At 66.5% G+C, this 230,686-nt stretch carries 205 protein-coding genes, 2 tRNA genes, 3 rRNA genes and 2 pseudogenes (2 of these 212 only partly in view); 119 read left to right on the forward strand and 93 right to left on the reverse strand.

Annotated elements, in window-relative coordinates; translation table 11 throughout:
* From NP80_RS00245 to NP80_RS00275, 7 genes are all read right to left on the reverse strand, one after another.
* Positions 1-509, reverse strand: partial view of an ABC transporter substrate-binding protein gene (locus NP80_RS00245; protein ID WP_006410174.1) — the 5' portion only. It extends 547 nt beyond the left edge of the window; the window shows 509 of its 1,056 coding nt (coding positions 1-509); its start codon is at positions 507-509; the stop codon falls past the left edge of the window.
* 47 nt (positions 510-556) lie between these two features.
* Positions 557-1,486, reverse strand: a complete 930-nt coding sequence (locus NP80_RS00250; RefSeq protein ID WP_035946854.1) for a TauD/TfdA dioxygenase family protein — start codon at positions 1,484-1,486, stop codon at positions 557-559.
* 137 nt (positions 1,487-1,623) lie between these two features.
* Positions 1,624-2,622: a CobW family GTP-binding protein gene (locus tag NP80_RS00255; RefSeq protein ID WP_006410173.1), complete on the reverse strand. Its 999-nt coding sequence runs from the start codon at positions 2,620-2,622 to the stop codon at positions 1,624-1,626.
* Positions 2,619-4,286: an amidohydrolase gene (locus tag NP80_RS00260; protein WP_006410177.1), complete on the reverse strand. Its 1,668-nt coding sequence runs from the start codon at positions 4,284-4,286 to the stop codon at positions 2,619-2,621. The genes NP80_RS00255 and NP80_RS00260 overlap by 4 nt, the downstream gene beginning before the upstream one ends.
* A 36-nt stretch (positions 4,287-4,322) precedes the next feature.
* Complete coding sequence (locus tag NP80_RS00265; protein WP_006410179.1) at positions 4,323-5,717, reverse strand: sodium:solute symporter family protein; 1,395 nt, start codon at positions 5,715-5,717, stop codon at positions 4,323-4,325.
* 78 nt (positions 5,718-5,795) lie between these two features.
* Positions 5,796-5,990 (reverse strand): DUF3311 domain-containing protein, encoded by a 195-nt coding sequence (locus tag NP80_RS00270; RefSeq protein WP_006405399.1) that lies wholly within the window; start codon positions 5,988-5,990, stop codon positions 5,796-5,798.
* A 197-nt stretch (positions 5,991-6,187) separates the two neighbouring features.
* Positions 6,188-7,072: a LysR family transcriptional regulator gene (locus NP80_RS00275; RefSeq protein ID WP_006410182.1), complete on the reverse strand. Its 885-nt coding sequence runs from the start codon at positions 7,070-7,072 to the stop codon at positions 6,188-6,190.
* Positions 7,073-7,199: 127 nt separating this feature from the next.
* Between NP80_RS00275 and NP80_RS00280 the strand changes: the two genes are divergently transcribed.
* Complete coding sequence (locus tag NP80_RS00280; RefSeq protein ID WP_006410166.1) at positions 7,200-7,925, forward strand: pirin family protein; 726 nt, start codon at positions 7,200-7,202, stop codon at positions 7,923-7,925.
* 62 nt (positions 7,926-7,987) lie between these two features.
* The gene (gene wrbA / locus NP80_RS00285; protein ID WP_006410164.1) at positions 7,988-8,590 is read left to right on the forward strand and encodes an NAD(P)H:quinone oxidoreductase; all 603 of its coding nucleotides are present in this window, start codon (positions 7,988-7,990) and stop codon (positions 8,588-8,590) included.
* 124 nt (positions 8,591-8,714) lie between these two features.
* On the opposite strand, the gene NP80_RS00290 is transcribed toward wrbA, so the two are convergent.
* From NP80_RS00290 to NP80_RS00330, 10 genes and pseudogenes are all read right to left on the reverse strand, one after another.
* Complete coding sequence (locus NP80_RS00290) at positions 8,715-9,023, reverse strand: hypothetical protein (RefSeq protein WP_006399218.1); 309 nt, start codon at positions 9,021-9,023, stop codon at positions 8,715-8,717.
* A 215-nt stretch (positions 9,024-9,238) separates the two neighbouring features.
* Entirely contained in the window at positions 9,239-9,973 is a 735-nt protein-coding gene (locus NP80_RS00295) for an LrgB family protein (RefSeq protein WP_006405403.1), read from the reverse strand.
* Positions 9,970-10,341, reverse strand: coding sequence for a CidA/LrgA family protein (locus NP80_RS00300; protein WP_006411108.1), 372 nt, complete (start codon positions 10,339-10,341; stop codon positions 9,970-9,972). Before NP80_RS00300 ends, NP80_RS00295 begins: the two co-directional genes overlap by 4 nt.
* Positions 10,342-10,395: 54 nt before the next feature.
* Complete coding sequence (locus NP80_RS00305; RefSeq protein WP_006411105.1) at positions 10,396-10,704, reverse strand: dioxygenase; 309 nt, start codon at positions 10,702-10,704, stop codon at positions 10,396-10,398.
* Positions 10,682-11,740, reverse strand: a complete 1,059-nt coding sequence (locus NP80_RS00310; protein WP_006411101.1) for a maleylacetate reductase — start codon at positions 11,738-11,740, stop codon at positions 10,682-10,684. The genes NP80_RS00305 and NP80_RS00310 overlap by 23 nt, the downstream gene beginning before the upstream one ends.
* A 23-nt stretch (positions 11,741-11,763) precedes the next feature.
* Positions 11,764-11,907 carry a betaine-aldehyde dehydrogenase gene (locus tag NP80_RS31630; RefSeq protein WP_226823244.1) on the reverse strand — a complete coding sequence of 48 codons (144 nt, stop codon included), beginning with the start codon at positions 11,905-11,907 and terminating at the stop codon, positions 11,764-11,766.
* 88 nt (positions 11,908-11,995) lie between these two features.
* Positions 11,996-12,115, reverse strand: a pseudogene (locus NP80_RS31870) (aldehyde dehydrogenase family protein); the annotation flags it as partial.
* Positions 12,116-12,183: 68 nt separating this feature from the next.
* The gene (locus NP80_RS00320; RefSeq protein ID WP_006405408.1) at positions 12,184-13,218 is read right to left on the reverse strand and encodes an alpha/beta hydrolase; all 1,035 of its coding nucleotides are present in this window, start codon (positions 13,216-13,218) and stop codon (positions 12,184-12,186) included.
* A 59-nt stretch (positions 13,219-13,277) separates the two neighbouring features.
* Positions 13,278-13,703 (reverse strand): organic hydroperoxide resistance protein, encoded by a 426-nt coding sequence (locus NP80_RS00325; RefSeq protein ID WP_006411107.1) that lies wholly within the window; start codon positions 13,701-13,703, stop codon positions 13,278-13,280.
* Positions 13,704-13,936: 233 nt separating this feature from the next.
* Complete coding sequence (locus tag NP80_RS00330; RefSeq protein ID WP_006399226.1) at positions 13,937-14,503, reverse strand: TetR/AcrR family transcriptional regulator; 567 nt, start codon at positions 14,501-14,503, stop codon at positions 13,937-13,939.
* Positions 14,504-14,781: 278 nt separating this feature from the next.
* On the opposite strand from NP80_RS00330, the gene NP80_RS00335 reads away from it, so the two are divergent.
* On the forward strand, positions 14,782-16,635 hold the full coding sequence (locus NP80_RS00335; RefSeq protein WP_006411104.1) for an ABC transporter ATP-binding protein: 1,854 nt from the start codon (positions 14,782-14,784) through the stop codon (positions 16,633-16,635).
* A gap of 219 nt (positions 16,636-16,854) precedes the next feature.
* On the opposite strand, the gene NP80_RS00340 is transcribed toward NP80_RS00335, so the two are convergent.
* From NP80_RS00340 to NP80_RS00385, 10 genes are all read right to left on the reverse strand, one after another.
* The gene (locus NP80_RS00340) at positions 16,855-17,943 is read right to left on the reverse strand and encodes a porin (protein ID WP_006411103.1); all 1,089 of its coding nucleotides are present in this window, start codon (positions 17,941-17,943) and stop codon (positions 16,855-16,857) included.
* Positions 17,944-18,165: 222 nt separating this feature from the next.
* Positions 18,166-18,501, reverse strand: coding sequence for a Rieske (2Fe-2S) protein (locus NP80_RS00345; protein ID WP_006405413.1), 336 nt, complete (start codon positions 18,499-18,501; stop codon positions 18,166-18,168).
* Positions 18,502-18,503: 2 nt separating this feature from the next.
* Positions 18,504-18,815, reverse strand: a complete 312-nt coding sequence (locus tag NP80_RS00350; RefSeq protein WP_006405414.1) for a YciI family protein — start codon at positions 18,813-18,815, stop codon at positions 18,504-18,506.
* Between the two features lie 5 nt (positions 18,816-18,820).
* Entirely contained in the window at positions 18,821-19,693 is an 873-nt protein-coding gene (locus NP80_RS00355) for an intradiol ring-cleavage dioxygenase (protein ID WP_006405415.1), read from the reverse strand.
* Positions 19,694-19,721: 28 nt separating this feature from the next.
* A complete protein-coding gene (locus NP80_RS00360) occupies positions 19,722-20,789 on the reverse strand; it encodes a maleylacetate reductase (protein WP_006405416.1) in 1,068 nt (355 codons plus the stop codon).
* 7 nt (positions 20,790-20,796) lie between these two features.
* Positions 20,797-22,263: an aldehyde dehydrogenase family protein gene (locus NP80_RS00365; protein WP_006408964.1), complete on the reverse strand. Its 1,467-nt coding sequence runs from the start codon at positions 22,261-22,263 to the stop codon at positions 20,797-20,799.
* A 32-nt stretch (positions 22,264-22,295) separates the two neighbouring features.
* Positions 22,296-23,315, reverse strand: a complete 1,020-nt coding sequence (locus tag NP80_RS00370; protein WP_006408969.1) for a hypothetical protein — start codon at positions 23,313-23,315, stop codon at positions 22,296-22,298.
* A 42-nt stretch (positions 23,316-23,357) separates the two neighbouring features.
* Positions 23,358-23,852: a cupin domain-containing protein gene (locus NP80_RS00375; RefSeq protein WP_006405419.1), complete on the reverse strand. Its 495-nt coding sequence runs from the start codon at positions 23,850-23,852 to the stop codon at positions 23,358-23,360.
* 114 nt (positions 23,853-23,966) lie between these two features.
* Positions 23,967-24,896 (reverse strand): LysR family transcriptional regulator, encoded by a 930-nt coding sequence (locus NP80_RS00380; protein WP_006405420.1) that lies wholly within the window; start codon positions 24,894-24,896, stop codon positions 23,967-23,969.
* Positions 24,897-25,017: 121 nt separating this feature from the next.
* Positions 25,018-26,268, reverse strand: a complete 1,251-nt coding sequence (locus NP80_RS00385; protein WP_035945838.1) for an MFS transporter — start codon at positions 26,266-26,268, stop codon at positions 25,018-25,020.
* A 902-nt stretch (positions 26,269-27,170) separates the two neighbouring features.
* Between NP80_RS00385 and NP80_RS00390 the strand changes: the two genes are divergently transcribed.
* From NP80_RS00390 to NP80_RS00400, 3 genes are all read left to right on the forward strand, one after another.
* A complete protein-coding gene (locus tag NP80_RS00390) occupies positions 27,171-28,343 on the forward strand; it encodes a porin (RefSeq protein WP_006408970.1) in 1,173 nt (390 codons plus the stop codon).
* A 563-nt stretch (positions 28,344-28,906) separates the two neighbouring features.
* Complete coding sequence (locus NP80_RS00395; RefSeq protein ID WP_006405425.1) at positions 28,907-30,061, forward strand: branched-chain amino acid ABC transporter substrate-binding protein; 1,155 nt, start codon at positions 28,907-28,909, stop codon at positions 30,059-30,061.
* Between the two features lie 89 nt (positions 30,062-30,150).
* Positions 30,151-30,453 carry a DNA-binding protein gene (locus NP80_RS00400; RefSeq protein WP_006399241.1) on the forward strand — a complete coding sequence of 101 codons (303 nt, stop codon included), beginning with the start codon at positions 30,151-30,153 and terminating at the stop codon, positions 30,451-30,453.
* 279 nt (positions 30,454-30,732) lie between these two features.
* Here NP80_RS00400 and ydiJ read toward each other — a convergent pair whose 3' ends face one another.
* Positions 30,733-33,804: a D-2-hydroxyglutarate dehydrogenase YdiJ gene (gene ydiJ / locus NP80_RS00405; protein ID WP_006405427.1), complete on the reverse strand. Its 3,072-nt coding sequence runs from the start codon at positions 33,802-33,804 to the stop codon at positions 30,733-30,735.
* Between the two features lie 151 nt (positions 33,805-33,955).
* On the opposite strand from ydiJ, the gene NP80_RS00410 reads away from it, so the two are divergent.
* Positions 33,956-34,843 (forward strand): LysR substrate-binding domain-containing protein, encoded by an 888-nt coding sequence (locus NP80_RS00410; RefSeq protein ID WP_035488494.1) that lies wholly within the window; start codon positions 33,956-33,958, stop codon positions 34,841-34,843.
* Between the two features lie 121 nt (positions 34,844-34,964).
* Here the strand turns inward: NP80_RS00410 and NP80_RS00415 are convergent, their stop codons facing one another.
* Positions 34,965-35,822 (reverse strand): DMT family transporter, encoded by an 858-nt coding sequence (locus NP80_RS00415; RefSeq protein ID WP_006408965.1) that lies wholly within the window; start codon positions 35,820-35,822, stop codon positions 34,965-34,967.
* On the reverse strand, positions 35,822-36,706 hold the full coding sequence (locus tag NP80_RS00420; RefSeq protein WP_006408968.1) for a MurR/RpiR family transcriptional regulator: 885 nt from the start codon (positions 36,704-36,706) through the stop codon (positions 35,822-35,824). Before NP80_RS00420 ends, NP80_RS00415 begins: the two co-directional genes overlap by 1 nt.
* A gap of 74 nt (positions 36,707-36,780) precedes the next feature.
* Between NP80_RS00420 and NP80_RS00425 the strand changes: the two genes are divergently transcribed.
* Entirely contained in the window at positions 36,781-37,677 is an 897-nt protein-coding gene (locus NP80_RS00425; protein WP_006408971.1) for an oxidoreductase, read from the forward strand.
* Positions 37,678-37,825: 148 nt separating this feature from the next.
* Here the strand turns inward: NP80_RS00425 and NP80_RS00430 are convergent, their stop codons facing one another.
* Positions 37,826-38,713 (reverse strand): EamA family transporter, encoded by an 888-nt coding sequence (locus tag NP80_RS00430; RefSeq protein WP_006405432.1) that lies wholly within the window; start codon positions 38,711-38,713, stop codon positions 37,826-37,828.
* Between the two features lie 272 nt (positions 38,714-38,985).
* Between NP80_RS00430 and NP80_RS00435 the strand changes: the two genes are divergently transcribed.
* A complete protein-coding gene (locus NP80_RS00435; RefSeq protein ID WP_006408961.1) occupies positions 38,986-40,398 on the forward strand; it encodes an aminotransferase-like domain-containing protein in 1,413 nt (470 codons plus the stop codon).
* A gap of 197 nt (positions 40,399-40,595) precedes the next feature.
* Here NP80_RS00435 and NP80_RS00440 read toward each other — a convergent pair whose 3' ends face one another.
* Entirely contained in the window at positions 40,596-41,369 is a 774-nt protein-coding gene (locus NP80_RS00440; RefSeq protein WP_006399257.1) for an IclR family transcriptional regulator domain-containing protein, read from the reverse strand.
* A gap of 141 nt (positions 41,370-41,510) precedes the next feature.
* Between NP80_RS00440 and NP80_RS00445 the strand changes: the two genes are divergently transcribed.
* The 4 genes from NP80_RS00445 (at position 41,511) to NP80_RS00460 (ending at position 47,772) form a co-directional block, all read left to right on the forward strand.
* Positions 41,511-42,317 (forward strand): shikimate dehydrogenase family protein, encoded by an 807-nt coding sequence (locus tag NP80_RS00445; RefSeq protein WP_006405434.1) that lies wholly within the window; start codon positions 41,511-41,513, stop codon positions 42,315-42,317.
* Between the two features lie 76 nt (positions 42,318-42,393).
* Positions 42,394-43,776, forward strand: coding sequence for an MFS transporter (locus NP80_RS00450; RefSeq protein WP_006408963.1), 1,383 nt, complete (start codon positions 42,394-42,396; stop codon positions 43,774-43,776).
* A gap of 184 nt (positions 43,777-43,960) precedes the next feature.
* Entirely contained in the window at positions 43,961-45,526 is a 1,566-nt protein-coding gene (locus NP80_RS00455) for a methyl-accepting chemotaxis protein (RefSeq protein WP_045592767.1), read from the forward strand.
* Between the two features lie 734 nt (positions 45,527-46,260).
* Complete coding sequence (locus tag NP80_RS00460; protein ID WP_035946737.1) at positions 46,261-47,772, forward strand: alkaline phosphatase family protein; 1,512 nt, start codon at positions 46,261-46,263, stop codon at positions 47,770-47,772.
* Positions 47,773-47,800: 28 nt separating this feature from the next.
* Here NP80_RS00460 and NP80_RS00465 read toward each other — a convergent pair whose 3' ends face one another.
* Entirely contained in the window at positions 47,801-48,829 is a 1,029-nt protein-coding gene (locus tag NP80_RS00465; protein ID WP_006410024.1) for a GlxA family transcriptional regulator, read from the reverse strand.
* Between the two features lie 115 nt (positions 48,830-48,944).
* Between NP80_RS00465 and NP80_RS00470 the strand changes: the two genes are divergently transcribed.
* The 4 genes from NP80_RS00470 to NP80_RS00485 all read left to right on the forward strand — a co-directional run bounded on the left by NP80_RS00470 (position 48,945) and on the right by NP80_RS00485 (position 51,664).
* Positions 48,945-50,165, forward strand: coding sequence for an MFS transporter (locus NP80_RS00470; RefSeq protein ID WP_006410032.1), 1,221 nt, complete (start codon positions 48,945-48,947; stop codon positions 50,163-50,165).
* A 1-nt stretch (position 50,166) separates the two neighbouring features.
* A complete protein-coding gene (locus NP80_RS00475; protein ID WP_006410023.1) occupies positions 50,167-50,616 on the forward strand; it encodes a carboxymuconolactone decarboxylase family protein in 450 nt (149 codons plus the stop codon).
* A gap of 47 nt (positions 50,617-50,663) precedes the next feature.
* Positions 50,664-51,035, forward strand: coding sequence for a cupin domain-containing protein (locus NP80_RS00480; protein WP_006410033.1), 372 nt, complete (start codon positions 50,664-50,666; stop codon positions 51,033-51,035).
* A 206-nt stretch (positions 51,036-51,241) separates the two neighbouring features.
* Complete coding sequence (locus NP80_RS00485; protein ID WP_045592771.1) at positions 51,242-51,664, forward strand: VOC family protein; 423 nt, start codon at positions 51,242-51,244, stop codon at positions 51,662-51,664.
* A 49-nt stretch (positions 51,665-51,713) separates the two neighbouring features.
* Here the strand turns inward: NP80_RS00485 and NP80_RS00490 are convergent, their stop codons facing one another.
* Positions 51,714-52,571 (reverse strand): oxidoreductase, encoded by an 858-nt coding sequence (locus tag NP80_RS00490; RefSeq protein WP_006410031.1) that lies wholly within the window; start codon positions 52,569-52,571, stop codon positions 51,714-51,716.
* 118 nt (positions 52,572-52,689) lie between these two features.
* Between NP80_RS00490 and NP80_RS00495 the strand changes: the two genes are divergently transcribed.
* Positions 52,690-53,664 (forward strand): LysR family transcriptional regulator, encoded by a 975-nt coding sequence (locus tag NP80_RS00495; RefSeq protein WP_006410026.1) that lies wholly within the window; start codon positions 52,690-52,692, stop codon positions 53,662-53,664.
* Between the two features lie 54 nt (positions 53,665-53,718).
* Here the strand turns inward: NP80_RS00495 and sfnG are convergent, their stop codons facing one another.
* Together sfnG and msuE are read right to left on the reverse strand one after the other, a co-directional pair.
* Entirely contained in the window at positions 53,719-54,822 is a 1,104-nt protein-coding gene (sfnG, locus tag NP80_RS00500; protein ID WP_006399272.1) for a dimethylsulfone monooxygenase SfnG, read from the reverse strand.
* A gap of 27 nt (positions 54,823-54,849) precedes the next feature.
* The gene (msuE, locus tag NP80_RS00505; protein WP_006405446.1) at positions 54,850-55,419 is read right to left on the reverse strand and encodes an FMN reductase; all 570 of its coding nucleotides are present in this window, start codon (positions 55,417-55,419) and stop codon (positions 54,850-54,852) included.
* A 669-nt stretch (positions 55,420-56,088) separates the two neighbouring features.
* Between msuE and NP80_RS00510 the strand changes: the two genes are divergently transcribed.
* From NP80_RS00510 to NP80_RS00525, 4 genes are all read left to right on the forward strand, one after another.
* Positions 56,089-57,069 carry a 2-keto-3-deoxygluconate permease gene (locus NP80_RS00510; RefSeq protein WP_006405451.1) on the forward strand — a complete coding sequence of 327 codons (981 nt, stop codon included), beginning with the start codon at positions 56,089-56,091 and terminating at the stop codon, positions 57,067-57,069.
* A complete protein-coding gene (locus tag NP80_RS00515) occupies positions 57,066-58,364 on the forward strand; it encodes a four-carbon acid sugar kinase family protein (protein ID WP_006405452.1) in 1,299 nt (432 codons plus the stop codon). The genes NP80_RS00510 and NP80_RS00515 overlap by 4 nt, the downstream gene beginning before the upstream one ends.
* Positions 58,365-58,424: 60 nt before the next feature.
* Positions 58,425-59,426 (forward strand): 4-hydroxythreonine-4-phosphate dehydrogenase PdxA, encoded by a 1,002-nt coding sequence (gene pdxA, locus NP80_RS00520; protein ID WP_006405453.1) that lies wholly within the window; start codon positions 58,425-58,427, stop codon positions 59,424-59,426.
* Positions 59,427-59,502: 76 nt separating this feature from the next.
* Positions 59,503-60,300 carry a DeoR/GlpR family DNA-binding transcription regulator gene (locus NP80_RS00525; RefSeq protein WP_006405454.1) on the forward strand — a complete coding sequence of 266 codons (798 nt, stop codon included), beginning with the start codon at positions 59,503-59,505 and terminating at the stop codon, positions 60,298-60,300.
* Positions 60,301-60,389: 89 nt separating this feature from the next.
* Here NP80_RS00525 and NP80_RS00530 read toward each other — a convergent pair whose 3' ends face one another.
* Positions 60,390-61,334, reverse strand: coding sequence for an alpha/beta fold hydrolase (locus tag NP80_RS00530; RefSeq protein ID WP_006405455.1), 945 nt, complete (start codon positions 61,332-61,334; stop codon positions 60,390-60,392).
* An 86-nt stretch (positions 61,335-61,420) separates the two neighbouring features.
* Here NP80_RS00530 and NP80_RS00535 point away from each other — a divergent pair, with 86 nt between their 5' ends.
* Positions 61,421-61,807, forward strand: coding sequence for a MerR family transcriptional regulator (locus NP80_RS00535; RefSeq protein WP_006405456.1), 387 nt, complete (start codon positions 61,421-61,423; stop codon positions 61,805-61,807).
* A 44-nt stretch (positions 61,808-61,851) separates the two neighbouring features.
* Here the strand turns inward: NP80_RS00535 and NP80_RS00540 are convergent, their stop codons facing one another.
* The 8 genes from NP80_RS00540 to NP80_RS00575 all read right to left on the reverse strand — a co-directional run bounded on the left by NP80_RS00540 (position 61,852) and on the right by NP80_RS00575 (position 68,980).
* On the reverse strand, positions 61,852-62,559 hold the full coding sequence (locus tag NP80_RS00540; protein WP_006405457.1) for a GntR family transcriptional regulator: 708 nt from the start codon (positions 62,557-62,559) through the stop codon (positions 61,852-61,854).
* Positions 62,560-62,570: 11 nt separating this feature from the next.
* Positions 62,571-63,677, reverse strand: a complete 1,107-nt coding sequence (locus tag NP80_RS00545) for an ABC transporter ATP-binding protein (RefSeq protein WP_006405458.1) — start codon at positions 63,675-63,677, stop codon at positions 62,571-62,573.
* An 11-nt stretch (positions 63,678-63,688) separates the two neighbouring features.
* The gene (locus tag NP80_RS00550; RefSeq protein WP_006405459.1) at positions 63,689-64,489 is read right to left on the reverse strand and encodes an ABC transporter permease; all 801 of its coding nucleotides are present in this window, start codon (positions 64,487-64,489) and stop codon (positions 63,689-63,691) included.
* 1 nt (position 64,490) lies between these two features.
* A complete protein-coding gene (locus NP80_RS00555; protein WP_006405460.1) occupies positions 64,491-65,375 on the reverse strand; it encodes an ABC transporter permease in 885 nt (294 codons plus the stop codon).
* Between the two features lie 140 nt (positions 65,376-65,515).
* Positions 65,516-66,568: an ABC transporter substrate-binding protein gene (locus tag NP80_RS00560; RefSeq protein ID WP_006405461.1), complete on the reverse strand. Its 1,053-nt coding sequence runs from the start codon at positions 66,566-66,568 to the stop codon at positions 65,516-65,518.
* A 147-nt stretch (positions 66,569-66,715) separates the two neighbouring features.
* On the reverse strand, positions 66,716-67,678 hold the full coding sequence (locus tag NP80_RS00565) for a flavin reductase (RefSeq protein WP_006405462.1): 963 nt from the start codon (positions 67,676-67,678) through the stop codon (positions 66,716-66,718).
* Between the two features lie 188 nt (positions 67,679-67,866).
* Positions 67,867-68,556 carry a GntR family transcriptional regulator gene (locus NP80_RS00570; RefSeq protein ID WP_172488739.1) on the reverse strand — a complete coding sequence of 230 codons (690 nt, stop codon included), beginning with the start codon at positions 68,554-68,556 and terminating at the stop codon, positions 67,867-67,869.
* 133 nt (positions 68,557-68,689) lie between these two features.
* Complete coding sequence (locus tag NP80_RS00575; RefSeq protein ID WP_006405465.1) at positions 68,690-68,980, reverse strand: DUF1330 domain-containing protein; 291 nt, start codon at positions 68,978-68,980, stop codon at positions 68,690-68,692.
* A gap of 110 nt (positions 68,981-69,090) precedes the next feature.
* Between NP80_RS00575 and NP80_RS00580 the strand changes: the two genes are divergently transcribed.
* The 7 genes from NP80_RS00580 to NP80_RS00610 all read left to right on the forward strand — a co-directional run bounded on the left by NP80_RS00580 (position 69,091) and on the right by NP80_RS00610 (position 75,864).
* Entirely contained in the window at positions 69,091-69,693 is a 603-nt protein-coding gene (locus tag NP80_RS00580; protein ID WP_006405466.1) for an amino acid synthesis family protein, read from the forward strand.
* Positions 69,662-70,480: an alpha/beta fold hydrolase gene (locus NP80_RS00585; protein WP_006405467.1), complete on the forward strand. Its 819-nt coding sequence runs from the start codon at positions 69,662-69,664 to the stop codon at positions 70,478-70,480. The genes NP80_RS00580 and NP80_RS00585 overlap by 32 nt, the downstream gene beginning before the upstream one ends.
* 1 nt (position 70,481) lies before the next feature.
* Positions 70,482-71,417, forward strand: a complete 936-nt coding sequence (locus tag NP80_RS00590) for a flavin reductase (RefSeq protein ID WP_006399291.1) — start codon at positions 70,482-70,484, stop codon at positions 71,415-71,417.
* An 11-nt stretch (positions 71,418-71,428) separates the two neighbouring features.
* Entirely contained in the window at positions 71,429-72,466 is a 1,038-nt protein-coding gene (locus NP80_RS00595; protein WP_006405468.1) for an LLM class flavin-dependent oxidoreductase, read from the forward strand.
* Positions 72,467-72,478: 12 nt separating this feature from the next.
* The gene (locus tag NP80_RS00600) at positions 72,479-73,948 is read left to right on the forward strand and encodes an aldehyde dehydrogenase (RefSeq protein WP_006405469.1); all 1,470 of its coding nucleotides are present in this window, start codon (positions 72,479-72,481) and stop codon (positions 73,946-73,948) included.
* 98 nt (positions 73,949-74,046) lie between these two features.
* On the forward strand, positions 74,047-75,459 hold the full coding sequence (locus NP80_RS00605) for a purine-cytosine permease family protein (protein ID WP_006410034.1): 1,413 nt from the start codon (positions 74,047-74,049) through the stop codon (positions 75,457-75,459).
* A 15-nt stretch (positions 75,460-75,474) separates the two neighbouring features.
* Positions 75,475-75,864 (forward strand): carboxymuconolactone decarboxylase family protein, encoded by a 390-nt coding sequence (locus NP80_RS00610; RefSeq protein ID WP_006405471.1) that lies wholly within the window; start codon positions 75,475-75,477, stop codon positions 75,862-75,864.
* Positions 75,865-76,140: 276 nt separating this feature from the next.
* Here NP80_RS00610 and NP80_RS00615 read toward each other — a convergent pair whose 3' ends face one another.
* The 10 genes from NP80_RS00615 to NP80_RS00660 form a co-directional block, all read right to left on the reverse strand.
* Positions 76,141-77,046: a LysR family transcriptional regulator gene (locus NP80_RS00615; protein ID WP_006405472.1), complete on the reverse strand. Its 906-nt coding sequence runs from the start codon at positions 77,044-77,046 to the stop codon at positions 76,141-76,143.
* A gap of 141 nt (positions 77,047-77,187) precedes the next feature.
* Complete coding sequence (gene aroE, locus NP80_RS00620; RefSeq protein WP_006405473.1) at positions 77,188-78,048, reverse strand: shikimate dehydrogenase; 861 nt, start codon at positions 78,046-78,048, stop codon at positions 77,188-77,190.
* A complete protein-coding gene (locus NP80_RS00625; protein ID WP_006409076.1) occupies positions 78,048-79,268 on the reverse strand; it encodes a CaiB/BaiF CoA transferase family protein in 1,221 nt (406 codons plus the stop codon). Before NP80_RS00625 ends, aroE begins: the two co-directional genes overlap by 1 nt.
* Positions 79,268-79,729, reverse strand: a complete 462-nt coding sequence (locus NP80_RS00630) for a MaoC family dehydratase (protein WP_006409078.1) — start codon at positions 79,727-79,729, stop codon at positions 79,268-79,270. Before NP80_RS00630 ends, NP80_RS00625 begins: the two co-directional genes overlap by 1 nt.
* Before the next feature lie 2 nt (positions 79,730-79,731).
* Entirely contained in the window at positions 79,732-80,124 is a 393-nt protein-coding gene (locus tag NP80_RS00635; RefSeq protein ID WP_006409077.1) for a VOC family protein, read from the reverse strand.
* Positions 80,121-81,071 (reverse strand): ketopantoate reductase family protein, encoded by a 951-nt coding sequence (locus NP80_RS00640; RefSeq protein WP_035945912.1) that lies wholly within the window; start codon positions 81,069-81,071, stop codon positions 80,121-80,123. The genes NP80_RS00635 and NP80_RS00640 overlap by 4 nt, the downstream gene beginning before the upstream one ends.
* Positions 81,072-81,301: 230 nt before the next feature.
* Complete coding sequence (gene tcuC, locus NP80_RS00645) at positions 81,302-82,624, reverse strand: MFS transporter (protein WP_006405479.1); 1,323 nt, start codon at positions 82,622-82,624, stop codon at positions 81,302-81,304.
* A 55-nt stretch (positions 82,625-82,679) separates the two neighbouring features.
* The gene (gene tcuB, locus NP80_RS00650) at positions 82,680-83,894 is read right to left on the reverse strand and encodes a tricarballylate utilization 4Fe-4S protein TcuB (RefSeq protein ID WP_006409081.1); all 1,215 of its coding nucleotides are present in this window, start codon (positions 83,892-83,894) and stop codon (positions 82,680-82,682) included.
* Positions 83,881-85,290 (reverse strand): FAD-dependent tricarballylate dehydrogenase TcuA, encoded by a 1,410-nt coding sequence (gene tcuA / locus NP80_RS00655; RefSeq protein ID WP_006409080.1) that lies wholly within the window; start codon positions 85,288-85,290, stop codon positions 83,881-83,883. The genes tcuB and tcuA overlap by 14 nt, the downstream gene beginning before the upstream one ends.
* A 63-nt stretch (positions 85,291-85,353) precedes the next feature.
* Positions 85,354-86,307 (reverse strand): LysR family transcriptional regulator, encoded by a 954-nt coding sequence (locus NP80_RS00660; RefSeq protein ID WP_006405482.1) that lies wholly within the window; start codon positions 86,305-86,307, stop codon positions 85,354-85,356.
* 308 nt (positions 86,308-86,615) lie between these two features.
* Here NP80_RS00660 and NP80_RS00665 point away from each other — a divergent pair, with 308 nt between their 5' ends.
* From NP80_RS00665 to NP80_RS00725, 12 genes and pseudogenes are all read left to right on the forward strand, one after another.
* Positions 86,616-87,743 (forward strand): sigma-54 interaction domain-containing protein, encoded by a 1,128-nt coding sequence (locus tag NP80_RS00665; RefSeq protein ID WP_100085605.1) that lies wholly within the window; start codon positions 86,616-86,618, stop codon positions 87,741-87,743.
* Between the two features lie 273 nt (positions 87,744-88,016).
* Positions 88,017-89,717, forward strand: a complete 1,701-nt coding sequence (locus NP80_RS00670) for a dihydroxyacetone kinase family protein (RefSeq protein WP_035488573.1) — start codon at positions 88,017-88,019, stop codon at positions 89,715-89,717.
* Between the two features lie 170 nt (positions 89,718-89,887).
* Complete coding sequence (locus NP80_RS00675) at positions 89,888-91,270, forward strand: MFS transporter (RefSeq protein ID WP_006411412.1); 1,383 nt, start codon at positions 89,888-89,890, stop codon at positions 91,268-91,270.
* 406 nt (positions 91,271-91,676) lie between these two features.
* Complete coding sequence (locus NP80_RS00680) at positions 91,677-92,561, forward strand: RNA polymerase sigma-70 factor (RefSeq protein ID WP_006411389.1); 885 nt, start codon at positions 91,677-91,679, stop codon at positions 92,559-92,561.
* 188 nt (positions 92,562-92,749) lie between these two features.
* Complete coding sequence (locus tag NP80_RS00685; protein ID WP_006399314.1) at positions 92,750-93,229, forward strand: carboxymuconolactone decarboxylase family protein; 480 nt, start codon at positions 92,750-92,752, stop codon at positions 93,227-93,229.
* Between the two features lie 76 nt (positions 93,230-93,305).
* Entirely contained in the window at positions 93,306-93,707 is a 402-nt protein-coding gene (locus NP80_RS00690) for a cupin domain-containing protein (protein WP_006405490.1), read from the forward strand.
* Positions 93,708-93,814: 107 nt separating this feature from the next.
* Positions 93,815-94,822, forward strand: coding sequence for a LysR family transcriptional regulator (locus tag NP80_RS00695; protein WP_006405491.1), 1,008 nt, complete (start codon positions 93,815-93,817; stop codon positions 94,820-94,822).
* A 205-nt stretch (positions 94,823-95,027) separates the two neighbouring features.
* Positions 95,028-95,783, forward strand: a complete 756-nt coding sequence (locus tag NP80_RS00705; protein WP_006405493.1) for an SDR family oxidoreductase — start codon at positions 95,028-95,030, stop codon at positions 95,781-95,783.
* A 25-nt stretch (positions 95,784-95,808) separates the two neighbouring features.
* Positions 95,809-96,324, forward strand: coding sequence for an Ohr family peroxiredoxin (locus NP80_RS00710; RefSeq protein WP_006405494.1), 516 nt, complete (start codon positions 95,809-95,811; stop codon positions 96,322-96,324).
* An 85-nt stretch (positions 96,325-96,409) separates the two neighbouring features.
* A pseudogene (locus NP80_RS00715) lies at positions 96,410-97,161 on the forward strand (SDR family NAD(P)-dependent oxidoreductase).
* Positions 97,162-97,279: 118 nt separating this feature from the next.
* A complete protein-coding gene (locus NP80_RS00720; protein WP_006405496.1) occupies positions 97,280-97,462 on the forward strand; it encodes a hypothetical protein in 183 nt (60 codons plus the stop codon).
* A 219-nt stretch (positions 97,463-97,681) separates the two neighbouring features.
* Positions 97,682-98,614, forward strand: coding sequence for an MBL fold metallo-hydrolase (locus NP80_RS00725; RefSeq protein ID WP_006405497.1), 933 nt, complete (start codon positions 97,682-97,684; stop codon positions 98,612-98,614).
* Between the two features lie 195 nt (positions 98,615-98,809).
* On the opposite strand, the gene NP80_RS00730 is transcribed toward NP80_RS00725, so the two are convergent.
* The 8 genes from NP80_RS00730 to ehuR all read right to left on the reverse strand — a co-directional run bounded on the left by NP80_RS00730 (position 98,810) and on the right by ehuR (position 108,080).
* On the reverse strand, positions 98,810-100,204 hold the full coding sequence (locus NP80_RS00730; protein WP_006405499.1) for an aspartate aminotransferase family protein: 1,395 nt from the start codon (positions 100,202-100,204) through the stop codon (positions 98,810-98,812).
* A gap of 19 nt (positions 100,205-100,223) precedes the next feature.
* Positions 100,224-101,702: an NAD-dependent succinate-semialdehyde dehydrogenase gene (locus tag NP80_RS00735; RefSeq protein WP_006411398.1), complete on the reverse strand. Its 1,479-nt coding sequence runs from the start codon at positions 101,700-101,702 to the stop codon at positions 100,224-100,226.
* Between the two features lie 123 nt (positions 101,703-101,825).
* Positions 101,826-102,296 carry an Lrp/AsnC family transcriptional regulator gene (locus tag NP80_RS00740; RefSeq protein WP_006405501.1) on the reverse strand — a complete coding sequence of 157 codons (471 nt, stop codon included), beginning with the start codon at positions 102,294-102,296 and terminating at the stop codon, positions 101,826-101,828.
* A gap of 12 nt (positions 102,297-102,308) precedes the next feature.
* Entirely contained in the window at positions 102,309-103,349 is a 1,041-nt protein-coding gene (doeB, locus tag NP80_RS00745) for a N(2)-acetyl-L-2,4-diaminobutanoate deacetylase DoeB (RefSeq protein ID WP_006405502.1), read from the reverse strand.
* Positions 103,350-103,353: 4 nt separating this feature from the next.
* Positions 103,354-104,562, reverse strand: coding sequence for an ectoine hydrolase DoeA (gene doeA, locus NP80_RS00750; protein WP_006399328.1), 1,209 nt, complete (start codon positions 104,560-104,562; stop codon positions 103,354-103,356).
* Between the two features lie 10 nt (positions 104,563-104,572).
* On the reverse strand, positions 104,573-105,577 hold the full coding sequence (locus tag NP80_RS00755) for a cyclodeaminase (protein WP_006411395.1): 1,005 nt from the start codon (positions 105,575-105,577) through the stop codon (positions 104,573-104,575).
* Position 105,578: 1 nt separating this feature from the next.
* Positions 105,579-106,550: a hydroxyectoine utilization dehydratase EutB gene (gene eutB / locus NP80_RS00760; RefSeq protein WP_006405504.1), complete on the reverse strand. Its 972-nt coding sequence runs from the start codon at positions 106,548-106,550 to the stop codon at positions 105,579-105,581.
* 117 nt (positions 106,551-106,667) lie between these two features.
* The gene (gene ehuR / locus NP80_RS00765; RefSeq protein WP_006405505.1) at positions 106,668-108,080 is read right to left on the reverse strand and encodes a MocR-like ectoine utilization transcription factor EhuR; all 1,413 of its coding nucleotides are present in this window, start codon (positions 108,078-108,080) and stop codon (positions 106,668-106,670) included.
* 405 nt (positions 108,081-108,485) lie between these two features.
* On the opposite strand from ehuR, the gene NP80_RS00770 reads away from it, so the two are divergent.
* The 8 genes from NP80_RS00770 (at position 108,486) to NP80_RS00805 (ending at position 115,418) form a co-directional block, all read left to right on the forward strand.
* Positions 108,486-108,965: a MarR family winged helix-turn-helix transcriptional regulator gene (locus tag NP80_RS00770; RefSeq protein ID WP_006405507.1), complete on the forward strand. Its 480-nt coding sequence runs from the start codon at positions 108,486-108,488 to the stop codon at positions 108,963-108,965.
* Positions 108,962-111,094 carry an FUSC family protein gene (locus tag NP80_RS00775; RefSeq protein WP_006399334.1) on the forward strand — a complete coding sequence of 711 codons (2,133 nt, stop codon included), beginning with the start codon at positions 108,962-108,964 and terminating at the stop codon, positions 111,092-111,094. The genes NP80_RS00770 and NP80_RS00775 overlap by 4 nt, the downstream gene beginning before the upstream one ends.
* Positions 111,095-111,128: 34 nt before the next feature.
* Positions 111,129-111,341, forward strand: a complete 213-nt coding sequence (locus NP80_RS00780) for a DUF1656 domain-containing protein (protein WP_006399335.1) — start codon at positions 111,129-111,131, stop codon at positions 111,339-111,341.
* 7 nt (positions 111,342-111,348) lie between these two features.
* Entirely contained in the window at positions 111,349-112,332 is a 984-nt protein-coding gene (locus tag NP80_RS00785) for an efflux RND transporter periplasmic adaptor subunit (RefSeq protein WP_035947868.1), read from the forward strand.
* Positions 112,329-113,834, forward strand: coding sequence for an efflux transporter outer membrane subunit (locus NP80_RS00790; RefSeq protein WP_006411404.1), 1,506 nt, complete (start codon positions 112,329-112,331; stop codon positions 113,832-113,834). The genes NP80_RS00785 and NP80_RS00790 overlap by 4 nt, the downstream gene beginning before the upstream one ends.
* 120 nt (positions 113,835-113,954) lie before the next feature.
* A complete protein-coding gene (locus NP80_RS00795) occupies positions 113,955-114,380 on the forward strand; it encodes a TOBE domain-containing protein (protein WP_006399338.1) in 426 nt (141 codons plus the stop codon).
* Complete coding sequence (locus NP80_RS00800) at positions 114,377-114,985, forward strand: nitrogen fixation protein NifQ (protein ID WP_006411390.1); 609 nt, start codon at positions 114,377-114,379, stop codon at positions 114,983-114,985. The genes NP80_RS00795 and NP80_RS00800 overlap by 4 nt, the downstream gene beginning before the upstream one ends.
* 67 nt (positions 114,986-115,052) lie before the next feature.
* Positions 115,053-115,418, forward strand: a complete 366-nt coding sequence (locus tag NP80_RS00805) for a bleomycin resistance protein (RefSeq protein WP_006411385.1) — start codon at positions 115,053-115,055, stop codon at positions 115,416-115,418.
* Positions 115,419-115,970: 552 nt separating this feature from the next.
* Here the strand turns inward: NP80_RS00805 and NP80_RS00810 are convergent.
* Positions 115,971-116,627 carry a ProQ/FinO family protein gene (locus NP80_RS00810; RefSeq protein ID WP_035947865.1) on the reverse strand — a complete coding sequence of 219 codons (657 nt, stop codon included), beginning with the start codon at positions 116,625-116,627 and terminating at the stop codon, positions 115,971-115,973.
* A gap of 685 nt (positions 116,628-117,312) precedes the next feature.
* Between NP80_RS00810 and NP80_RS00815 the strand changes: the two genes are divergently transcribed.
* The gene (locus tag NP80_RS00815) at positions 117,313-117,897 is read left to right on the forward strand and encodes a DUF2889 domain-containing protein (RefSeq protein ID WP_006411409.1); all 585 of its coding nucleotides are present in this window, start codon (positions 117,313-117,315) and stop codon (positions 117,895-117,897) included.
* Positions 117,898-117,928: 31 nt separating this feature from the next.
* Here NP80_RS00815 and NP80_RS00820 read toward each other — a convergent pair whose 3' ends face one another.
* Positions 117,929-118,420, reverse strand: coding sequence for a flavodoxin family protein (locus NP80_RS00820; RefSeq protein ID WP_035488511.1), 492 nt, complete (start codon positions 118,418-118,420; stop codon positions 117,929-117,931).
* 117 nt (positions 118,421-118,537) lie between these two features.
* Entirely contained in the window at positions 118,538-119,185 is a 648-nt protein-coding gene (locus tag NP80_RS00825) for a TetR/AcrR family transcriptional regulator (protein ID WP_006405516.1), read from the reverse strand.
* A gap of 80 nt (positions 119,186-119,265) precedes the next feature.
* On the opposite strand from NP80_RS00825, the gene NP80_RS00830 reads away from it, so the two are divergent.
* The 3 genes from NP80_RS00830 to NP80_RS00840 all read left to right on the forward strand — a co-directional run bounded on the left by NP80_RS00830 (position 119,266) and on the right by NP80_RS00840 (position 123,350).
* Positions 119,266-120,390 carry an MBL fold metallo-hydrolase gene (locus NP80_RS00830; RefSeq protein ID WP_006411401.1) on the forward strand — a complete coding sequence of 375 codons (1,125 nt, stop codon included), beginning with the start codon at positions 119,266-119,268 and terminating at the stop codon, positions 120,388-120,390.
* Positions 120,391-121,636: 1,246 nt separating this feature from the next.
* Positions 121,637-122,332, forward strand: a complete 696-nt coding sequence (locus NP80_RS00835; RefSeq protein WP_006399349.1) for a ParA family protein — start codon at positions 121,637-121,639, stop codon at positions 122,330-122,332.
* Positions 122,325-123,350 (forward strand): ParB/RepB/Spo0J family partition protein, encoded by a 1,026-nt coding sequence (locus NP80_RS00840; protein ID WP_006411397.1) that lies wholly within the window; start codon positions 122,325-122,327, stop codon positions 123,348-123,350. Before NP80_RS00835 ends, NP80_RS00840 begins: the two co-directional genes overlap by 8 nt.
* An 86-nt stretch (positions 123,351-123,436) precedes the next feature.
* Here NP80_RS00840 and NP80_RS00845 read toward each other — a convergent pair whose 3' ends face one another.
* On the reverse strand, positions 123,437-124,753 hold the full coding sequence (locus tag NP80_RS00845) for a replication initiation protein (RefSeq protein WP_006405519.1): 1,317 nt from the start codon (positions 124,751-124,753) through the stop codon (positions 123,437-123,439).
* 1,652 nt (positions 124,754-126,405) lie between these two features.
* On the opposite strand from NP80_RS00845, the gene NP80_RS00850 reads away from it, so the two are divergent.
* Positions 126,406-126,714 carry a hypothetical protein gene (locus NP80_RS00850; RefSeq protein WP_006411406.1) on the forward strand — a complete coding sequence of 103 codons (309 nt, stop codon included), beginning with the start codon at positions 126,406-126,408 and terminating at the stop codon, positions 126,712-126,714.
* Between the two features lie 178 nt (positions 126,715-126,892).
* Here NP80_RS00850 and gcvA read toward each other — a convergent pair whose 3' ends face one another.
* Positions 126,893-127,798, reverse strand: coding sequence for a transcriptional regulator GcvA (gcvA, locus tag NP80_RS00855; RefSeq protein WP_006411393.1), 906 nt, complete (start codon positions 127,796-127,798; stop codon positions 126,893-126,895).
* 143 nt (positions 127,799-127,941) lie between these two features.
* Here gcvA and NP80_RS00860 point away from each other — a divergent pair, with 143 nt between their 5' ends.
* Together NP80_RS00860 and NP80_RS00865 are read left to right on the forward strand one after the other, a co-directional pair.
* Positions 127,942-129,240, forward strand: coding sequence for an adenylosuccinate synthase (locus NP80_RS00860; RefSeq protein WP_035947863.1), 1,299 nt, complete (start codon positions 127,942-127,944; stop codon positions 129,238-129,240).
* Between the two features lie 258 nt (positions 129,241-129,498).
* Positions 129,499-130,452 (forward strand): LysR family transcriptional regulator, encoded by a 954-nt coding sequence (locus tag NP80_RS00865; protein ID WP_006408597.1) that lies wholly within the window; start codon positions 129,499-129,501, stop codon positions 130,450-130,452.
* 198 nt (positions 130,453-130,650) lie between these two features.
* Here the strand turns inward: NP80_RS00865 and NP80_RS00870 are convergent, their stop codons facing one another.
* The 3 genes from NP80_RS00870 to NP80_RS00880 form a co-directional block, all read right to left on the reverse strand.
* A complete protein-coding gene (locus tag NP80_RS00870) occupies positions 130,651-131,364 on the reverse strand; it encodes a dienelactone hydrolase family protein (protein WP_035947861.1) in 714 nt (237 codons plus the stop codon).
* A gap of 341 nt (positions 131,365-131,705) precedes the next feature.
* Positions 131,706-132,017: a DUF4148 domain-containing protein gene (locus tag NP80_RS00875; protein WP_006405526.1), complete on the reverse strand. Its 312-nt coding sequence runs from the start codon at positions 132,015-132,017 to the stop codon at positions 131,706-131,708.
* A 439-nt stretch (positions 132,018-132,456) separates the two neighbouring features.
* On the reverse strand, positions 132,457-133,422 hold the full coding sequence (locus tag NP80_RS00880) for a GlxA family transcriptional regulator (protein WP_035488515.1): 966 nt from the start codon (positions 133,420-133,422) through the stop codon (positions 132,457-132,459).
* Positions 133,423-133,634: 212 nt separating this feature from the next.
* Here NP80_RS00880 and NP80_RS00885 point away from each other — a divergent pair, with 212 nt between their 5' ends.
* The 3 genes from NP80_RS00885 to NP80_RS00895 all read left to right on the forward strand — a co-directional run bounded on the left by NP80_RS00885 (position 133,635) and on the right by NP80_RS00895 (position 135,699).
* On the forward strand, positions 133,635-134,276 hold the full coding sequence (locus NP80_RS00885; protein WP_006411387.1) for an HD domain-containing protein: 642 nt from the start codon (positions 133,635-133,637) through the stop codon (positions 134,274-134,276).
* Positions 134,277-134,770: 494 nt separating this feature from the next.
* A complete protein-coding gene (gene parS / locus NP80_RS00890) occupies positions 134,771-135,226 on the forward strand; it encodes a type II RES/Xre toxin-antitoxin system antitoxin (protein WP_006405529.1) in 456 nt (151 codons plus the stop codon).
* Positions 135,223-135,699: an RES family NAD+ phosphorylase gene (locus NP80_RS00895; protein WP_006405530.1), complete on the forward strand. Its 477-nt coding sequence runs from the start codon at positions 135,223-135,225 to the stop codon at positions 135,697-135,699. The genes parS and NP80_RS00895 overlap by 4 nt, the downstream gene beginning before the upstream one ends.
* 33 nt (positions 135,700-135,732) lie before the next feature.
* Here the strand turns inward: NP80_RS00895 and NP80_RS00900 are convergent, their stop codons facing one another.
* Complete coding sequence (locus NP80_RS00900) at positions 135,733-136,674, reverse strand: tyrosine-type recombinase/integrase (protein WP_035488517.1); 942 nt, start codon at positions 136,672-136,674, stop codon at positions 135,733-135,735.
* Positions 136,675-136,878: 204 nt separating this feature from the next.
* On the opposite strand from NP80_RS00900, the gene NP80_RS00905 reads away from it, so the two are divergent.
* The 6 genes from NP80_RS00905 (at position 136,879) to NP80_RS00930 (ending at position 146,112) form a co-directional block, all read left to right on the forward strand.
* On the forward strand, positions 136,879-138,861 hold the full coding sequence (locus NP80_RS00905) for a gamma-glutamyltransferase family protein (protein WP_006411410.1): 1,983 nt from the start codon (positions 136,879-136,881) through the stop codon (positions 138,859-138,861).
* Positions 138,862-139,227: 366 nt separating this feature from the next.
* Complete coding sequence (locus tag NP80_RS00910) at positions 139,228-139,737, forward strand: hypothetical protein (protein ID WP_006411414.1); 510 nt, start codon at positions 139,228-139,230, stop codon at positions 139,735-139,737.
* Positions 139,738-140,030: 293 nt separating this feature from the next.
* On the forward strand, positions 140,031-141,281 hold the full coding sequence (locus NP80_RS00915) for a metallophosphoesterase family protein (protein ID WP_006411394.1): 1,251 nt from the start codon (positions 140,031-140,033) through the stop codon (positions 141,279-141,281).
* 3 nt (positions 141,282-141,284) lie between these two features.
* Entirely contained in the window at positions 141,285-144,755 is a 3,471-nt protein-coding gene (locus NP80_RS00920; RefSeq protein WP_006411405.1) for an ATP-binding protein, read from the forward strand.
* Between the two features lie 118 nt (positions 144,756-144,873).
* Positions 144,874-145,398: an HD domain-containing protein gene (locus NP80_RS00925; RefSeq protein WP_006405539.1), complete on the forward strand. Its 525-nt coding sequence runs from the start codon at positions 144,874-144,876 to the stop codon at positions 145,396-145,398.
* A 9-nt stretch (positions 145,399-145,407) separates the two neighbouring features.
* A complete protein-coding gene (locus NP80_RS00930) occupies positions 145,408-146,112 on the forward strand; it encodes a DUF429 domain-containing protein (protein ID WP_006411403.1) in 705 nt (234 codons plus the stop codon).
* 171 nt (positions 146,113-146,283) lie between these two features.
* Here NP80_RS00930 and NP80_RS00935 read toward each other — a convergent pair whose 3' ends face one another.
* Positions 146,284-146,721, reverse strand: coding sequence for an ATPase (locus tag NP80_RS00935; RefSeq protein WP_172488714.1), 438 nt, complete (start codon positions 146,719-146,721; stop codon positions 146,284-146,286).
* Between the two features lie 616 nt (positions 146,722-147,337).
* On the opposite strand from NP80_RS00935, the gene NP80_RS00940 reads away from it, so the two are divergent.
* From NP80_RS00940 to rrf, 5 genes are all read left to right on the forward strand, one after another.
* A 16S ribosomal RNA gene (locus NP80_RS00940) occupies positions 147,338-148,870 on the forward strand.
* Positions 148,871-148,930: 60 nt separating this feature from the next.
* Positions 148,931-149,007, forward strand: a tRNA-Ile gene (locus NP80_RS00945).
* A gap of 38 nt (positions 149,008-149,045) precedes the next feature.
* A tRNA-Ala gene (locus NP80_RS00950) sits at positions 149,046-149,121 on the forward strand.
* 395 nt (positions 149,122-149,516) lie between these two features.
* A 23S ribosomal RNA gene (locus NP80_RS00955) occupies positions 149,517-152,397 on the forward strand.
* 152 nt (positions 152,398-152,549) lie between these two features.
* A 5S ribosomal RNA gene (rrf, locus tag NP80_RS00960) occupies positions 152,550-152,662 on the forward strand.
* Together the 16S, 23S and 5S rRNA genes with 2 tRNA genes alongside form the textbook arrangement of a ribosomal RNA operon.
* 672 nt (positions 152,663-153,334) lie before the next feature.
* Here the strand turns inward: rrf and NP80_RS00965 are convergent.
* Together NP80_RS00965 and NP80_RS00970 are read right to left on the reverse strand one after the other, a co-directional pair.
* Positions 153,335-153,952: a hypothetical protein gene (locus NP80_RS00965; protein WP_006407304.1), complete on the reverse strand. Its 618-nt coding sequence runs from the start codon at positions 153,950-153,952 to the stop codon at positions 153,335-153,337.
* A 175-nt stretch (positions 153,953-154,127) separates the two neighbouring features.
* On the reverse strand, positions 154,128-155,135 hold the full coding sequence (locus tag NP80_RS00970) for an AraC family transcriptional regulator (RefSeq protein ID WP_006408726.1): 1,008 nt from the start codon (positions 155,133-155,135) through the stop codon (positions 154,128-154,130).
* A gap of 144 nt (positions 155,136-155,279) precedes the next feature.
* Here NP80_RS00970 and NP80_RS00975 point away from each other — a divergent pair, with 144 nt between their 5' ends.
* From NP80_RS00975 to NP80_RS00985, 3 genes are read left to right on the forward strand one after another with little or no spacing between them, the layout of a single operon-like run.
* Positions 155,280-156,950 carry an acyl-CoA synthetase gene (locus NP80_RS00975; protein WP_035489662.1) on the forward strand — a complete coding sequence of 557 codons (1,671 nt, stop codon included), beginning with the start codon at positions 155,280-155,282 and terminating at the stop codon, positions 156,948-156,950.
* A gap of 22 nt (positions 156,951-156,972) precedes the next feature.
* The gene (locus tag NP80_RS00980) at positions 156,973-157,740 is read left to right on the forward strand and encodes a 3-hydroxyacyl-CoA dehydrogenase (RefSeq protein ID WP_006410850.1); all 768 of its coding nucleotides are present in this window, start codon (positions 156,973-156,975) and stop codon (positions 157,738-157,740) included.
* An 18-nt stretch (positions 157,741-157,758) separates the two neighbouring features.
* Positions 157,759-158,949: an acetyl-CoA C-acetyltransferase gene (locus tag NP80_RS00985; RefSeq protein WP_006410852.1), complete on the forward strand. Its 1,191-nt coding sequence runs from the start codon at positions 157,759-157,761 to the stop codon at positions 158,947-158,949.
* Between the two features lie 109 nt (positions 158,950-159,058).
* On the opposite strand, the gene NP80_RS00990 is transcribed toward NP80_RS00985, so the two are convergent.
* Positions 159,059-159,751 (reverse strand): TetR/AcrR family transcriptional regulator, encoded by a 693-nt coding sequence (locus NP80_RS00990; protein WP_006402878.1) that lies wholly within the window; start codon positions 159,749-159,751, stop codon positions 159,059-159,061.
* Positions 159,752-160,115: 364 nt separating this feature from the next.
* Here NP80_RS00990 and NP80_RS00995 point away from each other — a divergent pair, with 364 nt between their 5' ends.
* The 5 genes from NP80_RS00995 to hydA all read left to right on the forward strand — a co-directional run bounded on the left by NP80_RS00995 (position 160,116) and on the right by hydA (position 167,346).
* Positions 160,116-161,396 (forward strand): Zn-dependent hydrolase, encoded by a 1,281-nt coding sequence (locus tag NP80_RS00995; RefSeq protein ID WP_035947441.1) that lies wholly within the window; start codon positions 160,116-160,118, stop codon positions 161,394-161,396.
* Positions 161,397-161,524: 128 nt separating this feature from the next.
* Positions 161,525-162,862, forward strand: a complete 1,338-nt coding sequence (locus tag NP80_RS01000) for an NAD(P)-dependent oxidoreductase (protein WP_006410851.1) — start codon at positions 161,525-161,527, stop codon at positions 162,860-162,862.
* Positions 162,863-162,920: 58 nt separating this feature from the next.
* Complete coding sequence (gene preA, locus NP80_RS01005) at positions 162,921-164,228, forward strand: NAD-dependent dihydropyrimidine dehydrogenase subunit PreA (RefSeq protein ID WP_006407312.1); 1,308 nt, start codon at positions 162,921-162,923, stop codon at positions 164,226-164,228.
* A gap of 99 nt (positions 164,229-164,327) precedes the next feature.
* Entirely contained in the window at positions 164,328-165,836 is a 1,509-nt protein-coding gene (locus NP80_RS01010; RefSeq protein WP_035947438.1) for an NCS1 family nucleobase:cation symporter-1, read from the forward strand.
* A 52-nt stretch (positions 165,837-165,888) separates the two neighbouring features.
* On the forward strand, positions 165,889-167,346 hold the full coding sequence (gene hydA / locus NP80_RS01015) for a dihydropyrimidinase (protein WP_006410857.1): 1,458 nt from the start codon (positions 165,889-165,891) through the stop codon (positions 167,344-167,346).
* A 31-nt stretch (positions 167,347-167,377) separates the two neighbouring features.
* Here hydA and NP80_RS01020 read toward each other — a convergent pair whose 3' ends face one another.
* From NP80_RS01020 to msrB, 4 genes are all read right to left on the reverse strand, one after another.
* A complete protein-coding gene (locus tag NP80_RS01020) occupies positions 167,378-168,490 on the reverse strand; it encodes an aromatic ring-hydroxylating oxygenase subunit alpha (protein ID WP_006407315.1) in 1,113 nt (370 codons plus the stop codon).
* A gap of 176 nt (positions 168,491-168,666) precedes the next feature.
* Entirely contained in the window at positions 168,667-169,410 is a 744-nt protein-coding gene (gene msrA, locus NP80_RS01025; RefSeq protein WP_035489667.1) for a peptide-methionine (S)-S-oxide reductase MsrA, read from the reverse strand.
* A gap of 64 nt (positions 169,411-169,474) precedes the next feature.
* The gene (locus NP80_RS01030; RefSeq protein WP_006407317.1) at positions 169,475-171,355 is read right to left on the reverse strand and encodes a cytochrome c biogenesis protein DipZ; all 1,881 of its coding nucleotides are present in this window, start codon (positions 171,353-171,355) and stop codon (positions 169,475-169,477) included.
* A 37-nt stretch (positions 171,356-171,392) separates the two neighbouring features.
* Positions 171,393-171,908: a peptide-methionine (R)-S-oxide reductase MsrB gene (gene msrB / locus NP80_RS01035; protein WP_006407318.1), complete on the reverse strand. Its 516-nt coding sequence runs from the start codon at positions 171,906-171,908 to the stop codon at positions 171,393-171,395.
* A 218-nt stretch (positions 171,909-172,126) separates the two neighbouring features.
* Between msrB and NP80_RS01040 the strand changes: the two genes are divergently transcribed.
* Both NP80_RS01040 and NP80_RS01045 read left to right on the forward strand, forming a co-directional pair.
* The gene (locus tag NP80_RS01040; RefSeq protein ID WP_006402891.1) at positions 172,127-172,846 is read left to right on the forward strand and encodes a response regulator transcription factor; all 720 of its coding nucleotides are present in this window, start codon (positions 172,127-172,129) and stop codon (positions 172,844-172,846) included.
* On the forward strand, positions 172,843-174,360 hold the full coding sequence (locus NP80_RS01045) for a sensor histidine kinase (protein WP_006407320.1): 1,518 nt from the start codon (positions 172,843-172,845) through the stop codon (positions 174,358-174,360). Before NP80_RS01040 ends, NP80_RS01045 begins: the two co-directional genes overlap by 4 nt.
* Positions 174,361-174,454: 94 nt before the next feature.
* Here NP80_RS01045 and NP80_RS01050 read toward each other — a convergent pair whose 3' ends face one another.
* Entirely contained in the window at positions 174,455-175,555 is a 1,101-nt protein-coding gene (locus tag NP80_RS01050) for an AraC family transcriptional regulator (protein ID WP_006411223.1), read from the reverse strand.
* A 324-nt stretch (positions 175,556-175,879) separates the two neighbouring features.
* On the opposite strand from NP80_RS01050, the gene NP80_RS01055 reads away from it, so the two are divergent.
* The 19 genes from NP80_RS01055 (at position 175,880) to arsB (ending at position 196,677) form a co-directional block, all read left to right on the forward strand.
* The gene (locus NP80_RS01055; RefSeq protein ID WP_006411224.1) at positions 175,880-177,514 is read left to right on the forward strand and encodes an AMP-binding protein; all 1,635 of its coding nucleotides are present in this window, start codon (positions 175,880-175,882) and stop codon (positions 177,512-177,514) included.
* Positions 177,514-178,677 (forward strand): AraC family transcriptional regulator, encoded by a 1,164-nt coding sequence (locus tag NP80_RS01060; protein ID WP_006407324.1) that lies wholly within the window; start codon positions 177,514-177,516, stop codon positions 178,675-178,677. The genes NP80_RS01055 and NP80_RS01060 overlap by 1 nt, the downstream gene beginning before the upstream one ends.
* Positions 178,678-178,927: 250 nt before the next feature.
* A complete protein-coding gene (locus NP80_RS01065; RefSeq protein WP_226823232.1) occupies positions 178,928-181,309 on the forward strand; it encodes a DUF2167 domain-containing protein in 2,382 nt (793 codons plus the stop codon).
* A 204-nt stretch (positions 181,310-181,513) separates the two neighbouring features.
* Complete coding sequence (locus NP80_RS01070; RefSeq protein WP_006411222.1) at positions 181,514-183,304, forward strand: acyl-CoA dehydrogenase; 1,791 nt, start codon at positions 181,514-181,516, stop codon at positions 183,302-183,304.
* A 39-nt stretch (positions 183,305-183,343) separates the two neighbouring features.
* A complete protein-coding gene (locus NP80_RS01075; protein ID WP_006411225.1) occupies positions 183,344-185,017 on the forward strand; it encodes an electron transfer flavoprotein-ubiquinone oxidoreductase in 1,674 nt (557 codons plus the stop codon).
* 48 nt (positions 185,018-185,065) lie between these two features.
* The gene (bktB, locus tag NP80_RS01080; protein WP_006407328.1) at positions 185,066-186,259 is read left to right on the forward strand and encodes a beta-ketothiolase BktB; all 1,194 of its coding nucleotides are present in this window, start codon (positions 185,066-185,068) and stop codon (positions 186,257-186,259) included.
* A 49-nt stretch (positions 186,260-186,308) separates the two neighbouring features.
* A complete protein-coding gene (locus tag NP80_RS01085) occupies positions 186,309-187,163 on the forward strand; it encodes a 3-hydroxybutyryl-CoA dehydrogenase (RefSeq protein WP_006402899.1) in 855 nt (284 codons plus the stop codon).
* 403 nt (positions 187,164-187,566) lie between these two features.
* Complete coding sequence (locus tag NP80_RS01090; protein WP_006407330.1) at positions 187,567-188,709, forward strand: mandelate racemase/muconate lactonizing enzyme family protein; 1,143 nt, start codon at positions 187,567-187,569, stop codon at positions 188,707-188,709.
* A 120-nt stretch (positions 188,710-188,829) separates the two neighbouring features.
* Positions 188,830-190,128, forward strand: coding sequence for an MFS transporter (locus NP80_RS01095; protein WP_006410639.1), 1,299 nt, complete (start codon positions 188,830-188,832; stop codon positions 190,126-190,128).
* Positions 190,129-190,669: 541 nt separating this feature from the next.
* A complete protein-coding gene (locus tag NP80_RS01100; RefSeq protein ID WP_006407332.1) occupies positions 190,670-191,833 on the forward strand; it encodes an aldose epimerase family protein in 1,164 nt (387 codons plus the stop codon).
* A 94-nt stretch (positions 191,834-191,927) separates the two neighbouring features.
* Entirely contained in the window at positions 191,928-192,290 is a 363-nt protein-coding gene (locus tag NP80_RS01105; RefSeq protein WP_006407333.1) for an ArsR/SmtB family transcription factor, read from the forward strand.
* Positions 192,268-192,753, forward strand: a complete 486-nt coding sequence (locus NP80_RS01110; RefSeq protein WP_006407334.1) for an SRPBCC family protein — start codon at positions 192,268-192,270, stop codon at positions 192,751-192,753. Before NP80_RS01105 ends, NP80_RS01110 begins: the two co-directional genes overlap by 23 nt.
* Positions 192,754-193,278: 525 nt before the next feature.
* Positions 193,279-193,503 (forward strand): hypothetical protein, encoded by a 225-nt coding sequence (locus tag NP80_RS01115; protein WP_006402907.1) that lies wholly within the window; start codon positions 193,279-193,281, stop codon positions 193,501-193,503.
* Between the two features lie 317 nt (positions 193,504-193,820).
* On the forward strand, positions 193,821-194,105 hold the full coding sequence (locus NP80_RS01120) for a hypothetical protein (RefSeq protein WP_006407336.1): 285 nt from the start codon (positions 193,821-193,823) through the stop codon (positions 194,103-194,105).
* Between the two features lie 37 nt (positions 194,106-194,142).
* A complete protein-coding gene (locus NP80_RS01125) occupies positions 194,143-194,352 on the forward strand; it encodes a hypothetical protein (protein ID WP_006402909.1) in 210 nt (69 codons plus the stop codon).
* A 37-nt stretch (positions 194,353-194,389) separates the two neighbouring features.
* A complete protein-coding gene (gene rpsU, locus NP80_RS01130; protein WP_006402910.1) occupies positions 194,390-194,602 on the forward strand; it encodes a 30S ribosomal protein S21 in 213 nt (70 codons plus the stop codon).
* Positions 194,603-194,723: 121 nt separating this feature from the next.
* Positions 194,724-195,065, forward strand: a complete 342-nt coding sequence (locus NP80_RS01135) for an ArsR/SmtB family transcription factor (RefSeq protein ID WP_006408539.1) — start codon at positions 194,724-194,726, stop codon at positions 195,063-195,065.
* An 18-nt stretch (positions 195,066-195,083) separates the two neighbouring features.
* On the forward strand, positions 195,084-195,605 hold the full coding sequence (locus NP80_RS01140; RefSeq protein WP_006407338.1) for an arsenate reductase ArsC: 522 nt from the start codon (positions 195,084-195,086) through the stop codon (positions 195,603-195,605).
* On the forward strand, positions 195,592-196,677 hold the full coding sequence (gene arsB / locus NP80_RS01145; protein WP_006407339.1) for an ACR3 family arsenite efflux transporter: 1,086 nt from the start codon (positions 195,592-195,594) through the stop codon (positions 196,675-196,677). The genes NP80_RS01140 and arsB overlap by 14 nt, the downstream gene beginning before the upstream one ends.
* Positions 196,678-196,698: 21 nt before the next feature.
* On the opposite strand, the gene NP80_RS01150 is transcribed toward arsB, so the two are convergent.
* The gene (locus NP80_RS01150; protein ID WP_006407340.1) at positions 196,699-198,084 is read right to left on the reverse strand and encodes a hypothetical protein; all 1,386 of its coding nucleotides are present in this window, start codon (positions 198,082-198,084) and stop codon (positions 196,699-196,701) included.
* A 77-nt stretch (positions 198,085-198,161) separates the two neighbouring features.
* Entirely contained in the window at positions 198,162-198,926 is a 765-nt protein-coding gene (locus NP80_RS01155) for a 2-keto-4-pentenoate hydratase (RefSeq protein ID WP_035947306.1), read from the reverse strand.
* 256 nt (positions 198,927-199,182) lie between these two features.
* Between NP80_RS01155 and NP80_RS01160 the strand changes: the two genes are divergently transcribed.
* The 10 genes from NP80_RS01160 (at position 199,183) to NP80_RS01205 (ending at position 212,019) form a co-directional block, all read left to right on the forward strand.
* Positions 199,183-199,671 carry a universal stress protein gene (locus NP80_RS01160; RefSeq protein ID WP_006407343.1) on the forward strand — a complete coding sequence of 163 codons (489 nt, stop codon included), beginning with the start codon at positions 199,183-199,185 and terminating at the stop codon, positions 199,669-199,671.
* Positions 199,671-199,862: a DUF2964 family protein gene (locus tag NP80_RS01165; protein WP_006407344.1), complete on the forward strand. Its 192-nt coding sequence runs from the start codon at positions 199,671-199,673 to the stop codon at positions 199,860-199,862. The genes NP80_RS01160 and NP80_RS01165 overlap by 1 nt, the downstream gene beginning before the upstream one ends.
* 257 nt (positions 199,863-200,119) lie before the next feature.
* Positions 200,120-203,896 (forward strand): nitrate reductase subunit alpha, encoded by a 3,777-nt coding sequence (locus tag NP80_RS01170; protein ID WP_006410638.1) that lies wholly within the window; start codon positions 200,120-200,122, stop codon positions 203,894-203,896.
* Positions 203,893-205,428, forward strand: coding sequence for a nitrate reductase subunit beta (narH, locus tag NP80_RS01175; protein WP_006410640.1), 1,536 nt, complete (start codon positions 203,893-203,895; stop codon positions 205,426-205,428). The genes NP80_RS01170 and narH overlap by 4 nt, the downstream gene beginning before the upstream one ends.
* Positions 205,425-206,117 carry a nitrate reductase molybdenum cofactor assembly chaperone gene (gene narJ, locus NP80_RS01180; protein ID WP_006410636.1) on the forward strand — a complete coding sequence of 231 codons (693 nt, stop codon included), beginning with the start codon at positions 205,425-205,427 and terminating at the stop codon, positions 206,115-206,117. The genes narH and narJ overlap by 4 nt, the downstream gene beginning before the upstream one ends.
* 25 nt (positions 206,118-206,142) lie before the next feature.
* Positions 206,143-206,826, forward strand: a complete 684-nt coding sequence (gene narI / locus NP80_RS01185; protein WP_006407349.1) for a respiratory nitrate reductase subunit gamma — start codon at positions 206,143-206,145, stop codon at positions 206,824-206,826.
* A 9-nt stretch (positions 206,827-206,835) separates the two neighbouring features.
* Positions 206,836-207,624 carry a peptidylprolyl isomerase gene (locus NP80_RS01190; RefSeq protein ID WP_006407350.1) on the forward strand — a complete coding sequence of 263 codons (789 nt, stop codon included), beginning with the start codon at positions 206,836-206,838 and terminating at the stop codon, positions 207,622-207,624.
* A 17-nt stretch (positions 207,625-207,641) separates the two neighbouring features.
* The gene (locus NP80_RS01195; RefSeq protein WP_006407351.1) at positions 207,642-208,910 is read left to right on the forward strand and encodes an MFS transporter; all 1,269 of its coding nucleotides are present in this window, start codon (positions 207,642-207,644) and stop codon (positions 208,908-208,910) included.
* A gap of 108 nt (positions 208,911-209,018) precedes the next feature.
* Positions 209,019-210,746: a site-specific integrase gene (locus NP80_RS01200; RefSeq protein ID WP_006407352.1), complete on the forward strand. Its 1,728-nt coding sequence runs from the start codon at positions 209,019-209,021 to the stop codon at positions 210,744-210,746.
* A 361-nt stretch (positions 210,747-211,107) separates the two neighbouring features.
* Positions 211,108-212,019: a hypothetical protein gene (locus tag NP80_RS01205; RefSeq protein ID WP_006407353.1), complete on the forward strand. Its 912-nt coding sequence runs from the start codon at positions 211,108-211,110 to the stop codon at positions 212,017-212,019.
* Positions 212,020-212,108: 89 nt separating this feature from the next.
* Here NP80_RS01205 and NP80_RS01210 read toward each other — a convergent pair whose 3' ends face one another.
* Both NP80_RS01210 and NP80_RS01215 read right to left on the reverse strand, forming a co-directional pair.
* Positions 212,109-213,431, reverse strand: a complete 1,323-nt coding sequence (locus NP80_RS01210) for a HipA domain-containing protein (RefSeq protein ID WP_006407354.1) — start codon at positions 213,429-213,431, stop codon at positions 212,109-212,111.
* Positions 213,424-213,975: a helix-turn-helix domain-containing protein gene (locus tag NP80_RS01215; protein ID WP_006407355.1), complete on the reverse strand. Its 552-nt coding sequence runs from the start codon at positions 213,973-213,975 to the stop codon at positions 213,424-213,426. Before NP80_RS01215 ends, NP80_RS01210 begins: the two co-directional genes overlap by 8 nt.
* A gap of 474 nt (positions 213,976-214,449) precedes the next feature.
* Here NP80_RS01215 and NP80_RS01220 point away from each other — a divergent pair, with 474 nt between their 5' ends.
* Positions 214,450-215,874, forward strand: coding sequence for an aminotransferase-like domain-containing protein (locus tag NP80_RS01220; RefSeq protein ID WP_045592804.1), 1,425 nt, complete (start codon positions 214,450-214,452; stop codon positions 215,872-215,874).
* 21 nt (positions 215,875-215,895) lie between these two features.
* Here the strand turns inward: NP80_RS01220 and NP80_RS31335 are convergent, their stop codons facing one another.
* The 6 genes from NP80_RS31335 to fdhD form a co-directional block, all read right to left on the reverse strand.
* The gene (locus NP80_RS31335; protein ID WP_006407359.1) at positions 215,896-216,054 is read right to left on the reverse strand and encodes a hypothetical protein; all 159 of its coding nucleotides are present in this window, start codon (positions 216,052-216,054) and stop codon (positions 215,896-215,898) included.
* A gap of 288 nt (positions 216,055-216,342) precedes the next feature.
* The gene (moaD, locus tag NP80_RS01225; protein WP_006398844.1) at positions 216,343-216,600 is read right to left on the reverse strand and encodes a molybdopterin converting factor subunit 1; all 258 of its coding nucleotides are present in this window, start codon (positions 216,598-216,600) and stop codon (positions 216,343-216,345) included.
* A gap of 5 nt (positions 216,601-216,605) precedes the next feature.
* Positions 216,606-217,169, reverse strand: a complete 564-nt coding sequence (locus tag NP80_RS01230; RefSeq protein ID WP_006409425.1) for a molybdenum cofactor biosynthesis protein MoaE — start codon at positions 217,167-217,169, stop codon at positions 216,606-216,608.
* Positions 217,170-217,214: 45 nt separating this feature from the next.
* On the reverse strand, positions 217,215-218,339 hold the full coding sequence (moaA, locus tag NP80_RS01235) for a GTP 3',8-cyclase MoaA (protein WP_035946209.1): 1,125 nt from the start codon (positions 218,337-218,339) through the stop codon (positions 217,215-217,217).
* 160 nt (positions 218,340-218,499) lie between these two features.
* Entirely contained in the window at positions 218,500-219,714 is a 1,215-nt protein-coding gene (locus tag NP80_RS01240) for a molybdopterin molybdotransferase MoeA (protein WP_035946207.1), read from the reverse strand.
* The gene (gene fdhD / locus NP80_RS01245) at positions 219,711-220,553 is read right to left on the reverse strand and encodes a formate dehydrogenase accessory sulfurtransferase FdhD (RefSeq protein ID WP_006409429.1); all 843 of its coding nucleotides are present in this window, start codon (positions 220,551-220,553) and stop codon (positions 219,711-219,713) included. The genes NP80_RS01240 and fdhD overlap by 4 nt, the downstream gene beginning before the upstream one ends.
* 421 nt (positions 220,554-220,974) lie before the next feature.
* Here fdhD and NP80_RS01250 point away from each other — a divergent pair, with 421 nt between their 5' ends.
* The 3 genes from NP80_RS01250 to NP80_RS01260 all read left to right on the forward strand — a co-directional run bounded on the left by NP80_RS01250 (position 220,975) and on the right by NP80_RS01260 (position 224,409).
* A complete protein-coding gene (locus NP80_RS01250) occupies positions 220,975-222,375 on the forward strand; it encodes a cytochrome ubiquinol oxidase subunit I (protein ID WP_006407367.1) in 1,401 nt (466 codons plus the stop codon).
* Positions 222,376-222,378: 3 nt separating this feature from the next.
* Positions 222,379-223,386 carry a cytochrome d ubiquinol oxidase subunit II gene (gene cydB, locus NP80_RS01255; RefSeq protein WP_006407368.1) on the forward strand — a complete coding sequence of 336 codons (1,008 nt, stop codon included), beginning with the start codon at positions 222,379-222,381 and terminating at the stop codon, positions 223,384-223,386.
* A 102-nt stretch (positions 223,387-223,488) separates the two neighbouring features.
* Complete coding sequence (locus NP80_RS01260) at positions 223,489-224,409, forward strand: bestrophin family protein (RefSeq protein WP_006408542.1); 921 nt, start codon at positions 223,489-223,491, stop codon at positions 224,407-224,409.
* A gap of 53 nt (positions 224,410-224,462) precedes the next feature.
* On the opposite strand, the gene NP80_RS31195 is transcribed toward NP80_RS01260, so the two are convergent.
* A complete protein-coding gene (locus NP80_RS31195) occupies positions 224,463-224,618 on the reverse strand; it encodes a hypothetical protein (protein ID WP_006408543.1) in 156 nt (51 codons plus the stop codon).
* Positions 224,619-225,031: 413 nt separating this feature from the next.
* Here NP80_RS31195 and NP80_RS01270 point away from each other — a divergent pair, with 413 nt between their 5' ends.
* The 4 genes from NP80_RS01270 to argE all read left to right on the forward strand — a co-directional run bounded on the left by NP80_RS01270 (position 225,032) and on the right by argE (position 228,740).
* Positions 225,032-226,357 carry a flavin-containing monooxygenase gene (locus NP80_RS01270; RefSeq protein ID WP_006408878.1) on the forward strand — a complete coding sequence of 442 codons (1,326 nt, stop codon included), beginning with the start codon at positions 225,032-225,034 and terminating at the stop codon, positions 226,355-226,357.
* A gap of 103 nt (positions 226,358-226,460) precedes the next feature.
* Positions 226,461-226,910, forward strand: coding sequence for a RidA family protein (locus NP80_RS01275; RefSeq protein ID WP_006407373.1), 450 nt, complete (start codon positions 226,461-226,463; stop codon positions 226,908-226,910).
* Positions 226,907-227,584, forward strand: coding sequence for a DUF1028 domain-containing protein (locus NP80_RS01280; protein ID WP_006408875.1), 678 nt, complete (start codon positions 226,907-226,909; stop codon positions 227,582-227,584). The genes NP80_RS01275 and NP80_RS01280 overlap by 4 nt, the downstream gene beginning before the upstream one ends.
* A complete protein-coding gene (gene argE, locus NP80_RS01285; RefSeq protein ID WP_006408876.1) occupies positions 227,577-228,740 on the forward strand; it encodes an acetylornithine deacetylase in 1,164 nt (387 codons plus the stop codon). The genes NP80_RS01280 and argE overlap by 8 nt, the downstream gene beginning before the upstream one ends.
* Positions 228,741-228,793: 53 nt before the next feature.
* On the opposite strand, the gene NP80_RS01290 is transcribed toward argE, so the two are convergent.
* Positions 228,794-229,717 carry a LysR substrate-binding domain-containing protein gene (locus NP80_RS01290; RefSeq protein WP_006407376.1) on the reverse strand — a complete coding sequence of 308 codons (924 nt, stop codon included), beginning with the start codon at positions 229,715-229,717 and terminating at the stop codon, positions 228,794-228,796.
* Positions 229,718-229,941: 224 nt separating this feature from the next.
* Between NP80_RS01290 and NP80_RS01295 the strand changes: the two genes are divergently transcribed.
* A protein-coding gene (locus NP80_RS01295; RefSeq protein WP_006398862.1) for a purine-cytosine permease family protein crosses the window boundary here: on the forward strand, positions 229,942-230,686 show its 5' portion. It continues 677 nt past the right edge of the window; 745 of the gene's 1,422 nt are visible here — the first part of the coding sequence; it begins with the start codon at positions 229,942-229,944; the stop codon falls past the right edge of the window.

Consider the following 230,686-nt stretch of genomic DNA (forward strand, 5'->3'; position numbering starts at 1 on the left):
TGCAGCACGCGCGACTGCACCGACACGCCGACGGCCGGCACCGCGATCCGGTCTTTCGCACTCAGGTCCGCGATCGTCCTGACGTTCGGATTGGTGCTGACGAGGTAGTACGGAAAATTGCCGAGCGACGCGACGCCCTTCACGTTCTGCCGGCCGCGCGTGCGGTCCCACACGGTCAGCAGCGGGCCGACGCCCGCGCCGGCGATGTCGACCGCCCCGGACAGCAGCGCATCGTTGACGGCCGCGCCGCCCGACAACCGCACCCAGTCGACCTTGATGTCGAGCCCCGCCTTGCGCCCTTCCTTCTCGATCAGCTGCTGGTCGCGCGCGACGTTCAGCATCAGATAGACGACACCGAACTGCTCGGCGATGCGAATCCGGCCTTCGGCCTGCGCGGCCTGCGGCGCCGCAATGCCCACGAATGCGAGCGCGGCGGCGAACGTCGCGGCGAGCGCGCGACGCCGGCGCGATGCAGCGCCGGTCAGCGCGGACAGAAACGAAAACGACATCGGACCTCCGGTCGGAAATGAGTGGCGGAAACGGGTGCGGCGTGCGATCAGAACGGTTCGTCGCCTTCGATCGTCGTGCGGTACAGCTTGCGGCGCAGATGGTCGGGCGTGCCGGCGGCCAGATGCAGCAGCGACCGGTTGTCCCAGAACACGAGGTCGTGGTCGCGCCAGCGATGCCGATACTGATGCTCGGCGCGCACGCTGTGCGCGAACAATTCGTCGAGCAGCGCACGGCTTTCATCGTCGGGCAGCCCGACGATGCGCGTCGTGAAATGCTCGCTGACGAACAGCGCGCGGCGGCCCGTCTCCGGATGCGTGCGCACGACCGGATGCACGACCGGCTCGACCTGCGCGATCTGCTCGGCGGACAGGTTCGGCCGCCACGGGCTGCGTGCCTGCAGCTCCGCATAGCGTGCGAGATAGGTGTGCTCCGCGCGGCGCCCTTCGACGGCGCGCCGCAGCGCCTCCGGCAACGTGTCCCACGCGAGATGCATGTTCGCGAACAACGTATCGCCGCCTTCGGCCGGCAGCTCCTGCGCGTGCAGCAGCGAGCCGAGGCTCGGGCGGCGCTTGTACGACAGGTCGGAATGCCAGAAGTAGCCGGCGTCGCCAAGGCCGATCGGCTTGCCGTTCTCGACGATGTTCGACACGATCAGCACTTCCGGATGGCCGGGCAGCGCGAACTGATGCAGCACATGTGTCTGCAGCGGGCCGAAGCGGCGGCTGAATGCGACGTGTTCGTCCGGCGTGATGCGCTGGTCGCGAAACACGAGCACATGATGGTCGAGATGAGCGCGCCGGATCCGCGCGAACGCGTCGGCGTCGAGCGGCTGCGACAAGTCGATGCCGACGACTTCGGCGCCGAGCGGCGCATCGAACGGCACGATCTCGAACCGCTGCGGCGCGGCCGACGCCTGCGACACGGGCGGTCGCACGGCGGCATCCGGTGCCGCGTCGCGGGTGGCAGTGGTCGTCACGGTGCAGCCCTCCGATTCGGTCAAAAACGCGAATCTACGAGCGCCGCAACACAAGCGTCAACGAAGCGATTTCGATACGTTTATCTGCTTTGACGATAAAGACCGACGCTCGGGCGTCGGCGCGCCATCGCCCGCCGTCAATCTACCGGCGACGGCGACGCCGCCACGCCCGACGCGCGGCATTGCGCGAGCCCGTCATGCAGCGCAGCCACCGTGCCGGCATCGAGAATGCCGATGAACACCATCGCGCAGCGCCGGTCGGCTTCGGCTTCGGCTTCCGATTCGTGCGGCGTGAGGCGCACGCGCCGTGCCGCGACCTGACATACGCGCAGCGCGACGTCGTCGCCGTCCGCGACGCGCACGACGCCTTTCGCGCGCAGGATCGTGCGCGGCAGCGCCTTCAGCCACGCGCGCAGCCGCGCCTTGTCGAGCACCTGCGGCAGCGCGACCGTCACGCTCGCGAGCGCCGGCATCGCGTCGCTGCCGATCGGCCGGTGCCCGCGTGCGATGCGCAGCGTCGCGCGCCGATCGGGCACCGCGGCATCGAACAGCAGCGCGAGCGGAATCGCGCCGTGCGACGCGGCAACGACGATGTCGGTCGACGCGCGCGCACGCACACGCGCCAGCGCCGCGTCGCGCTGCGGCGGCGCAAGCAGGTCGAGCTTCGTGACGACGAGCGCACTCGCGCCGTCGAGCTGCCGTTGCGCGATCGCGCCGACGTGCGGATCGGCGAGCGTATCGTCGAGCGCGAGCGCGTCGGCGACGACGAGCACCGATGTCAGCCGGAATGCGCCGTCGAGCATGCCGATCTGCGCGATCTTCGCGGGATCGGCGACGCCGCTGGCTTCGACGAGCAGCAGTTCGGGACGCAGATCGCGCGCCGCGACGCGTGTCAGCGCATCGACGAGCGCGCCGCCGATCGTGCAGCATATGCAGCCGTTGTCGAGTTCGATCACGTCGTCGCCGCGCGCACGCACGAGCCGCGCGTCGATGTTGACGGCGCCGAAGTCGTTGACGAGCACCGCGATGCGGCGGCCGTGCGGCGCCTGCAGGATCGCGTTCACGACGGTCGTCTTGCCCGCGCCGAGATAGCCGCCGACGACCGCGAGATCGATCGGCGCGGCGGCCGCGTTCATTGCGGTGCGCGGAACACGCGTCCGCCCAGCACGGTGCCCCACACCCGCACGTCCTTGAGCCGCGCCGGCGCAACGCGCGACGGATCGTCGTCGAGCACGGCGAAATCCGCGAATTTGCCGACCTCGATGCTGCCGACGAGATGATCCATCTTCAGCGTATATGCGGCACCGAGCGTGATCGCGCGAAGCGCGTCATCGACGGAGATCCGCTCGTGCTCGCCGAGCACGCGGCCCGACGCGGTCTCGCGCTGCACCGCGCACCATGCGGTAAACAGCGGATTCAGCGGCGTGATCGGTGCATCCGAATGCAACGCGTACGGAATGCCGAGCCGCTGCGCGGAGCCGGCCGCGTCCATCCGGTTCGCACGGTCGGGGCCGATCGTCTGCGCGTAATGCGCGTCGCCCCAGTAGTACAGATGGTTCGCGAAGAAGTTCACGCACATCCCGAGCGCGCGGATGCGCTCGAGCTGCGCGGCGTCCGCCATCTGGCAGTGCTGCAGCGTGTGGCGATGATCGGGGCGCGGATCGCGCGCGAGCAGCGTCGTCATCGCGTCGAGCACGACCTCGGTCGCCTCGTCGCCGTTCGTGTGGATATGCAGCTGCAATCCCGCGCGATGAAACGGCGCGAACACGTCGACGAGCTGCGCGGGCGGAATCAGCCACAGCCCGTTCGGCTGGCCGCCCGCGTAGCCGGGCCAGCGCACGCGCGCCGTGAAGCCCTGGATCGAGCCGTCGACGATGAACTTCACCGCGCCGAAGCGCAGCTTGTCGGTATTGCGCGCCACTTCGGCGAGCACGCTGTCGGCCGAGCGCGCGGGGCTGCGCTGCGGCGCGAACGCCGGCACGATGCGCACCGGATAGTCGACGTCGCCCGTCACGTCGCGCAGCGTGCGACTGCCTGCCGGCGAAAGATCGTTCACGAGATCGGTCGCCGTCGTCACGCCCGCGAGCTGCGCGACGCGGCCGAAATTGCGGATCGCATGCGGCTGCTCGCCGGCCGAAATCGCGAGCTTGCTGCCGATCGCCCGATAGACCGGAAACATCGCCGCAAACTCCTGCAATTCGCCGGTCGGACGCCCGTCGGCGTCGCGCGAGATGCCGTCGATGTCGGTGTCTTCGTCGATGCCCGCCCGCGCAAGCATCGCGCCGTTTACGTTCATCAGGTGCACGCTCGCATGCAGGATCGCGATCGGCCGGCGCGCGGACACGCGATCGAGCTCGCGCACCGTCAGCCGCGACGTGCCGAAGAAGATCGGATCGAAGCACCAGGCGAGCAGCGGCCCGTCGTCGGTCATCGCGCGCTCGGCCTGCGCGAGCCGGTCGAGCACCGCGTCGAGCGAGCGCAGGCCCGGCCATAACGTGCCGTCCGGCCCGCGGCGATCGTAGTAGCCGACGTACACCGCATCCCACATCGCGCCTTCCATCAGATGGCAATGCCCTTCGACGAAACCCGGCATCAGCACCTGGTCGCGCAGCGTGTCGTCGGTCGCGCATGCGCCGAAGCGCGTGTGCCACGCGGCCGCGTCGTCGGCGTCGCCGACCGCGAGGATGCGGCCGTCGCGCACCGCGACGTGCGTGGCCGCCGGCTGCGCCGGATTCATCGTCAGGATGCGGCGCGCGGCGAAGATCGTCACGCGCGTGTCGGGGCTCGCGAATGCTTGCATCGATGGTTTTCCTCCATGAGACGCGCGACACGCGCGTCAGGACACCGCGTAGTGCTTGACCGGTCGCCCGCGCAGCGTCGCGTGCACGGCCGCGACGACCAGCATGTTGATGACGAGGCACACCAGGCCGAGATTGATGCCGCCGAAATCGACATGCAACAGGTAAAACAGCATCGCGAGCGCCTGCCCGCACAGCATGCCCGATGCCACGGCGACGGGTCGCACGCGACGCTGGGCGAGCAGGATCAGCACGCCGGGCAGAAACTGCGCGATGCCGTAGAACGTCGTGTTGATCAGCGTGAGCATCAGGTTCGGCGTCAGCATCGTCGTCGCGATCGACAGCAGCAGATAGCCGACGATCACGTATTTCGCCGCGCGCTTCTGGCGCGTCTCGGGCAGATTCGGCATCAGGTTGCGCGTGACGATCGGCCCGATCGCGAGACAGATGCCGGCCAGCACGAGCAGCCCCGACAACGCGGCCCCCGCCGCGACGAGCCCGATCAGCCAGCCCGGCAGCAGATGGACGACGGCCGCGAAGAAGGCATCGTTCGGCGACGCGAGCTTCAGGTTCGCGCTGATCGCGTAATACGACGCGACGACGAGGAACGGATACATCAACATGTACAGCGGCATCGCGACCTGCGTGCGGCGAATCGTGTTCGGCCCGCGCGCCGTGAAAAAGCCCTGCACCGCGAACGGCATGATGTAGAAGCCGAGCGACTGATAGAGCATCGTGCTCATCGAGAAGCGCAGCTGCGATGCGGTCATCGTGTTGCTCACGTGCCGGCTCGCGGCTTCGAATACGGGATGCACGCTGCCGACCTTCAATGCGACGGCCGTGCCCGTGACGACGATCGCGACCAGCATCAGGATGTCCTTCAGGATCGCGATATACGCGGACGCGCGCACGCCCGACATCGCGATATACGTGAACGCGAGCGCCGCGCAGACGAGAATCAGATACAGCGGATCGACGTGCCAGCCGAGTCCTTTCAGTGCGGCGGCGAGCCCCGTGAACTGCATCTGCCCCCACGGAATCAGGAACACGATCGATGCGAGCGCAACGATCAGCTCGAGCGCGCGGCTGCCGTAATGGCCTTTGAACAGATCCGCGAGCGTAATCGCATGATGCCGGCGCCCGGCTTCCCAGATCTTCGGGCCGATGAAATAGCCGATCGGATAGGCGAGCAGGATATAGCCGAGAAACCATACGCCGTAGGTCGGCCCTTTCGCGTAGATCCCGCCGGGAAAGCCGACCATCGTGCCGATGCTGTAGATCTCGCCGGCGGTCAGGAAGAACAGCAGCGCCGTACCGAACTGGCCCGACGCGACGAAGAAGTCATGCACGCTCTGCTTGCCGTGCCCGCGTCGCGAGTGGTAGGCCAGGTAAAGCGACAGCGCGATCAGCGCGGCGAAGACGACCGTGGACATGCGCACCTCGGCGAAAGAACGGGAACGAAGGGTTCGCCGGAAAGCGCAGGCGGCCGGCGGTCCGCGCGAACGAATCGGCTACGCGCCGGGTGCATGGCGGTCGAACAGCATCCAGCACGCGAACAGGCAGCCGGACGTCAGCACGAACCACGCGAAGATCCACATAAACAGAAACGGCACGCCGAACACGTAGCGGTCCTGCGACGCGACCCACGGCAGCACGCCCATCACACCGAGATACGGAATACCGATGCCGATCAGATATCGGAGCATGCACGCCTCCTCGCTAACGGGTTCGTCGGGAACAGCGATGCGAGCGCGCTGCGGCACGTCGCGCGCAATCGTCGAACCCAGTATTCGAAGCCAAAATGCGCGGCGATAGTGCCAGACGCGGGGAATCGTTTGGGCCAGCGGGCGCGCAGGCCAACGTGAACGCGAGCGCGACGCGCGCCGCACCGCGCCGCACCGCGTCACGCGCGCGGACCGAGGCGTTCGGCGAGAAATCCGATGAACGTACGCAGCGTGACGAAGCCTTCGCGATGCTGGGGAAACACCGCGTTCAGCGTGATTGGCGCCGGCGCGTACGCGTCGAGCACCGGCACGAGCGCGCCGCTGTCGAGCGCCGCGCCGACGATGAAGGACGGCAGCAGCGCGATGCCGAGCCCCGCAATCGCCGCATCGCGCACGACTTCGCCGTTGTTCGCGACGAGCGGCCCCTGCACGTCGAACGTGCGCGGCGCGCCGTCGACGCGGAACTCCCAGCCGACGCGCCGCTCGCGCCCGTACAGCAGGCACGTGTGATTCGCGAGCTCGGCCGGGGTCGCGGGCCCGCCGTGCCGCTTCAGATACGCGGGGCTCGCGCACGCGATCATCTTCCACGCGCCGAGCGCCCGCGCGATCAGCGTCGAATCCTCGAGTGCGCCGATCCGCAGCACGAGATCGAAGCCCTCGCCGATCACGTCGACGCGTCGATCGGTCAGATCGAGATTGAGCCGCACAGCCGGGTGCGCGGACAGGAACTCGGCGATCAGCGGCGAGACGTGCGTGATCCCGAACGACAGCGGCGCGCTGATCTTCAGCGAACCGTGCAGTTCGGTGCTGCGCACCGACATCGCCTGCTCGGCGTCGGCGACTTCCGCGAGGATCCGCTGCGCGCGCGCATAGAACTCCTGGCCCGATTCGGTCACGGCCAGATTGCGCGTGTTCCGGTGCAGCAGGCGCACGCCGAGCGATGCCTCGAGCGCCATCGTGCGCCGGCTGACGAACTGCTTCGACAGCATCAGCTGATCGGCCGCTGCGGTGAAACTGCCCGCATCGACGGTCGCGACGAAGATCCGGAGGTCGTTGAGTTCCATATTGTCCACTTGGATGCGACAGTGATTATCGCCTCAGCGATTTATTTGTCAAATCGATTGACCTACGATGGATGTCAACACAGCGCGACTGCCCACTTCCGAGGCGACGCGTCACCAAGGACCCATCATGATCGACATCCGTGCAGCAAACCAACGCGGCCGTGCGGAGCACGGCTGGCTCAGCTCCCGCCACACGTTCTCGTTCGCGAACTACTTCGATCCGCAGCAGGTCGGCTTCTCCGATCTGCTGGTGATCAACGACGATCGCGTCGCGCCGGCGCGCGGCTTCGGCACGCACCCGCACCGCGACATGGAAATCCTGTCGTACGTGCTCGAAGGCGCGCTGGAGCACAAGGATTCGATGGGCACCGGCTCGGTGATCGTGCCGGGCGACGTGCAGCTGATGAGCGCCGGCACCGGCGTGCGCCACAGCGAGTTCAACCACTCGCCGGACGCGCCCGTCCACTTCCTGCAGATCTGGGTCGGGCCGGCCGAGAAAGGCGCCGCGCCGCGCTACCAGCAGACGCACGTCGCGGCCGACGACAAGCGCGGCAAGCTCGCGCTCGTCGTGTCGCCGGACGGCACCGCCGGTTCGCTGAAGATCCGCCAGGACACGCGGATCTACGCGGGCCTGTTCGACGGCGACGAACGCGCGACGCTCGAGCTCGCGCCGGATCGCTTCGCCTACGTGCACGTCGCGCGCGGCAGCGTCACGGTCAACGGCGTGACGCTCGGTGAAGGCGACGGCGCACGGATTCGCGGCGAACAGGCGCTGACGTTCGCCGATGGCCACGATGCCGAAGTGCTGGTCTTCGACCTGCGTCCGATCGAAGTGACGGCCGAGTGGGCATGACGCCTGCTCGGGAAACCGGGCCCCGCCGCGTGCGGGGCTTCTTTTAAGCGGAGATTCGCAACATGGCCAAGGTACTCGTTCTTTACTACTCGTCCTACGGACACGTCGAAACGATGGCGCAGCACGTCGCGGAAGGCGCGAAATCGGTGCCCGGCGTCGAGGTCACGCTCAAGCGCGTGCCGGAGACGATTCCCGCCGATCAGGCGAAGGCGATCGGCATCAAGGTCGATCAGGCCGCACCGGTCGCGACCGTGGACGAGCTCGCGGACTACGATGCGATCCTGTTCGGCACGCCGACGCGCTTCGGCAACATGGCCGGCCAGATGCGTACGTTCCTCGACCAGACGGGCGGCTTGTGGATGAAGGGCGCGCTGGTCGGCAAGATCGGCAGCGTGTTCGCGTCGACGGGCACGCAGCACGGCGGCCAGGAAACGACGATCACGTCGTTCCATACGACGCTGCTGCATCACGGGATGGTGATCGTCGGCGTGCCGTATGCGTGCAGCGGGCTTGTCAACATGAACGAGATCACGGGCGGCACGCCGTACGGCGCGACGACGCTAGCGGGCGCGGACGGCAGCCGTCAGCCGAGCGCGAACGAACTCGACATCGCGCGCTATCAGGGCAAGCACGTCGCGGAACTCGCGGTGAAGCTCGCCTCGTAAGCCCGTCGTCAGGTCGCGCGCGTGGGGCGACCATGCGCGTTACGGGCGTGGCGCCGCGACGCCGCGCGCAGGCGGCGGGCGCCGTGCCGGCCGCCCGCGCGCCGCGCGTCGTGCGCCGCCGGCGTTACTGCCCGGAAGCCGGCGCGGCCGGCGCCGCGTTGGCCGGCGCCTTCTGCACCGCGTTCTGCGGATAGTTGCTCTGATCGTTGGTCAGCCGATAGCCGCTGCCCGTGCCGATCGCCTTCAGGTCCTTCGCGTGCCGCTCGCGTGCCGCCTTGCGCGCCGCTTTCTTCTTCGCCTTGTCGAGCTGCTTCTGCGTCGGCGCGGATGCCGCCGTCGTGTCCTGCGCCCATGCCGCCGGCGCGGCGGTCAACAGCAGACCGAACGACGCCGTGACTGCCACTGCCACCGAAACCACGCGAGACTGCTTCATGCCGGATCTCCTTGTCGATTGTCGAGGGTGAATCGAGCGGCGCCGGCGCGCTCGCGACGGATGTCGGTTGCGCACGACGGCGCCGATGCAACGTTAGCCGATCGCCGCGGAATTGTCCTTGTGCATTCGTGAATTCCGGCGATAACGGCCCGCATACGTGCCGGCCGCGATCGAAACGCGCAATGCGAGACTGCCGTACGACCGCACCGCGCCGCTCAGAGCCAGCGCGATACGATCGGCAGCAGGATCGGCACGACGAACGCGGTCAGCACGCCATTGAGTCCCATCCCGAGCCCGGCGAACGCACCGGCTTCCTCGCTGACCTGAAACGCGCGCGCGGTGCCGATGCCATGCGAGGCGACGCCGAGCGCGAAGCCGCGCACCGCGGGCTCGTCGATGCGCAGCGCGTTCAGGATGCTGCGCGCGCAGACGGCGCCGAAGATCCCGGTCGAAATGACGAGCACGGCCGTCAGCGACGGAATGCCGCCGATCTCCGCGGCGACCGCCATCGCGATCGGCGTCGTCGCGGACTTCGGCGCAAGCGACGCAATCGTCTGATGAGACGCGCCGAGCAACGCGGCGATGCCGACCGCCGACACGATCGCCGTCAGCGAACCGGCGACGAGGCCGATCAGCAGCGGCAACGCCGCGCGGCGCAGCTTCGCCCATTGGCGATACAGCGGCAGCGCGAGCGCGACGGTCGCGGGGCCGAGCAGGAAGTGAACGAACTGCGCCCCTTCGAAATACGTCGGGTAGGGCGTGCGCGTCAGCGTCAGCAGCGCGACGATCAGCGCGACCGCGATCAGCACCGGGTTCGCGAGCGGATTGAAGCGGGCACGCGCATAGACGGCCTGCGCGACGAGATACGCGATCAGCGTGATCGTGAGTCCGAGCAGCGGACTCGCGGCGAGGTAGACCCAGATCGCGCCGAGCTTCGGGAAGGCCGTCATCGCGTGCCCTCCGCGGTGCCGGTCGCGCGTTGCTGGCGCCGCAGCAGCGCGCGCGTGACGAGTGCGGTAACGGCGATCGCGAGCGTCGTGCTGACGACGAGCGCGACGACGACCGCGACCGCATCGCCGCGCACGCGGCCCGCCGACACCATGATCCCGACGCCGGCCGGCACGAACAGCAGCGACAGATGGCGCAGCAGTTCGAGCGCGGTCGGCTCGATCGCGTCGGCGACCTGCGGCCGCAGCATCGCGAAACCGAACAACAGCAGCATGCCGATCACCGGGCCGGGCACCGGCAAACCGAACAGATAGGACACCCCTTCCCCGAGACACTGGAAGGTCAGCAATACCGCGAAAGCCTGCAACATGAAGCGATTCTCCTGACGACGGCGCGCGCCGCGGCGGCCGGCACGCGCCGGCCGCTACCGGCCTTGGCGCGCGGTAAGCGCGATCGTACCAAGTTCGCGAAACCTGCAGCGTCGTTCGGCCGGCGTCAGTTCGAGCTCGCGCGCGAAGCCGTGCAGATGCCGTACCAGTGCGCTCATGATCGTTTTGAGCCGCCCGTCCTCGCAGGCAGCGGACGTCACGCGCACCGTGTCGGCGATCGCGCTCGGCGAGTCGTCGGCGCGTGCGCCGGAACTCGGCTCGATCTCGTCTCTTGATACGCGTGACGCGCACGCGGCAAAGGGCTCGCCGGCGTCGCGCCGCTCACGCCGGCCGGCGGCCCGCATAGGCGTCTTCGAGCAGCGCGCGCAGCGATGCGCGCTCGGGCGGGCGCGGGTTCCAGTACGGGTTGCGCAACGCGAGATCGAGCACGCGTTCGATGTCGGCCTCCTCCATGCCGATGTCCTTCAGCGCGACCGGCACGCCGCTGGCACGGGCGAGATCGAAAACGCCGCGTGCCGCGTCGTCGGCGCCGAGTGCGGCAGCGATGCGGCGCATCGCGGCCGGCGCGGCGTCGCGGTTGTAAGCGAGCGCATGCGGCAGCACGATCGTATGCGTTTCCGCGTGCGGCAGGTTCAGCGTGCCGCCGAGCGTATGGCACAGCTTGTGATGCAGCGCCATCCCGACGCTGCCGAGCACGGCACCGCACAGCCAGGCACCGTACAGACAGTCGGCGCGCGCGTCGGCGTCGTGCGCGTCGTGCACGATGCGCGGCAGGCCGCCGGCCAACGCACGTATGCCTTCCTCCGCCATCAGGCTCGCGACCGGGTTCGCGTCGGGCGCGTACAGCCCTTCGGCCGCGTGCGCGATCGCGTTGATCCCGCTCGTCACCGAGAGCGCCACCGGCAGCGACAGCGTCAGGTCCGGATCGTAGATCACCGCCTTCGGCAGCACGCGCAGGTCGCGGCCCGTCTTCTTCACCCCGCCTTCGGTGAGCCCGTAGATCGGCGTCATTTCGGAGCCGGCATAGGTCGTCGGCACCGCGACGATCGGCAGTCCCGAATCGAGCGCGATCGCCTTACCGAGGCCCGTCGTCGAGCCGCCGCCGATCGCGATCGCGCAGTCCGCATCGACCTGCGCGGCAAATGCGCGGGCCGCGCGCGCCGTCTCGATCGGCACGTGCATGACCGCTTCGGCAAACACGCCGGCGGCGCGCGCGGCGAGCCGATGCGCGAGCGCTTCGGCCTGCGCGCGCTGCGGCGGCGTCGAGAGCACGATCGCGCGCGTGGCGCCAAGGCGCTCGATTTCCTGCGGCAACTGCGCGAGACTGCCCGCGCCGAATACGACGCGCGACGGCAGGCCGTTGTAGACGAACGAATGCATCGCGATGCGCTCCGTGTAAAGGTTCAACGCGGATAGTACGGCGGAATCTGCGCATCGACGTCGAGCCGCACCGATTTCGCATGGATGTACTCGTGCATCGCGTCGAAGCTCTTTGCGCACCCGTCGTCGCTCGCGCAGACGCTGCCGAGCGGCAAGCCGGGGCTCACGCGCTTGTAGCCATCCGCACCGCCTCTCGGATCCGCGTGCGAAGCCGTGCGCACGCTGTCGGTCGCGCGTCCAGAGGCCGGCGCCGAGCCCGCACGCGGCGCGGGCCGCGATCGCGAGCGCCTCGTCGCCGGTGCGAAACGTCGTGACCGTCACGAACGGGCCGAACCCTGCGTGCTGCGCGACGCGGTCGCCCGGCTTCGCATGCACGCAAAAGCGGCGGGCGTAGGCCCGCCGCGTCGATCTCCGCGCGCACCTCGCGGCGCGCGCATGCGCCGTTACTTCAGACGCGTCGCGATTTCGTTCGCCATCGCCTTCAGTGCGGCCTGCGTCGGCGCATCGGCGGCCAATGCGTTGAGCAGCCCGAAATCGTGGATCGTGCCGTCGTAACGCGTCGTCGTCGCTTCGACGCCGGCCGCGTCGAGCTTGCGGCCGTATGCTTCGCCTTCGTCGCGCAGCACGTCGAACTGCGCGACCTGGATCAGCGCGGGCGGCAGCCCCTTCAGTTGCGCGACGCTCGCGCGCAGCGGCGACGCATAGATCTCGTTGCGCTGCGCTTCGTTCTTCGTGTACGCGTCCCAGAACCACTTCATCATCGGGCGCGTCAGGAAGTGGCCCTGCTGATACGCGCGATACGAACCCGTGTCGAAGTCGTGATCGGTGACGGGCCACAGCAAACCCTGGAAGCGAATCGCCGGCCCGCCCTTGTCCTTCGCCATCAGCGCGACGACCGCCGCCATGTTGCCGCCGACGCTATTGCCGACCACCGCGAGACGGCTGCCGTCGACGCCGATTTCGGCACCGTGTGCGGCGACCCACTTCGTTGCGGCATAGGCCTGATTGATCGCGACCGGATAACGCGCTTCCGGCGACGGCGTGTAGTTGACGAACACGGCCACCGCACCCGATTGCACGACGAGATCGCGCACGAGCCGCTCGTGCGTCGGGAAATCGCCGAGCACCCAGCCGCCGCCGTGGAAGAACATGAACACGGGCGGCGTGCCCGTCGCGTGTTGCGGACGCACGATCGTGATCGGCACGGACAGCCCGTCCTGCTCGATCGTGCGGTTCGACACGTCGATCCCCGACAGGTCGACCTTCACGCCGTTCTGTGCGTCGACGAGCACCTGCCGCGCCTTCGCGGGGCTCAGCGTTTCGAGGCCCGGGCCCTTCTGCGCGTTCAACGCGGCGAGAAACGCGCTCGTCGTCGCGTCGGGGCGCACGGTGTCGGCGCCTGCCGCGAACGCGGCCGGAACGGCGGAAGACAATGCCGCGACGGCGGCGACGATCAGCAGCGGCTTGACGATCTTCATGATGAGACTCCTGAATCGGGTAATGGATGGGCGATGAACGGGTCGGTTGCCATGTACGGTCAGACGAGCGTCAGCGTGACGTCGATGTTGCCGCGCGTCGCGTTCGAGTACGGGCAGACGACATGCGCGCGCTCGATCAGCGTCTGCGCGACCTCGCGCTCGAGGCCCGGCAGCGAGATCTTCAGTTCGACTTCGATGCCGAAGCCCTTCGGGATCGCGCCGATGCCGACGCTGCCTTCGATCGACGCGTCGGCGGGCATCGCGATCTTGTCGCGCGCCGCGACGAACTTCATCGCGCCGATGAAGCACGCGCTGTAGCCGGCCGCGAACAGCTGCTCGGGATTCGCGCCTGCACCGCCCGCGCCGCCGAGTTCGCGCGGCGTCGTGAGCTTCAGGTCCAGATTGCTTTCGGGCACCGTCGCACGGCCGTCGCGGCCGCCGGTGGCTTTTGCGTGAGCGCGGTACAGCACTTTTTCGATCGACATGACAGGCTCCTTTTCAACGAGTGAGTGGAACAACCTTCCAACCGGGGTCGCTCGCAGGCGGCATCGTCGTCGCCGGCTTCGCGTTTGTTTATCTACTCATAGATAGATAAACATCCCCAAAAAATGCAGATGCCCAGGCATCTGCGCAACTTAGTCTATCTACCAACAGATAGACAGCCAAACCCGACAAAAGGGCGGCGAACCGCCCTCCTTCTTGCTCACGCGCCCCGTCGTCAGGCCCGCGTCTTCCAGACCGCCTCGACGTCCTCGAGGCGCGCCCGCGTATGAAACAGCCGGCTCGCGAGCACGCTGCCCTGAAACGCCGCGTACAGCGCGCGCGCCGCCGCGTCGGGCTTGCCGCTGAAGCTGAGCGTGCCTTCCTTCGCGCCTTGCGCGAGCAGCTCCGCGAGCCAGCGCTCGTTCGCCTGGAAGAACGCCTGCACCGCCTGCCGCACGTTGTCGGGCAGCGACTCGATATCGGCCGCAAGCATGCCGCACAGACAGATCCGGTCGCCGTCGCCGAGCGTGCGCCCGAACAGCTTCGTGTACAGACTCAGCTTCACGTCGGCCGGCAACGACGGATCGATCGCGCGCATCGCGGCCAGCACTTCGTCGCTGTATGCCGCTACCGCTTCCAGCACGAGATCGTCCTTCGACGGGAAGTAGTAATGGATGCTCGACGTCTTCACGCCCACCAGATCGGACAGGTCGCGATAGCTGAAGCCGTTGTAGCCGCGCAGCATCATCAGCGTGATCGCGTGATCGAGAATCTGTTCGCGGACGGTCGGTTTCGTTTCCATGGATCGAACTTTATCTACTCATAGATAGACAGTCAAGGACTTTTTTGCGACTCGATAAAAAAGATGGCGCGCCGCCGAGCGGCCGCCGTGCCGGCATGGTTTACAACCGCCCTGCAACGCAGGCGAAACGATGCGACACTCGCAGCCGGGCGCCGCGGCCGCGACGCGATCCGCGCTCCAGCGGCCGCGCGCCGGTGCGGCCACATGCGGCCGCGCACCCACCGCTATTGGCGTGACCGATCGGGCCCCGTCGCCCGATCGCATCAGGAGAATGATCGATGTATTCGTGGTTTGAACGACGGCTGCCGACCTTCCCGCTCGAAGAGCCCGCGACGCCGCCGAACGGCTTCTTCTCGTTCGTCTGGGCCTGCACGCAGGGCGCGCGCGGCTGGATCCTGCTGATCGCGCTGACCTCGGCGGCGCTCGCCGCCTACGAAGCCGCGCTGTTTGCGATGATGGGCCGCGTGGTCGACTGGCTGTCGTCGGCGACGCCGGCGACGTTCGGCGAGCTTCACTTCGGCACGCTGGCCGGCTTCGCGGCGATCCTCGCAGGCAGCGTCGTGCTGATCGCGCTGCACACGATGGTCAAGCATCAGGTGCTCGCGATCAATTTCCCGATGCGGCTGCGCTGGCTGTTTCATCGACTGATGCTCGAACAGAGCCTGTCGTTCTATGCGAACGAATTCGCGGGCCGCGTGACGACGAAGATCATGCAGACTGCGCTCGCCGTGCGCGACGCGCTGTTCATGTCGGTCGACGTCGTGATCGGCGTGGCTGCGTACCTGCTCGGCATCCTCGCGCTTGCCGCGAGCTTCGACTGGCGACTGATGATTCCGCTCGCGCTGTGGGCGCTCGGCTACGGCGCCGCGTGCGCGTATTTCGTGCCGCGTCTCGGCCGCGTCGGCAGCGAGCAGGCCGATGCGCGCGCGCTGATGACGGGCCGCATTACCGACGCGTATTCGAACATCACGACCGTCAAGCTGTTCTCGCATACGCGCCGCGAGGCGGATCACGCGCGGCGCGCGATGGAAGCGTTCAAGGTCACCGGCGATGCGCAGATGCGGCTCGTCAGTGCGTTCGAGATCGTCAATCATCTGCTGTCGACGGCGCTGCTGGTCGGCTCGACGGGCCTCGCGGTCGCGCTGTGGATGCACGGCGAAGCGAGCGCAGGCGTCGTCGCCGCCGTGATTGCGATGGCGCTGCGGCTGTCGAGCTACTCGCACTGGATCATGTGGGAGATGACCGAGCTGTTCGAGAACGTCGGCACGATCCAGGACGGCATCACGACGCTCACGCGCGTGCGCAGCGTCGTCGACGCGCGCGATGCGCGGCAGCTCGTCGTGTCGCGCGGCGAGATCGTGTTCGACAACGTACGGTTCGCGCATGACGACAACGAGAAGCCGGTGTTCGACGGGCTGAACCTCACGATTCGTCCGGGCGAGCGGATCGGCCTGATCGGCCGCTCGGGCGCCGGCAAGTCGACGCTCGTGAACCTGCTGCTGCGCTTCTACGACGTGGACGGCGGCGCGATCCGGATCGACGGGCAGGACATCGCGCACGTCACGCAGGACAGCCTGCGCGCGGCCATTGGCATGGTCACGCAGGATACGTCGCTGCTGCATCGGACGATGCGCGAGAACATCCTGTACGGCCGCCCGGATGCGACCGAACGGGAGATGCGCGCCGCCGCCGAGCGTGCGGAAGCGTCGGAATTCATCGAGCGGCTGCGCGACCGGCATGGGCGCTCGGGCTATGACGTCGAGGTCGGCGAGCGCGGCGTGAAGCTGTCGGGCGGCCAGCGGCAGCGCGTCGCGATCGCGCGCGTGATGCTCAAGGACGCGCCGATTCTCGTGCTCGACGAAGCGACGAGCGCGCTCGACTCCGAGGTCGAAGTCGCGATCCAGCGCAGCCTCGACAGTCTGATGACGGGCAAGACGGTGATCGCGATCGCGCATCGGCTCTCGACGATCGCGGCGATGGACCGGCTGATCGTGCTCGACGAAGGACGAATCGTCGAGGAAGGCACGCATCAGCAATTGCTGCAGGCAGGCGGGATTTACGCGGCGCTGTGGGCCCATCAGAGCGGCGGGTTTCTCGGCGAGACGGCGGACGAGGCGGCACCCGCGCAGTGAGCGTCGCGGTGAAGCCGGCCGCCGGCATCGGTGCACGCCAGGCCGGCGAACGGCTTCGCGAGTGCATCCCCGTCCCGTCGCAACCGGCCGGACCGGCGCTCAGGCGCGGGCTGCGGGCGTCCCCGCGTTGAACGTCGCCCAGCACGGTGACGAGAACGAGTGCGGCAATCAGCCCGAGATGTTCGAAGAAGCCGCATGCCAAGTTCGCCCGCCACCGCCTTAGAACATCGTATGCACCCCGATGCGTGCAACGGCCTGGCTCGCCGAGCCGGACGCCCCGTTCGGATCGAGCACGCCGTTGATCTGCGCATTCGCGCCGCTATTCGCGCGTTGATAGTCGGCGGACACATAGACCATCGTGCGCTTCGACAACAGGTATTGCAGCGCGGCGCTGACCTGATGCGCATGGTTGTCGTTCACGGCCTCGTTGCCCTTCATGTACATGTATTTCGCGCCGAGAAAGACGTCCGGCCGGATCCGCCAGACCGCGCCGGCTTCGGCCATCCACACGCCGGCTTCGTTGAATGAATTGCGCACGGTGGTCAGCAAGGCCTTGGCGGTGACCGCGCCAAAGTCGTAGTGCATGCCGACGCCCCAGTTGCGCACGCTGGTCGACGGTGTCCCCGGCGTCGAGCCGTACTTCTCGTTCGTATAGGCCGCGCCGATACCCAATGCACCGGCCTCGTAGTTCAATCCGACGCTGACGGTATTGTTCGCGCCGACGGAACCGGCCACACCGCCGAACGCATACATCACGCCGCCGGAAAACCCGCCAATCGTCGGTGAACTGTATTTGACGGAATTCGCAACGGGCTTGCTGCCCGCCGTGCGGTCCCAATCGAACGCCCCGGTCGGATTGTTCGGCAGCGCAAGCCGCTGAAACGGCCCGTTCCTGAAGCCGTACAGCCCCGTGATGTCCATCGAAATCGCGTTGCCCTTCGCGAACAGCGAATCGACCATGAAGTCGTACTGGTTACCGAGCCGGACGCTGCCGAACCGGTCGCTCTCGATGCCGACGTAAGCGTTACGGGCAAAGAGGCCCGTGCCGACGATGCTGCCGTTCGCCATCGAGAACTGGTTCACGAGCGCGAACGTCGCGTGATAGCCGCCGCCGAGATCTTCCGTGCCGCGAAGGCCGAACAGGTTCGGCGTGAAGATGCCGTCGTCGAACTTGACGTTCTTCCCGCCGCCCTCGTTACCCACATACGAAATGCCGCTGTCGATCAGCCCGAACAGCGTCACGCTGCTTTGCGCATACGCGCCCGGCGCGATGGCGAGCATCGCGACTACACCAAACCCGAGTTTCATCGTGTCTCCGTCTTTTTTGGAAATTCGCGAGCGGGCGTCCGCTACGTCACCGGCGCTCGCCCGATGCTTTTTTTGAAACAACACCTTCCCTGCCCCGGATCGACGACGATTCAGGGCGGCACATCCGACGTTGCTTAGTGATACTGATTCAACAGAACGAACGAAATATCACGCGCGCGTCGCTGGCTTCATCGCGTCGACGCGATTACGCGAACCCTCGATTCAAGCGTCTCGGCAAATCACCCACGCCGCCGGATCGACTTCAACCGGCACGGCTTCCAGCCCCGCACCGGCGCACGGCCCGTCGATACACATCCCGTCGTCGAACCGGAACAGCGCGCTGTGATGCGCACACATCAGCACCTGCGACCGATAGCACGAAACGTTGCCCGGTACGAAGTCGAGCGGAACCGAGAAATGCGGGCAGCGGTTCACGTACGCCCACACCTGCGCCCCGCGCCGCACGACGATCACCGACCGGCCGATGCACGCTTCATCGACGACCCGCGCCCCGCCGTCGGGCACGTCGGAGACGCGGCAGAGTTGCGTCGCGTTCATGCTCAGACTCTCCGCTCCGGGTTGCCGAGGCTCCAGTCCCACGGCCGCACCTCCACCCGCGAAAACAGCCCTTCCTTCACATAGGGATCGTTGCCGACGAACCGCATCACCGCATCGATATCATCGGCTTCGATCACAAGCAGCGTGCCGTTCATCGCATCGCCCTGCGGATCGAGCGTCGGGCCGCCGAGCCGCACGTACACGCCATGCTGAGCCGCCGAGCGCAGATAGCTGCGATGCGTGGACCGCACGCGATCGCGCACGTCGCGCATCCCCGGCTGGTCCGTCGCGAACACCGCAAAGAATCGAGCCATATCGGTCAGCTCCGGTCGAGCACGAAGTCGTACGTCGCTTCGCGGTACGCACCGTTGATGCCGAACCGGCGCGCCAGCTCATCGCCCGCTTCGCGCCGGCGATAGGCGACCATCAGCGACGGCTTCACGCCAAACACGGCATCCGACTGCAGGTACGCGTCTTCCTCGTCGAACAGATGCGTGACGAGCCTGCGATAGCCGGGCGCATCGATCATGAAGTGCAGGTGTGCGGGGCGCCACGGATGCCGCCCGGTCGCGTCGAGCATCTTGCCGACCGGGCCGTCGGTCGGAATCGGATAGCTGACCGGCAGAATCGTCGTGATCGCGTAACGCCCCTGCGCGTCGGTCCGGTAGCGGCCTCGCAAGTTGCCGTGCGGCTGCGCCGGGTCCTGTCCGGAATACATGCCGTTGTCGGCGGTCTGCCAGACGTCGAGCACGGCATCCGGCACCGGCGCACCGTCGGTGGTCAGCACACGGCCATGCACGAGCGCCGGCGTGCCGGGCGTGAGCGCCATGTTCTCGCCATACGCGCGATCGGGCATCCCTTCGATGTAGAACGGTCCAAACACCGTCGTTTCCGTCGCACCGGTCGCCAAGCGATGGTTGATCGCGTCGACCAGCATCGACACACCGAGCGTGTCGGACAGCAGGATGAACTCCTGCCGCACGACGTCGTCGCACATCTGCCCGGTTTCGGTCAGGAAGCGAATCGCGGCCATCCACTCGGCTTCGGTCAGCTCGGTTTCGCGGACGAACGCATGCAGGTGCCGCACGAGGCTCTGCATCAGCATGCGCAAGCGCGGGTTCGGCGCGCCGTCGAAGCTGGCGACGACCTGCTCGGTCAACCGCGTATCGCCGTCGTCATGATCATTCGTCACGTTCGTCTCCTTTGACGCGGACCGCCGCTCACCGCGGCGCGCGCCCTTCCCATGCATGCTGAAGCAACTCGCGGATCGCGACACATTCGATCGGCCGCGGGTTCGCATACGGATTCCGGCATGCGAGGTCGGCCGCCTCGTCAAGGCCCGCCTCCGGCATCCCGAGGTCGCCAAGCGCCGCCTGCAGCCCGAGCTGCCGGTTCAGTTCGAACAATAGCGTGCCGGCGTCGGCGGCGTCGCTACCGCCCAGCGCCCGCGCGACACGCCGCAGCGCGTCGGGCGCCGCCGCATGGTTGTAGTGCGCGGTATGCGGCAACATCGCGGCATGCGTCTGCGCGTGCGGCAGGTTGAAGGTGCCGCCGAGCGTATGACAGAGCTTGTGATGCAACGCCATGCCGACCGCGCCCAGGCACGTGCCGGCAAGCCAGGCGCCATACAGTGCGCGGCTGCGCATCTCGCGATCGTCGGGCGCGCGAACGATCGCCGGCAATGATTCGCCGAGCGCACGTATCGATTCCTCCGCCATCAGACTGATGACCGGGTTCGCATCGTCGGCATAGAGCGCCTCGACCGCGTGCGCCATCGCGTTGACGCCGGACGCCGCCGAGATCCCCGGCGGCAACGACAGCGTCAGCGACGGGTCGTAAAGCACCGTGCGCGGCAGCACGCGCGGGTCGCGCCCGGTGCGCTTGAGGCGGCCTTCCGTCAGCCCGAAGATCGGCGTCATCTCCGAGCCCGCGTAGGTCGTCGGCACGGCGAGGATCGGCAGCGACGATTCGAGTGCGATCGCCTTGCCGAGCCCGATGGTCGAACCGCCGCCGATCGCGACGCAGCAGTCCGCGCCGAGTTCGACGGCCATCTCGCATGCCGCGCGTGCCACTTCGACCGGCACGTGCATCACGGCCTGCGCGCACACGCCGGCCGCGCGCTCGCCCAGTACGCGGCTCACGCGCTCCGCGAGCGGCTGCTGCTCGGGCGTCGACAGGATCAGCGCCCGCTGCACGCCGAGTGCATTCAGCTCGTCCGGCAGCCGTTCGAGCGCGCCCCATTCGAAGACGACGCGCGAAGGCGTTCCCTGGTAGACGAAGCGCTCCATCGCGACCTCAACGCTTGAAGTGCGGCGGCACGTTGCCGTCGACGTTGACCCACACCGAGCGCGCTTCCGTGTAGTCGTGCATCGCCTCGAAGCCCATCTCGCGGCCGTAGCCCGACTTGCCGATGCCGCCGAACGGGCTGCCCGGGTTGACGCGCTTGTAGCAGTTGATCCAGCACATCCCGGCGTCGATCTTCGATGCCATCCGGTGCGCGCGGGACAGATCGTTGGTCCACAAACCGCTGCCGAGCCCGTATTCGGTCGCGTTCGCAATCGACAGCGCTTCCTCGTCGCTGCCGAAGCGCAGCACCGTGACGAACGGACCGAACACTTCCTCCTGCGCGATGCGATCGGCTGCGCTCTTCGCTTCGATGACGGTCGGACGCACGTAATAACCGTCGGCGAGTGCGGCATCCTGCGGCGCGCTGCCGCCGGCGAGCACGCGGCCGCCCTGCTCGCGCGCGACGTCGACGAACGACAGCACGCGATCGAGATGCTGCTTCGACGTCAGCGGACCCATCTCGGTGTCCGGGTCCAGCGGATTGCCGATGCGGATCGACGAAGCCAGCGACACGAAGCGCTCGAGGAACGCGTCTGCGATACGCTCGTGCAGGATCAGACGCGAACCTGCGATGCAAGCCTGCCCCTGGTTGTGGAAGATCGCCCACGCGGCGCCGTTGATCGCGGCGTCGAGGTTCGCATCGTCGAATACGATGTTCGCGCCCTTGCCGCCCAGCTCCAGCTGCAAGCGCTTCAGGTTGCCCTGCGATGCGTCGACGATCCGGCGGCCCGTCGCGGTCGAACCGGTGAACGCGATCTTGCCGACCCCGGGGTGTTCGGCGAGCCGCTGGCCGGCGGTGTGTCCATAGCCGGGCACGATATTGACGACGCCGGCCGGAAATCCGACCTCGGCCATCAGCTCGACGATCCGCAGCGTCGACAGCGGCGTGATCTCCGACGGTTTCAGCACGACCGTGTTGCCGGCGGCCAGCGCCGGGCCCATCTTCCAGCTCGTGAACATCAGCGGGAAATTCCACGGCACGATCTGCCCGACTACGCCGATCGGCGCGCGCTGCACATAGTTGAGGAAGCCCGGTTCGACCGGAATCACCGAGCCTTGCAGCTTGTCGGCCATCCCGCCGAAGTAGCGAAAGCACGCTGCCGTGCGCGGCACGTCGAGCGCCCGGGAATCGCGGATCGGGTGTCCGGTATCCAGCGATTCGAGCTGGGCGAGTTCCTCGGCATTCGCCTCGATCGCATCCGCCAGACGCAGCAGCAGCCGGCCGCGCTCGGCCGCCGCCAACGCCGACCATTTCGGAAACGCGCGCGTCGCGGCTTCGACCGCCGCGTCCACGTCCGCGGCGGTGGCGGCGGCGATTTTCGCGATCAACGAGCCGTCGTGCGGATTGAGCACGTCGATCGTGCCGCGGTCGACGGCGTCGACGAAGCGCCCGTCGATGAAGAGTTGGGTTTGCATGAATCGTCCTCGATTGGTTGCGCGAGCGCGGCTTAGAACTCGATCGGATACGGCGCCAGCTCGCCGCTTTCGTATCGCTGCGGCAGGTCCGGCGTTGCGTTCTCCCAGACCAGCAGCATCGAGCGCTTCGTCGAGTAGCCCTGGTGCCGGATGTCGGCCGGCATTGCGCAGATGTCGCCGGCGCGCATCGTGATCCGCGCACGCGGCGCACCGGTGTTCTTGTCGCCGATGTCCCATACGATTTCGTCCGACAGCTGCAGGAACCATTCGACCCGGTCGTTACCATGGAACACCGGCAGGATGTATTCCTCCGTCGTCGGGCAGAACAGGCTGCGCCCGCACACGGATGTCACGGACGGATTCCACGTCACGTCGGAGCGCGACAGGTACTTGAACAGGTTGAACGCGTGCAGCTCCCCTTCGAATCCGGGCTCCACGTGCACCTCCGGCTCGTCCTGATCGACGTCGAGAAACGCGCGGTTGACCGGCAGCGCGTCGCGCAGCGGCGAATCGCCTTCGAGGCCCGGCATGCGGCGCGTCGCGATACGCGTGCGCTCGATCGCCGAATCGTTTTCACCGTGTTTGCGGCCGAATGCGCTGCCCGTCTCCTGTGGCGCCGCGAACGGATCGAAGCCTTCGTTGGTCCAGTCGTGCAGCATCGCCTTGAACGTCGCCATGACCGTCGGCGTCTCGAACGTCTCGGTGTAGTCGACACCGGCTTCCTTCAGGATGCCGTTGAACGTTCCCGCATAGACGTCGACCTTGCCGTAGTGATTGCGCGTGCCGAACACGTGATCGAAATTCACCCAGCCGTAGAAGAAGCCCCACGCGACGTCGCGCATCATCGCGCGCAGGAACGCGTCGGCGGGTATCGCATGCGTGCGGGTCTGGCCTCTCGCGGGCCAGCTGATCTTCACGAAGTACTCGTCGCGCTGGAACGCGAACTCGCCGAGCTGGAAGCGGCGGTAACCGGTGACGGCATCGGCTAGCGTGACCTGCACCAGATCGGCGGCAAAGCCTGCGGAAAGATCGAGGGTCTCGAGCGTGGCCATGAGATGTCTCCAGGAATAGTTGAATGGTTTCGAGCGGGCGGATCAGTGCACGCAGATCTCGGCCCACTTCTCGACGGACAGCTCGCCGAGCACGGTCTGCACGAGCGCGACGCCGGGCTTGCTCGCGATGAACCGATACGCGCAGCCCGCCGGCAGCAATGCCTGATGCCCCTTGCGCAGCACCACGTGGCCCATCTCGCGGCCCGCCGGCTCGACGCCGGCGCTCACGGTGCCGCGGCCCGTGGTGGGCGGGCTGTCGAGCTTGATGAAGTCGATGCGGACTTCGCCGTCCATCTGGATCGCGAACTCGTCGTGCGCGCAAGCAAACCACGGCGACTCGCCCTCGGTCCGCAGCACCTCGATCACGTATTCGAGGTTCTTGCCGGCGACCACTTTCTCGTAGGGCGCCGACTTCGATGCGATGTCGAAGATGTTCGAAAACGCGTAGTGCTTCGCGCTGCCGCTGGTGATTTCGATCTCGCCGCGCGTGTAGCTGTCGAGCGAACCAAAAACGGTGTGACGTGCCGTGTCGGTCATTGCTGTCTCCTGAGTTGAACCGCTTGTTGGATTCAACTCTAGGGGCAAGGACGCCCCTCAACAAGGCAACGGACCGCGACTACGGCATTTGCGATTCGCGAATAATCGCGTCGTTCAGCGAACCCAGCCGCGTTCCAGCAGCGGGCGGTCCCACGGCGATTCCTCACCGATGTATTCGGCGAGGAATTCGACGAGCGCCTTGACCTTCAACGCCTGTCGCTGCGTTGCGGGATAAACGGCCGCGAAGCTCAGCGGCGCAATCTGGAAATCGGTCAGAATCGGCACCAATCGGCCCGCGACGAGTGCGTCGCTCGCGACGAGCGTCGGGAGGCACACGACACCGCCGCCCGTCAGGGCGTACTCGCGCAGCAGATGGACGGAGTTCGAACGGATCATGCCGGGCAGCTCCATCTCGACGACCTCGTCGCCGCGCGTGAGCGTCCAGCGATTGCGCGATGGATAACCGGAATACAGCGCCGTGGTGTGCTGCAGCAATTCGCGCGGATGCTGTGGCGCGCCATGCGCTTCGAGGTACGCGGGCGATGCGCAGAACAGGCGCCGCACGACGAACAGTCGCCGCTCGATCAGCGAGTCGGAAATCGGCGGGAAGATCTGGAATGCGATGTCGAACCCTTCTTCGACCGGGTCCACGACACGATCGTTGACGATGACGTCGAGCTGGATGCCCGGATAGCGGCGATTGAATTCGGCGAGCGGCACGCCGAAGTGATCGAGCGCGAAGCCGGGCAGCATCTGGATGCGCAGCCGACCGGTCGGCGTCGCGCGCAGCTCGCGCATCTGGTCGGTCAGCTCGTTCACGCGCCCGACGACCTCCGCGCATTCGCGGTAGAAGGTCTCGCCCACTTCGGATAAGCGCACGTGCCGCGTGCTTCGATGGAACAGCGGTGCGTTGACGAACTTCTCCAGTTGCTGGATACGGTTCGTCACGACCGAACTGGTGACCCCAAGCTGACGGGCCGCTTCGGCGAAGCTGCTCGCCTCCGCGACCCTGACGAATGCCTCGATGCTCAGAAACCGGTCCATACCGCGCCCTTGCTGCAAGCGAAAGCACCAGTCTAACCGGAGCTGCCGGCCGGTTGGATCATGCGAAAGGCGTCACTCTGTCGCCTGGCGGGTGTCAATCGCGCCGGCCGCCTCCGGGACGTTACGGCTGCTTGCCGGCCGTCAGCTCCGGCTGCACGCCGACGCGGCGCTGCAGCACGGCCGGCGCGGTTTCCCGCATCAGCGTGCTGACCACGATGCCGAGCAGCACCGCGCCCATCGGCAGCCACAGGATGTTCTGGATCCCGAAGTGCGCGGCGACGTAGCCGCCCATCGCCGGCGCGATGCCGCCGCCGAAGATTTCGCCGCAGCCGACCACCACGCCGATCGACGTCGACACGAGGCCCACCGGCGCGGCTTCGGTTGCAACCGGCCCCGACAGCAGCGACACCAGCCCGAGCGTGAAGAACGAGGCGACGAACAGGACGATGAACAGCATGACGGGCTGCGGACCGAGGCCGCGGAAGAGGTAGAGCATCACGGCCGTGCCGGCGAAGCCGACGATACTTGCGACGCGGCGACCCACCAGATCCGACAGTCCCGGCAACCCGAACTGCCCGAAAAAGCCGCCGAAGCCGATTGCCGATACGACGAGCCCCATCTTCTGCGTGCCTAGCGACAGGTAGTCCGTCAGATACAGCGGCAATAGCGCGCCGAGCACGAACACGCCCGTCATCGCGCAACACAATGCGGCCATCGCGACGAGGATGTTGCGGCTCTTCAGTACGTGGCCGAGGGACGCCGGCGCGTGTTCCGACTCGACTGCCTTCGCGCGTTTCGGTTCGCGAATCACGAAGAACATGACGGCGCCAAGAACCAGGCCCGGCACCGCGACGAGCGCGAATACCCAGCGCCACGACACGAACTCGAGCAGCTGCGTCGCGATGATCGGCGACAGCGCGAGCCCGAACAGCGCGAAGCCGCTTTGCTGTAGCCCGAGGTTCAGCCCGCGCCGCCGCGGATGCGACGCGTCGGCCGTCGCCGCGAAGCTGGTCGGGCAAAACGAGCCTTCGGCGACGCCCATTAGCCCGCGAATCGCGATCAGCCCGAGCAGCCCGCTCGCGAGCCCCGAGAAGCCGGAGAGCAGCGAGAACGCGACGATCGCGGGAATCAGTACTTTGCGGCGGCCGACCTTGTCCGAGATGCCGCCCATCAGCGCGGCGAAGATGCCCCATGACAGGCCGAGCACGCCAATGCAGTTGCCGACGTCCTGCGCCGTCAGGTTGAGGTCCTTCATGATCGAGGGGAACAGCGGCGCGATCAGCCAGCGGTCGAGGCCGACCAGCCCGAAACCGAGCGCCAGCAGCGTGACCGCCTTCCACTCGTACGCGGTATCCCACTTGTTTGCTTTCATGTCTGTCTCCGTGAAGCTGGTCAGCCCGCGCGAGGCGCGGCGTTCGTGCATGAGCCAGGTCCGTTGTCTTTGGGTGCGATGCGACACGAGCCGCGCGGAAATGGCGGTCGCCTGCCGGCCGGAAGCGTCGAATTAACGCGCCGACGCCCGAACGATAGGTGTGCGGATGCGGATTGGGTATGGAACAACCGGCGAACGCGCCATTCGCGAAATGCAAATAATCGGCGTGGTGGACGCGCGGGTCGGCGGAGCAGCGCTGTGCGAACGCGCGCGGGATTGAGACCGCGCAGCTACGGGGGAATCCCTCATAGACATCGGCGTGCTGCTCGCGGCGCCCGGGACGTGACCGCTTCGAGGCCGGAGCGCCTGCTATGGAAAAGCGGAGACTGAAGAGGCAGCGACAAATGTGCAGGCATTCGCGGGCGCGCATGCGGGTCATGCTGCGCGATCCACCGCAGCGTCGAGCCCGTCGATTTCGGCCTCGCACCGCGGCGCGATCGCTTGGGCATGGCTGATCAGGCTCGACGAGAAACGCGCAAACGCGGTGCGACAGGGCGGGCCGAATTTACGCGGCGCTGTGGGCGCATCAGAGCGGCGGGTTTCTCGGCGAGACGGCGGAGTCCGAAGCTGCCATGCGGTAGCGCGCGTGGCCGACGCGCCTCGGCAGCGCCACGTCGTGCATGCACGCCAAACCGCAACTGCAATCGTCCGTGAACGGCAAGCTCGACGGGTCGTCGCGACACCCGCATCGCCTCGGTGAACGCCGTTGCATCGGAGCGGTCCGCCCGTACGCCGCGGCGCCTCATAACGTTCCGACAATTTATTGGTTCCCTCGACGATGTGTCTGTCCGTATCGTTCACCCCGAATCGTCAGACCTAACGACCAACGGGGGAATCCAGTCATGAAACGCATCAGGTCACTCGCCTTGCTCGCCCTGCCGGCATCGCTCTACGCGGCCGGCGCGCACGCGCAAAGCAGCGTCACGCTGTACGGGATCGTCGATGCCGGCATCGCGTACGTGCACAACGCGCAGAACGCGAACGGCAGCAACGCGTCGAACCTCGTCAAGTTCAGCAGCGGCAACCTGTCCGGCAGCCGCTGGGGGCTGCGCGGCACCGAGGATCTCGGCGGCGGGCTCGCCGCGCTGTTCCAGCTCGAGAACGGCTTCAACATCGGCACGGGCGCGCTCGGCCAGGGCCAGCGCGAGTTCGGCCGCAAGGCGATCGTCGGCCTGTCGAGCGGTACGTACGGCACCGTGACGCTCGGCCGCCAGTACGATCCGGTCGTCGATCTCGTGCAGGGGCTCACGGAGGACAACTACTTCGGCGGCGTATTCGCGACGCCCGGCGATCTCGACAACTACGACAACAGCCTGCGCGTGAGCAATTCGGTGAAGTACACGAGTCCGCTGATCGCCGGCTTCCAGGCCGAAGCGCTGTACGGCTTCGGCGGCGTCGCCGGGGCGACGGGCAGCGGGCGCACGTACAGCTTCGCACTCGGCTATGCCAACGGCCCGCTGTCGCTCGGCGCCGGCTACTTCTTCGCGAACGGCGGCACGACGGCCGCGAACGGCATCCGCTCGTGGACGAGCAGCTCGGACACGCTGTTCAACACCGTGATCAATCAGGGCTTCTCGAGCGCGAAGTCGATTCAGATCGTGCGCGTGGCCGGCCAGTACGTGGCCGGGCCGGCGACGTTCGGCATCGCGTATTCGAATACGCAATACGGCGCCGACACGCTGTCGACGTTCCGCCAGACCGCGAAGTTCAACAACGGCTCCGCGTTCTTCAACTGGCAGTTCTCGCCGGCATTGCGCGCGGGCGTCGGCTACAACTACACGTCGCTGACGGGGCCGACCTCCGCGCATTACAACCAGGTCAATGTCGGGGCCGACTACGCGCTGTCGAAACGCACCGATCTGTACGCGCTGTTCGGATATCAGAAGGCGAGCGGCCATACGCTCGACGCAAACGGCGCGCGCGTGAACGCGACCGCGTCGGTCGGGTCGTACGGCGTCAATTCCGGTACCGATACGCAGGAACTGGCGATCGTCGGGATCCGGCACAAGTTCTGACCGCTGCCCGCCGCCGCGATAGCGGCGTGCAGGCAAGTATCGCGACGGGCGCGCACTGCGGTGTGCGCCCGCTTTTTTGCTCGCTCGAAACAAGACGTCCCATCGCGTGAGCCGCGTGTGCGGCCCGTCACTGGCGAAGGCCGGCGAACCGGACCGTTAGTTGCGTCAACGTGCCGATTGTCACGATGCGGTCGTCGGCCTGCCGATGACATCGACGGAAAGTGTGCCGCCAAAACGACCGAACAGTTCCGTACCGACAGCACCAGACTGTCCATGGCCAGCGCGCCGTACGCAGCCGAATAATCCTTCAGTCGACGACAGCGACCGACATCGCCGAAGCCGAAGCGAACCGCAAAGCGCACCGACAGCGGTTCGGCTATATTCACACCTTGCTTTTCGTCAGGCGAATACGCCGTGCTCGACGCTCGCATGCGCGCGCGGCCGCCGGCGCCAGGCAAACGAACCCTTCAAGGGTGACGGAGACTCGTCCGGTCATCGGCCGCCCACAAGGCGACCGGCGCGCTGGACGTCAATAGAAATATCAATCGATATGGAGATGGCTGATGGAACGAAGCATTGTCGGCATGCGCTGCAAACCCCTGATCACGGCCGCACTCGCCGTCGCCGCATTCGGCGCGGCGTCGGGCGCATTGGCCGATCAGGTCGTCAAGATCGGCAGCGTTGAACCGACGACGGGCGGCATCGCACACCTCGGCAAGGACAACGAGAACGGCGCGCGCCTCGCGGTCGAGGAAATCAACGCGAAGGGGCTGACGATCGGCGGCCAGAAGATCACGCTGCAGTTCGACCCGCAGGACGACGCGGCCGATCCGCGTCAGGCGACGCAGGTTGCGCAGAAGCTCGTCGACGACAAGGTCGTCGCCGTGATCGGCCATCTGAACTCGGGCACGTCGATCCCCGCCTCGAAGATCTACAGCGATGCGGGCATCGTGCAGATTTCGCCGTCGGCGACGAACCCGACCTACACGCAGCAGGGCTTCAAGACGACGTATCGCGTGGTCGCGACCGACGCGCAGCAAGGCCCGGCGCTCGCAAGCTACGCGCAGTCGAACGGCGTGAAGACGGTGGCCGTCGTCGACGATTCGACCGCGTACGGCCAGGGCCTCGCGAACGAGTTCGAGAAGAAGGCGAAGGCGCTCGGCCTGAAGGTGCTGTCGCACGACGCGACGAACGACAAGGCGGTCGACTTCCGCGCGATCCTGACCAAGATCAAGGGCGAAAACCCCGACGCGATCATGTACGGCGGCATGGACGCCACCGGCGGCCCGCTCGCGAAGCAGGCGAAGCAGCTCGGTCTGCGCGCGAAGATCCTGTCTGGCGACGGCGTCTGCACGGACCAGCTCGCGCAGCTCGCCGGCCCCGCGGCCGACAACGTGCTCTGCTCGCAGGCCGGCGCGGCCATCGAGAAGATGCCGGGCGGCGCCGCGTTCGTCGCGAAGTATCAGAAGCGCTTCAACCAGGGCATCAAGTTCGATGCGCCGTTCGCGTACGACGCCGTGTACATCGTCGTCGACGCGATGAAGCGCGCGAACTCGACCGACCCCGCGAAGATCCTGGCCGCGATGCCGGCGACCAAGTACGAAGGCGTGATCGGCACGACGACGTTCGATTCGAAGGGCGACCTGACGCACGGGATCATTTCGATCTACGGCTACAAGAGCGGCAAGAAGACCTTCCTCGATCAGGTCCGGATGTAACGGCGGCCGCGACGTCGGCTCGACGGGTGTCGCCGCCCGTCGGCGCCGGCGCCGCGCGGGCCGGCTTTGCTTGACGGAGGACAGCAATCATGTGTGCGATGGCGTATGCCGATTTTCAGCAGGAGTTGAAGAAGGCGCAATTGACCGCGCGCGAGTTCGCGCGGCTGATCCGGATGAATGAAAGCTCGATCACGAACTATTCGAGCAAGGGCACGGTACCGTCGCATCTCGCCGTGATCGCGACGCTGATCGGCGCGCTGGCCGCGCACGAAATCGACTTCCGCCGCGTGATCCGGCAGACGCGGATCGAGCCGAAACGGCCGCGCGGTGTCGGTGCGTTTCCCGCAACGGCCCATCCGCGTACCGCAAAGCGCGGCGACGAACAGTCGTAAAACGCGTCAACCGGCGGCCGCGAACGGCACGCCGCCGCGCGATGAGACTATCCGTTCGGATCGCTCGCATGCGCGCACGCGCGAGTTCACGATAGACGGCACGTCGTTCGATGCGCGCTTCGCAAGCGGCGTTCGCGATCGGTCGATCGCTTCTCGCCGCCCCGCCCTGTCATGCCATCGCAGCCGCCTGTGCGGCCGCCTGAGTTCGCTGCAGCAACTGCTCCCGCATCTTCCCCATCGTCGCGATGTTGCGCGTCTGCACGTCGCCGAAGCCGCGATTCACTGTGCCGCCCGCACGTGATCGAGCAGCACTTGCAGCGGATGCCGCACCTGCCGCGCGGACATGCGCTTGACCTGACTGCGGCACGAATAGCCGGTCGCCAGCGCTTCGCCAGCCGGCTCCGGTGCATCGACGTGCGCGGCCCACGACTGCGCGTAGATCGTCCGCGACGTATCGACGTTGCGAGCCTCGTGTCCATACGTGCCCGACATCCCGCAGCATCCTGCCGGCTGGACCTGCAGACGCAAGCCGCGGCGCGCGAATACCTGCACCCATTGCTTGCCGCTGTCCGGTGCGTTGGTCTTCTCGGTGCAGTGCGGCAGCAGCCGATACGCGCGTGCCGCGTCGCCGGCCCGCGTATCGGCCCGTGTATTACCCCTCACATCGGGCAGCACATCGAGCAGCCACTCCTGCGGCAGCGCGACCGGCGGCACGTCGTGCAGCCCCGGCACCTTGCGGTATTCCTGCCGATACGTGAGCGTGATGGCGGGATCGACGCCGACGAGCGCGACGCCCGCACGCGCGAGCGCAGCCAGCTGCGTCGCGTTGCGGATTGCGGCCCGCTCGAATGCGCGCAGGAAGCCCTGCACGTGCAGCGCCTTGCCGTTCGGCGCGAGCGGCGCGAGCCACACGTGAAAGCCGAGCCGCGCGGCCAGCTCGATCAGCGTCGCCAGCTGTTCGGTGTCGAAATAGCGCGTGAACGTGTCCTGCACGATCACGACGCTGCGCGCGCGCTGCGCATCGGTCAGCGCGGCGAGCGCATGCGGATCGGCCGGCCGCACGTTCCACTGCCGAATGACGGCCGCGAGATCGAAGCGGCTCAGCAACGGGCTGTCGACCATGCCGACGTGCCGTTCGAACAGCGTGCGCACCCAGCCCGCACGCATTAGTCCGTTGTATAGCGCCGGCACGCGCGCGAACCACGGCACTGTGAATTCGAGCGAGCCGATCAGGTAGTCGCGCAGCGGCCGCAAGTAGCGCTGGTGATAAAGCTCGAGAAAGCGCGAACGGAACTCCGGCACGCTGACCTTGACCGGACACTGCCCCGCGCAGGACTTGCACGCGAGGCATCCGGCCATTGCGTCGTACACGTCGTGCGAAAAGTCCGCTTCGCCGCGACGTGCGGCGCGCGTGTTGCGCCAGCGGTCGACGAAGCCGCGCAGCCACGGCTGCCGCTCGCGTGCGGCGGCGAGCACGTCGGCGCCCGCTTCTCCTTGCAGACGCAACCATTCGCGCATCAGCGACGCGCGCCCCTTCGGCGAATGCACGCGCTCGCGTGTCGCCTTCCATGACGGGCACATCGCGTCGTCAGGATCGAAGTTGTAGCACGCGCCGTTGCCGTTGCAGTGCATCGCGGTGCCGTAGCTTTGCCATACGCGTTCGTCGATCTGCCGGTCGTGCTCGCCGCGCGTCGGCACTTCGTCGATCTTCAGCAGCCGCATCGCGGGCTGCGGCGGCGTCGCGATCTTGCCTGGATTGAACTGGTTGTGCGGATCGAACGCGGCTTTCAGCTGCTGCAGCGCCGGATACAGCTCGCCGAAGAACGCCGGCGCATATTCCGAACGCACGCCCTTGCCGTGCTCGCCCCACAGCAGCCCGCCATGCCGCTGCGTGAGCGCGGCTACCGCATCCGACACGGGCCGCACCAGCGCGGCCTGCTTCGGGTCCTTCATGTCGAGCGCCGGGCGCACGTGCAGCACGCCCGCATCGACGTGGCCGAACATCCCGTACCGCAGCCCGTAGCCGTCGAGCAGCGCGCGGAATTCGGCGATATACGCGGCGAGATTCTCGGGCGGCACGGCCGTGTCTTCGACGAACGGTTGCGGGCGCGCTTCGCCCTGCACGTTGCCGAGCAGCCCGACGGCGCGCTTGCGCATCGCGTAGACGCGCTTCACCGCATCGTCGCCGGCCGCGATCGTATGGCCGAGGCGCTCGACCGTCGTGTCGGCGCGCAGATGCTCGACGAACGCGCGTACGCGCGCGTCGACCTCGTCGGCATCGTCGCCGCTGAACTCGATCAGGTTGATGCCGAGCGTCGGGCGCCGGTCGTCCTGCGGGAAATAGTCGGCGACGCTGCTCCACACGAAATCCTTCATGGCGAGCATCAGCACGGTCGAGTCGACGGTTTCGATCGACAGCGGCTTGAGCTCGAGCAGCGCGCGCGCATCGCGCAGCGCCTCCATGAAGCCCGCGTAGCGCACGTTGACGAGCACCGAATACTTCGGAATCGGCAGCACGTTGAGCGTCGCCTCGACGACGAAGCCGAGCGAGCCTTCCGCACCACACAGCACGCTGTTGAGGTTGAACCGGCCGTCGGCCTCGCGCAGGTGCGCGAGATCGTAGCCGGTCAGGCAGCGGTTCAGCTTCGGGAACTTCGCCTCGATCAGCGCGGCGTGGTCGTCGCTGATCCGGCGCGCGGTGCGATAGACCTCGCCGATCCGGTCCTGCCGCGCGCAACGGCGCGCCAGCTCGTCGTCGGGCAGCGCGGTGCTATGCAAGCGCTCGCCGCCCGGCAGCACGAATTCCAGCGCGAGCACGTGATCGCGCGTCTTGCCGTACGTGCAGCTGCCCTGCCCGCTCGCATCGGTGTTGATCATCCCGCCGATCGTCGCGCGGTTCGACGTCGACAGCTCCGGCGCGAAAAACAGTCCGTGCGGCTTCAGCGCCGCATTCAGCTGATCCTTGACGACGCCCGCCTGCACGCGCACCCGGCGCCGCTTGACATCGATCTCCAGAATCCGGTTCAGGTTGCGCGACAGATCGACGACGAGCCCATCGGTCAACGACTGTCCGTTCGTGCCGGTGCCGCCGCCGCGCGGCGCAACGACGATGCCGCGATGCGCCGGCTGCGCGAGCAGCCGCGCGAGTCGTTCGACGTCGCCTACGTCGGATGGGCATACGACCGCCTGCGGCAGGCGCTGGTAGATCGAGTTGTCGGTCGCCTGCACGGTGCGGTTCGCGTAGTCCGCGCGGATTTCGCCGGCAAAGCCGGCCGCGCGCAGCGCATCGAGAAAGTCGCGATAGGCCGCGGCGGTCGGGGCGGCGGGACGGGGCAACGGAGCGATCGGCATCGGAGGAACAGGTCAAGAGAATGAATCCGTCCGCGGCCGCCGCCGAATCATGAATTTTGAGCAAGTTTCCGCGCGGCCGAGGTTTCCAGTATCGTTCGGATAATAGCCGCAAACAAACGTATTCTTGTCCGTCGACACTTGCATAAAACTCATGAATTATCGGCGTCTGACTCCGTCCATGTCGTTGCTGCTCGTCTTCGAGGCCGCCGCGCGTCATGAGAGCTACACGCGCGCGGCCGACGAGCTGTCGCTGAGCCAGAGCGCGATCAGCCGGCAGATCCAGACGCTCGAGGATCAGCTCGGCGTGCCGCTGTTCCGGCGCGAAGGCCGCTCGGTAAAGCTGACCGACGTCGGCCGCCGCTACTTCGCCGAGGTCGGCGGCGCGCTCGGCCGCATTCGCGGCGCGACGCTGCAGGCGATGTCGCATCAGGCGGGCGCCGGCACGCTGCGGCTCGCGACGCTGCCGACGTTCGGCTCGAAATGGCTGCTCCCGCATCTGCATGACTTCTATGCCGCGCATCCGGGCGTGACCGTGCATCTGCATTCGCGGATCGGCAACATCGATTTCCACGTCGACGATCTCGACGCGGCGATCGCGGTCGGCACCGGCGACTGGCCGGGCCTGCATGCGCACCGGCTGTACAACGAGTTTCTGATCGCGATCGCGAGCCCCGACGCGCCGCCCGACGCAAACGGCGAGCGCGCCCCTGCGTGGGCCGCTCGGCAGACGCTGCTCGGCGTGACGAGCAATCAGCACGCGTGGGCGGAATGGTTTGCGCACTACCGGCTCGACCACCGCCAGATGCGGATCGGCCCGAGCTTCGAACTGACGTCGCACCTGATTCAGGCCGTGCGCGCCGGAATGGGGATCGGGCTCGTGCCGAAAGTGCTCGTCGAGGACGAGCTGAGCCGCAACGAACTGGTGTCGATCGGCGAAGCGATCACGAGCCGGCGCAGCTACTACCTCGTGTATCCGCCGGAGAACGAATCGTTGCCGTCGTTGGCGGCGTTTCGGGATTGGCTGATGAACGCGCGCTGAAACGTGCGATCGAGATCGGGTTCGGGTTCGGATCTGTTTGAAACGCCGCTTCCGCGCGATCGTGCGCCGCGCTCGTCGCTCATGTGCCGGCGAAGCGAGTGCAGCGCTGTTTCTCCAAACCTCAAAGACTGATCGCAGCGATCCCGGCCAGCACGACGACGGCGCCGGCGATGCGGCGCGCCAGATGATCTTCGCGAAAGAGCCAGTACGCGAGAAGCGAGCCGATGATGATGGACGATTCGCGCAAGGGCGCGACGAGCGCCAGCGGCGCAGAGAGCATGGCGGTCAGCACGAGGACGTAGGCCAGCGGAGAGAACACGGCGACGATGAGAATCGGCACGGTATCGACGCGGATGGCGGCCTGGATTCGATGCCCTCGCCGCAGCGCGCTTGGCGTCATGATCAGACTCTGTAGCAGCAGTGTGCCGGCGTAGTAACTCACGGGCGCCAGGTGCAGCGTGGTGACCGAGTAGCCGTCCCACAGCGTGTAACCGGCAATGGCGGCACCCGTCGCGACACCCCACAGCATTCCCTTGAGCGGCGCACGCCCGTGCGTGGCTGGATGGCCAGTGACGACAAAAATACCCGCAACCACGAGGCATGCACCGAGCATCGCGACCGGGGTAAGCCGCTCGCCCATGAAGAGCATCGCGAACAGTATCGTGAGTAGCGGCCCCGTCCCTCTGGCGACCGGATATACGACGCCGAGTTCGGCGCGATCGTAACCGGCCTGCAAGGCCAGCGAGTAAACGATGTGCAGCGCCGCCGAAACGGCCGCCCCCGCCGCAAGTTGCCAGTCGATCGTCTGCTGCCCCTTGACGATCTGCACGATGCCGATCGGCACACAAAGCAGTGTCGAGACGCAGCTATAGGCCCAGACGAACACCAGCGTGTCTTCCCGCTTGTACTTCGAGGCGAGGTTCCACACGGCGTGGGCGACGGCCGCGGCAAGGACGATCGCAATCGTGCCGGACTGCATCAATCGATGTCGGGCAGATCGATACCGGCGCGCTCTGCGCAGCGGCTGCGCGCCGGATCGCGCAGCGCGAGGGCGGCGACCAGCGCGTCGATAACGACGAGCTGCGCCAGGCGACTGCCCGCAGCGGCCATCTGCGCCGGCAACGGCGCGCCGCCGACGACCAGCGCGATGTCTGCGAGGTTCGCCAGCGGCGTCCCGTATTGGTTGGTGACGGCAACGAGCGTGGCGCCGGCCGAGGATGCCGCATCCGCGACGGCGAGCGTCGAGGACGTGCGCCCGGTCGAACTGACCGCGATGACAACATCGCCGGGCCCGAGAAGCCGGGCCGCGATCATCGCCGAAAGATAGTCGGGAATCCCGACGGTTGTCACGCCGACCGCGCGCAACCGGAAGACTGCGTCGGCGGCGACGGTAGCCGAAGGGCCGGCACCGAACGCGAATACCTGGCGCGCTTGCTGAATCGACGCGACCGCCTTGTCGAGCGCGGCGATTTCAATGGCCCCGCTGAGTGCGGACAGTGCATCGACGCCCGTGCGGATGGACGTCTCCAGCACCGCGGCCGAGCTCGCGTCCGCAGTGAGTACTTCAGGCGGCGCGAAAAAGCGGGCGGTGCCGCGAGCACGCGCGATCTCGATTTTGAGCTCGGTGAACCCCGTGAACCCAAGCGCACGTGCGGCGCGAATGACGGTGGGCGGCGAAACACCGGCACGCGCGGCGACCTGTGCGGTCGTGCTCGCGCCGACGAACAGCGGGTCGCTCAGCAAGAGCTCGACCACCTTCGCCTCGCTCGCGGCCAGATCGCCGCTGCGGGCTTGAATGCTGCCGATCCATTGCTGCAGACGTCGTTCGCCGCCTGAAACTCCATTACCAATATCTTCACTCATGTGTAATATATTACGTACCGTCTGCCACGCGCGCAACCATTCCGTCGGCATGCGCGGTTACAGGAGTCCCTCTCATGAACGCCGAAATCGGTACTGAAATCGCTGTCGTCGGCCCGGGCGCCATCGGCACCACGGTCGCGGCGGCACTGCACGAAGCGGGCCGCACGCCCTTGCTGTGTGGCCGCACGCCCCGCGATGAGTTGACGCTGCGCGATGGCGACCGCCTCATCGTCGTGCCGGGCCCGGTCCGAACGGATCCCGCGGAAATCGGTCGCACGGTCGATCTTGTCTTCCTGTCAGTCAAGGCAACGCAAACTGCCGCGGCCGCAGAATGGCTGACGGCGCTGACCGGCCCGGAAACCGTGGTGTGTGTCTTGCAGAACGGAATCGAGCAGTTGGATACGGTGGCCCCGCATTGTTCGCAAGGGCGGATCGTTCCCGCGGTCGTATGGTTTCCCGCGCAGGCGCAACCGGACGGCTCGGTACGGTTGCGAGGCGACGTGCGCCTCAGCCTGCCGGATACGGCGGATGCCCGCACGGTGGCCGACGCGTTGCGCGGGACGCGATGCGCCGTGGACGTGACGGCCGCCTTCAGTTCTCTGGCCTGGCGCAAATTGTTGCAGAACGCGGTAGCCGGTCTTATGGCGCTCACGGTCCGCCGCTCGGGCATGTTCGGCCGCGCCGACATCGACGAGCTTGCACTGGCTTATCTGCGCGAATGCCTGGCGGTGGCTCGCGCGGAAGGCGCTGAACTCGGCGACGAGGTGCCACAAGAGATTCTCGACAAGTTCCGCGCAGCGCCTGCCGACATGGGCACCTCCATCCTCACGGACCGGGAAGCCGGCCGGCCGCTGGAATGGGATATCCGCAACGGTGTCATCTCGCGTCGCGGCCGGGCGCACGGCATTCCGACGCCGATCAGCGACGTCCTTGTGCCGCTCCTCGCGGCCGCGAGCGACGGGCCGGGTTGATGCCCTGACGGCTGTAGATTGCCCCATACTCGCCCCCCCCGTGAGCCGATCTGCAGGTACGAAGGTCGCCGTCGACAGCAGGGCCCCGGCATCGATTGCCATTTCTTCCGTCACATGGGGCCGCTTCTCCGTGGGCGAGAGCTGCTGATCAAATCTGCGCGCGTCGCAAGATCACCCCACTGATCTGCTTTCCGTACAGGCCGATAGCCAATCCCAGCACGACGAGGGCTGTGGCGGCAACCTTCGGCGTACCGATATGCTCACCGAAGACCAGTACCGAGCCCACCATGCCGAAAATGGGTACGAGCAACGACAGCGGTGCTACACGCGACACCGGGTACGTTTTCAAAAGCTTGTTCCAAGCCCAATAGCCGAACAAGGTCGTCGGATAAACTTGAAACAGTATCGAGAAGATCGCCGACCAATTCAAACGAGACAGGGTCTCCACATAGATCTGTGTGCCGTGCTGGAACAACGCGATCGCAAAGAGCGGAACCGGCGAAAATAGACTCGACCAGACAAGAAACGCCAACACGTCTTTGGTGCCCGCTCGCTTAATGATTATGTTGGCCACACTCCATGAAAGCGCGCCGATCACGACAAGTGCGACTCCCAGCGTGCTGACGGACCCGTCGGTGATGGTGATGATCGCGGCCAGTCCGATAAGCGCAAGGACAATACCTGCGTACTGGTATCTCGAGATCGATTCCTTGAATACGAATGAACCGAGAAGAATCGTGAAAAACGCGCTAAATTGCAAAACCAGTGATGCGATGCCCGCTGAGAGGCCCGCTTGGATTCCCAGGTTCACGACGCCCCAGAGCCCCACGCCGAACAGCAAGCCGTAACTGGCCAGGTATCCGATGCCCACTTGCGGCCGTCGAAGTATGAAAACGGCGGGAATGGCACAGAGCGCGAAACGTATACCTGCAAGAAGGAACGGATCGACTGACGTCAATCCGAGTTTGATCACGGAAAAATTTGCGCCCCAGATTGCCGTCACGAGGACCGCAAGGAGAATGTGTTTAGTTTTCACGATATCGTTTGTGGATAGTCAGAAGAGAATCGATAAATTGATGTGACGCTGACGTCATGCCGCTTTCGACCATGGTGAGGATGCTTGCATAGAAACAAAATTCGTCGGCGAGCCATATGCATATATTTTTATCCGATTAGCGATTTAAGATCGCCCGATAGGATGAACGGCGTGCGAACTCATTGTTCCGCTGCATACGCTGTAATGGAATGAACACTTGATCAACTGTCACCACGAAGTGTCAGCTAGAATGCACTGAACACTTCCTGTAAATGGCCGCCATGAAAATCGCCCTTGATCCCCTGAAGCCTGTATCGCTTAAGGAACAACTCGTTTATCAGATCGAGGACATGATTCGCTCGCGGCAGGCGCCGGTCGGCACAAGGCTTCCCTCGATTCGCCAACTCGCCACGGCCAACCGGGTCAGCCGTTTTCCGGTCATGGAGGCCTATGACCATCTCGTGTCTCGAGGTTTGATCGAGCCCCGGCATGGCTCCGGTTTCTATGTCACAAACTGTGTTGGCCCCTACGACCATTGGCCTCCCGGTGCAGATCCTGAAGTGGCCCGCGCAGAGTCCGGACAGATCCTGCGGCAGTTCGATGCCCCGGGGGGAGCGCCACCCTTGTCGAGCGGCTTTATTCCGGCCGCGTGGCGCGACGTTGAGGGCATTGCACAGTCCGTGCGACACGTTTCACGCACCGATATCATGAGCCTCGTCGACTACGCAGTGCCGCAGGGTGACGGAATTCTGAGAACGCAAATTTCGCGTCAGCTTGCCCGCTTCGAAATCGGTGCTCCGCCTCAGCAGATTCTTGTCACACATAGTACAAGTCACGCTCTCGATCTTGTCGCACGCATGATGCTGCGCCCTGGCGATACGGTATTCGTGGAGGATCCCGGTTATTTCAACCTGTTTGGCCTGCTCAAACTGCAGGGGATTCAGTTAATCGGGGTTCCACGTCTGCGCACCGGACCGGACGTTGATGCGATGCAAGCATTACTTGCAGCGCACCGCCCTAAACTGTTCTTCGTTAATACGGTATTCCATAACCCAACCGCCACGAACATAGCGCCGCAAATCGCATTTGCGATTCTGCAACTGGCGCAACAGTACGATTTCTATGTCGTGGAGGATGACGTCTACGCCGACTTGCAATCGGCCCCGACGCAACGACTTGCCGCGTTGGATCAGCTCAATCGCGTGATCTACGTCAATGGATTTTCAAAAACATTGTCTTCGTCGCTGCGACTCGGATATATCGCTGCACATGCTGATCTAATTCGTCATCTCGTCGACGTGAAAACATTGACGAGCATGGGAGGCACACGATTCGCAGAAAACGTCGTCGCGACACTTCTTGAACGAGGTCTCTATCGAAGGCACATGGAAAAGTTGCGACACAAGGTAAATGATGCGTTAATGCGTGCGGTCGAACAATTGCGACGATCGGGCTGGGAAACATACGAGGAACCATGTGGCGGGATGTTCGTGTGGGCACGTGTGCCGCATATCGAGGACTCCGCACGCCTGGTCGAACACGCGGCCGAGTATGGAATCAACATCGCACCGGGTGCCCATTACCGGCCTGGCAATCAGGCATGCCCTTGGTTGCGCTTCAACGCGGCGTACATGCGCGAAGGGCAGACGCCGGCGTTCCTCGATAGCGCGGCCAGCTTGCGCTGATCCTTGAGCAGCAGGTCCGGTGTTCGCATCCGTTCCTGCAACTGCCGGGACGACCAGCGCTCAGCCGACAGCGCTCGATGTAGGACTCGCGCTTAAACGGATCTTCGGCGCACATCGGCGTTTTCAGATGAGTCCGGCCCGATTAACACTTCAGCCGCGCGCATGTAGCGGTGATGAGTCGACCTCGTTCGGAACCCTCACATGTCGATAATCGGCCGCAGCAGCGCCTGCCCTTCATACAGATAACGCAGACAGCGCTCGCGAATGTCGTCGAGCGACAGCGACGACACCTGCGTCGTGATCGTGAGGCTCGCGCACATCTGCCCGGCGCGATTCGTCAGCGGCACGCCGAGGATCCGCATGCCGACCTCGTACTCCTGATCCAGTTCCACGTACCCCTGCTCCCGGATCTGCGCGACGATCGCCTTGATCTCGTCGACCGACGTGCGCGTAAACGGCGTCAGCGGCTTGCGCTCGACGCGCGCCAGATACGCGTCGACCTCGTCGTCGGGCAGCGACGCGAGCCACAGCCGGCCGCTGCCCGTGCAGTACATCGGTAGCCGATAGCCCTGCCGGATCGACATCGACGACACGTTCGCGATCCGGCTGCGCACGATATGCACGACCTCGTCGCCGTCGAGCACGGCTACCGACACGTGTTCGCGCGTTTCGCTCGCGACCTTCTCGACGATCGGCCGCAGCATGCGCGGCAGCCGCGCCGAATCGACATACGCCTGGCCGATCCGCAGCGTCTTCGCGGTCAGCCAGTATTGGCGGCTGTCGGTCTGCGCATAGCCGTCGTGCACGAGCGTCAGCAAAAAGCGCCGAGCCGCGCTTCGCGTGAGCCCGGCAAGACGCGCGACGTCGGCGACGCTCAGCCGCGGTGTTTCCTCGGTGAACAGCTGGATGATCGCGAGCCCTTTCTGCAGACCGACGATCAGGTCGCGCTCGTGGATGGGCGGCTGGGGCATGGTTTGGGTCCGAAACGGCAAACGAGTGCGATTATCGCATCGTCATTGCGCTGATCGCTCGAATCGGCCGATTCCGGCGTTGTCGCGCGCCGGCCGCGGTCGCACCATGCGTGCTGTTCGCCCTCCCACTCCGGTGCATTCATGATCAGCGGTACGACCGAATTATTGGCCATCGTCGGCTCCCCCATCGCGCAGGTGAAATCCCCGCAGAACTTCAACGCATGGTTCGCGCGTCATGGCAAAGACGCATCGATGATTCCGATCGATCTCGAACGCGAATCGCTCGACGCGTTCGTCCGGACGCTGCGCGCATGGCGCAATCTTCGCGGCTGCGTGATCACCGTGCCGTACAAGCAGGAGATCGCCGCACGCATCGACATGCTCAGCGAGCGTGCGCACGCACTCGCGTGCGTGAACGTGATCCGCCGCGAAGCCGACGGCACGCTCGCGGGCGACATCGTCGACGGCGACGGTTTCCTGAAGGCCGCGCGCCAGCACGGCTTTTCACCGCGCGGCGCGCGGGCGCTCGTGATCGGCGCCGGCGGTGCGGGCAGCGCGATCGCGTGGGCGCTGTGCGAGCACGGCGCGACCGCGCTCACGCTCGTCGATCTCGACGCATCGCGCACGCAGCGGCTGCGCGCGCTGCTGCGCGCGCGTTTTCCGGCGGTCGACACCGGCACGCAGGTCGATTCGCTCGCCGCGTTCGATCTCGTCGTCAACGCGTCGCCGGCCGGCATGCCGGACAACGACGTGCTGCCGCTCACCGAACATCGGCTCGCGACGCTGCGCGCGACCACGCTCGTCGCGGACGTCGTCACGACGCCGGACATCACGCGCTTTCTTGCGATCGCGCGCCGTACCGGTTGCCGGATCCAGACCGGCGCCGAGATGGCGCTCGCGCAGTTCGACGACCTGCGCGCGTTCATGACGGCGCCGCTCGCCGCGTGAGCCCGTGCGCCGCGCGCGCCGGCGCGAACCACTGCGCGCAGCCCACCTACCCGATAGCAAAGACAGGAGACGACAGATGAACCTCGATGCGACAACCGCTGCGCCATCCATGCAGCAGACCCGGCGCGCGACCGCCAGCGGCTGGATCGGCTCGGTGCTCGAATACTACGACTTCTTCATCTACGCGCAGGCCGCGTCGATGGTATTTCCGCAGCTGTTCTTTCCGCACGGCGATCCGACGCTCGCGATCGTCGCGTCGCTCGCGACGTACGGCGTCGGCTACGTCGCGCGGCCGATCGGCGGCTTTGTGCTCGGGCGCCGCGGCGATACGCACGGCCGCAAGCATCTGCTGCTGTTGTGCATGTTCCTGATGGGCGTGTCGACGTTCGCGGTCGGCCTGCTGCCGACGTACCGGCAGATCGGCATCGCGGCGCCGATCGCGCTCGTCGTGCTGCGGTTGATCCAGGGCTTCGCCGTTGCCGGCGAAATCTCGGGCGCGAGCTCGATGATTCTCGAGCAGGCGCCGTTCGGCAAGCGCGGCTACTACGCAAGCTTCGCGCTGCAGGGCACGCAGGCCGGCCAGATCCTCGCGGCGGCGATCTTCATGCCGCTCGCATACTGGCTGCCGGCCGATGCGTTCGTGTCGTGGGGCTGGCGCATTCCGTTTCTGCTCAGCGCACTCGTGCTCGCCGCCGGCTACATGATCCGCCGTCATGTGCAGGAATCGCCTGCGTTCATCGGCGAAGGCACACAACACGCGATGCCCGAATCGCCGATCCGCGTCGCGCTGCGCGACAGCTGGCGCGACATCGTGCGGATCGCGGTCATGGCGACCGCCGCGGTAATCGCGATGGTCGCGACGATCTTCGGCGCCGCATATGCGGTGCAGCCCGCCTACGGGATCGGCTTTCATGCGGATACCTATCTGGTGATCCCGTTCGTCGGCAACGTCGTCGCAGTGATCCTGATTCCTTTCGTCGGACGATTGTCCGACCGCATCGGCCGCCGCATTCCGGTCGTCGTCGGTTCGCTGGGCGCGGGGCTGCTGTCGTATGCGTATCTGTATGCGATCAGCGCCGGCAACGCGCCGGCCGCGATTCTCACGTCGGTGCTGATGTGGGGCGTCGTCTATCAGGGCTTCAATGCGGTGTTCCCGAGCTTCATGCCGGAACTCTTTCCGACGCGCACGCGCGTCTCCGCGATGTCGATCGGGCAGAACATCGGCATGGCGCTGACTGCGCTGCTGCCCTCGCTGTTCGCGGCGATCGCGCCGCCCGGCACGCACGACATTCCGCTGCGGATCGGCACCGTCACGCTCGCGATCAGCGCGCTCGCGGCCGTCGCCGCATGGACGGCACGCGAAACGCACCGCACGCCGCTGCACGAACTGGGCGGCCCCGCCGCGACGCGCCGCGCCGCCGAACGCCTTGCACCGGCCGACGCGATCGAGGCGCGCTGAAGCAAAAACGCACGGTCTGTCGCAATCGTGATGATTCGCGTCGTGTCCGGATAAAAGCGCGGCCGCCGCGGCGCCGTTAACGCGTTCGCAGCCCGGGCGCCGCGCGCTGCATGCGGCGTTCGTCCCTCCGACCCGGAACACTTCTGCGCCAACGGCCGCGCGCGGCCGCCGGCAAGGGAACGACATGCGAAAACGATTCACGATCCGCGGCGGGCTCGTCGCGACCATCGCCGGCTATACGCTGCTGCTCGTCCTCGTGGTCGCCGCGTGCATCGGCGGCCTGTACCTCGGCAACGACTCGCTCGAAGCGATGTACCGCGACGACACCGCGTCGCTGCTGCACCTGAAGACCAGCTCCGAGCGCATGCTCGTGCTGCGCGAGCGCATGGCCGACGTCGCGCAGATCATCAGCGCCGGCCGGCCCGCGAAGGACGAAATCGCGCAGCTTCACACGCTGCTGCAGCAGAGCAACGACGAACTGCTCGCGTATTCGCGGCTGCATAAGCGCGACGCGCAGGAGCAGACGCTGTTCGACGCACTGCAGGCCAGTCGCCGCACGCTGCTCGATCGCGTGTTCTCGAAGGCGCTCGCGCAGCTCGATCAGGACGACGCGTTCAATTTCCTCGACACGCAGCGCACCGCGCCGCCCGAGCTGTTCGCCGCCTACCAGAAGGCGATCGATGCGCTCGAAGCGTTCCAGGTCGAGCGCGAGAAGGCGCGCTACGAAGCGGCCGGCGAGCGCTTTCACCGGATCGTGTGGGCGATGGCGGCGGTCGCCGCGATCGCGCTGGTCGTCGGCTTCGTCGCGCAGCGTCTGCTCGCCAAGGCGATCATCGAGCCGATCGCGCTCGCGGTCGATCATTTCGACAAGATCTCGAAGGGCGATCTGACCAGTGCGGTCGCGATCGGCGGCGACAACGAGATGGCCTATCTGCTCAACGCGCTGAAGCGGATGCAGGACGGGCTCGTCGACACGGTCAGCCAGGTACGCGCGAGCACGGAAACGATCGTCGGCGACGTGCGTACGATCGCGAGCGGCAACGTCGACCTGTCCGCGCGCACCGAACAGCATGCGGTGTCGCTGCAGCAAGCGGCCGCGAGCATGGAGCAGCTGACGGCGACGGTGCGGCAGAACGCCGACAACGCGCGCGATGCGCGCAGCTACGTCGAAGGCGCGGCCGGCATCGCGGCGCGCGGCGGCGAGGCGATGCAGCGCGTCGTCGACACGATGTCGGCGATCTCGCAAAGTGCCGCGCAAATCGCCGGCATCGTCGGCGTGATCGAAAGCATCGCATTCCAGACCAACATCCTTGCGCTCAACGCGGCGGTCGAAGCGGCGCGCGCAGGCGAACAGGGCCGCGGCTTCGCGGTCGTCGCGACCGAGGTGCGCGGGCTCGCGCAGCGCTGCGCGGCGGCGGCAAAGGAGATCCGCGAGCTGATCGGCGATTCGACGCAGCGCGTCGAACACGGCAGCGGCCTCGTCGCGCATGCCGGTTCCGCGATGACCGAGATCGTCGCGGCCGTCGAGCGCGTGAACGCGATCATGAGCGACATCAGCACGGCGTTCGACGAACAGTCCTCGGGCATCGAGCAGGTGAACGCGACCGTCACGCAGATGGAGCAGACGATGCAGCGCAATACCGCGCTTGTCGAAGAGACGGCTGCCGCCGCGCTGTCGCTCGAGGAGCAAGGCGCGCGGCTCAGCAATGCGGTCGCCCAGTTTCGGCTGCGGGAGGCGGCGTCCGCATGAGGTGAGCGCGCGCAGTCGCAACGGTTCGTCGAGGCGATCCGAACGGGTTAACCCCAGCCTCCACCCCGCTCGAAGCAGCGCGCGCCGTTACCTGTACTTTCGAACGGCCGACGCATATGCGGCACTCCCATTCGGGAGGGAACCGGCTGTCCGGCGAGGGGCTTTGGGCGCATCTCGATAATCGTGTTTCGCCTCCCGTCTCGCTGCGCAAACCGAAAATGAGAAGCAGTGTCGCTTCGAGAATCAATGGCGTTTCGTATCGGCTGTGCGATTACTCGTGACCGCTTCAACTGCTCGGCATCGCGCATCACACCGCTGCGGCATCTCGATCACACGCATCTGTGCCGACGATTCGACACCCCGATGAGCACACGCCACTCGACTAACCCGATCATTGCGCACGCATCGACTGTGTCTTTTTGACTTGCGGCGCTCCAAACGGCATCGCGTACCGACCTCCCGATACCTCTCCTCCCGACGAATTGCGGCGCAGCACGCGGTGCCGGGCGCCGCCCGCGCAACGAACGCCGAAGCGCCGCACGACGTGCGCCGCCATCGCACGCGATCCGTCGCCGCAGCACCGCATCGCGATCGGCGGTCCCTCGATACGCGCGCCAGGCACGACGCTTGCCCCTGTCGGCCGGCCTGCCGTACGGCACGGCGAGCGCGCTTCGCTTCGCGGCTCGGAGCGCACACGGCTGGCCAGCGCCGCATTCACTCAGGGAGACGTTGTCATGGACGGGACCGGAGCATATCGCCATTACGACCGGCGGCGCTTTCTCGCCGGCGTTGCCGCTGTTGCGGGCAGTGTCGCGCTATCGGGCTGCGGCGGCGGGGGTGGCGACGGCGGCAACGGCGGCGCTAACGGCGGATCGGGCGCCGACGGCAATGCGGCCGCGCCGTCGATCGGCAACACGCCTTCGCCGAACGGCGGCGATCGCTACAGCCTGCCGCGGCCGCCGCTGCCGGACCCGTCGAATGCCGGCATCGATCACATCGTGCTCGTCACGATGGAAAACCGTTCGTTCGATCACTTCCTGAGCTGGGTGCCCGGCGCCGAGGGCATGCCCGCGAACCGGCAATACAACGACGCGTTCGGCGCGACACATACACCGTTCGCGCTCGCGTCCAATTCCGCGTACGGCTATCAGGCCTGCGCGTATCACGACCCGAACCACAGCTACGAAGGGGCGCGCACGCAACTCGCGTCCGGCGCGATGAACGGCTGGCTGCTGACGCCGGGCACGAGTCAGACGCAGGGCGACCTGCTCCCGATCGGCTATTACACGTCCGCCGATCTGCCGTTCTTCAGCGCGGCGGCGACTCACTACACGATCGGCGACTTCTACTTCACCGGCATTCTGACGAGCACGTTTCCGAACCGCCTGTATCTGCACAGCGGCGCAACCGACCGCCTCGGCGACGGCATCGATACGTCGACGCTGCGCACGATCTGGGACAACCTCGCCGATGCGAACGTCGGCTGCCATTACTACTATCACGACGTGCCGTTCACGGCGCTGTACGGCACGCGCTATGTCGGCATCTCGCATCCGTTCTCCGAGTTCCTGTCGAATGCGGCGGCCGGTACGCTGCCGGCGTTCTGCATGGTCGACCCCGCTTTCGCGGGCGAACGGGAGGGCACGTCCTCCGACGATCATCCGCACGCCGACATTCGCGACGGCCAGGCATTTCTGAATCAGGTGTATGACGCACTACGCACGAGCCCGACGTGGAGCCGCACGCTGCTGATCATCGTGTACGACGAATGGGGCGGGTTTCTCGAACACGTGGTGCCGCCGACGCGGCCGATCAGCAACAACGAGCTCGCGCTCGGCAACGACGGCAAGCTCGGCTGCCGCGTGCCGCTCGCGCTGCTCGGCCCGCGCGTGCGGGCGGGCACGGTCACGCGCTATCCGTTCGATCCGAGTTCGATTCATGCGCTGCTGCAATGGCGCTTCGGCCTGAAGCCGCTCGGCGTGCGCGGCAGCGATCCGGCGACCGTCAATCTCGCCTACGCGCTCGATCTCGCGAGTGCGCCGCGCACCGACGCGCCCGCCTTCACCGTGCCGCAAGGGCCGTTCGGCGGGCTGTGCGCCGGCGCGACCGCACCGGCGCCGTCCGACTCGATCTCGCAGATCGATCCGTCGCAAATGGCCGCGAAACCCGCAGTGAATCCGACCGCCGACCGCTTCGCGGACCTGCGCGCGAAGGCGGCGGCGCTCGGCTTCGCGACCGGCGGCTGACGCAGGCGCAGCCGCCAAGGGGCGGCGCCTACGACCGCGGTACCGCGCCGGCTGCCGTCGCCGCTTGCAGGGCGACGGCCGGCGGCGCGAGCGTCTGTTCGCCGCCGTCCGCGTTGCCCGCACGCGCACTACGGCTGAAGCGGCGAACGGCCTGCGGCGGCTGACCGATCGTCCGCAGGAAGGCGCGCCGCATCCGTTCGCGATCGGCGAAGCCCACTTCATCGGCGATCACGTCCAGCGATAGACGCCCTTTCTCGAGCAGCAGCCGCGCGGCTTCCACGCGCAGATGCTCGACCGCCTTCGCCGGCGACTGGCCGGTTTCCGCACTGAACGCGCGGCTGAACTGGCGCGGACTCAGTCCCGCGACGTCCGCGAGCTCCTCGACGGTCAGCGGCTTGCGCAGATTCGCGCTCGCATAGTCGATCGCCTTCTGGATCCGGTCCGATTTCGGTTCGAGATCGAGCAGCGTCGAGAACTGCGATTGCCCGCCTGCGCGACGGTGGTAGACGACGAGCTTGCGCGCGACCGCGCGCGACACCTCGTGTCCGTGATCCTTCTCGATCATCGCGAGCGCCATGTCGATCGTCGCGGTCATCCCGGCCGACGTCCAGATCGGCCCGTCGACGATGAAGATCTGATCGTCCTCGACCGTCACCTCCGGATAACGGCGCTGAAGGTCGGCCGCGAAGCGCCAGTGCGTCGTCGCGCGCCGGCCGTCCAGCGCGCCGGCCTCCGCGAGAATGAACGCGCCCGTGCACGGCGCCGCGATGCGTCGCGACGTCGTCAGCGCGCGCCGCACGAACGCGGTCAGCGCAGGCGACGCGATGTCGATCTCGACACCGGAACCGAACATCACCGTATCGAACGACGTGTCGGAAAACGGCTGCGTCTCGACGCGGATGCCGGCCGACGACAGCACGAGCCCGCCCTCCTCCGACAGCACCGTGACCTGATACGCCGGCTCGCCGAGCACGACGTTCGCGAGCTCGAACGCAGTGATCGCCGCGAAGCCGAGCAGATAGAAATTCGGGAAGACGACGAAACCGATCGTATGCATGCGCGTGCCCCGGCGATGTCCGAAATTGCTTGTATATATGACATTTGAGACACGGTCAATCGCGACTATCCTCTCCGCGTATCGCTCCCGAAACCCTTACCGCCAGAGCTTTCGTATGGATCGTCGACTATCGATACTCGCCGTCGGAATGTTCGCGATGGGGACCGACAACTTCGTCGTCGCCGGCATTCTGCCCGGCGTCGCGGCATCCCTTCATACGTCGGTCGCGCTCGCCGGACTCATGGTGACCTGTTACGCGTTCACGTACGCCATCGCCGCCCCGATCATGGCGGCGCTCGCCGGCCGGTGGCCGCGCAAGCTGCTGCTGGTGTCCGCGCTGGGCATCTTCGTCGCCGGCAACGTATTGAGCGCGCTCGCGACCGACCTCGGCGTCGTGCTGTTCAGCCGCGCGCTGGCCGGCTTCGGCGCGGCGCTGTTTTCGCCGACCGCGCTCGGCGTCGCATCGGCGCTCGCGACACCCGAACGGCGCGGACGGGCGCTGGCCGCCGTGACGGCCGGGCTGACCGGCGCGACCGCGCTCGGCTCGCCGCTCGGCACCTTCATCGGCGGCTTCGGCGGCTGGCGCTCGACGCTCTGGTTCGTCGCCGCGCTTGGCGCCGTCGCGATGATCGGCGTGTGGACCATGCTGCCGGCCGTGCCGCGCCCCGCGCCGGTCGGCCTGCGCGAGCGCATCGCGCCGATGCGCGACGCGCGGATCGCATTGACCTTGCTGACCTCGCTGTTCGCATTCGGCGGCTTCCTGATGGTCTACACGTATGCGGGCGTCGTGCTGCAGCGCGTGACGCACGGCGACGAACGCATGCTCGCGGCGCTGTTCCTGCTGTGGGGTGTCGCGGCGACTGTCGGGAATTTCATCGCCGGCCGGCTGGTCGACCGCTTCGACAGCCGCCGCGTGATCGACGCGATGCTCTGGATTGCGATCGTCAACTTCTGCCTGCTGCCGTGGACGGCGGCCCACGCGTTCGGCGCGATCGTGTCGCTGACGATCTGGGGCCTCTGCGGCTGGGGGCTGATCGTGCCGCAGCAGCACCGCCTCGTGCATGCCGCGCCGCAGGTCGCGCCGCTCGTGCTCGCGCTGAACAATACAGCGACCTATATCGGGCTCGCGGCCTCCGGCGTGCTCGGCGGCCTCGTGCTGCGCACGATCGACGCGCGCTACCTCAGCGTGGTCGCGGCCGCGCTGATCGTCGTCGCGTTCGTGTGCGCCGAAGCCGCGTATCGACGGATGCGCGCGCCCGCCGCGATCGACCGAACGACACCGGACACGCGTATCGAAACACGCGTACTGACAACCCCCGTTGAACATGGAGAATGACATGACCCGCCGTCTCGACTATGCGCAGATTGCGCCCGCCGGCATGAAGGCGCTCGGCAGCGTCTACGGATACGTGATGCAAAGCGGCCTTTCGCCGATCCTCGTCGATCTCGTCTATCTGCGCGTCTCGCAGATCAACAATTGCGCATACTGCCTCGACATGCACACGCGCGACCTGATCGAACGCGGCGTGAGCATCGAGAAGCTCGCGCTCGTCCAGGCATGGGCCGAAGCCGGCTCGCTGTTCGACGAACGCGAACGCGCGGCGCTCGCCTGGGCCGAAACGGTCACGCGCGTCGCCGAGACCGGCGCGCCCGACGCTGCGTACGAGGCCGCGCGGCAGGTATTCGACGAGCGGGAAATCGTCGATCTGACGATTGCGATCAGCCTGATGAATGCCTATAACCGAATGGCAATCAGCTTTCGCAACACGCCGCAGGCTGCGCTGTAATCGTTCGGCGCGGCCTGCATGCGACGCCCGCAGCGAGGCCCGCAACGATGCTCAGGATCGGCAACCTGTTCGATATCGAACGCACGCCCGGCGACGGCGAACGCTTCGACACGCTCGTCGCCGGATCGAACGTGACGATCGAGCGGATCGTCTCGGCCGGACACGCCAGTCCGCCCGGCTTCTGGTACGACGATCCGCGCGCCGAATGGGTCGTGCTGTTGTCGGGCGCGGCCGTACTCGAGTTCGAACACGGCGCCACGCGCCACGCGCTGCACGCCGGCGACCATGTGCTGATCGACGCGCATTGCCGGCACCGCGTCGCGTGGACCGATCCGTCGGTGCCGACCGTGTGGCTCGCGGTCTACCACGAACCCGAGCGCGTCGCTTCATCGGCATCGGCGCCGGCGCGCCCTTCTTGAACCGCGCGTCGAGGTCGATGCCGGCGCTTCGTCGCGAACCGGCATCGAGCGTCCGACAGCAGGATCGACTTCGTCGGCATCGTAGTCGCCATGCGTCGCAACGCAGTAGCGCCAGGAACGGAGGCCCGCTGTTGCCGGTTCGGCGCCCGTCGCGCGTCGTACGGTTTACGATGTCGGTTTCGTTATTCGACGACGGAGCCCGATCGATGCAACCCCGAATCAGCGTGCTGACGCTAGGCGTCGACGATCTGGACGCCGCGCTGCGGTTCTACCGCGACGGCCTCGGCCTGAAGACCGACGGCATCGTCGGCCGCGAATTCGAACATGGCGCGGTCGCGTTCTTCGATCTGCAGCCGGGGGTCAAGCTCGCATTGTTCGGCCGCGCCGACCTCGCGCACGACACCGGCCTGCCGCCTGCGACGCGCGACGGCATCGCATCGACGATCGGCCACAACGTCGCGAGCGCACGCGAAGTGGACGACGTGATGCGGCAAGCGGCGGCCGCCGGCGCGCGCATCGTGAAGCCCGCCGGCGAGACGTTCTGGGGCGGCTATTCCGGCTACTTCCAGGATCCCGACGGCCACGTGTGGGAAGTCGTCTTCAATCCGGCCTTCGTCCCGGCCGGCTGAGCGGCGAAGCGGCCGGGACGAAGGCCGGGCGCCACGGCCGCGCCGCCCGTCACGCCGCGAAGTCGGTCGACGCCGACAGCGCGCGCCACGCTTCCGTTTCCTGCGCGACGTACGCGTTCTTTGCGGCGATCGCGGCCAGCGTGTCGGTGCCGAGCGGCAGACGCAACGGCGGGTTCGGCGCATCGACGAGCGCGATCATCGCGGCCGCGAGCTTCGTCGGGTCGCCCGGCTGGTTGTGATTCAGCTGCGCGGCCTTGCGACGCACGGCGCCCGACGTCGCCTCGTAATCGTCGATCACGGTCGGCGCGACGACCAGCGACGACGCATCGAGAAAATCGGTGCGGAAATAGCCGGGCTCGACGACCGTCGCGTGAATGCCGAGCGGCTGCAGTTCCGCATGCAGCGCTTCGGTGATCCCTTCGACCGCGAACTTCGTCGACGAATAGACGCCGAACCCGGCCGCCGCGCGATAGCCGCCGATCGACGAGATGTTGATCACGTGCCCCGACCGGTTCGCGCGCATCGTCGGCAACGTCGCGCGCGTGACATTCAGCAGCCCGAACACGTTCGTGTCGTACATACGGCGCACGTCCTTGTCCGACGATTCCTCGACCGCGCCGAGCAGGCCGAAGCCCGCATTGTTGACCAGCACGTCGATGCGGCCGAAGCGTTCGACCGCCGCCTGCACGGCCGCGCGCGCCTGCGCTTCGTCGGTCACGTCGAGCGCGACCGGCAGCAGCGCGGCCGATTCGCCGAGCCGCTCGACGATCGCCGACACGTTGCGCCCTGCCGCGACGACGGCGTTGCCGTCCGCGAGCGCCGCTTCCGCAATCAGTGCGCCGATCCCGCGCGACGCGCCGGTGATGAACCAGACGCGCTTGAAACCGTGATGTTGCGTGGCTGCCATGACGTTTCTCCTACGTGTGTGATGAAGTGAGTTCATCGTAGGCGCGTCGATTGACACACACTAGCTGCCGCGAACTGGACGCATAATCAATTTTTATTTGCGAATCGGGGAGGCCGCCGTGAACGAAGTTCGTGCGATCACCGTCTTCGTGCGCGCCGCGACGCTCGGCAGCCTGCGCGCGGCGGCCGTCGATCAGGGCATCTCGCCGCAGGCGGCGAGCCACGCGGTGATGCAGCTCGAGAAGGCGCTCGGCGTGCGGCTCTTTCACCGGACGACGCGCAAGCTGAGCCTGACGGACGAAGGCGAGCGACTGTTCGACAGCGTGAAGCCGGCGCTTGCGATGCTCGCGTCCGCCCTCGGCGATGCGCGGCGTTCGAAGTCCGAGGTAGCCGGCCTGCTGCGCGTGAGCGCGCCGCGCGCGCTCGGGCTGCCCGTGCTCTGGCCGTGCTTCGAGGCGTTTGAGCACGCGTATCCCGACGTGCAGCTCGACGTGCGGTTCGACGATCAGTTCACCGATCTCGTCACTGAGCGCGCGGACGTCGGATTCCGCGGCGGCCCGCCGCCGTCCGCCGGCTCGATCGCGCGGCCGCTCGTGCCGATCCAGTTGATCGTATGCGCGTCGCCCGAGTACATCGCGCGCCACGGCGCGCCGCGCACGATCGACGAACTCGCCGCGCATCGCTGCACGGGCTATCGACGCGCGAACACAGGCAAGCTCGCGCAGTGGACGTTTCGCGTCGGCGACGAAATCGTGTACCGCGACGTGCCCGCCGCGCTCACCGTGAACGACACGGACATGGAAACGCATGCGGTACTGTCGGGCCTCGGGGTCGGACAGCTCGGCAGCTTCAGTGCGGCGATGCATATCCGCAGCGGCCGGCTCGTTCCGTTGCTGACCGAACACGTGGTCGAGCACGGGATAATCTATCTGTACTACGGTCACCGCACCGAGCGGTCGCTGCGCGTGAAGACGTTCATCGACTTCGTCGTCGACCGGCTCGCCGACAATCGCGACTTCTTCCTCGACGCAGCTGAGCTGCGCGCGATGCAGCACGGTACGCCGCGGCGGCGCGCGGCCAAAGCGCGCCGGTAGCGGCCGGCGAGCCGGCCCGTCGCCACGCGCTTCGCTACGCGCACGTTCGCCCTGTCAGGCCGCGACCGGCTGCCGCTGCGCCTCCAGTTCGCGCACGAGCGGCAGCACGCGCTTGCCGAAGTATTCGACTTCCTCGATGAAATGCAGGAAGCCGGCGAGCACGAGATCGACGCCGATCGCCTTCAGCTCGACGATGCGCTGCGCGATCTGCTCGGGCGTACCGATCAGGTTCGTGCGGAAGCCGTCGTTGTACTGGACCAGATCCTCGAACGTCGATTTCGCCCAGTTGCCCTCGCCTTCCGGCGAAGCCTTGCCGGCCTGCTTCACCGCGTCGCCGAACGCGTGCACCGCTTCGACATGGGCGTGACGGACGATATCGTCGAGCACGGCGCGCGCCTCGTCCTCCGTGTCGCGCGCGATCACGAACGCATTGACGCCGATTCGCACGCGATGGCCGTTCGCGGCCGCCTTCGCGCGAATGTCGTCGATCTGGGTCTTCAGGTTTTCGGGCGTATTGCCGTTCGTGAAGTACCAGTCGGACACGCTTGCCGCGTTGTCGCGTGCGGCGCGCGAACTGCCGCCCTGAAAGATTTCCGGATGCGGCTTCTGCAGCGGCTTCGGGCTCAGCGTGTAGTTGTTGAAACGATAGAAGTCGCCCTTGAACGTGAAGTTGTCCTGCGTCCAGATGCCCTTCAAGGCCTGAATGAATTCCTTCGAACGTCGATAGCGCTCGTCATGCTCGAGCCACGGCTCGCCGATCGCGGTGAATTCGTCCTTGAACCAGCCGCTGACGACGTTGATCGCGATGCGTCCGTTCGAAATATGGTCGATCGTCGCGAGCTGCTTCGCGACGACGGCCGGATGCCAGGGCCCCGGCAGGATCGCCGCGAGCACTTTCAGTTTCGTCGTCGCGTGCAGCAGCGCCTGGCTGAACGATACCGACTCGTGCTGATACTCGGCGCCGTAGCCGGCCGTGAAGCGGATCTGACTCAGCGCATAGTCGAAGCCGGCCGCTTCGGCGACGCGCGCGAGCTGCTGGTTGTATTCGAGGCTCCAGTCGGTACGCTGCTCGATCGTGCTGACCACGAGTCCGCCGCTGACGTTCGGCACCCAGTACGCAAATTTGACGCCATCGGCGTGCGATTCGGTAACGCTCATGAATTGTCCTCGTCGGGAAAAGCGGGATTACGCGGCGGCGTCTGCCGCCACCGGAAACTGACGTGCGCGCAGGTGCGGCGCGGCATGCCGGGCCGCGCGTGCGATGCGTGCGTGTAGCGCCGGATTCGCGATCGCGTAGCGGTCGAAATCGCTTTCCGATGCATACACGCCGATCGGCAGCGTGCGCGCCTGGAAGAAGCCGAGCAGCGGGCGCAGCTGGTGGTCGATCACGAGCGCGTGCCGCTCGCTGCCGCCGGTCGCGGCAAGCAGCACGGGAACGTCGATCAATGCGTCGCGATCGACGAGATCGAACAGATGCTTGAGCAGGCCCGTGTACGACGCGCGATAGACGGGGCTCGCGACGATCAGCACGTCGGCCGTTTCGATCGCGCGCAGTTGCGCGTCGAGGTCCGGCGGCACCTGTGCGCGCGTCGCGGCGCCGGCAAGCCGGCCGCCGATTTCCGCGAGCTCGATGCGTCGCGTTTCGATGCGTGCCGCATTGCCGAGCGCCGCGAGGAGCGCGTCGATCAGCACGAGCGTGCGCGACGGTCGTTGCAGGCTGCCCGATACCGCGACGACATTCACCGGTTTGCTCATTGCTTGCGTCTCTCCTGTCGAAGCGGGCCAGGTGCCCGTCGCCGGACTGCGTTGCAAGCGGCGTGCCATTTCGGCGAGTCGCGCAGAGGTGCAGCGGCGAAGGGCGGGTGTCGGGATGGTGCGCGACGTCCGGCGGGCGCCGCGGCGTTATTCCACGCGCGACGATATGCGTGTGAGCAAGACGCTCATAACGCTATCGGCGGGCGAGATGAACGAGCGTGAACAGTGATGCTGATTCGGTGCTGCTGGGGCAGCAGTGTCCGGAGCGTGGCGGGCGCGTGCTCGGTCGGCATTTGTGTTCGTTCGCGGCGAGCCATTGTTATCGATCCACGATTGCCGTTCGTCGTCGCGCGTCGCAATAGCCGCTCGCAGAGTGCAGCGGCGCTTCCTTTCCGCGCGCCGTCAGGCCGGTCGCTGGTCTCGTCGCGAACGCTCGAGCGCGCGGTTCAGACATCCGCCTCGAGACACGAAGCATTGGCGCCAGCGCGCTCCTTTGTCTCGGGACAATGACCGGGTTCGGGCGCGGTCACCCGCCACGCGGATGATCACATCGATCACAAAAATGATCGATTTGCGCAAAATGCGCGGCCGAAGTACACTCCAGATTGATCGTTTCAATCATATAAGTGACCGATTCAATCAAAGTCCGATCAGAGAATGGAGACTGGCATGGCTCAAATACACATCAAGCGCGGCATCGAGCGCGTACCCGGCGGCATGATGATCGTGCCGCTGCTCGTGGGCGCACTCGTCGCCACGTTTTTGCCTGACATGCCGAAGTTTTTCGGCTCTTTTACCAATGCGCTGTTCACCGGTGCGCTGCCGATCCTCGCCGTGTTTTACGTCTGCATGGGCGCGAGCATCGATGTCAAGGCAACGCCCTACCTGCTCAAGAAGGGTGGCGCGCTGTTCGTCACGAAGGTCGGTGCCGCGATCGTCGTGGGCGTCGTCATGGGGCATTTCCTCGGCGAACAGCCGATCTCGTCGGGATTGTTCGCCGGCCTGTCGACGCTCGCCGTCGTCGCGGCGATGAACGACACCAACGGCGGGCTGTACATGGCGCTCATGGGCCAGTACGGTCGCTCCGAAGACGTCGGCGCATATACGATCATGTCGCTCGAATCCGGGCCGTTCCTGACCATGGTCACGCTCGGCGTGGCCGGACTGTCGGCGTTCCCGTGGCCGACGCTGGTCGGCAGCATTCTGCCGCTCGCATTCGGCATGCTGCTCGGCAACCTGGATCGCGAGATGCGTGCGTTCCTCGGCAAAGCGGTACCCGTGATGATTCCGTTCTTCGCGCTGGCGCTCGGCGCGAGTCTCGATCTGCACAAGGTGTGGCAGGCCGGCGTGCTCGGCGTCGGTCTGGGCATTGCTGTCGTGATCGTGACGGGCATTCCCCTTTACCTTGCGGACCGTCTGACGGGCGGCACCGGCGTCGCCGGTACCGCTGCGGCGAATACGGCAGGTAACGCGGCCGCCGTGCCGGCGTTGATCGCCGCGGCGAATCCGGTCTACGCGGAGGCCGCCAAGAGCGCGACGCTGCTGGTGGCCGCGTGCGTCGTCGTGACCGCGGTCCTTTCGCCGATCCTGACCGCGGCCGTCGCAAAACGCGTGCAGGTCGGACGCGAAGCAACGGAAATGGCGCAATGAGCATGCTGATCATCGCGGACGATCTGTCGGGCGCCGCCGATTGCGCGATCGGCTTTGCGAACGCCGGCTATCGGACGGTCGTCACGCTCGACGTGCCGGCGCAAGGCCTCGACGCGAGCGCCGCCGACGTGATCGCAGCCGATACCGACACCCGCCGTCTCACGCCGGCCGAGGCCGCGCAGCGCACGTCGGCCGCGTGGCGGGCGTTGCGCGAACCGGGCCGGCGCCTCTACAAGAAGATCGACTCGACGCTGCGCGGCAATTGGGCCGCCGAAGTCGCCGCGTTGCAGCCGCTCGCGGGTCTTGCGATTGTCGCGCCGGCGTTTCCGGCGACGGGCCGCACCGTACTCGGCGGCCGTGTGTTCGTGCGCGGCGAGCCGCTCGAAACCACCGATACCTGGCAGCTCGAAAATGCGGGCCGCACCGCAGACCTGCACGCGATGCTCGCGCAAGCCGGTGTTTCGACCGCCCAACTCGACGTGGACGCATTGCGCGAAAGCAGCCAGACGCTCATCGCGCGAATCGCCGCCGTGGCGGCGAGCGGCACCGAGGCGCTGGTGGTCGACGCCGAGACGAAGGACGACCTGATCGCACTTGCACGGGCGACGGCACAGATGGACGACGCGCTGTTCTGGGTCGGCTCGGGCGGGCTCGCGCGCGAAATCGCGAGCGTGGAAAGTCTGTTCGCCCCGCGCGCGGCGCGAACAGACGCCGTCGCTTCGCAACGGCAGCCACGACACGCACCCGTGCTGGTGCTGGTGGGCAGCCTGTCGGCGGTATCGGAGCGGCAGTGCGCGATGCTGCGAGAACGCGCCGGCATGATGGAACTGACGGTACCGCCCGCCGTGCTGCGCGGCGGCGAGCGCCACGCGGACGTACCGCAATGGCAGGCGCGCATCGGCGACGCGCTGCGAACGGGGGCGGACCTGCTGCTGCGCATCGGCAGCGACGACGCGTTCGATCCGGCGGAAGGCGCGTTGCTGTCGGCCGCGCTTGCCGCGCTCGTCAAGCCGCATTTCGCGGTGCTCGGCGGCTTGATCGCGACCGGCGGCGAAACCGCCCGCGCGATGCTGAGCGCGGTTGGCGTCGGCAGCGTCGAACTGATTGAGGAGATAGAGGCCGGCGTGGCCGTCGGCAAGCCGATCGGTGCCGCCACTTGCCAGCCTCACCTGCGTATCGTCACGAAGGCGGGGGCGTTCGGCACCGATCACGCATTGTTCGCCGCGTGGCGCTATCTCCGCGAAACGCCGGCAGCGAGCGTCAGCGCAGGCGCCCGCTCACACGGTTCGGCCTGATCGTTCCTACGCGATCGGCATGCAGTAGAGCAGAATTCAAGGACATCAAGGCAAAACATCATGAGCAACTACCTTCCCGTGATCGGCATTACGATGGGCGACGCAGCAGGCGTCGGCCCGGAAATCATCGTCAAGAGCCTCGCACACGACGTCGTTTATCGGCAATGCCGTCCGCTCGTGATCGGCGATGCGCGCCGGCTCGAACGAGCAAACGAGATCGTCGGCGGCACGGCGAAGATCCGTCGCATCCAAGAAGCGGCCGACGCGCGCTACGAGCCGGGCACGATCGACTGCATCGATCTCGGCCTGATTCCGGCCGACCTGCCCTTCGGCCGCTTGTCGGCCGTCGCGGGCGATGCGGCCTATCAATTCATCGCGCGCGCGGTGAAGCTGGCCGAAGCCGGGCAGATCGACGCCATCTGCACGGCGCCGCTCAACAAGGAAGCACTGCACGCCGGCGGCCACAAGTATCCCGGCCATACCGAAATGCTCGCGCATCTGACGGGCGTCGACGAAGTATCGATGATGCTGGTCGCGCCGCAACTGCGCGTGATTCATGTGACCACGCATATCGGGATCATCGACGCGATCCGCAAAATCGAGCCGGGCCTCGTACAGCGCACGATCGAGCGCGGCCACGCGACGCTCGTGAAAGCCGGCATCGCAAAGCCGCGCATCGGCGTATGCGGGATCAATCCGCATGCCGGGGAGAACGGCCTGTTCGGATACGGCGAGGAAGAAGAGAAGATCGTGCCGGCGGTCGCGGTGTTGCAGGAACGCGGCCTCGACGTGACCGGCCCGCTGCCTGCCGACACGCTGTTTTTCCGTGCGGGCCGCGGCGACTTCGATCTCGTTGTCGCGATGTATCACGACCAGGGTCACGGCCCGGTGAAGGTGCTCGGGCTCGAAGCGGGCGTCAACGTGACGGTGGGACTGGAGGTCATCCGCACATCGGTCGATCACGGCACCGCGTTCGACATTGCGGGCACGGGCGTCGCCGACGAGCGCAGCCTGCTCGAAGCGCTGCGCCAGGGCGCCGAACTCGCGACGCGGCGCGGCTGAGCGCACAACCAGCGTGACGGAATGCGCGCGGGCCGTGGTGTAACATCGGCAACCTCCCATCCTGCAGATGTCAGCCATGAAAGCGTCCGAGCGCCATCGCGCGATTCTCGATCTCGTCCTGACGGGCGACGCCAGCGTCGAACAACTCAGCGCCGCGCTCGGCGTATCCGAAGCTACCGTGCGGCGCGACCTGACGACGCTCGCGAACCAGCGCCGTCTCGTGCGCACCTATGGCGGTGCGACGGCGCTGATCGGCGCACACGAACCGGAGGCGTCGCTCGAGGAACGCAAGGCGACGCAGCGCGAGCAGAAAGAAGCGATTGCCCGCGCGGCGGCCGCTCACGTGCACGACGGCGATACGCTGCTGCTCGACGGCGGCACGACCTGCGCCGCGCTGGCGCGGCATCTCGTCTCGCGCGTCGATCTTCATGTGGTGACCAACAACCTGCTTGCCGTCATGACGCTGGCGAACGCGCCCGGCGTCCATCTCACGTTGATCGGCGGCGATCTGCGCAAATCGAGCATGAGCACGCTCGGGCCGCTCGCCGAGCTGTCGCTGAGCCGCTTGAGCGTCGACAAGGCGTTTCTCGGCGCGGACGGCGTGGTCGCGGAGTTCGGGCTGTGCGAAGCGAGCGCGCAACAAGCGTATCTGAAGGACTGCATCATCCGGCGCGCGGCTCAGACGTTTGTGCTTGCCGACGCCGACAAGCTCGGTCGCTCGCGGCAGCAACACTGGACGCCGCTCGAACGAGACTGGCGGTTGATCACGTCCAGCATGGCCGACGAGGCGCTTCTTGCGCCGTTCAGGGCGCTCGGACGCGTCGTGGTCGAGACGGCCGATATGGACACGCCGTCGCGCTCGGCGATCTCGTAATACTGCGCGAAGCGCGCCGTACAACGAAGCGGAAAGGCGCAGGACCTTCGACGACGAGGTAGCGAACCGTCGGCCGAAAACATCCGACGTCACGTTCCATCCTTACCTCCCTGTAAAACGTCGCGGCCTTGCTGCGATGCCGACCTGACGAACGCGTCCAGATCGCGGTTGAAACGCTCGGGCTCCTCGATAAACGGCGCATGGCCGGCGTCCGCGTACACCTCACTTACGATGTGCGGATTCAGCGCGGCCGCGCGGGCGAGCGTCGCACGCGTGTCGACCAGTACGTCGCGACCTCCGTAGATGAAGAGCAGCGGTACGCGCGCCTTGGCGAGCCCCTGCGCGGCGAACACCGTCATGGTCGGCACTTCTCGCTGCATGTCCCACGATGCCATGGCGGCGTTCGCGAGCAGCCGCGCGAACGTGTCGGCGTCGGGCCGATGATTGAAACAAAGGCCGACGAAGGTGCGCTCGCCGTCCAGATGCGTCTGCAGATCGGCCGAATTCATGTCGCGATAAACGTCGGGGTGTGCGACGATCTGACCGGGCGCGAGCTCGACCACGCCGTCGACATACACGGCACCCGCGATCCCGCTATCGCCATATTTCGCGAGATAGTTCGAGATCACCACGCCGCCGAGCGACCAGCCGACCACGACGGGCTTGCGCGCATGCGAGCCGCGGATTACCGCTGCGAGGTCGTCGGCCCAGCGGTTCCCGTCGTGATAGGGCTCCGGGCCGGGCGGCTTGCCGGACAGACCGTGGCCGCGCAGATCATAGGTAATGATCCGGTATTGGCTCAATTCGCGACTTCGCACCTGCGCATCCCAGTTCAGGCGGCTGCCAAGCAGTCCATGCACCAGAATGATCGGCGGGCCGCCCGGATTACCGCTTTCCTGAACGGCGATCCTTACCCCGTCCGCCGATGTCACCGTATAGCTGTTCGGTGCGGCAAACGCGTCGGGGGCGGACGCAAGCAGCGTAACCGCCGAGAGCGCGGAAATCAAAAGGTGAGAGAACGTCCGTAAGCTCATTGTCTTGCCTGGGAGAGTGTCGGTACGCTTACTCTCAACCCTTACACTGATGTGAGAGTCAAGCGAATCGTGCTACGCTGCTTTGCATGAAAAACACGCCTTCCCTGCAGCTGCTGGCGATCGGACAACTTTCGCAACTCACTGGCGCCAGCGTGCGGTCGATCCGCCACTACGACGAACATGGTCTGCTCGCTTCGGTACGTGCGAGCAATGGCTATCGCATGTTTCCCGAGAAGGCCGTCACGCAGGTCAAGCAGATTCAGCGCATGATCGCGACCGGATTCACCATCGACGATATTCGCGGTTTCCCCGACTGCATGCTTCTGATCGAGGGTGCCCGTTCTTGCGATCAGATCACCGACGTTCAGCGGGCAAGGCTCGAGGCGATCGAGCGTCAGATCGCCGATTTGGAAAAGCGTCGGGCGCGCCTTCTCAAGACCTTGAACGAAGGGGTGATTCCGCCGGTCGATTGATGCGGCGTGGCAATGGCCACGGCCGCGACGCTGCACCCTGCGCGCTACCCGGCCTGGCGCCACGCAGCGCTCTCGCGGCCATGCGTCAGCAGCTTGCGCGCAATCTCGGCCACGCGTGCCACATGCGCGACGGCTGCGTCGCGTGCCGCCCTCCCGTCGCCGGCCGCGATCCCGGCGAGAATCTCGCGCATTTCTTCGACCGCCTGCTGACCGCGATCGTCGGAAGCAATCGTCAGTGCACGCAGCCGATTGATGCGAGCGATCAACGTCTGCACGATCTCCCACGCAACGTGCTTTTTACCGGCGATGAACATGCGCTCGTAGAACGCCGACGTCAGCGCCTTCACCGCGTGATGATCCTGCGTATCGAACGCGTGCCGGATCCGGTCGATGCACGTCGAAAGATCTGCGACGAGCGACGCATCGGCATGCTCCGCGCAGGCCATCGCGGCCTCGCCCTCGAGCAAGGCGCGGATCTCGTAGATCTCGGCGGCCGTGTCGAAGTCGAGGACCGCGACGATGGGCCCCTGGTTCGGGACCGAGTCGACGAGGCCCTCCGTTTCCAGATGGCGCAGGACCTCGCGCACGACGGTCCGGCTTACGCCCAGGATCTCGCACAGTGAGCGTTCGACGAGCCGTTCGCCCGGCTGGAAATGCGCGTCGAGGATCGCGGTGCGCATCTTCTCGAGCGCGAGCTCCCGCAGCGTGGCAGTAGGCCGCTCGACTTTCAGTGACGGCAGTGCGTGACGCATGGCCGTTGCCGTCACGCTTGCGCGAACAGGCGCGCGTCGCGCGCATCCCACTCGACGAGCGCCTGTGCGCCGATCACGATGCCGTTGCCGTGTCGATGGGCGGCCGGCGTGCGGATCGAGATTTCCTGCTGCCACGGTGTCGCGACCGCGTAGTGCATCGCATCGCCGAGATAGGTGATGTCGCGCACCGTGACGGGAAGACCCGCGCCGACGGCCGACGCAGTTGCCGCGCCCACGTATTGCACCGGGCGGATGCGTATCTGTTCCGGACGAATCATCAGCGTGCCATCGTCGCCGGCAGCGAGCGAGGGATGGAACGCGTCCGAGGCCGTTTCGATACCGTTGGGAAACACGCCGCCCATGCGACCGTCGCGTGTCTTCGTCACCTTGACCGGCAGGAAATTCGAGTTGCCGATAAAGCTCGCGACGAAGCGCGACGCGGGATTCGCATACAGTTCCTCGCCCGTGCCCACCTGCTCGATCCGCCCCTGGTTGAACACGGCGATACGGTCGGACAACCGCAGCGCCTCCTCCTGGTCGTGCGTGACGTAAAGGATCGTCACACCGGTCTCCTGGTGAATGCGGCGCAGTTCGAGCTGGATTTCCTCGCGCAGCTTCTTGTCGAGCGCGGACAGCGGCTCGTCCATCAGCAGCACGGGCGGATCGTAGGCCAGCGCACGCGCGATCGCGACGCGCTGCTGCTGGCCGCCGGAGAGTTGCGCAGGCATCCGGTCACGGCATTCGGACAGATGTACGAGCTTCAGCATCTGCTCCACTTTGGCGCGGACTTCCGCGTCGGGCCGGCGCCGCACGCGCAGCGGGAACGCGACGTTCTCGCCCACGCTCAGGTGTGGAAACAGCGTATAGCGCTGAAACACCATCCCGATGTTGCGCTGGTTCGGCGCAACCGAAAGCAGCGACTTGCCGTCGAGCAGCACGCGTCCGTCGGTCGGCTCCTGAAAGCCCGCGACGATATAAAGCGTGGTGCTCTTGCCCGAACCCGACGGCCCGAGGAAGGTCATGAATTCGCCCTTGCGCACGTCGAGCGACACGTGGTCGATCGCAACGACGTCATCGTAGGTCTTGCGCAGGCGCTGGATTTGCAGGAAAGCAGTCATGGCGTAGTACCTCAGTGAGCGCGTGCGCGGCGCACCACGGCGCCCGCCAGCATCAATACGGTCGTCAGTCCGACGAGCAGCGACGACGCGGCCGCGACGACGGGCGTCAGGTCTTGCCGCAGCGTTGCCCAGATCCGCACGGGCAACGTCTGCAGCGTCGGGCTCGACATGAAGATCGACACCACGACTTCATCCCACGACGCGAGAAACGCGAAGACCGCGGCAGCAAACAGGCCGAGCCGGATGGCAGGCAGCGTGACGCGCAGCTTCACCGTGAGCGGCGATGCGCCGCAGATCAGCGCGGCGTCTTCCAGCGCCGTGTCGAAGCTCAAGAGCGAATTGCTGATCGAGATGATCGAAAACGGCAGCGCGATGATCAGGTGACCGATCACGAAGCCGGTCATCGTGCCGTTGAGCCCGATACGCAGAAAGAATGCATAGAGCGCAACGGCGAGCACGACGACGGGTAGCACCATCGGTGTCAGGAAGAAGCCGCGCACCGCCTCGCGGCCGCGGAACCTGCCCCGCACGAGCGCCAGCGAGGCAAGAAAGCCGATCGCGACGGACAGCATCGTCACGATAATCGCCAGCTTCGCGCTGGTCAGCAGCGAGTCGATCCAGCCGGCGTCGGTAAACAGCTGCCGATACCATTCGAGCGTCCAGCCCGGCGGCGGGAAAATGAGCCACTGCGAATCGCCGAACGACAACGCGACGATAAACACGATCGGCAACAGCAGGAACAGTGCGACGGCCGCGCCCACGGCCACCAGAATCCAGCGCAGCGCGCCGAGGCGATCGAAATCGAGCAACATGTCAGCGGCCTCCGGCGGCGGCGCGTGCGCTGCCCGTGAAGCGCAGCTGCAACGCATAGAGCGCGAGCGTGACGGCAAGCAGCACGAAGGCCGCGGCGCCGGCGAGCCCCCAGTTCAGCAGCTCCTGCACGAGTTGCGCGATCAGTTCGGCCAGCATCATGTACGACGGCCCGCCGAGCAGCGTCGGCGTGACGAAGTAGCCGAGCGCCATGACGAACACCATCAGCGCACCGGACGCCACGCCCGGCATCGCGAGCGGCACGAGGATGCGCCAGAACGCCTGCCAACGGCTCGCACCGCACACCGCGGCCGCGCGCAGCGTCGACGGGTCGATGCCGCGCAGCGTCGCATGCAGCGGCATCACGAGAAACGGCAGCATGATGTAGGTCATGCCGATCGTCACGCCGGTCAAATTGTTGACGAGCGACAGCGGCTCGCGGATCACGCCGAGCGCCATCAGCGCGCGGTTGATCGGCCCCGTTCCCTGCAGCAGCACCATCCACGCGAACGTGCGCGCGAGCAGGTTCGTCCACATCGACAACAGCAGGATCGCGAACAGCACCGAACTGAGCTTGCGCGGAGCGATGGCGAGCAGCCACGCCATCGGAAAGCCGACGGTCAGCGTGACGAGCGTCACGACCGTCGCGACGATGAACGTATTGCCGAACACGCGCACGTACGTCGTCGAGCCGAGTAGCTGCGCGTAGTTGTGCAGCCCTGGCGCCGGCTCGAGCACACTGCGCAACAGCAGCGACAGCACGGGCAGCAGGAAAAAGATCACGAGCAGCAGCATCGCGGGTGCCAGCAGCCGCACGCTGCGCCAGTCGCGCCGCTTGCGCGGCGGTGTCGCGGCAGGATGCGCGACGGTACTCAATACGTTTGGCATGGTGTCTCCTTTGTCGGCCAGCGCCGGCACTTCAGTGCCTGTTGCCACTGGCCCCATGCAGGTTCGTTGCGCTACCGGGCGGTTCCGTCCAGTTCGGCCTCCTGAACGGCGTTCAGGTCGGTACAACGCCACGCGCCGGCTTACTTCGACTGCCACGCGTACCAGCGCTTCGCGATCGCATCGCGGTTCTCGGCCCAGTACTTCATGTCGAGATTGATCTGCGAATTCTTGTATTGGTCGGGCAGTGCTTTCGCGATCGCCGGCGGCATCAGCGCCGCCGACTTCACGTTGATCGGTGCATAGCCGGTATTGGCGGCGAACTTGGCTTGGGCCTCCGCGCTCGTTGCGGCGGCCAGGAACTTCATTGCCGCGTCGCGATGCTTGGCGCCCTTCGGAATCACAAGCATGTCGGCCGCGGTCAGGTTCTGATTCCACGACATGCCGACCGGTACGCCCGTCTGCGCGAGCGCATGCAGACGGCCGTTCCAGAACATGCCGATCGGCGCTTCGCCCGATGCGAGCAACTGCTGCGATTGCGCGCCGCCGCTCCACCAGACGATATCGCTCTTGATCGAATCGAGCTTCTTGAACGCGCGGTCGAGATCGAGCGGATACAGCTTGTTCGGCGCGACGCCGTCGGCGAGCAGTGCGATCTCGAGCACGCCCGGCGCCGACCACTTGTAAAGCGTACGCTTGCCCGGGAAACGCTTCGTGTCGAACAGATCGACCCAGTTCTGCGGCTGCGCCCCCGTGTACTTCGCCTTGTTGTAGCCGAGCACGAACGAATAATAGAAACTGCCCACGGCAGACGGCGTCGCGAAGCGCGGGTCGAGGTCGGCCTTCTTCACCACGGAATAGTCGATCGGCTCGATCAGTCCGGCCTTTTCCGCCGCATACGCGAAGTCGCCTTCGACGTCGACGACGTCCCAGCTGACGTTGCCGCTTTCGACCATCGCCTTGAGCTTGCCGTAGTCGGTCGGTCCGTCCATCAGCACCTTGATGCCGCTCGCCTGCGTGAACGGCTGCGCCCAGTCCTTCTGCTGCGACGATTGGGTCGTCCCGCCCCAGCTCGTGAACACGATCGGGTCCGCAGCGACCGCCGGTGCGGCGCAAAGAACGGCCAACGGTGCGATACAGGCAAGCTGCGATGCCAGACGCGGTGCTGCGAAACGCGGGATGCTTCTGCTGCTCATGGTCTCTCTCCAGATGAAACGGGTGCGGCTTGCGGCCACCGGAACGGCAGCCCTCCGAATACGCGTGCTCGGTCCGGCAGCGCCCGCCGCGCCGGCTGCTCGATCGCCTCGTTCGTCACTGCGGCGCATCGCGCGCCGCCGATGCCGTTACGCGGCAGCCAGCGGCTGGACCGTACCGGCCTCCGTGTCGCCGACGTAGATTCCATATGCGTCCTGCCTGCGTTCGCGCACGTAGCGCTCGAGCATCGAGCGCACGGCGGTATCGGCGATTTCGTCCCAAGGAACTTGCCACAGCGGCACGATGCGAATACTGCTGTCGAACCACGGCGAACCGGTGGGCATCACGCGGCCGCGGTAATAGATGTGCACGCCCGGCTCGCGGCCGCCGGCCGATTCGAAGACGGCGAACAGGAAGTCGAGATGCGCGTTGAGCCCGAGCTTCGTCAGCACACCGCGCAGGCTCGCCGCGTCGCTCGCCGGTTCGAGCCGGCTGCCGGTCGGCAGGCGCAGGCCGTGCGGCGTATCGACGAGCACCAGCCCGTCGCGATGTTCGAGAATCGCGCCCACCCGTGCGCACCCCGCCGCGGACAACGCGTCCTGCGACAGGCTGAAGTTCACGTATGCGCCGCGGCAATAGCCGAGCGGCGACGCGCTCGTCTGCGCGAAGTCGACCACGCGTCCGATCAGAATGATGTGGTCCCCCGCGTCGACCACGTCGTGCGTCACGCAGTCGAAGCTCGCGGCCGCATCCCGGATCACCGGGGCACCCGTTTTGCGCGTATCCCACGGTACTCGGGCGAATTTGTCCTGTGCTTTCGAGGCGAACACGCCGGACACGTCGGCCTGGTTCTCCGCCAGCACGCTCACCGCAAAACGCTGCGTGGCCGAGAACACCGGATGGCTCGACGCCGTCTTCGAGATGCACACGAGAATCAAGGGCGGATCGAGCGACACCGACGTGAACGAGTTGGCGGTGAAGCCGCGCGGCGAACCGTCGGGCTGGATCGTCGTGACGACCGTCACGCCGGTGACGAATGCACCGAGGGCGCGGCGAAAGCCGGACGTGTCGAATGGCTGCTGCTCGATCGGCTCGGTTATCGACTCGGTCATGGCGTCCTCCCGGGATGGCTGTGCTGCTTGATGAGATTATGGTATGCCATCTTATGGGCTACAACAATGGACGCTGTATTATGGAATACCATGAGTCGAATCGGCACACAAAACAAAAGGCCGCCGGCAAGTTTGCCGACGGCCTTTCGTGGTGAATCGCGCGTATCGACGCCCGCGCCGGCGTGTCGTCAACGGTCGTCGACGGCCTCGTCCTGCTGCTGCGCGAGCGCGGACTGCGCCAGCTCGGAAACGCGCTTGATGTGCGCCGCCGACGCCGCCGCGGCCGCGTCGCCATCGCGCCGCTCGATCGCGTCGAGCAGGCGGTTCATCTCCGTATTGGAATCGCTGCCGCGCCCCGGCATTGCGATGGTCAGCGCACGCAGCCGATTGATGCGCGCATTCAGCGTCTTAACGACCGTCAGCGACACGTGTTTGCCCGCCGCCTCGAACAGCGCTTCATAGAAGCGTTCGGTGTATTCGAGCACGCGCGGCAGATCTTCCTTCTCGAACGCATCCTCGATCACCGCGCGAATTTCGCGCAGTCGCTGCACGACTTCGGGCGTCGCGCCCTCCGCGCACGCGCGCGCCGCATTGGCTTCGAGCAGCCCGCGCAGTTCGTAAATCTCGCCGACCTGCCCCGGATCGAGCCGCGCGACCACCGGCCCCTGCCGCGACACGGTCTCGACCAGCCCTTCCGTCTCGAGATGCCGCAGCACCTCGCGCACCACCGTGCGACTCACGCCGAGTTCGTCGCAGAGCGTGCGTTCGACGAGCCGCGCGCCCGGTCGGAAATAACCCTGCACGATCGCGCCACGCAGCTTGTCGAGCGTCAGTTCGCGCAGGGTCTTGGCATTGCGGTCGATTTTCAGGTCTTGCATGGACGGCACTCTGGAAACGAAATGGGCCTGCCGCCAGCCCAAAAGGCGGCGGCCGACATGGAATGCCATATTATGACCTAACTGTCATCGAGCTTTCCATCCCGCCGGCAGCGTGCCCGGCGACGCCGCCGTTTCAGTCCTCCAGCCCCTCGACGATCGAGATCTGCGCGCGGCAATGTCCATCCCGCTTCGCCTTCGCCGTCTGGTATTCGGCCGAGTGATAACACGCGAGCGCGGCGTCCATATCGGGAAAGCGGATCACGACGTGGCGCTCGAACGCCTCGCCCTCGAGCGTCTGCGACGCGCCGCCGCGCGCGAGAAATACGGCGCCGAACTTCTTGAACGCCTGCGGCGCGAGATCCGTGTAGTCCTTGTACTTCACGGGATCCAGCACCTGCACGTGGGCAATCCAGTACGCACTCATTTTTCACCTCCGCTTTCGCGCAATTTCGAGACACGGGTTAACACTCATGGCATGCCGTAACATGGTATACCACAATGAATCCGACAATCAACGCATGAAAGGAAGGTGCCATGAGCCTGATTCGGAAATCCGTCCTCCACGTCGAAACGCTGTACGTGGATGGCGACAAGGTGGCTGCGAAACCGCTGAAGATGATCGGCGCGGCCGCGGTGATCAAGAACCCGTGGGTGGGCCGCGGATACGTCGAGGACCTGTCGCCGGAGATCCGCAGGCTCGCGCCGCAACTGAGCGAACACCTGACGAAGCTGATCCTCGACGAAGCCGGTTCGGGCGAGGCCGTCGAAGCGTTCGGCAAGAGTGCGATCGTCGGTCTCGACGGCGAGATCGAGCACGCATCCGCGCTGATCCACACGCTGCATTTCGGCAATACGTATCGGACGGCCGTCGGCGCGAAGTCGTATCTCGCGTTCAACAACACGCGCGGCCCGGCCAACGCGCCGCTGCTGATTCCGATGATGGACAAGAACGACGAAGGCCGCCGTTCGCACTACCTGACGCTCCAGTTTGCGATTCCGGACGCGCCGGCCGCCGACGAACTCGTCATTGCCCTCGGCGCGGCCACCGCCGGCCGGCCGCATCACCGCATCGGCGACCGCTACAAAGATCTCGCAGAGCTCGGAAATGACGTCAAGAACCCTGCCGCTGTCAAATAAGCGCGTCGCCCACTATCTCGACCAGGGCGCGGGCGAACCGCTGGTGCTGATTCATGGGGTCGGCATGCAGGCGAGCGCGTGGTATCCGCAGATCGACGACCTGTCGCGCGACTTTCGCGTGATCTCCGTCGACATGCCGGGCCACGGGAGAAGCGATCCGCTCGACACCGGCGCCGAGCTGCCGCAGTTCGTGCAGTGGGCGGCAGAGTTCATCGAAGCGCTGAAGGTCGGCCCCGTCAACCTGGCCGGCCATTCGATGGGCTCGCTGATCGCGGCCGGCGTCGCCGTGACGCGACCGGATCTCGTCAAGCGCGTGGCAGTCCTGAACGGCGTGTACCGCCGAACCGAGCAGGCGCGCGAAGCCGTGCTGCAACGCGCCGCCGAACTGCGGTCGGGCACCATCGACGTCGATACGCCGCTCAAGCGCTGGTTCAACGCGGAAGAAGCGCAGCAGGCCGCCGCACGGAAGGTGCAATCGTGGCTGCAGTCGGTCGACCTCGTCGGTTATGCGACCGCGTACCACGCCTTCGCGAACGGCGACGAGGTGTATGCGGACGCCTGGCACCGGATCGCCTGCCCCGCCCTCGTGCTCACCGGCTCGGACGATCCGAATTCGACGCCCGAGATGGCGCGACAGATGGCGCAAGCCGCACAGGATGGCAAGGCCGTCGTGATCGAGAACGAGCGCCACATGGTCAACCTGACCGCGCCCGACACGGTCAATCGCGCGCTGCGTGCGTGGCTGCAGACCGTGCCGCAGGCGGAAACCCTGAAATCGGAAGTGTGACATGAGCCAAGCAATCAGCCAGGAAGCCTCGACGATCAACACCCGGGAGCTGCGCGATGCGTTCGGCGCGTTCATGACGGGCGTGACGATCGTCACGACTGCGCGCGACGATGGCCAGCCGCTCGGCTTCACCGCGAACTCGTTCTCGTCGGTGTCGCTGGATCCGGCACTGCTGCTCGTCAGCATCGCGAAGACGTCGAGCAATTTCCAGACGTTTTCCACGGCCGGCCACTTTGCGATCAACATCCTCGCGGAAGGGCAAACGGAGCTGTCGAACAGGTTCGCGCGCCCGAGCGAGAACCGCTTCGCGAACGTCGGCTGGCATCTGAGCGCACATCGTAATCCGCTGATCGACGACGTCAGCGCGTGGTTCGACTGCACGACGCACGAGGTGATCGATGCGGGCGATCACGCAATCATCATCGGCAAGGTCGAGGCGTTTCATTCGGCAGGCTATGCGGGGCTCGGTTACTACCGCGGCGGGTATTTCACGCCGGCGAAGCTGTCGACCGAAGTCATTGCAGGCCCGAAGGTCGTCGTCAGCGCGATCATCGCGCGCGACGACAAGGTGCTCATGATCCGCACCGCCGAGGGCAAGTGGACACTGCCCGCGAAGGAGATCGGCCGTGAAGGCGCCGACAAGGCGCTCGCCGAACTTTTCCGGCAATACCAGCCGGACGCATCGGCAAGCTTTATCTACTCGGTCTACAACAATACCGAGACACACTACCAGTACATCTCGTTCCTCTGCAGCGCACCGGACGAAGCGGCGGCCGCCGGCGAATTCGTGAGCCTCGACGATCTCGACGCGGACGCGTTCCAGGACAGCGCGCTCGCCAGCATGCTCGAACGCTATCGCAAGGAGAGCCAGCTGAAGAGTTACGGCCTGTACTTCGGCGATCACAGCACCGGCACCGTCCGTCCGCTTCTTTCCTGAAAGGTCCCATCATGCGTTTTTCGCTTTTCGTTCACATGGAGCGCGTCTCCGACCAGACCAGCCAAAAGCAGCTGTACGACGAGATGGTCGAGCTGTGCCAGATCGCCGACCGCGGCGGCATGCACGCCGTCTGGACCGGCGAGCACCACGGCATGGATTTCACGATCGCGCCGAACCCGTTCATCAACCTCGCCGATCTCGCGAACAAGACGAAGCGCGTACGGCTCGGCACGGGCACGGTCGTCGCGCCGTTCTGGCATCCGATCAAGCTCGCCGGCGAAGCCGCGATGACGGACATCATCTCGGGCGGGCGCCTCGAGCTCGGCATCGCGCGCGGCGCCTACTCGTTCGAATATGAGCGCCTGATGCCGGGTCTCGACGCGTGGAGCGCAGGCCAGCGCATGCGCGAGCTGATTCCGGCCGTGAAGAAGCTGTGGGAAGGCAACTACGCGCACGACGGCGAATTCTGGAAGTTCCCGTCGACCACATCGTCGCCGCTGCCGCTGCAGCAACCGCATCCGCCGATCTGGGTCGCCGCGCGCGATCCGAACAGCCACGAGTTCGCGGTGGCCAACGGCTGCAACGTGCAGGTCACACCGCTGCATCTCGGCGACGACGAAGTCGAGAAGCTCGTCGGCCATTTCAACGCCGCGTGTGCGAAGTACAGCGACGTGCCGCGTCCGCAGATCATGCTGCTGCGTCACACCTATGTCGCGAGCAACGAGGACGACGCGCAGCGAGCCGCCGACGAAATCAACGTGTTCTACAACTACTTCGGCGCGTGGTTCAAGAACGAACGTCCGGTCAGTCGCGGGATGATCCAGCCGCTGAGCCGCGAGGAAATCGCCGCGCATCCGTTCTACACGCCCGAAGCGATGCGCCGGAACAACGTGATCGGCACGCCGGCGGAAGTGATCGAACGTCTGAAGACCTATGAGGCGCTCGGCTTCGACGAGTACTCGTTCTGGATCGACACGGGCATGCCGTTCGAACGCAAGAAGGCGTCGCTCGAGCGGATGATCCGCGACGTGATGCCGGCGTTCCGGTAAGGGGACGATGTCATGAATGCACATTTTCAGCTGTATATCGACGGGCAGTTCGAGCCCGGCGCCGCCACCTTCGGCAGCATCGACCCGGCAACCGGCGCCGTGTGGGCGCAGATGCCGGAAGCCCGCACGGACGAAGTGAATCGCGCGGTCGCGGCGGCCCGCCGTGCACTGACCGATCGCGCCTGGGCAGGCCTGACCGCGTCGGCGCGCGGCAAACTGCTGTACCGGCTCGCGGACCTCGTCGAACAGGCTGCACCGCGGCTCGCCGAAATCGAAACGAAAGACACCGGCAAGATCATCCGCGAAACGTCGAGCCAGATCGCATACGTTGCCGAGTATTACCGCTACTACGCCGGCATCGCCGACAAGCTCGAGGGCAGCAGCATCCCCGTCGACAAGCCCGACATGCAGGTATGGCTCGAGCGGCAGCCGGTCGGCGTGGTCGCCGCGATCGTGCCGTGGAACAGCCAGCTGTTCCTGTCCGCGGTCAAGCTCGGCCCCGCACTCGCCGCGGGCTGCACCGTCGTGCTGAAGGCATCCGAGGAAGCACCGGGACCGCTGCTCGAGTTCGCGCGCATCGTGCACGAGGCCGGCTTCCCGCCCGGTGTCGTCAACGTCGTCACCGGCTTCGGCCCGGAATGCGGTGCGGTGCTGAGCAGCCATCCCGATGTGGACAAGGTCGCGTTCACCGGCGGCCCCGAGACCGCGCGCCACATCGTGCGCAATACGGCCGATAACCTCGCGAAGGTGTCGCTCGAACTCGGCGGCAAGTCGCCGTTCATCGTGTTCGCCGATACCGACATCCAGAGCGCCGTGAATGCGCAGGTTGCGGCCATCTTCGCAGCGAGCGGCCAGAGCTGCGTCGCGGGTTCGCGCCTGCTGATCGAGGCTTCGGTCAAGGATCGATTCCTCGCGATGCTCGTGGAACGCGTATCGCGGATTCGCATCGGTTCCCCCGGCGAGCGGGAAACCGAATACGGCCCGCTGTGTACCGAGCGACAGCTTCGCCACATCGAGACGGTCGTCGAGCGCTCGGTGCGTCAGGGCGCGACCGTGCTCGCCGGCGGAAAGAAGCTGGCACGCGACGGGTATTACTACGCGCCGACGATCCTCGACTGCACCGGCGTCGCGCACGCCGACAGCATCACGACCGAATTGTTCGGGCCGGTGCTGTCGGTCGACACGTTCGAATCCGAGCAGGAAGCGATCGACAAGGCGAACGGCACCGCATATGGCCTCGCGGCCGGCATCTTCACGACCAATCTCACGCGGGCTCACCGCGTGTCGAAGCGCGTGCGCACCGGCATCGTGTGGATCAACACGTATCGGGCCGTGTCGCCGCTCGTGCCGTTCGGCGGCTTCGGGCTATCCGGACACGGCCGCGAAGGCGGGCTGAGCGCCGCGCTCGAATACACGACCACGAAGTCCGTATGGCTGCGCACGTCGGACGATCCGATCGGCGACCCGTTCGTGATGCGCTGAGCGGCGATCCGATCGCCTGCCGTATCGATTCATAAGCGACGGAGACCAGGCTGCGCCCGCGCGGCGCCGCTTGGTCCGGCAATAACGATGGAGACAGCATGACAAAGCAGGACAGCGACGGCGGCGTTCTCGCCATCGAAAGCAACTCGATCGAATATGTTCCGTCGGAGGCCCGCCACGGCAAGCCGGCCGATCTCTTCACCCTGTGGTTCTGCACGAACGTCGCACCGCTGGCCGTGATCTCGGGCGCCACGTCGGTGCTGGTGTTTCATCTCGACCTGGTCAGCGCGATTCTCGCGATCGTGGCCGGGCAATTCTTCGGCGCGATCTTTCACGCGCTCACTTCCGCGCAAGGGCCGCTCGTCGGCGTACCGCAGATGATCCAGAGCCGCGCCCAGTTCGGCCGCTACGGCTCGCTGCTCGTGGTCGGGTTCACCACGCTGATCTACCTCGGCTTCTTCGTATCGAACATCATTCTGGCGGGCAAAACGCTGCACACCGCCATGCCCGCGATACCCGTACCCGCCGCGACCGTCGTCGGTGCGGTGCTTGCGACGCTGGTGGGCGTGATCGGCTGCCACTTCATTCATCGCTTCAACAAGATCGGTGCGTGGTTCATGGGCGGCGCGCTGCTGATCGGCATCGCGCTGATGGCGCCGGGGCTCGACGCGCAGATCTTCGAGCGAGGGCATTTCGATTCCACGAACTGGTTCGCGATGTTCGGGCTGTGCGCGATCTGGCAGATCAGCTTCGCGCCCTATACGTCCGACTATTCTCGCTATCTGCCGGCCTCCGCCGGATTCGGGAAGACGTTTGCGTATACCTATTTCGGTACATCGCTAGGCACGATCTTCGCGTTCCTGTTCGGTGTGCTCGCAGTCAGCACCGGACATTCGTCCGACGCGATGCAGGCCGTCCGCGAGCAGACCGGCGCGTTCGGCTACGTGCTGATCCTCCTGTTTCTCGTCAACATCATCGGCCACAACGGAATGAATCTGTACGGCGCAGTGCTGTCGTTCATCACCGCCGCGCAGACGTTCCGCCCGCACTGGGTGCCGGGGCGCAAGGTGCGCGTCGCCGTGTCGGCGGTGCTGCTGGTGGCGTCCACCGCGATCGCCCTGTGGGCGTCGAGCAACTTCATCGCGATCTTTCTGAACGCGATCTTCGCGCTGCGCATCGTGCTCGCGCCATGGATCGCGATCAACCTGATCGACTTCTACCTCGTCAACAACCGGCACTACCGCGTCGCGGAGATCATCAGCAGCAATGGCGGCATGTACGGCGCGTTCAACGCCAAGACCACCGCGATCTACGTGTTCGGGATTGCGGTGCAGGTTCCGTTCATGCAAGAGAGCTTCTTCCGCGGCCCGTGGGCGTCGATTCTGGGTGGCGTCGACGTCTCGTGGATGGTCGGCCTCGTCGTCACCGCGCTGGTGTGCTACCTGTTCGCGTCGCGGGACGGCTCGCGTTCGCGGAGCCGGTGTCCGGCCGGCGCCGGCGCTCTGGATTAACAATGGAGATCGATCATGAATGAAGACGAGGCGCTGTTTCAGAAAGGCTTGCCGATCCGCCGTGAAGTGCTCGGCCCCGAATACGTCGATGCATCGATGGAAAAGGCGGACGCCTTCATGATGGCGTTCCAGCGCGCCACCACCGCATGGGCGTGGGGATGGGCATGGGGCGACGACACGCTCGACCGCAAAACGCGCAGTCTGCTCAACCTCGCGATGCTGACTGCCGGCGGCCATACGAACGAACTCAAGCTGCACGTGAAGGGGGCGCTCAACAACGGCGTAAGCGTCGACGAAATCAAGGCGACATTGCTGCACGCGACCGCTTATTCGGGCATTCCGCACGGGCTCAGCGCGTTCAAGGCCGCACACGAGGTGCTGGTGTCCGAAGGGGCATTGAAATAAGCGCAGCGCCGGAGAAGCGAGTGGCATCGCGGCCTGGGTCGACGGACTGAATAACCGCGATCGGCCTACAGCGCGGGGCGCTGTGTCGACCGTTTCCCTCGCTTCTCTCCATTTGCGATCGGGTGTAACCGACGACCGTTGCGGCTGCAGCTTCGACGCGCCATACCGACGATCTTCCTGCGGCGCGACGCAAACCGAGAGCACAACCTGCCCGCTACCATTCCGTCATCCATCGGCCCGGCCATTCCGCCGTTTAACCGCTCGCGCCGCGCATCGCTAACTTCTATCCAGAAACAAATCCGCCACCACCGACCGCAACCAGCGATTACCGGCCTCGTGGTGGTATTTCGCATGCCAATGCTGACGCACCGCAAACTTGTCGACCGGAAACGGGCAGGGATGAACCGCGATCCCGTTCACGCGCGCCAGCGTCTCCCCGATGTTTCTCGGCAGCGTCGCAATCAGATCGGTCGACTGGATGATCGACCCAAGCCCGAGCATACCCGGCAGCTCGAGCACGACGTCGCGGTCGATGTTCTCGCGCAGCAGCGCCTGCTCCAGCAATTGCGCACCCGTGCCGGCCGCGATGATCACGTGTCCTTCGCGGCGGTATTGCTTGAGCGTCAGCTTCGCGCGCACGCGCGGATGATCGGGATTGGCGAGACAAACCCAATCCTGCATGTAGAGCTGCTGCTGGTACATGCCGCTGCCGAGCCACGGCACATACCCGATCGCGAGATCCGCCTCGCCCGATTCCAGCGCGCGCTCCGTGTTCCCGTCGATTCTCGCCGCTTCGAGTCGAATGCCCGGCGCCTGCGCGCGCACATGCGCGAGCATTTTCGGCAGCAGCGTGATGTGACTCGCATCCGTCATGCAGATCCGGAAGCGCCGCTTGGCCGTGGCAGGATCGAACGAGATTTCCCATGCCGAAAACCGCCGCAGCGACTCCAGGATTTCCCGGCATGGGCCGATCAACGCGTCTGCCTGAGGCGTCGGCGTCATCCCGGCGGGCGTACGCACGAACAACGGATCCTGCAGATGTTCGCGCAGCCGCCCCAGCCAGATGCTGATCGTCGGCTGGCTCTGCCCGAGCTGCTCCGCCGCCCGCGTCACGCTGCGCACGTCATACAGCAAGTCGAAAAGCTGAAGCAGCTTGAGATCCGGCAGCTCGGCAGTGCCCATGGCTTCATTGTGTTTCGCAATGTCGCCATTGTAGTCATTTCGTTGCGCCTATGCGGCACGTCCGACGAATAGACGCCCGCGGACAGGACTCGACGCCCTGCTTTCCGGATCGCAAGAACATCACACTAATGGCGGTTGCGCTCACTCGGGCGCAGCCTGCTCGTCATGTCGCACGAGCGGAACGGTGAGCCGATCGATCAGCGCACGCGTCTGCGGTCGAACGCCGCGCCACCATGCGAACGCTTCGGCCGCCTGCTCGACGAGCATCCCGACACCATCCGCGATGCCCTGCACACCGGCGCTGCGCGCGAGCTGCAGGAACGGCGTCAAGCCCTTGCCGTAGGCGAGTTCGTAGGCGCTGCCGCTCGCGCTGAATACGCTGGGCGGAACCGGCGGCAGCTGCCCGGTCAGGCTTGCCGAAGTCGCGTTCACGACGAGGTCGAAGCGTCCCATCGATTCGAGGTCCGCATAGCTGCACGCACGCAGCGCGCTACCTGCGCCTGCCTGCTCGACCAGCGCTTGCGCCTTGTCCGGATGTCGGTTGACGATGACGAGTTCGGCGGGGCGCGCGCCGATAAACGGCAGCAACGCGCCGCGCACGGCGCCGCCTGCGCCGAGAATGAGTACGCGCTTGCCGGCCATCGGCTGATGCAGATTGACTTCGATGTCGCGCACGAGGCCGACGCCATCGAAGTTCTCGGCGACGACGCGACCGTTCTCGAACTTCATCGCGTTCACGGCGCCCGCGAGCGTCGCGCGTTCGCTGCGTTCGTCGGCCATCGCAAACGCTCTCAGCTTGAAGGGCGCGGTGACGTTCATGCCCTTGCCACCGGCCGCGATGAAGGCTGTGACCGTGTCGACGAACGCGCCGTCCGGTTCCAGCGGCGCCTCCATCGCGACATACGCGATGTCCTGCCCGGTCTCCTCGGCGAACAGACGGTGGATCAGCGGAGACTTCGTGTGCCCGATCGGATTGCCGATTACCGCATACTGGTCGCTCATCACGCGCTCCTTTTCGAGAACAGCACGCCGTCGGTTTGCATCGCGTCGATTTCCGCTGCACTGAAGCCGAGCGATTGCGCGACCTCCACGTTGTGCTGACCGAGGTCCGGGCCGACTTCGCGAATCGACGTATCGCAATCGGAAAAACGGAACGGCAGGTTCGGCAGACGCAGCGTGCCGAAGCGCGGATGCGCCTGTTCGATCACCATGCCGCGCGCGACGATTTGCGGATCGTTGACGACCTCGTCGATGCGCTGCACCTTCGCGCAAGGAACGTCGACCTCGTCCAGCAGCGCCAGAACGTCGGCCACCGAGCGGCCGGCCACCCACGGCTTCACCACGGCAAGAATGGCTTCGCGATGGGCGTTGCGGCCGTTCAGGTCGTGAAAGCGCGTGTCGGTTCCAAAACCGGCGGGGCCGCCATGCTGCTCGACGACCGCCGCGAACCGCTTCCACGCATCGTCGACTTGCGCGGCGATGACGAGGTCGCCGTCGGCGGCGCGGAAGACGCCGTACAGCGTGGACGTCGGCATGTCGTGGCCGGTCTGCTCGGGAACGACGCCCTGCATCGTGTAGCACTGGACGGCATATTCGTGCATCGACACCAGCGTGTCGTACAGCGCCATGTCGATATGCTGCCCGCGCCCGCTCGCTACGCGGCCGAGCAGCGCCGCGTTGATCGCGGCGACCGCGTGAATGCCGGTGTACATGTCGCCGAGCGAAATGCGCATGAGCGGCGGCGGCTCGCCCGGATTGCCGATCATCTGCATGATGCCGCTCTTCGCTTCGGCGATCAGGCCGAAGCCCGCACGATGCGCGTCGGGCCCCGTGTGGCCGTACGCCGAGATCGAGCAGTAGACGAGCCGCGGATTGCGCGCCGACAACGCCGCGTAGCCGAGACCGAGCTTGTCGAGCGCACCGGGACGATAGTTCTCGATAAACACGTCGGCCGAGTCGCACAGGCGTTGCATGAACGTCTTGCCGCGCGGGTCCTTCATGTCGACGCTGACACCGCGCTTGCCCATGTTGAGCTGCAGAAAATAGGCGCTTTGCTGATCGTCCAGGATCGTCGCGTGCCGGCGCCCGGCGTCGCCGCCGCCGGGGCGCTCGACCTTGATGACTTCTGCGCCGAGCGCGGCGAGGCAGCGGCCGACATACGGGCCGGCAAGAAAGTGGCTGTAATCGACGACGCGAATGCCTTCGAGGGGACGGGCCTGCATCAGTACGCTCCCGGACGACGCGGAATCATCAGACGATGCTCGCCGCGCTGGACGACCTGGCCGTCCTGGTTGATCAGTTCCGACGGCAAAACGACGATGCCCCAGTCGGGCCTGCTCTTGCTGGCGCGCATCGCGCCGACGCGGAACTTGACGTGCAGTACGTCGTTCACCTTGATCGGCAGCAGGAAATCCCAGGTCCAGCCGAGCGACATGCCGGGTACGAAGCGATAGTCGCTTTGCGTCTTCAGGCCGTCCGCGACGGACAAGCCGAACAAGCCATGCGCGACGATGCAGCCGAAGTGGCTCGCGTTCGCGTAGTCCTCATCGACGTGCACGGGCGTGTGATCGCCCGTGAGATCGGCATAGGCGAGAATGCGTTGTTTCGTGACCGTATACGTCGGGCTGATGCATTCGTCGCCTTCCTGCGCATCGTCCCAGTATTTTTCGATGATGCGGCTCATGCTCACGCCTCCGCGCGCGGATCGATCGCCAGCGCCTGTGCGACGCACGTGGCCGGTTTCGCCTGAATGAGTTCGATCGCGAGTCCGTCGGGCAGGCGCAGCCAGTTGCGTCCCTGCGGCATTTCGGTCACGCCGAATGCCTGCGCCGCCGCGATGGCCGCGTCGAGCTCTTCGCACATCACGCCGAGGTGCGCGAGCCGACCCTCCGGTCCGTCGTAATGCGGCTCGCTGATGAATTGCAGACCGCCGAGCGTCCAGTATTGACGCGGCGCTTCCCGGCTGCCGTCGACTTCGCGCATGGTCATGCCGAGCACTTCCTCGAAGAAGCGGATATGCCAATGGATGTCCTTCACCCGGATGGCGACGTGCTCGAGATAGGCTTTCGCGGCGCTCATGCCGAGACCTCCTCTTTCTGGCGATCGATCATGGCGCGTTCAATCCCCTTGATGCAGGCGACAAGCGTCGCATTGACGGGCGTCGGCACGCCGAGCCGTTCGCCCCAGCGCACCACGGCGCCGTTGATGAAGTCGATTTCGGTGATCGACGCTTTCTCGAGGCTTTGCAGCATCGACGTCTTGAACGCGGCCGGAAGGCCTTCGGCGGCCATGTTCCACGCATCTTCCGCTGCGGCGATGGACAGCCTGACACCGGCGGCTTTGGCCGCGGCCATTGCTTCTTCGATCGCCGCAAGCGCCGTCGCCTTGAGGACGGGCTCGTCGTAAAGCTGACCGTAGGTCAGGCGCGTGATGCCGGTGATCGCGCCGGTCGCGACATTGATCAGCAGCTTGTCCCACATCGTGCCGAGGATGTTGTCGCTGACGCGCGTGGTCAAACCTGCGCCGTTGAACGCGTCCGCGACCGCTTGCACACGGGCCGTGATCCGGCCGTCGAGTTCGCCGACGATCGTGAGCTTGCCCGCGACGCCGCTCTGAATCTGGCCCGGCGCGCGCAATACGCCGCCCACGTAGGTTTTGCCCGCGAGCACGCGCTCTCGTCCGACGATTTCGGCGAGCACGTCTTCATGACCGAGGCCGTTTTGCAGCGACAGAACGACGGTCTCCGGCCCGACGAGCGCGAGCGCGCCGCGCATCGCCGCATCGGTATGGAACGACTTGACCAGCACGATCACGAGATCGACCGTGCCGACTTCGGCGGGATCCATCGTCGCGCGAACCTTGACGCGCCGCGTGCCGCGCTCGTCGTCGATCTGCAGCCCGTCGCGCGACATGGCCGCGACATGCGCGGCAAACCGGTCGACGAGCCATGTCTCGTGACCGGCTTCGGTCAGCGTGGCACCGATGGCGCAGCCCAGCGCGCCGGCGCCCAAAAATGCGATCTTCATCAACGTCTCCTTGAATGGAGACCACGATACGGCGCGCGACACATGTCGGCAATGCAATGAATTCAATGGCGCCATTGCGGATCGCAATATTGAGTCGACACGGACATAGCACTGCCGTAGCGCGCACGCCGTTTTGCGAGCCGCTGGCGCTCGCCGCCACGCCGCCCAAAAAGCGACAAGCCCGGCGCGAAGCCGGGCTTGTCGCGTGTTCGAACCTGACGTCCCAATGTCTATCCCGCCGACGAAGCGGCCGACTCGCCACTGTCCGCGCGCCGCCGGTACAGCGCCAGCGTCGCGCCGAGCCCGCAGAGCGCGGCGAAACTCAGCCAGTAGCCCGGCGCTGCCTTGTCATGCAGCGCCTGGATCAGATACGTCGACACGGCCGGCGTAAACCCGCCGAACAAGGCGGTCGCCAGACTGAACGCCAGCGAGAACCCGGCGACGCGTACTTCGACCGGCATCACTTCCGTCAGCGCGGCGACCATCGCGCCGTTATACATGCCGAAAAAGAACGAGAACCACAGCAGCACGATCAGCATGCGCGCGAAGCTCGGCGCATCGGCGAGCCAGAACAGCGCCGGATAGGCCGTGAAGATCGCGAGCACGGAAATCGCGACGAGCAGCGGCTTGCGGCCGATGCGGTCCGAGATCGCGCCGCCGATCGGCAGCCAGACGAAATTCGACGCGGCCACGAGCAGCGTCACCATCAGGCTGTCCGACGTGGACAGCTTCAGCACCGATCTGCCGAAGGTCGGCGTATAGACGGTGATGAGATAAAACGTCGTGGTCGTCATCGCTGTCAGCAGCATGCCGCCGACGACGGTCCGCCAGTTGCCGAGCAGCATCGCGAAGATCTCGCGTGCCTGCGGATGGTGCCGCCGCGCTTGGAACGCCGCGGTCTCCTGCAGCGAGCGCCGCAGCAAGAACAGAAACGGCACGATCGCACAGCCGATGAAAAACGGCACGCGCCAGCCCCATGCGCCGATCTGCTGCGCCGACAGCCACTGGTTCAGCCCGTAACCGATGGCCGCCGCCATCACGATCGCGACCTGCTGGCTCGCCGATTGCCAGCTCGTGTAAAAACCCTTGTTGCCGGGCGTGGCCATTTCCGCGAGATAAACCGACACGCCGCCGAGCTCGGCCCCCGCGGAGAATCCTTGCAGCAGCCGCCCGAGCAGCACCAGCGCCGGCGCGAGCAGGCCGATGCTCGCGTAGCCCGGCACGCACGCGATCAGGATGGTGCCGCTCGCCATGATCGAGAGCGTGACGATCAGGCCGGTGCGCCGCCCGACCTTGTCGATATACGCGCCGAGAAAGATCGCGCCGAGCGGACGCATCAGGAACCCGGCGCCGAATACCGCGAACGTGAGCATCAGCGACGCGAACTCGCTGTCCGACGGAAAAAAGATCTTCGAGATCGATGTCGCATAGAAGCCGAACAGAAAGAAATCGAACTGTTCGATGAAATTGCCGCTGGTCACGCGCAGCACGGCGGCGGCCCGCGTCATCGGCGAAACGCCGGACGTCGCGGCAATGGGTTCGGTACGGCTCATGGTGTCTCCTGCCTATTGTGTTTTGTGGCGATGGGCGCCGGCGGCGCCCGTGACGCTAGTCGGCGCCGACGCTCGACGCGTTGCGTTGCCGCTTCTCGATCGACGATTTGAGCAAGGCGGCCGAGCGGAAAATGCCGTGCGCGAACTTGCCGTAAGGCAGCGTCGCGAATAGCGCGATCACGATGCCGAGATGGACGGCGAGCAGCGAAGGCATCGCGGCAGTCGTACGACCGGCGAGCAATGCGAGACCGGATGCACTGGTCAGCAACAGCAGCGCGATGAAGCCGCGGTCCATCGGACGCTGACGCGGATCGCCGCGCTCCGGCGCGCGTGTCAGGTTCAGCCAAAGCAGCCCTGCCGGCCCCGCGATCAGTCCGACGCCGCCCGCCGTTCCGAGCAGCACCGGCGCACTGAAAAACGGATACGGCGCTTCCAGACCGAACGCGTAGTGATAAAGCGTGACGATCGCCGTTGCCGCGAAGCACATCATGAAGCCGTAGAACGTCAGGTGATGGAAACGGCGCCGGGCCAGCGTGAACGCATCGTCCCGTTCGTTGCAGCCCTCGCCGTGGCCGCCGTCGAGGTACTTGAGCGTCAGCGCGTTCTTCGCCGCTTCCGCCACCGCCGGCGCGCTCGCGCGTGTCGTTCCCGCCGACACGTCGCGCCAGAAGCGCGTGACGCCCACGCCGAGCGCGACCATGGCGAACACAAATACGCTGCCGAACATCGCGGCGAGCAGCGTGTGCGGAAAGACCGCGTAGAAGTTCGCAGGCCCGACGTCGCGCGACAGGCCGCCGTGCAATGCGGTGCCGAGCAGCAGAAACAGCGCGAGCCCGGCCGCGAGTGCAACCGACAGCGTCAGACCGTTGCGCTTGTACAGCGCACCGAACGCCGCAGGAAACGCGTACTCGGTGTAGGTGTCGAGCCGGACTTCGGCCATCGCTTTCGGCACGTTCACGGCGAATTCGTGCGGTGGCGCGTATTGGCACGCGTGATAGCACGCACCGCAGTTGTGGCACAGATTCGCGAGATAGTTGACGTCCGCCTTGCCGAATTCGAGCCGGCGCGTCATCGCGGGGAACACGGCGCAAAAACCTTCGCAATAGCGGCATGCGTTGCAGATCTGCATCTGGCGCGCCACTTCGGTTTCGCTCGCGCTCATCGGCACGATCGGGATCACGCGTGCCGCGCCGCCGTGCGAAGTTTTTTGGGTATCGACCGGCGACGCCGTGTGCGTGCGTTCGGTCGCGAGTGCGTCAGGCTGCTGCACGGCTTGCCTCCGTTGTCTTGAGTGCCGCACGTGCAGCCTGCGTCCCGGCGATGCGCCCGAAGGCCGTGCCGATCGACATGCCGACGCCGGCCGTATAGCCCTTGCCGAGCACGTTGCCGGCCATCATTTCGCCGGCGACGAACAGGTTTTCGCTGGCTTCGCCGCCGAAGTGGACCTGCGCGCGCTCGTTCGTCTTCAGGCCGAGATAGGTGAACGTAATGCCCGGCCGCAACGCATAACCGTAGAACGGCGGCGTATCGATGCGGCGCGCCCAGTGCGTCTTCGGCGGCGTGAGGCCTTCGGTGTGGCAGTCGTCGAGCGCCGTGTGATCGAACGTGCCGACGCGGCACGCGTCGTTGTAGCGCGTCAGCGTGTCGACGAAGCGCCGTTCGGGCAGGCCCAGCTTGCGTGCGAGTTCCGGCAGCGTGTCCGCCTTTTCGCCGGGAAACACCGGCGGCATGAAACGGCCGATCGCTTTCGAATCGATGATCGAATAGCCGATCTGCTCGGGCTGCTGCGCAACGAGCCGCCCCCAGATCGCATAGCGCTTCGGCCAGAAATCCTCGCCTTCGTCGTAGAAGCGCTCGGCGTCGCGATTCACGACGACGCCGAGCGACACGCAGTCGATGCGCGTACAGATGCCGCCGTCATACAGCGGCGCGCGCGCATCGATGGCGACGCAGTGCGACTGCGACGGATCGCCGATCATGTCGGCCCCGGCGTCGCGCATATGCTTGAGGAGCACGCCCTGGTTGAAGCGTGTGCCGCGAATCAGGAAGTTGTCGGCCGGCCATTCGCCGCGCGCGTTCTGCCCCCACGCGTCGCGCAGCCATTCGCGGTTCGATTCGAAGCCGCCCGCGGCGAGGACGCAGGCATGCGCCTCGAAGCGCCGGCTGCCGCTGCGCGCCGCGACGAAACGGCTGCCGTCGAGCTCGATCGCATCGACCGGCGTGTCGTACCGGACCTCGACGCCGAGCGCTTCGGCGCTGCGGTAATACGCGTTGACGAGCGCCTTGCCGCCGCCCATGAAGAACGCGTTCGTGCGTGCGACGTGAAGCGCACCGGACAGCGGCGGCTGAAAGCGCACGCCGTGCTTCTGCATCCACGGCCGGCACGACGACGACGCGCGGATCGTCAGCCGCGCCAGATGTTCGTTCGTGATGCCGCCGGTCACCTTCAGCAGGTCCTGCCAGAATTCCTCTTCCGGATAGGCATCGACGAGCACGTCTTGCGGCGCATCGTGCATGCAGCGCAGATTGCGCGTGTGTTGCGAGTTGCCGCCGCGCCATTCGCGCGGCGCGGCTTCGAGAAGCAGGACCGACGCGCCCGCTTCGCGCGCCATCAATGCCGCACACAGGGCAGCATTCCCTCCTCCGATTACGAGCACATCGACCATCAGACTTGCCTCCTTTCGGACAAATCGTAGGGATCGCGTGCCCGCTGCGCTATCAGGCGGCCGTCAACGGGTCTTCACTTTTTGTGAAGAGTCGGTTTCGCGCAGCCGCGCACCGGGCCAGCGGCCTTCATGCACGAGTTGACGCGCGACATCGGCAAGGACCACGCGCGCGGCGAGCCCGGCCGGAGACAGTTCGTCATCGGAAATGCTTGCGATGAGGTTGGGCCGCCTCGCGTATTTCTCCGCGACGGGCACGCTCGTCAGCGTCGCGTTCTCGCGTCTGGCGAGTGCTGCGCCCGGCTGTATGGTCGCCCCGATGCCGGTGCGGACGATGTCCATCAGCAGCGCGAGGCCGTCGACTTCGGCGACGATGTTCGGCTCGTATTCGGCGCGCTTGAACGCCGACGAAAGCAGCGAACGCAGCCCGTGCGTACCGCTGGGCAGAATGAGCGGCAGCTTGCCGAGATCGGTCAGCCGGATCGATCCGCGTGTCGGCATTCCGTCGAGATCGGCCGCGCCGATCAGGAACAGCCGCTCGTCGAGCAGCGGCTGCACGCTCCAGCGTTGCGCGGATTCTTCGCGAAACAGCACGGCGAGATCGATCTGGCGCGCGCTCAGCATCGACGCGAGATGACCGGACAGACTTTCGACGAGATGAAGCCGCACATCGGGATAGCGTGCGCGCATTGCCTGCATGAACGCCACGCCGAGCACGCTCGCCGTGCTCGGCGCCATGCCGACGCTGACATGGCCGGACAGACGCGCCGAGCGCGCGGCGAGCGCCGCGTCGTCGATATGACGCAGCGCGAGTTGCGCCTGACGCCAGAACGCCAGCCCTGCGTCGGTCGGAATGACGCCGCCCGACGTGCGCTGTAGCAAACGCGTGGACAGTTCGCCTTCGAGTCGGCTGATCTGCTGACTCAGCGCCGAGGTCACCACGCCGAGTTCCAGCGCGGCCTTGCCCATGCTGCCGTGTTCGACGACGCTGAGAAAATAACGTAGTTGTCTGAGTTCCATTCCGCGATCGGACAGGGGATGACGCGCGTATTCTGACAGAACGTCGACGACGGTCTTTCGCGTGGCGCGCGGCCGACTTTGCGGCGCGGCGTTGGCGCTGCAAGCGGCGCAGCGGCGAAAGCAACGCTTCGAACCGCATCGGCACGCCCGCGCCGCTGCGCAAGCTCGCGACTTTGCTTATCAGAAATCGATGTTTCCCGTGCGGCGCGAATCGATCGACACTTTGCTGCTCAGGCAGCACCGCGGCAGCAACGCGGCAGCAATGCGTGCTGGCGTGCGCCCTTCCGTTCAACGACGCGTTTCGATTCATGAACCGTTTTCTCCCCGATCCATGGCCGAGCGGTGCGGACCTCGCCGCCGCCGACCGCGACGCCGATTCCGGTACCGCCGAGCGATCGCACACGGGCGCGTCGGCGTCCGCTTCATCGATCCGCGCGAACGCCGGCGTATTCGCCGATCCGCGCTCGCACGCGCTGCTCGAGCGGATCCGCGCGGTCGCACCGAGCGACGCGAACGTGCTGATCGTCGGCGAAACGGGCACCGGCAAGGAGCTGGTCGCGCGTCGCCTGCACCAGGCGAGCCGTCGTCGCGACGGCCCGTTCGTCGCGGTGAACTGCGGCGCGTTGTCGACGACGCTCGTCGAAAGCGAATTGTTCGGTCACGAGAAAGGCGCGTTTACCGGCGCGTTCGGCGCGAAGGCCGGCTGGTTCGAAACCGCCGACGGCGGCACGCTGTTTCTCGACGAAATCGGCGACCTGCCGCTGCCGATGCAGGTCAAGCTGCTGCGCGTGCTGCAGGAGCGCGAAGTCGTGCGCGTCGGTGCACGGGCCGGCATTCCGATCGACGTGCGCGTCGTCGCCGCGACGAACGTCGATCTGCAGCAAGCGGTTGCGGCCGGTCATTTCCGCGGCGACCTCTTTTACCGGCTCGCCGTCGTGCAACTCGCGGTGCCGCCGCTGCGCGAGCGGCCGGCCGACATCCTGCCGCTCGCGCGCCATTTCGTCGACGACTACCGCCGCCGTCTCGGCTACGGGCCGCGCGGCATCGACGCGCGCGCCGCACGCGCGCTCGAATCGTATGACTGGCCCGGCAACGTCCGCGAGCTGGAAAACGTCATCCATCATGCGTTGCTCGTGAGCCGCCACGAGACGCTGCAGCACGCCGACCTGACGTTCGCCTCGGCCGGCACGGCCGCTGCGGCACCACATCGAGACGAGCCGTGTGCGGGCGCGCAGGCCGCACTCGAAGCCGCGCTGCACGCGCTGTTCGACGAAGGTCACGGCCGACTGTACGAACGCATCGAGGACACCGTGATGCGCGTCGCGTTCGAGTTCAGTCACCGCAATCAGCTTCAGGCCGCGCGCTTGCTCGGCATCAGCCGCAACGTGCTGCGCGCGAGATTGATCCGCGCAAACGAAATCGCCGCGTTGAAGTAAGCGCGCTTCGGTGCCTGACGACCGGGCCCATCCGCTCGCGGCCGGCGCTCGGGCCGCGAACCCGCTCGCGCGCGGCGCTCGGGCCGCGAGCGCGCGCCGCCCGTGGAGCGGCGTGCCGACCTGATGTATCGTGGCACCGAAGCGCGCACCGGCGAGATCCATGGCACCGCCGCACGCCACCGCCGCCACGGCGCGCGCATTCCCGCAACCCGACAGCCCGAGGCGCCGGATCGGTTCGGCCCGCGGGCTTTCATCTGCCCGGAAACCGTCGCCATGAAAAAACTCGTGAACCGTCCGTCCGACGTCGTGCGTGAAATGCTCGAAGGCATCGCGCGACAGTCGCCGCATCTCGCGATGCTCGGCGGCGAGCACGTGCTCGTCCGCCGCCCGCTGCCCGAACCGTCGCAGCGCACGGTCGCAGTGCTGTCGGGCGGCGGCAGCGGGCACGAGCCTGCGCACGGCGGCTATGTCGGCGACGGAATGCTCAGTGCGGCCGTGTGCGGCGAAGTGTTCACGTCGCCGTCCACCGACGCGGTACTCGCCGCGATCCGCGCGACAGCGGGCCCGAACGGCGCGCTGCTCGTCGTGAAGAACTACACCGGCGACCGGCTCAACTTCGGTCTGGCAGCCGAACTCGCGCGCGCGGAAGGCATTCCGGTCGAGACCGTGATCGTCGCGGACGACGTATCGCTGCGCGGCCGCGTCGAGCGCGCGCAGCGGCGCGGCATCGCGGGCACCGTGCTGATCCACAAGCTCGCGGGCGCGGCGGCCGCGCGCGGGCTGTCGCTGCCGCGCGTCGCGGCGATCGCGCGCGATGCGGCCGCCGATCTCGGCACGATGGGCGTCGCGCTCGACGGCTGCACGCTGCCGGGCGCCGACCAGTCCGGATTCAGTCTCGCCGACGACGAAATCGAGCTCGGTCTCGGCATTCACGGAGAAAAAGGCGTCGAACGCACGGCGCCGCTGCCGGCCGACGCGCTCGCCGACACGCTGCTGTCGGCGATCGTCGCCGACCTCGTGCTCGATCGCGGCGAACGCGTCGCGCTGCTCGTCAACGGTCTCGGCGCGACGCCCGACATGGAGCTTGCGATCGTGCTGCGCGCCGCCTACGAAAACCTGAGCCGTCGCGGCATCGCGGTCGAGCGCGCGTGGGCCGGCACGTTCCTGTCGGCGCTGAACATGCCCGGCTGTTCGATCTCGGTGCTGCGGCTCAACGACGAACGGGCGGCGCTGCTCGACGCACCGACGCAGGCGCGCGCGTGGCCCGGCGGCGGCGCTGTCAACGCGCAGATCCGCGTCGCCGCCGCGGCACCGCAGGAACCGTCGCCGCCGCCGCTCGACGCGGCGGGCCGCGCGTGGGCCGAGCGGCTGCGCCCGGCGCTGCACGCGGTCGCGCACACGCTGATCGACCACGAAGCGACGCTGACCGAGCTCGATGCCGCCGCAGGCGACGGCGACCTCGGCGCAAGCATGCATCGTGCCGCCGACGCGATGCTCGCGTTGCCCGAAGCCGCGTATGCGACGCCGGCCGATGCGCTCGCCGCGCTCGGCGCCGCACTGCGCCGCGCGATCGCGGGCAGCTCGGGCCCGTTCTACGCGACCGCGCTGCTGCGCGCATCGCGGCGCCTCGCCGGCGTCGCGCAGCCGTCGGCACGCGACTGGGCCGCGGCATTGCGCAGCGCGGTCGATGCGATCGCCGAGCTCGGCGGCGCCGGTGCCGGCGACAGAACGATGCTCGACGCGCTGGTGCCGGCCGCCGCCGCGTTCGACCGTGCACTCGACGACGGCCGCGACAGCGCCGACGCGTGGGCGGCCGCCGTCGACGCCGCCGAACGCGGTGCGCAGGACACCGCGCGCATGACGCCGCGCGCCGGCCGTGCGAGCTACCTCGGCGAACGCGCGATCGGCACGCCCGACGGCGGCGCGGTCGCCGTCGCGTACTGGCTGCGCGCGCTGCTGCCGCACGTCCGATAACGCGGCGTGTCATGGCCGCGGGTCGCCGGCGAGCGGCCCGCGCGGGTCTTCGGCACGGGGAAAACCCCAATCCCGACATCGTCCTATGACATCGGGCATGGCAAATTGGCGGGATTACTTTGAACCTCGTCGGCGCCCGCCCGGGCGCATGCTGCCAACGAGGATCCCTTATGCGATACGTGCCATCGTGGACTTCCGTCTCCGCGCCGTCCGTCCCGGACGATACGGTTTCCCATCGCGGCGACGAGCCGCACAGCCTGCCGCGCGTCGCGATCGCGGCCGCCGCGCTCGGTAACGCGACCGAATGGTTCGATTACGGCATATACGCGTACGGACTCGCGTATATTTCCGCTGCGCTGTTTCCCGGCAACACGGCCAGTGCGACGCTGTTCGCGCTCGGCACGTTTGCGATTTCGTTCCTGATCCGCCCGCTCGGCGGCCTGTTCTGGGGCCCGCTCGGCGACCGGCTCGGCCGCAAGCGCGTGCTTGCGCTGACCGTGCTCACGATGTCGGGCGCGACGCTGCTCGTCGGCCTCCTGCCGACCTACGCGACGGCCGGTTGGCTCGCCCCGGCCGCGCTGATCCTGCTGCGCATGGTGCAGGGTTTTTCGACCGGCGGCGAATACGGCGGCGCAGCGACGTTCATCGCCGAATACGCGCCCGACTCGCGGCGCGGGCTGTGCGGCAGCTTTCTCGAATTCGCGACGCTGGCCGGCTTCTCGCTCGGCGCGCTGCTGATGCTCGGCTTCGCGCTGCTGCTCGGCGACACGGCGATGCATGCCTGGGGCTGGCGCCTGCCGTTCCTCGTCGCGGCGCCGCTCGGTCTCGTCGGCTTCTATTTGCGCTCGCGTCTGGAAGAAACGCCGGTGTTTCGCGAACTCGAGGAGCAGGCGCACCGCCGCGAACAGGCCGCGCCGGCCGCGATGCCGATCGGCCGCCTGCTGGTTCGCTATGCGCGGCCGTTGCTGCTGCTCGGCGGGCTCGTCGTCGCGCTGAACGTCGTCAACTACGTGCTGCTCGCCTATATGCCGACGTACATGCACAAGGAGCTCGGCGTCAGCGAGAACATGTCGCTGCTGATCCCGCTGATCGGGATGCTCGCGATGATGGTGCTGCTGCCGTTCGCGGGCTGGCTGTCGGATCGCGTCGGCCGCAAGACGATGTGGTGGATCTCGCTCGTCGGCCTGTTCGTCGCCGCCGTGCCGATGTTTACGTTGATGACGCATGGCGTGCTCGGTGCGTTCATCGGCTTCGCGGTGCTCGGCGTGCTCTACGTACCGCAGCTCGCGACGATTTCCGCGATGTTTCCGGCGATGTTCCCGACGCACGTCCGCTACGCCGGCATGGCGATCGCCTACAACGTGTCGACGTCGCTGTTCGGCGGCACCGCGCCGATCGTCAACGACTGGCTGATCGCGCGAACCGGCAATGCGCTGATTCCCGCCTATTACATGATGGCCGCGTGCGCGGTCGGTCTGGTGGCGCTGGTCGCTGTGATCGAGACGCGCGGATGTTCGTTGCGCGGCGATACGGTGCCGGGACAGGCACGTTGAGGTGCTGCGACGCGAGCGTGCGTCGGTGACGATGAACCGAACCCGGCTGCGGCCGGGTTCGTCGTTTCAGGGTTCATCGCGGGCGGCATCGATGTGACAACAAACGCTCTCTCCGCGACCTCCGAGCCCGTTGTACACTTGGCCAGTCCCGCATTGCACATCACGACGAAGGCTCTCTACCTTGACCGAAAATGCCTCGGTAGAAGCCACCGTCGGCATGACTGCAAGACGTGCACCGAATTCCTTTTTCACTTCGCATTTGGCCGCAGACAGCGGCCGATCCGGATCCTTGGCCCGTCCACCGACATGCGCTCGCCGTTCCCGTTGCAGGCTCACGTCCATTTGATGAATCGGCTCGCCGCTCGCGCGCCGACGCGTCGGCGCATATGCGACTGCAAGGTGTCACATGAATGACGACGCGCTGACCTTCGACGCGCTTCGCCCGCGCCTGCAGAAGATCGCGTACCGCATGCTCGGCTCCGTCGCGGATGCCGAGGACATCGTGCAGGACGTGTGGCTGCGCTGGCACGAGGCGACGGGCGAGGCGATCGAGAACGCCGAGGCGTGGCTTGTCACGGTGACGACGCGGCTGTCGATCGACCGACTGCGGACGGCCAAGAGCCGGCGCGAGCAATACCCCGGCATTTGGCTGCCGGAACCGGAACTCGGAGATTCGCCCGCGACGCCGGAAGAATTGACGGAGCGCGCGAACGACGTATCGGTCGCGTTTCTGATGCTGCTCGAACGACTGACGCCCGAGGCGCGTGCGGCCTTCCTTCTCCACGAAATCTTCGACGTCGACTACGAGCAAATCGCGAAGGTGATCGGCAAGACCGAAGCGGCCTGCCGACAGCTGGTCAGCCGGGCGCGGGCGCAACTGCGCGACGAGCGCCGGCCGGGCCGAGCCGTCCCGCGCGCGACGCACCTCCAGTTGCTGCAGACGTTCTCGCGAGCTGCCGCGCAAGGCGACTTCCCGTCGATCCAGGCGCTGCTCGCCGAAGATGCAATGCTGATCGGCGACGGCGGCGGCAAGGTGCAGAGCTTCCCGAAGCCGATGCTCGGCGGCCGGCGTATCGCTCAGCTGTTCTACGCGGCGTGGCTGCGCTACGGCAGCGGTGTCGAGATGCGGCCGGTGGTGCTGAACGGTCAGTGGGCCATGCTGCGCTTCATCGTCGGACAGCTTGAATCGGCAATGGCGTTCGAGACGGACGGCACGCGCATTGTCCGGATCCTCGTGCAGCGCAATCCGGACAAACTGGCGCGCATCGCGGCCGTCCACCCCGCCGCGTGACGGCGGACGATCGGCGATCGGGCGTGGGCCACCCTACGCCGATTGATGCAGCCGACGCAACACGATGCGTCCCTTCCCGTACCTTCCGCACCCGGCGGCGCACTCCTAAGATGACTTCGCGCGGCTCACTGCCGCTCGCGGCACCCGCGCAGCGCGGGTGATCCCCCTCTTCATCGCCAGGAGCCGTCATGACGCAGCGTCTCAACTACGTTCAGCAATCGCCTGAACTGTTCAAGAAATTTATCGAGCTCAGCAACCTGCTGCGCAGCAGCACGATCGAGGAATCGATCCGCGACCTGGTGTCGATCCGGGCGTCGCAGATGAACGGCTGTGCCTTTTGCCTCGACATGCACGTAAAGGAGGCCCGCCTTCATGGCGAGCGCGAACTGCGCGTGCACCATCTCGCGACATGGCGCGAATCGACGCTTTTCTCGCCGCGCGAGCGAGCGGCGCTCGCATGGACCGAGGCGCTGACGAAACTCGGTGAACACGGCGTCCCGGACGACGTCTACGACCGCGTGCGCGGCCAGCTATCCGAAAAGGAATTGTCGGATCTGACGTTCGAGGTGATGGCCATCAACGGCTGGAACCGCGCGAACGTGGCGTTCCGGACCGTGCCCGGTTCGTCGGACAAGGCCTTCGGCCTCGACAAGGCGAATCTCGCCTGAGCCTCGGGCCTGCCGTTTCGTCCATCCTTTTTTCGCCGCCGTCCGACTGCGGCCGGCGGCTCACAGGAATCCCCAGATGATCCGCATGAAACACGCGCTGCTGCTCGCGCTTTTGGGCGGCGTGATGGCCGCCGGCGCGCAGGCGGCACCCTCGGCGATTGTCGCGCCGCTGATGACGAAGCCGCTCGACGACTATCCGGGCAAGGAAGCCGAGATGATTTCGGTCGAGTACCCGCCCGGCGCGGTCGATCCCGTCCACCGCCACTACGCGCACGCGTTCGTGTACGTCGTCGAGGGCTCGATCGTGATGCAGGTGAAGGGCGGGCAGTCCGTCACGCTGAAGCCGGGCCAGACGTTCTACGAAGCGCCGGGCGACCTGCACACGGTCGGCCGCAACGCGAGCCTGACGCAATCCGCAAAGTTCATCGTGCTGTTGTTGAAGGACAAGGGTGCGCCCGTGCTCGTGCCGGAAAAGTGAACCGGACATGACCTCCCGCTTCCCCGAAAAAAAAATCGACCGACGGTGTCACAGGCGGCGGAGCCGAAACGTCTTGTCGAATACGGAACCACGACTTTCGCGCCCCCATGTCCGACACCTCCATCCGCCGCACTGACGCCGACGATCCGTTTGCCCGCAGCTTCTCGAGCTGCTATGCGGGCGTCGTCACCTTTCTTGCCGTTGTCACCGAAGGGAGCTTCGCCCGCGCGGCCGACCGCCTCGGCGTCGGCCGCTCGTCGGTCAGCCGCCACGTGCAGCGGCTCGAGGACCGGCTCGATACGCGGCTGTTCCAGCGCACGACGCGCAGCATGTCGCTCACGCGCGAGGGCGAACTGTTCTACGAGAACTGCCGCCCGGGCATCGACCATCTCGCGCAGGCGCTCGAGGACATGCGCGAACTGCGCAGCGGCCCGCCCAGCGGCCACCTGCGGATCGGCTCGACGCCCGGCTTCGGCCGCAAGGTCATCGCACCGCTGCTGCGCGACTTCCACGCGCGGTACCCGGACATCTCGCTCGAGCTGCTGCTCAACGACCGGCCGGTCGACTTCTCCGCGGATCGCATCGATGTCGCGTTTCGCGACGGGCGCATGGAGGACAGCGCGATCGTCGCGCGCCAGTTGATTCCGATGCAGATGATCGTGTGCGCGTCGCCGGCATACGCGCATCGATACGGCTTGCCGCGCCACGTCAACGAACTCGCGCAACATCGATGCATCAATCTGCGCACCGCGTCGGGCCGCGTGAAGGAATGGGAATTCAAGGTCGACGGGCTCGCGCAGCAGGCGCAGCTCGCCGCGCATCACACGTTCAACGACATGGATCTCGTCGTGCGTGCCGTGCTCGACGGGCTCGGCATCGCCCAGCTGCCCGCCTACCAGGTTTGCGACCTGCTGGCCGACGGGCAGCTGGTGAGCTGCCTCGGCCAGCATGCGCCGGACGATGGCGGCCATTACCTGTGCTACCTGAGCCGAAAGCACCTGCCGACACGCATCCGCGCATTTATCGACTACATGATCGAGCAGACGCGCGCACGCGACCTGCAGTGCCCGACGACGATGACCACGATGACGACGACGTTCGAGGCGGTCGATTGATGCATGCGCGACAACACTGTAGGGGCCTGTGGTGCGCTATCGGGCCGAACGGTCCGTGCCTACCATGCGCACTGTTCGAACGGCGCGCAATTCGATGCGTACGCCGTTCGGCAACAGACAGGCGTCGTCGCGACCACGCGACGCACGCCGGATTCGGTAACACGCAGCGGCGCGCGACGCGCACGCTCGTTCAAGGAGAACATTCGTGACGATCGTCGTCATTGGTGGGACCGGGCTTATCGGCAGAAAGGTCGTCAAGTATCTCGGCGCGCGCGGCCACGAAGCCGTCGCGGCGGCGCCTGCGACGGGCGTCAATACGATCACCGGCGAAGGACTGCGCGACGCGCTGGCGGGTGCGGACGTGGTGGTCGATCTCGCGAACGCGCCGTCGTTCGAGGAGGCGGCCGTGAAGGCCTTCTTCGAGGTGTCCGGGCGCAATCTGTTCGAAGCCGAGCACGCGGCTGGCGTGCGCCATCACGTCGCGTTGTCGGTGGTCGGAACCGATCGTCTCCATCAAAGCCCGTACTTTCGCGGCAAGATCATCCAGGAGAACCTGATCCGGGAGTCGGGCATACCGTTTACTATCGTGCGCTCGACACAGTTCTTCGAGTTCCTCGGCGCGATCGCTCAATCGGGTACCGACGGCGAACGGATCCGGCTGACGACCGCGCACTTCCAGCCGATCGCGTCGGACGACGTCGCCTCGGCCGTCACCAATTTCACGCTCGGTGCACCGCTGAACGGCATCGTCGAAATCGGCGGTCCGGACCGCGTGGCGATCGCCGACCTCGTTCAGCACTTTCTGTCCGTCACGCACGACGCACGCACGGTGATCCGCGACCCGGCGGCTGGCTACTTCGGCGCGACGGTGCAGGACGATACGCTCGTGCCGGGGCCCGGCGCGCATCTCGGCGCCACCACGTTCGACGCATGGTTCGCGCAGAACCGCGCGGCAAGCTGAGCGAATACCGACGATCGCGCGTGCCATGACTCCGTTGCGCCCACCGCCGCTATCGCTGCTCGACAAGTATCGCGGACGCGAGCCCCAGACGCTGTATTCGGCCACGGTGACCGTGACGGGCGGCGCCGCGGCGCATGGCCGCGCATCGGGCATCGCCCGCTCGGACGACGGTCAGCTCGAGCTGGCGTTGCGTCTGCCGCCCGCGCTTGGCGGCCCCGGCGACGGACCCAACCCGGAACAGTTGTTTGCCGCGAGCTATGCCGCGTGCTTTCACGGCGCGCTGAGCCTGCTGGCCGCGCAGGCGGCCGTACCGATGGACAGCGCGTCGGTGTCGGCGTCGATCGACTTCTGCCGCGATCCGATGGACGGTCTGTTCATGCTGAACGCCAATATCCGGGTTCGGTTGCCGGGCGTCGAGCGCGCGGTCGCGGAAGAACTCGTTCGAAATACCGAGCGCTTCTGCCCGTACACCAAGATGGCGCACGACGGCATCACCCAGGTCGTGGCCCTCGCGTCCGCCGACGATTCGCGCGAAGACTGAGCGCGTGTCGTCATTCTCGCGCGACGCTCTTCCGTGCCGGAAGTCTGCGTCGCGCCACGTTCACCTTCGTTTCCATGAGGGACTCATGCCGTCATTCGACAAGCAAGTCGTACTGATCACCGGCGGTGGCGCCGGCATCGGGCTCGCGGCCGCCGTCGCGTTCGCGCGCGAAGGCGCGCACGTCGTCATCACGGGGCGCCGCGAGGCCGCGCTGGCCGCCATCGCGCAAAGCGTGCCCGGCGTCAGTTACGTCGTCGCGGACGCCGGCAATGCGGCCGATGCGGCTCGCACCGTGGATGCCGTGATCGCGCGCTGCGGACGGCTCGACGTGCTCGTCAACAACGCGGGTGCCGGCGCCATCCTCCCGCTCTCGTCGGCCAGCTTCGAAGCGATCAGCGCGATCTTCGCCGTCAACACGCTCGGGCCGTCGTTGCTGGCGAGCGCTGCGCTGCCGCATCTGACCCGCGTGCGAGGCAGCATCGTCAATGTGTCGAGCACGTACGGGCACAAGGCTGCGGCGCTGCTGTCGCACTACGCGGCCAGCAAGGCGGCGCTCGAACATATGACGCGCTGCTGGCGCTGGAACTCGCACCGGCCGGCGTACGCGTCAACGCGGTGGCGGCCGGCCCGACCGAAACGGAATTCCTGTCGGAGCGAATGAGCCTGTCGACCGCCCAGGTCGATGCGATCAAAGCACAAGAGCGCGAGCGCATCCCGCTCGGCCGGCGCGGCGAGCCCGAGGACGTCGCGGCCTGGATCGTCGCAATGGCCTCACCGCAGGCGGCATGGATGACGGGCCAGGTCGTGACGGTCGACGGCGGGCTCGACGCCACGTGAGCGGCGGTTGTTTCCGCCGATCGCGCGTCGGATGCAGTGCCGTTCAGATTCCGTATGGCACGGCTGACAATCTGAATCTCGGCTCGCCCGATGGTTTCCCCGCAGCGAGGCGTACACCATGCACCTACGAAAAGCGTACACGCTGCCCGAGTTCATCTACTGGTCGAGACGGCAATTTTACGCGTTGATCGCGTGCGGCTCGGTGCCGATCTGCCGTCAGATCGAACGTGAACTGCTGGATATGCTCGGCGAAACCCGTCACGCCTCCGACGGGGAGCCTGACGCGTGCATCGTTCTCTAACGCGTGCCCAAGAACAACGTTCGCCATCGTGGCTTGTTGTCTTTAGAACAACATCGTGTGGGCATTCGCGACGCTACTGGCGTTCGCCTCCGCTCACTAGAATGCTTCGCATGCCCGGTCGAATACGAGCAAAAAGGAAGCGCAAACGCTTCGCACTCGTGCTCGTGAACCGCGCTGCCCGGTGCGAATGACTCCACTCAATCAACAGGACTATTGAATATGAGCGCAACCATCCACAATGTGCGACCCGTCACCGACAATCTCGGCAGAGGCGGTTCGGGCGAGCTCGTGCCTTCCCGCTACGCCGTGCGCGTCGGCGACGTCGATGTCGTGCTGATCAGCGACGGCGTTCTGCCGCTGCCGACCTCCACCATGTCCACCAACGTGAGCGAAGCGGACCGCAACGCATGGTTCGACGGTCGCTTCCTGCAACGCGACATGTTCGACTGGGCGTTGAATATCGCGCTCGTGCGCAGCGGCGAACGCCTGATCCTGATCGACTCGGGCGTCGGCGACGGTTTCGAATACTTCACGCGCGCCGGTCAGTCGATGATGCGCCTGGAGTCGGCCGGCATCGACCTGGCCGCGATTACCGATATCGTGATCACGCATATGCACATGGACCACGTCGGCGGCCTGAATGTCGATGGTGTGAAGGCGCGGCTGCGCCCGGACGTGCGCATTCACGTGTCGGCGAAGGAAGTCGCGTTCTGGAAGGATCCGGACTTCAGCAAGACGGTGATGCCCGAGACCGTTCCTCCGGCGCTCCGCAAGGCCGCCGCGAAGTTTGTGGAACGCTACCGCGAAAACATCGTGCCGTTCGATCAGCGCGTCGACATCGCGGCGAGCGTATCGGCGCGCGTGACGGGAGGGCACACGCCGGGGCACTGTGTCGTCGATGTCGCATCGAAAGGCGAGAAACTGACCTTCGTCGGCGATGCGATTTTTGAAGTCAACTTCGACCATCCCGATTGGCAGAACGGCTTCGAGCATGATCCCGAAGCGTCGGTGGACGTGCGGATCGCGCTGCTGCGCGAAGCCGCCGAGACGGGCGCGATGCTGGCCGCGGCCCATGTCGCGTTCCCGTCCATCGGCCACATCGCAAAGAACGGCGATCGCTTTCGTTTCGTGCCCGTGACGTGGGATTACTGATCGATTCCCGCGTATCGTGCGTCCGGCGACGTTGCACTGACAATTGGTGAAAGGTCGCCGCGCGTTCACGAGATTCGCGGCGCTTCCCCGGCAGGCAGCGTTTCGAGACTCGCAAAAAAAACGCCGCCGTACTTTCGTACGACGGCGCCCGTTATGCGCTGCCGCAGCGAGAACGCAAACAACCGAATCGCGCGCTTACCCCGCCACGGCGAGATTCCGCTCCGCGACCTCATCGACGGCTTCCCGCACGATCGCGACGATCTCGTCGGCCTCCGCACGCGTCATCACGAGCGGCGGCGCGAAACCGAGAATGTCGCCGTGCGGCATCGCGCGCGCGATTACACCGCGCTGCAACGCCGCGGCCGACACCTGCGCGCCGATCTTCAGCGCGGGATCGAACGGCGTACGCGCGTCCTTGTCGGCCATGAACTCGAGCGCCGCGAGCATCCCGACACTGCGCACTTCGCCGACGAGCGGATGCGCACCGAACGCGTCGCGCAGCTTCGCGCCGAAATACGCGCCGACTTCGGCCGCATTGCCGACGAGGTTTTCGCGTTCGAGAATCGCGAGGTTCGCGAGCGCGGCGGCCGCGCAGACCGGATGCCCCGAATACGTCCAGCCGTGGCCCATCGGCCCGTGCTCCTGCGAGCCGCGCGCGATCACGTCCCACACCTTCTCGCCGACGATCACGCCCGACAGCGGCGCATAGGCACTCGTCAGCCCCTTCGCGACGGTGATCAGATCCGGCTCGATGCCGAAGTGCTGCGCGCCCATCTTCGAGCCGAGGCGCCCGAACCCGCAGACGACCTCGTCCGAGATCAACAGAATGTCGTGCTTGCGCAGCACCGTTTGAATCGCCGGCCAGTAGCCGGCCGGCGGTTCGATGATGCCGCCCGTGCCCATCACCGGTTCCGCGATGAACGCCGCGATCGTGTCGGCGCCCTCGCGCGCGATCAGCTTCTCGAGCTCGTCCACGCAGTACGCGACGAACTGCGTTTCGCTCATCCCGACCGGCGCCTTCCGGTACCAGTGCGGACAAACGGTGTGCTTCACGCGGTCGATCGGCAGGTCGAAATGCTGATGGAAGCTCGGCAGGCCCGTAAGGCTGCCCGTCACGATACCCGAACCGTGATAGCCGCGTTCGCGCGAGATGATCTTCTTCTTGTTCGGACGGCCGAGCACGTTGTTGTAGTACCAGACGATCTTGACCTGCGTCTCGTTCGCATCGGAACCCGACATCCCGTAATAGACCTTCTTCATGCCGGCCGGCGCCCAGTCGATGATGCGCGACGACAGTTCGATGATCGCGTCGGACGAGTGCCCGACATACGTGTGGTAGTACGCGAGCTGCTTCGCCTGCTGGTACATCGCGTCGGCCACTTCCGTGCGGCCGTAGCCGATGTTCACGCAGTACAGGCCGGCGAATGCGTCGATATAGCGCTTGCCCTGATGGTCCTCGATGCGAATGCCCTGGCCGCCGCGCACGATCTTGCCGGGCAGCGCGCCGGTTTCGTGGTCGTACGCGTGCGTCGACGGATGCATGAAGTGGGCACGGTCCTCGCGCAGCAGCGCGTCGATGGATTGCGTCATGATGAACTCCTTTGAATGATCAGGCCGCCGCCCCGACGGGCAGGCCGAGGTTGCCGAGACAGAAGTACTTGGTTTCGGTGAACGGTTCGAAGCCTTCGATGCCGCCTTCGCGGCCGAGGCCCGACGCCTTCATGCCGCCGAACGGAATCGGCGCACCGGTGAATTTCACGCCGTTGACCGACACCATCGCGAAATCGAGCCGGCGCACGAGCTGGAAAATCGTGTCGATGCGCGTCGCGCACACGTAGGCGGCGAGCCCGTACTCGGTGTCGTTCGCCTTCGCGACGACTTCGTCGAGCGTGTCGAACGCGCATACGGCCGAGATCGGCGCGAAGTTTTCCTCGTCGTAGACGCGCATGCCGGACGCGGCGTCCGCGATCACCGTCGGTTCGTAGAACCAGCCGCCGAGCGCATGCGGGCGACCGCCGGCCACGATGCGCGCGCCGCGCGCACGCGCGTCGTCGACACGCGCGACCGTGGCGTCGAATGCCGCCTGATGTATCAGCGGCCCGACGTCGACGTCCGGCTCGAACGCCGGTCCGGTCTTCAGTTCGCGCACGGCATCCGCATAGTGCGTGACGAATGCGTCGTAGAGCGGGCGCGCGACGAAGATCCGGTTCGCCGCGCAGCAGTCCTGCCCCGACGTCTGAAACTTCGCAGCGACCGCGATTCGCACCGCCTGATCGAGATCGGCGTCCTCGGTCACGATGAACGGCGCGTTGCCGCCGAGTTCGAGCGCGACCTTGCGGATGCCCGCACGCGCGGCCGTTTCGGTCACGAGGCGGCCGACACGCGTCGAGCCGGTGAAGCTCACCGACCGCACGCGCGCATCGCCGACCAGCGTTTCCATCGCCATCTGCGGCTCGCCGAGCACGACGTTGAACACGCCGGCCGGGAAGCCGGCTTCGTCGGCCAGCTGCGCAAGGGCAAGCGCCGAGAACGGCGTCTCGTGCGCGGGCTTCACGACGGTCGTACAGCCGACCGCGATCGCCGCTGCGGCCTTGCGCGTGATCATCGCGGCCGGGAAGTTCCACGGCGTGATCAGCGCGGCGACGCCGACCGGCTCCATCACGGTGCCGAGCTGCGCGCCGTCGATATGCGTCGGTATCGTGCGGCCTGCGACGCGCTTCGCCTCGTTCGCAAACCATTCGACGAAGCTTGCCGCGTAGCGGATCTCGCCGCGCGCCTCGGCGAGCGGCTTGCCCTGCTCGAGCGAGAGCAGCGCGGCGAGGTCGTCGAGGTGGCGCAGGATCAACGCGTGCCAGCGCAGCAGCGCCGCACTACGCGCGGCCTGCGGCGTCCAGCGCCACGTTTCGTAGGCACGCTGCGCGGCATCGATCGCCGCGACGATCTGCGCACGCTCGAGCATCGGCACGTGGCCGATGACGGCCTGATCGGCCGGATTCACGACGGCGACCGTCGCGGCACTGTCGCTGTGAATCCAGCGACCGTCGACATAGCACATCGACTTGAACAGAACGGGGTGTCCGGGCAGCATGCTGTGTCTCCTCGTTGGTTGGGCACGAGCTTCATTCTGTCGTGCCGCCGGCTCCGGAAATTTCGGTTTATGCGGCTGGCGCTTGCGGTTTTTTCGGTATTGCCGCGCGCCGGCGCGAAGTTTTCATTGCCAGTCCGGCGCGCCGCCGGATTCGCACTTCACGACCTTCGTCACGATGTACGTGAAGTAGCGCTCGATGCCGAGGTCTTCCATCAGCAGCGCATCGATGAAGCGCTGGTAGTGATCGATGTCGCGCGCGACCACCTGCAGCACGTAGTCGACGCCGCCGCCCGTCGCGTAGCATTGCGCAACCTCGGGCGCCGCGCTCACGCGTTCCTCGAAACGCCGCATGTCGGGCGCGGTATGACGCGACAGCGTCACCTCGACGACGATGCGGCTGCCCGAGAACGCGCCGACCCAGTCGACGTCGGCCCGGTAGCCGCGAATCACGCCGCTTTCCTCGAGCTTGCGCACGCGCTCCCACGCGGGCGAGATCGACAGGTTCACGGCTTCCGCGAGCTTCGATTTCGTGATGCGCCCGTCGCGTTCGAGAATGCGCAGGATCGCGAGATCGTATCGGTCGAGCTTGATCACGGCGTGCGCATCCTATGCAGCGACCGGAATGTTGCGCTCGACGATGTCGGCGACCACCGCGATCGTGTCGCCGGCCTGCACGAGGCCCGGGAAATGCCGCGCGGCCAGCAGCCCGCGCCGCTTTGCGACGTATTCGACCGGTGCGACGCCGGTGCGGTCGATGTCGTGCACGCGCGCGAGCACGTCGCCGGCCTCCACTTCGCTGCCGAGGTCGCAACACATCTCGAGCAGCCCGCGATGCTCGCTCGTCGTGAAGCACGCGCCGTCGGGCATGTCGAGCAGCGTCGTCGTACGCGGTGCCGTGCGCGCGACGCCGCCGTCTTCGTTCGGATGCGTCGCCAGCACGCCGGCATGCGCGAGAAATCCGCGCACGCCGCGCTCGGCGATCGCGACGCTCGCCGCGGTCGACGTGCCGCCGCCGCCGAGTTCGGTCGACACGAACACCTTGCCGGCCGCTTCGGCCGCCGTGTCGTACAGGCCGACGCTGTCGAGTTCGAGCATGCGCATCGAATACGGCGCGCCGAACGCGCGCATCGCACGCTCGCAGCGCGCTTCCTGCTCGCGATCGTCGAGCACGTGAATCGCCGCGAACGGCACGAAGTCGAGCGTGCGCCCGCCCGCGTGGATGTCGAGCACGTGCGTCGCGAGCGGCAAGAGGTGCCGCTGGAAGTAATCGGCGATCTTCTCGGTCACGGTGCCGTCGGGCCGCCCGGGAAAACTGCGGTTCAGGTTGCCCGCATCGATCGGCGACGTACGGCGCCCGGCACGAAACGCCGGATAGTTCATGAACGGCACGATGATCACGCGGCCCGTCACGTCGGACGCCTTCAGCGAACCGGCGAGCTTCGCGAGCGCGACCGGTCCTTCGTACTCGTCGCCGTGATTGCCGCCCGTCAGCAGCACGGTCGGCCCGTCGCCGCGCTTCACGACGGTCACTGGAATCATCACCGCGCCCCACGCGGAGTCGTCGCGCGAGTACGGCAGCTTGAGGAAGCCGTGCTGTTCGCCGTCCGCGTCGAAGTCGACGGTCGGCACAATCGGTGAAGCACGCATCGGTCTACTCCTTCACGAACAGCTTGCGCGGCGTGTTGCAGAACGTCTCGACACCGGTTTCGGTGATCAGGATGCTTTCGGTGATCTCGAGCCCCCAGTCGTCGAGCCACAGCCCCGGCATGAAGTGGAACGTCATGCCCGGTTCGAGCACCGTGCGGTCGCCCGGTCGCAGGCTCATCGTGCGCTCGCCCCAGTCCGGCGGGTAGCTCGCGCCGATCGGATAGCCGCAGCGGCTGTCCTTCTCGATGCCCGCGCGGCGCAGCACCGCGAAGAACGCGTTGGCGATGTCCTCGCAGACGTTGCCCGGCTTCGCGGCCGCGAGCCCGGCCTCGATCCCTTCGACTACCGCGCGCTCGGCCTCGATGAAGTGCGCCGGCGGCTTGCCGAGATAGACCGTGCGCGACAGCGGACAGTGATAGCGGCGGTAGCAGCCGGCGATCTCGAAGAACGTGCCGGCGCCGCGCTCGAACGTCGTGTCGTCCCAGGTCAGATGCGGCGCGGCTGCGTCGGCGCCGGTCGGCAGCAGCGGCACGATCGCCGGATAGTCGCCGCCGAAGCCGTCGGCGCCGCCGATGCCGGTCGCGTAGATCTGCGCGACGAGATCGCTCTTCTTCATGCCCGGCTCGATCGTCTCGACGATATGCGCATGCATCCGTTCGACGATGCGCGCGGCCACGCGCATGTATTCGATCTCGCGCGGCGACTTCACCGCGCGCTGCCAGTTCACGAGTGCCGTCGCGTCGACCCAGCGCGCGGCGGGCAGGTGCTTCTGCAGCGACGCGTACGCGGCCGCGCTGAAGTAGTAGTTGTCGAGTTCGACGCCGATGCGCAATGCGCCCCAGCCGCGCGCCGCAATCACTTCGGTCGACAAGTAGTCCATCGGGTGGCGATCCGGCGACTGCACGTAATGATCGGGATAGCCGACGATGTCGTCGTGCGCCATGAACACGGTGCGCTTCGCGCCGTTCGCGTCCTGGCCGCGGCCGAACCAGACGGGTTCGCCGTCCATCGGCAGCAGCACGCACTGGTGTACGTAGAACGACCAGCCGTCATAGCCGGTCAGCCAGCCCATGTTGGTCGGGTCCGTGACGATCAGCAGGTCGATGCCGGCCCGCTCCATCGCCGCGCGCGTCTTCGCGATGCGCGCAGCGTATTCGCTGCGCGCGAACGCAAGACGCGGCGCGGCTTCGTAGGTTTCGATGACTGCAGACATCTGTCTCCTCTCAGGTCGTGAGGTCGTTGTGAAAAATCGTTCCGGCGCCCGCGGCGCGGGCGCGCTGCAGCGCGAGAACGGCAATGGCAGTGTCCTGCGCGCCGGTTCCGGTCAGGTCGCAGATCGTGATCTCGTCGCGATGCGTGCGGCCGGCGCAACGGCCGGCAATCACTTCGCCGAGTTCGGGAAAGACCGCGTCGGCCGCGACGGCGCCGGCCGCGATCGCATGCCGCAGCTCGCCGACCACACGGGTCTGCTGCAAGCGGTCGCAGACGTAGCGCGCGGCCGCGAATACCGACGGCGCGAGTTCGGTCTTGTATTCGGCATCGGAGCCCATCGCAGTCACGTGCAGCCCCGGATGCAGATCCTCGGCATTCACGAGCGGCTCGCGGCTCGGCGTCGTGGTGACCGCGATGTCGGCATCGGCGAGCGCCGCATGCACCGATCGCGCGACGCTCGCCTCGATGCCATGCGCGCTGCGCACGTCGGCAGCAAATTGCGCCGCACGTGCGGCATCGCGCGCCCAGACCGTCACATGCGCGACGTCGCGCACGAGCCGCAATGCGTCGAGCTGCAGCCGCGCCTGTTCGCCGGCGCCGATCACGGCCACGCGCCGCGCATCGGCCCGCGCGAGATGACGCGCGGCGACCGCGCCCGCGGCGGCGGTGCGCACGGCGGTCAGATAGCCGTTGTCGAGCAGCACGGCCTCGGTCAGGCCGGTACGCGCGGACAGCACGAGCATCAGCCCGTTCAGGCTCGGCAGGCCGAGCGACGGGTTGTCGAAGAAGCCGGGGCTGATCTTGATCGCGAAGCTGTCGAAGCGCGGCAAGTAGGCGGTTTTCACATCGACTTCGCCGTGACGCGCAGGCAGCGCGAGATTGAGGATCGGCGGCATCGCGACGGGCTCCGTCGCGAGCGACACAAACGCGGCTTCGACCTGATCGATCGCGTCGAGATCGAGCGGCACCAGCGTGCGCAGTTGCGTCTGGCCGAGCAGCGTGATGGGATGCGCCATATCAGTTCTCCGCAATCAGCCGGCGATGCGCGGCCATGTCGATGTTCGCGCCGCTCACGACGACCACGATGGGCCCGTCGCGCCGGCTGCGCGGAACGGCTTCGTCGAGCAGCGCGGCGATGCCGACCGCGCCCGCGCCTTCGACGACGAGCCGCTCTTCGCGATACGCGTGCGCGATGCCGCGTGCGATCGAGCGCTCGTCGAGCAGCACGACGTCGTCGGCCAGCGCGCGCGTGAGGTCGAACGTGTAGCGGTTGTCGAGACCGATGCCGCCGCCGAGCGAATCGGCGAGCGTCGGCTGTTCTTCGACGTCGACGGGACGACCGGCAGCGAGGCTCGCATGCATGGCTGCGCCGCGCGCCATCGACACGCCGATCACCGCAATCGACGGCCGGATCGCTTTCGCGGCAAATGCGACGCCGCTGAACAGCCCGCCGCCGGACAGCGGGACGATCAGCGTGCCTGCATCGGGCAGCGCTTCGAGAATCTCGACGCCGATCGTCGCCTGGCCCGCGATGATGCGCGGATCGTCGAACGGCGGCACGTACGCATAGCCTTCGTCGCGTGCGAGGCGTCGCGCCTCCGCCTGCGCGTCGTCCTGGCTGGCGCCGACGATCGCGACGCGCGCGCCGAGCGCGGCTACCGCATCGACCTTGTTCGCCGGCACGAGCGACGACATGCAGACGGCCGCTTCAAGGCCGAGCGCGCGCGCCGCATGAGCGACCGCGCGCCCATGATTGCCGGTCGATGCGGTAACGACGCGCGTCACGCGCTGCGCCGCGAGTTCCGCGAGCACATTGGTCGCGCCGCGGATCTTGAAGCTGCCCGTCGGCTGCAGCGTTTCGAGCTTCAGGTGAACGGGGACGCCGGCGCGCGCCGACAGCGCAGCGGACGCGACGAGCGGCGTGACGCACGTACGCCCGGCGATGCGTTGGCGCGCGCGGTAGACGTCGGACAGCGACAGGAAGGACATGGAACGCACGCCTCATTGATGTGGTGCGATCCAGTCTAATGTTCCAAATTGCGCTTTCGAATGTCCTGGTACATTGTGCGGCGCTTGTGTGCGGCGCCGCATCGCTGCAGCGGAAAGTCAGTGGAAATCGTGCACGTGCGGATATTGCTCGAACACGCCGGCCATTGTCTCGAGCGCCGCATTGCACGCGGCGTCGGTGGTTTCCGCGCCGATGCACACGCGCACCGCGTTCGGCCGCTCGGTACCGCCGACGAGAAACGGATCGGGCGACGTGACCGCGATCTTGCGCGTGCGCAATTCGCGCACGAGGCGATCGGCCTGCCAGTAGTCGGGCACGCGCAGCCACGCCGACAGCGCGTTCGGATGCGCGCCGAGCAGATATGGGCCAAGCGCGGCCTTCACCATCTCCTGCCGCACCGCGAGCCGCTGCCGCTGCAGCTCGACGAGCCGGCGCGCGGTGCCGTCCGCGATCCAGCGCGTCGCGATCTCGGCGATCGGCGACGTCGCCATCCAGCTGCTCACGCGCAGCACGCTCTCCACGCGCAAAGCAAGGCGCCGCGGCATGGCCAGGTAGCCGGTGCGCAACCCCGTCAGCACCGATTTCGTCATGCTCGTGCAGTAAAAGCCGAGCTCGGGAATCATGCTCGCGATCGGCGTCGCGGTTTTGGCGGGAAGCGCGCCGTACACGTCGTCCTCGATCACGTACACGCCGTAGCGCGCCGCAATCCGTGCGATCGACCGGCGTCGCGAATCGGACATCATCGAAACGGTGGGATTGTTGAGCGTCGGCGTGCAAACGAGCGCGCTGATCCGCTCGCCGTCGCACATTTCCTCGAAGTGTTCGGGGCGGATCCCGTGCTCGTCCATCTCGAGTCCCTTCAGCGTAAACCCGAGCACGTTCGCGGAGCCGATCACGCCATGATCGGTCAGGCTTTCGCAGAGCACGGTGTCGCCCGGGCCGACGATCGACGCGAGCGCGAGAAAGATGCCATGCGCGGCACCGTTCGTGATCAGCAACGATTCCGGGTGCACGGGCATGTTCAGCGACGCGAGCCATGCGGCGCCGGCTTCGCGATGCGCGTCGAGGCCGGCGATCGGCCGGAACGAGCGGATCCACGGCTGATCCTCGGTGCCGGCCAGCTCCGCGCAGACGGCCCGCCATGCCGCGTCGTGTTCCGGCGTATGCACGATGCGCGCGATCGAGAAATCGACGAGCTCGCGTTCGGCCGTATCGAGCATGTAGTTCGACATCGACTCGGTCACGCGCGCGGCGACGAAGCTGCCGCGCCCGACCTCGCAGCGGATCAGGCCCTGCCTTTCGAGCTCCTTGTACGCGTTGGTCACCGTCTGCACGCTGACGCCGAGACTGGCCGCGACGTCGCGCTGCGGCGCGAGCCGTGCGCCCGGCGCGAGCGCGCCGCTCTCGATGTCGGCGGCGATCGCCTTCACGAGCCGCTTGTATTTCGACTCGATGCCATGCACGGCGCCGATCGCGTCGTGCCAGCGTGTCGATACCTCGGTCCGTCCCATCTCGATGTCTCCGTCGTTGCTTCCGCATGGTCGCTCAGAAAGACACCCGAAAAATATTGTCCTAGTGCAATCGCGTGCGAAAGCAGGACGCTGCGGGCCGTACCGCGGCGTGCACTTCGCGTGCCTGCTACGCATGTCTTACGAAAAGATGACAGTCCGGCCTCCGCACGCGCGGCGCCCGCGCCGTGCCCGAGCGCGGTATCGCGGAACGGCGCACGTCAGACTATTCAATATTGAGCGCACCGGACCGGACGAAGGCACAGCCTCGGCATCGCGCCGCTTGACCGTGCGTCGCGCGCGGCCTAGATTCGTCGTTGCGGGCGGCCGAACCGCACGACGACGTGACAGCCGGATGACACCGAACGATAGTTTGCTATCGAATGGTTTTGCCTTATCATCTCGCCCATGACGAATCTGCACGATCTCCGCCTCGCCGTCAGCAGCCTGCTGGTGCTCAGCGCGCGCAAGTGGCGCCGCGCGAGCGACAGCATGCTCACCGCGTACAACGTGTCCGAAGCGTGCGCGACGCCGCTGCTGATCGCCGGTCGCCTCGGCGAAGGCGTGCGTCAGGGCACGCTCGCCGAGTACGTCGGCATCGAAGGCCCGTCGCTCGTGCGTCTGCTGGATCAGCTGTGCGCGGCCGGCCTCGCGCGCCGCGACGAAGATCCGCACGATCGCCGAGCGAAAACGATCTCGCTGACGGCCGAGGGCCGCGCCGTCACCGAGAAGATGGAGGAAGATCTGCGCGTGCTGCGCGCGCAGGTGCTCAAGGGGATCTCGCGCAGCGACCTCGAAGCGACGCTGCGCGTGCTGACCGCATTCAATGGCGCCGACGCACATGCATCGACGCCGCGCGCGCCGCACTCCGCCGCTTCCGCGTCATGACCTACCCGAGCCTTCGCGACTGGCTGTTCTCGGGCAAGACGTTCGCCGCATCGATGCTGGCGCTGTATCTCGGCCTGTACTTCCAGCTGCCGCGTCCATACTGGGCGATGGCGAGCGTCTACATCGTGTCGAACCCGTTCGTCGGCGCGACGCGCTCGAAGGCGCTGTATCGCGCGCTCGGCACCGCACTCGGCGCGGCGGCGGCGATCTTCTTCGTGCCGCCGTTCGTCGAGACGCCGCTCCTGTTCAGCGTCATCGTCGCAACATGGTGCGGCACGCTGCTCTACCTCGCGATCTCCGACCGCACCGCGCGCAGCTACGTGTTCATGCTTGCCGGCTACACGATGCCGCTCGTCGCGCTGCCGACCGTGACGAACCCGGCCAGCGTGTTCGACGTCGCGATCGCGCGCACCGAAGAGATCGTGCTCGGCATCGTCTGCGCGAGCGTGGTCGGCAGCACGGTGTTTCCGAACCGGCTCGCGCCGACGCTGATCGAGCGCACCGACGCCTGGTTCAGGGATGCCGCGTTCTACGGGCGCGAAACGCTGTCCGGCCGTATCGCCGGCAAGGCATTGAGCGCCTGCCGGCAGCGGCTCGCGACCACGATCACGGGCCTCGAATTCCTGCTGAGCCAACTGAGCTACGACCATGCGCATCCGCGCGTGCTGTCGCGCGCGCAGGCGCTCGCGGGGCGAATGCAGCTGTTCCTGCCGCTGATGTCGTCGCTTGCCGATCCGCTCATCGCGCTGATGCGCGACCTGCACGTGCGGCCGCCCGCACTCGATGCCTTGCTCGCCGACGCCGCGGCATGGTTCGACGCACCGCTGCCCACGATCAAGCCCGGCACCGACGGCGACATGGCCGACGATCCGGTCGCGGACCGCCTGCGCGCCGGCATCGCGGCGCTGCAGCCGACCGACGAGGCACTCGCGAGCTGGGACGGCGCGCTGCTGTCGAACGCGCTATGGCGGCTGCGCCAGGTGATCGACATCTGGCAGGACTGCCGTTCGCTGCGCGCGCTGATCGCGAACGAATCGGGCGTGTGGCAGCCGCGCTACCGGCACTGGCGGCTCGGCGGCACCGAGCGCTTCTTCGATCGCGGCATGATGCTGTTCTCGACGCTGACCGTCGTCGGCGCAATCGTGTTCGCATGCTGGCTGTGGATCGAATCGGGCTGGCACGACGGTGCCGGCGCCGTCACGCTCGTGGCCGTCGCGTGCAGCTTCTTCGCGGCGCTCGACGAACCGGCGCCGATGGTGTTCCGGTTCTTCCTCGCGACGGCCGCGAGCGTCGTGTTCGCGGGGCTTTACCTCTTCGTCGTGCTGCCGCACGTGCACGATTTCCCGATGCTCGTGCTGATGTTCGCGGGCCCGTTCATCCTGATCGGCACGCTGCTGCCGCGACCGCAGTTCAACATGGTCACGATGCTCGTCGCGGTCAACACGGCGACGTTCGTCAGCATCCAGGGCGCCTACGACGCCGACTTCTTCGTGTTTCTGAACAGCAACCTTGCAGGCGTCGCGGGACTGCTGTTCGCCTACGTGTGGACACGCGCGACGCGGCCGTTCGGCGCCGAGCTCGCGGTGCGGCGGCTGCTGCGCTCGGGCTGGGAGGACGTCGCACGCTCGGCCTCGACGCAACCGCTCGAAGACCAGCGCAATCATGCGTCGCGCATGCTCGATCGCGTGACGCAACTGCTGCCGCGTCTCGGCGCCTCCGACGACCACCGTCATCCGTCGATCGAGAGCTTCCGCGACCTGCGCATCGCGCTGAACGCGCTCGATCTGCGCCGGCTGCGGCGCAAATTGTCCGGCGATCTGTCCGACGCGATCGATCGCGTGCTCGCCGGCGTAACCGACCACTACGCGCGCTGCGCCGCGGCGAACGCGCGTCAGCCGGTACCGCCCGCGCTGCTCGAATCGATCGACGATGCGCTGCGGCGCGTGGTCGGCCGCAATCTGCCCGGCGCGGCACCCGCGCCCGGCGATGCGCCGCCGGCCGGTCACGCGATCCCGGTCATGCATCGCCGGCTGCGCGACGCGCTGCATGCGCTCGTCGGCCTGCGTCTGTCGCTGTATCCGGCCGCGTCCACGCGCGCGCCGCAAACGCCCGACGGAGCGCAGGCATGATGCCGCTTCCCTACCCGACTTTCCGACCGCGACCATGATCGGCGAAATCGACATTCTCGGCGTGTTCGTGCCCGCTCCGCTCGTGCTGATGCTGATCGCCTACCTGATCAACGTCGCCGTGCGCACCGTGCTCGATCGCATCGGCTTCTACCGCCTCGTCTGGCACCGTTCGATCTTCGATCTCGGCATCTACGTGTTCGTATTCGCCGCCGTCGTGATCGTGTCCCACCATTTCGTGGCTACCTAACGTGAACGTGAAAAAACCCTGGCTCTCGGCAGGACAGGTCCTGCTCACCCTGATCGTCGTCGTCGTCGCCGCGCTCGTGCTATGGCGCGTGATCGACTACTACATGTTCTCGCCATGGACGCGCGACGGGCACGTGCGCGCCGACGTAATTCAGGTCGCGCCCGACGTGTCGGGGCTGATCACGTCCGTCGAAGTCGCCGACAACCAGGCCGTCACGCGTGGGCAGGTGTTGTTCGTGATCGACCGCGCGCGCTACGCGCTCGCGGAACGGCTCGCCGAAGCGACGCTCGCCCAGCGCCGCGCGACGCTCGCGCAAGCGAAGCGCGAATATGCGCGCAACCTGCAGCTCGGCAATCTCGTCGCGAGCGAGCAGGTCGAGGAGAGCCGCACGCGCGTCGAGCAAGGCGAAGCGGCGGTGCAGGATGCGCAGGTGTCGCTCGACACCGCGAAGCTGAATCTGCAGCGCACGACCGTCGTGAGCCCCGTCGACGGCTATCTGAACGATCGCGCACCGCGCGTCGGCGAATACGTGCCGGCCGGCCGTGCCGTGCTGTCGGTCGTCGATCGCAACTCGTTCCGCGTCGACGGCTATTTCGAGGAAACCAAGCTGCGCGGCATCCATATCGGTCAGCCCGTCGACATCTTCGTGATGGGCGAACCGCACTCGCTGCGCGGTCACGTGCAGAGCATCGTCGCGGCGATCGAGGATCGCGACCGCACGCAAGGGTCGAACCTGCTGCCGAACGTGAATCCCGCCTTCAGCTGGGTGCGGCTCGCGCAGCGCGTGCCGGTGCGCGTCGCGCTCGACGAAGTGCCGGACGATTTCCGCATGATCGCGGGGCGCACCGCGACCGTCGCCGTGCGTGCGCCCGATACGCAGCGCCGCGACCGCGCGCAGCCGGTCGCGCCGGCCGCACCTGTCGCACCTGTCGCACCTGTCGCACCTACCGCGTCCGGCACGGCCGCCAGCGCGGCGGGAGCGTCGCAATGAAGCGGCCCGGTCTTCGCGTCGCGGCGACGCTTGCACCGCTCGCCCTCGCGCTCGGCGCATGCAAATCGGTCGGCCCCGACTACACGCTGCCGCAGCAGGCGTACGTGAACGCACCGCTTGCCAATCACGCGCTCGACGATGCGAACGGGACGCTCGTTTCGCACGATGCGGTACCCGGCAACTGGTGGCAGCTGTACGACGATCCGGCGCTCAACGACCTCGTGCGCAGCGCGCTGACGTCGAATACCGACCTGCGCGTCGCGGCGGCCAATCTCGCGCGATCGCGTGCGGCGCTCGAGGTCGCGAACCAGCAGGGCGGCTTCTCGGGCCGCACCGAAGCCGCGGTGCAACGCGCGCAGGAATCGGCCGAGCAGTATCTGCTCGAGAACAAGCTGCCGGTCGTCAACGAAGGGTCGGTCGGCATCAACGTGTCGTACGAGATCGATCTGTTCGGCAAGCTGCGGCGCGGCGTCGAAGCGGCGCGCGCGGACAGCGAGGCCGTGCAGGCCGCCGCCGATCTCGCGCGCATCACGGTCGTCGCCGACGTCGTGCGCGCATACGTCGAAGCGTGTTCGGCCGGTGAGGAGCTCGAGATCGCGAAGCAGTCGGTCGCGCTGCAGCGGCAGCGTGTCGCGCTGTCGCAGCGGCTGCGTGACGTCGGTCGCGGCAATCAGACCGAGGTGACGCGCGGCGTCACGCAGGTCCGCACGCTCGCCGCCGACATCCCGCGCTTCGAAAGCCGCCGCAAGATCGCGCAGTACCAACTCGCCGCACTGCTCGCGCGCGCGCCGGCCGACTTGCCGAAGGCCGTCACCGAATGCGCGCGGCTGCCGAAGCTGCGCCGGCCGATTCCGATCGGCGACGGCGCCGCGTTGCTGCGCCGCCGTCCCGACGTGCGCGAGGCCGAGCGTCAACTTGCGGCTGCGACCGCGCGCATCGGCGTCGCGACCGCCGCGCTGTATCCGTCGATCAGCATCGGCGCGTCGGCGGGATCGGTCGGCGTCGCCGCCGATCTCTTCTCGTCGACGACGAATCGCTGGTCGTTCGGCCCGCTGATCAGCTGGACCTTTCCGGTCAACGGACAGCGCGCGCGTGTGCGCGAGGCCGAAGCCGCGACCGGCGGTGCGCTCGCGCATTTCGACGGCGTCGTACTGAATGCGCTGCGCGAAACGCAGTCGAGCCTCGCCGCGTATGCGGCCGACGTGCAGCGCGCGGACGAACTGCGTACCGCGTACGAGTCGGCACGCAGCTCCGCGGACGAAACGTATCGGCTCTATCGCGCCGGACGCGAGTCGTTCATCGCCGATCTCGACGCGACACGCACGCTGACCAGCGTGCACGCGCAAGTCGCGGCCGCCGAAGGACAGGTCGCGGCCGATCAGGTGAGATTGTTTCTCGCGCTCGGCGGCGGATGGGAAGGTGACGCGACGCCCGCTGCATCGCAGCAGGAGACGTCGTCGGCACGGCCGGCGACGGCGGACGGCGGACGGCGCGGCGAATAACGCGCGATAAGCGTGTCGTGCAGGGCGAATGCCGCACGCCGGTCGCATCGGCGGTAAACTCGACCGCACTTTCGTTGTCCATTTGCCGCGCGCGATGCGGCCCGTCCCCGGAGACTCGCCATGCGAACCAGTGCCCGCAATCAATTCACCGGTCAGATCAGCGCCGTCAAGACGGGCGCCGTCAACGACGAAATCACGCTGCGCACGCAGGACGGCCTCGAGATCGTCGCGGTCATCACGCACGGCAGCGCCGCGTCGCTCGGCCTGTCGACCGGCACGAAAGCGTTCGCGCTCGTGAAGGCGTCGTCGGTCATCGTGATGGTCGATGTCGATGCCGGCAAGGTCTCGGCGCGCAACTGCATCGCGGGCACCGTCGCGTCGGTCGCGAAGGGTGCCGTGAATTCGGAGGTCGCGATCAGGACGGCCGGCGGCACCGAAATCATCGCGATCGTCACGAACGATAGCGTCGAGCGACTCGGACTCGCGAGCGGCAGCGCCGCGACGGCGATGTTCAAGGCGTCGAGCGTGATCGTCGGCATCGAGTGAAGGATTCGAAGCCGATTGATGCGAGCGCGTGTACGGAAGGTGCCGAGACATTTCGCTCGCTGCTGTCGGGCGCGGTCGATCCGGGCAGCCCCGACGCGCGGCTGTTCGCCGCGCTCGTTGCGGCGCGCGCGAGCCGCAACGAGCCCGCGCTGCTCGGTCTGTCGCACGCGCAATTGACGCGGCTGCTCGCGCGACATTTTCCGGCGCTGTCCGGCGACGTCGCCGCGGCATTGGCAGCGCCTTTTATCGTTCGCTCCTTGCCGCCCGCACATGCCACGTTCGTCGCGACCTTGCATGCACTGCTGATGCGCGATGTCGGCGCTGCAGTGGCGGTCGACGACGCCGACTGCGTCGCTTCGATCATCGCGCATGCGTGTCTGCGCGGCGATCATCTGTGGCGCGATCTCGGGCTCGACGGCCGCGACGCGGTCGCGACGATGCTCGATCGCTATTTTCCTGCGGTCGCGGCGCGCAACGTCGGCCAGCTGCGCTGGAAGAAATTCCTGGCGCAGGAAGCCGCTGCATCGCTCGGCTTGCCGCCGGGGCCCGCGCCTGGATGTCCCGGCTGCGAGGACTTTCCTGTTTGCTTTCCTCCGCAGCGATAGTCGGTCGCGACGGTTGCGTAACTGCGTCGCCTCGGGTTCGCTGTGCCGCTACTCGGAGCATCTCGCCATGACCGATATTGCCAGCCCCAATCTGCCCTCGCGCGATTTCGACGCGACGTCGCGCTTCTACGCCAAGTTCGGTTTTATCGAAACCTGGCGCGATGAAGATTGGATGATTCTGCGGCGACGCGATCTGTTACTCGAGTTCTTTCGGCATGCCGATCTCGATCCGGCTGAAAGCTGGTTCAGCTGCTGTTTTCGCCTCGACGACGTCGACGCGTTCTTCGATGAAGTGATCGCGGCCGGCATACCGGAGACGACGACCGGATGGCCTCGCGTGCATCGGCCAAAGCGCGAGGCGTGGGGTGGTAAGGTCGGTGCGCTGGTTGATCTCGATGGAACGTTGATTCGGCTGGTTCAGAACGGCGGGTGAATGTAGGCCGTTGGGGGCTTGTGGGGCGAACGGTGGGCGGTGCGCCGTGCGCGGATGCTGTCGGTACGGTGGTTACGCCTGGTGCGTCGGTCAGTGAAGATTGCGCCCGATTGATGAACGCGTGCGCCTTGCTTACCAGGCGTCGCGTTGCTCATCGAGAGATGGGCGAAGATATCGCATCATTTCCGGCGAGCCTCGCGTCGAAAGGGACCATGGACGATGGCGATGTCGGCGCAGGATGTGGTCTCGAACACGGAGCATCGGCAGCGCAATGGGCTCAAGTCCGTTCGTTCATGGCGAACGGTATGTGTCGTCGCTCGATCAGGATCACGAATTTTCCGAGCTGCACTTCGCACGAATCGTGTGCCGACTTCGCTTGGGAACGCGAAATGCTACGCGTCGATGAACCGTGCAAGCATCCATGCCGCTGCTCGCGCGGTGACATTTGTCACTTCGCGTTTACCGCGCCGCAGTTTAGAACGACGCGACAGGTCGGCTGCATGCCTGCCGCCGAAGACGTCGCCGCGCGATGGCGCGGCGACGTATCCGACCTTACTCGTTACCAGCCGCTTGCTGTTCGACCTGCGGCGCCGGTTCTGCCGGCCGTTGAGTGTCCGCGGCGGCCGGCTGCTGCACGGCGGCGTCCGTCTGCGCGTCGGCCTTCGGCTGCTGCGCGCCCTTCGCCGGCTTCGCAGCACTCTTGCCGGGACGCCGCGACTTCAGGTGTCGCGCACGCGCCGCATCGTCGCGCGTCACGCGCCCTGCTTCGTTGCCCTGCAGGTCGACGCGGACCGCATCTTCAACGAGGCACGACCAGTAACGGTTGCCGCGACACCACGTCGACATCGCATCGCGCAGCTCCGCTTCGCTCAGACCGAGCGTCTGTGCTTCGCGCGCGAGGTCTTCCCAGATACCGACCTTCAGCGGCACCTTCGGTGCCGGATTCTTCGGGAAAGCGCGCGGAAAACGCCGTTGCAGTTTTCCGATCGCGACGATCACGGGATCGACGGGCGCCGACGGCTTTGCCGGCGCGGCCTTCGCGCTCGTCGCTGCTTTGGTGCCGGCACCCGATTTGGCCCCGCGAGGCGGACGATCGCCGGACGGCTTCGCGCCGGTGTCCGGACGCGTTGCCGGCCGCTTCGCGTTCCGTTCCTGCTTGGCCTTCGCTGCGAGCTGCGCCCGCAATTCGGCAAGTTGTTCAAAACCCATAAATTCAATCCACCAGGAGTGTAAGGCGTGATTCGCGCGGCCATCGCGCGTATCGACGTCGGACCACGCGCTTCGCCGCATCGGCTGCAGCATCTGCCGCCGACGCGGATCGCGACGAAACCGCGTCGCGCACGCCACTGTTTCAGGCACCGGCCAAGATGCCGGACAAGGCAGGAGTCGAAGTATACCGGTACGCGCGGATGACGGCTGACTCACTGGTCCGGATCGGCCGGAATGCGCGGACGCGGACTGCGACCGACGGGTCGGTGAGCGCAGGAAAGCGGCGGTGCTGGGTAACGAAAATGGACGGGATGTCAGGCGCAATTGGGCACAATGATTTCCGGTGTGGCGGCGTGCTGCGCGACGGGAAGGAACGATTCTCCAATCGTGAGACGGAGGCATGGTGCCATGAGGAGTCGAGATCGCGTTGCGCAAGATCGCGCGAATCTTGCCACCTATATCCCGCAGCCTCAGCGGTGCGATGAACGGACGGCGCGAAACGCGCGTCGATGCCCGTCTATTTCGTTGCGTACGCATCCTTTTCGTCCCGAGTCGCATCGCTGCCGAAAAGCACGAAAGTGCGTAGTATGTCGTGCAGCGTCCGGCTGTTGTGCGTTCACGTTATCGCGTGCCGGGCCGCATACACATTGCCTATGCAAACCCGGTTGCGCAACGGAGCAGATCCATGGTTTCCCCACACGACACCGCGCAGGAAGACGTCACGCGCGAGGAAATTCATCATCGGCAGATCGACATGCGCGGTTATCGACGCAGCGACGGCTTGTTCGAAGTGACGGCGTGTCTGACGGACCGAAAGCCTGTCGACTTTACGCCGCCCGGCGATGCGCGGATGATCGCCGCACATGCGCCGATTCACGATCTGGGCGTCACGCTTGTCTTCGATGGCGACATGATCGTTCGCGCGGTTTCCACCTTCATCAAATCGCATCCGTACGCGCAATGTCCCGGCGGCGGCGATTCGCTGCAGGCGCTGGTCGGCCTGCGCATCGGTGCCGGGTGGAACAGCGAGGTCCGCAAGCGTCTGCCATCGTGCGACACCTGCACGCATTTGAAGGAGATCCTTACGCCGCTCGCGACGGCCGCGTATCAGACGATGGTCGGATTTCGCCCGTCGTCGCTGAACGAGTACGACAGCAACGGCAAGCCGGTGAAAATCGACAGCTGCTATGCCTACGGCGCTTCGCGCGATCTCGTAAAGCGTCTGTGGCCAGAACATCATCGACCGGAAGCGGCGAAGATGGGAGATTAGTCGAGCGCGCATCCGGCGACGGCATCACGAATCAAAAGATGCCGAGCGCCAGTCCTGCCGCGAGCGCTGCGCCGAGCTCCGCACAGCGCGCCAGATCGGCGGCGCCGATGGTCTTCGGCGCAAGAATGCGCTCCGGTGTTTGCGCATGCGTGCATACGATCAGGCCCGGCGCCACGTTGTTGAGTCGCCAGCCGGTCGCGATCCGATCGATCTGGCGTAGCGCGTTCTGACCGTCGCTGCCCGCGCAGATCATCGCCGCATACGGTCGGCCGTTCACGCGATCGAGGACGGGGTAATAACAGCGATCGAAGAAATCCTTCATGACGCCGGACATCGCCGCAAGATTTTCCGGCGTCGCGAAGAGATACGCGTCGGCGGTCAATACGTGCTCCGGCGTAGTCGCATCCGCGCGCTGCAGCCGGACGTCGACACTCGATTCGTCGCGTGCAGCCGCGGCCGCCGCCTCGGCCATCTGCCGCGTCCCGCCGGTCATCGTGTGATAGACGATCAGCAGCGTTTTCATCGATCGGTCCTCACGCTCCGATGCGTCCGTACTGGTGATATACATATCGGTGTCGATAAGCGCAGCAGGCTTCAGCGATTCCGGCCTCGCCGCCCCGCGCAGGAAGTGCGCTCAATCTCACGATTTGACCGGGGCGTCCTTGCCGTCGGCGCGCGAGTAGCGCGCGAGAAACATGTCGGCCGCCGATTCGGCAACCCTTAGTCGCTCCTGCGAATCGAGCGGCGGCTGGCCCATCGTCAATTGCGGCCAGAACGCAAACGCCTTCACGATGCCATGCAGTTGTTGGGCGGAGAATATAGGGTCCGATACAGACAAACGTCCAGCGGCGGACGCTTCGCGGATCCATACGGTGACATCTTCTTCGCGCTCGCCGAGGCGCGCGACCATGTCGCGTGCGCGCTCCGGCGAATGCATCGCCGCGCCGATCGCGACACGCGCAAGTGCCAGGAACGACTCGTCGTTCAATAACTTTAGTTTGCGATTCAACAGCGCGACGAGTTGCTCGCGCAACGGGACATCGTCGCGATATGCAGGTGTGCCGTCGTCCTGCGTCGCGTTCCACAGTTTCTGCAGGATCGCGACGAACAGCGCGTCCTTGCTCGGAAAATGATTGTAGACCGTGCGCTTCGATACGCCGGCGTGGGCAGCGATTCGATCCATGCTCGTTGCGTCGTAACCGGAAGCGAGAAACGCCTCGATCGCCGCATCGACAATGGCGGCACGCTTGCGGTCGGTGAGGCGCTGTGGAGACGAGGTGGTGTTCATTCGAAAATTTTACACCGCGTAGTTTACTTTTTCGAATAAGAAACTACACTGCTGAGTGTACTTTTTCGGACGAGTCGAACATGGCCTCACCTTTTACTTTTGTGCAGCGCGCGCTAGGCCTTACGGCCGGGAAGCGTAGTCGCGCGTATGGTCGTCGTTCAACGCAGCATAACGGCGAGCGCTTCGTCAACGTGAGGCCGCGGCCAGCCGAGGGATTCGGAAAGATGCTCCGGGTCGCATGGAACATGCTCGTCAATAAACCACAAGGCACGATGCCCGCCGCGGCGCTGACCGTCGATCGCTTGACCGTATCCGAACTCGACGAAGCACCGGACCGCAGCCTGTACCGTCTTGGGCATTCGACACTGCTCATCAAGTTGCGCGGCGAATGGTGGTTGACCGATCCCGTCTTTTCGGAGCGCGCATCGCCGTTCCGCACGCTCGGTCCGAAGCGGTTCCACCCTACGCCAATCGCGCTCGGCGATTTGCCTCCGTTGCGCGGAGTCATCCTGTCGCACGATCACTACGATCACCTCGATCGTGAAACGGTGCTCGCGCTCGCTTCAACGACTCGCGTATTCGTCACGCCGCTAGGTGTCGGCGACCGCTTGATCGAATGGGGCGTCGATGCAGCGAAAGTGCAGCAGCTCGATTGGTGGCAAAGCGTCGAGATCGATGGGCTGGCGCTGACGGCCACCCCCGCGCAGCATTTCTCCGGCCGAAGCCTGTTCGATGGCGACAGCACGCTGTGGGCGTCATGGGTCATCGTCGACGATAGTCTGCGCTTGTTCTTCAGCGGGGACACCGGTTACTTCGATGGCTTCAAGGCAATCGGCGATCGCTTGGGGCCGTTCGACGTGACATTGATCGAGACTGGCGCGTACGACGCGCAGTGGCCGTACGTGCATATGCAGCCAGAAGAAACGGTTCAGGCTCATATCGATCTACGCGGACGACGACTCGTACCGATACACAACGGGACATTCGACCTTGCCATGCATCGTTGGCAAGATCCGTTCGAAAGAGTGACGGCACTGGCTGTGGCGCGCGGCGTTGCACTGTCGACGCCGCGGATGGGCGAACGTCTCGATCTCGATGCACCGCATCGCGGCGAGCAATGGTGGCGGGCCGTGCCTGAGGAGAAAAGCGCGTCCGGAAGGAAGGCGCGCCGCTGGCGGTTGTGTCCGGCGGAAGCCGAGAGGTAAGCTCACGGGCGATATCCCCTTGCGAATATCGGCAGGCCCTCGTCCAAGCCGTGCGTTGCGTCGGTTTGCACACGCGTTGTCACGTGACAACCGGCCGGGATCGGCGCGCGGCATGACCGCCGTTTCGCGCATCAGACTCGGCAATGAATCTTGCGCACGGGCGATTCGTATCGATCACGACCCAACACGTATCAATCAATACAGCGTCACTCTCAAGAAGCTCACCGGGTAATGTCCTGAGGCGTGAGCCGTCATCCGCCCCCGTTTCCCGCCCTAACGCGGTGTATTCTCCGTGAAACAGCTTGAGCAATCCAGCGTAAACCCTTGTGCCAAAAGGATCCCCGCGGCGCTTCAATTTTTCGCGATTGTTTCACGGTTGCGCTCAAAGCCTGCGGAGGGCGGTTTTCACGTCACTACGCTCGGCCCACTCGAGCACATTGGCGGAGATCGCCAGCGTCCGACGTGTAATCAAGAGCGTTGCGATGCAAGGCGGGGGTTTCCGGTGCCCTTTTATTAGGGACACATCGTTGCATGATGCGGCAGCTGCTAACTCGGCCGGCGTGCAGTTGAGCCCGATGCCGCCCGGCCCGATTCCAACGGCGGTCTTTCCGCGGCGAACGTAGCGCCCTCTCTTCTTTCGAGCCGCCCGGAGCGATATCCAACGGTCCACGTCGTTGTCACGTGACAACTCGACTCCCGCAGCCGTGCTACGCACTTCTGCAGTTACGGAGCGTCGTAGGCGTCAGGGACCTACTGACACGATCGTCGAGGAGATGAAGCAGCAAAAGGGGCGTTGATTTAAGGCGGCAGACCTCGGCAGCCCGCTGAGCGTCGCCGGCGGTAGTTGTCACGTAACAACCGCGAACCAGAGGGGCCGCGACAAGCGCAACGGGAGCCCAATTTATCGAAAAAGGCGCCTAACTCAGCGTCGTTCTCCTGCGCGAGCGCCGTGGAGGTACGTCGCTACGGGCATCCCGGTTGTCACGTAACAACCGCCTGCCCTACTGTCGCACTTCTATAGTCCCGCGTTCGCGAAGCGCAATTTAACGAGACCTATCAACCCTCGTGCTCCGGAATCACCGCACGATCATTTTTCTATCCAGCGTCGTTATCCGAGCCACCCAGCCATTCGACCTACTTGTCACGTGACAACCACATTTCGTAAAAAATCGAGCCTTGTGAAAGCGTTTGTCTGGACAATCAGCGTTTCGCTGAATATATTACGCAAAACTCCGTGGAGAATTTAATGGCCTTCAAAATCGCCGTTAGCAATCAAAAAGGTGGGACGGGGAAGACGACCATCTCCGTCAATATCGCCGCGGCATTCGAAGCGGGCGGGAACAAAGTGGCGCTGATCGACGCCGACCCTCAAGGCACTTCGGTCCGCTGGGTAACGAGCGGCGAGAACACGCTCCCGATGACAGTCCTGTCGCTGGCACCTGCCGGGCGCGGCATCGGCGCCGAAATAAAAAAACAGGATGCAAACTTCGACGTCATCGTCGTCGACTGTCCGGGCAACCTCGAGGACCCACGCATTGCCTCCGTGCTCGAAGTGGCCGATTTCTGCCTGGTGCCGTTGTCGCCGTCGCCGGCCGATCTGTACAGCACCGTCGCGATGATCCGCATGATCGAGTCGATGCGCGCCGTTCGCAATCCCAATCTCTCTTCCGCATTAATGCTGAATAGCGTCAATGGAAAAACTAAAATGCGTGAAGAAATTTTAAAAATTCTAAGAGCGGAAGAAATAGGGGAGCATCTGCTCGACAGCCAGATCGCACAACGCGAGGTCTATCGCCAAACGTTCGCGCTCGGCACGACCATTCACCATCACAACCGGTATCTGAAGGGGCTGAAAGAGGCTCGCGCCGAGATCGAAAAGCTCGTGACCGAAATGGCCCAATACATCGCATCGACGCGCGCAACGGGAGCCGCTCATGGCTAAGGACACATCCAAAGAGAAAAAGCCGACCGGCAATCTGCATCTCGCGGCAGGGCTGCTGCGCGGGCTCGCGCAAGAAAACGCGGCGCTCGAAACGCGCATACCCGAGCCGCCCTCGGCGGCGAAAACAGGCGTCGGCGCCGCGGTGGCGGCCGCCCCCGGCGTCACGCCACCCGATGCGCTGGATCTCGGCGCGCCGCAACGCGTCGCCGTCAAGGACTGCATTCCGAACCCGTTCAATCCGCGCGTGTTCTACTCCGAATCGAGCCTGCACGAACTCGCGTTGACGTTGAAGCGAGAAGGGCAGATCGAGCCGATCAAGGTCACGCGGCTGCCGGAGTTTCCGGGCAAACTCGTCGTGATCGACGGTCAACGCCGCTTGCGCGCCACGAGCATCAACGGCGACGAAACGATCAACGCGACGTTCCGCACCGATCACACGCCGGAGCAACTCTATACGATCGCGTATCGCGCCAACCACGATCACGAACGCCAGACGATCTTCGACGACGCAGTGGCATGGAAGCGCCTGCTCGACGAGAAGGTCTTCCCCGACCAGAACACGCTCGCGGAAAAGATCGGCAAGGACAAGGCATCGATCAGCAAGACGCTGTCGCTGAACGCCCTGCCGAATACGCTGCTCGAGCGCATGGCGGCCGCGAGCGACGTCGTCGGCCTGCAGGCAGCGTATTTCCTGAAGCTGATCTTCGAGCGCCTGGGCGAGGCGACCGCCGACCGTCTGCTGACGGCCGTCATCGATCGCAAGAAGTCGGTGCGCGACCTCGAGAACTTCCTGCGCGCGCAGAGCGACGACACCAAGAAGGCGGGACGTACGCGCTACAGCGTCCGTCACGATTTCGCGCTCGAGTCACGCGCGATCGGCCAGTTGAAGACATATCCCGACGGGCGTCTCGACCTGCAGCTGAAGGGCGTGGACGCAACCCATCAGGAAGCGCTCGCCGACAAGCTCAAGGCCGTCATCGACGAATACGTCGCCGCACTGACCGCCGCACAGCAGTAAAACGAAACAACGCAGACCTCGCGTCCACGCCGCACGCCACGTCGGAGCGATCCGACGTACGTGGACGCGGATCCGCGCGGTCTCGTTCAGTTGGTGGCGAGGCTGCTCTTGAGCAGGAACTCGAGCAGATCGTCCGACGTCGGCTCGCCCCAGGTGTCGAGCGCGAGCCAGCGGAAGAAGCTCGTTTGTGCGAGCTTGCTTGCCTTCTTCTTCGGCGACAGCGTCAGGTCCTTCGACCCGGCAACGGTCTCGTTGTAGCGTTCGATCAGCTTGGTCTGATCGTCGATCTCGAGCTCGCGGAAATACGCGCCGGCTTCCTCGACCTTCGCGGCCAGATACTTGTCGCGAATCTGCTCCTGCTTGCTTTGCGCGGATTCCTGGACTGCTGCGCCGGTCTCGGCGCCTTGTCCGTCGGACAGCGTGTAGCCGTGCGTCAGCGCTTTGCGGAAATACGCGGCCACATTGTCGATCGGCGCGGCATTCTTTTTCGTAGTCCGATTGAGCGTATAGGCGATCGCCGCCTTGATCCGCTGTACGCCGTATTGCGTAATGAGCCGACGCGCTTCGGAGCGCGGGATGCCGAACTTCGCGACCTCATCGACGAGCGCTTCGTTCTTGACGTCCCCTTCCTCGACCGTATCGGCGCTCGGCTTGCGCGTGACCTTGAACTGCACGGCCTCGACACTGCGGCCCGACTTGTGTTCGATCAGTTCAAGCGTGTGGTCCGATACTTCGTTCACCTCCTGAATGCACGGCACGAGGACCTTGCTCTTGAACAGCTTGTACTCCTTGTACGACTGCGATGCCTTGTCCTGACCCAGAATGAGGTCGCGGAACTTCGGCAGCGGGATCTTGGCGGTGATGCCGATCCCTTCGTAGCGCACGGTGTTTTCCCACAGCGCCAGCGAATGCGATCGACGAAACTCGCGCGCGATGCGCATATCGATCAACGCATAGATCTCGGGGTTGAGCAGTTCGCTGCGAATCTGGTCGGAGAAGCTGTACTTCAGGACCGATTGCTCGAGCTCCGCGCCCGCCAGCAAGCCCGACGCCTTCCACACGGTCGACCGGTCGGCGGCTAGGTAGTCCCAGTTCACGACGGTGCTGATCAGCGAATTGACCGTATCCTTCACGTACTTCGTGTTGTTGCTGTTCAGCCCGCTCTCGTGCGAAAGCGCGGCAATCGAAATCGAGAAGCTCGTGCGGCCGGGCTCGAACGCTTCCTGTCGAAGCGCGTTCTTGATGAGCGAACTGAACATCTTGCGCTGCTGCAGTCCGATCTTCCCCGACTTGGGTGCGATGTGAATCGCCTGGACCGCCTTGCGCAGCAAGTCGGGAGGCTCGGGTGTCTGAAACAGCGAAACCTGTTTGTCGGAGCCTTTGCTTGCGGGCTTGCGCGGCATCGTGGTGTCCGGATAAGGTGACCGTATTGAGGGCGGACTTTATACCTTTTCGCGGCGGCGAGCAACGCCCCTGTTCCAGCGTCACTTGCACAACGGACGCTAAGCCGTCGACGCAAAAGGGAAATTTTTTGTGTGTCGATCGGCGCGTCGTCCCATAGGCATATACCTTTCGGCCAAAATGCGTCCCACAAACAGCTACCTTTGACGCTCGAACACCCGCGCCCGGCATGGCTCTTGCCGAATCGAAGGTAGCCTTCCATGGGAACTTATCCGGCTGAACCGGAACGGAACCGGCATTTCGTGGTGCCGTGCAGCACGGTCGCGATTTTCTCCCATAGCCGGCTACCTTTTCAAAATCCCATAAATGGATACCTTCAAACGCATCGACAGTGAGAGGTTTCGCACGATCGCCGCAGGGGCCGCGCCAAAGCATCCCATAAACCGCTACCTTACTGCGTTCCCATAAAAGGTTACCTTTCTCGCCAGAGGCACCTGTTTATGGGAGACCACGCCGCGCGCATGACCTTCGATGCCATCCCGAGCGCCGAACCGCTGCCCATAAACGGCTACCTTTCGCCGATACCATAAACGGCTACCCAAACAGGAACGCAATGCCTCTCGACATTCGGCATTTCGCAGCAACGCACCATAAATGGCTACCTGAAGGAGATCCCATAGATGGCTACCCAAGCCATTTCCGGTCTGAAATCCCATAGACGGGTACGCTCTTCCCATATCCACATCCCCGGTTCCCCACAGGCTGGTACCCAATCCCCCAAATCCACAGACCTCACCCCCCACGATCTTCTACCTGTGCTCCCATAAATGGGTACCGATCCCCCTTCAAACCCTTACTGGACAAGGCTGTGAGGCTGCTAAAAGTAGTTAAAGAAGTAAACGTTGCTTTCTAAAGATGTAAACACACGTGTGCTTTTGCAGAAAGACCTACCCCATAAACCGCTACCCAACGATGCCGAGGTGGTTCAAAGTGACGGTCACGGTGGTGCTCACCGGAGCTGAGCGACGCAAGAATTCCTTTTCCTGACAATGACTTACGCGTCCAACGTGACCTCGCATGTGAGTACCTACTCACAAACTGCAAACGTAGAAACCTATGGGAGAAAACCGCCCGCGAAACGGCGATCGGACCGTATAGGTTCCCGTCTATGGGAGCATCCAGGCAGCGCAGGCGTGTCATTCCGCACGCAATCGACGCGGGCGCCGCACTGAAACAGCTGTGGGGCAGACGACCATTCACGCGGTTGAATCGCTGTCGAGCGGACTTGTGGCAAGCAGACTTGTCCTCACCGAGCCGCGGCGCTTTGGACAACCCGCTCGCCGGACCCTTGCTGAACCGCTGCGAGTAGCACTGTCGCGCTTGGCACCTCACACGATCTTTCACATCGCGATAACAGCTTCGTTCCCAAATCCGATCGAACCGCAAATCGACCGCAGCTTCACCCGGGCTAGCCCAACTCGGTCAGATATCTCCCATAAACGTATCCCCAAGCCACCATCGCGACGTGAACCCGGCCGTCGCGTAACGCGGTTATGATGCACAGGCCCCGTCCGGTTTCTCTACCGCTCGGGGAGCAGGGGTGGTATCTCGATGTGCTGTCTGTCCGTGACCCATTACACAAGAGAGTTCAGCGATGCGAATCCAGACGAAAAAACTGATGCTGGCCGCGACTGCGGCTGCGTTCCTGCTTGGCTCGACGGCGCCCGTGTTTGCGCAGACGGATGCGAGCGCACCGGCCGCGCAGGACGCCAAGGCTGCCAAGCAGGAAGCGCGCAAGGCGGCACGTGCCAAACGCAAAGCCGAACGCAAGGCGGCGCGCGCGAAGAATACCGCTGAGCTGAAGAAGCTCGAGGACGCGGGCTACAAGCCGGCCGTCAACGATCCGAATTATCCGCAGAACCTCCAGAACGCCGAGAAGAAGGCCGCCGGTTCGGGCCAGTAAGCGCCGACCGGTTCGCAAGCCGCGGATGTCCTCGCGGCTTGCGTGCCGCAGCGATGACTGCGGCGCTCCACGAGTCGCTTTCGATCGGCGGCCGACACATCGCGCCTCGACAATCCCTTCTACGCCGGGCTCCCCGGCATGCCCATCCGGCCCATCCGGCAGGCACCTCACACGCCGATCAGCGCAGACCGCCCGAACGCTCCGCACGTCCCGCCAGCTTCAGCCAGTCCCTGAACGCGCGTACCGCTTCATCGTCGATCCGCGTGGCCGACACGTAGGTGAAATACCGCCACGCCGGCAACGCCGGGCCGCTGAACGGCTGCACGAGCCGGCCGTCGGCAATATCGTCGGCGACGAGCGCGATCGGCCCCATTGCCACGCCGAGTCCGTCGAGCGCGCCCTGCAGCGTCAGGTAGAAATGTTCGAGCGTCAGCGCCTGCCGAGGCGCGAGATTCGGGCAGCCGGCCGCTGCGAGCCATTCCGGCCACATGCCGGGATAGGTGGCCGCATGCAGCAACGTGAAGTTCGCCAGATCGGCCGGCGTGCGCAGCGGCGTGCGCTCGAGCAGCTTCGGCGCACACACCGGCAAGCGGACTTCGGACAGGAATTCGTCGGCCACGTAACCGTCGATCGTCTGCGGGCCGCCGCGGATGATCAGATCGGCGCTGTCGCGCAGCTTGTCGATCGGCTCGTTCGACGTCGACAGCCGCACCTCGATCGTTGGATGGGCGACCTGAAACGACGACAGTTTCGGCACCAGCCAGCGCAACGAAAACGTTGCGGGCGCATTGACGCGCAGCACGCGCTGCTGGCCTTGCCCGAACTGCTGCGCAGTCGCGAGCGCGATGCGATCGAACGATGCGCAGACTTCCGCAAGATACGTACGCCCTGCATCGGTGAGCACGACGCGTCGATTCAGACGTTCGAACAGCGGCTTGCCGAGCCAGGTCTCCAGCTGCTGTACATGCCGGCTGATCGCACCGTGCGTGACGCACAGTTCGTCGGCGGCGAGCGTGAAGCTACCCAGTCGCGCGGCGGCCTCGAATGCGCGTAGCGAATTCAGCGGCGGAAGTCGACGTGCCATGCTTTTCGAGTCCGTGTGAGTTTTTCTGACGAGATCGCTCAGATTTAATCGTTTGATTGCCGGGAGACGCTTTGCGACTATGCCACACGAGCGGCCGCATCGGCCGACGCGAGTGTCTGAATTTCTCACATGGAGAATCGAGCGTGGCAAATGTGGTCGTGGTAGGCGCCCAATGGGGCGACGAAGGCAAGGGGCGGATCGTGGATTGGCTGGCGGCACGGGCCGATGTCGTCGCGCGCTATAACGGCGGTCACAACGCCGGTCACACGCTCGTCGTCGGCGGGAAGACGTACAAGCTCGCGCTGCTGCCGAGCGGCATCGTGCGCGGCAAGCGCGGCGTGATCGGCAACGGCGTTGCGCTCGATCCGGAAGCGCTGCTCGCCGAAATCGCGCGAATGGCGGAGCTCGGGCTGCAGGTGACGCCGGACAACCTGTCGATCGCCGAAAACGCGACGCTCGTGCTGCCGATTCACCGCGCACTCGATGAGGCACAGGAGCGGCTGCGCCGCGAGCCGATCGGCACGACGCTGCGCGGAATCGGGCCGGCGTACGAGGACAAGGTCGGCCGCCGCGGGCTGCGCGTCGGCGATCTTGCCGAACCTGCCCGCCTCGCCGACAAGCTCGAGGCGCTGGTCGACTATCACAACGCATGGTTCCGTGGCCTTGGCCTCGAGGTCTGCTCGCGCGATGCGATGTTCGACAGGCTGATGGACGTCGCGCCGAAGATCCTGCCGTTCGTGCGGCCGGCGTGGGCCGACCTGAACGACGCGACCGACCGCGGCGAGCACATCCTCTTCGAAGGCTCGCAGGCCGTGATGCTCGACATCGACTGGGGCACGTATCCGTTCGTGACGTCGTCGGCAACCGTGGCCTCCGCGGCGGCGGCCGGGACCGGGCTCGGCGCGTCGAAGCTCGGGCACGTGCTCGGCGTGACGAAGGCCTACGCGACGCGCGTGGGCGGCGGCCCGTTCCTGACCGAGCTGACCGACGCAACCGGTGAAGCGCTGCGCACGCGCGGACAGGAATTCGGCGTGAACACCGGCCGGCCGCGGCGGTGCGGCTGGCTCGATGCCGCGCAGTTGCGTCAGGCCGTCAGGGTGTCCGGTATCGATTCGCTGGCGCTGACCAAACTCGACGTGCTCGACGGCTTCGACTCGATCGAGCTCTGCGTCGGCTATGAACTGGACGGCGCGCGCGTCGACCATCTGCCCGCGAGTCTCGATGCCCAAGCGCGTGCACGGCCCGTGTACGAGCGGTTCGACGGCTGGCAACGCAGCGTGAAGGGCGTGCGCGAGCGTGCAGCGTTGCCGCATGCCGCGCAGGCGTTCATCGCACGCGTCGAAGCGGTCGCGGGCGTCCCCGTGTCGATGATCACGACCAGCGCGGAACGGGACGACACGATCGTGTTGCGCGATCCGTTCGACCCGGCGCCGCGCGTCTAATGGACAGGACGTATCGTCCCGTCCCGGCATGACGTCGGACGGCGCGATATGCCCGTTCGCACGCCTTGCGGAACGCGTTCTTCCGCCGCGCTGCGGGCACCGCACGAGACCGCGCACGGCGAACTGGACACGCTACCGACGCTGCTGTACTGTTCCGCACAATTCGCGCCGGACCGGCCGCAGTCGTAGCGGCTCTCGACGACGGAGACACGCGGCGACGCCGCGGCACGGTGCGGTTTCAATCCCGGGGACATGGCGATGGACACGTTACAGATGATGCGCATTTTTGTCCGGGTCGCGGAGGAGGGCAGCTTTACGAGCGCCGCCCAGCGGCTGGACATTACGACAGCCTACGCATCCCGCTCGGTCGCGCAGCTGGAAACGCATCTGCGCACGCGTCTGCTGAATCGCAGCACCCGCCGCATTGCGCTGACGGACGCAGGCCAGCGCTACCTCGACCGTTGCCAGCGGATTCTCGCGTATATCGACGAAGCCGAAGCCGAGGCGGCCGACGCGCAGGCAAAGCCGTCGGGGCGATTGCACGTGCACGCGACGACGAGCTTCGGGCAGGCGTACGTCGTGCCTGCGGTCGTTCGCTATCGACAGCGCTATCCGTCGGTCGCGGTGGAACTGACGCTCTCGCAGCATGTGCCCGACATCATCGACGAAGGCTACGACGTGTCGCTGCAGCTCAGCACGGCCGAACTGCCCGACTCCGGCCTCGTTTCGCAGCGGCTCGGCGAAATGCATAGCGTGCTGTGCGCGTCGCCTGCATATCTGAAAGAGCGCGGCACGCCGCGTACCGTGAGCGATCTCGAAGGGCACGCCTGCCTGCAGATCGTCACGCCGATCTTTCCGCGCGATCGCTGGCATCTCGATGGACCCAACGGCCGCGAGACGTTCGAACTGCCGTTGCCGGACTTTCAGGTGAACATCGCCGACGCACTCGGCGCAGGGCTGCGCGCCGGTCTCGGCATCGGCGCATTGCCGATGTCGACGGCCTTGCCGGCATTCGCGAGCGGAGCGCTCGTGCGCGTGTTGCCCGAGTACCGGCTGCAGAAGCTGACCGTCTATACGCTGTATGCGTCTCGTCAGTATCTCGATGCGAAGATCAGGACGTTCGTCGATTTTCTGCGCGAGTGCGTGCCTGAAATGCTCGCGGCCGACGAGGCCGCGCTCTGTGCGGCACAGGAGTCGCGCGCGAACGCATGACATATCGGCCGCACGTGCGGCCATCATTGATACGGAATCCTTGGCATCGGATGCGCGGCGCTTGCGGAAGCGGCGCGCCACGTACTCCGGTTCGCAATCGGTGCGCATGTTGCCGGCCGCGCCGCTGCATGCGACCGTGCCGGCAAGAGCGATACATCGATCGAGCGGCGAGCGTTGCGCTCGCCCGTTCAACGGCCGTCAGGCCGCCTTTTGCCAGAGCGTGCGGCCGAAGAACGTCAGCGTTCGGTCCCACGCGAACTGCGACCACACCGGATCGAACTGCGTGCCAGCGATGCGGCCGGGCCCGACGGCCGTTTCGTTGGCGAACGCGTGATGAGCGAGATACCGGTGGAATTCGATGTCGACCTTGGCGTCGCTCAGCTTCTTTTCGAGTGCGTCGACCTGGTCGATCGTGAAGAACGCGTCCTGCGTGCCCCAATGACCCATCACCGGCACCTTGATCTTCGACGGATCGAGATAGTCGAGCGGAGGGAAGCCGTACCAGGTGACGCCGGCGTCGGCGTCCGCAAATTGCAGCGACAGCAGCGTGAGCGCACCGCCCATGCAGAAGCCCGTCACGGCGACGCGCTCGGCGCGCGTCTTCAGATACTGGACGGCGCCGGGAATGTCCTGCGACGCGGCATCGCCGAAATCGAGCCCCGTCATCAGATGGTGCGCTTCTTCTTCCTCGACCGTCGACTTGCCACGATAGAGATCGGGCACGAGCGCGAAGTAACCGCAGCGCGCGAGGCGATCCGCGACACCGCGGATCTGGTCGTTCAAGCCCCACCATTCCTGAATGACGACGACCGCGGGCGCGCCGTCGGTCTTCTCCGGCGTCGCGAGGTAGCCTTGCAGCTCCTGGCCGTCCGGGCGGCGAAACGTGATCATGGAACCGGATGTTTGAGACATGAAACCGCTCCTTTTCGAAAAATGCCATTGATGCGGCATCGGAGTCGGCCGGCGAACGCGATGACGATCGGGGCTTGCCCGGCGGTTCGAGATGACGCTCGCGTTCGCTGCGGCCGGCGCCGACCACGCGGCCATTCTATGCGCAAATGCGGGGTGCCGGCGTTCAGGACGGCAGGCCTAGCGGCGGGGGAGCGGGGCGCATCGTGTCGCTGCGTGTCACGGTGCGCGCGTTGGCATGCACGCCTGCATCGATGTGCACGCGCCGACAAAACAACACCCCGCCCCGATGAACGGGAGCGGGGTGCGAGGCACGGCGCGCGTACCGCAGTACGCAGGCGGCATTACTGGCCGAAGTAGATCGAATCGCGGCCGTCTTGGCGGGCGGCGGCGACGCGGCCGGCATGAATGCGCGGCGCAGCTTGCGCGCCGTATCCGGTTGCATCGGCGTTCGTCACGCGTTCCTGCGCGGTCTGCAGCGCACGCGGATACTGCGTGTCGGAAACTTCCGGCTTGTAGCCGGCCTGTTCGAGCTGGACGAGTTCGGCGCGCACCTGCTCGCGCGTCAGTTGACCCGACGGGTTCGATTGCGCAAGCGCGCCATACGATGCAGACAGTGCGGCGGCTGCGACGGCAGCGTAGATGAACGACTTCATGATGACCTCCGGTTTCGTTGATTTCGCGCTTCGCTGTTTGCGTTCAGCGGTTGATTGCATCGTAGCGATCGCGTAACGGACCGGAAATACGCGTTCGGGCGAATCATTATTGCAACTGAGTAAACGATTCGCGGATTGCGGGGCAGGCGCCATTTGTCTGGAGATTGGACGATGTAGGCGGCGCACGCGCCGCGGCGGCCGAATCGGCGCGATGCAACGGACGCGTGCGCAGCAGCGCGTCCGCATGCCCGGGCATCGAAAAGCGCTTGTCGAGTGAAACGAGAAAAGGTTGTCAACACAACGTGTTGTGCCGTCATCGGCTGTATGGACTCGAGCGTTGAAGCATCTTCGGGCCGGCTGCGCCGGCACCAAGCGCTGTGAAACAACGCGACGCACCGGATCAAAGACAAAGCCGACGAAGACGCGCGCCACGCGGCTGCTATTCGGTCACGATGGCCTGCCGTTTCCGATACTCGGCGGGCGTGATGCCGACGTGTTTCGCGAACGAGCGCCGCAGCGTATCGACGTTGGCGAAGCCGCATTTCGCTGCGACCTGCTTCGGCGTATCGCGGCCGTTCTCGAGCAGCTGACGCGCGGCCGAGATGCGCGTCGCTTCGACCCACGCGGCCGGCGTCATGCCGACTTCCGCGCGGAACAGCCGCGCGAAGTGTCGCGGGCTCATGCCTGCGTGCTTCGCCAGGTCGGCGACCGAGTGCGCGAGTTCCGGATGCGCCGCGATCCAGCGCTGCACTTCCTGCAGCACCGAGCGGCCGGCGGGCCGCGCTTCGCCTTTACGGCTGAACTGCAGCTGCCCGCCCGGTCGCTTGAAGAACATCACGAGCTGCGACGCGACGCGTCGGGCGATGTCGCGTCCGAGGTCCTCCTCGACGAGTGCCAGCGCGAGATCGAGGCCGGCCGTCACGCCGGCGCCGGTACGGAGCTTGCCGTCGCGCACGTATAGCGCGTCGGCGTCGACGGTGATCGTCGGATGTGCTTCGGCAAGCGCTTCGGCCACGGCCCAGTGCGTCGTCAGATGGCGGCCCTTCAGCAGGCCGGTCTCCGCCAGTACGAACGCACCCGTGCAGATCGAGCCGTATCGCCGGCTCTGTACGGCCGCGGAGCGTAGCCATGCAAGCACGTCGGTGCGTAGCGCGATGCGCCCCGCGCCCGGCGCGCCCGCGACGAGCAGCGTATCGATGCGCGCCGGGACGTCTGGCGCGACCCAGTCAGGCAACAGTTGCGCGCCGGAAGAACTGCGGATCGGCCCCGATTCGCACGCGATCACGCGCAGCGTGTAGAACGCTTTTCCGTATTCGACGTTCGCCTGCGCGAACACGTCGAGCGGCGCGGAAACGTCGAGCAACTGAACACCCGGGACGGCAAAAACACCCACGACTTTCGGCATGAACGATGGCATGACTGACAACGCGACGCGTTGCAGTATAGACGTGCGCGAGCCGCACGGGGCGGGACTGAAGCGGTGCTGCGGGCCGAATCGGACACGCTTTGCCGGCCGCGTCAGCCGATCGCGCAAAATGGCAGGATTTGGCGTAATACGTCTGTTGAAGACAGGGGTCTCGATGCACAGAATCGACATATCTTCAATGGAGGTCGACCATGACTGTGAACGTTGCCGGCATCACGATTCCCGATAGCCAATTGGCGCGCGAGATCACCGAACTCGTCCGCGATACCGAGTCCCCGCTGCTGTTCCACCATTCGAGTCGCGTGTACTACTTCGCGGCGCTTGCCGGTCGCCGCCGGGCGCTGAAGTACGATCCGGAGCTGCTCTACTGCGCGTGCATGTTTCACGACATGGGGCTGACGCATCGGCACAGCAGTGCGTGCGAGCGCTTCGAGGTGGACGGCGCCAATGCGGCGCGCGATTTTCTCAAGAGCAAGGGCATTGCTCAACAAGACATCGACCTCGTGTGGACGTCGATCGCGCTGCATACGACGCCGGGCATTCCGCAGCACATGCATCCGGTGATCGCGCTCGTGACGGCCGGCGTCGAAATGGATGTGCTCGGCCTCGCGTATTCCGAATTCACGAACGGCGAGCGCGAAGCTGTCGTTCATGCGCATCCGCGCACACCGCACTTCAAGGAGGACATCATTCAGGCGTTCTACGACGGGATCAAACATAAGCCGCACACGACGTTCGGCAATGTGAAGGCGGACGTGCTCGCCGACAAGGATCCGCATTTTCATGCGACGAATTTCTGCAGCGTGATTCGGTCGTCGGCGTGGGCGGGCTGATTCCGGGAGTGGCTTGCAGGCGGGCCGGGCGGGTATGGCAGTCGCCCGCCGCAACGAATTCGTTGCGGCCGTCTCGGCTGAATGCCCGCTGACGGTGCGAAGGGCCGGACCTGCCTGCATCGCCCCGTGCGCCGTAATGAGCGCGACTTCCTGCTTTAGAAATGGGGCGCAGACAGCGCGGCCCGGCCGGTAAGGACCGACTCGTCCTCCAACGGAACGAACCCGCGACAGCAGCGCGCGGTAGCTCGAGCGCTGGTCCATGCTGGACCTTCGCCGATTGGACCTTAATAAGTTGTTACGTGACAACCAGACCCGCCTACGACGTAACTTTATATACTGAAAGACGCGCGCCACCCTCCAAGGCGAATCTCCGATTCGCACCTCCTGCTGCGCCTGCTGCCCATTCGCCGGCCAAAAACCGCGCCTCCACGACAACCCGCCGACCTTCGGCAAAACGCCTATAATAAACGGGCAAATTGCCGGAGACTCAGCTCATGAGCACCATCGCTTTTCATCCCTCGGGCGTCGCACATCCGCGCCAGGCCGAATTCACGATTCTCGAGCAACTGCTCGCGATTCCTGTGCGCTCGGGCGCGGATCTCGCCGAACTGGCGAGCGCGCGCGTCGATGTCTCGGTGATCGACCGTCTGTCCGAGCGCGGCCTGAAGTCGGACGAACTGGCGTTCATCATTCCGCGGCGCACGCTGAGCCATCGCCGGCAGGCGCACGAGCGCCTGTCGCGGGAGGAATCCGACAAGGCGATCCGGCTCGCGCGGATCGTCGCGCAGGCGACGGCCACCTTCGGCGATCAGGACAAGGCGATGGCGTGGCTGCGCCGCGGCCTGCAACGCTTCGGCGGCCGGACATCGCTCGACATGGCGAGCACGGAACACGGCGCGCGGCTGGTCGAAGAGGCGCTGACGCAAATCGACGAAGGGTATTTCGCTTGACGACGCTGTGGCGAATCAGCAATTACGCCGACCTGAGAGGGATCGGCGGATTGCGTGCCGGCGGGCGCTGGCACTTCGCCGGGCAACCGGTCGTCTATCTCGCCGAACATCCGGCGCTCGCCTTGCTCGAGACGCTCGTTCATTTCGAAATCGCGACAGTCGCGCAGTTGCCGAGCGGATACCAGCTGCTTCGCGTCGAGGTGGCCGAATCGGTCGACATCGCCGAAATCGTGGAGGCCGATGCGCCGGCCGACTGGCAGACGAACGTCGACTGGACGCGCAGCGCCGGCACCGAATGGCTGCATACGCAGCCGACCGCGTTGTTGCGCGTACCGAGCGTCGTCGTCCCGCATGCGCACAATTTTCTGTTGAACCCTTTGCATCCCGCGGCCGCCGACGTGCGGATCGTCGAGATCATGCAATCGCCGTACGACAGCCGCATTCTGCGGCTGATTCAATCGAAGCCCGAATGACCCGTAACGATCGCGCTCTTCGCGCGATGGCGCTCAGCGCTCGTGCGCCGCGCGGTCGGCGGCCGCATTCGGCGGCAGCGTTTGCCTGATCCGCGTAACGGTTCGCGTGCTGACGAGGCCGAGCATCGCGCTGACGTCGGCATGCGTGTGACCGGCCAGCAACTGGCGACGCGCGAAGGTATTGCGCAGTACACGCGGACTCATGTTCGACGCCTCGAAGCCGATCGCGGCGAGCGCGTCGCGCACGACGAGTAGCAGAAACATGTCGTTCATCGGCCCGCCGTCGCGCGGCGCGGGAAAGAGTCGCGCTAACGCATCCGAATCGGACGCGCAAGCCGCCAGCCACGCCGCGAGCGGCGCGACGGCAAACGCAGCGAGTTCGATCCGGCGTGCCGGCCGGGCGCGCTCGCGTGGCACGGTCAGCATCGGTCGGCGTTCGTCGAGCGTGAGGGCGTCGCGTGTCGTTGCGCGGATTTCCGCCGACGTGATGCCCGTTGCGAGCAGCAGCGCGACGATCGCGCGGTTCCTGCACGCGGCGGGCGTATCGTCGGCGCGCGGTTGCACGTGACGTTGCAGCGCGGCGTCCGCGTCGGGAGGCAGATAGCACGGCTCCGGCTCGGTGTCGGGCCACGCGAGCGCGTGCGCCGCACGCGCGGCCGGATGCACGCGGCGCACGCCGGCTTCGACGAGATGCCGGCACAGCCGGTCGATCAGCTTCGCATAGCGCACGCGCGTGGACGTGCCGGGCGCGCAACCGCGCTCGAGTTCCGTCAGAAACGTCGCGACGTGGTCGGGCCCGAACGTCGCGAGCGATGCATGCTGCGCATGCAGATGGCGCAGAAATCGTTCGAACATCGCGACGTGCTGCACGATCGAGCGCGGCGCGAACGGCTGCCGCCGCGCGCCCGTCGCGCTCGTTTGCTGCCACGCCCGAAATGCCCCGACGGGGTCGTCGATCCAGCGACTCGTATCCATGACGCCGTTATAGCCGCAATGCAGCGAAGTCTGCAAATCGGGCGAACGCACAGTGCGCGAACTTACCTACGCGCGGCTTGCGCTCGTCGACGAGTTGCGGAAAAAAAATCATCCGTGCGACGATCGAACCCATTGCCCGCATGCCGAGGGGGTCGCGGGCGACGAGACGTACTTCACAACGATGCACGACAACGTCGACCGACAATGAATAGAACAGCGATCTTCCCGTATGCGTCCGCGCTGCTTGCAGCCGTCCTGATGACGGCGTGCGGCGGCGACGTGGAAAACGAAGCGGCCCGCTCGTCCACGACGGCCGACACCAGTTGTCTCGCGCTCGACAACGGCGGCGCGACCGTCGTGGTGGGCTCGAACCAGCCGGGCGACCCGTCGTTGCCGGAAGCGTCGTCCGGCTATCGCACCGGCATGAAGCCCGTCTATGCGAAGCGCTATCTGGTCGCGACTTCGAACGCTTACGCGAGCGCGGCGGGATGCGCGGTGCTGAAGAAAGGCGGTACGGCAGCCGATGCGGCCGTGGCCGTGCAAGCCGTCCTCGGGCTGACGGTGCCCGAGGCGACCGGCCTCGGCTCGGGCGGCGTGCTGCTGTACTACGATGCGGGCAACAAGACGCTGCAGGCGTACGACGGCCGCGAAACGGCACCTGCTGCCGCGACGGAAAACTATCTGCGCTATGTCGACGACCAGAGCGACCGGTCGCCGCCGCAGCCGAACGCTCGCGCGAGCGGCCGCTCGATCGGCACGATCGGCGTGCCGCGGCTGATCGAGGCGTTGCAGCAGGATCACGGCAGGCTTGCGTGGAAAGACCTGTTCGGCGACGCGATCGCGCTCGCGACGAACGGCTTTCCGATCGGCGGCCGGCTGGCCGACGCGATCGCGGCGAATGCCGCGAACCTGAAGCGCGATCCCGACGCCGCTGCGTATTTCCTGAACGCCGACGGCTCGCCGAAGACGCTCGGCACCGTGCTGAAAAACCCCGCATACGCCGATACGCTGACGGCGCTTGCGCAGTCGGGCGCGAAGGCGCTGTACACAGGGCCGATTGCAGAGGACATCGTCGCGAAGATCGCGATGGCGAAGGGCGCGGACGGTTCGACGATCACGCCGGGCAAGACGACGCTCGCCGATCTCGCGGCCTACGAAGCGAAACGTCGCGAACCGGTATGCACGACCTATCGCAGCTATTGGGTGTGCGGGATGCCGCCGCCTTCGTCGGGCGGCATTGCGGTCGCGTCGGCGCTCGGCATTCTCGAGAACTTCGATCTGAAGTCGCTGAAGCCGACCGCGATCGATCTCGAAGGCGGCAAGCCGACCGTCGCCGGCGTGCATCTCGTGTCGGAAGCCGAGCGGCTCGCGTACGCGGATCGCGACAAGTACGTCGCGGACACCGATTTCGTGCCGCTGCCGGGCGGCACGTGGGACACGCTGCTGAACAAGCCGTATCTGAAGTCGCGCGCGGCGCTGATCGATCCGGGCAAGAGCATGGGCACCGCGCAGCCGGGCGATCTCGGCGCGGTGCCGCTCGGCGTCGACACGACGCTGATCGAGCACGGCACGAACCAGTTCACGATCGTCGACGGCGACGGCAACGTGCTGAGCGCGACGACGACGGTCGAATCGAGCATGGGCTCGTTCCATATGACGCACGGCTTTCTGCTGAACAACCAGCTGACCGATTTCTCGGCGAATCCGCTCGACAGCGCGGGCAATCCGGTGGCGAACCGGCTGCAGCCCGGCAAGCGGCCGCGCAGCTCGATGGCGCCGACGATCGTGTTCGCCAAGGCGGCCGACGGATCGCGCGGCGACTTCGTGATGGCGACCGGCTCGCCGGGCGGCGGCACGATTCCGCAGTACGTGGTGAAGACGCTCGTCGGCGCGCTGGACTGGGGCCTCGACGCGCAGCAGTCGGCCGGCCTCGTCGATTTCGGCGCCAGCAATAGCCCGACGACGACGATCGGCGGCGAACATCCGAACGTCATCACGTCGAACAATGGCGCGAACGATCCGCTGATTGCCGGCCTGCTCGCGCTCGGCCACAAGGTCTCGACGTCGGCGCAGGCGAGCGGCGTCAATACGGTGATGCGCGTGACGCTCGGTCAGACGCCTGCGCTGCAGGGCGGGACCGATCCGCGTCGCGAGGGTCTCGTGCTCGGCGACACGATCCGACCGTAAGCACGAAGCCGGCGCGAGCCAAGCCACCGCCCCGCCATTCCGATCGCGATCGGCGGCGGGGCGTTTCGTTGTTGCGATAGCGCGCGCGCCGAGCGCCGCCAAACATTGGTGAACCGCATGTCGAAACACACGATGCCGGCCTGCTGAAGCACCGGACGACTCGAGTCGATCGCGCCGCAATCCGACAATTGTCAAACTGTGTGAGTCAATCGTCAGCATTTGCAACGGAAGTAACAGTCCCCGCAAAACAGCGGTTTTGTACGCGACGCCGGCTACATTACGCCCACTTGCCGCATGTCGCGGCGAGGCATGCGACAAGCCGCATGAACGCGGCCCGCAGCAACAACATCTTTGGGGAGAATGACCATGAACAAGATTCGCACGATCCTGCTGGGTGCCGCGCTGTCGGCTGTCGCGACCTCGGCTGCTTTCGCGCAGACGGCACAGACCGGTGCAGACGGCTCGGTCGGCGTCGGCGCACAGGTGCAGACGCCGCTGCTGAGCGGCGGCGTGGGCGCGCAGGGCGGCGCGGGCGCGAATGCGGCCGGTTCGGGCAACGTGATCGGCGGCGCGCTGAGCGGCGTCGGCAAGACGGTCGACGGCGTCGGTTCGGCAGCCGGTAACGCGGTCGGCACGGCCGCAGGTTCGGCGAAGGATGCTGCCGCGTCGGCCGTCCATTCGACGAAGGCGCACGTGAAGCATGCCGCGGCGTCGGCGAAAACCCACGCGCAAGGCGCGATGACGACCGCAGGCGATGTCGCGGGCGGCGTGAAGGCGAAGGCCGGCGAAGCGCTGGCCGGTACGACGAACGCTGCACAAGGCGGCGCGTCGGTCGGCCTGAAGGGTTCGGTGTCGGCGCAAGGCGCGGCGCAGTAACCGATCCAGGTCCGTAACGGCCCGGCTCGCTTCGATGCGGGCCGGGCCGTTTTTTTCGCGCGCGCGATGCGACGTCCTTCCCCGGCATCGCATCTCCGATACGGACGAACGGCACGCGAATGGCGCCGCACCCGTTCGGGATGGCATCATGCTTCGCTGCTGCGGCTCGATTGCGGCGGTCGCTTTCAGGTACCATCGCCAGCCGTCGGCAACCGGCAGCATGATGCCGCGCAACGTCGATCGCACGCGATACGACGGCAACCGCCACGCGCGCCATCCAACAGGGGAATTTCGTGAAGTTCATCCACGCGGCAGACATTCATCTCGACAGCCCGCTGCACGGCCTGAGCGCGTATCCGGACGCGCCGGCCGCGCAGTTGCGCAGCGCGTCGCGCGATGCGCTGCGACAACTGGTGGATCGCGCGATTGACGAGGGAGTCGCGTTTCTCGTGATTGCCGGCGATCTGTACGACGGCGACTGGAAGGATCACAACACGGGCATCTTCTTCGGTCAGCAGATGGGACGTCTGCGCAAGGCCGGCATCCGCGCGTTCGTGCTGTGGGGTAACCACGACGCCGAAAGCGAAATGACGAAGAAGCTGACGCTGCCCGACAACGTCACCGTATTCCATCATCGCAAGCCGGAAACGCATCGGCTGCCCGAGTTCGAAGTGGCGTTGCACGGACAGAGCTTCAAGGACAAGGCGGTCGTCGACAATCTCGCGACCGGCTACCCCGATCCGGTGCCCGGCTACTACAACATCGGCGTGCTGCATACGGCGCTCGAAGGCTATGCGGCGCACGCGAACTACGCGCCGTGCACGCTCGCGGAACTGCATGCGAAGGGCTACGACTACTGGGCGCTCGGCCACGTGCACGAGTTTCAGCAATGGACGGGACCGTCGACGATCGTATTTCCGGGCAACCTGCAGGGACGGCATATCCGCGAGACCGGGCGGCGCGGTGCGGTGCTCGTGACGGTCGAGCAGGGACGCACGCAGGTCGAGCGTCTGTACCTCGACGTGTTGCGCTGGGAATCGCTGGCGGTCGACGCGTCGGACTGCGTGAGCGTTGCCGATCTGTCGCGCAAGATCGGGCATTCGCTGGAGACGCTGCTGAGCGTCGATGCGCATGTGCCGCGCGCGGTACGCGTGACGGTGACGGGACGCACGCCGGCGCACGGATTGTTCTTCGGGCGCGCGACGCAGCTGCGTGCGGAGGTGCTGAATCAGATCGGCATCATCGGCAATGAGCGGCTGTGGCTCGAGAAGGTGCGGCTCGCGACGTCGCCGCCCGAGCAGCCGTACGGCGCCGGCGAACCGCTGGAAGCGCTCGACGATCTGAAGCAGATTCTCGCCGACGCCGCGCACGATCCCGATTTCCTCGCGCTGCTCGAACGCGATCTGAAGCCGTTCCTCGGCAAGGTGCGCAGCGACGTGAAGGAGGACGTGCCGCTGCTCGCGCTCGCGCGCGAAGGCGATCTGACGGCACTGGTTCGGCAGGTCGGTCCCGCGCTGCTCGCGCGACTGGCGAGAGGAGAATAAGCGATGCGCATCGGTCAACTCGATCTGATTCGGTACGGCAAGTTCACCGACGAGACATTGCTTTTTCCGGCGGCGACGCAGGATTTCCATGTGATCGTCGGGCCGAACGAAGCCGGCAAGTCGACGATTCGGACGGCGGTGACGGAACTGCTGTTCGGGATGAAGCTGCAGACGCCCCTCGACTTTCTGCATGGCACGCCCGATCTGCGGATCGGCGGCGTGCTCGAAAGCGGCGGGGCGACGCTCGCGTTTCATCGCGCGCGAGGCCGCAGCTCGCTGCGTACACGCGACAACGACAAGCTGCCCGACGACTATCTCGCGGCCGTGCTTGACGGCGCGACGCGCGAATTCTTCGAGCAGATGTTCGGGCTCGACCACGGTCGGCTTGTCGATGGCGGACGCAGCATCCTGGACGCATCGGACAAGCTCGGCCAGGTGCTGTTCGAATCGGCGGCCGGCGTCGGCCGGCTCGGCTCCGTGCGCGACGAACTCGACGCACGGGCCGCGGAACTGTGGGCGCCGCGGCGCAGCGGCAGCGCATTTGCGGTTGCCGAAACGGCGTTCAACGAAGCGGTGGCCGAACTGAAGGCAGTGCAGGTGCGCACGCGCGACTGGGTCGACAGGAAGGAAGCGCGCGAAGCGGTCGAGCACGAGATCGCGCTGGCGCGCACGGAGCTGCGGCGGCTCGAATCGCTGCGCTCGAAATTCGAGCGCGTCCGACGGCTTGCGCCGTATCTGAAGGAACTGGCGCTCAACGAGGCCGCGTTGGCGGAGCTCGGCGACGTGGTGGACCTGCCGCCTTCCGCGGGTGCGGAGCTGCTGAAGGCGCAGGGCGATCTCGCCGCGGAGCAAAAGGTGCTCGAGGCGCGCCGCGCGGATCTGATCGCCAAGCGGCAGGCGCGCGATGCGATCGACGGCGATACGGATGCGCTCGCGCGCGCGGCCGACATCGAAGCGCTCGAACGGCTGCGCGCCACGTGCGCGCACCACGCACAGGATTTGCTGCTGCTCGGCGCGGAAGTCGACCGGCGTCTGTCGGCCGCATTCGACGCGGCTGCGCAACTGGGCTGGCCGAGCGACGAATCGGCATTGCGCGCGGCGTTGCCGTCGGCGCTCGCGTTGAAGACGGTCGAAAGCCTGCTGCGCGAACACGGCGCGCTTCATCAGGCGCTCGTCGGCGCACGCGATTCGCTCGACGAGCGGATGCGCGAGGCCGATCAGGTGCGCGAACAATTGGCGAGCGTGTCGACCGTCGACGTACCGGAGCCGCTGCGTGCCGCGCTCGTCGATGCGCGCGGCCTGCGCAACATCGGACAGCGCGAGCATGCGCTTGAAGCCGAAATCGCGAGCGCCGAGCGCGTGCTGGCCGGCGCGCTCGATGCGCTCGGTCCGTGGCGCCGGCCCGTCGACGCGTTGCATGCGCTCGACGTGCCGTCCGCGGCACGGGTCGGTGCGCTGCTCAAGGCGGAAAGCGAATGCATGAGTGCGGTCGCAGCGGCGCGCGATGCGCGCGACGCTGCGCAGGAAGAGCTCGAACGGCTGGCATTGCAGGAACGGCATTTCGCCGAGAACCACCCCGTCGTCACGACGGCGGAAGTGCTTGCCGCCCGTGCGCGCCGCGACCGTGCATGGAGCGATGTGCGCAGCGGTGCGGTCGACCTCGCGGCGGGCGCACCGGCCGTCGACGACGCGATTCGCGTCGCCGACCAGCTCGTCGATGCGCAGCTCGGTGCGACGCAAGCGGCCGCGACGCTGCAATCGCTGCGTCAGCAAGTCGAAACCGCGCGTGCGCGCGTCGCACGCCGGCAAGCGGTGCTCGACGACCGCGAACGCGACCTCGCCGCACATCGCGACGCGTGGGCGGCATGCGCTGCGGCGGCCGGCGTGCCCGGCATGCCGCTCGATGCAATGACGGACTGGCTGGCACGACGCGATGCGGTATTCGTCGCGCAGGCGGACGTCGAGCGGCTGCGCAACGAACGCGACATGCTGCGCGACACGCGCACGCGCGCAGAGTCGGCACTGCGCGCGGCGTTGCGCGCCGTATCGCGCGGCGACGACGCGCAAGGGCTGGACACGCTCGTCGCGACGGCCGAGACGTTCGTGCAGTCCGCGGAGAAGGCGAGTGCGCGCAAGGAGAGCCTCGACGAACGCGCACGGGAAGCCGAGCGCGGCTGCGCGACGGCGCGATCGCGCGTCGATCAGGCGCAGTCCGCGTACGACGCATGGCAGCAGCAGTGGCGCGACGCGCTCGCCGATGCACGGCTTGCCGCGAGCGCGACGTCGCTCGCGGCAGCGGAGGGCGCACTGGCACTCGCGAATACGGTGACGGCCGAGCTTGCTGCGGCCGATGCGCCGCGCAACCGGATCGCGACGATGCGCGCGGAGCTGGCCGCGCTCGAGGCAGGCGCGCGACGGCTCGCCGAAGCGCTGGCGCCGGAATGGCTGACGATCGGCGACTGGCTCGAAGTCGCGCGCCGGCTGAGCGCGCGCCTGTCTGCCGCGGTGGAAACCGCTCGCGCGATCGAGCGTGCGGACGAAGCGATCCGGCAGGCCGACGACAAGGTCGCCGACGCTGCCGCAGCAGTGGCCGGCGCCGATGCGCGCGTCTACCCGCTGCTTCAGCTGGCGGGCGTCGCGACGATCGACGAAGCGCTGCGGCTTGCCGAACGTTCCGACCGTCGTCGCGCGCTTCGGCGAGCGGTCGATGCCGCGCAACAGCAGCTGACGCGCGACGGAGACGGGCTGTCGCGCGCGGCGCTCGAAGCGGAAGTCGCGGAATACGAGATTGCGGCCGTACCGGCGCACCTCGAAGCCGTGAAGCAATCGATCGAGGATGTCGGCAAGCGGCTCAATGCGCTCGCGCAGCAGCAGGTCGTCGCCGAGCAGGCATTCGGCGCGATCGACGGACACGCCAATGCGGCGCTCGCGGAGGCGAAGCGTCAGGAAGCGCTGGCCGCGATGGGCGATGCGGCCGAGCAGTATCTGGAAGCCGCGACGGCGAGCCGTTTGCTGAAGTGGGCGACCGATCGCTATCGCGACCAGAAGCAAGGGCCGATGCTGCGGCGCGCCGGCGAGATTTTTGCGGGGCTGACGCTCGGCGAGTTTGCACGGCTGACCGTCGATACCGAGCGGACGCCGCCTGCGCTGTATGCACGGCGCACGAGCGGCACGTCGGTCGAAGTGGCCGGGCTCAGCGAAGGCACGCGCGACCAGTTGTTTCTCGCGCTGCGGATCGCGGCGCTGGAGTTGCAGCTCGGCAGCCGGACGTCGCTGCCGTTCGTCGCCGACGATTTGTTCATCAATTTCGACGATACGCGTGCGAAGGCCGGGTTCGAGGCGCTGCGCGATCTGTCGACGCGCACGCAGGTGCTGTTCCTGACGCACCACGACCATCTGCTGCCGCTCATCGCGGATGTGTTCGGCGCCCAGGTCAACGTGATCGAGCTGCAGCGGCAATCGGCGGCTGCATGAGACGCAGCGGGCCGGTATGGCAGCGCACGCGTCCGGCGGCCGCATGCGCGTACGATGACGGATTCGGTGCGCGGGCGGTCGACGCAGCCGCGGGTGCGTCCATACGACGGGAGGTGTCATGAACAAGCTGATCGCGGCCATCGCGTTCGCGGCGGACCGGCATCGGAATCAGCGTCGCAAGGACGAGGAGGCGTCGCCGTACATCAATCATCCGATCGCGCTCGCCGACGTGCTGGCGAACGAAGTCGGCATCGAGGACGAACGCGTGATCGTCGCCGCCGTGCTGCACGACACGATCGAGGACACGGAGACGACCGAGCTGGAACTGCTGCGTCTGTTCGGCAAGGACGTCGCGGACATCGTGCTCGAAGTCACCGACGACAAGTCGCTGCCGAAGGAAACGCGCAAGCGGCTGCAGGTCGAGCACGCGGCCCACATCAGCCGCCGCGCGAAGCTCGTGAAGCTCGCCGACAAGATCTGCAATCTGCGCGACATTGCGCAGCATCCTCCGGCCGACTGGCCGCTCGAGCGCAAGCAGGCGTATTTCGACTGGGCGAAGTCGGTCGTCGACCGGATGCGCGGCGTGCATCCGGGGCTCGAAGCGATCTTCGATGCCGCGTACGCCACGCGGCCGAGCGAGTGAGGCGCCGCGATGCGTGACGATCGTTCGACCGGCCGTGCGCGGGGCAGGCGCGGTGAGGCGTCGTCGACGCGCGCGGTTGCCGGCGTCGACGTCGGCGGCGACAAGAAGCAGTGCGATCTCGTGATCCTGCGCGGTTCGACGGTCGTCTGCCATGAGGCGCGGATCGCGCCCGAAGCACTGCTGCCGCTATGCCTCCGACATGACGTCGTTGCCGTGGGTGTCGACGCGCCGAGCCAATGGTGGGCCGGTAACGGACGTCGGCCGGTCGAGCAGGCGCTCGCGCGCGAGCGCATTTCGTGTTTTCCGACGCCGACGCGCGAGCAGGCGATCTCGAGTGCGTCGGGCTTCTTCGACTGGATGTTCGTCGGTGAGCGCGTGTATCGGGCGCTCGCCGGCGCGTATCCGCTATTGGTCGACGCGCACTATGGCGGCGGCCGTGTGAGTTTCGAGACGTATCCGTATGCGATCACGTGCGCGTTGCTCGGCAAGGCCACGGCGTCGGCGAAGCAGAAGCGGATTCAGCGTCGACAGTTGCTGGAACGGCTCGGGATCGACGTCGCAACGCTGCGGACGGTCGATGCGCGCGATGCGGCGTTATGCGCGGTGACGGCACGATTCGTGATCGAAGGAAGCGCGCACGCGTATGGCGATGCGCAAGGCGGGCATATCCGTGTGCCGGTCGTGGCGGAGCCGATCGTCCTCGATCCGTCGTAGTGGCGGCTGCGTCGTTGTTTTGCGTTCCCGCGCTGGAGAGCGACCGAGCGCGCCATTCGGTTCGAGCAAGCGGCCGGCCGTTGCGGCCGACGCAGCACATATCGAACGTCGGAACGTCGGCATGCGTGAAGTCGGCACATTGCCGATTCCGATGTGCGATGCGATGAGTCGTCAGTCCTCGAGGATGGACGAGGGCACGCTCGCCAGATCGCAGGCGCGCGCCTGCTCGAAGTAATTGTCCGCATCGTCGATCATGACGATGGCGACGTCGATGAGTTCGTCGAGTCGCTGCAGCAGTGCTTCGCGCCACTCCGCGTCCTCGTCGCGCGCGGGCGTTTTGTCGAGCTGCTCGATGATCGAATCGGCGGTCTGCACGAACGGAATCGCTTGCTGATAGTTTTCGATCGATACCATCGCTGCGTTGCGTGCGCCGACGAGTCGTTCGCGATGCTCGTCCGCCAGTTCCGTTTCGCCGCTGATCCGCTGCAATACATCGGAGATGCGTTGCAGCAGCGGCGGGACCCGTTCTTCCAGGGTGGCGGCGCGTTCGCGCAGCGCAGCGAATTCGGCGCGGAGATCGGCCTCGCCCGATTGTGTGAAGCTGTCCATCGTCATCGTAAGTGTGTATGCGATCGCGGCATGATACTCGACCGCGCGCGGCAGCTTGTTCGACACGCGTTACGGGCAACCGGCAGACACGGTCGTGGCGTGAGCGTCGCGTATATATAGAAGAAGCAGGAACGTGCTGTGGCGCGTCGCGTCTCTTTAAAAATATTTTCACAAACCGCTTGCGTGTTGGACGTGGGCTGCATAGAATCACGCCTCTTTCGCGCTAACGGAAACGCGGCGCGAGAGGGGAAGCGGAGCCGGAGGTGTGCTGCAGCATAGAGCGCCCGGCCGACGAAGGAAGAAGAACCGCGCAGTCGCAACGATGTAGTGAAAAAAGTTGTTGACGAGCTGCGAAACAGTGTTCATAATCTCGCTTCTCTGCTGCTGACAACGCAGCGCTGCTGAGCAAGACGATCTGCTCGCAGATATGTTCTTTAAAAACTAACAGCCGATAAGTGTGGGCGCTTGATGTGAGCGAGACCTGATCTTCGGATCGGGATAGCAAAAGTATCAAGAGTCTCACACTAAAGTAAGTCAGGTTTATGAAGCAATTCATATGACCTGTCAGCTTTGAGTGAGCGACCGGTTCGAGAGAACCGAAAACAGTAACAGGTTTGAACTGAAGAGTTTGATCCTGGCTCAGATTGAACGCTGGCGGCATGCCTTACACATGCAAGTCGAACGGCAGCACGGGTGCTTGCACCTGGTGGCGAGTGGCGAACGGGTGAGTAATACATCGGAACATGTCCTGTAGTGGGGGATAGCCCGGCGAAAGCCGGATTAATACCGCATACGATCCACGGATGAAAGCGGGGGACCTTCGGGCCTCGCGCTATAGGGTTGGCCGATGGCTGATTAGCTAGTTGGTGGGGTAAAGGCCTACCAAGGCGACGATCAGTAGCTGGTCTGAGAGGACGACCAGCCACACTGGGACTGAGACACGGCCCAGACTCCTACGGGAGGCAGCAGTGGGGAATTTTGGACAATGGGCGAAAGCCTGATCCAGCAATGCCGCGTGTGTGAAGAAGGCCTTCGGGTTGTAAAGCACTTTTGTCCGGAAAGAAATCCTTGGCTCTAATACAGTCGGGGGATGACGGTACCGGAAGAATAAGCACCGGCTAACTACGTGCCAGCAGCCGCGGTAATACGTAGGGTGCGAGCGTTAATCGGAATTACTGGGCGTAAAGCGTGCGCAGGCGGTCTGTTAAGACAGATGTGAAATCCCCGGGCTCAACCTGGGAACTGCATTTGTGACTGGCAGGCTAGAGTATGGCAGAGGGGGGTAGAATTCCACGTGTAGCAGTGAAATGCGTAGAGATGTGGAGGAATACCGATGGCGAAGGCAGCCCCCTGGGCCAATACTGACGCTCATGCACGAAAGCGTGGGGAGCAAACAGGATTAGATACCCTGGTAGTCCACGCCCTAAACGATGTCAACTAGTTGTTGGGGATTCATTTCCTTAGTAACGTAGCTAACGCGTGAAGTTGACCGCCTGGGGAGTACGGTCGCAAGATTAAAACTCAAAGGAATTGACGGGGACCCGCACAAGCGGTGGATGATGTGGATTAATTCGATGCAACGCGAAAAACCTTACCTACCCTTGACATGGTCGGAATCCTGAAGAGATTCGGGAGTGCTCGAAAGAGAACCGGCGCACAGGTGCTGCATGGCTGTCGTCAGCTCGTGTCGTGAGATGTTGGGTTAAGTCCCGCAACGAGCGCAACCCTTGTCCTTAGTTGCTACGCAAGAGCACTCTAAGGAGACTGCCGGTGACAAACCGGAGGAAGGTGGGGATGACGTCAAGTCCTCATGGCCCTTATGGGTAGGGCTTCACACGTCATACAATGGTCGGAACAGAGGGTTGCCAACCCGCGAGGGGGAGCTAATCCCAGAAAACCGATCGTAGTCCGGATTGCACTCTGCAACTCGAGTGCATGAAGCTGGAATCGCTAGTAATCGCGGATCAGCATGCCGCGGTGAATACGTTCCCGGGTCTTGTACACACCGCCCGTCACACCATGGGAGTGGGTTTTACCAGAAGTGGCTAGTCTAACCGCAAGGAGGACGGTCACCACGGTAGGATTCATGACTGGGGTGAAGTCGTAACAAGGTAGCCGTATCGGAAGGTGCGGCTGGATCACCTCCTTTCCAGAGCTACTCGCGAAGTTGAGCGCTCACGCTTATCGGCTGTAATCAAGACAGACTCAGGGGTCTGTAGCTCAGTCGGTTAGAGCACCGTCTTGATAAGGCGGGGGTCGTTGGTTCGAATCCAACCAGACCCACCAAGTTGTCTGGCGAGAAGAAACCTGGGTGGTCTCTGTATGGGGGCATAGCTCAGCTGGGAGAGCACCTGCTTTGCAAGCAGGGGGTCGTCGGTTCGATCCCGTCTGCCTCCACCAATCTTCAATGCGAAGTGCTTGGTTCGAAAGCGAACCGAGGATTTGGCATTGGCGATTGAGCCAGTCAGAGTGATGCAGGAAACTGTATCGGCTGTCGTTCTTTAACAATCAGGAAGAAGTAAGTAATTTGGATAGCGGAAGCGTCTTATGAGATGGACGTGGAAACTATCCGGGTTGTGATTGTATCGATGTATCTCAAGATGATTCGAACTTCATGTTCGGCTCAATTGGAATACGGCACACACGTAGTGTGGGCTCCGTGTAAGTGCTAAAGCACTAACGCTGAGCGACACGCGAGAACTCAACCTGTAGCGACTGTCGTCCCCATGCGGGGATGGGGCCCTCGTAAGCGCTGAAGCGCTAACGATGGCCGACATGAGACAGACTCGTTATAGGGTCAAGCGAACAAGTGCATGTGGTGGATGCCTTGGCGATCACAGGCGATGAAGGACGCGGTAGCCTGCGAAAAGCCCCGGGGAGCTGGCAAACAAGCTTTGATCCGGGGATGTCCGAATGGGGAAACCCACTCCGTATGGAGTATCCATGACTGAATACATAGGTCATGTGAAGCGAACGCGGTGAACTGAAACATCTAAGTAACCGCAGGAAAAGAAATCAACCGAGATTCCCAAAGTAGTGGCGAGCGAAATGGGATGAGCCTTGTACTCTTTATTCGTATTGTTAGCCGAACGCTCTGGAAAGTGCGGCCATAGCAGGTGATAGCCCTGTAGGCGAAAACAGTATGAAAGAACTAGGTGTACGACAAGTAGGGCGGGACACGTGAAATCCTGTCTGAAGATGGGGGGACCATCCTCCAAGGCTAAATACTCGTGATCGACCGATAGTGAACCAGTACCGTGAGGGAAAGGCGAAAAGAACCCCGGGAGGGGAGTGAAATAGATCCTGAAACCGCATGCATACAAACAGTCGGAGCCTCGTAAGGGGTGACGGCGTACCTTTTGTATAATGGGTCAGCGACTTACGTTCAGTAGCAAGCTTAACCGTATAGGGCAGGCGTAGCGAAAGCGAGTCCGAATAGGGCGTTCAGTTGCTGGGCGTAGACCCGAAACCAGGTGATCTATCCATGGCCAGGATGAAGGTGCGGTAACACGTACTGGAGGTCCGAACCCACTAACGTTGAAAAGTTAGGGGATGAGCTGTGGATAGGGGTGAAAGGCTAAACAAACCTGGAAATAGCTGGTTCTCTCCGAAAACTATTTAGGTAGTGCCTCGTGTCTCACCTTCGGGGGTAGAGCACTGTCATGGTTGGGGGGTCTATTGCAGATTACCCCGCCATAGCAAACTCCGAATACCGAAGAGTGCAATCACGGGAGACAGACATCGGGTGCTAACGTCCGGTGTCAAGAGGGAAACAACCCAGACCGCCAGCTAAGGTCCCCAAATATGGCTAAGTGGGAAACGAAGTGGGAAGGCTAAAACAGTCAGGAGGTTGGCTTAGAAGCAGCCACCCTTTAAAGAAAGCGTAATAGCTCACTGATCGAGTCGTCCTGCGCGGAAGATGTAACGGGGCTAAGCCATATACCGAAGCTGCGGATGCGAGCTTGCTCGCATGGTAGGAGAGCGTTCCGTAAGCCTGCGAAGGTGTCTTGTAAAGGATGCTGGAGGTATCGGAAGTGCGAATGCTGACATGAGTAGCGATAAAGGGGGTGAAAGGCCCCCTCGCCGTAAGCCCAAGGTTTCCTACGCAACGTTCATCGGCGTAGGGTGAGTCGGCCCCTAAGGCGAGGCAGAAATGCGTAGCTGATGGGAAGCAGGTCAATATTCCTGCACCGTCGTTAGATGCGATGGGGGGACGGATCGCGGAAGGTTGTCCGGGTGTTGGACGTCCCGGTCGCTGCATTGGAGAAGGCGCTTAGGCAAATCCGGGCGCAGGATTCAAGGGTGTGGCGCGAGCGACTTCGGTCGCGAAGCAATTGGAAGTGGTTCCAAGAAAAGCCTCTAAGCTTCAGTCTAACGATGACCGTACCGCAAACCGACACAGGTGGGCGAGATGAGTATTCTAAGGCGCTTGAGAGAACTCGGGAGAAGGAACTCGGCAAATTGGTACCGTAACTTCGGGATAAGGTACGCCCTTGTAGCTTGACCAGCCTGCGCTGGAAGGGTGAAGGGGTTGCAATAAACTGGTGGCTGCGACTGTTTAATAAAAACACAGCACTCTGCAAACACGAAAGTGGACGTATAGGGTGTGACGCCTGCCCGGTGCCGGAAGATTAAATGATGGGGTGCAAGCTCTTGATTGAAGTCCCGGTAAACGGCGGCCGTAACTATAACGGTCCTAAGGTAGCGAAATTCCTTGTCGGGTAAGTTCCGACCTGCACGAATGGCGTAACGATGGCCACACTGTCTCCTCCCGAGACTCAGCGAAGTTGAAGTGTTTGTGATGATGCAATCTACCCGCGGCTAGACGGAAAGACCCCATGAACCTTTACTGTAGCTTTGCATTGGACTTTGAACCGATCTGTGTAGGATAGGTGGGAGGCTATGAAACCGGAACGCTAGTTTCGGTGGAGCCGTCCTTGAAATACCACCCTGGTTTGTTTGAGGTTCTAACCTTGGTCCGTGATCCGGATCGGGGACAGTGCATGGTAGGCAGTTTGACTGGGGCGGTCTCCTCCCAAAGGGTAACGGAGGAGTACGAAGGTACGCTAGGTACGGTCGGAAATCGTGCTGATAGTGCAATGGCATAAGCGTGCTTAACTGCGAGACCGACAAGTCGAGCAGGTGCGAAAGCAGGTCATAGTGATCCGGTGGTTCTGTATGGAAGGGCCATCGCTCAACGGATAAAAGGTACTCTGGGGATAACAGGCTGATACCGCCCAAGAGTTCATATCGACGGCGGTGTTTGGCACCTCGATGTCGGCTCATCTCATCCTGGGGCTGTAGCCGGTCCCAAGGGTATGGCTGTTCGCCATTTAAAGAGGTACGTGAGCTGGGTTTAAAACGTCGTGAGACAGTTTGGTCCCTATCTGCCGTGGGCGTTGGATATTTGAAGGGGGCTGCTCCTAGTACGAGAGGACCGGAGTGGACGAACCTCTGGTGTACCGGTTGTGACGCCAGTCGCATCGCCGGGTAGCTATGTTCGGAAGAGATAACCGCTGAAAGCATCTAAGCGGGAAACTCGCCTTAAGATGAGATATCCCTGGAGGCTTGACCTCCTTGAAGGGTCGTTCGAGACCAGGACGTTGATAGGTCGGGTGTGTAAGCGCAGTAATGCGTTCAGCTAACCGATACTAATTGCCCGTAAGGCTTGATCCTATAACAAGTCTGCCTTGTAGATCGGCGCCGTGCGACAGCACCGGCTGCGATCCAAAGCGACATGTTGGATTCTCGTGTGCGATACGCACAACCCAAAATTACTGCTTCTTCCCGATTGGTTGCGCTGCGAAGCGGCGCAACAACCCTCTTTGCCTGATGACCATAGCGAGTCGGTCCCACCCCTTCCCATCCCGAACAGGACCGTGAAACGACTCTACGCCGATGATAGTGCGGATTCCCGTGTGAAAGTAGGTAATCGTCAGGCTCCCTAAGCCAAAAACCCCCGCCTGATCAGGCGGGGGTTTTTGCATTTGTGACGGCCGAAATGCGTCGCTCTAATCCTCTTCCCGTCTCCAGCGCATCGCATGCGCGGGAGATGCGCGAAAACGACCGAGTGATTCGGCACGACCGTCTGCTCTCTGGCGTTTCATTCTCGAACCGTTTCCCCGCTCAAACCATGATCCGCAAGATCGGCAAAAACCTGCCCGGGACGACGGCCGATTCCTTTTCGCCGATCTTCTACGCGCCGAGCGACAGATAGAGCGCTGCTGCATTCGGGTCGGCTTCGATCACGAAACTCGCGATGCCTCGCGCTGCAGTTCTGTCCGAACCGCCGTCCACAGGGGCGGCCAATACCCTGACCGATATGATCCGGACGGACAAACAGCCATCCGGGTGTCGGTCGCTCGCAGTCCATCGCCGCCCTAACCCAGAAACCGACGATCCGACGCTCGCACTAGGCGACATAGCCGATCGACTCGTCGATCGTCTCCGGCGTGATCGTGAGATGCGTTTCCCAAAGTCGAGCCATTCTCACGGACACCCTCAGTGCGCCTTCGACAGGCGAGCCAGCATCGTCAACGGCTTGGTGTCCGAAGCGCGGGCGGCACGTACGGTAAATGGTGTGCCGCATTTCGTCTCCCGTTCGTCGTATCGTTCACGAGCCGCGCTCGACTTTCGCTTTCAACCGCAATCGACGTCGTCCCGCGATCATCACCACGCAGATGCCGATCGACGCCAGGACATTGACGATCGGGTAAAACGCGACTGCGACGCTCCAGCTCTGCAGCGCCAGCACTGCGAGCGCGTATTTGACGATGCAGAGCGCGAAATAGGTCAGGCTTTCGCTCCACGGATCACGGATCGTCTTGCGAACGGTCGGGCCGAGGCCGGCCAGCTCGATCAACGTCACCAGGCAGATCGACAGCGTCGGATCATCGGTCAGCATCCAGAGCGGAATGGCCGATAGCGCAGCACACAGGAACATCCAGTCGGCGCGAGGCCAGCTGCGTTCGCCGCGAAAGATGCTCGCTACGAAGGTCAGCACGCAGGTGACGGCGATCGCTGCCGTGCACCACGCCGACGGTCCCGCTCCCGCCACGAACTGACCGGCCGCAGCAATGACCGTGACGACCGACCAGATGAGCCACGTGAACAGATGCGGGCGAACGGTGCGACGGTAGATCGCGAGCGCGTACGGCACGGGCGCCACCAGCGACACGGCGGATCCGACGACACCCAGCACCGAAGCAACACCCAGATCGACCACCATCATCGCAGCGACCTCGCCGGCAAGGACCGCTCGGTATGTGAGCAGGCCGTGTCACGCGCAACCTGGTCCGAGCATTGCGCACAGCCGGGCTCCGCCCCGCGTCGGCCCGAGAGCAGCGGGTGCGCGAGAGCCGACGGAGCAAACGCATCGACCGCCAGCTTCTGCACAAACCGGCCCCTCACCGCTCGGCCTGCGTCGCGTTGTTGATGTCGCGCCGAAACGCGCCGGGACTCGTGCCTGTCCATTTCCGAAACGCACGATGAAACGCGCTCGGTTCGGTAAATCCGAGCGCGGCCGCGATCTCCGCGACGCTCAACGTCTGTTCTCGCAGCAGCGACTGCGCGAGCGCACCACGCAGTTCGTCCTTGATCGACGCGAAGCTCTGTCCTTCGCTGCGCAAGCGTCGCCGCAGCGTCGGCGGCGTCGTGCCGAGCCGCGCAGCCAGCGTGTCGAAGTCCGGCCATTCGGCTGCAGGCAACGCTTTCAGATGCGTGCGCGTTCGCGCGACCCAGCCCGTATCGTGCCGATAGCGCACCAGCAGATTGCCGGGCGCGCCGCGCAGAAACGTCTTCAATGCCTGCGCCGACCGGATCGTCGGCAGCGACAGATACGCGGCATTGAACGTGAGCCGGCTGTCCGGACGATCGAAATGCACGGGCACGCCGAAGAAGCGGTGATAGTCGCTGCGCTGCGCGGGGCTCGCGCACGCGAAATCGATGCGCTGCAGCGGGATACGCCGGCCGATCAGCCAGCACGCGACGCCGAGCAGAATCAGCCAGAACGTCCGGTATGCAAACGCCGGATACGGCGTGTCGGACGGCGCGAGCACGATCTGCGCCAGCCCGTCCGCGACGACGAGTTCGCCGTGCGGTTCGTCGAGCACCACGCGCAGAAACTGCAGCGCGCGCCGCAACGCCTTTTCGAGCGTGCCGGCGTTCAGCACGGCGTGACACAGCAGCGTGAAGCTGCCGCGCCGCATCGGGCGCGCGGCGAGCCCGAAGAATTCGTCGTCGAGCGCGCTGGCGATCTCGAGCCACAGCCGGCCGTACTGCTGCGGCGTCACGGGCTCGCGCACGACCGGCGGCAGCCCGGCCGCGTGCAGCACGGGCGCGATCGGAAGCCCTTGCCGACGCATGCATGCAAGCGCATCCTCGACGAAGCCCGGCGAGATCATTTGCGGCCCCATTTCGTCTGCTGTCTCCCGACATGGCAAAACCGATCACGATTCTAGTTTCTGTTTGTCATTGATTGCAATGTGACGGCTGTCTACCATCGATGTACCCCCGACGCCCTGCGGCCCGCCGGCGGTCATAACGAACAGGAGACACGCATGCCTGATGGAGCAACCGCCCGGGCGGTGCCGGCGTATGCCGACGCCGTGGCCCGGTTCCGAATCGACACTGTCGCGGCGCACCTGCACGGCGACCTCGAGCACGGCCTGAACGCCTGCGTCGAATGCTGCGACCGTCATGCGTCCGGCGATGCGGTCGCACTCGACTGGATCGACATCGACGGCGCGCATCGTCGCTTCACGTTTGCTCAGATGAAAGCGCTTGCAGCGCGCGTGGCGAATCTGCTGGTCGCGCGCGGCGTGAAGCCGGGCGACGTGGTGGCCGGGCTGTTGCCGCGCACGCCCGAACTGGTCGCGACGATCCTCGGCACGTGGCGCGCGGGCGCCGTCTATCAGCCGCTGTTCACGGCGTTCGGTCCGAAGGCGATCGAGCACCGGCTGCGCATGAGCGATGCGCGACTCGTCGTGACGAACGTCGCGAACCGCGCGAAGCTCGACGAGGTTGCCGATTGTCCGCCGGTCGCGACGGTGCGCGCTCCCGAAGCGCCGCTGCCGGACGGCGACATCGACTTCCGCGCGGCGCTGGACGCGCAGTCCGATACGTTCGAGCCCGTACTGCGCAAGGGCACCGACCTGTTCATGATGATGTCGACGTCGGGCACGACGGGCTTGCCGAAGGGCGTGCCCGTGCCGCTGCGCGCGCTGCTCGCGTTTCGCCAGTACATGTGCGATGCCGTCGACCTGCGCGCCGAAGACCGGTTCTGGAACATTGCCGATCCCGGCTGGGCATACGGACTGTATTACGCGATCACCGGACCGCTGCTGCTTGGCCACGCGACGACGCTGTACGAAGGCGGCTTTACGGTCGACAGCACCTACGACGTGATCGAACGGCTCGGCATTACGAGCCTCGCCGGTTCGCCGACGGCGTACCGGATGCTGATGGCGGCCGGCTCCGATGCGGCCGCGCGCATCAAGGGCAAACTGCGCGTGGTCAGCAGCGCGGGCGAACCGCTGAACCCGGAAGTCGTGCGCTGGTTCGATGCGGCGCTCGGCGCGCCGATCTACGATCATTACGGCCAGACCGAGCTCGGCATGGTCGTGAACAACCATCACGGGCTCGCGCACGTCGTCCATCCCGGTTCCGCCGGTTTCGCGATGCCGGGCTACCGCGTCGCGGTGCTCGACGACGCGGGTCGCGAGCTCGGTCCGGGCGAGCCCGGCACGCTCGCGATCGACATCGCGCGTTCGCCGCTGCTGTGGTTCGACGGATACTGGCGGCAGGACACGCCGGCGATCGCAGGCGGCTATTACCGCACGGGCGACAACGTCGAACTGGAGCCGGACGGAACCGTCAGCTTCATCGGCCGCGCGGACGACGTCATCACGTCGTCCGGCTACCGAATCGGCCCGTTCGACGTCGAGAGCGCGCTGATCGAACATGAGGCGGTCAGCGAGGCGGCCGTGATCGGCGTGCCCGATCCCGAGCGCACGGAGATCGTCAAGGCCTTCGTCGTGCTGTCGAACGGCTACGAAGGCACGCCGGCACTCGCCGAAGCGTTGAGTCTGCACGTGAAACGGCGGCTGTCCGCGCACGCCTATCCGCGCGCGATCGAGTTCGTCGACGCGCTGCCGAAAACGCCGAGCGGCAAGATCCAGCGCTTCGTGCTGCGCAAGATGGAGGCCGACAAGGCCGCTGCCCAATCCTGAATACTTCTATAACGGACTCCGAATGAAGATCAAAGATCGCGTTTTCCTGATCACGGGCGCCGGTTCCGGCCTCGGCGCCGCGGTGGCGCGCATGGTCGTCGCCGAAGGCGGCAAGGCGATGCTGCTGGACGTCAATGGCGACGCGCTGGCGAGCGTCGCGCACGAGCTCGGCGCGGCGGCACGCCTGCTGAAGACCGACGTCACGAGCGAAGCCGACGGGCAGGCCGCGATCGCGGCCGCACGCGACGCGTTCGGCCGCATCGACGGGCTCGTGAACTGCGCGGGCGTCGCGCCGGGCGAGAAGGTCGTCGGCCGCGACGGGCCGCATTCGCTCGAGCGCTTTACGCGTGCGGTATCGATCAACCTCGTCGGCACGTTCAACATGATCCGGCTTGCCGCCGAGGCGATGTCGAAGCAGGACGCCGACGCGGAAGGCGAGCGCGGCGTGATCGTGAACACCGCATCGGTGGCCGCGTTCGACGGCCAGATCGGACAGGCCGCGTATGCGGCGTCGAAAGGCGGCGTGGTCGGCATGACGCTGCCGATCGCGCGTGAGCTCGCGCGCTTCGGCATTCGGGTCGTGACGATCGCGCCGGGCATTTTCGCCACGCCGATGATGGCCGCGATGCCGCAGGAAGTGCAGGACGCGCTCGGCAAGAGCGTGCCGTTCCCGCCGCGGCTCGGACGTCCCGAAGAATTTGCGGCGCTGGTGCGCCATATCGCCGCGAACACGATGCTGAACGGCGAAGTCATCCGTCTCGATGGCGCGTTGCGCATGGCACCGCGCTGACACTGGAGGAAACGAATCATGACGACACAGGATCCGATCGTAATCGTCGGCGCGGCGCGTACGCCGATGGGCAGCTTTCAGGGCGACCTGGCCGCGGCGAGCGCGAGCGATCTCGGCGCGGTGGCGATCCGCGCGGCGCTCGAGCGCGCGAACGTACCGGCCGAGCGCATCGACGAAATTGTGTTCGGCTGCGTGCTGCCGGCCGGACAGGGGCAGGCGCCGGCACGTCAGGCCGCGCTGAAGGCCGGCCTGCCGCTATCGGCCGGCGCGACGACCGTCAACAAGATGTGTGGCTCGGGGATGAAGGCCGCGATGTTCGCGCACGATCTGCTGTATGCCGGCTCGGCAAAGGTCGCGGTCGCGGGCGGGATGGAAAGCATGACGAATGCGCCGTATCTGCTGCCCAAGGCACGCGCCGGCATGCGGATGGGGCACGGCCAGGTGCTCGATCACATGTTCCTCGACGGGCTCGAGGACGCCTATGAAAAAGGCCGCCTGATGGGCACGTTCGCGGAAGACTGCGCGCAGGCCTATCAGTTCACGCGCGAAGCGCAGGACGCGTTCGCGATCGCGTCGCTCACGCGTGCGCAGCGCGCGATCGCCGAAGGTCGCTTCGCGGCCGAGATCGCGCCGGTCACGGTGAAGGCCGGCAAGACGGAAACCGTCGTGTCGATCGACGAGCAGCCGGGCAAGGCGAAGCTCGACAAGATCCCGACGCTGAAGCCCGCGTTCCGTGAAGGCGGCACCGTCACGGCTGCGAACGCGTCGTCGATCTCGGACGGCGCGGCCGCGCTCGTGATGATGCGCCGCTCCGAAGCGCAGCGTCTCGGTCTCACGCCGAAGGCCGTGATCGTTGGCCACGCGACGTTTGCGAACAAGCCGAATCTGTTCGCGACCGCGCCGATCGGCGCGATTCGCACGCTATCCGAAAAGACCGGCTGGAACCTGCGCGACGTCGATCTGTTCGAGATCAACGAGGCGTTCGCAGTCGTCCCGATGGCGGCGATGCGCGATCTCGATCTGCCGCACGACAAGGTCAACGTGCACGGCGGTGCGTGCGCGCTCGGTCATCCGATCGGCGCATCGGGCGCACGCGTGATGGTGACGCTGCTGGCCGCGCTTGAAACGTACGGCCTGAAGCGCGGCGTCGCGTCGCTGTGCATCGGCGGAGGCGAAGCGACGGCGATCGCGATCGAACGCGTCGCGTAACGGCGAGTGCATCGGCGCGCGGCACGGTGGCGCGCGCGGTGCGAGGGGCGACGACGAGTGACGCACGCGGCCACGCCGCTGCGCGCTCGCGTCGCCCTTTTTGCGCGCGCTAGCGCGGCGCTTTCGGCGACACGGCGCCGCACGCGCGCAGCACGAGCTGCACGACCTGCTCGGTCTTCTCGTCGAACGCCTTCTGCGTGAGCGCACGCTTGCCGCTCAGCGCACGGATCTGCGCGTCGAAATCCGCATAGTGCTGCGTGGTCGCCCAGATCAGATACATCAGCGCACGCGCATCGATCGGCGCGAGCAGCCCGCGCGCGATCCAGCCGTCGATCACTTTCACGCGCGTATCGAACCACGGCTTCACGCGGTCCGACAGAATGTCCTGCATATGCTCGGCGCCGTGGATGATCTCGTTCGCCCACACCTTCGAGCCGAGCGGCCGGCGCCGCGACAGCGCCATCTTCGCGCGCACGTAGTTGCCGATCGCCTCCACCGGATCGTCGCCGGCCTCGAACGAACCGGCCGCGCGGTGCCAGTCCTCGAATAGATCGTCGAGCACGCGGCGGTACAGCGCGAGTTTCGTCGGGAAGTAGTAATGCAGGTTCGCCTTCGGCAAACCGGCGCGCTCCGCGATCATCGCGGTGCTCGCCCCGTCGAGCCCGCGCTCGGCGAACACGGCTTCCGCGCACGCGAGCAGATGCGCTTCGTTGCTCTCGCGGATGTGCGCCTTGCGTCGCCGCAAAGGCGTGTGCGCTGGATCGCTTTCGGTCACTGCGGCGCTCGCGTCGTCATGTCTCATCGTTGTCCTTGCGCGGCGCGCATGCCGCGTTGGGCTTCATTCTAGCCGCTCGTGCGCGTCGCGCCCATGCACGGCCGTGCGGCCGGTGCACGCGATGTTGCGATGCGGTGGCACGTTTCTCGCTCGTTCGATCCCGCAAAGAAAGACATTGCTTTGGCAATTTTGATCGTCTAAAACCTGTCCAATCGGACAGGATTCGATGCGCGGCGAGCAGCCGTGCTAACCCCGCCGGCGATGTGTCGGACGAAACGCGTCAACGATGCGCACACGCACCGCAGCCGTGCACGTGTGCGCCGAAACGGACCGCATGCGCACCGGCGAAGACCGGATCGACGACCTCACCGACCCCACAGGAGCGACGCGAATGAATGCGGTATCGGAAGCATTGAAGCGGACGGCCATCGATCCGTCGGTCAAGGTAGACGGCAAGCGTTTGTGGAACAGCCTGATGGAAATCGCGAAGATCGGCGCGACGCCGAAGGGCGGCGTGTGCCGCCTTGCGCTGACCGATCTCGACAAGGCGGGCCGCGACCTGATCGTACGCTGGGCGAAGGAAGCGGGGTGCACGGTGACCGTCGATACGATGGGCAACGTGTTCATGCGCCGCGCCGGGCGCGTCGCCGATGCGGCGCCGGTCGTCACGGGCTCGCACGCGGATTCGCAGCCGACCGGCGGCCGCTTCGACGGCATCTATGGCGTGCTCGGCGGTCTCGAGGTGATTCGGAGTCTGAACGACCACGGGATCGAGACCGAGCATCCGGTCGAGGTCGTGATCTGGACCAACGAGGAAGGCTCGCGCTTCGCGCCTGCCATGGTCGCGTCGGGCGTGTTCGCGGGCGTGTTTACGCTCGAGTACGGGCTGTCGCGCAAGGACGTCGACGGCAAGACGATCGGCGAGGAACTCCGGCGCATCGGCTATGCGGGCGACGTGCCGTGCGGCGGCCGGCCGTTGCATGCGGCGTTCGAGCTGCATATCGAACAAGGGCCGATTCTCGAAGCCGAGCGCAAGACGATCGGTGTCGTCACCGATGCGCAAGGGCAGCGCTGGTACGAGATCACGTTGACCGGACAGGAAGCGCATGCCGGCCCCACGCCGATGCCGCGCCGTCGCGATGCGCTGCTCGGCGCGGCGCGCGTCGTCGATCTCGTCAACCGGATCGGCCTCGATCACGCGCCGTTCGGCTGCGCGACGGTCGGGATGATGCAGGTGCATCCGAACTCGCGCAACGTGATTCCGGGCCGCGTGTTCTTCACCGTCGATTTCCGTCATCCGGACGATGCGGTGCTCGCGCAGATGGATGCCGCGCTGCGCGACGGCGTCGCGCGCATCGCGGCCGACATCGGCCTCGAGACGGCGCTCGAGCAGATCTTCTACTACAAGCCGGTCGCATTCGATCCGGCGTGCGTGCAGGCCGTGCGCGACGCCGCCGAGCGCTTCGGCTATTCGCATCGCGACATCGTGTCGGGTGCCGGCCACGATGCGTGCTATCTCGCGCAGGTCGCGCCGACGTCGATGGTGTTCGTGCCGTGCGTCGACGGCATCAGTCATAACGAGGTCGAAGACGCGACGCCCGAGTGGATCGAGGCCGGCGCGAACGTATTGCTGCACGCGATGCTGTCGCGCGCGTGCGAGCCGGTGTCATGACGCAGCAGCCGTAACGCGGCGCGCGGCCCGCACGCCGCCGCCGTACCGCATTCCGCAGCACGATCGTCCCGGCGCCGCAACGCAGCCGGCGGGGACGGCTTTGCCTCCACCCAGCCGAAGGAACGCGTATGACCACCCAGCCAACCGGCGATATCGCCGCGCATCGCCAGTCGTCCACGCAGCTCTCCTGCGAATTCGCGGACATCGCGCCGCTGCTAGACCCGACCGCGGCCGCGGCGGCCGCGAGCCGCTGCCACTACTGCTACGACGCGCCGTGCGTGCACGCCTGCCCGACGCAGATCGACATTCCGGGCTTCATCCGCAAGATCGGCAACGGCAACCTGAAGGGCGCGGCGATCGACATCCTGTCCGCGAATCCGCTCGGCGGAATGTGCGCGCGCGTCTGTCCGACCGAAATCCTGTGCGAGGGCGCATGCGTGCGCAACCATCAGGACGCGCAGCCCGTCGCGATCGGCGCGCTGCAGCGGCATGCGACCGACTGGGCGATGGCGAGCGGCGCGGTGCGCTTCCAGCGCGTGCCCGACACGGGATACCACGTCGCCGTGGTCGGCGCGGGGCCGGCCGGGCTCGCGTGCGCGCACCGGCTCGCGCTCGCCGGCCATCGCGTGACACTGTTCGATGCGCGTGCGAAGGCGGGCGGGCTCAACGAATACGGAATCGCCGCCTACAAGACCGTCGACGATTTCGCGCAGCGCGAAGTGGACTGGCTGCTGTCGGTCGGCGGCATCGAGCTGAAGACGGGCGTCGCGCTCGGCCGCGACCTGACGCTCGACGCGCTGCGCGAAGGGCACGATGCGGTGTTTCTCGCGATCGGCCTCGGCGGCGTGCGCGCGCTTGCGGTGGAGGGCGAGCAGCTCGCGGGCGTGATGAACGCGGTCGATTTCATCGAACAGGTGCGGCAGGCCGATGCGCTCGAGAACGTGCCGGTCGGGCGCCGCGTGGTCGTGATCGGCGGCGGCAACACGGCGGTCGATGCGGCCGTGCAGAGCCGCAAGCTCGGCGCGGAGCGCGTGACGATGGTGTATCGGCGCGGCGTCGAAGCGATGAGTGCGACCTGGGCCGAACGCGAGTTCGCGCAGAAGAACGGCGTGACGCTCGTCACGCATGCGCGCCCGGTGCGGATGATCGGTGCAGGCGGTCAGGTGACGGGCGTCGAATTCGACACGGCGTCCGGCGAGCGCCTGACGATCGACGCCGATATGGTGCTGAAGGCGATCGGCCAGACGCTCGTGCCGGACGGCGTCGCCCCCGCGCTGCTGACGCCCGACGGCGCGCGCATTGCCGTCGACGCGGACGGCCGCACCGCATGGCCCGACGTATGGGCGGGCGGCGACTGCGCCGCGACGGGCGGCATCGATCTGACGGTACAGGCGGTGCAGGACGGCAAGCGCGCAGCCGCGTCGATCGACGCCGCGCTCGCGCAACGCAGTGTGCGCGCCGCGTGAGCGGTGCATCGCGCGTCCTCGTATCGACGACAACGACCCCACCTTCACGGAGCCGAACATGGCCGATCTTCGCTGCACCATTGCGGGCATCACTTCTCCGAATCCGTTCTGGCTGGCCTCCGCGCCGCCGACCGACAAGGCCTACAACGTCAACCGCGCGTTCGAGGCGGGCTGGGGCGGCGTCGTCTGGAAGACGCTCGGACTCGATCCGCACGTCGTCAACGTCAGCTCGCGCTACGGCGCCGTGCAGTGGAACGGCCAGCGGATCGCGGGGCTGAACAACATCGAGCTGATCACCGATCGTCCGCTCGACGTGAACCTGCGCGAAATCGCGCAGGTGAAGCGCGACTGGCCCGACCGCGCGCTGATCGTGTCGCTGATGGTGCCGTGCAACGAGCGCGACTGGAAATGGATCCTGCCGCTCGTCGAGGACACCGGCGCCGATGCGGTCGAACTGAACTTCGGCTGTCCGCACGGCATGAGCGAGCGCGGCATGGGCGCGGCCGTCGGGCAGGTGCCCGAATACGTCGAGATGGTCACGCGCTGGGTCAAGGAAGGCACGAAGCTGCCGTGTCTCGTGAAGCTCACGCCGAACATCAGCGACATCCGGATGGGTTCGCGCGCCGCCTACAAGGGCGGCGCGGACGGCGTGTCGCTGATCAACACGATCAATTCGATCGTCGCGGTCGATCTCGACCAGATGGCGCCGATCCCGACCGTCGACGGCAAGGGCACGCACGGCGGCTACTGCGGGCCGGCGGTCAAGCCGATCGCGCTGAACATGGTCGCGGAGATCGCGCGCGATCCGGAAACGCCGAACCTGCCGATCTCCGGCATCGGCGGCATTTCGACATGGCGCGACGCCGCCGAATTCATCGTGCTCGGCGCGGGCAGCGTGCAGGTCTGCACGGCGGCGATGCATTACGGATTCCGGATCGTGTCGGACCTCGTGGACGGGCTGTCGAACTGGATGGACGACAAGGGCTATGCGACGCTCGACGACGTGCGCGGCCGCGCGGTGCCGAACGTCACCGACTGGAAGTACCTGAACCTGCAGTACGACATCAAGGCGCGCATCGACCAGGACCGCTGCATCCAGTGCGGGCTGTGCCACATCGCCTGCGAGGACACCTCGCATCAGGCGATCACGCGCGAGAAGGACGGCGTGCGGCACTTCGAAGTCGTCGATGCGGACTGCGTCGGCTGCAACCTCTGCATGCACGTGTGTCCGGTCGAACAGTGCATCACGATGGAGCGCGTCGACGCGGGCGGCTACGCGAACTGGACCACGCATCCGAACAACCCGGCACGCGCGGACGCAGGCGCGGGCGCCGCGCCGCCCGAGAAGCATGCGAAGGCGGCCTGAGCGGTAGCCGGCGGCGCGGTGCGAGCCGGGCCGCCGTTTTCGATTCCGTCGGCCGGCATCGAGCGATGCCGGCGCGGACGTTTCCGTGGAGCGCATCCGATGAAAGCGACAGCGAACAGTGCCGAACCCGACGGCATGGCGATGCCGGGCGGCAGCCTGTACAACGACGATCTGGCGCCGACGACGCCGGCGCAACGCACCTGGAAGTGGTATCACTTCGCGGCGCTGTGGGTCGGGATGGTGATGAACATCGCGTCGTACATGCTGGCGGCCGGCCTGATCCAGGAAGGCATGTCGCCGTGGCAGGCGGTGCTGACCGTGCTGCTCGGCAATCTGATCGTGCTCGTGCCGATGCTGCTGATCGGCCACGCAGGCGCGAAGCACGGGATTCCGTATGCGGTGCTCGTGCGCGCGTCGTTCGGTACGCAAGGCGCGAAACTGCCGGCGCTGCTGCGCGCGATCGTCGCGTGCGGCTGGTACGGGATTCAGACCTGGCTCGGCGGCAGCGCGATCTACACGCTGCTGAACATCCTGACCGGCAACGCGCTGCACGGCGCGGCGCTGCCGCTCGTCGGCATCTCGTTCGGGCAGCTCGCGTGCTTTCTGGTGTTCTGGGCGCTGCAGCTGTATTTCATCGTGCACGGCACCGATTCGATCCGCTGGCTCGAAAGCTGGTCTGCGCCGATCAAGGTCGTGATGTGCATCGCGCTCGTCTGGTGGGCGACCTCGAAGGCGGGCGGCGTCGGCTCGATGCTGTCCGCGCCGTCGCAGTTCGCGGCCGGCGGCAAGAAGGCCGGGCTGTTCTGGGCGACCTTCTGGCCGGGCCTCACCGCGATGGTCGGCTTCTGGGCGACGCTCGCGCTGAACATTCCCGACTTTACGCGCTTCGCGCATTCGCAGCGGGACCAGATGATCGGGCAGTCGCTCGGGCTGCCGGTGCCGATGGCGCTGCTGTCGGTCGTGTCGGTGGTCGTGACGTCCGCGACGGTCGTGATCTACGGCAACGCGATCTGGGATCCGATCGACCTGACGAGCCGGATGACGGGCATCGGTGTCGGCATCGCGCTCGTGATCCTGACGCTCGACACGATGTGCTGCAACCTCGCCGCGAATCTGGTCGGCCCCGCGTACGACTTCTCGAGCCTCTGGCCGAAACGGATCTCGTACCGCACGGGCGGGCTGATCACCGCGACGATCGCGATCGTGATGATGCCGTGGAAGATCCTCGCGACGACCGACGGCTACATCTTCACCTGGCTCGTCGGCTATTCGGCGCTGCTCGGCCCGGTGGCCGGGATCCTGATGGTCGACTACTTCCTGATTCGCGGCACGCAGCTCGACACGCGCGCGCTGTTCGACGAAAGCGGCGGCTTCAGCTATGCGCGCGGCTGGAATCCGGCCGCGCTCGCCGCGCTCGCGATCGGCGTGCTGCCGAACTTGCCCGGCTTTCTGCATACCGCGTTTCCGGCGTCGTTCCCGAACGTGCCGGCGTTCTTCAATACGCTGTACACCTACGCGTGGTTCGTCGGCCTCGTGCTGGCGTCGTGCGTGTACGGCACGTGGATGAGATGGCGCGCGGCGCAGCGCGCGCAGATCGCGAGTGCATGACGCGCGGCATGCGCGCCATGCGGCACCCGACAGTCAACGAGGAGGCAACGAGATGGCAATCCTGATTCGCGGCGGCACCGTGATCGATGCGGACCGCTCCTATCGCGCGGACGTGCTGTGCGCCGAGCCGCAGGACGGCGGCACGATCCTGCAGATCGCCGAGAAGATCGACGCGCCGGCCGGCGCGACGATCGTCGACGCGCACGACCAGTACGTGATGCCGGGCGGCATCGATCCGCATACGCACATGGAACTGTCGTTCATGGGCACGACGGCGAGCGACGATTTCTACTCGGGCACGGCCGCGGGGCTCGCGGGCGGCACGACGAGCATCATCGATTTCGTGATCCCGAGCCCGAAGCAGCCGCTGATGGACGCGTTTCGCGAATGGCTCGGCTGGGCCGAGAAGGCCGCGGCCGATTATGGCTTTCATGTCGCGGTCACCTGGTGGGACGAATCCGTGCATCGCGACATGGGCACGCTCGTGCGCGAGCACGGCGTGTCGAGCTTCAAGCATTTCATGGCGTACAAGAACGCGATCATGGCCGACGACGAGATCCTCGTGAACAGCTTCACGCGTTCGCTCGAGCTCGGTGCGCTGCCGACCGTCCATGCGGAGAACGGCGAACTCGTGTTCCGGCTGCAGCAGGCGCTGCTCGCGCGCGGGATGACGGGCCCCGAAGCGCACCCGCTGTCGCGGCCGCCCGAGGTCGAGGGCGAGGCGGCGAACCGCGCGATCCGCATCGCGCAGGTGCTCGGCGTGCCGGTGTATATCGTCCACGTCTCGGCGAAGGACGCGGTCGATGCGATCACGCGCGCGCGCAGCGAAGGGCTGCGCGTGTTCGGCGAAGTGCTGCCCGGCCACCTGGTGATCGACGAGGCCGTGTATCGCGATCCCGACTGGACGCGCGCGGCCGCGCACGTGATGAGCCCGCCGTTCCGCTCGGCCGAGCATCGCGAAGCGCTGTGGCGCGGGCTGCAGGCCGGGCAGCTGCACACGACGGCGACCGATCACTGCGTGTTCTGCGCCTCGCAGAAGGCGATGGGCCGCGACGATTTCACGAAGATTCCGAACGGCTGCGGCGGCGTCGAGGATCGGATGTCGGTGCTGTGGCATCACGGCGTGAACCACGGCCGCATCACGCCGAACGAGTTCGTGCGGATCACGTCGACGAATGCCGCGCAGATCTTCAACCTGTATCCGCGCAAGGGCGCGGTGCAGGTCGGCGCCGATGCGGATCTCGTCGTCTGGGATCCGGCCGCGACGAAGACGATCTCGGTGAACACGCATCACCAGCAGGTCGACTTCAACGTGTTCGAGGGGATGACCGTGCAGGGCGTCGCGACGCACACGCTCACGCGCGGTGCGCTCGCCTGGGCCGACGGCGAGCTGCGCGCGGTGCGCGGCGCGGGCCGCTACCTGAAGCGGCCGCCCGTGGCCGGCTACTACGAGGCGGCGCGCATCGCGAACCGGCTGCGCGAGCCGCAACCGGTCGAGCGCGCGCACTGAGCCTGCGGCGCGGGGCGGGCGGCGGCGCGCGTCAGCGCACGTCGTCCACTTCGCGGATCGGGATCACCGTGCGCGCGCCGCACTGGCGCAGCAGGTCGCGCAGTTCGTTGATGACGGGAAACACCTCGTGGTTCCAGTCGGCGCCCTGCTCGTCGTGCGCTTCCTGCTCGCGCTCGACGATCCAGCGATCCTCGCCGAAGATGCGCTCGGTAAACCAGACGAGCAGCGGCCACGCGAGATCGAGCGCGAACGGCACGCCCGGCTTGCGGATCGACAGCAGCCCGAACGTGCGGTTGGTGCGCTGCGCGGCATCGAGCGGCACGTAGACGATCCACAGGTCCATCACGAGCGTGCCTTCGCTCGAGCGAATCTGCAGCGTTTGATACGGGTAGCCGGTGCGCACCGTCATCACGCTCTTGTTCGCCTGGTCGCCCGGCTTCTTGCTCGAACCGAACACGAGCGCCTCGCCGACCGGCTGCTTGCCTTCCATGCGCGCGAACGTGTAGTCGACCTCGACCCAGTCGTCGCCGCGACGGCGGCCGACGCAGCGTGCACGCATCTGGCCCATCTGCTTGCGGTGCAGGAACTGATGGTTCATGTCCATCAGGTTCTCGTGCATGAACGAGTAGTGGCACTTGACCTCGCGGCCGAAGCGGCGCGTCTTGTAGGCGCGGTCGTCCGCGGAGGCGAGCAACGGGAACGGCCGTTCGTCGGCGCGCGTCGCGTCGCCGGGGAACACGAAGATCAGCCCGTGCGCTTCGCGGCACGGATACGCGCGCACGCCGTTCGGCAGCCGCTCGCGGCCGAGATAGGGGACGTCGACGCAGCGGCCGCTGCTGCAGTCGTAGGTCCAGCCGTGATAGCAGCAGCGCAGCGTTTCGCCGGCGACGACGCCCGCATGCAGCGGCACCTGGCGGTGCGCGCAACGGTCTTCGAGCGCGTAGACGGCGCCCGATTCGGTGCGCACGAGCACGATCGGCTCGCCGGCGAAGCGCACGCCGAGCGTCTTGCCACGCTTGAGCTCGCGCGACCACGCGAGCGGATACCAGTAATCGGGGTGAATCGGCACGCGGCGCAGATCGCGCACGAGCGCGCCGCTGGCGGGTTCGAGGGTATTGCTGTCGGGCAAAGGCACTGCGCGCATGCGTGACGCCTCCTTGCTTGACCAGATGGTGATCGTCGCGTGACGCGACGGCGATCTGGAGGAGTCTACGCGAAGTTGCCGTGCCAAGCCCGATCGATGTCCATTTGTCCCGCTGTTGCGGTCGGACATTTCATATGACGAAGCAGCGGCGGCCCGCGCGGCAGCCGCCGCGCCGGTCAGCGGCTCGCGTCGCGCCACAGGACCGCATCGGCGCGGTAGAGCGCCGGAAACCGCTGCTGCAGTGCGGCGACCTTCGGCAGATCGTTGAACGCGATGTAGGGCGCGTCCGGATGCAGTTCGAGGTAGTTCTGATGATACGACTCGGCCGGATAGAAGCCGTTGAACGGCTCGACGCGCGTGACGATCGGCGTGGCGAACGTATGCGCGCGACCGAGCTGCGCGACGTACGCGGTCGCGATCGCGCGCTGCTGCGCGCTGGTCGGGAAGATCGCCGAACGATACTGGGTGCCTTCGTCCGGGCCCTGCCGGTTCAGCTCGGTCGGGTCGTGCGCGACCGAGAAGAAGATCTGCAGCAGCCGGCCGTACGTGATCCGCGCGGGATCGTAGACGATGCGCACCGATTCGGCATGGCCGGTCAGGCCCGTGCCGACGAGCGCGTAATGCGCGGTTTCGGATGCGCCGCCCGCGTAGCCGGCCGTGACCTGCTTCACGCCCTTCACGTGTTCGAAGACGCCCTGCACGCCCCAGAAGCAGCCGCCGGCGAGCACGGCCGTTTCGTCGTGCGACGCGCCGGGCGTCTCGTCGAGCGTCGGGGCGGGCGCCGTGCGCGTCGGCTCGGCGGACTGGCCGGCACGCTGATAGCCGATCACGGCGGCGGCCGCGACGGCGAGCGCGCCGATGCGCCGCAGCATCGCCGTGCGCCGCCGGCGCGCCGGTTGTGGGGAGGATGTCGTGTTCATCGTGGTACTCCTTCGCAGTCGGTTCGAAACGGGCGAGCGGCGCGCGACGTGCGCGCCGGCGCGGTCAGCCGAACGTGAACGCGTACGCGTCGACGCCGGCGTCGAGAAACTCGATCGAGAACGTGCGATCGGCGATCGCGCCCGGCTGCCGCACGAGCTGATACAGCCGTTGCCCCGTCACGGTGCCGTAGCCCTGCGCATCGACGTCGCTGCCGTGCGCGTCGCCGGGCGCGGCGCCGTCCACCGTCACGCGAAAGCGCACCGGCTTGCCGTTCGCGCCCGGGCCGAGTACGAGATGCAGATCGCGCGCATGGAACCGGTAGACGATGCGGCCGGCCGGCGCCGCGAGCGTCGCGTGCTCGGCGCCGACCTGCCACGTGCCGGCCAGCCCCCAGTCGTTGAGCGCGGGATGCGCGGGCGCGTCGTAGCGATGCGCGGCATCGCGCACGACGCCGCCGGGCGACGCGAAGTCTTCCGCACGCGCATAGCCGACGTAGGTCTCGGGCGAGCGCACGTCCGCGCTGTCGGCGGCGGCGAGTGCGCCTTGGGCGGGGCCGCCCGTCAGGCCGACCGGCACGTTCAGTGCGTCCGGGTGCCCGGCTTCGGCGAGCAGCGACTGGATCGCGCGCTCCGATTCCGCGTATTCGCCTTCGCCGAAGTGATGGCGGCGAATGCGGCCCTGCGCATCGACGAAGTAGTGCGCGGGCCAGTATTCGTTGTTGAACGCGCGCCAGATCGCATAGCGGTTGTCGATCGCAACCGGATAGTCGATGCCGAGATCGTGGACCGCCTTTTTCACGTTGCCGATGTCGCGCTCGAACGCGAACTCCGGCGCGTGCACGCCGATCACGACGAGCCCGTAGCGTGCGTACTTGCGCGCCCACGCATTCGTGTAGGGCAGCGTGCGCAGGCAGTTGATGCACGAATAGGTCCAGAAATCGACGAGCACGACCTTGCCGCGCAGGGCGGCCGCCGTCAGCGGCGGCGAGTTCAGCCACTGCACCGCGCCGTCGAGCGGCGGCAGCGTGCCCTCGACGGGCAGCGCGGCCGGTGCGGCCATCGGCGCGGCCGCGCGCATCATCGTGCCGGCGGGCGGTGCGCTGCGCTCCGCTGCCGCGGTATCGGCCGCCGCCATCATCGCGGGGCCCGGGCCGGCATCGCGCTGCATGCGACCGGACGCGCCGTCGACGGCCGCCATCGCAATCGGCATGCCCGCCGGGCGGCCGCCGAGGCGGTCGACGAGGCGCGTTTCGAGGCCGCCCGTCGCGATCGTCGACAACTGCGCGAGCGCACCGGTGTCGAGACCGAGCGCGATCGCGCCGACGCCGGCCAAGAGCGCCGCGCCGATGCCGCGGCGGATCCATTCGCCGGCGCCGAGCGAGCGCTTCATCGCGGCGAACACCTTGCCGCCGATCACGAGCGCGACGCCGAGCGACGTCGCCGCGCCTGCCGCGTACGCGATCAGCAGCAGCGTGGTGCCGACGTTCGCGCCGTGCAGTGCCGCGCCCGTCAGCACGAGGCCGAGGATCGGGCCGGCGCAGGGCGCCCACAGCAGGCCGGTCGCGACGCCGAGCAGCAGCGACGACACGGGTCCGGCCGGGCGGCCGTCGCGCTGCGCGAGCCCGGTGAGCCGGTTGCCGGCCGCGACGAGCGGGCGCGTCAGATGTTCCGCGACGCGCGGCATCAGCAGGCTCAGGCCGAAGATCGCGAGCAGCACGATCGCGGCCCAGCGGCCGGCCTGATTGGCCTGCGCGACCCAGCCGCCGCCGACGGCGGCGAGCGTCGCGACGACGGCGAACGTGAGCGCCATCCCGACGAGCAGCGGCAGGCCGGTGCGCACGAATGGCTGGTCGGCGCGCGCGAACACGAACGGCAGCACCGGCAGGATGCACGGGCTCAGGATCGTGAGTACGCCGCCGAGATAGGCGAGGACGATGAGCAGCATGGGAGCGTCTCCGAAGAGTCAGCGGATCGGGGCCGGATCAGGCGGCCGCCGGGTGGAAGACGAGCGCGAGACCGTTCATGCAGTAGCGCAAGCCGGTCGGCGGCGGGCCGTCGTCGAATACGTGGCCGAGATGGCCGCCGCAGCGGCGGCAATGCACTTCGGTGCGCACCATCCCGAACGACGTGTCGGCACCGGTGCCGACCGCGTGATCGAGCGGCTGCCAGAAGCTCGGCCAGCCGGTGTGGCTGTCGAATTTGGCGCTCGACGAGAACAGCGCGAGATCGCAGCCGGCGCACGCGAAGGTGCCGCGCCGATGTTCGTCGTTGAGCGGGCTGCTGTAGGGCGGCTCGGTGCCCGCCTCGCGCAGCACCGTGTACTGCGCGGGCGTGAGCCGGCGGTGCCATTCGGCGTCGCTCAGCGCGACTTCGAATCGGCCGGCCGGCGGCGCGGCGAACGCGCGGCCGACGAGCGCGCGGCGGCCGGCCGACGACAGCGCGGCCAGCGCGGCGAGGCCGGCGGTGCCGGCGAACAGAAAGTGTCTGCGGGTGGGCATGATCGGCTCCTGAGGGCAGGTCCTGAAAACATGCGCACAGCGTAGGCAGCGGCCGGTGTCGAAGTCCTCACGGAAAGTTAAATGAATTGTGATCCCTTGCCGCCGGAAAATTTTGCACAATGGCGGCAGCGGCCGCGCGCCGCCATTCGAGCCGGGCGCCGTCCGATCCGGCATCCGCCCCGCAACCCGACCGCGCTCCGGCGCGCCGCGCCATCGCCATGGACCATCCGAAACGCATCCTGATCGTCGAGGACGACGCCGACATCGCCGACGTGCTGAGCCTGCATCTGCGCGACGAACGCTACGAGGTCGTGCACAGCGCGGACGGCGCGCAAGGGCTGCGGCTGCTGGAACAGGGCGGCTGGGACGCGCTGATCCTCGATCTGATGCTGCCCGGCGTCGACGGCCTCGAAATCTGCCGGCGCGCGCGCGCGATGGCGCGCTACACGCCGATCATCATCACGAGCGCGCGTTCGAGCGAGGTGCACCGGATCCTCGGCCTCGAAATCGGCGCGGACGACTATCTCGCGAAGCCGTTTTCGGTGCTCGAACTGGTGGCGCGCGTGAAGGCGCTGCTGCGACGCGTCGACGCGCTCGCGCGCGATTCGCGGATCGATGCGGGCACGCTCGACGTCGCGGGACTGTCGATCGACCCCATCGCGCGCGAGGCCAGCGTCGACGGCACGCGCATCGACCTGACGCCGCGCGAGTTCGATCTGCTGTACTTCTTCGCGCGCCATCCGGGCAAGGTGTTCTCGCGCATGGATCTGCTCAATGCGGTATGGGGCTATCAGCACGAAGGCTACGAGCACACGGTGAACACGCACATCAACCGGCTGCGCGCGAAGATCGAGGCCGATCCGGCCGAACCCGTGCGGATCCTGACCGTATGGGGACGCGGCTACAAGCTCGCGGCCCCCGAGCAGCGGGACGCATGATGAGACTCACGCTCACCCGCCGCCTGTCGCTCGTCTTCTCGGTGCTGCTGCTCGCCTGCTCGGGCGCGTCCGCGTGGCTGCAGATCCGCGCGAACGACATGCGCGAGAAGGAGGTCGTGCAGGCGCTGTCGCGCGATCTCGCCGCGCACATCGCGAACAGTACGCCGCTGATGGGCGCGAACGGGCTGCGCCCCGATGCGGTACGCACGCTGTTCGGCCAGCTGATGGGCGTGAACCCGAGCGTCGAGGTGTACCTGCTCGACAACGCGGGCCGCATCGTCGGCGACGATGCGCCGGCTGGCCACGTGAAGCGCGGCCGCGTCGATCTCGCGCCCGTGAAGCGCTTCATCGCGGGCGACCCGCTGCCCATCCTCGGCGACGATCCGCGCAGCGCCGACGCACGCAAGGTGTTCAGCGCGGCGCCGCTGCAGCGCGCGGGCGAGCCGCCGGCCGGCTACATCTACGTCGTGTTGCTCGGCGAGGCGCACGACCAGCTTGCCGCGCGCGTCGAGGCAGGCAACGTGCTGCGCACGACGCTCTGGTCGATGGCGCTCGTCGCGCTGCTCGGCCTGCTCGCGGGGCTGGTCGCGTTCAGCCTGATCACGCGTCCGCTGCGCCGTCTGACCGACGCGATGCGCCGCTTCGACGCCGACGGCGCGCCGGACACGCAGCCGCCCGTACCGCGCAGCGCGCCCGGCCGGCGCGGCGACGACATCGCGGTGCTCGAATCGGCGTTCGCGCAGATGGCCGACCGGATCGGCGAGCAATGGCGCGCGCTGACGCGGCAGGACCAGCAGCGGCGCGAACTGATCGCAAACATCTCGCACGACCTGCGCACGCCGCTGACGTCGCTGCACGGCTATCTGGAGACGCTGTCGCTGAAGGCCGACACGCTCGGCGAGCCCGACCGGCGCCGCTATCTGTCGATCGCGCTCGCGCAGAGCGCGAAGGTCGGCCGGCTCGCGCAGGCGCTGTTCGAACTCGCGCGGCTCGAGTCGGGCGGCGTGCAGCCGGAGCGCGAGGCGTTCTCGATCGTCGATCTCGTGCAGGACGTGTTCCAGAAGTTCGAGCTGACCGCGCAGGCGCGCGGCATTGCGCTGCATGCGCGGATTCCGTCGCGCGTGCCGGCGGTGTCGGCCGACGTCGCGATGATCGAGCGCGTGCTGACGAACCTGATCGACAACGCGCTGCGGCACACGCCCGCGCACGGCGACGTCGAAGTCGCCGTCGAGCCGCGCGGCGACCGCGTGCTCGTGACCGTGTCGGATACGGGGGAAGGGATTCCGCCGGCGCGCCGCGAAGGGCTGTTTCAGCGGCCGCAGCGGCCCGCGAGCGGCGCGGCCGCGCGCAGCGGCGGGCTCGGCCTGCTGATCGTGCATCGGATGCTGCTGCTCAACGACAGCCGCATCCGGCTTGTCGATCGCGCGGGGTACGGCGCGGTGTTCGAATTCGCGCTGCCCGTTGCATCGGCCGCGAGCGGCGACGGCGCGTCGACGGGTGGCGACATGCGCTGAGCCGCGTCGATCGCGGTACGGCGCACGATGCGTCGCGCGACGACCTCGGCTCTCCGCTCTCCGCTCGCGCCGACGCGCCGACACGCATCGCGCGTCATCGGCCGCGCTTGCGCCGCACGTCGCTCGGCGTCGTGCCGGTCCAGCGCTTGAACGCATGGCGGAATCCGACCGCGTCGCTGAAGCCGAGCGTCGACGCGATATCGTCGATGCTGAGCGTGGTCGTGCTCAGATAGTCGATCGCGAGCGCCTTGCGCACGCTCGTCAGCAGCGCGCTGTACGACGTGCCTTCGGCTTCGAGCTTGCGCCGCAGCGTGCGCGACGTGATGCAGAGGCTGTCCGCGATCGCGTCGATGTCGGGAAACTGGCCGGGCGTGCGCGTGAGTTCCTGATAGACACGCCGCGTGACGTCGGCCTGGCTGCGCAATTCGTCGAGCAGCCGCGCACACTGCGACGACACCTGCGCGGCCGTGATCGGATTGGCGAGCTGCGGCGCGCGTGCGAGCCACGCCGACGGATAGCCGAGCGCATGACGCGGCTGGTCGAACGCGATCGGGCATTCGAGCACGTCGGCCAGCAGCGCCGCATGCGGCGGCCGCGGCTGCGCGAACTGCGCGCGCGCCGGCACGCACCACGCGCCCATCACGTCCTTGATGATCGTCACGTGCACGGCGAACTGCAGGTCGATCAGGAATCGGTACAGCGCGGTGTCGAGATCGGGCAGCGCCACTTCGTGCGGGTCCGGAAACAGCCACGACGCGATGCCGTCGTGCTCGACCCAGCGGATCGCGAGCACGCGGTTCGCGAGCTGGTGGTATTTGACGGCCGAATCGAACGTGTGCGCGAGCGAGGTCGAGCAGAGCAGCGCGTAGCCGTACATCCCGTAGCTCGACGCGTGCAGCCGGCTGCCGACGCGCACGCCGAGATCGGTGCCGTCGTATGCGCGAATCGCGTTGCGCGCGGCCGTCAGGAACTGCAGCGACGACGTGAGCGTAAAGGGATCGGCGACGGCGGCCGCATCGAGCCCCGTGCCGTCGAGCACGACCGCAGCGTCGACGCCGAGCGCCGACGCGACGTCGACGAGTACCGCGAGCTTCGTCGGCGAATAGCGCCGGTCGTGCAGCGCGTGCATCGACGGCGCGTCCGGCACGGCCGCCGCGCGGGCGGCCGGCGGGTTCGGAAGCGTGCTGCGCGTCATGGCGGGAGTGTCCGTCCGTTTTAGTACCTGTCCGGGCCAGCGATTCTGCCCGCGAACGTCCGGCCGCGCCACCGGGTTCACCCTGATGCGGGCGGCTGCGCGCGGCACGCGTGTGTGCGCCGACACACATCCGGGCGTGCGCGTGTCCGTTTCAATCACCTTTTCGGCCGCGCCGATCATTTTCAAGAGCCTGCCGCGCAAGCGATAGTCGCCGTTCAGGCGGCGGCCCGCGTCACCCGGACGCGCAGGCAGCCGCGTGCACGGCGCCATGCCGGATCGGGACGGCCCACAGTCCGCGCGCGCCGTCCACGGAGGAGATCGATCATGACAAACAGACCCTGGATCGGGTCGTACGGCCCGATTCCCGCGGAGATCGACGCCGATCGCGATGCATCGGTCACGGCGATGCTCGGCGACGCGATGCGCCGCTTCGCCGACCGCCCCGCGTTTCGCGCGGGCGCACGCACGCTGACCTATGCGGACGTCGATCGGCTGTCGTCCGCGCTCGCCGCGTATCTTCAGCAGGTCGTCGGCGTTCGCCGCGGCGATCGCGTCGCGGTGATGCTGCCGAACGTGCCCGCGTTTCCGATCGCGTTCGTCGCCGTCGCCAAGCTCGGCGCGGTGCAGGTGAACGTCAATCCGCTCTATACCGCGCGCGAACTCGAACATCAGCTCAACGACGCGGGCGTCGAGACGATCGTCGTATGCGGTGGATCGACCGGCACGCTGGCCGACGTGATCGCACGCACGCGGATCCGCACGGTGCTGACCGTCGGGCCCGAGGATCTCGGCATCGTGCCGGTCGCCGACGCGGCGCGCGGCGCATTGCCGACGGCGACGATCGCACTCGCCGACGCGCTCGAAGACGGCGCGCGCCGCACGTTCGACGCCGTCGCGCCGAGCGGCGACGATCTGCTGCTGCTGCAGTACACGGGCGGCACGACCGGGCTGTCGAAGGGCGCGGCGCTGTCGCATCGCAACCTCGTCGCGAACGTCGCGCAGTTCGCCGCGTTCATGTCCGACGCGCTGCGCGCGGGCGACGAGGTGATCGTCACCGCGATTCCGCTGTATCACATCTTCGCGCTGACGGTGAACTTCCTGTCGTACTTCACGGCCGGTGCGCAGAACTGGCTCGTCGCGAATCCGCGCGACGTCGATGCGCTGGTCGACGTGCTCGCGGCCGCGCGGCCGACGGTGTTCGTCGGCGTGAACACGCTGTATGCGGCGCTGAGCGCGCATCCGCGGCTCGGCGATGTCGACTGGTCGCGGCTGCGTCTCTCGATCGGCGGCGGCGCGGCGACGATCGACGTCGTGTCGGCGCGCTGGCAGGCGATCACCGGCAACTTCATCCGCGAGGGCTACGGGCTGTCCGAGACGTCGCCGGTCGTGTCGTTCAATCCGCTGTTCGTCGATCGCTTCACCGGCACGACCGGCCTGCCGTTGCCGTCGACCGACGTGAAGCTGCTCGACGAGCGCGATCGCGAGGCGGCGATCGGCGAGCCGGGCGAGATCTGCGTGAAGGGGCCGCAGGTGATGACGGGCTACTGGCAGCAGCCGGAGGCGAACGCGGCGGCGTTCACGGCCGACGGCTATTTCCGCACCGGCGATATCGGCGTGTTCGACGCGGCGGGCTTCCTGCGCATCGTCGACCGGAAGAAGGACATGATCCTCGTATCGGGCTTCAACGTGTATCCGAACGAGGTCGAGGCCGTCGCGACCGCGTTGCCCGGTGTCGCCGAATGCGCGTGCATCGGCATGCCGGACGAGCGCACCGGCGAGGCCGTGAAGCTGTTCGCGGTGCTCGCGCCTGGTGCCACGCTGACCGAGGCCGACATCGTCGCGCACTGCCGCGCGAACCTCGCCGGCTACAAGGTGCCGAAGTGCGTGCGCATCGTCGAGCGGCTGCCGAAGTCGACGGTCGGCAAGATCCTGCGCCGGGAACTGTCGCGCGCCGACTGATGGGCTCGCGAGGCCGTGCGGACGGCGCCGTGCGGCGCGCGACGCGGCCCGTCGTGCGCGCGCGGCGCCGGCAGCCGCTGCAGTACAATGCGAGCCGTTCGATCGACGGGGACGCGATGACCGGCTCAGATTCACCTACTGCCCGGCCCGGGCGCGCGCTGCCGCCGCCCAGCGCGACGGTGCCGATTTCGCTCGTCAACGGCTTTCTCGCGAGCGCCGGCGTACAGCACGATATCGTCGAGCGCTACCTGCGCGAGGCCGGCATCCCGGCCGAGCTGCGCAGCGAGCCGCACGCGCGCGTGACCGAGGAGCAGTTCTCGACGCTATACCGCACGCTCGCGATCGAGCTCGACGACGAGATGCCCGGCATCTTCTCGCGCCCGTTGCGCGGCGGCACGCTCAAATATCTGTGCCTGAGCCTGCTCGATGCGCGCAATCTCGAAACCGCGCAGCATCGCTTCGGCCAGTTCTTCCATATCCTGCTCGACGATTTCTTCGTCGAGTCGAAGCGCGACGGCCTCGTCGCGCAGGTGCTGCTGCGGCCGAATCCGGCAGTCGGGCCGATCGGCGCGCTCGGCCAGGAACTGATGCTCAAGCTCGTGCACGGCGTGTGCTCCTGGCTGATCGGACAAAGGATTCCGCTGCTGCAGATCGAGTTCGCGTGTCCGCGGCCGCGCCACGCGGTCGATCATCTCTATTTCTTCTCGGGGCCCGTGCAGTTCGACTGCGAGCGCACGCTGATGCGCTTCAGCGCCGACTATCTGGACGCGCCGATCCGGCAGAGCAAGCGCAACCTGCGCAAGTTCCTCGCACGCGCGCCCGGCGACTGGATCTTCGAGACGTTCAGCGAGCAGCGCGTCTGTCACCGCGTGCGGCAGTATTTGTCCGAGGCATTGCCCGATCTGCCGGTGATCGAACAGGCGGCCGAGCATCTGCATTGCTCGGTGCGCACGCTGAGCCGCCATCTGGCCGCGGAAGGCACGACGTTCCAGGCGCTCAAGGACGAATTGCGGCGCGACATCGCGATCCAGCGGCTCACCGACACGCAGGACACGATCGCGGCGATCGGCGCCGATATCGGCTTCGACGATCCGAGTGCGTTTCATCGCGCGTTCCGGCACTGGACGGGGAGTACGCCGGGGACGTATCGGCGGCGCGCTTAGCGTGTGGGGACGCGGTGGTGGTTTGCGCGGCGCGCGTCCCATAACCGGCTCCGTTCGGGCTTCGCTTCCCATGGACGGCATCCATCGACGGATCCCATAGGCGGCTTCCTTTGGGGATGGGGGCGGAAAGGCGCGATGATGGAGGTGCAGGGGCGATCGCGGATGTCGCGCGCGGTGCGGGGATGCATGCTGCTGCGTGACGAACCCGCCGTTTTCGAACCAGGCCGCGGCTGCATGCGGACGCGCAGCGGTGCATTATCTCGATCTTCGGCGATGCGAACGCCACCCCGGACCCGCCATGCCCAACTTCCTGCCGAGACTTTGCTGCGTCCTGTTGTTGTCGCTTCACGCCGTCTGCGCATGCGCGGAGGATGGCACGGCCGATACGACGTCACCGCGGCTGTTCCCGGTCTGCGCGACCGTATTCGACACGCGCTGCGGACTGCTCGATCGCCGCGGCAAATGGGCGATCGAACCCAGGTACGGTCAGTTCTTCGCGAGCGACGGCTATTGGGTCGTCACGACACCGGCCGGCCGCGCGGGCCTGCTCGACACGGCCGGCCGCTGGCTGATCGAGCCGTCCTTTCGGGACATCGGCCGCTTCCGCGACGGCCTCGCTCCCGCGTCGCAGTTTGCGGATGGTCGTTACGGCTATATCGATCCGAAAGGCAGCTGGGTCATCCCGCCGCGTTTCGAAACCGCGGGCGCATTCAGCGAAGGTGTGGCGGCGACGAGCGTGCCGGCCGGCGAGAATTCGCAAGCGACGTACATCGATCCGCACGGGCGGCAGGCCGTGTCGGGCACGTACGCACGAGCTGGCGCGTTTCATTTCGGGGTTGCACAGGTCGATCGCGGGCTCAACGACAGCTATGAGACGGCGCTGATCGATAGAACCGGCCGGCTGATCGTCCCGTGGGGGCACCGCTACGATTTCAGACCGGTGATGCGCGATCGCATTATCGAATCGGGACCCGCACCCAATGGGCTGGTCCTGCGCGACGCTGCCGGCAAGGTGCTGTTCACGGCCGAGAGGAGCAGCGGCGAGCCGTCGGAGGGCCGCATGTTCTATTCGCAGGACGGCTCGGGCATGGGGCTGCTCGACATCGCGTCCGGCAAGCCGATCGTGCAGCCACGGCCGGATTGGCGCAGCGTCTACGGTGCGTCGACCTTCTCCGACGGCCTCGCGTGGATTTGCACCGCGGATTGCACGGACCGGCGCCGGCTTGCGCTGGTGGACCGAGACGGCCGGACCGTGTTGCCTCCGGCTCTCTATGAACAGGTGTGGCCGTTCGTGAACGGCGCGGCGCTCGTCAAGTATCCGGGGAAAGCGTGGCAATTGATCGACCGGCAGGGCCGCACCGTGATGCCGCCGCGCTACGAAGGCATCGTAGAGCCGGCATGGGAATCGAGCGCTCAGACGCCGCGGATTGGCGATATCTGGCGCATCACCGACAACGAATCCGTGCATGATCTGCGCAATAGCGTGTGGATCGACACGCAAGGCCGTCTGCTCGCCCGTGTCGAGACGCTGGATTGCGGCATCCAGGCGGTGCGCGACGGCAAGGGCGACACGATCTGGCCGCGCGACGTCGAGGCGGCCTGCGCGGTTTATCGGCAGGACCACGGCACGTCGGGCGCGGCCGCGGCGCCGGTGTCGCCCGACCGGATCGCCGCAGTCAGGCGAGCGCAGGCGCGAGACGCAGTCGACTCGCGGCAGGACGTGATGCAGCGCGAGGCGGGCCGGACCGACGACGGCCCGCTGGCCGCGATGCTGGGCGGCCCGTCAGCGGACCTGTGGCGCGACGCGCGCTGGCAGCACGGCCCGAGCCGCGTGCGCGTCGGCGATCTGGCGTCCGTGTCGGTGCCGGCCGGTTTCCGGTATCTGTCCCCGGACGCCGTGCGCAGCCTGCGCGGCCCGCTGATCGAGGCGGGCTGGCTGGCGGCGAACGTCGATCTCGATGCCATGCCTTGTGCGCTGCTGGTGCCGGACAACGCGGTCTGGGCGATGAGCGTGGTGCTTGCGCGCCAGGGACACGTGCCGGTCGATCAGGCGCGACTGGACCCCGAAGTGCTGCGGAAAACGATGGAGGCGCGCAGCACAAACATTCTGAGTCAGCTTCACGAATCGCGGCCGACCCTGCACCACGTCGAGTGGATACGCACGCCGAGATGGGATCCGGCCGCACATCGGCTGGACTGGATTTACAACGACTTCGCGCTGGGCGGTTCGACCGGCAACACGTACTACCTGACCTCCGTCACGCTGGGGCGTCGCGCGACGGTCGGCATGCAGGTCGTGCTCGGCGGCGCGGGCGCGCAAAGTATCGAACGCGCCGTGCGAGACGACTTCGACGCACTGATCAAGGGCGTGTCGTTCGATGCCGGCGAAACGTATGCCGACACGACGTCGGGCGACGAAATCTCGAAGATTTCACTGGACGAGTATGTGACCGGTCCGCCGACACCCGAGGAAATCGCTGCGCCGGCGAAGTTCGCGCAGGCGCGGGAGCGCGAGTTCTGGCACACGCTATGGGCGCGCATCCTGCCGCTGCTCGGTCTGGCGGCGATCGCGCTGGCCGCGACGCGCAAGCGCGACAAGCGATCGGACGGGGATCGATCCCGGGATTCGTGACGCTCGCCGGGGCGCGTCCAGACCACTTTTCCACCCCTCCGCCGCGCGTCGCGTGGCCCGTTTTGTCACTAGGTGGGCCGGATATGACAATAAGGATTCGGGGCTTCGGCGTTAGGATGGCTCGCAACGTCGCCCGGATCTGGCCGGTTTTGCCGTATCGAGCCCCGTGGCGCATCTCATTCACCGCCTGATTGGAATACGACCATGAGCTATACCGCCCCCGTCAAGGACATGCTGTTCGTGCTGAAGGAACTGGCCGGCATCGACGCCGTCGCGCAGCTGCCGGGTTTCGAGGATGCCGGGTACGACACCGCCCAGGCGGTGCTCGAAGAGTCCGCGAAATTCTGCGGCGAGGTGCTGGCGCCGCTGAACGTCGAGGGCGACCGCAATCCGAGCAGCTGGAAGGACGGCGTGGTGAGCGCGACGCCCGGCTTTCGCGAAGCGTTCCGCCAGTTCGTCGAAGGCGGCTGGCAGGGGCTGCAGCATCCGACCGACTACGACGGCCAGGGGCTGCCGAAGCTGATCGCGACGCCGTGCATCGAGATGCTGAACGCGTCGAACCTGTCGTTCGCGCTGTGTCCGCTGCTGACCGACGGCGCGATCGAGGCGCTGCTGACGGCCGGCACCGACGAGCAGAAGCAGCGCTACGTGCCGAAGCTGATCTCCGGCGAATGGACGGGCACGATGAACCTGACCGAGCCGCAGGCCGGCTCCGACCTCGCGCTCGTACGCTCGCGCGCGGAGCCGCAGGGCGACGGCACCTACAAGGTGTTCGGCACGAAGATCTTCATCACGTGGGGCGAGCACGACATGGCCGACAACATCGTCCATCTGGTGCTCGCGCGCACGCCGAACGCACCGGAAGGCGTGAAGGGCATTTCGCTGTTCATCGTGCCGAAATTCCTCGTCAACGAAGACGGCACGCTCGGCGCGCGCAACGACGTGCATTGCGTGTCGATCGAACACAAGCTCGGCATCAAGGCGAGCCCGACCGCGGTGCTGCAATACGGCGATCACGGCGGCGCAATCGGCTATCTGGTCGGCGAAGAGAATCGCGGGCTCGAATACATGTTCATCATGATGAACGCGGCGCGCTTCGGCGTCGGGATGCAGGGCATCGGCGTCGCCGATCGCGCGTACCAGAAAGCGGCGGCGTTTGCGAAGGAGCGCGTGCAAAGCCGTCCGGTCGACGGCTCGGCGAAGCAGTCGGTCACGATCATCCATCACCCGGACGTGCGGCGCATGCTCGGCACGATGCGGGCGCTGACCGAGGGCGCACGTGCACTGGCGTACGTGGCCGCCGCGCACAGCGACATCGCGCATCGTCATCCGGACGAGGCGACACGCGCGCGTCATCAGGCCGTCTACGAATATCTGGTGCCGATCGTGAAGGGCTGGAGCACGGAGATGGTGAACGACGTCGCGAGCCTCGGCGTGCAGGTGCACGGCGGGATGGGCTTCATCGAGGAAACGGGCGCCGCGCAGTACTACCGCGATGCGCGGATTCTCGCGATCTACGAAGGCACCACGGCGATCCAGGCGAACGACCTCGTCGGCCGCAAGACGCTGCGCGACGGCGGCGCGGTCGCGCGCGCGCTGATCGCGGAAATCGGCGAGACGGTCGCGGCGCTCGGCAAGCTCGACGGCGCGGCGGCTGCGTCGATGAAGGCGCAGCTCGAGCAGGGCGCGCAGGCGCTGTCGTCGGTGGTCGACTACGTGCTCGCGAATGCGAAGCAGGATCCGAATGCGGTATTTCTCGGCAGCGTGCCGTATCTGAAGCTCGCCGGCATCGTGCTGTGCGGCTGGCAGATGGCGCGTGCGCTTGTCGCGGCCGATGCGCAGCGCGCGAACGACCCGGCGTTCTTCGACGCGAAGATCGCGATCGCGCAGTGCTATGCGGAGAACGTGCTCGTGCAGGCGAACGGGCTCGCGGCGTCGATCGTCGGCGCGAAGAACGGCCAGGGCGTGCTCGCGATGACGGAAGACCAGTTCTGAGCCGAGCGCACGCGGACGCACACCGGAGGAGACAGGATTTTGACCACACAGGATCTGATCGCGCAGTACGGCCCGCGCGAATCGATGGAATACGACGTCGTGATCGTCGGCGGCGGCCCGGCCGGGCTGTCGGCCGCGATCCGGCTCAAGCAGCTGGCTGCCGAGAAAGGCACCGAGATCGGCGTGTGCGTGCTCGAGAAGGGTTCCGAGATCGGCGCGCACATCCTGTCGGGCGCGGTGATGGACCCGCGCGCGCTCACCGAGCTGTTCCCGGACTGGAAGGAACGCGGCGCGCCCTTGAACGTCGAGGTGACGGAAGACCGCTTCCTGTTCCTGTCCGAGAAGAGCGCGGTGCAAACGCCGAACTGGGCGCTGCCCGACAACTTCAAGAATCACGGCAACTACGTGATTTCGCTCGGCAACGTCACGCGCTGGCTCGGCCAGCAGGCCGAGGCGCTCGGCGTCGAAATTTTTCCCGGCTTTCCGGCCGCGGAGATTCTCTACAACGACGACGGCTCGGTGAAGGGCGTCGCGACCGGCAACATGGGCGTGGGCAAGGACGGCGAGCCGACCGAGAACTTCCAGCTCGGCATGGAACTGCACGCGAAGTACACGCTGTTCGCCGAAGGCTGCCGCGGCCATCTCGGCCGCCAGCTGATCGCGAAGTTCAAGCTCGACGCGAACGCCGATCCGCAGGCGTACGGCATCGGCATCAAGGAGCTGTGGGAAATCGATCCGGCCAAACACAAGCCGGGCCTCGTGATCCACACGGCCGGCTGGCCGCTGAAGCCGGACACCTACGGCGGCTCGTTCCTGTATCACATGGACAACAACCAGGTCGTGGTCGGCTTCGTGGTCGGTCTCGGCTATACGAACCCGTATCTGTCGCCGTTCGAGGAGTTCCAGCGCTACAAGACGCATCCGTCGATCCGCGCGTTCCTTGAAGGCGGCAAGCGCGTGTCGTACGGTGCGCGCGCGATTACTGCCGGCGGGCTGATGTCGCTGCCGAAGACGGTGTTTCCGGGCGGAGCGCTGATCGGCGACGATGCGGGCTTCCTCAACGCGTCGCGGATCAAGGGCAGCCATGCGGCGATCAAGACCGGCATGCTCGCGGCCGATGCGGCGTTCGACGCCGTGCAGGCGGGCCGTCAGAGCGACGAGCTCAATGCGTATCCCGATGCGTTCCGCCAGTCGTGGCTGTACACGGAGCTGTACCGCGCGCGCAACTTCAAGCAGTGGATGGCCAAGGGGTTGTATCTCGGCACGCTGATGGTCGGCATCGAGCAGAAGCTGATGGGCGGCAACGTGCCGTGGACGCTGCACCACAAGCATGCGGATCACGAGATGCTGAAGCCGGCGTCGCAGTGCGAGTCGATCGTCTATCCGAAGCCGGACGGCAAGCTGACGTTCGACCGCCTCTCGTCGGTGTTCATCTCGAACACGAACCACGAAGAGAACCAGCCGGCGCATCTGACGCTGAAGGATCCGAGCGTGCCGGTGAACGTGAATCTGCGCACGTATGCGGGGCCGGAGGGCCGCTTCTGCCCGGCGGCCGTGTACGAGTTCGTGAAGAACGACGACGGCAGCGATCGTCTGGTGATCAACGCGCAGAACTGCGTGCACTGCAAGACCTGCGACATCAAGGACCCGACGCAGAACATCGTGTGGGTCACGCCCGAAGGCGGCGGCGGGCCGAATTATCCGAACATGTGACGCATCACGCGCATGCATGGGCGTGCGCGAACGAACCGGAGCAAGACGATGAGCAATGCAGCGAAGGAAGTCGTGGTCGTAAGCGGTGTCCGTACCGCAATCGGCGATTTCGGCGGAAGCCTGAAGGATTTCTCGCCGACCGAGCTCGGCGCGAAGGTCGTGCGTGAAGTGCTGTCGCGCGCGAACGTGCCGGGCGACGCCGTCGGCCATGTCGTGTTCGGCCATGTCGTGAACACCGAGCCGAAGGACATGTATCTGGCGCGCGTCGCGGCGATCGACGGCGGCGTCGCGCAGCACACGCCCGCGCTGACGGTGAACCGGCTCTGCGGTTCGGGCCTGCAGGCGATCGTGTCCGCGGCGCAGACGATCCTGCTCGGCGATGCCGACGTCGCGATCGGCGGCGGCTCGGAGAGCATGACGCGCGCGCCGTACAGCGTGCCGGCCGCGCGTTTCGGTCAGCGCATGGGCGACGCGAAGCTCGTCGACATGATGCTCGGCGCGCTGCACGACCCGTTCCAGTCGATCCACATGGGCGTGACGGCCGAGAACGTCGCGGCGAAATACGGCATCTCGCGCGACGCGCAGGATGCACTGGCGCTCGAATCGCACCGTCGCGCGGCGCGCGCGATCGCCGAAGGGCGCTTCAAGGATCAGATCCTGCCGATCTCGATTCGCACGAAGAAGGGCGAGGTCGCATTCGACACCGACGAACACGTGCGCCACGAGGCGAGCGCGGAGGATTTCTCGAAACTGCGTCCGGTGTTCGCGAAGGAGAACGGCACGGTGACGGCCGGCAACGCCTCCGGCATCAACGATGCGGCCGCAGCCGTGCTGATGATGAGCGGCGATGCGGCGCGCGCACAGGGCGTGAAGCCGCTCGCGCGTCTCGTCGCCTATGCGCATGCAGGCGTCGATCCCGCGTACATGGGGATCGGCCCGGTGCCGGCCACGCAGAAGGTGCTCGAACGTGCGGGACTGAAGATCGACGATCTCGACGTGATCGAGGCGAACGAAGCGTTTGCCGCGCAGGCCTGCGCCGTCACGCAGGAGCTCGGCCTCGATCCGGCGAAGGTCAACCCGAACGGCTCCGGTATTTCGCTCGGTCATCCGATCGGCGCGACGGGCGCACTGATCACGGTGAAGGCGCTGTACGAGCTGAAGCGCATCGGCGGGCGGTACGCGCTCGTGACGATGTGTATCGGCGGCGGGCAGGGCATTGCGGCGATCTTCGAGAACATCTGATAATCGACCGCTCCACACCGCACACACGCATCGAATACGAGGAATCGTCATGGCCATCGAAACCGTCGGCGTCGTAGGCGCCGGAACCATGGGCAACGGCATTGCGCAGACCGCCGCCGTTGCAGGACTCAACGTCGTGATGATCGACGTCACGGACGCCGCGCTCGAGAAGGGACTCGCGACGCTGAAGGGCAGCCTCGAGCGGCTGGTGTCGAAAGACAAGCTCGCCGCCGCCGCGCGCGATGCCGCGCTCGCACGCATCTCGACCTCGACCGATTACGCGAAGCTCGCGTCGGTCGACATCGTGATCGAGGCCGCAACCGAAAACGTCGAGCTGAAGAGCCGCATTCTGAAGCAGATCGAATCGGTCGCACGGCCCGACGCGATCATTGCGACGAACACGTCGTCGATCTCGATCACCGCACTCGCGGCGCTGCTCGCCGATCCGTCGCGTTTCGTCGGCATGCATTTCTTCAACCCGGTGCCGCTGATGCCGCTCGTCGAGATCATCCGCGGGCTGCAGACGAGCGATGCGACCGCGGCGGCCGTGCGCGCGCTGACCGAGCGGTTCGACAAGTCGCCGATCGGCGTGCGTAACGCGCCCGGCTTCGTCGTGAACCGGATTCTCGTGCCGATGATCAACGAAGCGTTCTTCGTGCTCGCGGAAGGGATCGCGTCGGCCGAGGAGATCGACGCGGGAATGAAGCTCGGCGCGAACCATCCGATCGGCCCGCTCGCACTCGCGGACCTCGTCGGACTCGACGTCTGTCTTGCCGTGATGGACGTGTTCCTCAAGGACTTCGGGGATCCGAAGTATCGCGCGTGTCCGTTGCTGCGCGAGATGGTCGCGGCGGGGCGGTTGGGGCGGAAGACGGGGCGGGGGGTGTACGACTACAGCAAGTAGACGGCACGCGTTTTCCGTTTTCATGCGGCCGCCTTCGGGCGGCCGTATGCGTATGGGCGGCGCGGCGTCCGCGCATCCGAAAGGCCGCAGCGCCGAAGCGCGCTACATGTAGAACGCCGACGGCGACATGCCGGAGTGCCGCTTGAAGATTGCGAAGAACGCGGTCCCGACCGCTGTAGCCATGTCTATCGCGGCCGTGAGTACCGTGTCGCTCGGACGCGCTTGCTATACGAGGGAGAGTGTGCACATAAGACGTCATATAACAAAACCGCTTGGACAATTCGCGTTCCGGCGCAAAATCTCGGCTTTGTTTCGGCTTTGCCTTGTATTTTCGCGACGTTAGTCATATGATGACAGATCATATGGGCTGCCGTCGCAGCGTCACCCCCTCGAGAATCCGCTCGTGAGAATTGCCGCCATCGAAGTCATTCGCCTGTCGCTCGCATTCGACGCGGGCCGCCGCCCCGCCCCGACGTCGGCACCCGCCGCGGACACCTACAATGCCGCCGACCGATCGCTGCGTCGGATGGAATCGCTGCTCGTCAAGGTCACCGACGAAGCGGGCCGCGTCGGCTGGGGTGAAGCGTTTGGCCATCTGATCAATCCCGTCACGTTCGCCGCGCTCGAAGGCCCCGTCGGGCGCTGGTTCCGCGGCGCCGAATTCGAACCGACGCCCGGCGGGATCGGCGCATTGCGCGACGCGGCCGACCGCGCGCTGCATGCGTTCGGACGAACCGGGCCGGTGCTGTACGCGCTGTCCGCGATCGATACTGCGCTGCACGACCTGTCCGCGCAGCACGCGGGGCAGCCGCTGTATCGCTGGCTCGGCGCACGGCGCGACGAGATCGACGTGTACGCGAGCCTCGTCAGCTACGAGAACGAGCCCGGCGAAGTCGCCCGCCACGTGCGGCGCGCATGGGACGAAGGGTTTCGGCGGATCAAGCTGCACGAGACTGAACGCGCGGCGATCGCGGCCGCCCGCGATGCATTGCCGGTTGGCGGCGAGCTGATGGTCGACGTGAACTGTCCTTGGACCGCGAACGAAGCCGTGCGTCGCGTCGGCGAACTGGCCGATCTCGGGCTCGGCTGGATAGAAGAGCCGGTATGGCCGTGCGACGACGCGCGCGCGATCGCGCGTGTGCGCGGCACCGGCGTGCGCGTCGCGGCCGGCGAGAACGCATCGGGCGTCGCCGGCTTTCGCAATCTGTTCGAACACGACGCCCTCGATGTCGCGCAGCCGAGCGTCGCGAAGATCGGGGGACCGACCGCGATGCGTGCGGTCATCGCGCTGGCTGCGCAGCACCGCGTGCGCGTTGTTCCGCATTGCTTCTACTATGGCGCGGGCCTGCTGGCGACCGCACATCTGGTCGCGACGCTGCCGGTCGACGTCGCGCTCGAGATTCCGTATCTCGACTGGCCCGAACGGCTGCATGACGCGCAGCGCCCCGGTGCGCGACTGCGGCTACCCGACATGCCGGGGCTCGGCTTCGTGCCGGACGACGCGGTACTGGCGCGCAATACGATTGCGCACGCAACGATCTGCTGAACAGCGCAGCCGCGCGTTGGAGCGAAGATCGCGAAGCGGTTGCCGGCATCGGCCGCGCGGTCGCAAAACATCGAACCGGGGCACCCGGCAGCGCCGCCCGCCCGGTCAACAGGAGACGACATGAAAACACGATACCGCTGGTGGGTCGGCGCACTGCTGTTCGGCGCCGGCATGCTGAACTATCTGGACCGCGCTGCATTGTCGGTCGTCGCACCGATCATCAAGCGCGATCTCGGCATTGGCGATGCGCAGATGGGCGTATTGTTCAGCAGCTTCTTCGTCGGCTATTGCGTGTTTTGTTTCGTCGGCGGTTGGGCTGCCGATCGTTTCGGGCCGCGCCGCGTGTTCGCGTGGGCGGCCGGCGTGTGGTCGCTGTTCTGCGGTGCAACCGCGCTGGCCGGGTCGTTCGTGCATCTGCTGGTCGTGCGCGTCGCGTTCGGGATCGGTGAAGGGCCGATGGGAACGACGACGAACAAGGCGATCTCGAACTGGTTTCCGCGTCGCGAAGCGGGGCGAGCGGTCGGCTGGACGAACGCCGGGCAGCCGCTCGGCGCGGCGATTGCTGCGCCGATCGTCGGCCTCGTCGCGTTGCAGTTCGGCTGGCGCGTGTCGTTTGTCGTGATCGCCGCGCTCGGCTTCCTGTGGCTTGTCGCATGGTGGCGGCTGTTCCGCGACGAACCTGCCGCGCATCCGCGCGTGTCGCCGGAAGAGGCGCGCGAGATCGCAGCGGATCGCGGCGTTGACGCAGTACACGGCACGCGCGACGTGCACGCAGCAGACGCGCACGCGGCACGTCCGCTGCTGCACTATCTGCTGTCGCGCCCGGTGCTCGGCGTCGCGCTCGCGTTCTTCAGCTTCAACTACGTGCTGTATTTCTTCCTGTCGTGGCTACCCAGCTATCTGACCGACTATCAGCATCTGAACATCAAGCAGATGAGCGTGGTCGGCATCCTGCCGTGGCTCGGCGCGACGGTCGGCTTCGTCGCCGGCGGCACTGTATCGGACCGCATCTACCGCCACAGCGGCGACGTGCTGTTCGCACGCAAGATCGTGATCGTCGTCGGGCTCGGCGTCGCGGCGGCGTGCGTGCTGCTCGCGTCGCGCGTGAATTCCCTCGGTGCGGCCGTCACGCTGATCGCGATCGCGAGCCTGTTCGCGTTCATGGCGCCGCAAGCGTGCTGGTCGTTGCTGCAGGAAATCGTGCCGCGCGAGCGCGTCGGTGCGGCCGGTGGCTTCGTGCACCTGCTCGCGAATCTGGCCGGCATTCTGTCGCCGAGCCTGACCGGCTGGCTCGTGCAATACGGTGGCGGATATGCGGGCGCGTTCGTGCTCGCGGGCGCGTCAGCGCTGGCGGGCGCGGCGATTCTGACGGTCGCGGTGCGGCCGCGCACGGTCGCGCAGATGCGCGGCGCGGTTTAGTCGCGCGTATGCGCTCGCGCGGGTCGGCGCGTCGCGATTGCTCCGTGCCCACTGAAGGGCGGAGCGGATGTGCGTTCATCTTCGAGCGCTGACGGCGCGACGGCGCGAGATCGTCGAACGGCTTGGCCGGATGCCTGAGCGCCTGAAGACGCGCTGCAACGGCTATGCCCTTGCGCAAGGCGGGACGAGGCCTCTCTCGTGGCATACGCGCAACGCGTGCGCAATATCGAAACGTGATTCTTCTCGCTCTCGCCCGCACACAGCACGCGCACACTTGCAATCCGCGCGGAACCACCGTCGGCATGACGTCGCCCGTTCCCACCTTCCACGCCGCGCGACGACCTCCCGCCCACCCGCCGCAGCGTACCGCTGAACTTCCGCGCCTCTACCCGTTCTATTCGCTCACATGCCGCCCCGCGTCGACGCACGCGCTCACGCATCGCAAAGACGCCAGCAGGCATACAACTTGCGCACAGCGCACGCTTTCCGCAACGCACGGACGCGCACCGCGATACGAACGAAACCGCTTCGGAGGCTTGTGATGAAACGACTCTGGCTGCAGCGCGCAATCGCTACGATCTTCCTGTACGCAACAGTCGGCACCGCGGCGAACGCGGCATCGCCGTCGGCGGACGTAGCGATCCACCGCAACGACTACGGCATCACGCGCACCGGTCGCGCGGTGAGCCAGTACACGCTGAGCAACGCGCACGGCGTGACGCTGAAAGTCATCACGTACGGCGGCATCGTGACGGCGCTCGAAGTGCCGGACCGAACCGGCAAGGTCGCCGACATCGTGCTGGGCTTCGATTCGCTGTCCGACTACGAAGCGCACAACGGCAACATTCATTTCGGCGCGCTGATCGGCCGCTACGCAAATCGCATCGCGCACGGACGTTTCTCGCTCGACGGCAACACGTGGCAGTTGCCGCTCAACGACGGACGCAACACGCTGCACGGCGGGCCCGACAGTTTCGACGCGAAGGTGTGGACGGTCACCGCCGCACGCAGCGACGGCCAGCGTGCGAGCGTCACGCTGCGCTACGTGAGCCCCGACGGCGAGAACGGCTTTCCCGGCACACTGACGACGGACGTGACCTACACGCTGACGAACGACGACGTGATCCGCATCGACTATCGCGCGACGACGGACAAGGACACCGTCGTCAACCTGACGAACCACAGCTATTTCAATCTCGCCGGGCACGACAGCGGCAGCGTCGAGCGGCAATTGATCGAGATCGACGCGTCGCGCTTCACGCCGACCGACGCGACGTCGATCCCGACCGGCGAACTCGCGAGCGTCGCCGGCACGCCGATGGATCTGCGCGCGCCTACGCCGATCGGTGCACGCTTGCGCAGCGCGCATCCGCAACTGGCAATGGCGCACGGCTACGATCACAACTGGGTGCTCGATCACGGCGGCGAAGCGGCGCCCGCGTTTGCGGCGCGCGCCTACGATCCGGCGTCGGGCCGTTTTCTCGCGCTATACACGACGCAGCCGGGGCTCCAGTTCTACACGTCGAACGGCCTGAACGGCAGCGTCGTCGGCAAGGGCGGTACCGTTTATCGGCAAACGGATGCGTTCGCGCTCGAAGCCGAGCATTTCCCCGATTCACCGAATCATCCGGCGTTCCCGACGACCGTGCTGAAGCCCGGCCAGACGTTGCACGAAGTGACGTTGTGGAAGGTGGGCGCACGATGACGCGTGAGCGTCCTCTGACTCTCACGACAGCCGCCGCAGCACGCCCATCAAGTTCCGGTTGAACACGCGCGCCCCGACGCCTATACTTAGCCGCATGGATAAGTATCAGTTGTCGATCGGCGACGTCTTCCACGCGTTGGCCGATCCGACGCGCGTGGCGATCGTCTGCGCGCTGGCGAGCGGTGCGCAGACGGTGTCGACGCTGGCCGCGCCGTTCGACATGGCGCTGCCTTCGTTCATGAAGCATCTGACGGTGCTCGAACGCAGCGGCTTGATCCTCACGTCCAAGTCCGGCCGCACGCGCACTTGCGAACTGCAGCCGCAGCGGCTGCAGCAAGCCGAGCGCTGGCTCGCCGAGCAGCGCGCGATGTGGGAAGCGCGATCCGATCGCATGGTCGAATTCGTCAAACGACTTCATCAACAGGAGCAAGCCGATGACTCGAAACGCCGCCGATAGCGCCGACTCGCGCGACCTCATGATCACGCGCGTGCTGCGCGCACCGCGCGCCGCGTTGTGGCGCGCATGGTCGGAACCCGATCTGCTGAAGCTGTGGTGGTGTCCGAAGCCGTGGACCACCGACGTGCTCGCGTTCGATCTGAAACCGGGCGGCGCGTTTCATACGTTGATGAAAGGGCCGGACGGAGGCATCAGCGACAACCCCGGCTGCTTTCTCGAGATCGTGCCGCAGTCGCGTCTCGCGTTCACCTCGATGCTGACCGCGGGCTGGCGCCCGAATACGCCGTGGATGGGTTTCACCGCGATCATCACGATGACCGACGAGGGCGAGGGCACGCGCTACGTCGCGCACGTGATGCATCCGGACGACGCATCGCGCGAGCAGCACGAGAAGCTCGGCTTCTTCGACGGCTGGAACACGGTGATCACGCAGCTCGACGAATTGGCCTGCACGCTGCGCTGATGCGCGCGTTCGCGCTCGACGTTCGACGAGCGCGCATCGCCGCACGCGGGGCGCGTTCGCATTTGCTTCGGGATCCGGACGATGGCATGAAGGGCCGCATCGCCGCACGCGCTCGCGCAGGGCGACGGAACCCGAAAATCGCAGAAAACGACGTCACAGCGCGAAATCGCTTGACAGTATCGTCGGTACCACGTATTGTCCGCCGTTGAGATCTTCAAGAAGCGCGATTGCTGCTCGTCATTGCCGCCTTGCCGCGGCATCTGTTGTCCTCTCCCTCCTTGACCCTTTTCCGATGCCCCGTCGGCGGCGTAGCGTAACTGCATGCATCTGCAATGCATTGCGACGCCACGTGACGGATATCGGCATCGTCGAACGGTTCAACGGCAACAACGGAACAGGCTCACGCGAGCCTGGTACACGTTCGTCCACGTGTTGCGGATTGCACTCGCTCGAATCGCCCGGTTCCCGAATTCATCGGGGTTGCCGGCGCGTTCTTGTCGCCAACACCGAGATATTTGAATCACCATGCAAGCAACGAATACCCAACATTACGGCGGCTATGCCGTCGCCCCTTCCGCTCATCGGCTTCCGGACGGAAGCTTCTCGTCGAACCTGACGCTGCGCCGCACCGGCTGCCGCGCCGAGCCGACGTGCTACGAGTTCTACTCGCTCGACTACTTCAGCAGCGAGGAAGCCGCGTTGCGCCACTCGGCGCGCTGGGCACGCAACTGGATCGATACGCGCGGCTGAGCGCCGCAGTCGGTCCGCGAACCGTCCGCGCTGCGAGCGCGTCGCATGCGGCGACGGCAGCCTCGCTGCGACGTCTTGCACGCGCCGCGCGACGCCGGAAATAACCCGCGCGCGCAGCGGCCGATGCGCGTATGATGAACTTCTCCGAGCCGCCGCTGCTGTTCGACCGCTCCCCCCTCCATCGGCTGTCTTTACCGCGTCGCGCCTCTGCCACGCGCATCGTCGTCCCGTTATCCCGTCCGCCGCGCCTGCATCGGCGCTACCGGCAGCACGCGCTCGTCCGCGCGATTCGTCGCCACGAGCCTCAGGAGTTCACCATGAGCATGCATCTCTATCGCGGATTCGAAATCTATCCGCTGATCTATCCGCACGTGCCGGCGCAGCTCGGCAGCGCGCACAACTACGACGCGGGCTTCGACGCCGCCGTGAAGATCTGCCAGCGCGGTGCCGGCGACATGCTGACGCGCAGCCAGACGTTTCGCCTTGCCGAGCTGTCGCCGTTCGATACGGCCGGCGATGCGCGCCGCGCGTCTCTGCGCTATGCGGAAACGATCATCGACGATAACCGCGACAAGCCGGGCTTCTTTGCCGACACGCTTTGACGCGACCGGCAACACACCCTGGCCTTCGGAGGCATCCATGATCATCGACGATCTTCTCGACCTGATCCGGCGCGGCGAAGTAAGCGGAACCGATACGGCGCTGCCGTCCGGCGTCGGCGACTCGGCGCTCGCGCATCAGCAGGAGTTCCGGATGTTCGCGGCGGTACGTGCGCTAACGATCGGCTCCGGCTATACGGAGTTCGAATCCGACGAAATTGCGAGCGCCGTGATGACGCGGCTCGGCTGACGTTTTTTCCCATCAACGCTTCAACACAGGATCATTCATGACCAGCATCACGCTGAAAGCCAACGAGCCGATCGACGTCGCGCTCCGCCGGTTCCGCCGCGACATCGAGAAAACCGGGCTCATTCGCGAACTGCGCAGCCGCACGAGCTACGAGAAGCCGACGGCGATGCGCAAGCGCAAGAAGGCGAGCGCCGTCGTGCGCCAGCGTGCGCGCGTGCGGCGCGCGCTGCCGCCGCGAAAGCTGTACTGAGCTCGGCGTCCGGCCGCCTATCGTGCGCGGCCGCGGCGCCGCGCACTCGAATGCGGCACGCAGGGCGGCTTTATTTCAACACTACTTGAAATATAGAAATGAATGCGCTATCGTGCCGCGCATGGATTCCAATCACGTCGTCCGCGCGCTGAGCGCGCTCGCGCACGAATCACGGCTCGCGATTTTCCGTGCGCTCGTGGTGGCCGGCCCGAACGGCCTCGCCGCCGGTGAGATCGCGCAACGGCTCGGGCTGTCGCCGTCGGGCCTGTCGTTTCATCTGAAGGATCTGTCGCATGCCGGCCTCGTGCAGTCGCGGCAGGAAGGGCGCTTCGTGTTCTATACGGCGCACTTCGACGCCATGAACGGCCTGATCGGTTTCCTGACGGAGAACTGCTGCGCGGGCGCCAGCTGCGCGGCGAGCGACGCGCGCGGCTGCTGCCCGCCCGCGGCGAATCCGTCGTGATCTTCCGTGGAGCCGCGTGTGACCGACCGACCTTATTCGATTCTGATTCTCTGCACCGGCAACACGTCGCGTAGCGTGATGGCCGAAGCGCTGTTCAACGTCTTGGGAAACGGCCGGTTTCGCGCGTATAGCGCGGGCAGCCGCCCGGCGGGTGTCGTCAATCCGTTCGCGATCGAGCAGTGCGCGGCGCTCGGCTACGATACGTCGCAACTGCGCAGCAAGAGTTGGGACGAGTTCGCGCGGCCCGGTGCGCCGCAGATGGATTTCGTGCTGACGGTGTGCGATGCGGCGGCCGGCGAAGCGTGCCCGGTGTGGCCGGGTCGGCCGATCGCGGCGCACTGGGGGTTCGAAGATCCGGCCGCGTGCGCGGGCAGCGACGACGAGAAACGCAGCGTATTCGACAAGGTGCGCCGCCAGATCGCGCACCGCGTGAGCCGATTCCTTGCGCTGCCGCTGGACGCGCTCGATCGCGACGCGATTCGGCGCGCGATGCGCGCGATCGGCGAAGAGCCGGCGGAGGCGTGCGATGAGCGGCACTGATAGGACGCTCGGCGCCGCGCGTCCGGCCATCGGGTTTTTCGAGCGCTACCTGAGCGCGTGGGTCGCGCTCTGCATCGTCGCGGGTATCGTGCTCGGCCAGCTGTTGCCGGATGTGTTTCGCGCGCTCGGCCGGATGCAGGTCGCGCAGGTGAACCTGCCGGTCGGCGTGCTCGTCTGGGTGATGATCGTGCCGATGCTGGTCAAGATCGACCTGGCGGCGATGGTGCGCGTGCGCAGCCAATGGCGCGGCATCGGCGTCACGCTCTTCGTCAACTGGCTGATCAAGCCGTTCTCGATGGCGCTGCTCGGCTGGGTGTTCGTGCGTCATGTATTCGCACCGTGGCTGCCCGCCGCGCAGCTCGACAGCTACGTCGCGGGTCTGATTCTCCTCGCGGCCGCGCCGTGTACCGCGATGGTGTTCGTCTGGTCGCAGCTGTGCGACGGCGATCCGTATTTCACGCTGTCGCAGGTCGCGCTCAACGACGCGATCATGGTCGTCGCGTTCGCGCCGCTCGTCGCGCTGCTGCTCGGGCTATCGGCGATCACGGTGCCGTGGGACACGCTGATCATGTCGGTCGCGCTGTACATCGTGATTCCGGCGCTCGTCGCGCAATGGCTGCGCCGGCGCTGGCTCGCGCGCGGCGAGGCCTATTTCCGTCACGCCGTCGCGCGTCTTGGCCCGTATTCGATCGGCGCGCTGCTCGCCACGCTCGTGCTGCTGTTCGCGTTCCAGGGCGACGCGATCGTCGACGCGCCGCGCGTGATCGCGCTGCTCGCGGTGCCGATCCTGATCCAGGTCCTGTTCAATTCCGGCCTCGCGTATCTGCTGAATCGGCGGCTCGGCGTCGCGCACTGCGTCGCCGGTCCGTCGAGCCTGATCGGCGCGAGCAATTTCTTCGAACTCGCGGTCGCGACCGCCATCAGCCTGTTCGGTTTTCACTCGGGCGCGGCGCTCGCGACGGTTGTCGGTGTGCTGATCGAGGTGCCGGTGATGTTGTTCGTCGTCAGTGTCGTGAATCGATCGCGACGCTGGTACGACGCGGCGCCGCGGACGCACGACCTCGCACGATGATCGCGACGCGGCGGTCGCGCGTCACGCCGCCGCGTCGTCGATCGCCACCAGCAGATCGTCGATCCGCACCATCAGCTCGCGCACCTGACGCAGCGTCGAATACTGGTGCAGCACGGAGCGCCATTGCGGCACGCCGATCAGCGCTTCCCAGATCACGCCGAGCATGCGCGGATCGGCGTCGCCGGTCCGCAGCAGCGTACTCGCATAGTCGAGGCTCGCCTGCGCGCACAGCAACTGCATGCGGCTGGCCGCGCCGAGCAGGCGCGGCGTCACCTCCGCGCGCTCGTCGCAGCAGTACATCACTTCGCGCGGCAGCGTCGCTTCGTCGGTCGTCAGCGCACCGAGCGACGCGCCCGTTACACGTACCGCGCCCTGTCGCGTGTCGAACGAATACACGGTGTCCCCATCGGCCTGGGCGAGCAGCCGCAACCCGCGCTGCAGTCTCGGCAGATCGGTGGTCGCCGCATCCGCGGACGCCTTCGCTTCGACGAGAAAGCACACGTTCCAGACCGGCGCCTGCGCGTCGTCGTTCGCACGTTCGAGCAGTACGGCATCCCATTCCGTCTTGGCGCGATCGTGCGGACCGGGTATCGCCGACGGCACGCGCATCGAGGTCACGACGCGATAGCGCGGCGTGCCGTCGTGCGCATCGAGCCGCTGCGCAACCGCGTCGAGCGCCTGCGCGGCCGCCGCTTCGACGGCCGCACCGCGTTGCCGCGACGTGACGCCTTGTGCCACCGCCAGCGCGCTGCCCGACTGCGGGCCGTGCCGCGCGAGTAGCGCGCGGTAGCGGCGCACGGACGGGTCGGATGCGAGCGCATCGATGCGTTGCAAGCGCGCGAGCGCCGGGCTGTCCGTCAGTTTCGCGAGTTCGCGGCTAAACACGGGATCGCTTGCGGTGTCCGGGTGCGCACGCCACCGTCGCACCGTCGCATCGAACGCGCTCCACGATGCGGAAAACGCCGCGGTATGGAGCTCCGCGAGCGCGTCGCGTTGCCATGCATGGGCACAACGTTCACGCTTCGCCGGATGCGCGAGCGTGTTGACGGTCGAGCGCAGCGCGCGCCGGTCCTGGTCGGCATGCGCGGACAACGCCGCGTAGTCGCGCACGCTCGGCGCGTCGTGACGCAGCACCGCGGCCTGAAACGCCGGATCGCCCATGTGTGGATCGACCGCATCGCGGATCATGCGCGCGAGCGCGGCGACGAAGCGGTCCTGCAGCGCGGCTTCGGGCGCCGTGTGCGCGGCGAGCGCGACGCGCGCCTCCTCGATCACGGTCGCGATCACGGTGGCCGCGTTCGTCGACGCGTCCAGCGACGACGAACGCGCGAGCGGCGGCAGCCGATAGCGGCGCAGGACGGTGCGCAGGATGCGATCGAGCAGCGCGGGTAGCGGAATCGGCGGCATGGCGAGGACGCGGAGCGGAAGGGGCACGCCGTCCATGATGCCGGATTGCGTTGCCGGCGTGCGTGGACGGCGGTGCGTTATGCGGTGAGCGTGACCGCGAGGCTGCCGAGTTCGCCGAAGCGGACCGTCAGCGCGTCGCCGAGCGGCACCTCGATCGCGCCCGCATACGAACCGGTCGTCACGATCTGCCCGGCGCGCAGCGGCTCGCCGCGCGACGCGGCGAAGTTGGCGAGCCAGACGAGCGGCTTCAGCGGATCGCCGTCCGGATGGCCGCCGTCGATCGTGCGGTGCAGTTCGCCTTCGAACGCAATCTCGAACGCTTCGAGCGATGCGTGCAGCCCGTCGCGCACGACGGGCCCGACGCACAAGCCTTGATTGAACTGCGCATCGGCGAGCAATTCGAGCTTCGTCGCGCGTGCCGGTTCCGCATAGCGGCAGCCGAGCACTTCGAGCACGAGCCGCACTTCGCGGATCGCGTCGCGCACGTCGGCGTCGCCGTACGGCTGCGCGCGCGCCGGCAGGTCGCGATCGAGCACGAAGGCGATCTCCGGCTCGATCCGCACGCTCGGCGTGCTGGTGACGACGCGGTACGGCGCGCCGGCTTCGCGGATCGTCGACGCGAAAATCGGCGCGACGACGACGCGCTCGGGCGGCGGCAGCGCGCACTTCCATCCGCCGATCGCCTCGCCGAGCAGGTCCGCGACGCGGTGCTGGATCGCGAGCGCGGTGTCGACGTCTTCGGGACGGAAAGCATCGGGCAGCAGCGGGCCGGGCGCGCCGGCATGGCGGGCGGCGACGAGATGCTGGGCGGCGCCGTCCACGCGTTCGATAGTCGTTGTCATGTCGGTTGAGCGTAGTGAAAGGAAGCCGGCAAACGAGCCGGACGAAACGAATCATGCCGATGATAACGTTTTCGATGCGCGGGCTGCAGCGCGCGGCCGCGCCGGCCGCCGCGTGCGGGCGCGACCGGCGCGTCGCTTTGACGCACGCAGCGGCGCGAGCTCGATTGACCGCGCGCAACGTCGGGCGCCGCCGATCCGCGGATGATGGTCGCATGGCCGCACGAACCTCCGTGCGGCGGCAACCGGAGAGATCCGCATGTACAACACGATCATGGTCGCGTTCGACGGCAGTGCGTCGTCGAAACACGCGCTCGACGAAGCGCTGAAGATTGCGAAAACGAATGGTGCGCAAGTGGCGGTCGTTTATGTCGTCGACAGATCCGCGCTGTTCGCGTACGCGGGCCGCTTCGATCCGCAGGCGCTCGTCGACGAACTGCGCCGCGGCGGGATCGACGCACTGCGCGAGGCCGAGCACGCGATCAGGCAAGCCTCGGTGAACGGCGACACCGAACTCGTCGAAACCGACGGCCTCGGCGAGGATGTCGCCGCGCGGCTGCAACGCTATGCGAACGAGCACGACGTCGATCTCGCGGTGGTCGGCACGCACGGGCGGCGCGGGATTCAGCGGATGCTGCTCGGCAGCGTCGCCGAGCGCTTCGTGCGCCGCGCATGCTGTCCGGTGCTGCTGATTCGCGGCGAGCGCATACGTGCGTCGTCCGATGCGCGCAGCGGCGCGGAAGCATGATGACCGGCCGCCCGTCGAAGATCGTCATCGCGACGCTCGCGGTGTTCGTGACGCTGCTCGGGATGATGGCCGTTGTCGTCGGACTGCTGTTCGACGAGCCGACCGCGCTGCACGGCGGCGCGATCGCGCTGATCGTCGGCGTGTGCGGATTCGTCGTGATGCTGAACGTCGCCGACAAGCGCGACACATGATGCGACGGCAGCACTGTCGCCGACATGCTGCCAACGGCGTATGAATCGATCAGGACATCGACATGGTTCGGCTTCCGGCGAATCGCTCGAGTCAACAATGTCGCGATTCGTATCGAGAAGCGATACGCCCGACGTCGCCGCCATGACGATGAACCGTTACGCGCAGCATGCGGCCGAAACGGTGTCCTTTACTTCGCCGTTGCGGCCTCCTTAAATGATCAAGGTCTGCCGAAAGACCGTAAAAGAACGAGATCCCCATGAGCCATTTCCTGGATAGATTGCGTTACTTCACGACGGCGCGGCCGCGCTTCTCCGACGGCCACGGTGCCGTCACCGACGAGGATCGGCAGTGGGAGGACGGCTATCGGCTGCGCTGGCAGCACGACAAGGTCGTCCGCTCGACACACGGCGTCAACTGCACCGGCTCGTGCTCGTGGAAGGTCTATGTGAAAGGCGGGATCGTCACGTGGGAAACGCAGCAGACCGACTATCCGCGCACGCGCCCCGACATGCCGAATCACGAGCCGCGCGGCTGCTCGCGCGGCGCGTCGTACTCGTGGTACCTGTACAGCGCGAACCGTCTCAAGCATCCGCTCGTGCGCAGCGCGCTCGTGAAGCTGTGGCGCGAGCGGCGCCGCACGATGGCGCCGGTCGAGGCTTGGCGCTCGATCGTCGACGACGACGAAGCGCGCCGCGCGTATCAGAGCCGGCGCGGGCTCGGCGGTTTCGTGCGCGCGAGCTGGGACGAGGTCAACGAGATCGTCGCGGCGGCCAATGTGCACACTGTGGGACGTCACGGCCCCGATCGCGTCGTCGGCTTCTCGCCGATCCCGGCGATGTCGATGGTGTCGTATGCGGCCGGCTCGCGCTATCTGTCGCTGATCGGCGGCGTGTGCCTGAGCTTCTACGACTGGTACTGCGACCTTCCGCCCGCATCGCCGCAAACCTGGGGCGAGCAGACCGACGTGCCCGAATCGGCGGACTGGTACAACTCGACGTTCATCATGATGTGGGGTTCCAACGTCCCGCAGACGCGCACGCCCGACGCGCACTTCCTTGTCGAGGCGCGCTATCGCGGCACCAAGGTCGTGTCGGTGTTCCCCGACTATTCGGAGGGCGCGAAATTCGGCGACCTGTGGCTGCATCCGAAGCAGGGCACCGACGCGGCACTCGCGCTTGCGATGGGCCATGTGATCCTGAAGGAGTTTCATCTCGCGGGCCCGGCGCGCAGCGACTACTTCGCCGACTACTGCAAGCGCTACACCGACATGCCGTGCCTCGTGCGGCTCGTGCCGCACGGCGACGGCTACGTGCCGGAGCGGCTCGTGCGTGCGTCGGACTTCGACGATGCGCTCGACGAGGCCGCGTATCCGGAGTGGAAGGCCGTGACGATCGACGATGCGACGGGCGAGTTCGTCGTGCCGGTCGGCTCGGTCGGCTTCCGCTGGGCGCAGCGGGACGCCGCGGACGCCGGCAAGTGGAACCTGCGCAGCGAGACGTCGGGCGGCGCGGCGCTGTCGCCGCGGCTGTCGTGCACGACCGAGCACGACGACGTGGTGGACGTACTGTTTCCGTACTTCGGCAATCAGCCGCATGCGCACTTCAACTCGACGCAGCATCGCGCGGAACTGTCGCGCCGGATCGGCGTGCGCCGCATCGCGACGCGCAACGGCGAGATGCTCGTCGCGACCGTGTACGACCTGTTCGTCGCGAACTACGGGCTCGATCAGGGGCTCGGCGGCCGCGACGTGGCCGCCAGCTACGACGACGATCTGCCGTACACGCCCGCGTGGCAGGAAGCGATCACGGGCGTGAAGCGCGCCGACGTGATCGCGGTTGCGCGCCAGTTCGCGGAGAACGCGCACAAGACGCAGGGCAAGTCGATGGTGATCATCGGCGCGGGGATCAACCACTGGTTCCATATGGACATGTCGTACCGCGCGATCATCAACATGCTGATCATGTGCGGCTGCATCGGCAAGCCGGGCGGCGGCTGGTCGCATTACGTGGGCCAGGAGAAGCTGCGTCCGCAGACGGGCTGGACCGCGCTCGCGTTCGCGCTCGACTGGCACCGCCCGCCGCGTCACATGAACTCGACCTCGTTCTTCTACGCACACACGGACCAGTGGCGCTACGACCCGATGGACCCTGCCGCGCTGCTGTCGCCGCTCGCGGATCCGTCGCAGTTCCAGGGCGCGCCGATCGACTACAACGTGCGCGCGGAGCGGATGGGCTGGCTGCCGTCGGCGCCGCAGCTGGCGCGCAATCCGCTGCAGGTCGGCGCGCAGCTTGCCGATCCGGCGCAGGCGGGTGCCGAAATCGCGCAGCAGCTGAAGTCGGGCACGCTGCGCATGGCCTGCGAAGACCCCGACGCGCCGGAAAACCATCCGCGCAACCTGTTCGTCTGGCGCTCGAACCTGCTCGGTTCGTCGGGCAAGGGTCACGAGTATTTCCTCAAGCATCTGCTCGGCACGACGCACGGCGTGCAGGGCGAAGACCTCGGCGCGACGGGCGGCCGGCGTCCCGACGAAGTGACGTGGCACGCGGACGCGCCACGCGGCAAGCTCGATCTGCTCGTGACGCTCGACTTCCGGATGTCGACGACCTGCATGTATTCGGACGTCGTGCTGCCGACCGCGACGTGGTACGAGAAGGACGACATGAACACGTCCGACATGCATCCGTTCATCCATCCGCTGTCGGCGGCCGTCGATCCCGCGTGGGAAGCGAAGAGCGACTGGGAGATCTTCAAGGGCATCGCGAAGCGCTTCTCCGAACTCTGCGACGGCCATCTCGGCGTCGAGCGCGACGTCGTGCTGGCACCGATCGCGCACGACACGCCGGCCGAGCTCGCGCAGCCGTTCGACGTGCGCGACTGGAAGCGCGGCGAATGCGAGCCGGTGCCGGGCCGCACGATGCCGTCGGTGGCCGTCGTCGAGCGCGACTATCCGAACACGTACGCGCGCTTCACGTCGCTCGGCCCGCTGATGGACACGCTCGGCAACGCGGGCAAGGGAATCGGCTGGGACACGAAGGACGAAGTCAAACTGCTCGGCGAGCTGAACTATCGCGTCGAGGCGGGCGCGGCGCAGGGCCGCCCGCGCATCGACACCGCGCTCGACGCGGCCGAGGTGATTCTCGCGCTCGCGCCCGAGACGAACGGCGAAGTCGCGGTGAAGGCCTGGCGTGCGCTGTCGCGCACGACGGGCATCGATCATACGCATCTGGCCGCCGCGCGTGCGGACGAGAAGATCCGCTTCCGCGACATCCAGGCGCAGCCGCGCAAGATCATCTCGTCGCCGACGTGGAGCGGGATCGAGTCGGAACACGTGTCGTACAACGCGGGCTACGTCAACGTGCACGAGCTCGTGCCGTGGCGCACGCTGACGGGCCGCCAGCAGCTCTATCAGGATCATCCGTGGATGCGCGCGTTCGGCGAGTCGCTCTGCGTGTACAAGCCGCCGATCGACACGGGCAGCTACGCGCACATGCTGGGCAAGCGCTCGAACGGCAACCCGGAACGCGTGCTCAACTTTCTGACGCCGCACCAGAAGTGGGGCATCCACAGCACCTACACGGACAACCTGCTGATGCTGACGCTGTCGCGCGGCGGGCCGATCGTCTGGATGTCGGAGGACGACGCGAAGGCGATCGGCGTGGCCGACAACGACTGGATCGAGTGCTACAACGCGAACGGTGCGTTGTGCGCGCGCGCGGTGGTGAGCCAGCGAATTCCGGCCGGGATGGTGATGATGTATCACGCGCAGGAAAAGATCGTGAACACGCCGGGCTCCGAAATCACCGGCACGCGCGGCGGCATCCATAACTCGGTCACGCGCATCGCGCTGAAGCCGACGCACATGATCGGCGGCTATGCGCAGCTGTCGTACGGCTTCAACTACTACGGAACGGTCGGCTCGAACCGCGACGAGTTCCTGATCGTGCGCAAGATGAACAAGGTCGACTGGCTCGACGGAGAAGAACAGGTGGGCAACCCGACAACGCAGGCCGTACGCGAAGGAGAAGCATCATGAAAGTACGCGCACAGATCGCGATGGTGCTGAACCTCGACAAATGTATCGGCTGCCACACGTGCTCGGTGACGTGCAAGAACGTCTGGACGAGCCGCGAAGGCATGGAATACGCGTGGTTCAACAATGTCGAGACGAAGCCGGGCATCGGCTATCCGAAGGACTGGGAGAACCAGGACCGCTGGCGCGGCGGCTGGCAGCGCCGCGCCGACGGCAAGATCGAGCCGCGCCTGGGCAGCAAGTGGCGACTGCTCGCGCAGATTTTCGCAAACCCGCATCTGCCCGAGATCGACGACTACTACGAACCGTTCACGTTCGACTATGCGCATCTGCAGGAATCCGGCAACACGAACGCGATGCCCGTTGCACGGCCGCGTTCGCTCGTGAGCGGTCAGCGGCTCGAGAAGATCGAGTGGGGGCCGAACTGGGAGGAAATCCTCGGCGGCGAGTTCGAGAAGCGCGCGCAGGATTACAACTTCGAGGACGTGCAAAAGGAGATCTACGGGCAGTTCGAGAACACGTTCATGATGTACCTGCCGCGCCTGTGCGAGCACTGCCTGAACCCGGCTTGCGTCGCGTCGTGCCCGTCGGGCTCGATCTACAAGCGCGAGGAGGATGGCATCGTGCTGATCGACCAGGACAAGTGCCGCGGCTGGCGCATGTGCGTGTCGGGATGCCCGTACAAGAAGATTTACTACAACTGGCAAAGCGGCAAGGCCGAGAAGTGCATCTTTTGCTATCCGCGCATCGAGGCCGGGCAGCCGACCGTCTGCTCGGAAACCTGCGTCGGCCGCATCCGCTATCTCGGTGTGCTGCTGTACGACGCGGACCGCATCGGCGAAGCGGCGAGCGTCGAGAACGACAAGGACCTGTACGACGCGCAGTTGTCGCTGTTCCTCGATCCGGACGATCCGGCCGTGATCGCGCAGGCCGGGCGCGACGGCGTGCCGGCCGCGTGGCTCGAGGCCGCGCGCCGCTCGCCGACCTACAAGATGGCGATCGACTGGAAGATCGCGTTCCCGCTGCATCCGGAATACCGGACGCTGCCGATGGTCTGGTACGTGCCGCCGCTGTCGCCGATCAACGCGGCCGCGAACAGCGGCACGCTCGGGATGAACGGCTATCTGCCCGACGTCGAATCGCTGCGCATTCCGCTGCGTTATCTCGCGAACCTGCTGACCGCCGGCGACGAAGCGCCCGTGAAGCTCGCGCTCGAGCGGCTGCTCGCGATGCGCGCGTTCATGCGCGCGCGGCACGTGGACGGCATCGAGGCGCGCGGCGTGCTCGACCAGGTCGGCCTGTCGGTCGCGCAGGTCGACGAGATGTACCGCTACCTTGCCATCGCGAACTACGAGGATCGCTTCGTGATCCCGACCACGCATCGCGAGTATGCGGAGAACGCGTACGACCTGCGCGCATCGTGCGGCTTCTCGTTCGGCAACGGTTGTTCGGACGGCCGTTCGTCCGCGAGCCTGTTCAGCGCGAAGAAGGAGAAGGGCACGAAGACGATTCCGGTTCGCGAGGTGTCGCGATGAGCAGCGCACCCGATCCGACCTACGCGGCATTGGCGGCGCTGCTCGACTATCCGGACGACGCGCTCGTCGATGCGCTCGATTCGATCGAAGCGCATCTGCGCGACGGCACGCGCACGCGCTGGCCGAAAGCGGTGCGCACGGGCCTCGAGCGGTTCTTCGCGTATCTGCGCGAACGCGATTTGCTGACGCTGCAGGAGAACTATGTCGCGCTGTTCGACCGCGGCCGCGCGACCTCGCTGCATCTGTTCGAGCACGTGCACGGCGAATCGCGCGATCGCGGCCAGGCGATGGTCGATCTGCTGCAGATGTACGAGCGGCACGGGCTGTATCTGAAGCCCGGCGAACTGCCGGACTATCTGCCGGTGTTCCTCGAATATCTGTCGCGGCTGCCGGCGCCCGATGCGCGCAATCTGCTCGGCGAGACCGGCGACATCCTGCGCGCGCTCGCGGCGCAGCTCGCGCAGCGCCGCAGTCATTACAGCTTCGTCGTCGGCGCGCTGCTGCCGATGGCCGGGCTCGCACCGGCCGATGCGCCGACGTCGGCGGACGACGACGCGGCGGCCGAGCATCCCGACTATCGCGCGCTCGACGCCGCGTATGCAGACGAAGCCGTGCGTTTCGTCGGCGCGGCGACGCCGGCGGAGCAAACCGTGCAATTCCACGACCGGCGGCCCGCGCGTCGCGCGTGAGTGCCGCGTCTTACTGGGGAAAGCGATGAACGATTACCTGCATACGTTCCTGTTCGGGATCTACCCGTATCTCTGTCTCGCGGTGCTGCTGCTCGGCAGCCTGATCCGTTTCGACCGCGAGCAGTACACGTGGAAAAGCGACTCGTCGCAGCTGCTGCGGCACGGCGCGCTGCGGCTCGGCAGCAACCTGTTTCACTGGGGCGTGCTCGTCGTCGTGATCGGGCACTTCGCGGGGTTTCTCGCGCCGCACTGGCTTGTGTCGCCGTTTCTGTCGGCGTCGGGCCACCAGCTCGTCGCGATGGTGGCGGGAGGCGCGGCCGGCCTCGTGTCGATCGTCGGGCTGACGATCCTGATCTGGCGGCGGCTCGGCGACGTGCGGATCCGTCGCAGCAGCCGGCAGTCCGACGTCGCGATCGTGCTGATGCTGTGGCTGCAGCTCGCGCTTGGGCTCGGCACCGTCGTGCTGTCGACGCGCCACATGGACGGCGCGATGTTCGAGCAACTGACCGACTACGTGAAAGGCGTCGTGACGTTTCGGCCGGACGTCGCGAGCCTCCTCGTCGGCGTGCCGCTCACGTACCGGCTGCATATCCTGCTCGGCTTTACGATCTTCCTCGTCTCGCCGTTCACGCGGATGGTCCATATCTGGAGCGGCATCGCGTCGGTCGCTTATCTGGTCCGCCCGTATCAGCTCGTGCGCAAGCGCTGAGGAGATCGCATGAACGACGTTCTCTCCGAAGCCGCGACGGCGCCGCTCGTCGTCAACGGTATCGCGATCGGCGACGACGCGATCGCGGCCGAAACCGAGCATCACGGCGATGCGCGCGACGCGCTCGATGCGGCGCGGCATGCGCTCGCCGTGCGCGAATTGCTGCGCCAGCGTGCGGTGTCGCTCGCATTGCTCGACGAAGGCGCGCCGCTCGACGACGCGGCGCTCGACGCGCTGCTCGCGCGCGAGCTGACGCACGTGCCGGAACCCGACCGCGCCGATTGCGAGCGCTATTACGCGCAGCATCCGGCGCGCTTCCGGCGCAACGACATCGTCTATGCGAGTCACGTGCTATTCGCGGTGACCGACCGCGTGCCGCTCGCGCCGCTGCGGCAGCGCGCCGAGCGTGCGCTCGCCGACGTGGTGGCCGCGCCCGATACGTTCGATGCGGTGGCGCGTGCGTCGTCGAACTGTCCGTCGGCGCAGCTCGGCGGCAGCCTCGGTCAATTGCTGCGCGGCGATACCGTGCCCGAATTCGAAGCCGCGCTGTTCGATACCGACGGCCTCGGCGTGCTGCCGAAACTCGTCAACACGCGCTTCGGCTTTCATATCGTGCGGATCGACCACCGCGTACCGGGCGACACGGTGCCGTTCGACGCAGTCGCCGCGCAGATTGCCGCGCATTTGACCGCGCGCGTGCGCCAGCGCGCAATGCGGCAATACGTGGCGATTCTCGCGGGCGGCGCGCACATCGAAGGCGTGCGCTTCGACGGCGCGAACGGGCCGCTCGTCCAATGACACGGGATTTTTCTGATATGGCAATTCGACAACAACAGCGTCCGGTGCCGCCCGCGGGCGCGCCGGCGATTCCGCTGCGCGCATGGTCGGTGCTGGCCGGCAGCACGCTCGCGTTCATCGTGTGTTTCGTCGTGTGGATGATGTTCGGCGTGCTCGGCGTGCAGCTGCGCACGGAGCTCGGGCTGAACAGCACGGAATTCGGCCTGCTGACCTCGACGCCGGTGCTGACCGGCGCGCTGATGCGGCTGCCGCTCGGCACGTGGACCGACCGCTTCGGCGGCCGGATCGTGATGACGGCGCTGCTCGTCGTGTGTGCGCTGCCGGTCTATCTCGTGAGCTACGCGAATGCGCTGTGGCAGTTTCTCGTGATCGGCTTGTTTCTCGGCTGCGTCGGCGCATCGTTCGCGGTCGGCACGCCGTATGTCGCGCGTTTCTTTCCGCCCGAGCGGCGCGGGCTCGCGATGGGCGTGTTCGGCGCAGGCACCTGCGGCGCGGCCGTGAACCTGTTCGTCACGCCGCTGCTGCTGTCCGCATACGGCTGGCGCACGGTGCCGCGCGTCTACGCGGTCGCGCTGCTCGTCACGGCCGCAATCTTCTGGCTGATGTCCGCGCGCGATCCGGGCGCGGGCAAGGCGGCCGGATCGTGGGTCGATTCGTTCAAGGTGCTGCGCGATCCGCGCGTGTGGCGGCTCTGCCAGTACTACTCGATCACGTTCGGCGGCTTTACCGCGCTGTCGCTGTGGATTCCGCAGTACCTGAAAGCCGAATACGGAATGTCGCTCGTGATGGCGTCCGCGTTCGCGGCCGGCTTCTCGCTGCCGGGCTCGGTGCTGCGCGCGCTCGGTGGCGCGCTCGCCGACCGCTTCGGCGCGCATGCCGTCACCTGGTGGGGGCTGTGGGTCGCGTGGATTTGCCTCTTCCTGCTGTCGTATCCGGCAACCGACTTCGTGATTCATACGATCGACGGCACGGCGGCGATCAACGTGTCGATGCCGGTCGCCGGCTTTGTCGCGCTGACGTTCGTGCTCGGCGCGGTGTTCGCGCTCGGGATGGCGTCGACCTTCAAGTACGTCGCCGACGACTTCCCGGACAACATGGGCGTCGTGACCGGCATCGTCGGCCTTGCGGGCGGGCTCGGCGGCTTCCTGCTGCCGATCCTGTTCGGGCTGCTGCTCGATCTGCTGCGCGTGCGCACGACCTGCTTCATGTTGCTGTACGGCGTCGTGTGGGTGTCGCTGATCCTGATCTATCTGTCCGAAGTGCGGCGCACGCCCGTCACGGGCTGAGGCGGTCGCCGCCTGCGGCGACGCGCTGCCGGCAGCGCGCGCCGTATCGCGACGGGCGCCGCGCCGCATGCGTTTTCTGTCGCGCGCAGTTCTGTCAAACTGGCGCCCATGAAACCGCGCGTCACGCTCCTGTCTTCCTCCGATCCCGTCCCTGCGCCCGCAGGCTTTCCCGATGCCGACGAACTCGCCGCGCTGCGCGCGTGGTATGCGGGGATGCCCGTGCGCGATGCGGTCGAGCGCTATCTGCCCGACCGCCTCGGCAACGGTCGCTCGGCGCGCGGCGTGATCGGCGGCATTCGCCGACGGCTCGTGCGGATCGCGCGCGAGGTCGGCCGCCCCGATCTCGCGACGTGTCTTGCGCATCCCGACGGTGAGCGTTTACGGGAAGCGAAGGCCGCAACCGACGCGATCGGCGTGCTGCGGCATGCGCGCGCGCCGGTGCCGCAGATCGGCGACGCGATCGATGCGTGGCTGCCCGCGCGCGCGGTCGCCGCGCTGCGCGCGCACGGGATCGCGACGCTTGCCGATCTGACCGTGCGGATTCCGCGCCGGCGTCAGTGGTGGAAGGCGATCGCGGGCCTCGGCCTTGCCGGTGCGCGGCGCATCGAGGCGTTCTTCGCCGCGCATCCGGCGCTGACCGAGCGTGCGCGCGCGCTGATTGCCGCGACGCCGCGCGGCACGATCGTCCCGTGGGAGCAGTTGAAGCTGCCGCACGAAGTCGACGGATCGGCCGGCACGTTCCGCGCACCGCGCGCGACCTGCACGCTCGACGCCGACAACGATTACGCGGCCGTGCATGCGTGGCTGTCGCTGCACGAGTCGGCCGCGACGCGGCGCGCATACCGGAAGGAAGCGGAGCGGCTGATCCTGTGGGCAATCGTCGAGCGCGGCCGTGCGCTGTCGTCGCTGACGACCGAAGACGCGCTCGCGTATCGCACGTTCCTGCGGCGGCCGACGCCGCACGAGCGCTGGATCGGGCCCGTGCGGCCACGCGGCGCGCCGGACTGGCGGCCGTTTTCCGGCGCGCTGTCGGCGCGCTCGGCCGCGTATGCGCTCTCGGTGCTCGGCGCGATGTTCCGCTGGCTGATCGAGCAGCGCTACGTGCTCGCGAATCCGTTCGCCGGCGTGAAGGTGCGCGACACGCGCGGCGCGAGCGCGCTCGATACGTCGCACGCGTTTACCGAAGGCGAATGGCTGCTGGTGCGGACGATCGCCGACGGACTCGAGTTCCGCAAGACCGACGTGCCGGCCGCCGCATGGACGCCGGCGGCCGCGCAGCGGCTGCGCTTCATCCTTGATTTCGGCTATGCGACCGGGCTGCGCGCGAGCGAACTGGTCGGCGCGACGCTCGGCGACATCGACACCGATGCGCACGGCGACGCGTGGCTGAAAGTCGTCGGTAAAGGCAGCAAGGCGGCGCGCGTCGCGTTGCCGCCGCTCGCGCGGACGGCGCTCGATCGCTATCTGGTCGCACGCCGATTACCGGTCACGCCGGTTCGCTGGCGGCCCGACACGCCGCTAATTCCGCGGCTCACCGAGGACGGCGCGGCGCCGATCACGAGCGTGCGGCTGTGGAAGGTGATGCAGCGCTTCTTCGTGCAGACGGCCGATCTCATCGAAGCGGACAATCCGGCGCTCGCACAGAAGCTGCGGCAGGCGAGCCCGCACTGGATGCGCCACACGCATGCGACGCATGCGCTCGCGCGCGGCGCGGAACTGACGACCGTGCGCGACAACCTGCGCCACGCGTCGATCTCGACGACGTCGATCTATCTGCACGGCGACGACGTAAAGCGTGCGCGGCAGATGGCCAGTGCGTTCGCGGCGGACAAGTGAGCATCGGGCGCGCCCGTTTTTCGGGCGGCGGCGTGCAGCGCGGGGGACGCTCGATGGGGGCGGGCGACGGCGGCTCGTCGGCGCTCGGCCGATGCCGCGGTGAAACGCCGTCTCGACGATCCGGACCCGGTACATTGCCCATTTTATGGGCGCGCCGTGCAAACCCAGGCGGGACAAGGGAGAGCGCCGGTTTTCCACATGGTTGTCCAGTGAAACTGTGGATAGCACGACGGCGTGCGGCGCCCGCCCGATCGCCGATCCTTGCGTGCGATGAAACTCGGGCGGGCGCATCGCTGTCGATCCGGGCGTATGCTGTCCGTTTGATGCGCAGCCCTGTCGCGCAACCTGCTGGAGCACATGAATGGAGCTATCCGAACGCCTGCGCCCGGTGCGGTTCGCCGGGCTTGCCGCGCGCGCGCTCGTCGCGCTCTGCTGTATCGCCTCGAGCGCCCTGTCGTTCGGCGCCGACGGCGCCGCCGCGCTGCTCGAGCGCTATCGCAGCCTCGGCGATCAACTGAAGAACAACCCGTTCCACCGCCCGCTGTACCTTGAATCCTCGGAAGCGGCATCGACGCTGAAGGGCGACATCTACGCGGTGGTCGACTATCCGTTCCAGGTGGTGAACGGCAAGCTCAACGATCCTGCGCAGGGCCCGGCGAACTGGTGCGCGGTGCTGATCCTGCATCTGAACACGAAGTATTGCCATGCGTCGTCCGGCGGCAACGGCGCGGTGCTCGACGTGAATATCGGACGCAAGACCGAGCAGAAACTGTCGGACACGTACCGGCTGCAGTTTCGCTATCGCGTCGCGGCCGCGACACCCGATTATTTCCAGGTCGACCTGACTGCCGACAGCGGGCCGATGAGCACGAAGGATTACCGGATCGCGCTGGAAGCCGTGCCGCTCGGCGAGTCGCGTACGTTTTTGCATCTGACGTATTCGTACGGCTTCGGCACGGTCGGCCGGCTCGCGATGAAGACGTACCTGTCGACGATCGGCAGCGACAAGGTCGGCTTCACGACCGTCGCCGATGCGTCGGGCGGCAAGCCGCACTATGTCGGCGGCGTGCGCGGGCTGCTCGAGCGCAACACGATGCGCTACTACCTCGCGATCGACGCGTATCTCGCGACGCTCGACAAGCCGCTCGACCAGCGTCTCGTGCGCTGGTTCGACGCGACCGAGCAGTATCCGCGGCAACTGCACGAGGTCGATCGCAGCGACTATCTGCAGATGAAGGCGCAGGAAGTGCAGCGGCAGCAGACGGCGCGGTAGCGGGCAACCGCGCGCCGCGCCGCGCATGCCCTGCACGCGGGTTCGACGCACGACACGCAGCGCGCGGCGCCGCGAACGGCGCGCGACCGTCAGCGCGGCCGCAGCCGCTCGACCATCTCCTGTATCACGATGTGCCGGATCGCGCGCAGCAGATGCATCTCGCCGCCGAGCGTCGCGGTCAGCTCGGGGCGCGCATCGCGCATCGCATCGTTGTCGCGCGCGACCTCGGCGAGCAGCGCGTCCGCGTGCGCCGGTATCTGCGCGACGAGCGTGTCGAGATGGCGCTGCGCGGTCGCGCGCGTGAGGCCGAGCGCCGCGCCGGCCCGTTCGAGCACGTCGCGCGTGAAATCCGCATAGCGCTGCACGCCCGCGACCGGCCGTGTGAATTCCGTCAGATCGGGCCAGCGGCCGCGCGCACTGTACGCGGCGGTTTCGTAGACGCTGTCGCACAGCAGATCGTAGTGCGGTGCGAGTGTGAGCCCGCTGTCGCCGACGATGAAGCTGAGATTCTTCAGATGCGAATCGCCGTTGCCGACGATCACGCAGAACACGAGCCAGCGAAAGATCCGCAGCCGCACCGGCGCCGGCGCGCGGCACGCGTTCGCGAGTGCGGCCAGCGCGTCGAGCGACCAGCCCGTGTACTTCATCGTCGCGGGCAGGTTCAGCACCTGGCAGCCGTCGATCGCGTGGCGCCGTTCGACGCCCGCGTCGGTGTCGACGCGATCGAAACGACGGATCACGTAGACCGGCGCAGGCACGTAGCGGCGCTCGACGTCGGGCACGTCGAGGCCGACGCGGCGCGCGAGCGTCATCACGAACCATTCGTTGACGACCGAATGCGGATAGTCGTGCGCGTGCGGATGATTGGGCTTCAGGATATGCGTCGAGACGGCCTGCCCGCTCGGCTCGAACAGACGGCCGTCGCGCAGCACGACCGGCAGCTTGTGCTGCGCGCCGGCGAGCGACATCTTCTTCGGCGCGTCGTGCGTGAGCGGCACGGCAGGTAGCGCGCGGATGCGCGCGTCGAGCGCGGCCGCATCGAGCGGGCGCAGCGTCGTGTCGTCGTCCGCCGCGTCGTCGGGCAGGCGCAGCGTGACCGAGCCGGCCGATTCGCGCCCGTAATGCTCGAGCAGTGCGAACGCATCGCCGATGTCGGGCAGCCCCGCGTCGCGCGCAAGCAGCGCACGCACGGCCTCCTCGGGCAGCAGATTGTCGAAGTACCACTGAACGGGACGCGTCGTCGCGCCGTCGCGCAGCATGTCGGCCTGCAGCGGCAGGTGCGGACTCAGTGAGAAGCGCGCCGGATGCGCGAGCCACGACGGCGCGTATTCGAACGCCCACAGGTTGCGGTTTTCGTGCAGCGTGCCGATCGGCTCGGCGCCGATCGCCGCAATCAGCGCGCGTTCAGTCATGCGAGGCCTCGCCGTCGTTCGTGCGCGCGGCGGGCGGCGGCGCTTCGCCGGCCTCGGCGAGCACGCGGTGCGCGATGTCGAGCGCGCGCGACGCGCCGGCGTCGGCGCGCTTGCCCGAGCGTGCGCTGCGCGGCGCGGTGCCGGCCGCGAGCACGAGCCGCGCGGCCGCGAGCACGCGCGCATCCGTCGTGCGTTCGCCCGCACGCCGGTCGGACGCCGGCGCGGCCGCGTCGGCGCGCAGCAGCAGACGCTCGGCCGCGCGCCGCGCGCGGATCTCGGCGCGCTGCGCGGCGCGCGCGGACTGGCGTTCGAGCAGCTCACCGCTGACGTCCGGCAGGTCGACCACGACCTGCACGCCGAGCCCTTGCAGGATCTGGAAGACCTTGCCCCACTGGACGGTGTCCGCGCCGCGCTCGGCCTTCACCATGAACGACTCGCTGACGCCGACGCTGCCGGCCGCGTCGTCCTGGCGCAACTGCTGCGCCTTGCGTGCGGCGCGGATCACGCCGCCGATGTCGGACGCCTGTTCGATCGTGTAACGCATGGAGCACTCCGGTGACGGCCGCGACACGCGCAGCCGTGGCGGACAAAAAACTGTACGAACGAGCAGTATTGCACGTCGACGCCGAAATTCAAGTGAAAACCGTGCGATCGGCAAGTTTTCGACATTCATCGAGGGCTTCGGATGAAAAACCGTGCAATCGAACAGTTTTATCGCCTTGCACGCGCCGAATCCTAAGATGTACAGTTCGGCGCCGATGCATGTCGCGCGAAACTGTACTCTTGTCTGTGTGCCCGATGTGTGTACGCGCGGCCGGCTGTTCTGCTTTTAAGCTTCCATCATCAAGTACACAGTGCCGCCGATCCTGCCGTCCCGGATCCACCGGCATCGATAGACGGAGGTCAGGGTGATGGAAAAGGCAAAACCGGAGTGGTACGCCGCGCTTCGCGGCGGCGCCGCGCACCGCCGCCACGCGCGCGGCGGCGTGGCGGGCATGCGCGCGGCACGGAGCGCGCGATGAAGCTCTACGAAAAGCTCGCGGACGACATCGAGCGCTTGATCCGCCAGGGCGTGTACCGGCACGGCGACCGCATACCGTCGGTGCGTCAGGCAAGCCAGCAGCATCGGATCAGCATCACGACCGTGCTGCATGCGTACCTGCTGCTCGAAAGCCGCGGCTTGCTCGAAAGTCGGCCGCAGTCGGGCTACTTCGTGAACCTGCGCCGCGACGACGCGCATGCGCCGGTGCGCGAACTGCGTGCGTCGAAGCCGATCGCGATCTCGTCGTCGGTCGACGTGAGCCGGCTCGTGCTGTCGACGCTGCGCTCGATCGGCACGGACGACGCGGTGCCGCTCGGCTCGCCGTATCCGGACCCGAGCCTGTTTCCGTTCGAGAAGCTGAACCGCTACGCGTATGCGGCCGGGCGCGACAAGTCGCTGTGGGGCGTGACCGACGGGCTGCCGCCCGGCCATCCGCGGCTGATCCGGCAGATCGCGCGGCGCTACCTCGAAAACGGCATGTCGGTCGATCCGAACGAGATCATCGTGACGGTGGGCGCGACGGAGGCGATCAACCTCTGTCTGCAGGCGGTCGCCAAACCGGGCGACACGATCGCGGTGGAGTCGCCGACGTTCTACGCGATGCTGCACGCGATCGAGCGAATGGGGATGAAGGCGATCGAGGTCGCGACGCATCCGGAATACGGGATCGACATCGCGGCGCTGGCGGCGATCGCGAAGTCGCAGCCGATCGCTGCGTGCATGGTGATGCCGAACTTCCAGAATCCGTTGGGCTTCCAGATGCCGGACGAGCGCAAGCGCGAGCTGGTCGAGTTCGCCACGCGCGCGAACATGCCGCTGATCGAGAACGGCGTGTACAACGAACTGTATTTCGGCGACTCGCATCCGAGCACGCTGAAGTCCTACGAGCGCAGCGGCATCGTGCTGCACTGTTCGTCGTTCTCGAAGAGCCTGACGGCCGCGTACCGGATCGGCTGGGCGCTGCCGGGCCGCTATCGCGATCAGGTCGAGAAGCTGAAGTTTCTGAACACGCTCGCGACACCGTCGCTGCCGCAGCTCGCGATTGCGGAGTTTCTCGAACGCGACGGCTACGAGCATCACCTGCGGCGCTTGCGCAAGGCCTATGCGCAGCAGGCGAACCTGATGCGCGCGATGGTGTCGCGCTTCTTTCCGGAAGGCACGCGCATCTCGAGCCCGGCCGGCGGCTACGTGCTGTGGATCGAGCTGCCCGCGCAGGTCGACGCGATGCGGCTGTATCAGCTCGCGCTCGACGAAGGGATCACGATCGGGCCCGGCTACATGTTCTCGATCACCGACAACTATCGAAACTTCATCCGGCTGAACTACAGCAGCCCGTGGTCGCCGGAAATCGAGCAGGCCGTGATTACGGTCGGCAAGCTGGCCGCCGGTTGCGTGCGCTGACCGACGCGCGGCGCGAGCCGCTCAGCGCAGCGACCACACGCCCCAGATCGCGATCAGCAGGCCGACGCCGAGGCCGCAGCCGAGCAGCAGGTAGGTTTCCATGTCGAATCTCTGAAGTGGCACGATGCCGGCGATGCGGCCGACCTGCGCATCGTACGCTTGCGAGCTTTCAGAACCCATGCGCACGCGCCGCCGAATCGCGCTCGCGTGCGGCAGCGCCGTCGGCTGCCGTCCCCGGCGCGGTCGGTGTCGGCGTGTGCGGTCGCACGCCGGATTCTCAGATCGTCTGCAAGGCAGCGACGAGCACGACCAGCAGCACGGTGCGGCGAAACCGCGTCGGCGACATGCGGTCGCGCAGCGGCCGCACGGCCCACATGCCGGCGATCGCAGGCAGGCTCGCGGCGGCCGAGATCGCGAGGTCCGCGGCGCGCGCGCGCGGCGCCGCTGATCGTCGCGATCGGCGTGACGTCAGCCGCCCGTCACGGGCGGAAAGAACGCGACCTCGCTGTCGTCGCGGACGACGAAGTCGCCCGTCACCATCTCGAGATTCACGGCGGCCCGCACGGGCCGGTCCATCCGCAGTGCGTCGGCGCTGCGTGCATCGCGCGCGGCGAGCGTGCCGCGCAGCGCGTCGACCGTGAGTTCGCTTGCATCGATGTCGACGGTTTCCTCGTCGACCTGCAGCTGTTCGCGAATGCTCGCGAAGTACTTGATCGTCAGTTTCATGTCGTTCAGCCCCAGCGACGCATCGCCTGATCGTCGAGCGCCTTCGCTTCGACCCAGCCCGACGCGCCGTCCTGACGCATCTCCTTCTTCCAGAACGGCGCGTGCGTCTTCAGGAAGTCCATCAGGAATTCGCATGCGTCGAACGCGGCCGCGCGATGGGCGGCCGCGACGACGACGAGCACGACCGGATGGCCGAGCGGAATGCGTCCGACGCGATGCACGATCCTGACCGTCTCGAGCTGCCAGCGAGCGGTCGCTTCTTCGACGATGCTCCAGAGCGCCTGCTCGGTCATCGTCGGATAGTGTTCGACTTCGAGCGCGACGACGTCGTCGATGTCGCCTTCGTTGCGCACGACGCCGAGAAAATTCACGACCGCACCGACGTGCGGATTGCGCACGATCGGCGCAAGCTCGACACCCGCATCGATCGGCTGATACTGCACGCGCACTTCGAAGCCGGCGGCGATCGCCGGCAGCGGCGCGCCGTGCGGCACGGCCGTTTCAGGTGGATGTTCGCCGCGCAGCGGATCGTCGGGCGGTTCGGCGTGGGGTTCGGTGAAGGTCGTCATGACGGTTCTCCAGGAGGCGATCGGCCGGCATCGCCCGGCGGCGTGTCAGCCGCCGACGAGCGACATGCGCACGGTCGGATAGGGATGGCGCGGCGTGCGGGCGGCACGCGCGGCGCGTTGCTCGGATGCGCGGTCGCCGCGCTGCGTCCAGCGCGCGCGAACGGCGGCGACGAGGCCGTCGAGCGGCGTCGCATCGTCGAGCCACGGCCGCAGATCGGTGCCTTGCGTCGCGAACAGGCAGGTGTAGAGCGTGCCGTCGGCCGACACGCGCGCACGCGAACACGTGCCGCAAAACGGATGCGACACGCTCGCGATGAAGCCGACTTCGCCGCCGCCGTCGACATGACGGCAGCGGACCGCGGTTGCGTCGTGCGCGGGCCCGCCGACGGTGACGAGCGGATACTCGGCGTCGATCAGCTCGCGCATCCGCGCGGCCGTCACGACCTTGTCGTGCGACCACCCATAGGCGCCGCCGACGTCCATGTATTCGATGAAGCGCACGCTCACGCCCGTATGACGGAAGTGGCGCACGAGCGGCAGAATCTGATCGTCGTTCGCGCCGCGCTCGATCACCGCATTGACCTTCACGGGCGCGAGGCCCGCGGCCTGCGCGGCTTCGATGCCGGCCAGCACGCGCGACACGGGTACGTCGGCATCGCTCATCCGGCGAAACACCGCGTCGTCGAGCGCGTCGAGGCTGACGGTCACGCGCGCGAGCCCGGCGTCGCGCAGCGTGCGCGCTTTCGCGGCGAGCAGCGCACCGTTCGTCGTCAGCGCGAGCTCGACCGGACGGCCGTGGACGGTCGTCAATGCGGCGAGCCGTTCGATCAGCGTTTCGAGGTGGCGGCGCAGCAGCGGCTCGCCGCCGGTGATCCGAATCTTTTCGACGCCGAGCGACACGAACGCGCGCGCAATCCGTTCGAGCTGCGCGAACGACAGCCGGTCGGCCGGCGGCATGAACGCATAGTCCGAGCCGAAGATCTCGCGCGGCATGCAGTAGCCGCAACGGAAGTTGCATCGATCGATGACGGACAGCCGCAGATCGCGCAACGGGCGGTCGAGCGTGTCGACCGTGCGGAGGAGGGCGTCGGACGCTGCGTCGCCGGACACGGCGGCGCCGGCCGGCGCGGCGGAAGCGATGGCGTTCACGATCGGTTCGTCGGCCTGCATCGGGTAAGCGGGGCGGCGTCGCGGTGCGGTCGCGTGCGGATGCACGGGCCGCGGCGAGCCTCCTCGTGAGGATAGTGCGCGCGCGTGGGCCGGCAGAGGCACAATCGCACGCGAAATGCAGGGATACAGTTCGCGTCGGCGGACGCTGCGCGCAGCCTGGTCATGCGAGCCAGCGCGCGAAGTCGTAATACGGTACGGCGTCGCCGCGCGCGATCCGTTCGCCGGCCGGCACGCGCGCGAGACCGCTCGCATGCGCGAGCGAGTTCAGCGTGCCCGCGCCCTGCTGCCGCAGCGCATCGAGCAGCGGCAGCCCGTTCGGCGCGACGTCGCAGCGCACGCGGATGAAGCGCTCGCGTTGCGGATCGGGTTCGACGTCGATGTCGAGCGGCAGCGACGGCACGACCGGCAGCCGCTCGGCACGCCCCTGCAGCCGACGGATCAGCGGCGCGACGAACAGCGCGAACGCGGTCGTCGCGGCGCCCGGATTGCCGGGCAGCAGCACGACCGGCCGCGCATCGAGTCGCGCGAGCGCGACCGGCTTGCCGGGCTTCATCCGCACGCCCGACACGACGAACGACGCGCCGAGCGCGTTCAGCGTGCCGCGCAGCAGATCCTTGTCGCCGACCGATGCACCGCCGACGCACACGACGAGCTCGCAGCGTGCATGCAGGTCGCGCAACGCGCGCTCGACGGCGTCCGCGGTGTCCTGCGCATGCAGGTTCGCGACGACGGCCGCGCCGGTGCCCGCGACCAGCGCAGCGAGCATCGGCGCATTGCTGTTGTAGATCTGTTGCGGCGCACGCGGCGCGCCGCACGCGACGAGTTCGTCGCCCGTCGTCAGAATGCCGACCCGCAGCGGCGGCCGCACGCCGAGCGTCGACACGCCTTGCGCGGCCGCGACGCCGACGTGCATCGCGCCGAGCCGGACGCCGGCCGGAATCAGCAGATCGCCCGCGCGCAGTTCCTCGGCGCGCCGCCGGATATGCGTGCCGGCGCGCGGCGGGGCGTCGAACGTCACGCGGCCGTCGCGCTCGTGCGCGTGCTCCTGCATCACGACCGTGTCGGCGCCGGCCGGAATCGGCGCGCCCGTGAAGATCCGCGCGGCCGTGCGCGGCGCGAGCGGCGCAGGTGCATCGCCGGCATAGCAGCGCTGCGCGACGCGCAGCGGCTCGGCGCCGGCCAGATCGGCGGCGCGCACGGCGTAGCCGTCCATCGCGCTCTGGTCGACGTGCGGCTGATCGAGCGAGGCGAACAGCGGCGCGGCCAGGATGCGGCCGACCGCATCGGCGAGCGGCACGGTCACGGCCGCATCGAGCGGCGCGAACGCGGTCGCGAAATACTGCTGGGCGGTATGGAAATCGAGCAAGGGTTTCATCGCGACAGGGTGGAAAGGGTGGCGGCCGGCGACACGTATTCGACGAAGCCGTCGTTGCGGCAGAAGCCGAGGAGCCGGATGCCGGCTTCGCGCGCGACGTCGATCGCGAGCGAGGTCGGCGCGGAGATCGTCGCGAGCATCGGTATCCCGACGCGCGCGGCCTTGCGCACGAGCTCGTAGCTCGCACGGCTCGACAGGAACACGAAGCCTGCGCCGAAGTCCGCGCGGCGGCGTGCGAGACAGCCGATCAGCTTGTCGAGCGCGTTGTGACGGCCGACGTCCTCGAACACGTCGAGCACGTTGCCGTCGCGGTCGCACCACGCGGCCGCGTGGATGCCGCCCGTCTCATGCATCAACGTCTGCCGCGCCGGCAGCGTGCGCGCGGCGCGCGCGACGGCGTGCGCTGCGATGTCGGTCGCGCTGCCGGCGGCCGCGATGCGCGGCGGATGCAGATCGAGCTGCGCGATGCTTTCGATGCCGCACACGCCGCAGCCGGTGCGGCCGGCGAGGGCGCGGCGGTGTGCCTTCAGCGCCATGAATGCCTGCTGCGACACGGTCAGCTGCACTTCGGCGCTGCCGGTCCGGTACACGGTGTCGATGTCGAATACGTCCGACGCGCGCTCGACGATGCCTTCGCTGAGCGCGAAGCCGACGCCGAACGCGTCGAGATCGATCGGCGTCGCCATCATCACGGTATGCGAGATGCCGTTGAACACGAGTGCAACGGGGCATTCGTCGACGACGCGATCGACGACGCGCTGCGACGCGCCGGCACGGTGACGCGTCACGTGACAGCCGATGCTGCCGGCCGGCGCTTCGTCGCGAACGCAGGATTCCATACGGGTTTCTCCAGTCGAATCGGCCGGCCTGCCGGCGGCGTCCCGCGCGCTGCGCCGGACGACGGCGACGGGCCTGCCGCGGCGCCGCGCCGCGTGGCGCAGCCGTGCCGAGCGGGCTTGGGAAACGATCTTAAGCGCGTTCGGCGCGGCCGCGTGTGCACAGCGCCGCGGCACGGAAAGCAGTACAGCTGGCGCCCGTTTGCACGCGCAACCGGTTTTCCGTGTACACATCTTCGGCGACGCGGCGAGCACAGTTTCGATGCGCGCGAGAGCGATTGCGCGTATCGTTCGAAACGCGCTATCGTCATTCACGCTTCGATGCCGTGCGACGTGGTCCAGCTGCGCTCGTACATGCAATCGAGCCGTCGCGCGATTTCCTGTTTCGGGCGCACGTCCTCACAACCACGAGCACATTACGATCATGGAAATCTTCGATGCGTTCCATCTCGCGCGCTTGCAATTCGCGTTCACGGTGTCGTTCCACATCGTGTTCCCCGCGATCAGCATCGGCATGGCGAGCTTCCTCGCCGTGCTGGAATGGCGTTATCTCGTCACCGGCGACGCGGCCTACAAATCCATGTTCCAGTTCTGGTCGAAGATTTTCGCGATCGGCTTCGGGATGGGCGTCGTCTCCGGCGTCGTGATGGCCTACGAGTTCGGCACGAACTGGTCGGGCTTCTCGCGAATCGCGGGCAACATCACGGGGCCGCTGCTTACCTACGAGGTGCTGACGGCGTTCTTCCTCGAAGCGGGCTTTCTCGGCGTGATGCTGTTCGGCTGGCAGCGCGTGAGCCCGCGCGCGCATTTCTTCGCGACGCTGATGGTCGCGGTCGGCACGCTGATCTCGACGTTCTGGATTCTCGCGTCGAACAGCTTCATGCAGACGCCGCAGGGCTACCGGATCGAGAACGGCCTCGTCGTGCCGGTCGACTGGTTCAAGGTCGTGTTCAACCCGTCGTTCCCGTATCGCCTCGTGCACATGACGATCGCCGCGTTCATCGTCGCGGGTTTCATCGTCGCCGCATGCGGTGCATGGCATCTGCTGAAGGGGCGCCGCGACGAACCGGTCAAGCGCAGCTTCTCGATGGCGCTCTGGATGCTGCTGCTGCTCGCGCCGATCCAGATCGTCGTCGGCGACGCGCACGGCCTCAACACGCGCGAGTATCAGCCGGCGAAGATCGCGGCGATCGAAGGGCTGTGGGAGACCGAGAAGGGCGGTACCGCGCTGAACCTCGTCGGCCTGCCCGACATGCAGGCCGAGACGACGCGCTATGCGATCCAGGTGCCGCACCTCGGCAGCCTGATCCTCACGCACAGTTGGGATGGCGAAATTCGCGGACTGAAGGAATTCGCGCCGCAGGATCGCCCGTACTCGCCTGTCGTGTTCTGGACCTTCCGGATCATGGCGGGCCTCGGGATGCTGATGCTGCTGACCGCGCTGCTCGGGCTGCTGCTGCGCAAGGGCGGGCGCCTCTATGAAACGCGCTGGTTCCAGTGGTTCGTGCTCGGCATGGGGCCGTCGGGCATCGTCGCGCTGCTCGCGGGCTGGATCACGACCGAAGTCGGCCGGCAGCCGTGGACCGTCTACGGCGTGCTGCGCACGGTCGATTCGGTGTCGCCGCTTACGGCGCAGCAGGTCGGCGTATCGCTGCTGGTGTTCGTCGTCGTCTATTTCCTCGTATTCGGAACGGGCATCTATTACATGATGAAACTGATGAAGCACGGGCCGGCCGCGCAGGCCGGGTATATCGAGCTCCACCGGCATCCGGGCTTGCGCAATCGCGCCTTGTCGACGTCGCTGGATACGGCCGAAGCGGAGTAAGCCATGCAAATCGATCTTCCTGTCGTGTGGGCCGCGATCATCGGCCTCGGCGTGTTCCTGTACGTGATGCTCGACGGCTTCGATCTCGGCATCGGTCTGCTGTTTCCGTTCTTCGACGCGAAAGCCGAGCGGCAGGTGATGCTCGATACGGTCGCACCCGTGTGGGACGGCAACGAGACGTTCCTCGTGCTCGGCGGCGCAGGGTTGTACGGCGCGTTTCCCGTCGTGTATTCGACGCTGCTGCCGGCCAACTACCTGCCGCTGATCCTGATGGTGGTCGGGCTGATCTTCCGCGGGGCGGCATTCGAGCTGCGCGCGAAGGCGAACCGCACGCAGCACATGTGGGATCTCGCGTTCATGGGCGGCTCCGCGCTTGCCGCGTTCTGCCAGGGCATCGTGCTCGGTTCGCTGCTGCAGGGCATCCGCATCGAGAACAACCATTTCGCGGGCGGGCCGTTCGACTGGCTCTCGCCGTTCAGCCTGTTCTGCGGGATCGGCGTGCTCGTCACGTATGCCACGCTCGGTTGCGGCTGGCTGATCCTCAAGGTCGACGGCGAGCTGCAGCGCAAGATGCGCGAGCTGATGAAGCCGCTGACGGCTGTGCTGCTCGGCGTGATGGCCGTCGTCAGCCTGTGGACGGTGATCGGCCTGCCGGCCGTCGCGCATCGCTGGTTCGGCAGCGGCAATCTCGGCTGGTTCCTGCCGGTGCCGGTGCTCGTCGTCACGTGCGTCTGGGGCATCTTCCACACGGTGAAGCACCGGCACGAGGCCACGCCGTTCCTCCTGACGCTCGCCATCGTGTTCCTCGGCTATACGGGGCTCGTGATCAGCATCTGGCCGAACATCGTGCCGCCGTCGCTGTCGATCTGGGATGCGTCGTCGAGCCGTTCGAGCCAGCTGTTCGCGCTCGTCGGCACGGTGATCGTGCTGCCGGTGATCCTCGTCTACAACGCGATGCAGTATCGCGTGTTCCGCGGCAAGGTGCGCGAGGGCGACATCGGCTATCACTGACCGGCGCAAGCCGGCACGGAACGGAACAGCGGCCCGCCCAGCGCGGGCCGTCGCGCATCGCAGGATGTCCGCGCGCACGCGCGGTCAGTGGGAATACTCACCATGATCGTCAGACCAAGACAAAACTGGCTCAGGATGCTGTTCGTATGGAACGGCTCCGTGCTCCAATCGATCATTCCGCAACTCGGTTTCATGGCGATCGTCAGCACGCTGGCGGTCTTCACGAACGGGCGCATCTTCGGCGAGAAGATTCCGCTGAACACCGCGCCGTTCACGCTGTTCGGGCTCGCGCTCGCGATCTTCCTCGCGTTTCGCAACAACGCGAGCTTCGAGCGCTTCAAGGAGGCGCGGCTGCTGTGGGGCAATCTGCTGATCGCCGCACGCGCGCTGACGTCGCAGATGCGGCGCTACCTGCCCGACAGCGTCGACGACGCGCAGCGCAACCGGCTCGCCGACTGGCTGATCGCGTTTGCCTATGCGCTGAAGCACGAGCTGCGGCACACCGATCCGCTGCCGGACCTCGAGCGCATCCTCGGCGCCGAGCGTGCGGGCCTGCTCGCGCGCAAAGCGTACCGGCCCGTCGCGATCCTCGACCTGTTGCGCGGCGAGCTCGTGCACGCGCTCGGCCGCACGCCGGGCAGCGAGACGATCTGCTGGATGTTCGACGCGCAGCTCGATGCGCTCGGCAAGACGGTCGGCGGCTGCGAACGAATCCTCTCGACGCCGATTCCGTTCTCGTACAGCGTGCTGCTGCATCGCACGGTGTATGCATATTGCGTGCTGCTGCCGTTCGGCCTCGTCGACTCGACCGAATTCTTCACGCCGCTGATCTGCGTGTTCATCTCGTACACGCTGATCGCGCTCGAGGCGATCGCGAACGAGGTGGCCGAGCCGTTCGGGCTCGCGCCGAATGCGCTCGCGCTCGACGCAATGACGCGCACGATCGAGCGCTCGGTGCTCGAGCTGGGCGAACGCGACTTGCCGGAAGAGTATGTGCCGGCGTCGACGTATCAGATCACGTAACGGCGTGCTCCCGCGCGCGCGTCGTGCGTCGCGCCGCGGTGCGATTCAGAGATTCAACGCAGCGTCGACTCCATCGCGAGCCGCGCGATCTCGGCGGACGGCCACATCAGATAAAGCAGCGCCGCCATCGACAGCAGCGCGCATGCGCGCGCGACGAGTGTGCGGTCGAGTCGGTGCAGGGTGCGGAGGTACTGCATCAATTTCTTCATGTTGCTTGCGCGGGCGCGCGGTTCCGGCGGTTGCTGCAAAGGGGCCGGACCGGCGCGCGGCGGTGTGACGATCAGGGAAAACGACGCGCATCGTACCAGTTCCGCGCGGCGAAGACCGTCAACGATTGTCGGTCCGCATGCCGTTAATCGGGGACCGTTGCGCGGGCAACGGGCTGCACGACGTTTCGTCTGAGCATTGTGCGAGGCCGACGAACGCGATCGCCCGAGACGGACGCGCGCACGGCCCGGCGCGCGCGGCCGCCTGTCAAGGCGCCGCGGCAGGGCCAGCTTTTTTCTCGCCAACGACGACAAAAAACCTCATTTCGCGCCGCGCGGCGCGTCAGCAGAATGTCTTCATTCGAACTCGCGCGACCGCCGGTGCCGCGCGGGCCGCACTTCAGAAGGAGACAGACGTGACAGTCGAAACAACCGCAATCGATACGCTGGTGGTGGGCGCCGGCCAGGCCGGCGTGGCCATGAGCGAGCACCTCGGCAAGCTCGGCGTGCCGCATCTCGTGCTCGAGCGCGACCGCATCGCCGAGCGCTGGCGCACCGCGCGCTGGGATTCGCTGGTCGCGAACGGACCCGCGTGGCACGACCGCTTTCCGGGGCTCGAATTCGAGGGCCTCGATCCCGACGCGTTCGCATCGAAGGATCAGGTCGCGGACTACTTCGAAGCCTATGCGCGCAAGATCGGCGCACCGATCCGGACCGGCGTCGAAGTGACGAGCGTCGTGCGCCAGGCGGGCAAGCCGGGCTTCGTCGTCGAGACCTCGGCCGGCCGTATCGACGCGATGCGCGTGGTGGTCGCGACCGGCCCGTTCCAGCGTCCGGTGATTCCGCCGATCGCGCCGCGCGACGCGCGCCTCACGCAGATCCACTCCGCCGACTACCGCAATCCCGCGCAACTGCCGGACGGCGGCGTGCTCGTGGTCGGCGCCGGCTCGTCCGGCGTGCAGATCGCCGATGAACTGCAGCGCGCGGGCCGCCGCGTCTATCTGTCGGTCGGCCCGCACGATCGCCCGCCGCGCGCGTATCGCGGCCGCGACTTCTGCTGGTGGCTCGGCGTGCTCGGCGAATGGGACAAGGAAGTCGCGACGCCCGGCCGCGAACACGTGACGATCGCGGTCAGCGGCGCGCGCGGCGGCCACACGGTCGATTTCCGCGCGCTCGCGAAACAGGGCGTGACGCTGGTCGGGATGACGCGCGCGTTCGACGGCGGCGTCGTCACGTTCGAAGCGGATCTCGCGGCGAATCTCGCGCGCGGCGACGCCAACTATCTCGCGCTGCTCGACGCGGCCGACGCGTACGCGGCACGCAACGGCCTCGATCTGCCCGACGAGCCCGAAGCGCGCCGCATTCTGCCCGATCCGGACTGCGTGACGCATCCGCTTGCGACGCTCGATCTCGCGGCGGCCGGCGTCACGTCGATCGTCTGGGCGACCGGCTATGCGGTCGACTACGGCTGGCTGAAGGTCGACGCGTTCGCGGAGAACGGCAAGCCGCAGCATCAGCGCGGCGTGTCGAAGGAGCCCGGCATTTATTTCGTCGGATTGCCGTGGCTGTCGCGACGCGGATCGAGCTTCATCTGGGGCGTGTGGCACGACGCCAGGCACATCGCCGATCACATCGCGACGCAGCGCAAATATCTCGACTACCACACGGGCGCGCAGCGTCGTGCGGCGCAGGACGCCGGCAGCGCGCCGGCCGCGTGCCCGCTCGCGGACGCGCTGAGCTGAACTTGACTCAGCGTCGCCGCCCGATTTCACGCGCCCGCCGCACGAATGCGCATCGCGCACGGTGGGCGTTTCATCCGACACGAGACCCGAACGAAGGACACCGATGAGCGAACCGACCCATACCCGCATCCGCATGTTTAACACGCGCGACACCTATCCGAACCAGTCGCTCGACAACGATCTGTGCCAGGCCGTGCGTGCCGGCAATACCGTCTACGTACGCGGCCAGGTCGGCACCGATTTCGACGGCAATCTGATCGGTCTCGGCGATCCGCGCGCGCAGGCCGAGCAGGCGATGAAGAACGTCAAGCAGCTGCTCGAGGAAGCGGGCAGCGACCTCACGCATATCGTGAAGACGACGACGTACCTGATCGACCCGCGCTACCGCGAGCCGGTGTATCGCGAAGTCGGCAAGTGGCTGAAGGGCGTCTATCCGATCTCGACGGGCCTCGTCGTATCGGCGCTCGGCCAGCCGCAATGGCTGATGGAAATCGACGTAATCGCGGTGATTCCCGACAACTGGCAGCCGAACCGCACGCAGGAGGCGGCATGACGTTCTCGATCGTCGGGCGCTGCCCGGAGACGGGGCAGCTCGGGATCGCGATCAGCTCGTCGAGCATCGCGGTCGGCGCGCGCTGTCCGTGGGTGCGTGCGGGCGTCGGCGCGGTCGCGACGCAGAACGTCACGCTGCCGGCGCTCGGCCCGCAGATCCTCGACCGGATCGAGCGCGAGCAGTGCGCGCCGCGCACGGCGCTCGACCGCGCGTTGAGCGCGAACGGCTGGAGCCAGTATCGGCAGGTCACGGTGATCGACGGGCAGGGGCGCACCGCGTGCTTCACGGGCAGCGAGGCGCTCGGCACGCACCACGCGGCGACCGGCGAGCAATGCGTCGCGGCCGGCAATCTGCTCGCGTCGACCGGCGTGATCGATGCGATGGTCGAGGCCTTCGAGCGCGCACACGGGCTGCTCGCCGATCGGCTGCTTGCCGCGATGCACGCGGCGGTCGCAGCCGGCGGCGAGGCGGGGCCCGTGCATTCGGCCGCGCTGCAGGTCGCGGGCGATCTGACCTGGCCGATCGTCGATCTGCGCGTCGACTGGGTCGACGCGGCGCCGATCGCGCAGCTCGATGCGCTGTGGCGCGCGTACCGTCCGCAGATGCACGACTACCAGACACGCGCGCTGGACCCGACCGCCGCGCCGAGCTACGGAGTGCCCGGCGATGAATGACGGAGCGAGCCGCGCGCTGCTCGAACGGCTGATCGGCTTCGCGACGGTCAGCCGCGATTCGAATCTGGCGATGATCGATTTCATCCGCGACTATCTGCGCGGCTTCGGGATCGAGAGCGAACTGTTCTACAACGCGGAACGCACGAAGGCGAGCCTCTACGCGACGATCGGCCCGCGCGGCGGCGGGGGGATCGCACTGTCCGGCCATACCGACGTCGTGCCGGTCGACGGACAGACCTGGACCGTCGATCCGTTCCGGCTCACGGAACGCGACGGTCGCCTGTACGGACGCGGGACCGCAGACATGAAGGGCTTCATCGCGTCGGTGCTGGCCGCGGTGCCTGCATTCGTCGCGCAGCCGCTGCGCGAGCCCGTGCATCTCGCGTTTTCGTACGACGAGGAGATCGGCTGCGTCGGCGTGCGGCCGATGCTCGAGGCGCTCGCGCAGCGCGCGGATCGTCCGCGCCTCTGCGTGATCGGCGAGCCGACCGAGCTGAAGCCGGTGCTCGGCCACAAGGGCAAGCTTGCGATGCGCTGTCACGTGAAGGGCGCCGCCTGTCATTCGGCGTACGCGCCGTCGGGCGTGAACGCGATCCACTATGCGGCGAAGCTGATCGGCCGGCTCGGCGAGATCGGCGACGCGCTTGCGCGTCCCGAGCACCGCGACGGCCGCTTCGATCCGCCGTTCTCGACCGTGCAGGCCGGGCTGATCGACGGCGGCCGCGCCTTGAACATCGTGCCGGCCGAATGCACGTTCGACTTCGAAGTGCGTGCGCTGCCGGGCTTCGACGCAGAGAACGTGCCGCGCGCGCTGCAGGATTATGCGGAAACGGAACTGCTGCCCGCCATGCGCGCGGTGCAGCCCGATACCGACATCCGGCTGCAGCCGCTCGGCGCCTATCCGGGCCTCGCGACCGCGCGTGACACCGATGCGGCGCGGCTGCTCGCGATGCTGACCGGCTCCGACGCGTTCGGCACCGTCGCGTTCGGCACCGAGGGTGGGCTGTTCGGCGCGGCCGGCATTCCGGCCGTCGTCTGCGGGCCGGGCAGCATGGATCAGGGGCACAAGCCCGACGAATTCGTGACGCTCGCGCAGCTGCACGGCTGCGACGCGATGCTCGCGCGGCTGGCCGCGCATCTCGCGCAACGCGCTTGATGCACCGACGTTCGACGCGCCGACATGCCGGCGCTCGAACGCGGCGCCGTGCGCTAGCGAGGCGGCGCCGCGTGGATCTGTGCGAGCCGTTCGCGGCTGAACTCGACGAACGCCTGCGCCTGCTTGGTCAGCTGCCCGCGCTTGAGCCGCGCGCTGACGAGCCCGGACGGGCTGACCGTTTCGCTGATGCCGATCGTCACGACGCGGCGGCCGTCGTACGTGTATTCCGAATGCGGGCGCGTGACGAGCAGCGAGAACCCGAAGCCCTGGCCGACCATCCCGCGCACCATCTCGATCGACGGCGACGCGAACACGATGTTCGGCGTGAGCCCCAGTTCGTGAAACAGGCTGACGAAGTAGGTGCGGCTCGGCTGCACGTCGAGCAGGATCATCGGCTCGACGCTCAGGTCGTGCAGCGACACCTGCGCCTGGCTCGCGAAGCGGTGGTGTTCCGGCAGCAGCACGTACGGCTGCTGCGGCGGCATCAGCGGCTCGGTCTCGATCGTCGCGTCGAGATCGTGATCGTAGAGAAACGCGAGATCGAAGCTGCCGGCCGTGAGCCCCTGCACGAGTTCCTGCTGATCGCCGTCGCGCAGCCGGATGTCGACGCCCGGATAGCGCTCGCGAAAACCGGCGATCAACTGCGGCAGATACAGCGGCGCGACCGTCTCGAAACAGCCGATGTCGATCTGGCCGGACACGACGTCGTTGTCCGCGAGCGCGTTCTGTTCGAATTCGCGCGCGATGCGCAGCAGTTCCTGCGCCTTCCGGTAGAAGCGCGTGCCGCTCGGCGTCAGCGACACGCCCTGCGCGTGATGGCGGATGAACAGCATCACGCCGAAGCTTTCCTCCAGACCCTTGATCGCGCTGGAAATCGACGGCTGCGCGATGAACAGCTGGCGCGACGCCTCGGCGACGCTGCCGGCCTCGACCGTCGTCACGAAGTATTTCAACTGCCGCAAAGTGTAGTGAGCCACGAAGCACCTCTATCGCTCGGCCTGGCGCCGCGCGGGGGCGGCGGTTCCAGGATGTCGGGGTAGCACCATACCCGAACAATTCCGCGGCCGCGATCGTCGCTGCAGAGCTTTTTCATATGGCTCGGAAATATTTTTAGTATTTTCCGGTCGCCCCGCGCGTGGCGCACCATCGTCTCCGACATCGACCGCGCCGGCACCCGCCGCGCTGCACAGGAGACATCATCATGACGACCGCGGACCGCAACGCGTCCCCAATGATAGAGAAGCATACGATCGGCTACGTGCCGCCCGCAGACCGGCACGGCAAGGTGCGCGATCTGTTTACGCTCTGGTTCGGCGGCAATATCGCGCCGCTGCCGATCGTGACGGGCGCGCTCGGCGTGCAGATCTTTCATCTGAACCTGATGTGGGCGATCGTCGCGATCGTCGTCGGCCAGGCGGTCGGCGGCGTGCTGATGGCGCTGCATTCCGCGCAGGGGCCGCAGATGGGCATCCCGCAGATGATCCAGAGCCGCGCGCAGTTCGGCTCGTGGGGCGCGCTGCTCGTGACGGTCATCGCGGCCGTCATGTACGTCGGCTTCTTCGCGTCGAACATCGTGCTCGCCGGCAAGTCGGTGCACGGAATTGCGCCGGCCGTGCCGGTGCCGGTCGGCATCGTGATCGGCGCGGTTGGCTCCGGGTTGATCGGCATCGTCGGCTACCGGTTCATCCATATCCTGAACCGGATCGGCACGTGGGTGCTCGGAATCGGCATCGCCGTCGGCTTCTGGATGATCCTGTCGCACGTGAGCACCGACGATTTCCTCACGCGCGGCGGCTTCAACTTCGCGGGCTGGCTCGCGACGGTATCGTTGTCCGCGCTCTGGCAGATCGCGTTCGCGCCGTACGTGTCGGACTATTCGCGCTATCTGCCGGAGAACGTCGGCGTCGCGTCGACGTTCTGGGCGACCTATCTCGGCTGCGCGATCG

The organism is Burkholderia multivorans ATCC BAA-247, assembly GCF_000959525.1.
Classification (GTDB): domain Bacteria; phylum Pseudomonadota; class Gammaproteobacteria; order Burkholderiales; family Burkholderiaceae; genus Burkholderia; species Burkholderia multivorans.

Coding starts and splice junctions, on each gene's coding strand:
- NP80_RS01055 (WP_006411224.1), top strand. CDS start 175,880: ATGACAAACAGACCCTGGATCGGGTCGTACGGCCCGATTCCCGCGGAG.
- NP80_RS00905 (WP_006411410.1), top strand. CDS start 136,879: ATGAATAGAACAGCGATCTTCCCGTATGCGTCCGCGCTGCTTGCAGCC.
- msrA (WP_035489667.1), bottom strand. CDS start 169,410: ATGAACACGACATCCTCCCCACAACCGGCGCGCCGGCGGCGCACGGCG.
- NP80_RS00510 (WP_006405451.1), top strand. CDS start 56,089: ATGGCTCAAATACACATCAAGCGCGGCATCGAGCGCGTACCCGGCGGC.
- NP80_RS00370 (WP_006408969.1), bottom strand. CDS start 23,315: ATGGCCACGCTCGAGACCCTCGATCTTTCCGCAGGCTTTGCCGCCGAT.
- NP80_RS01240 (WP_035946207.1), bottom strand. CDS start 219,714: ATGAAACCCTTGCTCGATTTCCATACCGCCCAGCAGTATTTCGCGACC.
- NP80_RS00640 (WP_035945912.1), bottom strand. CDS start 81,071: ATGAAGATCGCATTTTTGGGCGCCGGCGCGCTGGGCTGCGCCATCGGT.
- NP80_RS00930 (WP_006411403.1), top strand. CDS start 145,408: ATGCGTGACGATCGTTCGACCGGCCGTGCGCGGGGCAGGCGCGGTGAG.
- NP80_RS01220 (WP_045592804.1), top strand. CDS start 214,450: ATGAAGCTCTACGAAAAGCTCGCGGACGACATCGAGCGCTTGATCCGC.
- msrB (WP_006407318.1), bottom strand. CDS start 171,908: ATGCCCACCCGCAGACACTTTCTGTTCGCCGGCACCGCCGGCCTCGCC.
- NP80_RS00440 (WP_006399257.1), bottom strand. CDS start 41,369: ATGCCCCAGCCGCCCATCCACGAGCGCGACCTGATCGTCGGTCTGCAG.
- NP80_RS00850 (WP_006411406.1), top strand. CDS start 126,406: ATGCGAATCCAGACGAAAAAACTGATGCTGGCCGCGACTGCGGCTGCG.
- wrbA (WP_006410164.1), top strand. CDS start 7,988: ATGGCCAAGGTACTCGTTCTTTACTACTCGTCCTACGGACACGTCGAA.
- NP80_RS00875 (WP_006405526.1), bottom strand. CDS start 132,017: ATGAAGTCGTTCATCTACGCTGCCGTCGCAGCCGCCGCACTGTCTGCA.
- NP80_RS00980 (WP_006410850.1), top strand. CDS start 156,973: ATGAAGATCAAAGATCGCGTTTTCCTGATCACGGGCGCCGGTTCCGGC.
- NP80_RS00540 (WP_006405457.1), bottom strand. CDS start 62,559: ATGCGTCACGCACTGCCGTCACTGAAAGTCGAGCGGCCTACTGCCACG.
- NP80_RS00265 (WP_006410179.1), bottom strand. CDS start 5,717: ATGTCCACGGTCGTCTTCGCCGCGCTGATCGCGCTGTCGCTTTACCTG.
- NP80_RS00585 (WP_006405467.1), top strand. CDS start 69,662: ATGACGTCAAGAACCCTGCCGCTGTCAAATAAGCGCGTCGCCCACTAT.
- NP80_RS00390 (WP_006408970.1), top strand. CDS start 27,171: ATGAAACGCATCAGGTCACTCGCCTTGCTCGCCCTGCCGGCATCGCTC.
- NP80_RS00340 (WP_006411103.1), bottom strand. CDS start 17,943: ATGAAACTCGGGTTTGGTGTAGTCGCGATGCTCGCCATCGCGCCGGGC.
- cydB (WP_006407368.1), top strand. CDS start 222,379: ATGCAAATCGATCTTCCTGTCGTGTGGGCCGCGATCATCGGCCTCGGC.
- NP80_RS00420 (WP_006408968.1), bottom strand. CDS start 36,706: ATGAGTGAAGATATTGGTAATGGAGTTTCAGGCGGCGAACGACGTCTG.
- NP80_RS01230 (WP_006409425.1), bottom strand. CDS start 217,169: ATGACGACCTTCACCGAACCCCACGCCGAACCGCCCGACGATCCGCTG.
- NP80_RS01085 (WP_006402899.1), top strand. CDS start 186,309: ATGGCCATCGAAACCGTCGGCGTCGTAGGCGCCGGAACCATGGGCAAC.
- NP80_RS00990 (WP_006402878.1), bottom strand. CDS start 159,751: ATGAGACATGACGACGCGAGCGCCGCAGTGACCGAAAGCGATCCAGCG.
- NP80_RS00465 (WP_006410024.1), bottom strand. CDS start 48,829: ATGCATACGATCGGTTTCGTCGTCTTCCCGAATTTCTATCTGCTCGGC.
- NP80_RS00425 (WP_006408971.1), top strand. CDS start 36,781: ATGAACGCCGAAATCGGTACTGAAATCGCTGTCGTCGGCCCGGGCGCC.
- NP80_RS01115 (WP_006402907.1), top strand. CDS start 193,279: ATGCAAGCAACGAATACCCAACATTACGGCGGCTATGCCGTCGCCCCT.
- NP80_RS00830 (WP_006411401.1), top strand. CDS start 119,266: ATGGCCTCACCTTTTACTTTTGTGCAGCGCGCGCTAGGCCTTACGGCC.
- NP80_RS00475 (WP_006410023.1), top strand. CDS start 50,167: ATGACCCGCCGTCTCGACTATGCGCAGATTGCGCCCGCCGGCATGAAG.
- NP80_RS00450 (WP_006408963.1), top strand. CDS start 42,394: ATGAACCTCGATGCGACAACCGCTGCGCCATCCATGCAGCAGACCCGG.
- NP80_RS00965 (WP_006407304.1), bottom strand. CDS start 153,952: ATGATGGTGGTCGATCTGGGTGTTGCTTCGGTGCTGGGTGTCGTCGGA.
- NP80_RS00280 (WP_006410166.1), top strand. CDS start 7,200: ATGATCGACATCCGTGCAGCAAACCAACGCGGCCGTGCGGAGCACGGC.
- NP80_RS01030 (WP_006407317.1), bottom strand. CDS start 171,355: ATGCTGCTCATCGTCCTCGCCTATCTCGGCGGCGTACTCACGATCCTG.
- NP80_RS01070 (WP_006411222.1), top strand. CDS start 181,514: ATGAGCTATACCGCCCCCGTCAAGGACATGCTGTTCGTGCTGAAGGAA.
- NP80_RS00480 (WP_006410033.1), top strand. CDS start 50,664: ATGCTCAGGATCGGCAACCTGTTCGATATCGAACGCACGCCCGGCGAC.
- NP80_RS31335 (WP_006407359.1), bottom strand. CDS start 216,054: ATGGGTTCTGAAAGCTCGCAAGCGTACGATGCGCAGGTCGGCCGCATC.
- NP80_RS00485 (WP_045592771.1), top strand. CDS start 51,242: ATGCAACCCCGAATCAGCGTGCTGACGCTAGGCGTCGACGATCTGGAC.
- NP80_RS00350 (WP_006405414.1), bottom strand. CDS start 18,815: ATGGCTCGATTCTTTGCGGTGTTCGCGACGGACCAGCCGGGGATGCGC.
- NP80_RS00295 (WP_006405403.1), bottom strand. CDS start 9,973: ATGACGGCCTTCCCGAAGCTCGGCGCGATCTGGGTCTACCTCGCCGCG.
- NP80_RS01215 (WP_006407355.1), bottom strand. CDS start 213,975: ATGCGTTACACGATCGAACAGGCGTCCGACATCGGCGGCGTGATCCGC.
- NP80_RS00885 (WP_006411387.1), top strand. CDS start 133,635: ATGACTGTGAACGTTGCCGGCATCACGATTCCCGATAGCCAATTGGCG.
- NP80_RS00575 (WP_006405465.1), bottom strand. CDS start 68,980: ATGAGTGCGTACTGGATTGCCCACGTGCAGGTGCTGGATCCCGTGAAG.
- NP80_RS01170 (WP_006410638.1), top strand. CDS start 200,120: ATGAGCCATTTCCTGGATAGATTGCGTTACTTCACGACGGCGCGGCCG.
- NP80_RS00665 (WP_100085605.1), top strand. CDS start 86,616: ATGAACCGTTTTCTCCCCGATCCATGGCCGAGCGGTGCGGACCTCGCC.
- NP80_RS01160 (WP_006407343.1), top strand. CDS start 199,183: ATGTACAACACGATCATGGTCGCGTTCGACGGCAGTGCGTCGTCGAAA.
- argE (WP_006408876.1), top strand. CDS start 227,577: ATGAATGACGGAGCGAGCCGCGCGCTGCTCGAACGGCTGATCGGCTTC.
- NP80_RS00605 (WP_006410034.1), top strand. CDS start 74,047: ATGACAAAGCAGGACAGCGACGGCGGCGTTCTCGCCATCGAAAGCAAC.
- NP80_RS00325 (WP_006411107.1), bottom strand. CDS start 13,703: ATGTCGATCGAAAAAGTGCTGTACCGCGCTCACGCAAAAGCCACCGGC.
- NP80_RS00780 (WP_006399335.1), top strand. CDS start 111,129: ATGATCGGCGAAATCGACATTCTCGGCGTGTTCGTGCCCGCTCCGCTC.
- pdxA (WP_006405453.1), top strand. CDS start 58,425: ATGAGCAACTACCTTCCCGTGATCGGCATTACGATGGGCGACGCAGCA.
- NP80_RS00255 (WP_006410173.1), bottom strand. CDS start 2,622: ATGAACGCGGCCGCCGCGCCGATCGATCTCGCGGTCGTCGGCGGCTAT.
- NP80_RS00920 (WP_006411405.1), top strand. CDS start 141,285: ATGCGCATCGGTCAACTCGATCTGATTCGGTACGGCAAGTTCACCGAC.
- NP80_RS00840 (WP_006411397.1), top strand. CDS start 122,325: ATGGCTAAGGACACATCCAAAGAGAAAAAGCCGACCGGCAATCTGCAT.
- NP80_RS01275 (WP_006407373.1), top strand. CDS start 226,461: ATGAGCGAACCGACCCATACCCGCATCCGCATGTTTAACACGCGCGAC.
- NP80_RS00835 (WP_006399349.1), top strand. CDS start 121,637: ATGGCCTTCAAAATCGCCGTTAGCAATCAAAAAGGTGGGACGGGGAAG.
- NP80_RS00545 (WP_006405458.1), bottom strand. CDS start 63,677: ATGACTGCTTTCCTGCAAATCCAGCGCCTGCGCAAGACCTACGATGAC.
- NP80_RS00375 (WP_006405419.1), bottom strand. CDS start 23,852: ATGACCGACACGGCACGTCACACCGTTTTTGGTTCGCTCGACAGCTAC.
- NP80_RS00550 (WP_006405459.1), bottom strand. CDS start 64,489: ATGTTGCTCGATTTCGATCGCCTCGGCGCGCTGCGCTGGATTCTGGTG.
- NP80_RS01100 (WP_006407332.1), top strand. CDS start 190,670: ATGAAACGACTCTGGCTGCAGCGCGCAATCGCTACGATCTTCCTGTAC.
- NP80_RS00600 (WP_006405469.1), top strand. CDS start 72,479: ATGAATGCACATTTTCAGCTGTATATCGACGGGCAGTTCGAGCCCGGC.
- NP80_RS00810 (WP_035947865.1), bottom strand. CDS start 116,627: ATGGGTTTTGAACAACTTGCCGAATTGCGGGCGCAGCTCGCAGCGAAG.
- NP80_RS00845 (WP_006405519.1), bottom strand. CDS start 124,753: ATGCCGCGCAAGCCCGCAAGCAAAGGCTCCGACAAACAGGTTTCGCTG.
- NP80_RS00680 (WP_006411389.1), top strand. CDS start 91,677: ATGAATGACGACGCGCTGACCTTCGACGCGCTTCGCCCGCGCCTGCAG.
- NP80_RS01125 (WP_006402909.1), top strand. CDS start 194,143: ATGATCATCGACGATCTTCTCGACCTGATCCGGCGCGGCGAAGTAAGC.
- NP80_RS01105 (WP_006407333.1), top strand. CDS start 191,928: ATGGATAAGTATCAGTTGTCGATCGGCGACGTCTTCCACGCGTTGGCC.
- NP80_RS01110 (WP_006407334.1), top strand. CDS start 192,268: ATGACTCGAAACGCCGCCGATAGCGCCGACTCGCGCGACCTCATGATC.
- NP80_RS00865 (WP_006408597.1), top strand. CDS start 129,499: ATGGACACGTTACAGATGATGCGCATTTTTGTCCGGGTCGCGGAGGAG.
- NP80_RS00900 (WP_035488517.1), bottom strand. CDS start 136,674: ATGGATACGAGTCGCTGGATCGACGACCCCGTCGGGGCATTTCGGGCG.
- NP80_RS00275 (WP_006410182.1), bottom strand. CDS start 7,072: ATGGAACTCAACGACCTCCGGATCTTCGTCGCGACCGTCGATGCGGGC.
- NP80_RS00975 (WP_035489662.1), top strand. CDS start 155,280: ATGCCTGATGGAGCAACCGCCCGGGCGGTGCCGGCGTATGCCGACGCC.
- doeB (WP_006405502.1), bottom strand. CDS start 103,349: ATGCGTGCTTCACCGATTGTGCCGACCGTCGACTTCGACGCGGACGGC.
- ydiJ (WP_006405427.1), bottom strand. CDS start 33,804: ATGCCGATCGCTCCGTTGCCCCGTCCCGCCGCCCCGACCGCCGCGGCC.
- NP80_RS00555 (WP_006405460.1), bottom strand. CDS start 65,375: ATGCCAAACGTATTGAGTACCGTCGCGCATCCTGCCGCGACACCGCCG.
- NP80_RS01205 (WP_006407353.1), top strand. CDS start 211,108: ATGGAGCTATCCGAACGCCTGCGCCCGGTGCGGTTCGCCGGGCTTGCC.
- NP80_RS00625 (WP_006409076.1), bottom strand. CDS start 79,268: ATGCAGGCCCGTCCCCTCGAAGGCATTCGCGTCGTCGATTACAGCCAC.
- NP80_RS01000 (WP_006410851.1), top strand. CDS start 161,525: ATGACCACCCAGCCAACCGGCGATATCGCCGCGCATCGCCAGTCGTCC.
- NP80_RS00410 (WP_035488494.1), top strand. CDS start 33,956: ATGAATTATCGGCGTCTGACTCCGTCCATGTCGTTGCTGCTCGTCTTC.
- NP80_RS00805 (WP_006411385.1), top strand. CDS start 115,053: ATGACCGATATTGCCAGCCCCAATCTGCCCTCGCGCGATTTCGACGCG.
- moaD (WP_006398844.1), bottom strand. CDS start 216,600: ATGAAACTGACGATCAAGTACTTCGCGAGCATTCGCGAACAGCTGCAG.
- NP80_RS00460 (WP_035946737.1), top strand. CDS start 46,261: ATGGACGGGACCGGAGCATATCGCCATTACGACCGGCGGCGCTTTCTC.
- NP80_RS00305 (WP_006411105.1), bottom strand. CDS start 10,704: ATGCGGGCCGCCGGCCGGCGTGAGCGGCGCGACGCCGGCGAGCCCTTT.
- NP80_RS00815 (WP_006411409.1), top strand. CDS start 117,313: ATGGTTTCCCCACACGACACCGCGCAGGAAGACGTCACGCGCGAGGAA.
- NP80_RS00445 (WP_006405434.1), top strand. CDS start 41,511: ATGATCAGCGGTACGACCGAATTATTGGCCATCGTCGGCTCCCCCATC.
- NP80_RS01095 (WP_006410639.1), top strand. CDS start 188,830: ATGAAAACACGATACCGCTGGTGGGTCGGCGCACTGCTGTTCGGCGCC.
- NP80_RS01060 (WP_006407324.1), top strand. CDS start 177,514: ATGGGCTCGCGAGGCCGTGCGGACGGCGCCGTGCGGCGCGCGACGCGG.
- NP80_RS00290 (WP_006399218.1), bottom strand. CDS start 9,023: ATGAAGCAGTCTCGCGTGGTTTCGGTGGCAGTGGCAGTCACGGCGTCG.
- NP80_RS00415 (WP_006408965.1), bottom strand. CDS start 35,822: ATGCAGTCCGGCACGATTGCGATCGTCCTTGCCGCGGCCGTCGCCCAC.
- NP80_RS00260 (WP_006410177.1), bottom strand. CDS start 4,286: ATGCAAGCATTCGCGAGCCCCGACACGCGCGTGACGATCTTCGCCGCG.
- NP80_RS01250 (WP_006407367.1), top strand. CDS start 220,975: ATGGAAATCTTCGATGCGTTCCATCTCGCGCGCTTGCAATTCGCGTTC.
- NP80_RS00870 (WP_035947861.1), bottom strand. CDS start 131,364: ATGTCTCAAACATCCGGTTCCATGATCACGTTTCGCCGCCCGGACGGC.
- NP80_RS00455 (WP_045592767.1), top strand. CDS start 43,961: ATGCGAAAACGATTCACGATCCGCGGCGGGCTCGTCGCGACCATCGCC.
- NP80_RS00925 (WP_006405539.1), top strand. CDS start 144,874: ATGAACAAGCTGATCGCGGCCATCGCGTTCGCGGCGGACCGGCATCGG.
- NP80_RS00385 (WP_035945838.1), bottom strand. CDS start 26,268: ATGAAAGCAAACAAGTGGGATACCGCGTACGAGTGGAAGGCGGTCACG.
- narJ (WP_006410636.1), top strand. CDS start 205,425: ATGAGCAGCGCACCCGATCCGACCTACGCGGCATTGGCGGCGCTGCTC.
- parS (WP_006405529.1), top strand. CDS start 134,771: ATGAGCACCATCGCTTTTCATCCCTCGGGCGTCGCACATCCGCGCCAG.
- NP80_RS00530 (WP_006405455.1), bottom strand. CDS start 61,334: ATGAGCTTACGGACGTTCTCTCACCTTTTGATTTCCGCGCTCTCGGCG.
- hydA (WP_006410857.1), top strand. CDS start 165,889: ATGGCAATCCTGATTCGCGGCGGCACCGTGATCGATGCGGACCGCTCC.
- gcvA (WP_006411393.1), bottom strand. CDS start 127,798: ATGGCACGTCGACTTCCGCCGCTGAATTCGCTACGCGCATTCGAGGCC.
- NP80_RS00730 (WP_006405499.1), bottom strand. CDS start 100,204: ATGACGCAATCCATCGACGCGCTGCTGCGCGAGGACCGTGCCCACTTC.
- NP80_RS00300 (WP_006411108.1), bottom strand. CDS start 10,341: ATGTTGCAGGCTTTCGCGGTATTGCTGACCTTCCAGTGTCTCGGGGAA.
- NP80_RS01020 (WP_006407315.1), bottom strand. CDS start 168,490: ATGCGCGCAGTGCCTTTGCCCGACAGCAATACCCTCGAACCCGCCAGC.
- NP80_RS01155 (WP_035947306.1), bottom strand. CDS start 198,926: ATGACAACGACTATCGAACGCGTGGACGGCGCCGCCCAGCATCTCGTC.
- NP80_RS00615 (WP_006405472.1), bottom strand. CDS start 77,046: ATGGGCACTGCCGAGCTGCCGGATCTCAAGCTGCTTCAGCTTTTCGAC.
- NP80_RS01200 (WP_006407352.1), top strand. CDS start 209,019: ATGAAACCGCGCGTCACGCTCCTGTCTTCCTCCGATCCCGTCCCTGCG.
- NP80_RS00755 (WP_006411395.1), bottom strand. CDS start 105,577: ATGGCGCATCCCATCACGCTGCTCGGCCAGACGCAACTGCGCACGCTG.
- fdhD (WP_006409429.1), bottom strand. CDS start 220,553: ATGGAATCCTGCGTTCGCGACGAAGCGCCGGCCGGCAGCATCGGCTGT.
- NP80_RS01210 (WP_006407354.1), bottom strand. CDS start 213,431: ATGACTGAACGCGCGCTGATTGCGGCGATCGGCGCCGAGCCGATCGGC.
- NP80_RS01040 (WP_006402891.1), top strand. CDS start 172,127: ATGGACCATCCGAAACGCATCCTGATCGTCGAGGACGACGCCGACATC.
- NP80_RS00525 (WP_006405454.1), top strand. CDS start 59,503: ATGAAAGCGTCCGAGCGCCATCGCGCGATTCTCGATCTCGTCCTGACG.
- NP80_RS00435 (WP_006408961.1), top strand. CDS start 38,986: ATGGCCGCCATGAAAATCGCCCTTGATCCCCTGAAGCCTGTATCGCTT.
- NP80_RS00515 (WP_006405452.1), top strand. CDS start 57,066: ATGAGCATGCTGATCATCGCGGACGATCTGTCGGGCGCCGCCGATTGC.
- NP80_RS01150 (WP_006407340.1), bottom strand. CDS start 198,084: ATGCCGCCGATTCCGCTACCCGCGCTGCTCGATCGCATCCTGCGCACC.
- NP80_RS01050 (WP_006411223.1), bottom strand. CDS start 175,555: ATGACGCGCAGCACGCTTCCGAACCCGCCGGCCGCCCGCGCGGCGGCC.
- NP80_RS00725 (WP_006405497.1), top strand. CDS start 97,682: ATGAGCGCAACCATCCACAATGTGCGACCCGTCACCGACAATCTCGGC.
- NP80_RS00335 (WP_006411104.1), top strand. CDS start 14,782: ATGTATTCGTGGTTTGAACGACGGCTGCCGACCTTCCCGCTCGAAGAG.
- NP80_RS00995 (WP_035947441.1), top strand. CDS start 160,116: ATGAATGCGGTATCGGAAGCATTGAAGCGGACGGCCATCGATCCGTCG.
- NP80_RS01045 (WP_006407320.1), top strand. CDS start 172,843: ATGATGAGACTCACGCTCACCCGCCGCCTGTCGCTCGTCTTCTCGGTG.
- NP80_RS00880 (WP_035488515.1), bottom strand. CDS start 133,422: ATGCCGAAAGTCGTGGGTGTTTTTGCCGTCCCGGGTGTTCAGTTGCTC.
- NP80_RS00590 (WP_006399291.1), top strand. CDS start 70,482: ATGAGCCAAGCAATCAGCCAGGAAGCCTCGACGATCAACACCCGGGAG.
- NP80_RS00360 (WP_006405416.1), bottom strand. CDS start 20,789: ATGGAGCGCTTCGTCTACCAGGGAACGCCTTCGCGCGTCGTCTTCGAA.
- NP80_RS00610 (WP_006405471.1), top strand. CDS start 75,475: ATGAATGAAGACGAGGCGCTGTTTCAGAAAGGCTTGCCGATCCGCCGT.
- preA (WP_006407312.1), top strand. CDS start 162,921: ATGGCCGATCTTCGCTGCACCATTGCGGGCATCACTTCTCCGAATCCG.
- NP80_RS00790 (WP_006411404.1), top strand. CDS start 112,329: ATGAAGCGGCCCGGTCTTCGCGTCGCGGCGACGCTTGCACCGCTCGCC.
- NP80_RS00670 (WP_035488573.1), top strand. CDS start 88,017: ATGAAAAAACTCGTGAACCGTCCGTCCGACGTCGTGCGTGAAATGCTC.
- NP80_RS00595 (WP_006405468.1), top strand. CDS start 71,429: ATGCGTTTTTCGCTTTTCGTTCACATGGAGCGCGTCTCCGACCAGACC.
- NP80_RS00710 (WP_006405494.1), top strand. CDS start 95,809: ATGACTCCGTTGCGCCCACCGCCGCTATCGCTGCTCGACAAGTATCGC.
- NP80_RS00565 (WP_006405462.1), bottom strand. CDS start 67,678: ATGACCGAGTCGATAACCGAGCCGATCGAGCAGCAGCCATTCGACACG.
- NP80_RS00795 (WP_006399338.1), top strand. CDS start 113,955: ATGCGAACCAGTGCCCGCAATCAATTCACCGGTCAGATCAGCGCCGTC.
- NP80_RS00685 (WP_006399314.1), top strand. CDS start 92,750: ATGACGCAGCGTCTCAACTACGTTCAGCAATCGCCTGAACTGTTCAAG.
- NP80_RS00675 (WP_006411412.1), top strand. CDS start 89,888: ATGCGATACGTGCCATCGTGGACTTCCGTCTCCGCGCCGTCCGTCCCG.
- NP80_RS00630 (WP_006409078.1), bottom strand. CDS start 79,729: ATGAGCCGCATCATCGAAAAATACTGGGACGATGCGCAGGAAGGCGAC.
- NP80_RS00270 (WP_006405399.1), bottom strand. CDS start 5,990: ATGCTCCGATATCTGATCGGCATCGGTATTCCGTATCTCGGTGTGATG.
- eutB (WP_006405504.1), bottom strand. CDS start 106,550: ATGTCCTTCCTGTCGCTGTCCGACGTCTACCGCGCGCGCCAACGCATC.
- NP80_RS00660 (WP_006405482.1), bottom strand. CDS start 86,307: ATGGAACTCAGACAACTACGTTATTTTCTCAGCGTCGTCGAACACGGC.
- NP80_RS00690 (WP_006405490.1), top strand. CDS start 93,306: ATGATCCGCATGAAACACGCGCTGCTGCTCGCGCTTTTGGGCGGCGTG.
- NP80_RS00330 (WP_006399226.1), bottom strand. CDS start 14,503: ATGGAAACGAAACCGACCGTCCGCGAACAGATTCTCGATCACGCGATC.
- narH (WP_006410640.1), top strand. CDS start 203,893: ATGAAAGTACGCGCACAGATCGCGATGGTGCTGAACCTCGACAAATGT.
- NP80_RS31195 (WP_006408543.1), bottom strand. CDS start 224,618: ATGAAGAAATTGATGCAGTACCTCCGCACCCTGCACCGACTCGACCGC.
- NP80_RS00970 (WP_006408726.1), bottom strand. CDS start 155,135: ATGGGGCCGCAAATGATCTCGCCGGGCTTCGTCGAGGATGCGCTTGCA.
- NP80_RS01135 (WP_006408539.1), top strand. CDS start 194,724: ATGGATTCCAATCACGTCGTCCGCGCGCTGAGCGCGCTCGCGCACGAA.
- arsB (WP_006407339.1), top strand. CDS start 195,592: ATGAGCGGCACTGATAGGACGCTCGGCGCCGCGCGTCCGGCCATCGGG.
- NP80_RS00770 (WP_006405507.1), top strand. CDS start 108,486: ATGACGAATCTGCACGATCTCCGCCTCGCCGTCAGCAGCCTGCTGGTG.
- msuE (WP_006405446.1), bottom strand. CDS start 55,419: ATGAGCAAACCGGTGAATGTCGTCGCGGTATCGGGCAGCCTGCAACGA.
- NP80_RS00910 (WP_006411414.1), top strand. CDS start 139,228: ATGAACAAGATTCGCACGATCCTGCTGGGTGCCGCGCTGTCGGCTGTC.
- NP80_RS00365 (WP_006408964.1), bottom strand. CDS start 22,263: ATGCAAACCCAACTCTTCATCGACGGGCGCTTCGTCGACGCCGTCGAC.
- tcuC (WP_006405479.1), bottom strand. CDS start 82,624: ATGAGCCGTACCGAACCCATTGCCGCGACGTCCGGCGTTTCGCCGATG.
- NP80_RS00820 (WP_035488511.1), bottom strand. CDS start 118,420: ATGAAAACGCTGCTGATCGTCTATCACACGATGACCGGCGGGACGCGG.
- NP80_RS01120 (WP_006407336.1), top strand. CDS start 193,821: ATGAGCATGCATCTCTATCGCGGATTCGAAATCTATCCGCTGATCTAT.
- NP80_RS00380 (WP_006405420.1), bottom strand. CDS start 24,896: ATGGACCGGTTTCTGAGCATCGAGGCATTCGTCAGGGTCGCGGAGGCG.
- NP80_RS00400 (WP_006399241.1), top strand. CDS start 30,151: ATGTGTGCGATGGCGTATGCCGATTTTCAGCAGGAGTTGAAGAAGGCG.
- ehuR (WP_006405505.1), bottom strand. CDS start 108,080: ATGGGACGGACCGAGGTATCGACACGCTGGCACGACGCGATCGGCGCC.
- NP80_RS00635 (WP_006409077.1), bottom strand. CDS start 80,124: ATGAGCGCCGCGAAAGCCTATCTCGAGCACGTCGCCATCCGGGTGAAG.
- narI (WP_006407349.1), top strand. CDS start 206,143: ATGAACGATTACCTGCATACGTTCCTGTTCGGGATCTACCCGTATCTC.
- NP80_RS01165 (WP_006407344.1), top strand. CDS start 199,671: ATGACCGGCCGCCCGTCGAAGATCGTCATCGCGACGCTCGCGGTGTTC.
- NP80_RS00735 (WP_006411398.1), bottom strand. CDS start 101,702: ATGCTGCCCGGACACCCCGTTCTGTTCAAGTCGATGTGCTATGTCGAC.
- NP80_RS00570 (WP_172488739.1), bottom strand. CDS start 68,556: ATGCAAGACCTGAAAATCGACCGCAATGCCAAGACCCTGCGCGAACTG.
- NP80_RS00825 (WP_006405516.1), bottom strand. CDS start 119,185: ATGAACACCACCTCGTCTCCACAGCGCCTCACCGACCGCAAGCGTGCC.
- NP80_RS01190 (WP_006407350.1), top strand. CDS start 206,836: ATGAACGACGTTCTCTCCGAAGCCGCGACGGCGCCGCTCGTCGTCAAC.
- NP80_RS00580 (WP_006405466.1), top strand. CDS start 69,091: ATGAGCCTGATTCGGAAATCCGTCCTCCACGTCGAAACGCTGTACGTG.
- NP80_RS00310 (WP_006411101.1), bottom strand. CDS start 11,740: ATGCATTCGTTCGTCTACAACGGCCTGCCGTCGCGCGTCGTATTCGGC.
- NP80_RS00320 (WP_006405408.1), bottom strand. CDS start 13,218: ATGAAGATCGTCAAGCCGCTGCTGATCGTCGCCGCCGTCGCGGCATTG.
- sfnG (WP_006399272.1), bottom strand. CDS start 54,822: ATGAGCGTTACCGAATCGCACGCCGATGGCGTCAAATTTGCGTACTGG.
- NP80_RS01280 (WP_006408875.1), top strand. CDS start 226,907: ATGACGTTCTCGATCGTCGGGCGCTGCCCGGAGACGGGGCAGCTCGGG.
- NP80_RS00490 (WP_006410031.1), bottom strand. CDS start 52,571: ATGGCAGCCACGCAACATCACGGTTTCAAGCGCGTCTGGTTCATCACC.
- NP80_RS00345 (WP_006405413.1), bottom strand. CDS start 18,501: ATGAACGCGACGCAACTCTGCCGCGTCTCCGACGTGCCCGACGGCGGG.
- NP80_RS01260 (WP_006408542.1), top strand. CDS start 223,489: ATGATCGTCAGACCAAGACAAAACTGGCTCAGGATGCTGTTCGTATGG.
- NP80_RS00935 (WP_172488714.1), bottom strand. CDS start 146,721: ATGGACAGCTTCACACAATCGGGCGAGGCCGATCTCCGCGCCGAATTC.
- moaA (WP_035946209.1), bottom strand. CDS start 218,339: ATGCAGGCCGACGAACCGATCGTGAACGCCATCGCTTCCGCCGCGCCG.
- NP80_RS00985 (WP_006410852.1), top strand. CDS start 157,759: ATGACGACACAGGATCCGATCGTAATCGTCGGCGCGGCGCGTACGCCG.
- NP80_RS00775 (WP_006399334.1), top strand. CDS start 108,962: ATGACCTACCCGAGCCTTCGCGACTGGCTGTTCTCGGGCAAGACGTTC.
- NP80_RS01010 (WP_035947438.1), top strand. CDS start 164,328: ATGAAAGCGACAGCGAACAGTGCCGAACCCGACGGCATGGCGATGCCG.
- NP80_RS01195 (WP_006407351.1), top strand. CDS start 207,642: ATGGCAATTCGACAACAACAGCGTCCGGTGCCGCCCGCGGGCGCGCCG.
- tcuA (WP_006409080.1), bottom strand. CDS start 85,290: ATGGTCGATGTGCTCGTAATCGGAGGAGGGAATGCTGCCCTGTGTGCG.
- doeA (WP_006399328.1), bottom strand. CDS start 104,562: ATGTCTGCAGTCATCGAAACCTACGAAGCCGCGCCGCGTCTTGCGTTC.
- NP80_RS00720 (WP_006405496.1), top strand. CDS start 97,280: ATGCACCTACGAAAAGCGTACACGCTGCCCGAGTTCATCTACTGGTCG.
- NP80_RS00560 (WP_006405461.1), bottom strand. CDS start 66,568: ATGAGCAGCAGAAGCATCCCGCGTTTCGCAGCACCGCGTCTGGCATCG.
- rpsU (WP_006402910.1), top strand. CDS start 194,390: ATGACCAGCATCACGCTGAAAGCCAACGAGCCGATCGACGTCGCGCTC.
- NP80_RS00695 (WP_006405491.1), top strand. CDS start 93,815: ATGTCCGACACCTCCATCCGCCGCACTGACGCCGACGATCCGTTTGCC.
- NP80_RS00395 (WP_006405425.1), top strand. CDS start 28,907: ATGGAACGAAGCATTGTCGGCATGCGCTGCAAACCCCTGATCACGGCC.
- NP80_RS00535 (WP_006405456.1), top strand. CDS start 61,421: ATGAAAAACACGCCTTCCCTGCAGCTGCTGGCGATCGGACAACTTTCG.
- aroE (WP_006405473.1), bottom strand. CDS start 78,048: ATGAGCGACCAGTATGCGGTAATCGGCAATCCGATCGGGCACACGAAG.
- bktB (WP_006407328.1), top strand. CDS start 185,066: ATGAGCAATGCAGCGAAGGAAGTCGTGGTCGTAAGCGGTGTCCGTACC.
- NP80_RS00470 (WP_006410032.1), top strand. CDS start 48,945: ATGGATCGTCGACTATCGATACTCGCCGTCGGAATGTTCGCGATGGGG.